218 protein-coding genes, 3 tRNA genes, 2 pseudogenes and 1 riboswitch (1 of these 224 only partly in view) are annotated in these 226,482 nt (G+C 70.3%); of the genes and pseudogenes, 90 read left to right on the forward strand and 133 right to left on the reverse strand.

All coding sequences use genetic code 11. The features are described 5' to 3' along the window. Positions 1-143 precede the first annotated feature (143 nt). The 7 genes and pseudogenes from QK288_RS18820 to QK288_RS00025 form a co-directional block, all read right to left on the reverse strand. A pseudogene (locus tag QK288_RS18820) lies at positions 144-500 on the reverse strand (transporter substrate-binding domain-containing protein); the annotation flags it as partial. Between the two features lie 267 nt (positions 501-767). Then, positions 768-863 carry a cupin domain-containing protein gene (locus tag QK288_RS18825; protein ID WP_348639027.1) on the reverse strand — a complete coding sequence of 32 codons (96 nt, stop codon included), beginning with the start codon at positions 861-863 and terminating at the stop codon, positions 768-770. A gap of 28 nt (positions 864-891) precedes the next feature. Continuing rightward, on the reverse strand, positions 892-1,197 hold the full coding sequence (locus tag QK288_RS18830; RefSeq protein WP_348639028.1) for a cupin domain-containing protein: 306 nt from the start codon (positions 1,195-1,197) through the stop codon (positions 892-894). A 54-nt stretch (positions 1,198-1,251) separates the two neighbouring features. Continuing rightward, positions 1,252-2,205 carry an amidohydrolase family protein gene (locus QK288_RS00015; protein WP_348639029.1) on the reverse strand — a complete coding sequence of 318 codons (954 nt, stop codon included), beginning with the start codon at positions 2,203-2,205 and terminating at the stop codon, positions 1,252-1,254. Then, positions 2,202-2,564: a hypothetical protein gene (locus QK288_RS18835; RefSeq protein ID WP_348639030.1), complete on the reverse strand. Its 363-nt coding sequence runs from the start codon at positions 2,562-2,564 to the stop codon at positions 2,202-2,204. The genes QK288_RS00015 and QK288_RS18835 overlap by 4 nt, the downstream gene beginning before the upstream one ends. Then, entirely contained in the window at positions 2,561-4,249 is a 1,689-nt protein-coding gene (locus tag QK288_RS00020) for an adenosylhomocysteinase (protein ID WP_281265791.1), read from the reverse strand. The genes QK288_RS18835 and QK288_RS00020 overlap by 4 nt, the downstream gene beginning before the upstream one ends. A 55-nt stretch (positions 4,250-4,304) precedes the next feature. Next, positions 4,305-5,246, reverse strand: a complete 942-nt coding sequence (locus QK288_RS00025; RefSeq protein WP_281265792.1) for a PrsW family glutamic-type intramembrane protease — start codon at positions 5,244-5,246, stop codon at positions 4,305-4,307. 90 nt (positions 5,247-5,336) lie between these two features. On the opposite strand from QK288_RS00025, the gene QK288_RS00030 reads away from it, so the two are divergent. The 6 genes from QK288_RS00030 to QK288_RS00055 all read left to right on the forward strand — a co-directional run bounded on the left by QK288_RS00030 (position 5,337) and on the right by QK288_RS00055 (position 9,472). Continuing rightward, entirely contained in the window at positions 5,337-5,600 is a 264-nt protein-coding gene (locus tag QK288_RS00030) for a glutaredoxin domain-containing protein (protein WP_281265793.1), read from the forward strand. Between the two features lie 124 nt (positions 5,601-5,724). Continuing rightward, entirely contained in the window at positions 5,725-6,600 is an 876-nt protein-coding gene (locus QK288_RS00035; RefSeq protein ID WP_281265794.1) for an amidohydrolase family protein, read from the forward strand. Positions 6,601-6,649: 49 nt separating this feature from the next. Then, complete coding sequence (locus QK288_RS00040; RefSeq protein ID WP_281265795.1) at positions 6,650-7,498, forward strand: fumarylacetoacetate hydrolase family protein; 849 nt, start codon at positions 6,650-6,652, stop codon at positions 7,496-7,498. After that, positions 7,498-8,250 (forward strand): SDR family oxidoreductase, encoded by a 753-nt coding sequence (locus QK288_RS00045; RefSeq protein WP_281267633.1) that lies wholly within the window; start codon positions 7,498-7,500, stop codon positions 8,248-8,250. The genes QK288_RS00040 and QK288_RS00045 overlap by 1 nt, the downstream gene beginning before the upstream one ends. Before the next feature lie 142 nt (positions 8,251-8,392). After that, on the forward strand, positions 8,393-9,070 hold the full coding sequence (locus QK288_RS00050) for a FadR/GntR family transcriptional regulator (protein WP_281265796.1): 678 nt from the start codon (positions 8,393-8,395) through the stop codon (positions 9,068-9,070). A 123-nt stretch (positions 9,071-9,193) separates the two neighbouring features. Further along, complete coding sequence (locus QK288_RS00055) at positions 9,194-9,472, forward strand: GlsB/YeaQ/YmgE family stress response membrane protein (protein ID WP_281265797.1); 279 nt, start codon at positions 9,194-9,196, stop codon at positions 9,470-9,472. A gap of 87 nt (positions 9,473-9,559) precedes the next feature. Here QK288_RS00055 and QK288_RS00060 read toward each other — a convergent pair whose 3' ends face one another. The 10 genes and pseudogenes from QK288_RS00060 to QK288_RS00100 form a co-directional block, all read right to left on the reverse strand. After that, positions 9,560-10,291, reverse strand: coding sequence for an aldo/keto reductase (locus QK288_RS00060; RefSeq protein WP_348639031.1), 732 nt, complete (start codon positions 10,289-10,291; stop codon positions 9,560-9,562). A 92-nt stretch (positions 10,292-10,383) separates the two neighbouring features. After that, positions 10,384-10,608 (reverse strand): annotated as a pseudogene (locus QK288_RS18840) (hypothetical protein); the annotation flags it as partial. Beyond that, positions 10,509-10,829: an L-rhamnose mutarotase gene (locus QK288_RS00065; protein WP_281265798.1), complete on the reverse strand. Its 321-nt coding sequence runs from the start codon at positions 10,827-10,829 to the stop codon at positions 10,509-10,511. The pseudogene QK288_RS18840 and the gene QK288_RS00065, both read right to left, overlap by 100 nt. After that, entirely contained in the window at positions 10,829-12,154 is a 1,326-nt protein-coding gene (locus QK288_RS00070; RefSeq protein ID WP_281265799.1) for an alpha-L-fucosidase, read from the reverse strand. Before QK288_RS00070 ends, QK288_RS00065 begins: the two co-directional genes overlap by 1 nt. 33 nt (positions 12,155-12,187) lie before the next feature. After that, on the reverse strand, positions 12,188-13,102 hold the full coding sequence (locus QK288_RS00075; RefSeq protein ID WP_281265800.1) for a carbohydrate ABC transporter permease: 915 nt from the start codon (positions 13,100-13,102) through the stop codon (positions 12,188-12,190). Then, positions 13,095-14,069: a sugar ABC transporter permease gene (locus tag QK288_RS00080; protein WP_281265801.1), complete on the reverse strand. Its 975-nt coding sequence runs from the start codon at positions 14,067-14,069 to the stop codon at positions 13,095-13,097. Before QK288_RS00080 ends, QK288_RS00075 begins: the two co-directional genes overlap by 8 nt. Positions 14,070-14,168: 99 nt before the next feature. Next, positions 14,169-15,407, reverse strand: a complete 1,239-nt coding sequence (locus QK288_RS00085) for a sugar ABC transporter substrate-binding protein (protein WP_281265802.1) — start codon at positions 15,405-15,407, stop codon at positions 14,169-14,171. Between the two features lie 43 nt (positions 15,408-15,450). Further along, a complete protein-coding gene (locus QK288_RS00090; RefSeq protein WP_281265803.1) occupies positions 15,451-16,779 on the reverse strand; it encodes an enolase C-terminal domain-like protein in 1,329 nt (442 codons plus the stop codon). A gap of 1,048 nt (positions 16,780-17,827) precedes the next feature. Then, positions 17,828-18,433 carry a TetR/AcrR family transcriptional regulator gene (locus QK288_RS00095; RefSeq protein ID WP_281265804.1) on the reverse strand — a complete coding sequence of 202 codons (606 nt, stop codon included), beginning with the start codon at positions 18,431-18,433 and terminating at the stop codon, positions 17,828-17,830. 59 nt (positions 18,434-18,492) lie between these two features. Next, positions 18,493-20,661 carry an MDR family MFS transporter gene (locus QK288_RS00100; RefSeq protein WP_281265805.1) on the reverse strand — a complete coding sequence of 723 codons (2,169 nt, stop codon included), beginning with the start codon at positions 20,659-20,661 and terminating at the stop codon, positions 18,493-18,495. 190 nt (positions 20,662-20,851) lie between these two features. Between QK288_RS00100 and QK288_RS00105 the strand changes: the two genes are divergently transcribed. The 6 genes from QK288_RS00105 to QK288_RS00130 all read left to right on the forward strand — a co-directional run bounded on the left by QK288_RS00105 (position 20,852) and on the right by QK288_RS00130 (position 28,612). Further along, the gene (locus tag QK288_RS00105) at positions 20,852-21,793 is read left to right on the forward strand and encodes a phosphotransferase (protein ID WP_281265806.1); all 942 of its coding nucleotides are present in this window, start codon (positions 20,852-20,854) and stop codon (positions 21,791-21,793) included. A 78-nt stretch (positions 21,794-21,871) separates the two neighbouring features. Next, on the forward strand, positions 21,872-24,946 hold the full coding sequence (locus tag QK288_RS00110) for an FtsX-like permease family protein (RefSeq protein ID WP_281265807.1): 3,075 nt from the start codon (positions 21,872-21,874) through the stop codon (positions 24,944-24,946). Beyond that, positions 24,943-25,881: an ATP-binding cassette domain-containing protein gene (locus tag QK288_RS00115; RefSeq protein WP_281265808.1), complete on the forward strand. Its 939-nt coding sequence runs from the start codon at positions 24,943-24,945 to the stop codon at positions 25,879-25,881. Before QK288_RS00110 ends, QK288_RS00115 begins: the two co-directional genes overlap by 4 nt. After that, a complete protein-coding gene (locus tag QK288_RS00120; RefSeq protein WP_281265809.1) occupies positions 25,878-26,621 on the forward strand; it encodes an ATP-binding cassette domain-containing protein in 744 nt (247 codons plus the stop codon). Before QK288_RS00115 ends, QK288_RS00120 begins: the two co-directional genes overlap by 4 nt. Further along, on the forward strand, positions 26,618-27,136 hold the full coding sequence (locus QK288_RS00125) for a hypothetical protein (protein ID WP_281265810.1): 519 nt from the start codon (positions 26,618-26,620) through the stop codon (positions 27,134-27,136). The genes QK288_RS00120 and QK288_RS00125 overlap by 4 nt, the downstream gene beginning before the upstream one ends. 111 nt (positions 27,137-27,247) lie before the next feature. Next, the gene (locus QK288_RS00130; RefSeq protein ID WP_281265811.1) at positions 27,248-28,612 is read left to right on the forward strand and encodes an NtaA/DmoA family FMN-dependent monooxygenase; all 1,365 of its coding nucleotides are present in this window, start codon (positions 27,248-27,250) and stop codon (positions 28,610-28,612) included. A gap of 34 nt (positions 28,613-28,646) precedes the next feature. Here QK288_RS00130 and QK288_RS00135 read toward each other — a convergent pair whose 3' ends face one another. Continuing rightward, on the reverse strand, positions 28,647-29,225 hold the full coding sequence (locus QK288_RS00135; RefSeq protein ID WP_281265812.1) for a TetR/AcrR family transcriptional regulator: 579 nt from the start codon (positions 29,223-29,225) through the stop codon (positions 28,647-28,649). Positions 29,226-29,318: 93 nt separating this feature from the next. On the opposite strand from QK288_RS00135, the gene QK288_RS00140 reads away from it, so the two are divergent. Further along, a complete protein-coding gene (locus tag QK288_RS00140) occupies positions 29,319-30,017 on the forward strand; it encodes an SDR family oxidoreductase (protein ID WP_281265813.1) in 699 nt (232 codons plus the stop codon). Between the two features lie 22 nt (positions 30,018-30,039). Here the strand turns inward: QK288_RS00140 and nadE are convergent, their stop codons facing one another. Both nadE and QK288_RS00150 read right to left on the reverse strand, forming a co-directional pair. Further along, entirely contained in the window at positions 30,040-30,861 is an 822-nt protein-coding gene (gene nadE / locus QK288_RS00145; protein ID WP_281265814.1) for an ammonia-dependent NAD(+) synthetase, read from the reverse strand. Between the two features lie 11 nt (positions 30,862-30,872). Then, positions 30,873-32,024 carry an AI-2E family transporter gene (locus QK288_RS00150; RefSeq protein ID WP_281265815.1) on the reverse strand — a complete coding sequence of 384 codons (1,152 nt, stop codon included), beginning with the start codon at positions 32,022-32,024 and terminating at the stop codon, positions 30,873-30,875. Positions 32,025-32,121: 97 nt separating this feature from the next. Between QK288_RS00150 and QK288_RS00155 the strand changes: the two genes are divergently transcribed. After that, positions 32,122-33,492 (forward strand): serine hydrolase, encoded by a 1,371-nt coding sequence (locus QK288_RS00155; RefSeq protein ID WP_281265816.1) that lies wholly within the window; start codon positions 32,122-32,124, stop codon positions 33,490-33,492. 4 nt (positions 33,493-33,496) lie between these two features. Here QK288_RS00155 and QK288_RS00160 read toward each other — a convergent pair whose 3' ends face one another. Beyond that, on the reverse strand, positions 33,497-34,219 hold the full coding sequence (locus tag QK288_RS00160; protein WP_281265817.1) for an SDR family oxidoreductase: 723 nt from the start codon (positions 34,217-34,219) through the stop codon (positions 33,497-33,499). 94 nt (positions 34,220-34,313) lie between these two features. On the opposite strand from QK288_RS00160, the gene QK288_RS00165 reads away from it, so the two are divergent. After that, positions 34,314-35,192 (forward strand): LysR family transcriptional regulator, encoded by an 879-nt coding sequence (locus QK288_RS00165; RefSeq protein ID WP_281265818.1) that lies wholly within the window; start codon positions 34,314-34,316, stop codon positions 35,190-35,192. 12 nt (positions 35,193-35,204) lie between these two features. Here the strand turns inward: QK288_RS00165 and QK288_RS00170 are convergent, their stop codons facing one another. Then, positions 35,205-37,187, reverse strand: coding sequence for a potassium transporter Kup (locus QK288_RS00170; protein WP_281265819.1), 1,983 nt, complete (start codon positions 37,185-37,187; stop codon positions 35,205-35,207). Positions 37,188-37,328: 141 nt separating this feature from the next. Here QK288_RS00170 and QK288_RS00175 point away from each other — a divergent pair, with 141 nt between their 5' ends. After that, a complete protein-coding gene (locus QK288_RS00175) occupies positions 37,329-38,360 on the forward strand; it encodes an NAD(P)-dependent alcohol dehydrogenase (RefSeq protein WP_281265820.1) in 1,032 nt (343 codons plus the stop codon). Between the two features lie 100 nt (positions 38,361-38,460). On the opposite strand, the gene QK288_RS00180 is transcribed toward QK288_RS00175, so the two are convergent. The 3 genes from QK288_RS00180 to QK288_RS00190 form a co-directional block, all read right to left on the reverse strand. Continuing rightward, entirely contained in the window at positions 38,461-39,834 is a 1,374-nt protein-coding gene (locus QK288_RS00180) for a DUF1254 domain-containing protein (RefSeq protein WP_281265821.1), read from the reverse strand. A 55-nt stretch (positions 39,835-39,889) separates the two neighbouring features. Further along, entirely contained in the window at positions 39,890-40,795 is a 906-nt protein-coding gene (gene ppk2, locus QK288_RS00185; RefSeq protein WP_281267634.1) for a polyphosphate kinase 2, read from the reverse strand. Positions 40,796-40,943: 148 nt separating this feature from the next. Further along, positions 40,944-41,147 (reverse strand): hypothetical protein, encoded by a 204-nt coding sequence (locus tag QK288_RS00190; RefSeq protein ID WP_281265822.1) that lies wholly within the window; start codon positions 41,145-41,147, stop codon positions 40,944-40,946. 367 nt (positions 41,148-41,514) lie between these two features. Between QK288_RS00190 and QK288_RS00195 the strand changes: the two genes are divergently transcribed. Next, positions 41,515-41,841 (forward strand): hypothetical protein, encoded by a 327-nt coding sequence (locus tag QK288_RS00195; RefSeq protein ID WP_281265823.1) that lies wholly within the window; start codon positions 41,515-41,517, stop codon positions 41,839-41,841. Between the two features lie 209 nt (positions 41,842-42,050). Beyond that, a complete protein-coding gene (locus QK288_RS00200) occupies positions 42,051-42,383 on the forward strand; it encodes a hypothetical protein (RefSeq protein ID WP_281265824.1) in 333 nt (110 codons plus the stop codon). Positions 42,384-42,435: 52 nt separating this feature from the next. On the opposite strand, the gene QK288_RS00205 is transcribed toward QK288_RS00200, so the two are convergent. Then, entirely contained in the window at positions 42,436-42,615 is a 180-nt protein-coding gene (locus QK288_RS00205) for a hypothetical protein (protein ID WP_281265825.1), read from the reverse strand. A 667-nt stretch (positions 42,616-43,282) separates the two neighbouring features. On the opposite strand from QK288_RS00205, the gene QK288_RS00210 reads away from it, so the two are divergent. The 4 genes from QK288_RS00210 (at position 43,283) to QK288_RS00225 (ending at position 47,362) form a co-directional block, all read left to right on the forward strand. Next, complete coding sequence (locus tag QK288_RS00210) at positions 43,283-43,696, forward strand: ester cyclase (RefSeq protein WP_281265826.1); 414 nt, start codon at positions 43,283-43,285, stop codon at positions 43,694-43,696. 147 nt (positions 43,697-43,843) lie between these two features. Further along, a complete protein-coding gene (locus tag QK288_RS00215) occupies positions 43,844-44,911 on the forward strand; it encodes a catalase family protein (RefSeq protein ID WP_281265827.1) in 1,068 nt (355 codons plus the stop codon). Then, positions 44,908-46,017: a catalase family protein gene (locus QK288_RS00220; RefSeq protein ID WP_281265828.1), complete on the forward strand. Its 1,110-nt coding sequence runs from the start codon at positions 44,908-44,910 to the stop codon at positions 46,015-46,017. Before QK288_RS00215 ends, QK288_RS00220 begins: the two co-directional genes overlap by 4 nt. 205 nt (positions 46,018-46,222) lie before the next feature. Further along, positions 46,223-47,362: a glutathione-independent formaldehyde dehydrogenase gene (locus QK288_RS00225; RefSeq protein WP_281265829.1), complete on the forward strand. Its 1,140-nt coding sequence runs from the start codon at positions 46,223-46,225 to the stop codon at positions 47,360-47,362. A gap of 461 nt (positions 47,363-47,823) precedes the next feature. On the opposite strand, the gene QK288_RS00230 is transcribed toward QK288_RS00225, so the two are convergent. Both QK288_RS00230 and QK288_RS00235 read right to left on the reverse strand, forming a co-directional pair. Continuing rightward, positions 47,824-48,024, reverse strand: coding sequence for a hypothetical protein (locus QK288_RS00230; RefSeq protein WP_281265830.1), 201 nt, complete (start codon positions 48,022-48,024; stop codon positions 47,824-47,826). Between the two features lie 139 nt (positions 48,025-48,163). Beyond that, the gene (locus QK288_RS00235; protein ID WP_281265831.1) at positions 48,164-49,000 is read right to left on the reverse strand and encodes an alpha/beta hydrolase; all 837 of its coding nucleotides are present in this window, start codon (positions 48,998-49,000) and stop codon (positions 48,164-48,166) included. A gap of 293 nt (positions 49,001-49,293) precedes the next feature. Here QK288_RS00235 and QK288_RS00240 point away from each other — a divergent pair, with 293 nt between their 5' ends. Next, entirely contained in the window at positions 49,294-50,232 is a 939-nt protein-coding gene (locus QK288_RS00240; protein WP_281265832.1) for a BLUF domain-containing protein, read from the forward strand. A gap of 519 nt (positions 50,233-50,751) precedes the next feature. Here QK288_RS00240 and QK288_RS00245 read toward each other — a convergent pair. Together QK288_RS00245 and QK288_RS00250 are read right to left on the reverse strand one after the other, a co-directional pair. Continuing rightward, on the reverse strand, positions 50,752-51,630 hold the full coding sequence (locus QK288_RS00245) for a hypothetical protein (protein WP_281265833.1): 879 nt from the start codon (positions 51,628-51,630) through the stop codon (positions 50,752-50,754). Between the two features lie 598 nt (positions 51,631-52,228). Then, complete coding sequence (locus QK288_RS00250; protein ID WP_281265834.1) at positions 52,229-53,092, reverse strand: alpha/beta hydrolase; 864 nt, start codon at positions 53,090-53,092, stop codon at positions 52,229-52,231. A gap of 54 nt (positions 53,093-53,146) precedes the next feature. On the opposite strand from QK288_RS00250, the gene QK288_RS00255 reads away from it, so the two are divergent. Further along, on the forward strand, positions 53,147-53,605 hold the full coding sequence (locus QK288_RS00255; protein WP_281265835.1) for a helix-turn-helix domain-containing protein: 459 nt from the start codon (positions 53,147-53,149) through the stop codon (positions 53,603-53,605). Between the two features lie 4 nt (positions 53,606-53,609). Here QK288_RS00255 and QK288_RS00260 read toward each other — a convergent pair. Both QK288_RS00260 and QK288_RS00265 read right to left on the reverse strand, forming a co-directional pair. Next, positions 53,610-53,684 (reverse strand) — tRNA-Arg (locus QK288_RS00260). Positions 53,685-53,717: 33 nt separating this feature from the next. Beyond that, positions 53,718-54,809 (reverse strand): epoxide hydrolase family protein, encoded by a 1,092-nt coding sequence (locus QK288_RS00265; RefSeq protein ID WP_281265836.1) that lies wholly within the window; start codon positions 54,807-54,809, stop codon positions 53,718-53,720. Positions 54,810-54,855: 46 nt separating this feature from the next. Here QK288_RS00265 and QK288_RS00270 point away from each other — a divergent pair, with 46 nt between their 5' ends. Together QK288_RS00270 and QK288_RS00275 are read left to right on the forward strand one after the other, a co-directional pair. After that, the gene (locus QK288_RS00270) at positions 54,856-55,302 is read left to right on the forward strand and encodes an arsenate reductase ArsC (RefSeq protein ID WP_281265837.1); all 447 of its coding nucleotides are present in this window, start codon (positions 54,856-54,858) and stop codon (positions 55,300-55,302) included. Continuing rightward, the gene (locus QK288_RS00275) at positions 55,299-57,383 is read left to right on the forward strand and encodes a DUF2156 domain-containing protein (protein ID WP_281265838.1); all 2,085 of its coding nucleotides are present in this window, start codon (positions 55,299-55,301) and stop codon (positions 57,381-57,383) included. Before QK288_RS00270 ends, QK288_RS00275 begins: the two co-directional genes overlap by 4 nt. An 18-nt stretch (positions 57,384-57,401) precedes the next feature. On the opposite strand, the gene QK288_RS00280 is transcribed toward QK288_RS00275, so the two are convergent. From QK288_RS00280 to QK288_RS00295, 4 genes are all read right to left on the reverse strand, one after another. After that, complete coding sequence (locus QK288_RS00280) at positions 57,402-58,835, reverse strand: alanine--tRNA ligase-related protein (RefSeq protein ID WP_281265839.1); 1,434 nt, start codon at positions 58,833-58,835, stop codon at positions 57,402-57,404. Between the two features lie 130 nt (positions 58,836-58,965). Next, positions 58,966-59,460 (reverse strand): HNH endonuclease, encoded by a 495-nt coding sequence (locus QK288_RS00285; protein ID WP_281265840.1) that lies wholly within the window; start codon positions 59,458-59,460, stop codon positions 58,966-58,968. A 350-nt stretch (positions 59,461-59,810) separates the two neighbouring features. After that, on the reverse strand, positions 59,811-60,761 hold the full coding sequence (locus QK288_RS00290; RefSeq protein WP_281265841.1) for a C40 family peptidase: 951 nt from the start codon (positions 60,759-60,761) through the stop codon (positions 59,811-59,813). Positions 60,762-61,083: 322 nt separating this feature from the next. Further along, positions 61,084-61,779 carry a metal-dependent transcriptional regulator gene (locus QK288_RS00295; RefSeq protein ID WP_281265842.1) on the reverse strand — a complete coding sequence of 232 codons (696 nt, stop codon included), beginning with the start codon at positions 61,777-61,779 and terminating at the stop codon, positions 61,084-61,086. 122 nt (positions 61,780-61,901) lie between these two features. On the opposite strand from QK288_RS00295, the gene serC reads away from it, so the two are divergent. Continuing rightward, positions 61,902-63,020: a phosphoserine transaminase gene (serC, locus tag QK288_RS00300; RefSeq protein WP_281265843.1), complete on the forward strand. Its 1,119-nt coding sequence runs from the start codon at positions 61,902-61,904 to the stop codon at positions 63,018-63,020. Between the two features lie 76 nt (positions 63,021-63,096). Here the strand turns inward: serC and QK288_RS00305 are convergent, their stop codons facing one another. Continuing rightward, positions 63,097-63,678 (reverse strand): DUF3027 domain-containing protein, encoded by a 582-nt coding sequence (locus QK288_RS00305; protein WP_281265844.1) that lies wholly within the window; start codon positions 63,676-63,678, stop codon positions 63,097-63,099. Next, the gene (locus QK288_RS00310; protein ID WP_281265845.1) at positions 63,675-64,052 is read right to left on the reverse strand and encodes a cold shock domain-containing protein; all 378 of its coding nucleotides are present in this window, start codon (positions 64,050-64,052) and stop codon (positions 63,675-63,677) included. Before QK288_RS00310 ends, QK288_RS00305 begins: the two co-directional genes overlap by 4 nt. A gap of 50 nt (positions 64,053-64,102) precedes the next feature. On the opposite strand from QK288_RS00310, the gene QK288_RS00315 reads away from it, so the two are divergent. From QK288_RS00315 to QK288_RS00335, 5 genes are all read left to right on the forward strand, one after another. Continuing rightward, complete coding sequence (locus QK288_RS00315) at positions 64,103-64,402, forward strand: multidrug ABC transporter ATPase (RefSeq protein WP_281265846.1); 300 nt, start codon at positions 64,103-64,105, stop codon at positions 64,400-64,402. Positions 64,403-64,430: 28 nt separating this feature from the next. After that, positions 64,431-66,200: a helicase-associated domain-containing protein gene (locus QK288_RS00320; RefSeq protein WP_281265847.1), complete on the forward strand. Its 1,770-nt coding sequence runs from the start codon at positions 64,431-64,433 to the stop codon at positions 66,198-66,200. A gap of 30 nt (positions 66,201-66,230) precedes the next feature. Further along, positions 66,231-67,940 (forward strand): DNA repair helicase XPB, encoded by a 1,710-nt coding sequence (locus QK288_RS00325; protein WP_281265848.1) that lies wholly within the window; start codon positions 66,231-66,233, stop codon positions 67,938-67,940. Positions 67,941-67,962: 22 nt separating this feature from the next. Further along, positions 67,963-68,658, forward strand: a complete 696-nt coding sequence (locus QK288_RS00330) for a response regulator transcription factor (protein ID WP_056120555.1) — start codon at positions 67,963-67,965, stop codon at positions 68,656-68,658. Between the two features lie 76 nt (positions 68,659-68,734). After that, positions 68,735-70,441 (forward strand): HAMP domain-containing sensor histidine kinase, encoded by a 1,707-nt coding sequence (locus QK288_RS00335; RefSeq protein WP_281265849.1) that lies wholly within the window; start codon positions 68,735-68,737, stop codon positions 70,439-70,441. 302 nt (positions 70,442-70,743) lie between these two features. On the opposite strand, the gene QK288_RS00340 is transcribed toward QK288_RS00335, so the two are convergent. From QK288_RS00340 to QK288_RS00370, 7 genes are all read right to left on the reverse strand, one after another. Beyond that, on the reverse strand, positions 70,744-71,652 hold the full coding sequence (locus tag QK288_RS00340) for a hypothetical protein (RefSeq protein ID WP_281265850.1): 909 nt from the start codon (positions 71,650-71,652) through the stop codon (positions 70,744-70,746). A 381-nt stretch (positions 71,653-72,033) separates the two neighbouring features. Then, a complete protein-coding gene (gene groL / locus QK288_RS00345) occupies positions 72,034-73,656 on the reverse strand; it encodes a chaperonin GroEL (RefSeq protein ID WP_281265851.1) in 1,623 nt (540 codons plus the stop codon). 167 nt (positions 73,657-73,823) lie between these two features. Further along, positions 73,824-74,027 carry a cold-shock protein gene (locus tag QK288_RS00350; RefSeq protein WP_022903461.1) on the reverse strand — a complete coding sequence of 68 codons (204 nt, stop codon included), beginning with the start codon at positions 74,025-74,027 and terminating at the stop codon, positions 73,824-73,826. A 238-nt stretch (positions 74,028-74,265) separates the two neighbouring features. Continuing rightward, positions 74,266-74,862 carry a LytR C-terminal domain-containing protein gene (locus QK288_RS00355; protein ID WP_281265852.1) on the reverse strand — a complete coding sequence of 199 codons (597 nt, stop codon included), beginning with the start codon at positions 74,860-74,862 and terminating at the stop codon, positions 74,266-74,268. Next, positions 74,859-75,155: a DUF3263 domain-containing protein gene (locus QK288_RS00360; RefSeq protein WP_281265853.1), complete on the reverse strand. Its 297-nt coding sequence runs from the start codon at positions 75,153-75,155 to the stop codon at positions 74,859-74,861. Before QK288_RS00360 ends, QK288_RS00355 begins: the two co-directional genes overlap by 4 nt. 106 nt (positions 75,156-75,261) lie before the next feature. Next, on the reverse strand, positions 75,262-76,323 hold the full coding sequence (locus tag QK288_RS00365) for a DUF2332 family protein (RefSeq protein WP_281265854.1): 1,062 nt from the start codon (positions 76,321-76,323) through the stop codon (positions 75,262-75,264). After that, on the reverse strand, positions 76,320-76,787 hold the full coding sequence (locus QK288_RS00370; RefSeq protein WP_281265855.1) for a GNAT family N-acetyltransferase: 468 nt from the start codon (positions 76,785-76,787) through the stop codon (positions 76,320-76,322). Before QK288_RS00370 ends, QK288_RS00365 begins: the two co-directional genes overlap by 4 nt. 57 nt (positions 76,788-76,844) lie before the next feature. On the opposite strand from QK288_RS00370, the gene msrB reads away from it, so the two are divergent. Both msrB and QK288_RS00380 read left to right on the forward strand, forming a co-directional pair. Further along, complete coding sequence (gene msrB / locus QK288_RS00375) at positions 76,845-77,249, forward strand: peptide-methionine (R)-S-oxide reductase MsrB (protein ID WP_281265856.1); 405 nt, start codon at positions 76,845-76,847, stop codon at positions 77,247-77,249. Between the two features lie 37 nt (positions 77,250-77,286). Beyond that, positions 77,287-77,359 (forward strand) — tRNA-Thr (locus QK288_RS00380). A gap of 95 nt (positions 77,360-77,454) precedes the next feature. On the opposite strand, the gene QK288_RS00385 is transcribed toward QK288_RS00380, so the two are convergent. The 3 genes from QK288_RS00385 to QK288_RS00395 form a co-directional block, all read right to left on the reverse strand. Next, positions 77,455-78,261, reverse strand: coding sequence for a DUF3800 domain-containing protein (locus QK288_RS00385; RefSeq protein WP_281265857.1), 807 nt, complete (start codon positions 78,259-78,261; stop codon positions 77,455-77,457). A 123-nt stretch (positions 78,262-78,384) separates the two neighbouring features. Further along, entirely contained in the window at positions 78,385-79,416 is a 1,032-nt protein-coding gene (locus QK288_RS00390) for an aldo/keto reductase (RefSeq protein ID WP_281265858.1), read from the reverse strand. A 140-nt stretch (positions 79,417-79,556) separates the two neighbouring features. Continuing rightward, entirely contained in the window at positions 79,557-80,345 is a 789-nt protein-coding gene (locus QK288_RS00395) for an alpha/beta hydrolase (RefSeq protein ID WP_281265859.1), read from the reverse strand. Positions 80,346-80,379: 34 nt separating this feature from the next. On the opposite strand from QK288_RS00395, the gene QK288_RS00400 reads away from it, so the two are divergent. Beyond that, positions 80,380-81,078, forward strand: a complete 699-nt coding sequence (locus QK288_RS00400; RefSeq protein ID WP_281265860.1) for an NAD(P)H-hydrate epimerase — start codon at positions 80,380-80,382, stop codon at positions 81,076-81,078. 20 nt (positions 81,079-81,098) lie between these two features. Here the strand turns inward: QK288_RS00400 and QK288_RS00405 are convergent, their stop codons facing one another. Continuing rightward, positions 81,099-82,244 (reverse strand): glycerol dehydrogenase, encoded by a 1,146-nt coding sequence (locus tag QK288_RS00405; protein ID WP_281265861.1) that lies wholly within the window; start codon positions 82,242-82,244, stop codon positions 81,099-81,101. Positions 82,245-82,387: 143 nt separating this feature from the next. Between QK288_RS00405 and QK288_RS00410 the strand changes: the two genes are divergently transcribed. Continuing rightward, the gene (locus QK288_RS00410) at positions 82,388-83,281 is read left to right on the forward strand and encodes a neutral zinc metallopeptidase (protein WP_281265862.1); all 894 of its coding nucleotides are present in this window, start codon (positions 82,388-82,390) and stop codon (positions 83,279-83,281) included. Here QK288_RS00410 and QK288_RS00415 read toward each other — a convergent pair. After that, positions 83,278-84,186 (reverse strand): thioredoxin domain-containing protein, encoded by a 909-nt coding sequence (locus tag QK288_RS00415; protein WP_281265863.1) that lies wholly within the window; start codon positions 84,184-84,186, stop codon positions 83,278-83,280. The two genes, QK288_RS00410 and QK288_RS00415, sit on opposite strands and share 4 nt — an antisense overlap. 243 nt (positions 84,187-84,429) lie before the next feature. On the opposite strand from QK288_RS00415, the gene ugpC reads away from it, so the two are divergent. Together ugpC and QK288_RS00425 are read left to right on the forward strand one after the other, a co-directional pair. Further along, positions 84,430-85,530 carry a sn-glycerol-3-phosphate ABC transporter ATP-binding protein UgpC gene (gene ugpC / locus QK288_RS00420; protein WP_281265864.1) on the forward strand — a complete coding sequence of 367 codons (1,101 nt, stop codon included), beginning with the start codon at positions 84,430-84,432 and terminating at the stop codon, positions 85,528-85,530. A gap of 99 nt (positions 85,531-85,629) precedes the next feature. Beyond that, on the forward strand, positions 85,630-86,940 hold the full coding sequence (locus QK288_RS00425) for a DUF4032 domain-containing protein (protein WP_281265865.1): 1,311 nt from the start codon (positions 85,630-85,632) through the stop codon (positions 86,938-86,940). A 289-nt stretch (positions 86,941-87,229) separates the two neighbouring features. On the opposite strand, the gene rlmB is transcribed toward QK288_RS00425, so the two are convergent. The 4 genes from rlmB to QK288_RS00445 are packed head-to-tail and all read right to left on the reverse strand — an operon-like array spanning position 87,230 to position 91,386. Further along, complete coding sequence (gene rlmB, locus QK288_RS00430; RefSeq protein ID WP_281265866.1) at positions 87,230-88,240, reverse strand: 23S rRNA (guanosine(2251)-2'-O)-methyltransferase RlmB; 1,011 nt, start codon at positions 88,238-88,240, stop codon at positions 87,230-87,232. Between the two features lie 28 nt (positions 88,241-88,268). Next, complete coding sequence (gene cysS, locus QK288_RS00435) at positions 88,269-89,678, reverse strand: cysteine--tRNA ligase (protein WP_281265867.1); 1,410 nt, start codon at positions 89,676-89,678, stop codon at positions 88,269-88,271. 9 nt (positions 89,679-89,687) lie between these two features. Beyond that, entirely contained in the window at positions 89,688-90,893 is a 1,206-nt protein-coding gene (gene ispD / locus QK288_RS00440; protein WP_281265868.1) for a 2-C-methyl-D-erythritol 4-phosphate cytidylyltransferase, read from the reverse strand. 10 nt (positions 90,894-90,903) lie between these two features. Then, complete coding sequence (locus tag QK288_RS00445; RefSeq protein WP_017888066.1) at positions 90,904-91,386, reverse strand: CarD family transcriptional regulator; 483 nt, start codon at positions 91,384-91,386, stop codon at positions 90,904-90,906. Between the two features lie 164 nt (positions 91,387-91,550). On the opposite strand from QK288_RS00445, the gene QK288_RS00450 reads away from it, so the two are divergent. Beyond that, positions 91,551-92,072 (forward strand): hypothetical protein, encoded by a 522-nt coding sequence (locus QK288_RS00450; RefSeq protein ID WP_281265869.1) that lies wholly within the window; start codon positions 91,551-91,553, stop codon positions 92,070-92,072. A gap of 99 nt (positions 92,073-92,171) precedes the next feature. On the opposite strand, the gene QK288_RS00455 is transcribed toward QK288_RS00450, so the two are convergent. Together QK288_RS00455 and QK288_RS00460 are read right to left on the reverse strand one after the other, a co-directional pair. Continuing rightward, on the reverse strand, positions 92,172-92,852 hold the full coding sequence (locus QK288_RS00455; protein ID WP_281265870.1) for a response regulator transcription factor: 681 nt from the start codon (positions 92,850-92,852) through the stop codon (positions 92,172-92,174). Next, complete coding sequence (locus QK288_RS00460; protein WP_281265871.1) at positions 92,849-94,015, reverse strand: ATP-binding protein; 1,167 nt, start codon at positions 94,013-94,015, stop codon at positions 92,849-92,851. The genes QK288_RS00455 and QK288_RS00460 overlap by 4 nt, the downstream gene beginning before the upstream one ends. 157 nt (positions 94,016-94,172) lie before the next feature. Between QK288_RS00460 and phoU the strand changes: the two genes are divergently transcribed. Together phoU and QK288_RS00470 are read left to right on the forward strand one after the other, a co-directional pair. Beyond that, entirely contained in the window at positions 94,173-94,832 is a 660-nt protein-coding gene (gene phoU, locus QK288_RS00465; protein WP_281265872.1) for a phosphate signaling complex protein PhoU, read from the forward strand. 27 nt (positions 94,833-94,859) lie between these two features. Then, the gene (locus QK288_RS00470; RefSeq protein ID WP_281265873.1) at positions 94,860-95,399 is read left to right on the forward strand and encodes an AAA family ATPase; all 540 of its coding nucleotides are present in this window, start codon (positions 94,860-94,862) and stop codon (positions 95,397-95,399) included. Positions 95,400-95,503: 104 nt separating this feature from the next. Here the strand turns inward: QK288_RS00470 and QK288_RS00475 are convergent, their stop codons facing one another. After that, positions 95,504-96,250 (reverse strand): phosphoglyceromutase, encoded by a 747-nt coding sequence (locus QK288_RS00475; RefSeq protein ID WP_281265874.1) that lies wholly within the window; start codon positions 96,248-96,250, stop codon positions 95,504-95,506. A 43-nt stretch (positions 96,251-96,293) separates the two neighbouring features. On the opposite strand from QK288_RS00475, the gene QK288_RS00480 reads away from it, so the two are divergent. Continuing rightward, a complete protein-coding gene (locus tag QK288_RS00480) occupies positions 96,294-97,067 on the forward strand; it encodes a class I SAM-dependent methyltransferase (RefSeq protein ID WP_281265875.1) in 774 nt (257 codons plus the stop codon). Positions 97,068-97,079: 12 nt separating this feature from the next. Beyond that, the gene (locus QK288_RS00485; protein ID WP_281265876.1) at positions 97,080-97,694 is read left to right on the forward strand and encodes a hypothetical protein; all 615 of its coding nucleotides are present in this window, start codon (positions 97,080-97,082) and stop codon (positions 97,692-97,694) included. 91 nt (positions 97,695-97,785) lie between these two features. On the opposite strand, the gene QK288_RS00490 is transcribed toward QK288_RS00485, so the two are convergent. The 3 genes from QK288_RS00490 to QK288_RS00500 all read right to left on the reverse strand — a co-directional run bounded on the left by QK288_RS00490 (position 97,786) and on the right by QK288_RS00500 (position 99,897). Further along, the gene (locus tag QK288_RS00490) at positions 97,786-98,850 is read right to left on the reverse strand and encodes a folate-binding protein (protein ID WP_281265877.1); all 1,065 of its coding nucleotides are present in this window, start codon (positions 98,848-98,850) and stop codon (positions 97,786-97,788) included. Then, positions 98,850-99,464, reverse strand: a complete 615-nt coding sequence (locus QK288_RS00495) for an FABP family protein (protein ID WP_281265878.1) — start codon at positions 99,462-99,464, stop codon at positions 98,850-98,852. Before QK288_RS00495 ends, QK288_RS00490 begins: the two co-directional genes overlap by 1 nt. A gap of 151 nt (positions 99,465-99,615) precedes the next feature. Then, on the reverse strand, positions 99,616-99,897 hold the full coding sequence (locus QK288_RS00500; RefSeq protein WP_281265879.1) for a hypothetical protein: 282 nt from the start codon (positions 99,895-99,897) through the stop codon (positions 99,616-99,618). Between the two features lie 86 nt (positions 99,898-99,983). Here QK288_RS00500 and QK288_RS00505 point away from each other — a divergent pair, with 86 nt between their 5' ends. From QK288_RS00505 to pstB, 8 genes are all read left to right on the forward strand, one after another. Continuing rightward, positions 99,984-100,667 (forward strand): response regulator transcription factor, encoded by a 684-nt coding sequence (locus QK288_RS00505; RefSeq protein ID WP_281265880.1) that lies wholly within the window; start codon positions 99,984-99,986, stop codon positions 100,665-100,667. Beyond that, positions 100,667-101,461 (forward strand): mycothiol synthase, encoded by a 795-nt coding sequence (gene mshD / locus QK288_RS00510; protein WP_281265881.1) that lies wholly within the window; start codon positions 100,667-100,669, stop codon positions 101,459-101,461. Before QK288_RS00505 ends, mshD begins: the two co-directional genes overlap by 1 nt. A gap of 25 nt (positions 101,462-101,486) precedes the next feature. Continuing rightward, the gene (locus QK288_RS00515; RefSeq protein WP_281265882.1) at positions 101,487-103,652 is read left to right on the forward strand and encodes an RNA degradosome polyphosphate kinase; all 2,166 of its coding nucleotides are present in this window, start codon (positions 101,487-101,489) and stop codon (positions 103,650-103,652) included. Beyond that, positions 103,649-104,596, forward strand: a complete 948-nt coding sequence (locus tag QK288_RS00520; RefSeq protein WP_281265883.1) for an NUDIX hydrolase — start codon at positions 103,649-103,651, stop codon at positions 104,594-104,596. Before QK288_RS00515 ends, QK288_RS00520 begins: the two co-directional genes overlap by 4 nt. A gap of 286 nt (positions 104,597-104,882) precedes the next feature. Beyond that, on the forward strand, positions 104,883-105,992 hold the full coding sequence (gene pstS / locus QK288_RS00525; RefSeq protein ID WP_281265884.1) for a phosphate ABC transporter substrate-binding protein PstS: 1,110 nt from the start codon (positions 104,883-104,885) through the stop codon (positions 105,990-105,992). Between the two features lie 80 nt (positions 105,993-106,072). Next, the gene (pstC, locus tag QK288_RS00530; RefSeq protein WP_281265885.1) at positions 106,073-107,020 is read left to right on the forward strand and encodes a phosphate ABC transporter permease subunit PstC; all 948 of its coding nucleotides are present in this window, start codon (positions 106,073-106,075) and stop codon (positions 107,018-107,020) included. Between the two features lie 14 nt (positions 107,021-107,034). After that, a complete protein-coding gene (gene pstA / locus QK288_RS00535; RefSeq protein WP_281265886.1) occupies positions 107,035-108,114 on the forward strand; it encodes a phosphate ABC transporter permease PstA in 1,080 nt (359 codons plus the stop codon). 19 nt (positions 108,115-108,133) lie between these two features. Further along, positions 108,134-108,913 (forward strand): phosphate ABC transporter ATP-binding protein PstB, encoded by a 780-nt coding sequence (pstB, locus tag QK288_RS00540; RefSeq protein ID WP_281265887.1) that lies wholly within the window; start codon positions 108,134-108,136, stop codon positions 108,911-108,913. Positions 108,914-109,124: 211 nt separating this feature from the next. Here the strand turns inward: pstB and QK288_RS00545 are convergent, their stop codons facing one another. From QK288_RS00545 to QK288_RS00570, 6 genes are all read right to left on the reverse strand, one after another. After that, positions 109,125-109,973, reverse strand: a complete 849-nt coding sequence (locus QK288_RS00545; RefSeq protein ID WP_281265888.1) for an anti-sigma factor — start codon at positions 109,971-109,973, stop codon at positions 109,125-109,127. Then, a complete protein-coding gene (sigK, locus tag QK288_RS00550; protein ID WP_281265889.1) occupies positions 109,970-110,569 on the reverse strand; it encodes an ECF RNA polymerase sigma factor SigK in 600 nt (199 codons plus the stop codon). The genes QK288_RS00545 and sigK overlap by 4 nt, the downstream gene beginning before the upstream one ends. A gap of 152 nt (positions 110,570-110,721) precedes the next feature. Then, the gene (gene wecB, locus QK288_RS00555) at positions 110,722-111,903 is read right to left on the reverse strand and encodes a UDP-N-acetylglucosamine 2-epimerase (non-hydrolyzing) (RefSeq protein WP_281265890.1); all 1,182 of its coding nucleotides are present in this window, start codon (positions 111,901-111,903) and stop codon (positions 110,722-110,724) included. Positions 111,904-111,932: 29 nt separating this feature from the next. After that, positions 111,933-113,267 carry a glycosyltransferase family 2 protein gene (locus QK288_RS00560; RefSeq protein ID WP_281265891.1) on the reverse strand — a complete coding sequence of 445 codons (1,335 nt, stop codon included), beginning with the start codon at positions 113,265-113,267 and terminating at the stop codon, positions 111,933-111,935. Continuing rightward, entirely contained in the window at positions 113,264-113,836 is a 573-nt protein-coding gene (locus tag QK288_RS00565; protein ID WP_281265892.1) for an exosortase/archaeosortase family protein, read from the reverse strand. The genes QK288_RS00560 and QK288_RS00565 overlap by 4 nt, the downstream gene beginning before the upstream one ends. Beyond that, positions 113,833-114,009 carry a hypothetical protein gene (locus QK288_RS00570; RefSeq protein WP_281265893.1) on the reverse strand — a complete coding sequence of 59 codons (177 nt, stop codon included), beginning with the start codon at positions 114,007-114,009 and terminating at the stop codon, positions 113,833-113,835. The genes QK288_RS00565 and QK288_RS00570 overlap by 4 nt, the downstream gene beginning before the upstream one ends. Before the next feature lie 107 nt (positions 114,010-114,116). Here QK288_RS00570 and QK288_RS00575 point away from each other — a divergent pair, with 107 nt between their 5' ends. Beyond that, positions 114,117-115,382 carry a hypothetical protein gene (locus QK288_RS00575; RefSeq protein WP_281265894.1) on the forward strand — a complete coding sequence of 422 codons (1,266 nt, stop codon included), beginning with the start codon at positions 114,117-114,119 and terminating at the stop codon, positions 115,380-115,382. A gap of 296 nt (positions 115,383-115,678) precedes the next feature. Here QK288_RS00575 and QK288_RS00580 read toward each other — a convergent pair whose 3' ends face one another. Continuing rightward, a complete protein-coding gene (locus QK288_RS00580; protein WP_281265895.1) occupies positions 115,679-116,308 on the reverse strand; it encodes a DNA-directed RNA polymerase subunit beta in 630 nt (209 codons plus the stop codon). A gap of 128 nt (positions 116,309-116,436) precedes the next feature. Between QK288_RS00580 and QK288_RS00585 the strand changes: the two genes are divergently transcribed. Together QK288_RS00585 and QK288_RS00590 are read left to right on the forward strand one after the other, a co-directional pair. Next, positions 116,437-116,598, forward strand: coding sequence for a hypothetical protein (locus QK288_RS00585; protein ID WP_165931368.1), 162 nt, complete (start codon positions 116,437-116,439; stop codon positions 116,596-116,598). A 136-nt stretch (positions 116,599-116,734) separates the two neighbouring features. Beyond that, a tRNA-Lys gene (locus QK288_RS00590) sits at positions 116,735-116,807 on the forward strand. Positions 116,808-116,844: 37 nt separating this feature from the next. On the opposite strand, the gene QK288_RS00595 is transcribed toward QK288_RS00590, so the two are convergent. Continuing rightward, positions 116,845-119,085 carry a right-handed parallel beta-helix repeat-containing protein gene (locus QK288_RS00595; protein ID WP_281265896.1) on the reverse strand — a complete coding sequence of 747 codons (2,241 nt, stop codon included), beginning with the start codon at positions 119,083-119,085 and terminating at the stop codon, positions 116,845-116,847. Positions 119,086-119,361: 276 nt separating this feature from the next. On the opposite strand from QK288_RS00595, the gene QK288_RS00600 reads away from it, so the two are divergent. Next, positions 119,362-119,682 (forward strand): hypothetical protein, encoded by a 321-nt coding sequence (locus QK288_RS00600; RefSeq protein WP_281265897.1) that lies wholly within the window; start codon positions 119,362-119,364, stop codon positions 119,680-119,682. A 14-nt stretch (positions 119,683-119,696) separates the two neighbouring features. On the opposite strand, the gene QK288_RS00605 is transcribed toward QK288_RS00600, so the two are convergent. After that, positions 119,697-120,629 (reverse strand): aldose 1-epimerase family protein, encoded by a 933-nt coding sequence (locus tag QK288_RS00605; protein WP_281265898.1) that lies wholly within the window; start codon positions 120,627-120,629, stop codon positions 119,697-119,699. Then, positions 120,626-121,480 carry a DeoR/GlpR family DNA-binding transcription regulator gene (locus tag QK288_RS00610; RefSeq protein ID WP_281265899.1) on the reverse strand — a complete coding sequence of 285 codons (855 nt, stop codon included), beginning with the start codon at positions 121,478-121,480 and terminating at the stop codon, positions 120,626-120,628. Before QK288_RS00610 ends, QK288_RS00605 begins: the two co-directional genes overlap by 4 nt. A gap of 64 nt (positions 121,481-121,544) precedes the next feature. Here QK288_RS00610 and galT point away from each other — a divergent pair, with 64 nt between their 5' ends. Next, a complete protein-coding gene (gene galT, locus QK288_RS00615) occupies positions 121,545-122,642 on the forward strand; it encodes a galactose-1-phosphate uridylyltransferase (RefSeq protein WP_281265900.1) in 1,098 nt (365 codons plus the stop codon). Next, positions 122,639-123,775: a galactokinase gene (gene galK, locus QK288_RS00620; protein WP_281265901.1), complete on the forward strand. Its 1,137-nt coding sequence runs from the start codon at positions 122,639-122,641 to the stop codon at positions 123,773-123,775. The genes galT and galK overlap by 4 nt, the downstream gene beginning before the upstream one ends. An 8-nt stretch (positions 123,776-123,783) precedes the next feature. On the opposite strand, the gene QK288_RS00625 is transcribed toward galK, so the two are convergent. The 3 genes from QK288_RS00625 to glyA form a co-directional block, all read right to left on the reverse strand. Further along, positions 123,784-124,287 carry a hypothetical protein gene (locus tag QK288_RS00625; protein WP_281265902.1) on the reverse strand — a complete coding sequence of 168 codons (504 nt, stop codon included), beginning with the start codon at positions 124,285-124,287 and terminating at the stop codon, positions 123,784-123,786. A gap of 239 nt (positions 124,288-124,526) precedes the next feature. After that, positions 124,527-125,459: a tetrahydrofolate dehydrogenase/cyclohydrolase catalytic domain-containing protein gene (locus tag QK288_RS00630; protein WP_281265903.1), complete on the reverse strand. Its 933-nt coding sequence runs from the start codon at positions 125,457-125,459 to the stop codon at positions 124,527-124,529. Further along, on the reverse strand, positions 125,456-126,760 hold the full coding sequence (gene glyA, locus QK288_RS00635) for a serine hydroxymethyltransferase (RefSeq protein ID WP_281265904.1): 1,305 nt from the start codon (positions 126,758-126,760) through the stop codon (positions 125,456-125,458). Before glyA ends, QK288_RS00630 begins: the two co-directional genes overlap by 4 nt. Before the next feature lie 51 nt (positions 126,761-126,811). Next, a riboswitch (ZMP/ZTP riboswitch) is annotated at positions 126,812-126,897 on the reverse strand. A 37-nt stretch (positions 126,898-126,934) separates the two neighbouring features. Here glyA and clpS point away from each other — a divergent pair. From clpS to nagA, 8 genes are all read left to right on the forward strand, one after another. Continuing rightward, positions 126,935-127,222 (forward strand): ATP-dependent Clp protease adapter ClpS, encoded by a 288-nt coding sequence (gene clpS / locus QK288_RS00640; RefSeq protein ID WP_281265905.1) that lies wholly within the window; start codon positions 126,935-126,937, stop codon positions 127,220-127,222. Between the two features lie 13 nt (positions 127,223-127,235). Then, complete coding sequence (locus QK288_RS00645; protein WP_281265906.1) at positions 127,236-127,712, forward strand: DUF2017 domain-containing protein; 477 nt, start codon at positions 127,236-127,238, stop codon at positions 127,710-127,712. Between the two features lie 10 nt (positions 127,713-127,722). Beyond that, a complete protein-coding gene (locus tag QK288_RS00650; protein ID WP_281265907.1) occupies positions 127,723-128,646 on the forward strand; it encodes a GNAT family N-acetyltransferase in 924 nt (307 codons plus the stop codon). Positions 128,647-128,702: 56 nt separating this feature from the next. Then, entirely contained in the window at positions 128,703-129,134 is a 432-nt protein-coding gene (locus tag QK288_RS00655; RefSeq protein ID WP_281265908.1) for a MarR family transcriptional regulator, read from the forward strand. Between the two features lie 185 nt (positions 129,135-129,319). After that, positions 129,320-130,633 (forward strand): MFS transporter, encoded by a 1,314-nt coding sequence (locus QK288_RS00660; protein ID WP_281267635.1) that lies wholly within the window; start codon positions 129,320-129,322, stop codon positions 130,631-130,633. Positions 130,634-130,889: 256 nt separating this feature from the next. Further along, entirely contained in the window at positions 130,890-131,762 is an 873-nt protein-coding gene (gene purU / locus QK288_RS00665) for a formyltetrahydrofolate deformylase (protein WP_281265909.1), read from the forward strand. Positions 131,763-131,767: 5 nt separating this feature from the next. Continuing rightward, on the forward strand, positions 131,768-132,175 hold the full coding sequence (locus QK288_RS00670) for a YrdB family protein (protein ID WP_281265910.1): 408 nt from the start codon (positions 131,768-131,770) through the stop codon (positions 132,173-132,175). Beyond that, positions 132,172-133,383 (forward strand): N-acetylglucosamine-6-phosphate deacetylase, encoded by a 1,212-nt coding sequence (gene nagA, locus QK288_RS00675; protein WP_281265911.1) that lies wholly within the window; start codon positions 132,172-132,174, stop codon positions 133,381-133,383. The genes QK288_RS00670 and nagA overlap by 4 nt, the downstream gene beginning before the upstream one ends. 26 nt (positions 133,384-133,409) lie before the next feature. On the opposite strand, the gene QK288_RS00680 is transcribed toward nagA, so the two are convergent. Next, positions 133,410-134,432, reverse strand: a complete 1,023-nt coding sequence (locus QK288_RS00680; protein ID WP_281265912.1) for a TerC family protein — start codon at positions 134,430-134,432, stop codon at positions 133,410-133,412. A 57-nt stretch (positions 134,433-134,489) separates the two neighbouring features. Here QK288_RS00680 and QK288_RS00685 point away from each other — a divergent pair, with 57 nt between their 5' ends. Then, a complete protein-coding gene (locus QK288_RS00685) occupies positions 134,490-135,674 on the forward strand; it encodes an aminotransferase class I/II-fold pyridoxal phosphate-dependent enzyme (RefSeq protein ID WP_281265913.1) in 1,185 nt (394 codons plus the stop codon). Positions 135,675-135,677: 3 nt separating this feature from the next. Here QK288_RS00685 and nagB read toward each other — a convergent pair whose 3' ends face one another. Together nagB and QK288_RS00695 are read right to left on the reverse strand one after the other, a co-directional pair. After that, positions 135,678-136,463: a glucosamine-6-phosphate deaminase gene (nagB, locus tag QK288_RS00690; protein ID WP_281265914.1), complete on the reverse strand. Its 786-nt coding sequence runs from the start codon at positions 136,461-136,463 to the stop codon at positions 135,678-135,680. A gap of 42 nt (positions 136,464-136,505) precedes the next feature. Further along, entirely contained in the window at positions 136,506-137,129 is a 624-nt protein-coding gene (locus tag QK288_RS00695; RefSeq protein ID WP_281265915.1) for a hypothetical protein, read from the reverse strand. Between the two features lie 36 nt (positions 137,130-137,165). Between QK288_RS00695 and QK288_RS00700 the strand changes: the two genes are divergently transcribed. After that, on the forward strand, positions 137,166-137,645 hold the full coding sequence (locus QK288_RS00700) for an NUDIX domain-containing protein (protein ID WP_281265916.1): 480 nt from the start codon (positions 137,166-137,168) through the stop codon (positions 137,643-137,645). Positions 137,646-137,769: 124 nt separating this feature from the next. On the opposite strand, the gene QK288_RS00705 is transcribed toward QK288_RS00700, so the two are convergent. From QK288_RS00705 to QK288_RS00720, 4 genes are read right to left on the reverse strand one after another with little or no spacing between them, the layout of a single operon-like run. Next, complete coding sequence (locus QK288_RS00705) at positions 137,770-138,840, reverse strand: ABC transporter ATP-binding protein (RefSeq protein ID WP_281265917.1); 1,071 nt, start codon at positions 138,838-138,840, stop codon at positions 137,770-137,772. Then, complete coding sequence (locus tag QK288_RS00710) at positions 138,837-139,706, reverse strand: ABC transporter permease subunit (RefSeq protein WP_281265918.1); 870 nt, start codon at positions 139,704-139,706, stop codon at positions 138,837-138,839. Before QK288_RS00710 ends, QK288_RS00705 begins: the two co-directional genes overlap by 4 nt. After that, positions 139,703-140,668, reverse strand: a complete 966-nt coding sequence (locus tag QK288_RS00715) for an ABC transporter permease subunit (protein ID WP_281265919.1) — start codon at positions 140,666-140,668, stop codon at positions 139,703-139,705. The genes QK288_RS00710 and QK288_RS00715 overlap by 4 nt, the downstream gene beginning before the upstream one ends. Positions 140,669-140,673: 5 nt before the next feature. Next, positions 140,674-141,819, reverse strand: coding sequence for an ABC transporter substrate-binding protein (locus tag QK288_RS00720; RefSeq protein WP_281265920.1), 1,146 nt, complete (start codon positions 141,817-141,819; stop codon positions 140,674-140,676). A gap of 185 nt (positions 141,820-142,004) precedes the next feature. On the opposite strand from QK288_RS00720, the gene QK288_RS00725 reads away from it, so the two are divergent. After that, on the forward strand, positions 142,005-142,442 hold the full coding sequence (locus QK288_RS00725; RefSeq protein WP_281265921.1) for a YdeI/OmpD-associated family protein: 438 nt from the start codon (positions 142,005-142,007) through the stop codon (positions 142,440-142,442). A 192-nt stretch (positions 142,443-142,634) separates the two neighbouring features. Continuing rightward, positions 142,635-143,252 carry a TIGR00645 family protein gene (locus QK288_RS00730; RefSeq protein WP_281265922.1) on the forward strand — a complete coding sequence of 206 codons (618 nt, stop codon included), beginning with the start codon at positions 142,635-142,637 and terminating at the stop codon, positions 143,250-143,252. Here QK288_RS00730 and QK288_RS00735 read toward each other — a convergent pair. The 8 genes from QK288_RS00735 to QK288_RS00770 form a co-directional block, all read right to left on the reverse strand. Then, positions 143,218-144,207, reverse strand: a complete 990-nt coding sequence (locus QK288_RS00735) for a hypothetical protein (protein ID WP_281265923.1) — start codon at positions 144,205-144,207, stop codon at positions 143,218-143,220. The two genes, QK288_RS00730 and QK288_RS00735, sit on opposite strands and share 35 nt — an antisense overlap. Positions 144,208-144,563: 356 nt before the next feature. After that, positions 144,564-147,572 (reverse strand): glycoside hydrolase family 38 C-terminal domain-containing protein, encoded by a 3,009-nt coding sequence (locus QK288_RS00740; protein WP_281265924.1) that lies wholly within the window; start codon positions 147,570-147,572, stop codon positions 144,564-144,566. Positions 147,573-147,601: 29 nt separating this feature from the next. Further along, positions 147,602-148,432: a carbohydrate ABC transporter permease gene (locus QK288_RS00745; RefSeq protein ID WP_281267636.1), complete on the reverse strand. Its 831-nt coding sequence runs from the start codon at positions 148,430-148,432 to the stop codon at positions 147,602-147,604. A 65-nt stretch (positions 148,433-148,497) separates the two neighbouring features. Continuing rightward, a complete protein-coding gene (locus QK288_RS00750) occupies positions 148,498-149,448 on the reverse strand; it encodes a sugar ABC transporter permease (protein WP_281265925.1) in 951 nt (316 codons plus the stop codon). A 106-nt stretch (positions 149,449-149,554) separates the two neighbouring features. Next, positions 149,555-150,913 (reverse strand): extracellular solute-binding protein, encoded by a 1,359-nt coding sequence (locus QK288_RS00755; RefSeq protein WP_281265926.1) that lies wholly within the window; start codon positions 150,911-150,913, stop codon positions 149,555-149,557. A gap of 282 nt (positions 150,914-151,195) precedes the next feature. Continuing rightward, positions 151,196-152,026, reverse strand: coding sequence for a PhzF family phenazine biosynthesis protein (locus QK288_RS00760; RefSeq protein ID WP_281265927.1), 831 nt, complete (start codon positions 152,024-152,026; stop codon positions 151,196-151,198). A 202-nt stretch (positions 152,027-152,228) separates the two neighbouring features. Next, entirely contained in the window at positions 152,229-154,598 is a 2,370-nt protein-coding gene (locus tag QK288_RS00765; protein ID WP_281265928.1) for a lamin tail domain-containing protein, read from the reverse strand. 159 nt (positions 154,599-154,757) lie between these two features. After that, complete coding sequence (locus tag QK288_RS00770) at positions 154,758-156,005, reverse strand: ROK family transcriptional regulator (RefSeq protein WP_281265929.1); 1,248 nt, start codon at positions 156,003-156,005, stop codon at positions 154,758-154,760. 119 nt (positions 156,006-156,124) lie between these two features. Here QK288_RS00770 and QK288_RS00775 point away from each other — a divergent pair, with 119 nt between their 5' ends. Together QK288_RS00775 and QK288_RS00780 are read left to right on the forward strand one after the other, a co-directional pair. Next, positions 156,125-156,577 carry a GNAT family N-acetyltransferase gene (locus tag QK288_RS00775; RefSeq protein WP_281265930.1) on the forward strand — a complete coding sequence of 151 codons (453 nt, stop codon included), beginning with the start codon at positions 156,125-156,127 and terminating at the stop codon, positions 156,575-156,577. Continuing rightward, positions 156,577-156,975 carry an MGMT family protein gene (locus QK288_RS00780; protein WP_281265931.1) on the forward strand — a complete coding sequence of 133 codons (399 nt, stop codon included), beginning with the start codon at positions 156,577-156,579 and terminating at the stop codon, positions 156,973-156,975. Before QK288_RS00775 ends, QK288_RS00780 begins: the two co-directional genes overlap by 1 nt. On the opposite strand, the gene QK288_RS00785 is transcribed toward QK288_RS00780, so the two are convergent. The 8 genes from QK288_RS00785 to sucC form a co-directional block, all read right to left on the reverse strand. After that, on the reverse strand, positions 156,972-157,397 hold the full coding sequence (locus QK288_RS00785; protein WP_281265932.1) for a DUF805 domain-containing protein: 426 nt from the start codon (positions 157,395-157,397) through the stop codon (positions 156,972-156,974). The two genes, QK288_RS00780 and QK288_RS00785, sit on opposite strands and share 4 nt — an antisense overlap. A 37-nt stretch (positions 157,398-157,434) precedes the next feature. Then, on the reverse strand, positions 157,435-159,354 hold the full coding sequence (locus QK288_RS00790; protein WP_281265933.1) for an ABC transporter ATP-binding protein: 1,920 nt from the start codon (positions 159,352-159,354) through the stop codon (positions 157,435-157,437). Further along, on the reverse strand, positions 159,351-161,159 hold the full coding sequence (locus QK288_RS00795; protein WP_281265934.1) for an ABC transporter ATP-binding protein: 1,809 nt from the start codon (positions 161,157-161,159) through the stop codon (positions 159,351-159,353). The genes QK288_RS00790 and QK288_RS00795 overlap by 4 nt, the downstream gene beginning before the upstream one ends. Before the next feature lie 709 nt (positions 161,160-161,868). Beyond that, positions 161,869-163,488, reverse strand: coding sequence for a bifunctional phosphoribosylaminoimidazolecarboxamide formyltransferase/IMP cyclohydrolase (gene purH, locus QK288_RS00800; RefSeq protein ID WP_281265935.1), 1,620 nt, complete (start codon positions 163,486-163,488; stop codon positions 161,869-161,871). Further along, the gene (purN, locus tag QK288_RS00805) at positions 163,485-164,078 is read right to left on the reverse strand and encodes a phosphoribosylglycinamide formyltransferase (RefSeq protein ID WP_281265936.1); all 594 of its coding nucleotides are present in this window, start codon (positions 164,076-164,078) and stop codon (positions 163,485-163,487) included. Before purN ends, purH begins: the two co-directional genes overlap by 4 nt. Before the next feature lie 30 nt (positions 164,079-164,108). Continuing rightward, the gene (locus QK288_RS00810; RefSeq protein WP_281265937.1) at positions 164,109-166,103 is read right to left on the reverse strand and encodes a DUF6350 family protein; all 1,995 of its coding nucleotides are present in this window, start codon (positions 166,101-166,103) and stop codon (positions 164,109-164,111) included. A gap of 163 nt (positions 166,104-166,266) precedes the next feature. Further along, positions 166,267-167,154, reverse strand: coding sequence for a succinate--CoA ligase subunit alpha (gene sucD / locus QK288_RS00815; protein ID WP_281265938.1), 888 nt, complete (start codon positions 167,152-167,154; stop codon positions 166,267-166,269). A gap of 11 nt (positions 167,155-167,165) precedes the next feature. Further along, entirely contained in the window at positions 167,166-168,335 is a 1,170-nt protein-coding gene (gene sucC, locus QK288_RS00820) for an ADP-forming succinate--CoA ligase subunit beta (RefSeq protein ID WP_281265939.1), read from the reverse strand. A 203-nt stretch (positions 168,336-168,538) separates the two neighbouring features. On the opposite strand from sucC, the gene QK288_RS00825 reads away from it, so the two are divergent. The 8 genes from QK288_RS00825 to QK288_RS00860 are packed head-to-tail and all read left to right on the forward strand — an operon-like array spanning position 168,539 to position 174,351. Further along, positions 168,539-168,973 carry an ester cyclase gene (locus QK288_RS00825; RefSeq protein WP_281265940.1) on the forward strand — a complete coding sequence of 145 codons (435 nt, stop codon included), beginning with the start codon at positions 168,539-168,541 and terminating at the stop codon, positions 168,971-168,973. A gap of 34 nt (positions 168,974-169,007) precedes the next feature. Continuing rightward, positions 169,008-169,301: a hypothetical protein gene (locus QK288_RS00830; RefSeq protein WP_281265941.1), complete on the forward strand. Its 294-nt coding sequence runs from the start codon at positions 169,008-169,010 to the stop codon at positions 169,299-169,301. Positions 169,302-169,356: 55 nt separating this feature from the next. Continuing rightward, positions 169,357-169,758, forward strand: coding sequence for a hypothetical protein (locus QK288_RS00835; protein WP_281265942.1), 402 nt, complete (start codon positions 169,357-169,359; stop codon positions 169,756-169,758). 23 nt (positions 169,759-169,781) lie between these two features. Beyond that, positions 169,782-170,585, forward strand: a complete 804-nt coding sequence (locus tag QK288_RS00840; protein WP_281265943.1) for an oxygenase MpaB family protein — start codon at positions 169,782-169,784, stop codon at positions 170,583-170,585. A 24-nt stretch (positions 170,586-170,609) separates the two neighbouring features. Further along, entirely contained in the window at positions 170,610-171,443 is an 834-nt protein-coding gene (locus tag QK288_RS00845; RefSeq protein ID WP_281265944.1) for a phosphoribosyltransferase family protein, read from the forward strand. After that, positions 171,440-173,026 carry a nicotinate phosphoribosyltransferase gene (locus QK288_RS00850; RefSeq protein ID WP_281265945.1) on the forward strand — a complete coding sequence of 529 codons (1,587 nt, stop codon included), beginning with the start codon at positions 171,440-171,442 and terminating at the stop codon, positions 173,024-173,026. The genes QK288_RS00845 and QK288_RS00850 overlap by 4 nt, the downstream gene beginning before the upstream one ends. Then, on the forward strand, positions 173,023-173,718 hold the full coding sequence (locus tag QK288_RS00855; RefSeq protein WP_281265946.1) for a hypothetical protein: 696 nt from the start codon (positions 173,023-173,025) through the stop codon (positions 173,716-173,718). Before QK288_RS00850 ends, QK288_RS00855 begins: the two co-directional genes overlap by 4 nt. Positions 173,719-173,736: 18 nt before the next feature. Then, the gene (locus QK288_RS00860) at positions 173,737-174,351 is read left to right on the forward strand and encodes a pyridoxal 5'-phosphate synthase (RefSeq protein WP_281265947.1); all 615 of its coding nucleotides are present in this window, start codon (positions 173,737-173,739) and stop codon (positions 174,349-174,351) included. Between the two features lie 126 nt (positions 174,352-174,477). Here QK288_RS00860 and QK288_RS00865 read toward each other — a convergent pair whose 3' ends face one another. The 3 genes from QK288_RS00865 to QK288_RS00875 are packed head-to-tail and all read right to left on the reverse strand — an operon-like array spanning position 174,478 to position 179,623. Further along, on the reverse strand, positions 174,478-176,817 hold the full coding sequence (locus QK288_RS00865) for a GNAT family N-acetyltransferase (RefSeq protein ID WP_281265948.1): 2,340 nt from the start codon (positions 176,815-176,817) through the stop codon (positions 174,478-174,480). After that, positions 176,814-178,184: a SidA/IucD/PvdA family monooxygenase gene (locus tag QK288_RS00870; protein WP_281265949.1), complete on the reverse strand. Its 1,371-nt coding sequence runs from the start codon at positions 178,182-178,184 to the stop codon at positions 176,814-176,816. Before QK288_RS00870 ends, QK288_RS00865 begins: the two co-directional genes overlap by 4 nt. Beyond that, a complete protein-coding gene (locus tag QK288_RS00875; RefSeq protein WP_281267637.1) occupies positions 178,181-179,623 on the reverse strand; it encodes a pyridoxal-dependent decarboxylase in 1,443 nt (480 codons plus the stop codon). Before QK288_RS00875 ends, QK288_RS00870 begins: the two co-directional genes overlap by 4 nt. Positions 179,624-179,744: 121 nt before the next feature. Here QK288_RS00875 and QK288_RS00880 point away from each other — a divergent pair, with 121 nt between their 5' ends. Continuing rightward, the gene (locus QK288_RS00880; RefSeq protein ID WP_281265950.1) at positions 179,745-180,230 is read left to right on the forward strand and encodes a GNAT family N-acetyltransferase; all 486 of its coding nucleotides are present in this window, start codon (positions 179,745-179,747) and stop codon (positions 180,228-180,230) included. Positions 180,231-180,291: 61 nt separating this feature from the next. On the opposite strand, the gene QK288_RS00885 is transcribed toward QK288_RS00880, so the two are convergent. Genes QK288_RS00885 through QK288_RS00905 form a run of 5 tightly spaced genes read right to left on the reverse strand, consistent with a single transcriptional unit; the run spans position 180,292 to position 186,595 of the window. Next, entirely contained in the window at positions 180,292-180,801 is a 510-nt protein-coding gene (locus QK288_RS00885) for a hypothetical protein (protein ID WP_281265951.1), read from the reverse strand. Beyond that, the gene (locus tag QK288_RS00890; RefSeq protein WP_281265952.1) at positions 180,801-183,248 is read right to left on the reverse strand and encodes a UvrD-helicase domain-containing protein; all 2,448 of its coding nucleotides are present in this window, start codon (positions 183,246-183,248) and stop codon (positions 180,801-180,803) included. Before QK288_RS00890 ends, QK288_RS00885 begins: the two co-directional genes overlap by 1 nt. Positions 183,249-183,260: 12 nt before the next feature. Then, positions 183,261-184,292: a glycerophosphodiester phosphodiesterase family protein gene (locus tag QK288_RS00895; RefSeq protein WP_281265953.1), complete on the reverse strand. Its 1,032-nt coding sequence runs from the start codon at positions 184,290-184,292 to the stop codon at positions 183,261-183,263. 10 nt (positions 184,293-184,302) lie between these two features. Next, on the reverse strand, positions 184,303-185,343 hold the full coding sequence (locus QK288_RS00900; RefSeq protein WP_281265954.1) for a LacI family DNA-binding transcriptional regulator: 1,041 nt from the start codon (positions 185,341-185,343) through the stop codon (positions 184,303-184,305). Positions 185,344-185,350: 7 nt separating this feature from the next. After that, entirely contained in the window at positions 185,351-186,595 is a 1,245-nt protein-coding gene (locus QK288_RS00905; protein ID WP_281265955.1) for a Gfo/Idh/MocA family oxidoreductase, read from the reverse strand. A gap of 160 nt (positions 186,596-186,755) precedes the next feature. On the opposite strand from QK288_RS00905, the gene QK288_RS00910 reads away from it, so the two are divergent. Together QK288_RS00910 and QK288_RS00915 are read left to right on the forward strand one after the other, a co-directional pair. Then, positions 186,756-187,751, forward strand: coding sequence for a DUF817 domain-containing protein (locus tag QK288_RS00910; protein ID WP_281265956.1), 996 nt, complete (start codon positions 186,756-186,758; stop codon positions 187,749-187,751). Between the two features lie 68 nt (positions 187,752-187,819). Then, positions 187,820-188,677, forward strand: coding sequence for a Bax inhibitor-1/YccA family protein (locus tag QK288_RS00915; protein WP_281265957.1), 858 nt, complete (start codon positions 187,820-187,822; stop codon positions 188,675-188,677). A 424-nt stretch (positions 188,678-189,101) separates the two neighbouring features. On the opposite strand, the gene guaA is transcribed toward QK288_RS00915, so the two are convergent. From guaA to QK288_RS00980, 13 genes are all read right to left on the reverse strand, one after another. Next, complete coding sequence (guaA, locus tag QK288_RS00920) at positions 189,102-190,682, reverse strand: glutamine-hydrolyzing GMP synthase (protein WP_281265958.1); 1,581 nt, start codon at positions 190,680-190,682, stop codon at positions 189,102-189,104. Next, positions 190,679-191,125: a DUF3817 domain-containing protein gene (locus tag QK288_RS00925; protein ID WP_281265959.1), complete on the reverse strand. Its 447-nt coding sequence runs from the start codon at positions 191,123-191,125 to the stop codon at positions 190,679-190,681. The genes guaA and QK288_RS00925 overlap by 4 nt, the downstream gene beginning before the upstream one ends. 10 nt (positions 191,126-191,135) lie before the next feature. Further along, on the reverse strand, positions 191,136-191,891 hold the full coding sequence (locus tag QK288_RS00930) for an SURF1 family cytochrome oxidase biogenesis protein (RefSeq protein WP_281265960.1): 756 nt from the start codon (positions 191,889-191,891) through the stop codon (positions 191,136-191,138). A 5-nt stretch (positions 191,892-191,896) separates the two neighbouring features. Continuing rightward, positions 191,897-193,312: a cation:proton antiporter gene (locus QK288_RS00935; RefSeq protein ID WP_281265961.1), complete on the reverse strand. Its 1,416-nt coding sequence runs from the start codon at positions 193,310-193,312 to the stop codon at positions 191,897-191,899. A 5-nt stretch (positions 193,313-193,317) separates the two neighbouring features. Beyond that, entirely contained in the window at positions 193,318-193,851 is a 534-nt protein-coding gene (locus QK288_RS00940; protein WP_144760467.1) for a TrkA C-terminal domain-containing protein, read from the reverse strand. Positions 193,852-194,082: 231 nt separating this feature from the next. After that, entirely contained in the window at positions 194,083-195,630 is a 1,548-nt protein-coding gene (gene hutH, locus QK288_RS00945) for a histidine ammonia-lyase (RefSeq protein WP_281265962.1), read from the reverse strand. 62 nt (positions 195,631-195,692) lie between these two features. Further along, a complete protein-coding gene (locus QK288_RS00950) occupies positions 195,693-197,564 on the reverse strand; it encodes a glycerol-3-phosphate dehydrogenase/oxidase (protein ID WP_281265963.1) in 1,872 nt (623 codons plus the stop codon). Between the two features lie 65 nt (positions 197,565-197,629). After that, positions 197,630-198,751, reverse strand: a complete 1,122-nt coding sequence (locus QK288_RS00955) for a GuaB3 family IMP dehydrogenase-related protein (RefSeq protein ID WP_281265964.1) — start codon at positions 198,749-198,751, stop codon at positions 197,630-197,632. A gap of 20 nt (positions 198,752-198,771) precedes the next feature. Continuing rightward, positions 198,772-198,948 carry a hypothetical protein gene (locus tag QK288_RS00960; RefSeq protein ID WP_281265965.1) on the reverse strand — a complete coding sequence of 59 codons (177 nt, stop codon included), beginning with the start codon at positions 198,946-198,948 and terminating at the stop codon, positions 198,772-198,774. Positions 198,949-199,094: 146 nt separating this feature from the next. Next, complete coding sequence (locus QK288_RS00965; protein WP_281267638.1) at positions 199,095-199,820, reverse strand: ABC transporter ATP-binding protein; 726 nt, start codon at positions 199,818-199,820, stop codon at positions 199,095-199,097. Positions 199,821-199,915: 95 nt separating this feature from the next. Then, a complete protein-coding gene (locus QK288_RS00970) occupies positions 199,916-200,926 on the reverse strand; it encodes an ABC transporter ATP-binding protein (protein WP_281265966.1) in 1,011 nt (336 codons plus the stop codon). Continuing rightward, complete coding sequence (locus QK288_RS00975) at positions 200,919-201,905, reverse strand: branched-chain amino acid ABC transporter permease (protein ID WP_281265967.1); 987 nt, start codon at positions 201,903-201,905, stop codon at positions 200,919-200,921. Before QK288_RS00975 ends, QK288_RS00970 begins: the two co-directional genes overlap by 8 nt. Before the next feature lie 12 nt (positions 201,906-201,917). After that, entirely contained in the window at positions 201,918-203,357 is a 1,440-nt protein-coding gene (locus tag QK288_RS00980) for a branched-chain amino acid ABC transporter permease (protein WP_348639032.1), read from the reverse strand. A 255-nt stretch (positions 203,358-203,612) separates the two neighbouring features. On the opposite strand from QK288_RS00980, the gene guaB reads away from it, so the two are divergent. The 4 genes from guaB to QK288_RS01000 all read left to right on the forward strand — a co-directional run bounded on the left by guaB (position 203,613) and on the right by QK288_RS01000 (position 208,237). Beyond that, a complete protein-coding gene (gene guaB / locus QK288_RS00985; protein WP_281265968.1) occupies positions 203,613-205,115 on the forward strand; it encodes an IMP dehydrogenase in 1,503 nt (500 codons plus the stop codon). Between the two features lie 203 nt (positions 205,116-205,318). Continuing rightward, positions 205,319-206,185, forward strand: a complete 867-nt coding sequence (locus QK288_RS00990; protein WP_281265969.1) for a hypothetical protein — start codon at positions 205,319-205,321, stop codon at positions 206,183-206,185. Positions 206,186-206,218: 33 nt separating this feature from the next. Continuing rightward, positions 206,219-206,599 (forward strand): VOC family protein, encoded by a 381-nt coding sequence (locus QK288_RS00995; RefSeq protein ID WP_281265970.1) that lies wholly within the window; start codon positions 206,219-206,221, stop codon positions 206,597-206,599. Between the two features lie 309 nt (positions 206,600-206,908). Continuing rightward, entirely contained in the window at positions 206,909-208,237 is a 1,329-nt protein-coding gene (locus QK288_RS01000; protein WP_281265971.1) for an ABC transporter substrate-binding protein, read from the forward strand. 158 nt (positions 208,238-208,395) lie between these two features. On the opposite strand, the gene rarD is transcribed toward QK288_RS01000, so the two are convergent. Both rarD and groES read right to left on the reverse strand, forming a co-directional pair. After that, on the reverse strand, positions 208,396-209,337 hold the full coding sequence (gene rarD, locus QK288_RS01005; protein ID WP_281265972.1) for an EamA family transporter RarD: 942 nt from the start codon (positions 209,335-209,337) through the stop codon (positions 208,396-208,398). Positions 209,338-209,452: 115 nt separating this feature from the next. Continuing rightward, positions 209,453-209,749: a co-chaperone GroES gene (groES, locus tag QK288_RS01010; RefSeq protein ID WP_056121496.1), complete on the reverse strand. Its 297-nt coding sequence runs from the start codon at positions 209,747-209,749 to the stop codon at positions 209,453-209,455. Positions 209,750-209,896: 147 nt separating this feature from the next. On the opposite strand from groES, the gene QK288_RS01015 reads away from it, so the two are divergent. Further along, the gene (locus tag QK288_RS01015; RefSeq protein ID WP_281265973.1) at positions 209,897-211,090 is read left to right on the forward strand and encodes an SAM-dependent methyltransferase; all 1,194 of its coding nucleotides are present in this window, start codon (positions 209,897-209,899) and stop codon (positions 211,088-211,090) included. 112 nt (positions 211,091-211,202) lie between these two features. Here the strand turns inward: QK288_RS01015 and QK288_RS01020 are convergent, their stop codons facing one another. The 5 genes from QK288_RS01020 to QK288_RS01040 form a co-directional block, all read right to left on the reverse strand. Continuing rightward, complete coding sequence (locus tag QK288_RS01020; RefSeq protein WP_281265974.1) at positions 211,203-211,985, reverse strand: DUF4190 domain-containing protein; 783 nt, start codon at positions 211,983-211,985, stop codon at positions 211,203-211,205. A gap of 67 nt (positions 211,986-212,052) precedes the next feature. After that, positions 212,053-213,102: a tRNA (adenosine(37)-N6)-threonylcarbamoyltransferase complex transferase subunit TsaD gene (gene tsaD / locus QK288_RS01025; RefSeq protein ID WP_281265975.1), complete on the reverse strand. Its 1,050-nt coding sequence runs from the start codon at positions 213,100-213,102 to the stop codon at positions 212,053-212,055. Continuing rightward, positions 213,095-213,634: a ribosomal protein S18-alanine N-acetyltransferase gene (rimI, locus tag QK288_RS01030; protein ID WP_281265976.1), complete on the reverse strand. Its 540-nt coding sequence runs from the start codon at positions 213,632-213,634 to the stop codon at positions 213,095-213,097. Before rimI ends, tsaD begins: the two co-directional genes overlap by 8 nt. Beyond that, positions 213,631-214,239, reverse strand: coding sequence for a tRNA (adenosine(37)-N6)-threonylcarbamoyltransferase complex dimerization subunit type 1 TsaB (gene tsaB, locus QK288_RS01035; RefSeq protein ID WP_281265977.1), 609 nt, complete (start codon positions 214,237-214,239; stop codon positions 213,631-213,633). Before tsaB ends, rimI begins: the two co-directional genes overlap by 4 nt. A gap of 94 nt (positions 214,240-214,333) precedes the next feature. Next, positions 214,334-215,731 (reverse strand): hypothetical protein, encoded by a 1,398-nt coding sequence (locus tag QK288_RS01040; RefSeq protein WP_281265978.1) that lies wholly within the window; start codon positions 215,729-215,731, stop codon positions 214,334-214,336. Between the two features lie 293 nt (positions 215,732-216,024). On the opposite strand from QK288_RS01040, the gene QK288_RS01045 reads away from it, so the two are divergent. Then, positions 216,025-216,777, forward strand: coding sequence for a glycoside hydrolase family 16 protein (locus tag QK288_RS01045; protein ID WP_281265979.1), 753 nt, complete (start codon positions 216,025-216,027; stop codon positions 216,775-216,777). A 4-nt stretch (positions 216,778-216,781) separates the two neighbouring features. Here QK288_RS01045 and QK288_RS01050 read toward each other — a convergent pair whose 3' ends face one another. The 6 genes from QK288_RS01050 to glmS form a co-directional block, all read right to left on the reverse strand. Continuing rightward, positions 216,782-217,468 carry an SGNH/GDSL hydrolase family protein gene (locus tag QK288_RS01050; protein ID WP_281265980.1) on the reverse strand — a complete coding sequence of 229 codons (687 nt, stop codon included), beginning with the start codon at positions 217,466-217,468 and terminating at the stop codon, positions 216,782-216,784. Between the two features lie 76 nt (positions 217,469-217,544). Further along, positions 217,545-217,997, reverse strand: a complete 453-nt coding sequence (gene tsaE / locus QK288_RS01055) for a tRNA (adenosine(37)-N6)-threonylcarbamoyltransferase complex ATPase subunit type 1 TsaE (protein WP_281267640.1) — start codon at positions 217,995-217,997, stop codon at positions 217,545-217,547. A gap of 38 nt (positions 217,998-218,035) precedes the next feature. Further along, the gene (gene alr / locus QK288_RS01060) at positions 218,036-219,199 is read right to left on the reverse strand and encodes an alanine racemase (RefSeq protein ID WP_281265981.1); all 1,164 of its coding nucleotides are present in this window, start codon (positions 219,197-219,199) and stop codon (positions 218,036-218,038) included. After that, the gene (gene alr, locus QK288_RS01065) at positions 219,196-220,299 is read right to left on the reverse strand and encodes an alanine racemase (protein ID WP_281265982.1); all 1,104 of its coding nucleotides are present in this window, start codon (positions 220,297-220,299) and stop codon (positions 219,196-219,198) included. The genes alr (QK288_RS01060) and alr (QK288_RS01065) overlap by 4 nt, the downstream gene beginning before the upstream one ends. Before the next feature lie 58 nt (positions 220,300-220,357). Beyond that, positions 220,358-220,732, reverse strand: a complete 375-nt coding sequence (locus tag QK288_RS01070) for a holo-ACP synthase (RefSeq protein ID WP_281265983.1) — start codon at positions 220,730-220,732, stop codon at positions 220,358-220,360. A gap of 7 nt (positions 220,733-220,739) precedes the next feature. Next, on the reverse strand, positions 220,740-222,587 hold the full coding sequence (glmS, locus tag QK288_RS01075; RefSeq protein WP_281265984.1) for a glutamine--fructose-6-phosphate transaminase (isomerizing): 1,848 nt from the start codon (positions 222,585-222,587) through the stop codon (positions 220,740-220,742). Positions 222,588-222,659: 72 nt separating this feature from the next. On the opposite strand from glmS, the gene QK288_RS01080 reads away from it, so the two are divergent. Beyond that, positions 222,660-223,145 carry a glutathione peroxidase gene (locus tag QK288_RS01080; RefSeq protein WP_281265985.1) on the forward strand — a complete coding sequence of 162 codons (486 nt, stop codon included), beginning with the start codon at positions 222,660-222,662 and terminating at the stop codon, positions 223,143-223,145. A gap of 79 nt (positions 223,146-223,224) precedes the next feature. Next, a complete protein-coding gene (gene coaA / locus QK288_RS01085; RefSeq protein ID WP_281265986.1) occupies positions 223,225-224,169 on the forward strand; it encodes a type I pantothenate kinase in 945 nt (314 codons plus the stop codon). A gap of 132 nt (positions 224,170-224,301) precedes the next feature. On the opposite strand, the gene glmM is transcribed toward coaA, so the two are convergent. The 3 genes in view from glmM to rplM are tightly spaced (at most 37 nt apart) and all read right to left on the reverse strand, a layout consistent with a single transcriptional unit that may run on beyond the window. Continuing rightward, positions 224,302-225,675: a phosphoglucosamine mutase gene (gene glmM / locus QK288_RS01090; protein ID WP_281265987.1), complete on the reverse strand. Its 1,374-nt coding sequence runs from the start codon at positions 225,673-225,675 to the stop codon at positions 224,302-224,304. A 22-nt stretch (positions 225,676-225,697) separates the two neighbouring features. Then, positions 225,698-226,183, reverse strand: coding sequence for a 30S ribosomal protein S9 (gene rpsI, locus QK288_RS01095; protein ID WP_281265988.1), 486 nt, complete (start codon positions 226,181-226,183; stop codon positions 225,698-225,700). A 37-nt stretch (positions 226,184-226,220) separates the two neighbouring features. Beyond that, positions 226,221-226,482: the 3' portion of a 50S ribosomal protein L13 gene (gene rplM / locus QK288_RS01100; RefSeq protein WP_022906970.1), read on the reverse strand. It continues 185 nt past the right edge of the window; only the last 262 of its 447 coding nucleotides appear in the window; the start codon falls outside the window, past its right edge — the gene reads right to left on this strand; its stop codon occupies positions 226,221-226,223.

Genomic DNA, 226,482 nt, shown 5'->3' on the forward strand with positions numbered 1-226,482 from the left:
GCCGGGAACTGCGCGGACACGGTGCCGTCGTCGAGCTGCGCTGCGGCCATGTAGAACGCGGTCGGCAGTCGGTGACGATCGCGTATCTGGCCCGACTTCAGTGCGAGCACGGCGTCGTCGTTCGAGTTGAAGACCTGCGGGTGACCCCGGGTGTCCTTCACGCTGGCGATGCTCGTCGAACCGGTCGCGACACCGATCGCGTCCTTCTTGAGGGAGTCGATCGTGGTGTCGTCGACGGCCTTCGACCCCGACGTCGTGACGACGGCCTGTGTGGTCGTGTAGTACGCCGAGGACATGTCGACGGCCTTCTTGCGCTTGGCGTCGATCGAGAACTGCTGGATGTTGAGGTCCCAGTCCTTCGGCCGGGAGCGATCGCGCTGTCGAAGGTGCTGCGCTTCCAGACGACGTCCGACTTCGCGTAGCCCATCTCCTTCGCGACGGCGTACGCCACGGCCGACTCGAAACCCTTGCCGGACTGCGGCTTGTTGTCCTCGACCCAGGGCGAGTAGGCGGGCTGCCCGGTGGCGATCGTGAGCTTGCCGTCGTGACCGTGCCGTCGGCGCTGTTCCCGCTCCCCGATGCGCAGGACGACAGGGCGAGGGCTGCGACCGCGGCGGTCGCGACGGCGATGGAGATGCGGAGGGGACGAGTCACGGTCGGGCCTTCGTGCAGGGGGTGGGGCAGGAGAATCGTACGGGGAACTGGTACACCACCGCGACCCGGCCCGTCACCGAGCGACCCCGCCGCCGGCACGCGACGCTGCCGGCTCAGTCGGCCAGGGTGAAGTCCTCGAACGAGAACCCCGGCGAGACCAGGCAGCTCAGCAGGACCTCGCCGGCACCGGGGAGCGTCCGCTGCCACACGCCCCGCGGACGAACGCCTGCGCGTCGTTCACCCGGTCGCGGCCGGCATCGGCACCGAGGGTGATCTGCGCGCCGGTTCCGGCTGGTCGCCGTCGCCACCGAGCTCGAGGACCACCGAGTCCGGCCCGTGCCACATCCAGATCTCGTCGCTCGTGACCCGGTGCCACGCGGACGCCTCACCCGGGGCAGGAGGAAGTGGATGAGCGTCGCGGCCGGCCGCTCGCCCGCCGGGGTCGACACCGTCGCGGGCGAGGTCCAGGTGCGGACGTACCAGCCGCCCTCCGGGTGCGGCTCCATCCCGAGTGCCGCGGCCCGCTTCGGGACGTCCAGCCACTCGATGATCTCGCCGTCGACCGTCCGCCGTGCCATCTGCCCGTTCATGCCACCATCATCCCGCGAGACGGCCGTCGTCTGCGAGACGGCCGTCCTCCGCTCGCACACGCCCACGGATCACCGTCGCCGCGGCCCGTCCGGCACCGTCCTCGACGAGCTCCGCGAGCGCGTCCGGCACCGTGCGGGCGTCCACGTCGAACACGGCGAGGTCCGCTCGGGCCCCCACGGCGAGGTGCCCGATCCGGTCCGGACCGACGGCGAGCCCCATCGCGTGCGCTCCACCGAGCGTGGCCGCCGCGAGCAGTCGCTCGTGCAGGTCGTGGTCGCCGTAGCCCTGCGCGCGGGCGATCCGGTGCAGCGCGGTGACGTCGGCCATCAGGTCGAGGGACGGCGACGAGGACAACGAGTCCGTCCCGATCGCGATCGGGCTCCCCTCGCGGAGGTAGTCGGCGACGGGCGGCGGGTCGAGGCCGATGACGGCGTTCGAGCGCGGGCAGAGCGCGACGGCGGTGCCGCGGGCGCGGAGCAGGGCTCGGTCGGCTGCGGTCATGTAGACGCCGTGGGCGATGTGGCAGTCCGGCCCGAGGACGCCGAGCCGGTCCACGAACGACGTCGCGCTCGCGCCGAACCCGAGCGCGCGCATCGCCCGGAACGACGGCACGTTCGCGAGGTGCCAGTCGGATCCGTGCTCTGGTGACGTGGCGAGGCGCTCCCCCTCGAACGCCGCCTCCCCCAGGTGCAGGTGCAACCGGAGCCCGCGCTGGCGGACGATGTCCGGGAGTTCGAGGAGCGGCGCGACGTCGAGCGAGTACGGCGCGTGCGGGGAGAGTCCTGCACCCGGCGTCGTCGGGATCCGGGCGAGTTCGTCGAGCACCTGGTCGCGCCCGTGCTCCTGCCACGCCGCGTTCTCCCAGTCCATCACCTCCCAGTAGGCGATCCCGCCGAGGCCGTACGTCTCGAGCGCGGTGGCGGCCTCGATGTCGGTGACGATGTCCGCGATGCTCGTCACCCCCGCCACGATCGACTGCGCAGCCCGTCGGCAGCTTCGGCCCGCCAGTCGTGCGGTTCCGCGTACTCCTCGTTGAACGCCGCGGCCCAGTCCTCGAATCCGCCGTACTGGCCCCGTCCGACACTGGCCATGCCGGTGTACTGCAGGTGGGAGTGGGCGTTCACGAGCCCGGGGAGCAGCGCCCCTTTCCACCGCCGCTCGATGAACGTCGTGCCGTCGAGCTGGTCCACGACCCAGGCACGCTCGCCGACGTGCAGGATGCGTCCGTCGCGGACCGCGACCGCGCCGTCGGCGATCGGCGGCGCGGTCATCGGCACGACGATGCGCGCCGAGTGGACGGTGGTCTGCTGGTCGCTCATGCAGGGTCTCCGAACCGGCGGGTCCGGACGTCCGGCTCGCGTTCGGCGGGCTGTGCGGCAAGGCTGCCGGGAGGCTCGGCGCGCGTCCCGAAGGCGGCCAGCGCCGCGCGGGCGGTCGCCTGATCCACCGCGGGGTCGATGGGCACGACGGCACGCGGCAGCTCGTCACCGCGCTCGAGCAGCATCCGCACGGCGCCGAGCTGCGCCGCGAACGAGAGGTCCATGATCTCGACGGGGTTGCCCTCGGCAGCGGTGATGTTGATGCACCCACCGTCGTCGAGCACCACGACGCCGTGGCCGTCCGGGAACGTGAACCGTTCCGCCTGCGGCCCGACCGTCGACCGGGAGGCACCGGCCGCGAGCGCGTCGTCGATCGCGATCTCCTGGTCGACGCCGCCCGCAACCGCGACGACCGCGTCGGGAGCGCAGGAGCGGAGGACGTCGACCGTGATCGTGTCGCGGACGCCCGTCGCGCTCATCACGAGGTCCGCGCCCTGCACGGCGTCGGCGAGCGGAGCGACGGCGTGCCCGGCGAACAGCGCCTGCAGGGCGCGGACCGGGTCCGTCTCGGCGACCGTCACGGTGAAGCCGAGCGCGCGGAGCACCAGGGCGACCCCCTCGCCGACGTGTCCGTACCCGGCGACCGTTGCCGAGCCTCCCGACCGGATCCGGTGCGCGACGGCGGACGGGAGCCCGTCGACCAGGTCGAGCGTCGCGAAGACCGTCGACTGCCCGGTGCCGTACCGGTTGTCGAAGAACGTCTTCGTGCGTGCGTCGTTCACCGCGACCACGGGGATGCCGAGCTGCCCGCGCTCGGCCATCACGCGCAGGGACCGGAGGCCGCTCGTCGTCTCCTCGGCGGCACCGAGCATCGTCGGCAGCAGGTCGGGACGCTCCTGGTGTGCGAGGCGGATCAGGTGCGAGCCGTCGTCGAGCAGGATGTGCGGGCGGGTGTCGAGCATCGCGAGTGCGAGCGCCTTCTGCTCCGCGAGCGTCGCGGTGCTGCTGGCGTGGACCGTCAGTCCTGCGTTCCGGAGGGCGTCCGCCACGGCGTCGTCGGTCTCGTCGGCATGGGCGTAGACGACGACCTCGGCACCGGCGTCGCGGAGCAGCAGGCTGAGTACGGCGGTCTTCGGCTCGAGGAACATCGCGACGCCGATGCGGGTGCCACGGAGGAGTCCGCCGTCGCCGAGCTCGGCGGCGACGGCGCGGGAGACCGGCATCGAGCGGCGGGCCCAGCGCAGGCGGGCCTCGGCGGCGGGGTCGGCCTCGGGGTCGCGGCCCGTCGAGACCAGGAACACGTCGTCGGAGGTCATCGGCACCCCGAGCACGCCAGGTCGGGCGGGGGCGACGGGGCCGAACGCGTCCTCGTCGACTGCCGGGGTGTGCCGGCCGGCGTCGATCACGATCAGGGTCGCGCCGCGGGGGCGGTCGGACTCCCGCTCGATGACGGGCGTGCTGTGCTCCGGCGTGCCGAGGCACCAGAGCTGGTCGATCGGCTCGTGCTCGTCCGCGCGAAGCGCGCCGAGACCGGTCAGCAGCGCGTCCAGCGCGGCGACGTCACCGCGCTCGCCCCCGACGATCCGGAAGCGGCGTGCGGCGACGAGCATGTTCGTCGTCCGCGCGAAGTGCCGGACGGCCGCGGATGCCCAGGCCGCCGTGTCGGGGTCGGAGCGCAGCGGCATGGTCCCAGGGTAGAGCCGTGCGATGGCCGGTCGGTCCGTCTCAGCGGTCGCGGTCTCAGCGGAGCACGTCGGGGCGCGGGGCGTCCGCCCAGCCGGGCGCGGCGGGGGCACCGAGCTGCCGCGTGCGCTTGCGGTAGTGCACCTGGATCCCGATCAGCACGGCGACGCCGATCGCGGAGACGATCGCGAGCCCGACGAGGTACAGCGTCGACGAGAGCCCCACGATCGACGCCGGTACCGCGCCGTTCTGCGCCACGGAGATCGGCGTGCCGGTGATGAGGAACGCGAGGAGGGTCGAGATCGTGGAGTTCGAGTCGTAGAGCCCGTGGAGCAGCGCGACGACGACGTAGGTGATGAGGATGCTCCAGGCCCAGCGGAACCGCGGCCGACCGTGCGCGGCACCGAACAGCACCGCCCCGAGGATCGCGGTCCAGAGCACGTGGCCGACCGGGGAGAGGATCGCGCGGAGGACCTCGGTCTGCAGCAGCGACACCAGGTCGATCCCCCGCGAGGTGATCGCGGCGTTGAAGGCGTACCCGGCGGACTCGAACGCGGCGAACCCGGCGCCGACGGTCGCGCCGAGCAGGGCTCCCTGCCGAGCCGTCTTCGGGCGGACGCGCCATCCGACGACCACGAGGAGCACGCCCTTGACGAACTCCTCCACGAAGCCGACCACGACGTAGACCAGCGCGTTCTGCTGCAGGTCCGACTCGAGCAGCGACGCTCCGAGGACCCCGAGGATGCCGCCGACGAAGAACGCCGTGACGAGCTGCATCGTGCTGACCGTGCCGGTGACCCGTTCGATGACGAAGAGGACCACGGTGAAGGGCACGAGGAAGCTGCCGAGCAGGATGATCGTCGGCACCAGGTTGGTGTTGCTCGTGTACACGGTGACGACGATCGTCACCGCCCAGAGCACGAAGCCGAGGAGCAGCGTCTTCCACCACCAACCACGGCGGTGGTGCGGGTGGGCAACGGGTTCGCTGGCCGTGGACATGGGACCATCGTGCATCGTCGGCCAGCGCCGTGCCCGGATCGGCGCCCGACCTGAGGAATGTCTCCGGCGCTCCGGACGTAGTGTCTGGGTATGAGCGATGAGACATTCGACCAGGTGACGATGTTCGGCGCGGACTGGTGCCGCGACTGCCGACGTTCGAAGGCGCTGCTCGACAAGCTCGGGGTGGAGTACACGTACGTGGACGTCGAGGCGGAGCCGTCGGGGGCGTCCCGCGCGGAGGCGATCAGCGGGCGCAAGAACATCCCCGTCGTGGTGCTGCCGAACGGCAAGCACTTCGTGGAGCCGTCCGACGCCGAGCTACAGGCCGAGCTCGAGGCGTCCGGCGCCGTCTGACCGGGGTCCTTCCCGCGAAAGCGACGGAATTCGCCCGGGATCCGCGGGCACAGTGTCGCTTTCGCGGTAGTGGCCTGCGCCCGTCCAACACGCGGACATCGGATGAATCGGGCATGATGAGCGCGTGATCATCGACGCTCACCAGCACCTCTGGGACCCCGCCGACCGTGCGTACCCCTGGATGGACGACTCCGTCGCGCCGATCCGACGCCGGTTCGACGCGTCGGACCTCCACGCGGTCGCGGCTCCGGCGGGCGTCACGGCGACGATCGTCGTGCAGGCCGTGCACGACCCGGGCGAGACCGCGTGGCTCCTCGCACAGCCGGAGCCCGTCGCCGGCGTCGTGGGATGGGTCGACCTGACCGCGCCGGACGTGGCAGATCGACTCGCGACGCTCCGCACGGCCACAGCGGGGGCGCAGCAGCGCGGGCCGCGCCCGCCGCTCGTCGGCATCCGACACCAGGCCCAGGACGAGCCGGACCCGTCCTGGCTCGCCCGCGAGGACGTCGCCCGCGGCGTCCGAGCCGTCGCCGCGGCCGGACTGGCCTTCGACATCCTGATCCGCGGCGCCCGGGAGCACACCGCAGCGCTCACCCTCGTCGATGCGGTCCCCGACGGCGTCTTCGTCCTCGACCACGCCGGCAAGCCCGACATCGCGCACGACGACTCCGACACGGCGACCGACTGGCGGGCACGCATGCGGGACTTCGCCGCCCGGCCGAACGTGGCGTGCAAGGTCTCCGGGCTCCTCACCGAAGCCGGCGACGACTGGCGGAACGGCCCCGTCGACCGGTACGTACGGGACACGGTGCACACCTTCGGCCCCGACCGCTCGATGTGGGGCTCGGACTGGCCGGTCTCGACCCTGGCCGCGGACTACGGCACCTCCCTGCGCACGACAGCCGACGCCCTCGCGGACCTGTCCGAGACCGAACGCAAGGCCGTCATCGGCGGCACGGCGGAGCGTGTGTACCTTGCCGGAGTACAGCCACAGACATAGGATGTCTGCACTGCCCGCTGCACCGGCGCAGCGCAGAGAGCGAGGAACGATGAAGTTCGCACGACTCGGCCCCCTGGGACGCGAGATCCCCGTGGCCATCGACTCCGACGGCGAGGCCCTCGACCTCCGGCCGATCACCACCGACATCAGCGGTGCCTTCCTGTCGTCCGACCCGGTCGGCCGCGTGCAGCACGCCCGCAGCGCCGGTGACCTGCAGCCGGTGCCCGACGCCGACGGCCTGCGCCGTGGAGCGCCAGTCGCCCGCCCGGGCAAGGTCGTCTGCATCGGCCTGAACTACCGCGACCACGCTGCCGAGACCGGCGCCGACATCCCCACCGAGCCGATCGTGTTCCTGAAGGACCCGATGACCGTGATCGGCCCGGACGACGAGGTCCTGGTCCCACGGAACAGCAAGAAGACGGACTGGGAGATCGAGCTGGCCGTCGTGATCGGCACGATGGCGCGGTATTGCGAGTCCGAGGACGAGGCGGCGACGCACATCGCGGGCTACGCCATCGCGAACGACGTCTCCGAGCGCGAGTTCCAGCTCGAACGCGGCGGGCAGTGGGACAAGGGGAAGTCCTGCGAGACGTTCAACCCGCTCGGCCCGTGGCTCGTCACGCCGGACGAGGTGTCCCCGGACGCCATCGCCCTGCGGCTCAGCGTGAACGGCGAGGTGCGCCAGGACGGCACGACCGCCGACATGGTGTTCCGCCCGGCGGAGATCGTCCGGTACCTCTCCCAGTTCATGGTCCTGTACCCGGGCGACGTCATCAGCACCGGAACGCCCGCCGGCGTCGCGCTGGCCGGGCACGCCCCGTACCTGCAACCGGGCGACGTCGTCGAGCTCACCGCGGACGGCCTCGGCGCCCAGCGGCAGACGATCGGGGCCGCATGATGCCCGGCTCGCACGAGCGGCTCCGCGCGATCGTGACGGGCGGTGCCTCGGGCATCGGCGCGGCGATCACGTCGGCACTGCAGCAACGCGGCGCGACGGTCGCCGTGCTCGACCTGCAGACATCCGGCGTCACCGACGGCACGATCGCCGTCCCGTGTGACGTCGGAGACGACGAGAGCGTCCGCGCGGCCGTCGCCACCGCGGTCGAGCAGCTCGGCGGACTCGACGTCCTCGTCAACAACGCCGGCATCGGCGCGCAGGGCACGGTCGAGGACAACCCCGACGACGAGTGGCGCCACGTGTACGAGGTCAACGTCCTCGGCGTCGTCAGACTCTCCCGTGCCGCGCTGCCGCACCTCCGCGCATCGGGGAACGCCAGCATCGTGAACACCTGCTCGATCGCCGCGACCGCCGGACTCCCCCAGCGCGCGCTGTACTCCGCGACGAAGGGCGCCATCGCCGCACTCACCCGCGCGATGGCCGCCGACCACATCCGCGAGGGCATCAGGGTCAACGCCGTGAACCCGGGCACCGCGGACACGCCGTGGGTCGCACGGCTGCTGTCGACCGCCGCCGACCCGGCAGCCGAACGCGCCGCACTCGAGGCACGCCAACCCCACGGGCGCCTGGTCGCACCGGAGGAGGTCGCCGAGGCCGTCGCCTACCTGACGAGTCCGCTCGCCCGGTCCACGACGGGCGTCGACCTGGCGGTCGACGGCGGGATGCAGGCACTCCGGCTCCGGCCCGCCTGATGGTCCGGATCACCGGCCTGGGCCCACGCCGCCGGTTCCGAGGCGACGCGCCAGCGGCGGCTCGGCCGTGCCGGTGGGGAGAGGCTCGGTGCCGGTATCGTCGAGCCATCCCGACCCAGCGTGGTCGGGTGGAGGGACCGCCATGGCTTCGCTGACCGACGACGCGATCGCGCGCATCCAGCAGATGATCGTGACCGGCGAGCTCAAACCCGGCCAGCGCCTCCCGCCCGAGAAGGAACTCAGCGAGTCCCTCGGGCTCTCCCGGAACAGTCTCCGCGAGGCGGTGAAGGCCCTCGAACTCATCCGCGTGCTCGACGTCCGACGCGGCGACGGCACCTACGTGACCTCGCTGGAGCCCTCCGTCCTGCTCGAGGCGGTGTCCTTCGTCGTCGACATGCACCACGACCGCTCGCTCGTCGACCTGCTGGAGGTCCGTCGCATCCTGGAGCCCGCGTCCGCCGTGCTCGCCACCGCCCGCGCCTCCGAGCAGCAGATCGACGAGCTCGCCACGCTGATGGGGTCGGTCGGCGGGGACACCGGCGTCGAGGACCTCGTCGCGCACGACCTGCTCTTCCACTCCACGATCGCGGGCATCGGCGGGAACCAGTACCTGTCCGGGCTCCTCGACGCCCTGTCGAGCAAGACCGAGCGCGTGCGGGTCTGGCGCGGTCTCACCCAGAACGGCTCCGTCCAGCGCACCCTCGACGAGCACGCCGCGATCGTCGACGCCATCCGCCGCCGCGACCCCCAGCTCGTGCAGGCGCTCGTCGTGTCGCACGTCGAGGGTGTCGAGCGCTGGCTCCGCCGTTCCCTCGACTGACCTTTCGTCGGATCAGCCGATAGGCGCACTCTCGGCCGCGTCGAGCGGTTGACGTGTTCGATCGGATGTCGGCCCTGACTCCGGCAACCATGCCGCGGCAACCGCACCCACGAGGAGGAAACCGTGCTCGGTCTCATCATCAGCTTGATCATCATCGGACTCATCGCCGGCGCCATCGCGCGACTGGTCATGCCCGGCAAGCAGCACATCTCGATCCCGATGACCATCCTGCTCGGCATCATCGGCTCGTTCGTCGGGGGCTTCCTCGGCTTCCTGATCTTCCAGCACGACCCGATGGACGGCTTCTTCCAGCCGGCCGGCATCATCGGCTCGATCATCGGCGCGATCATCGTGCTGTTCATCTACCTGCGCGTCACCGGCCGCAAGTCGGCACGCAGCTAGGGTCTACCTCGGCGCTGATCGCGCCCCCACACGAACATCGCGCCCCGTCTCGACGGGGCGCGATGTTCGTTGCGGGGCGCGACGGGGTCAAGCGGGCAGGAGGGCCGCCGCCGCCAGGTCTGCCCAGAGCGCGTCGGGGACGGGCACCGCGGCGCGAGCGGCGTTCTCACGCACCTGCGCTGCCGACTGGGCACCGACGGCGACCGTGCGGACCGCGGGATCCCGGCGCGGGAACGCGAGCGCGGCCTCCGGCAGCGTCACCCCGTGCCGCGAGCAGACCGCGGCGAGCGCCCGGGCCCGATCGACCAGCGACGACGGGGCCGGGGCGTAGTCGTACGTGGTACCCGGTGCGGGGAGCGGGTTGCTCAGGAGCCCGGAGTTGTAGACGCCGACCGCGACCACGTCGACCCCGAGCGAGGCGCACCGGGAGACCAGCGCCGCCGCCGGCTGTTCGAGCAGCGTGTACCGCCCGGCGAGCATGATGACGTCGCAGATGCCCGTGTCCACGGCGGCCGACAGCGCCGACACCGAGTTCGAGCCGACGCCGACGGCCTGCACGACGCCCTCCTCCCGCAGGCTCGCGAGCGCCGGCAGCGCCTGGGTCAGCCCATCGGACAGCGAGTACACGTCGGGGTCGTGCAGGTACGCGACGTCGATGTGGTCGAGCCCGAGCCGCACGAGGGACTCGTCGAGCGACCGACGGACCCCCGATGCCGAGGGGTCCCACTGCCGCACGGGGTCGTCCGGCACCGCGAACCCGTCCGCGTCGACCCCGTCGCCCGGACCCGGTACCAGGAGCCTCCCGACCTTCGTCGACACCCGGTACGAGTCCCGCGGCCGCCCGGCGAGCGCCGCCCGAGCCGCCGTTCGGACAGCCCGACCCCGTAGTGCGGCGCGGTGTCGAACCCGCGCACCCCGGCGTCCCACGCGGCGTCGACCGTGGCGCGGGCGTCCTCGTCGGACACCTCCCGCAGCAGGTTCCCGATCCCGGCGCACCCGAGCCAGAAGGGCCCGACGTCGAGGTCGAACGGCACGCTCACGGCTGACTCGCCAGGGTCCACACGAGCGGGACCCCGTCGTCGTTCCCGGAGTAGTCGTCGTCGGCCTCGAGCAGGGGGTTGATCACGGCCTGCCACTCGGCGTTCACGGGGTCGTCCGCCAACGAGCGACGCATCGCCCGGTAGTCGGCGACCTCGATCAGGTGGACGAGGTCCTGGCCGTCGCGCCAGATGCTCCAGTTCGACACCCCGGCGGCACGGAGCCGGTCGGCCAGCGCCGTCGGGACGGCGGCGTGCACGCGGTCGTACTCCGCCTCCGCCCCGCTCCGCAGTCGCGTCCGAGAGAGGATCCGCTGCATCAGTCGCGCAGGAACAGCTCGACGACGGGCACGGCGACGTCCGGTCGGACGATCGGCAGCGTCAGGGTCAGCGTCCCTGCCGGCTGCCCACCGAGCCCGGTGTTCTGCGCCCGGGTCCCCGGCGGGATCTCGCGGTAGTGGATCTCGGACGCGTCGTTCAACAGCTGCGCGTACTCGACGCGGCCGGCGAGGTCGGGCAGGTGCACGTGCTCGAACGGCCACGTGAACAGGTGCAGGTACAGCCGGTTGCCGTTCTGCGTGTAGACCGTGCCAGCGGGTGCCCGGAAGGACGAGGGTCCGGCGCCGTACACCGACCGCGCGTGCCGGTCCATCCACGACCCGATCTCGGCGAGCGCCGTCCGGGCGACCCCGTCGAACTCGCCGCGACCGGTGGGTCCGACGTTGAGGAGCATGTTCCCGTTGTTCGACACCCCGTCGACGAGCATCCGGACGAGCAGGTCGGTGCTCTTCACGTTGAGGTTGTCGCGGTCGTAGCCCCATGAGCCGTTGAGCGTCTGGCACGCCTCCCACGGCACCTGGACCCCGTCGACCTCCATCGGCTTGTCCGGCTGGTACTGCTCTGGGGTGACGATGTCGCCGGGCAGATCGAGCCGGTCGTTGACGATGATGCCGGGCTGGAGCCGACGGGTCAGCTCCAACAACTCCGAGGATCCCCAGTCGTCGCGGCCCTTGCCACCCCAGATGTCCTCGTGGTCGTTGTCCCGGTACGAGAAGTCGTAGAACAGGTAGTCGATCCGTCCGTAGTCCGACAACAGCTCCGTCACCTGGCCGTGCAGGTACTCCCGGTACCGCGCCATGTCCCGGCCCTCGTTGAGCGCCGCGATGGCGGACTCGCCGTCGTCCCGTCGCGGGTGCACCCCGTCGATGGTGAAGTCCGGGTGGTGCCAGTCGATGAGCGAGTGGTAGAACCCGACCCGGAGCCCCTCGGCGCGGACGGCGTCGACGAACTCGCGGACGATGTCCCGGCCGAACGGCGTGTTCGTCGCCTTGTAGTCCGTCAACGCCGAGTCCCAGAGCGCGAACCCCTCGTGGTGCTTCGTGGTGAGCACGACGTACTTCATGCCGGCCTCCCGCGCACGCCGAGCCCAGTCGGCGGCGTCGAACAGGTCGGGGTCGAAGTGGTCGAAGTACTTCTGGTAGTCCTCGTCGGTGATCCGCTCGCGGTTCTTCACCCACTCGTGCCGTGCGGGCAGGGCGTAGAGCCCCCAGTGGATGAACATGCCGAAGCGGTCGTGGGTGAACCAGGCGGGCAGGCCGTTGGCGGCGGGGTCGACCTGCGGCTCTGCAGGTGCGGTGATGGTCATGGTGGCCAGTGTTCCTTTCAGGAGTGCAGCACGTCACCGGCCGCCGAGGCCGGAGGTGACGATGCCCTTGACGAGGTGCTTCTGGAGCAGGACGAGCAGGATGACGGTCGGCAGCATCGAGATGACCGAGGCGGCCATGACGAGGTTCCACTCGGAGCCCTGCTGCCCGAAGAACTGCTGTAGGCCGAGCGGGATGGTGCCGTGGGCCTCCACGTCGTTCACGACGACGAGGGGCCACAGGAACGAGTTCCAGTACGAGATGAACGAGAACACCGCGAGCACCGCCATCGTCGGGCGGGCGAGCGGCATCATCACCGAGAAGAAGGTCCGGACGGGTCCGGCACCGTCCACCCGTGCGGCGTCGTCGAGCTCCTGCGGCACGGCGAGGAAGAACTGCCGGATCAGGAAGGCGCCGAGCGCGGTGAACGCCCACGGGATGATCAGCGCCTGGAACGTGTCGACCCACCCGAAGCCCTGCATCATCACGTACATCGGGATGACGAGGACGTCCTGCGGGATCATCAGCGTGACCAGGAACAGCATGAACACGGTGTTCCGCCCGCGCCAGCGCAGGCGTGAGAACGCGTACCCGGACAGCACCGCCACGGCGACGTTGATCGCGGTGCCGACCGCCGCGACGAACACCCCGTTGAGGATGAACCGCGCGAACGGGAGGTAGGTGAACGCCTGGACGTAGTTGCTCCACTCGAGCGACCGACCCCAGAGCGTCGGCGGGGTGGTGAACACCTGGTCGGCGGGCTTCAGGCTCGTCGCGACCATGTACACGAGCGGCGAGACGAACAGCAGCGCGACGAGGCACAGCAGGGCGTACCCGATGGCGTGTCGCACCCGGCCCGGCCGTGGTGCAGTCTTCGTCCTGGCGACGGCTCGGGGGTTGACCGACCGGTTCGACGTGGTGGCGAGGCCGCCGCGGACCGCTTCACTCATAGTGCACCCACCGCTTCTGCCCGAGGAACTGGACGGCCGTGATCCCGAGGATGATGACGAACAGCACCCATGCGCCGGCCGAGGCCAGGCCGAGCTGCTGGTTCTGGAAGCCCGTGTTGTAGATGTACTGCACGAGGGTCTCGGTCGCGGTGCCCGGCCCGCCCTTCGTGAGGACGAACGGCTGCACGAACACCTGGAACGAGGTGATCAGCGTCATCATCGTCGCGAAGAACACCGATGGTGAGATGAGCGGGAACTTGATCGCCCAGAAGGTCTGCCAGGCGTTCGCCCCGTCGAGCTGCGAGGCCTCGATCTGGTTCTCCGGCACCGCGTCGAGCGCCGCCGAAAAGATCAGCATGTTGTAGCCGAAGCCCTGCCACACGCTCATCGCGACGATCGCGAGCATCGCCCAGTGCTCGTCGGCGAGGAAGTTCGGCGCGTGCACACCGACGGTGGACTGCAGCGTCGCGTCGATCGCCCCACCCGGCTGGTACAGCATCCGCCACACCACGACGTTCGCGACGATCGGCGTGATGGTCGGGATGAAGAACAGCACCCGGAAGACGTGTCGGCCAGCGATCCTCGGCGTCAGCCAGGCGGCGAGCCCGAGCGACACGACGAGGTTGAGCGGCACGTACAGCACCACGAACAGCGCGGTGTTGAGGGTGACCGTGCGGAACACCGGGTCGGCGAAGAGCCGCGCGTAGTTCTCGATGCCGGCGAACGACCGTGCGCCGAGCGTCGGCCAGTTCATGAAGCTCACGACGAGCGACGCGATGATCGGGAACGCCGTGAACACGACGAGGCCGATGGAGTGTGGTGCGGCGAACCCGGCACCCCACCAGGTGCGGCGCCCGACGGGGCCTGGGTCGCCGCCCTGCCGGTTCGGCGTGGCCGTGCCGGCCGCCACGGCGGTCGCGACCGCCGGGACGGCCGCGGCGGCCGGTGGGTCCTGGATGGTGGTCATGCGACGACCTCCTCGTCGTTCGCGCGGTCCTGGGGGTGGGACGGGACGGACTGGAGGCTGTGCGCACGTCGTGCGCCGAGCCTCCAGTCCGTCAGCTCGTCACTGGGTGCCGAGCTGGCCGGCGATGGAGGACATGGTCTCCTTGCCGGAGGTCTGCCCGTTCACCGCCTGGAGCGCGTACTGCGTGAACAGCTGGGACAGCTGGTCGCTCTGCTTGTTGCCGAGCAGCGGCGACGACTTCGCGAGTGCCGCCTTGAGCGCGGGTTCCGCGCCCTCGATGCCGGCGCTGGAGTACCAGGCGGCCTGCGCCGCGGTCCGACCGGGGAACGCGCGTCCCTGCTCGGCGAGCGAGGTCAGGACCTTCTCGCTGGTCATCGTCTGCACGGCCTTGAACGCCTGCTCCGGGTACTTGCACTGCTTCGAGACGCCGAAGCCGGAGCCGGCTGCGAAGGTCGACGGGCCGGACGTCCCGGCGGGGAGCGTCGTCACGCCGAGGTCGAACGTGACCTTGGCCTTCTGGCTGATGAGCGACCACGGACCGTCGGTGTACATCGCGACCTTGCCGGCGGCGAAGTCGTTGCCCGGTGTCGACGAGTCGGAGGACGCCTGCGTCGCGTAGCCCTTCTTCACCAGGCTGGCCATCCAGTCCAGGCCGTCCGCGAACTTCGCGTTCGACGCGTCGAGCTTGCCGCCGGAGGTGATCACCCGGCCGCCGTTGTAGCCGTAGACCATCGACTCCAGGTTGAGGTCGGCCACCGTCGAGCCGTACTCGGTGATGCCCTTCGCCTTGAGCGCCGCTCCGGCCGCCTCGAAGTCGTCGACGGTCCAGCCGGGCTGCGGCTCGGCCACACCGGCCTGCTTGAAGAGGTCCCTGTTGTAGAACATCATGATGGGCCCGGTGTCGTACGGCAGCCCGTAGAGCTTCCCGTCCACCTTCATGCCGTCGAGCGCGGTGCTGTCGAACGCGGACAGGTCCGTGCCGTCCTTCTTGGCGAGGTCGTCGAGCGGCAACAGCGACTCCGTGTAGTTCGCCGCGCGGAGCGACTGCATGCTCACGACGCACTGGGCGCTTCCGGCGCTCAACTGCGTGCTGAGCTTCGTGAAGTAGTTCTCGAACGGAGCGCCCTGGATCGTCAGGGTGATGCCGTCCTCGCTCTTCACGGTGTCGGCGACCTTCTGCCAGGCGGCCTTGTCCTCCTTCCCGGCGATCCACATGGACCAGGTCAGGGCGTCCTTCGACTGGCTCCCGCCGGCGCTGCTGCCGGAGGAACAGCCGCTGAGCACGAGGGCCGCGGCTGCTGCCGCCGCGAGCCCGGCGATGATGCGTCGTCGTTGCATCGGAGTCTCCACTTCGTCGTGGTGATCGGGTGAGGGGGTGTGGTCAGGCGACGCGGACCGCGTCGCGTGGGGAGTCGACGGCCCAGACCGGGCCGTCGGGGAACTCGTACGTGTCGAGGGAGTCGGCGAGCATCTCGGTGCCGGCTCCGGGAGCGGTGGGGGGCCAGTAGCGGCCGTCGTGCACGTCGACCGGGGTCACGAAGTGCTCGTGGAGGTGGTCGACGTACTCGATGCAGCGGGTGTCGAGGTCGCCGGACAGCGCCACGGCGTCGAACATCGACAGGTGCTGCACGGCCTCGCAGAGCCCGACGCCGCCGGCGTGCGGGCAGACCCGGACGCCGTACTTGGCGGCGAGGAGCAGGATCGCGAGGTTCTCGTTGACACCGGCCACGCGGGTCGCGTCGATCTGCAACACGCGCATCGCCTCGGCCTGGATGAGCTGCTTCGCGATGACCCGGTTCGCCATGTGCTCCCCCGTCGCGACCGGGATCGGGGCGATGCGGCGGGCGATCTCGGCGTGGGCGAGCACGTCGTCGGGGCTCGTCGGCTCCTCGACCCAGGCGATGTCGAACGGTCGGAGTCGATCGATCCACGCCACCGCCTCGTCGACGTCCCACCGCTGGTTCGCGTCGACGGCGATCCGGATGTCCGGACCGACGACGGCGCGGGCGATCCCCATCCGGCGGACGTCCTCGTCGACGTCGCCGCCGACCTTGAGCTTGATCTGCGTGAAGCCCTCGTCGACGGCCTCTCGGCACAGGCGGGCGAGCTTGTCGTCGTCGTAGCCGAGCCAGCCGGGGGTGGTCGTGTACGCCGGGTAGCCCTGCGCTTCGAGCCGCGCTCGACGGGCCGCACGGAGCGGCTCGGCCTCGCGGAGCATCGCGAGCGCCTCGGCGGGGGTGATCGCGTCGGTGAGGTAGCGGAAGTCCACCAGGTCGACGAGCTCCTCGGGCGCGAGGCCGGCGAGGTGCGCCCAGAGCGGCTCCCCTGCGCGCTTCGCCCTGAGGTCCCAGAGGGCGTTCACGACGGCGCCGATCGCCATGTGCATGACGCCCTTCTCCGGGCCGAGCCAGCGGAGCTGCGAGTCGTGCACGAGTTCGCGCCAGGTGCCGCCCATGTCCGCCAGGAGTGCTTCGGCGTCGCGACCGACGACGTGTCCGCGGAGTGCGGCGATGGCGGCTTCCTGGACCTCGTTGCCGCGGCCGATGGTGAAGACGAAGGCGGATCCCGCGAGCCCGTCGAGTGCGTCGGTCGTGATCTCGACGGTCGCGGCGGAGTAGTCGGGCGCCGGGTTCATGGCGTCGGACCCGTCGTGTTCCCGAGAGGTCGGGAACCGGATGTCGCGCACGCGCAGACCGGTGATGCGGCTCATCGTGTCTCCTGCCCGTCCGGTCTCCGTCGACCGAACGAGGTAATCAAAACATCCGATGTCTACCGCGTCAAGCGTCTATTTCGTCACGTTCTGGCGTCATGTCCGCCGCAACCACCCGATGACTGGGTGCGGGCCGGGTCGCACGGCCGGGCCGCGCCGGGTGGTCACGACATGCCGTCGGCGTGCCGCCGAGGGGTCACCATCCGTCGCTCCGCGGGCCGGGTCGCACGGCCGGGCCGCGCCGAGTGGTCACGACATGCCGTCGGCGTGCCGCCGAGGGTGCACGAAGCGTCGCTCCGCGGGCCGGCAGGCGACGACTCGCGACCAGTCGGCGGACGTGAGCGGCACGTCGTGACGCCTCGGGGCAGCGAAAGACGGGCGGCGGACGGGAGGCCCGTGGCGGGCGGCCACGAGCCTCCCGTCCGGCGGGCAGTCGCGACGCGACCTGCCGCAGACGCGCGCCGCGTGGTCAGGACATGCCGTCGGTGTGCGGCCGAGGGTGCACGAAGTGTCGCTCCGCGGGCCGGCAGGCGACGACTCGCGACCAGTCGGCGGACGTGAGCGGCACGTCGTGACACCTCGGGGCAGCGAGAGACGGGCGGCGGACGGGAGGCCCGTGGCGGGCGGCCACGAGCCTCCCGTCCGGCGGGCAGTCGCGACGCGACCTGCCGCAGACGCGCGCCGAGTGGTCACGACATGCCGTCGGCGTGCCGCCGAGGGTGCACGAAGCGTCGCTCCGCGGGCCGGCAGGCGACGACTCGCGACCAGTCGGCGGACGTGAGCGGCACGTCGTGACGCCTCGGGGCAGCGAAAGACGGGCGGCGGACGGGAGGCCCGTGGCGGGCGGCCACGAGCCTCCCGTCCGGCGGGCAGTCGCGACGCGACCTGCCGCAGACGCGCGCCGCGTGGTCAGGACATGCCGTCGGTGTGCGGCCGAGGGTGCACGAAGTGTCGCTCCGCGGGCCGGCAGGCGACGACTCGCGACCAGTCGGCGGACGTGAGCGGCACGTCGTGACACCTCGGGCTACCAGGAGGCGCGCACACTGACTCAGGACGCGGCGAGCCGGCCCATCTCGGCGACCACGCCGCGGACGCGTGCAGCGAGCTCGTCGCGCGAGCCGACGGTGACGCGGTGCGCGGTCTCGATGACCGCGGCCATCACGAGGGTCGTGGCCGTCCGGGCGGTGTCCGCGTCGGTGCGTTCGCACGCGACCTCGTACACCGCGAGCCGCGCATCGGCCATCCACTGCAGCATCGTCGGGACCATCTCGGGGCGGGCCTGGACGAGCGCCTTCATCCGGGAGCGGTCCTCGGGGAGCTCCACCGTGGACGCGAAGAGGTCGCAGAGGTCGTGGACGAGCTGCCCGTCCGAGGCGAGGAACGCCTCGCGCGCGTGGTGCGGGATCGCCGTTCCAGGCAGCCCGAGGGCGGCGTGCCCCTTCGAGGAGAAGTAGTTGAAGAAGGTCCGGGTGGAGACGCCGGCCTCGGCGCAGATCTCCTCGACGGTCACGCCGGCGAGTCCGCGATCGGTGACGAGTGCGAGCGCGGCTTCGTGCATGGACTGCCGGGTGCGCTGCTTCTTGCGCTCCCGGAGGCCGCAGTGCTCGTCGTCGGTTGCGGTGGCGTCCGTGGCGGGCGCTTCGGTGGTGCTCACGGGGTGCTCCTGGTGCGGGTCGGGACCTCCCGCAGTGCTGCGGGAGGCCCCGATGGTGCCTAGTTCGCCGAACGCGGACCCTGGACGGGGATCGAACCGGTGGACGGTGCCGTCGGCGAGCCCATCGTGTTCGCGGCCTCGACGGCCTGGGCCTCGAGGTCGTCGGCGGTGCCGTCGGCGTCGGCCTGCTCCTGCAGGGCCGAGCTCTTGCGGAGCGGCGGCGCCCTGAAGAACCAGCTGAGGACGAACGCCAGCAGGATCACGGCGAAACCGACCCAGTAGACGGTCACGGCCGAGGTGTTGAACCCGGTCATGAACGGCCGCGTGAGCGCCGGTGCCGCGCCGTTGAGGTAGGACGTGTCGCTCGTCTCGGAGCTGCTGCTGCTGCTGCTCGAGGAGGACGATGCCTTGTCCATCTGCTTGACGACACCGGGGACGACCTGGTCGACCCAGTACGTGCGCTCGGCCTTGTCGGACCAGTCGACGACCAATGCGCCGTTCTCGACCGTGGCGTGCGCCTTGTCGGCGGCAGCGGCGAGCGCCTGGCTCTCCGCCTCGGGCAGTGCGGCGGCGACCTGCTGGTCGATGACGCCCTGCGCCGCGGCGGCCGGGACTGCGCCTGCTGCGACCTGCTGCTGGACGGCAGCGGTCACCTGCTGCGTGACGGCCTGGTCGGCGGCCTGCTTCGCGGCGCTCGTCGCGTCGGTCAACCCGGAGGAGACCTGCTGCTTGATCGGGGTGACGATCGGGTTCCAGATCTGGTCCATGACGCCCTGGTTGGCCTTCGCCGACGCGACGGTCGGGTTGAGCGCGGCGTCGAGCGCACCGGTCAGGTTCTGCTTGTCGGCCGTGGCGTGCACGATGTTCGCCGGCATGATCGAGAACAGGACGCTCAGGAGCACCGCGGTGCCGAGCGTTCCACCGATCTGGCGGAAGAACGTCGCCGAGCTCGTCGCCACACCCATGTCACGTGGCTGGACCGAGTTCTGCGAGGCGAGCGTGATGCTCTGCATGAGCTGACCGAGGCCGAGCCCGATGAGGAACATGCCGATCATCAGGAACCAGAGCGGCTTGTCGATCGTCATGAACGTCAGGACGACGTAGCCGATCGAGACCAGCGCGGTCCCGATGACCGGGAACTGGCGGTACTTGCCCGTGCGGGCGACGATCTGGCCGGAGGCGATCGACGCGATCATCAGGCCACCGATCATCGGCAGCGTGGCGAAGCCCGACTCGGTCGGGGTCAGCCCGGTCACGATCTGCAGGTACAGCGGGATGGTCAGCATGGCGCCGAACATCGCGAAGCCCACGAGGAAGCCGAGGATGGTCGCCATCGAGAACACGCCGGAGCGGAAGAGCTTCAGCGGGATGATCGCGTCGTCCTTCATGAGCGTCTCGATCACCAGGAACGCGACGAGGCCCACGGCACCGGTCACGTAGCAGGCGATCGCGCCGGCCGAGCCCCAGCCCCAGGTGCGGCCCTGTTCGGCCACGAGGAGCAGCGGGACCAGGGTCACGATGACCGAGGTGGCGCCCCACCAGTCGATGCGCGGCTTCGCCTTGGCGTCACCGAACTTCGGGAGGTGCAGGAACGCGATGACCATGAGCAGCGCGCCGACGCCGATCGGGACGTTGATGAGGAACACCCAGCGCCATCCGGTGACACCGAGGATGCTCGACGCACCGGCGAAGAGCCCACCGATGAGCGGGCCGATGACCGAGGAGATGCCGAAGACGGCGAGGAAGTAGCCCTGGTACTTGGCACGTTCACGCGGGGCGAGGATGTCGCCCATGATCGCCAGCGGCAGCGACATCAGCGCACCGGCACCGATGCCCTGGAAGGCACGGAAGGCGGCGAGCATGATCATCGACGTCGACATGGTCGAGAGCAGCGATCCGAGGATGAAGACCGCGATGCCGAAGATGTAGAGCGGGCGACGACCGAAGACGTCGGAGAGCTTGCCGTAGATCGGCGTGGTGATCGTGCTCGCGATGAGGTACGCGGTCGTCACCCAGGCCTGCTGGTCGAGTCCGTGCAGGTCGTCGCCGATGGTGCGGATCGCCGTGCCGACGATCGTCTGGTCGAGCGAGGACAGGAACATCCCGGCCATGAGGCCGTAGATGACGAGGAGGATCTGGCGGTGCGACATGATCGGCTTGCCCGGCGTGCTCGCCGGTGCTGATGATCGCCCGCGCTGCACCTCGACGGGTGCGGTGGCAGTTGACATGGGGGTCCTTCTGGAGTGCTGATGGCGGATCGGTGCGCGTCGGTGCGTGGTGGTCGCGAGGGACGCCGGGGCTTGCGCGGCGGGTCAACCTTGCAGACGCTGCAACTTTACACCACGGGCACGTTTGCTGCCAATGCAAACTTTCCCATTGCGCACGTTTGGTGAACACACCCTCAGGTAGCGTCGACGCATGTGGCGAACGACCTGGACCGATGTACCGGCGACGCTGCGGGGGCAGGTCGAGGGACTGCTCGGGAGTCGGGTGGTCACGGCCGGATCGCAGGCCGGTGGGTACTCCCCCGGCGGGGCCGACCGGGTGGTGACCGACTCCGGTCGACGGGCGTTCGTCAAGACGCTGTCGCGCCGGACGAACCCGGACGGGTACGGCTTCCACGAGCGTGAGGCAACGGTGATGGCGCACATCCCGCCGAGCGTGCAGGCGCCCCGCCTGCTCGGCACGCTGCGCGCCTCCGTGCACGACGACGACTGGATCGCCCTGGTGCTGGACGACGTCGACGGTGCGCACCCCGGCAGCGCGGACGTCACCGCCGTGCTCGACGCGCTCGACACCCTGCCCGTCGCGGCCGGCCCGCTCGCCGACCTGCCACGTGCAGCACCGGACCTCGCCGAGGAGTTCGCCGCGTGGGACCGGATGCTGGCGACCGGGCTCGACGCCACCACGGCGGCGGGCGATCCCGTGGTCCCACCCGACGTCGCCGCCCACGCCGCCCGCTTCGCCGAGGTCGCGCGCGCCGGTGCCGCGGCGGTCGACGGCGAGCACCTCGTCCACCTCGACTGCCGTGCGGACAACCTGCTCGTCGACGCGGACGGCGTCGTTTGGGTGGTCGACTGGCCGTGGGCGGGGATCGGTGCGCACTGGCTCGACCCGCTCACCTACCTGCTCGACGCCCTGGTGCGGGGCGACGACGTCGACGTCGAACACCACCTGGCGACGCACCGGGTGTTCGACGGCGCGACACCGGAGGCGATCGACGCGGTCCTCGCCGGACTCGCCGGGATGTTCTTCGAGAAGGCCGGCCGTCCCGCACCGCCGAACATGCCGACGATCCGCGCGTTCCAGCGGGCAGAGGGCATCGCTGCCGCACGGTGGCTCCTCCATCGGGGGCACTGACCGGAATCCGCAGCCCCCTGCCCGGTTGTGCCACAATCGCGGAGCCGGTGACGAGGCCGGCTGCTCGAGGGGGTACCGGTGTTCTGGTCGCGCAGCATCCGCCGACGTCCGGCCGCCGCGACCGTCCTCGCCTTGCTCGCCCTGGTCGCCACGGTGGTCTCCGTGCTCGCGCCGCTCCTCCTGCGTGCCGTCGAGCAGGCGAACCTCGATGCCACGATCCGCGACGCCGGCCTCGGCGGGACGTCCATCGCAGCATCGGCGGAGATCCCGGACCACCAGCTGAACGAGGCCGAGGGGGCCGTCATCGCCACCACCGCCTCGGCGTCCGATGCCCGCCGGTGGCTGCCGGGCGTCGTCGTGGCCGAGTCCTCGGCGTCGGCGTCCTACGTGGTCCCCGACCAGCGCCCCCAGCAGACCAGCAGCGTGCAGCTCGCCGGGCTCGCGACCGACTGCCGGAAGGCCGGGCTCAGCGACGGCCACTGCCCGTCCGGTGCCGACGAGGTGCTCGCGGCCGCCGGGTCCGACGTCGCCACCGGAACACGACTCCGCGTCACCGTGCAGTCCGTCCCCGAGCAGGTCCTGACGCTCCGGGTGGTGGGCACGTACGACCCGGACAGCCACGTGGGGCGCATCGCAGCGGGTGCCGGCAAGCTGTTCGGCAGCGGGGGCGACGGCGATCCGGACCTCGTGATGTCCCTCGGCGGCTTCGAGGAGCTCGCGCTCGAGGGCAACGTCTGGTCCGTGACGACGCTGGCCCCCGGACTCCGCCTCGACGAGGTGCCGGCCGTCGTCGAGGACGTCCGTGCGACGAACGACGCGACGCTCACCACCACCGGCGCAGACTCGGCCGTCTCGGTCCAGCAGCGGATCGACGTGCTCGTCGACCGGGTGGCCGACGGCAACGACGCCGCGACGGTGATCGTGGCGGTCGCTGCATTGCAGGCGATCGTCCTCGCGTGGTTCGCCCAAGGTGTGGCGGCAGGACGCATCGGTCAGGCACGCGCCGCGGAGTGGGGACTCACACGACTCCGAGGCCTCCCGGCCCGGCGACGACTGGTCACCGTGCTCGCGGAGCCGGTCATCGCGACCGTCGTCGGTGCCGCGGTCGGCTCGGTGGTCGGGTTCGCACTCGCGGCGGCCTGCGCGCCGCTCCTGCTCGGCGCCGACGCGCCCGCTGTCGAACCGTTCCGTGCACCGGTGCTCGCCGCCCTCGCAGCATCGCTCCTCGGCTCGTTGGTCGCACTCGTCGTCGCGAGTGCTCGTGCCGCACGTGTGCCGCTGGTCGACCTCCTGCGCCGGGTCACCGAGCCGCGCACCCTCTCGCGGACGGGAGCGGTCGTGCAGGCCGTCGCCGTGATCGCGTCCGTCGTGGGCATCGCGGCGGTCGTGACCCAGCCCCGCATCTCCGGGCCGGGCGTCGCGCTCCTCGCCCCGACGCTCGTGGCCGTGCTCCTCGCCGTGGTCGCCCTGCGGGTCGGTGTCGCCGTCGTGCGCCGACGTGCGGTCCGACCGGCAGGGTCGCTCACCGAGCTGCTCGTCGTCCGCCGCATCGCGAGGACCCCGTCCGTGCTGACGACCGCCGTCGTCGTCGTGATGGGCGTCGCACTCGCGGTGTCCTCGAGCCAGACCGCGGTCCTGGCCGTCCGGCTGGCCGACGACCGCGCCGCGGCCGTCCTCGGGGCCGCGGCCGTCCTCGACGTCGAGGTCGGAGCGGGACGGTCGTTCGTCGGGAGTGTCCGCGACGCGGATCCCGACGGTCGGTCGGCGATGGCCGTGGAGACCACGACGAGCGGCAGCGGCGTCGGGCGGCTCGTCGCGCTCGACTCGATGCGGCTGGCTGCGGTCAGTGCGTGGGACCCGGCGTGGGGCGGCCGCGACGTCGCCGCGCTGGAGCGGTCACTCCGACCCGCCGGTCACAGCCCGCTCCGGATCACCGGCGAGCGGCTCTCGATCACCCTCGCGGACGTCGGGGCTCCGGACGGGACCGCCGCACAGACGCTCCAGACCGCGGACCAGGACGACGTCGACCTCGTCGCGGTCGTCCAGGCGGCGGACGGGTGGCACCACGTCGACCTCGGCGGTGTGCGGGCCGGGACCCTGACCAGCGCTGCCGGGGCGGTGCCGTGCAGCGCCGGGTGCCGCCTGGTGTGGCTCGGGCTCGAGACCCACGACTCCGAGTCGACGCCGTACGGTCTCAGTGCCACCGTCACCGCCATCGACGTCGACGGCCGTGCGGTGTCGTCGTCCTGGCTCGACCCGGACCGCTGGCGGGACCGCATCGGTGAGAACAGCCTCCCGAGCGGCGGCCCGAGCGCGACGATCGGTGCGCACGCGGACGGCCTGCGTGTCTCGTGGCTCGACCCGACCGGGCAGGGGTCGCCGAGCATCGCACCGTGGGACTCCCCCGAACCGCTCCCGGCGGTCGTCGGGAAGGGGACGGCGCTCCAACCGTTCGCGGGCGTGCGGGACGGCGCGCTCGGGATCGGGTTGAACGGCGAGTCCCTCGTCCTCCGCGTGGTCGGCAGGGCACCGGCGCTCCCCCGCGTGCTCGGCGACGGCGCACTCGTCGACCTGTCCACGGCGGGACGGGTCACCGATCCGCGCGGCGCCGGTTCCACCCACGAGGTCTGGGTCGCCCCGGGAGCGACGGCACGCGTCACCGCTGCACTGCGGACACACGGCATCACCGTGACCGGACACCGGACCCTGGCCGACGCCGAGCGTCGCGCCGAGCGGGCAGCGCCGGTGCTCGGAGCGCTCGTGGGCCTCCCGGTGGCCGGCGCAGCACTCGCGCTGACGCTCGTCGTCGTCGCCGGGGTCGGCGTGATCGGCGCCAGGACGCGACGAGAGGACGCCCGCGTGCTGCGCACCGCCGGGTTCGGTCGACGCGCGCTCCGGCGCTCGCTGCTGCTCGAGAACTTCCTCCCCGCGGCGGCCGCGACCGTCGTCGGTGCGATCGCGGGGACCGCGGCAACGCTGCTCACCGCCGCACGCCTCCCGCTCCGGGCGCAGGCGCTCCCGCCGATGGGCGTCCCCGTGGGCCCGGTCACCGTGCTCGTCGTCACGGTGTCCGTCCTGGTCGTCGCGTTCGCCGTCTCGGTGCTCGTCGCCAGGAGCGGAGCCCGGCCGACGAGGGACGGGGGTGCGCGATGACCACGCCAGCGTTCCGCGCTGCCGGACTCGTGCACGTCTACCGCGAGGCCGAGGTCGACGTCGCCGCGCTCCGGGGCATCGACCTCACCGTCCCACCCGGCCAGCGGGTGGCGCTCCTCGGCCCCTCCGGCTCGGGCAAGTCGACGCTGCTCTCCATCGCGGCCGGGCTGATGCGCCCGAGTGCCGGGACCGTCACCGTCGGCGACCAGGACCTCGGGACCGCCGGCCGACGCGACCTCGAGCGTCTCCGACGCGACGTCCTCGGCCTGATGCTCCAGGGCACGGACGTCAACCTGATCGGCCACGAGTCGGCACACGCCAACGTGGCATGGTCGGTGCGCGGCATCGCCGGACGGGACACGAGCCTCGGCGACCGGGTGCTCGCCGCCGGCGGGGTGCCCGACGACGACCGCCCCGTCGCCGAGCTGTCGGTCTCGCACCGGCAGACCGCGGCGCTCGCCGTCGCACTCGCTCCCCGGCCCCGGCTGCTCCTCGCCGACGAACCGACCAGTCGGCTCGACGGTCGCGCACGAGACGTCCTGCTCGACCTGCTCGTCGAGGAGACCGCTCGCGAGGACATCGCCGTGCTGCTCGTCACACACGACGAGCGGGTCGCGCGCCGGATGGAGCGGATGGTGCACCTCCGCGACGGCCGGGTCGGCGAGGAGGACTCCGGGTCCGGCCGTCGGGCGGTGGTCGCGGCCGACGGGTCCGTCCCCATCCCCCAGCACCTGCGGGCGGACTGGCCGACCGGGTCCCTGGTCACCGTAGAGCCGGACGGTGCCGGCGGCCTGCGGGTGCGCCACGCGCACGACGGCGACCAGCCCGCCGTCGACGCGCCCGGCGACCGGCCCGCCGACCGGCCCGCCGACCGGCCCGGCGACCGGCCCGGCGACCGGCCCGGCGACGGGCCCGATGACGGGAGGGCTCCGTGACCGTGCTCCACTTCCACCGGTTCGTCGTCCGGCTCGACGACCACGAGGTCCTCGCCGTCGACGGCGAGTTCGCAGCAGGCTCGGTCCTGGTCCTGACCGGCGAGGACGGCGCCGAGGTGTCCGCAGCGCTCGCAGCGGTCCTGGACGCCGTCACCTCCGCGGCCGGGCAGGACCGGCTCCTCGACGTGCCGGCGCACGTCGCGGTCGACGGAACCGTCCGGGTGTCCGATGCGTCCGACCCGCTGGCCGCCGCGATGACCAGGGACCACGGCCTCCTCGGTGCGTTGACCGCGACCGAGAACGTCGCACTCGGGGTCCTCGCCCACGCACGGGAGCACTCCCGTTCCGCGCCGGCTGACGCCGTGACAGCCGCCCTCGACGCCGTCGGAGTCCCGGATGCGGTCAGGCACAACCTCGCCGAACAGCTCTCCGGTGGACAGCAGCAGCGCGTCGCACTGGCACGGGCGCTCGTGGCCGATGCGGCGGTCACGGCACTCGACGACCCTGCGAGCGAGCTCGACCCGGCGTCCGTGGTCGTCGTCGACCGGGCGATCGCCGACGCGGCGGCCCGCGGTGGGGTCGTGCTCGTCGGCCGCTCGGACGACCAGCCGATGCCGCCGACGGCCGTGCGCATCCAGGTCGGGGAACGGCGACGAGGCCGGCAGCACGGTCGGCACCGATCGGGGTACCTCGAGGGCCCAGGAGACACGTCGGGCACGCGCGTACCGTCGCACCGATGAACGACGAGAACGGAAGCAATCGTCCGGAGGACGACGCCGCACGCCTGGGACTCGTCGTCGTCGGCGAGGCAGCAGCCCTGCACTCCGGTGACGAAGCCGCCTTGGACGCGAGCGAGGACAACATCCGGGAGACCGTGGACGACCTGGTCGATGAGCCGCTGACCCAACGGCAAGAGGAGGTCGTCCAGCGCCTCGCATCCGCAGGCGGCACCATCGCCGCCGGCCTCAGCGGTGCACTCGCCGCACAGACCGACCGCTCGGTGGACGACGTCCTCGCGGGTGCCGCCCGCGCGGTCGTCTGGCAGCAGCGCATGACCGCGGACCAGGACCGCCGCGTGGAGCGCGACGGCACCGACGAAGCGGCCGCACGCGTCGAGCAGGACGACCAGACCGAACGCGACGCCCACGCCGAGTACGACCGGGACGAGCACGGGGACCGTGGCGGCCGAGTGGACGCCGACCGGAGCGACTCCGACGACCATCGGCAGGACGGCCGCCACCGCGACGACCGCTGACCCGCACCGCGGCGGCCCGCACCGTGGCGGCCCGCACCGCGCCGGAGCACGCCGCGCAACACGGGGTCACGAACGAGCAGTCGTCGCGAGCCCTTCCGTAGCGTTGCGCCCATGCCGAAGCGACTCCTGCTCAACGTGTTCGAGATGAACTGCGTCGGACACATCACGCACGGCCTCTGGCGCATCCCGGGCAACAACCGGCATCGCTACAACGACATCCGGTACTGGACCGAGCTCGCACGCACCGCAGAGGCCGGCCAGTTCGACGCGATCTTCATCGCGGACGTCCTCGGCGCCTACGACGTGTACGGCGGCTCCGCCGCGCCCGCGCTCCGCGAGGGCCTGCAGATCCCGAACAACGACCCGATGCTCGTCGTCCCCGCGATGGCCGCCGTCACGGACCACATCGGCTTCGGCATCACGTTCTCCACGAGCTACGAGCCGCCGTTCGCCTTCGCCCGGCGGATGTCGACCCTCGACCACCTGACGAACGGCCGCGTCGGCTGGAACGTCGTGACGAGCTACCTGCCGAACGCCGCCCGGAACTTCGGGCTCGCCACGGAGATCCCGCACGACACCCGGTACGAGATCGCCGACGAGTACCTCGAGGTCCTCTACCAGCTGTGGGAGGGCTCGTGGGAGGACGGCGCCGTCGTCCGTGACGCGGCGAACGGCGTCTACACGGACCCGGACAAGGTCCACCCGATCGATCACGTGGGCGAGCACTTCAGCGTCGCCGGACCGCACCTGTCCGAGCCGTCGCTGCAGCGCACCCCGACCCTGTTCCTGGCGACGGGCTCCCCGGCAGGCATCGCCCGCGCCGGCAAGCACGCCGAGGTCGTCTTCACCGGCGGCCACGGCGTGCAGCGGACCGCCGACGCCGTCCGCGACGCTGCACAGGGCGCCGGTCGCGACCGTGGGGACGTCAAGTTCGTCACGCAGGCAGCGGTCATCACGGCGCCGACCCAGCGCGAGGTCGAGGACAAGGTCGCCCAGTACAAGGCATTCGCCAGCGAGGAGGGGCCGCTCATCCACGGCAGCGTCCCCTTCGACGCCCTGTCGCACCCGCGGAGCCGCACGGTCCGCGACGCCCTCGAGGCCGAGGGCGTCGAGGGCGGCGAACGACTCGTCGGCCGGGTCGCGCTCGACGCCACGGTCGGCGAGCTCATCGACCGCGTGAACGAAGCGTGGAACGGTGCCTTCTGGGCGGCCGGCGTGCCGGAGGCGGTCACCGAGCAGATCGAGGGGTGGCTCGACGACGACGGCATCGACGGGATCAACCTGCGCCAGTACCACTCGTTCGACACGGTGCGGGACTTCGGCACGTACGTCACGCCGCTGCTGCGCGAGCGCGGTCGCCTCCCCGAGCGCTACAGGGACGGCGAGACGCTGCGCGAGCGCGTGACGGGAGGCCCGGCTCGGCTCCCCGCATCGCACCCGGCCGCCACGTACCGGCACACGAGCGTCCCCGCCTGAGCAGACCGGCGCGCGTCCGGCGAGGTCCGCTCGTTCAGCGGCCGAGCAGTCGGCGGACGCCGTCCGTCACCACGTGCCGGGTGAGCGCACCGTCACGTCGTGCCTTGGCGCGAAGCGCCGCACCCTCCCAGAGGTCGACGAGCTGCGCACCGACGAGCTCGGCATCGAGCGACCCCGGCACGTCACCCTGTTCCTGCGCCAGCCGTACGGCCGTCGCGAGCTGCGCGACCCACTCGTCGAAGACCCCGTCGACGTGTGCCGCGACGCCGGGCTCGTCCGTCGCGGTGTCGATCGCGAGGTTCCCGAGCAGGCACCCGTACCGGAACTCGATCCCCGCCAGCCGCTCGAGCATCGCGTCGAAGTAGCCGGTAATCCGGTCGAGCGCGCGCGGCACCGAGTCGTCGACGAGCATCCCGATCGGCGACGCCGCGGCGAATCGGTCGGCCGCCACGATCGCGAGGTCGGCCTTCGACCGGAAGTGGTTGTAGAACGAGCCCTTCGGCGCCCCCGCGGCACCCGTGATCGCGGCCACGCCGGTCCCCGCGTAGCCGTGCTGGTGGAACTCGACGACTGCGGCGTCGACGATCGCGTCGCGGAGACTGGCTCGGGGCATGGGTCGATCTTCTCATCCGGGGAATAAGACGACCGGTCATATTGATCACCTTCACAGCGGCGTCGACCGGCGCCCCGACGGAAGGAACCCACCATGACCGGACTCAACGGACAGATCGTCCTCGTCACGGGCGCGAACGGCGGACTCGGCACGGAGTTCGTGCGTCAGGCGCTCGAGCGCGGCGCGACGAAGGTCTACGCCGCAGCGCGACGCCCCCGCGACTGGGAAGACGCACGCATCGTCCCCCTGGTGCTCGACGTGGCGGACGAGGCCTCGGTCACCCGCGCCGCTGCCGAGGCGAGCGACGTCACGGTGGTCGTGAACAACGCCGGTCTGCTGCGTGCGGGCGGACTCGTCGACGGCCCGCTCGACGACATCCGCGCGCAGATCGAGACGAACCTGATCGGCCCGCTCCTGGTCACGCGTGCCTTCGCACCTCTGCTCCGTGCGGCGCACGGCACGGTCGTGAACGTCGCGTCGATCCTGAGCTGGCTCGCCGGCAGCGGCGCGTACGGCGTCTCGAAAGCCGGGCTCTGGTCCGCGACGGACTCCACGCGGCTCGAACTGGCGAGCGACGGCGTACAGGTCGTGGGCGCCTACCTCGGGTACACCGACACCCCGATGACGGACGGCGTCGACGCTCCGAAGAACACCCCGGAGGAGGTCGTCACGGCGGTGTTCGACGGCGTGGAGTCGGGCGAGCACGAGGTCCTGGCGGACGAGCTCACCCGCACCGTGCGTGCATCGCTCGGCGCGCCGGTCAGCGAGCGATACACCGCCCTCGCCGGCTGACGCTTCCCACCCACAACGCCCGCTACGAGCGCCACCAGGTGTCGAACGGGGTCGCGGGGACCCGGCGCTTGTGCTCGGTGGCGCGGTACCGGGCCTCGATCGCCTCGGCGACCTCGACCGGGACGTCGTGCCCCTGCAGGTACGCGTCGATCTCGGCGTAGCTCAGGCCCAGGTTCGCCTCGTCCGTCTGTCCGGGGAGGTCGTCGAGCAGGTCGGCGGTCGGCGCCTTCTCGTACAGCCGGGCCGGGGCGCCGAGGTGCTCGAGGAGCTGCCGCCCCTGGCTCTTCGTCAACCCGGTCAGCGGCGTGATGTCGACACCGCCGTCGCCGTACTTCGTGAAGAACCCGGTCACGGCCTCTGCCGCGTGGTCGGTCCCGACGACGATGAGCCCGCGCTGCCCGGCGACCGCGTACTGGGCCACCATGCGCATCCGCGCCTTGACGTTGCCCTTCACGAAGTCGCTGAGCTCGACGCCGGCGCCGGTCGTGTCCTGGACGACCCCGTCGACACCGTGCTCGATGTTCACGGTGATGCCCGGCTCCGCGGCGATGAACTGCAGCGCGAGCTGGGCGTCGTCCTCGTCCGCCTGCACCCGGTACGGCATGCGCACCGTGGTGAAGGAGACGTCGTGCCCGTCGGCGCGGAGCGACTCGACCGCGAGCTGGGACAGGCGTCCGGCGAGGGTCGAGTCCTGCCCGCCGCTGATCGCGAGGACGAGGCCCTTCGCGCCGGTCGTCGTCAGGTAGTCGCGCAGGAAGCCGACGCGACGCGACACCTCCTCGGCCGGGTCGATGGTCGGCTGGACGTCGAGGGCCGCGGCGATGGCGGCTTGCAGTTCACGCACGTGCCCAGTATTCACCGTTGGGCGCGCGCCTTCACGGCCACGTCCTCCGACCGCTTCTGCCGCCACATCCGAGCGGGCTGGTCCGGGCCGTCCCAGACCTGCACGGCGCCCCACGCCGCGGCGAGGAGCGGCACGGACATCACGGCACCCGTGATGCCGGCGAGCACGGTCCCGGCGGTCAGGCCGACCAGGATCACGAGGCCGTGCAGCTTGAGCGTCCGGCCCATCAGCACCGGCTGCAGGAAGTTGCCCTCGAGCTGGTTCACGAGGACCACGATGCCGACCACCACGAGGGCCTGCACCGGCCCGAGCGCGACCAGGGCGACGAGCGCGGCGAGGATCCCGGCAGCGGTGGCACCGACGATCGGGATGAAGGCGGTGATGAAGACGACGACGGCCAGGGGCAGCGCGAGCGGCACCCCGACGATCGCGATGCCGATCCCGATGCCGATGGCGTCGACGGCCGCCACGGCCGCCGTCCCGCGGACGTAGCCGCCGAGCGTCGACACGACACGGTCCCCGACGCGGCGGGCACGGGCGTAACCGGAGCCCGAGAACGGACGGAGCAGGAACTCCCAGATGCGCGGGCCGTCCTTCAGGAAGAAGAACAGCACGACGATCATCAGGACGAGCCCGGTGAGGAAGTTCGCGGTCGCCGACGCCCCGGCGAGCGCACCGGAGCCGAACTGGGCGCTGGTGATGAAGTCGGTGACGGTCTTCGTTGCGTCCTTGATCTGCGAGTCCGAGATCGAGATCGGCAGCGACGTCACCCACCCCTGTAGCTGCTTGAAGCCGTCGACGGCGGAGTCCTGCAGGTCGGACCACTGGTTCTCGACGGCGACGACGATGAGCCAGCCGAGGAGCCCGAGCACGACGAGCACCCCGAGGAGCACCGCCAGCGTCGCGAGGACCGACGGCACCCGGTGCTTCCGGAGCCAGGACACGACGGGGTGCATCGCGGACGCGATGATGAGCGCGATCAGCACGGGGATGGTGACGACGCTGAGCGTGCTCGCGGCGAAGACGATCCCGGCGACGATGACGAGCACGATGATCGCCTGCAGGCACCGCGTCGCGAGTCGGCCGAACGAGTCCGACCAGGCCTTCCTGGGGCCGGCGACCGCTTCGACGGGCTCGGGTGCTGACGATCGGAAGAGGGGCATGGTGGTCCTTGTCGGTGACGTCGCTGACGTGCGGCGCGATCGGCGGTCGAACGCTCCCCCTGATGATGTCAGGGTGTCGGTGGATACGCTCAGGGTCGTGACGACGACGTTCCCGCGCAGCACCCCGTCCACCGTCGGCATCGACGCCTCCGGCATCGACGCCCTCGTCCGTGCGCTGGAGGCAGCGCCCGACGTCGAACCGCACAGCCTCATGGTGCTCCGGCACGGACAGGTCGCCGCCGAGGGGTGGTGGACCCCGTACTCCGCCGACCGACCGCACCTGCTGTACTCGCTGAGCAAGAGCTTCACGGCGGCGGCCGTGGGCATCGCGAGCCGCGAGGGCATCGTCGACCTGGACAGCACCGTCGTCAGCCACTTCCCCGAGCTGGACGCCGAGGTCACCGACGCGCGCAGCCGATCCATGACGCTGCGGAACATCCTGGCGATGTCGAGCGGCCACCGCGAGGAGACCCTCGACCGGGCCCGCGCGATCGACCCGACGAACATCGTCCGCGGCTTCCTGCTGCTCCCGCCCGACGAGGACCCCGGCACCGTCTTCGCCTACAACCAGCCCTGCACGTACACGCTCGCAGAGATCGTCCGCCGGGCGAGCGGGACCTCCCTCGTGGAGTACCTGCGCCCGCGCCTGTTCGACCCGCTCGGCATCGAGCAGGTGTCCTGGAAGCAGGACGAGCACGGCAACGAGCTCGGCTTCAGCGGCTGCTACGCCACGACGGAGTCGATCGCGAAGCTCGGCCAGCTGTACCTGCAGCGCGGCGTGTGGGACGGCGAGCGGATCCTCGACGAGGACTGGGTCGAGGCGGCCACCCGCACGCAGGTCGCGAACCCGGGTGAGGAGAACCCGGACTGGAGCCAGGGCTACGGCTACCAGTTCTGGATGGCCCGGCACGGCTTCCGCGGCGACGGCGCGTACGGCCAGTTCTGCGTCGTGCTGCCGGAGCACGACGTCGTCATCGCCATGACCGGTCAGAGCGCCGACATGCAGGCGGTCCTCGACGCGGTGTGGGAGCACCTGCTGCCGGCGATCGACGGCGACGGCTCGGCGGGCACCGTGGACCTGTCCGCGCTCGCGTTGCCGCCGGTGCGCGGCGGACGGCTCGGCCTGGAGGCTCGTGGCACCTACGCACGCGCGTCCCGTTCCGGGGTCCCCGGCCTGGAGTCCGTGGCGCTCGAGCAGGACGGCGAGCGGTGGGTGGTCACGCTGCACCAGGACGGCTCCGCCGTGCGCGCCGTCGTCGGCGAGGGCGAGTGGGCCGTCGACGGCTCGACCGCGGCGGGCGCCGCGACCGACGACGACGGACGGGTGCTGGTCGCCGTCCGGTTCGTCGACACCCCGCACCTGCTGTGGGTCCGCCTCGACGCCGGGGACCGGACCTTCGCGGCACGGTGGGCGACCGAGCCGTTGCACGACACGGTCCCCACCCTGCACCGCCCGACGACGGACTAGCGCGTCACCACGGGACGACGCCGCCGTCGTCGAAGAACCCGCCACGGGGTCCGTCGTCCGGCAGTGTGGCGAGCCGGACGGCCGTCGCGGCGCCCTGCTCGGGCGTCCGGTCGCCGGAGAACCCGTTGAAGTCGGTCGCGACGAGCCCGGGGCACGCGGCGTTCACGATGACCGGGGTGTCCTGGAACGCCCGCGCGTACTGCACCGTGATGCCGTTGAGGAAGGTCTTCGACGACGAGTACACGCCCATCACCGGACCCGGCTGCCGCTCGAGCGAGCCCATGCTGCTCGACGTGTTCACGATCCTCGGGTGCTCGGACCGGCGGAGCATCGGCAGCATCGCGTTCGTCACCCGGATCACGCCGTACACGTTCGTGTCGACGACCCTCCGGAGGTCGTCGAGGTCCATCGTCGTCGGGTCCTGCCCCCACGTGACGGGGTCGAACGGTCCCGAGATCCCCGCGTTGTTGACCAGGACGTCGAGCGTGCCGAACCGCTCCTCGAGCTCGCGTGCCGCAGCCGCGACGCTCTCGTCGCTCGTGACGTCGATCCGTACGCTCGTCGCGTCGATCCCCTCGGCGGCCAACCGAGCCGCGGCGTCCGAACCGGCCGTCTCGTTCCGTGCGCCGACGACGACACGCAGGCCGAGCCTCCCGAGCGATTCCGCGATCGCGAAGCCGAGCCCCTTGTTCGCCCCGGTGACCAGGGCGGTCGTTGCTGTTGTCATGCTCCGATCCTCGGTCCGCGCCCACACCCCCGTCCAAGACCCGTTGGGTGTCCATCGATACCCGGCGGGTATCGGGCGACGTAGGCTCCGTGGTGTGGACGATCTCGAGACGCGCGAACTCCGGTACTTCGTGACCGTGGCCGAGGAGCTGCACTTCGGCCGTGCCGCCGCACGCCTCGGCATGTCCCAGCCGCCGCTGTCCCGCGCCATCCGGCAGCTCGAACAGCGGATCGGGACGGAGCTCTTCGAGCGGAACCCCCGCGGCGTCACGTTGACGGCCGCCGGCACGGTCCTGTTCGGCGATGCCGGGCCAGCACTGGCGGCCGTGGCAGCCGCCGGCCGGCGAGCCCAGCGGGCGGGACGCCGGACGCGCCACCTCGTGCTCGCTGTGAAGGCGGGAGCCGACCACGAGCTCCTGCAGGCGTTCCTCGACGTGCAGGACGCGGACCCCGACGCCCTGCCGATCGAGGTCGTGTTCGGCGAGGTCCACGAGCAGGCGGCGTTCCTCCGCGACGGTACGGCGGACATCGCGCTCATGCACCGCACGTACGACGACCTGACCGGTTTCGACGCCGAGGACCTGCGGACCGAGCAGCAGGTCGCGATCCTGCCCAGGACGCACCCGCTGGCGGCACGGCCGGCGCTCTCCACCGCCGACCTGCGCGACCTGCCGGACCTCCCAGCCGCCAGGTGGCCACGCGTCGACGGCACCTACCCGGACGGACCGGGTCCCGAGGTCCGCTCGCAGGCCCAGCTCGCGCAGCTCGTCGCCCTCGGGCGGACGGTCATCGTCATCCCGCGGTCGAGCCGCACCCTGCAGTGGCCGGAGCACGTCGCGGTCCCGGTGCTCGACGCCGCGCTCGCGACGACCGTGATCGCGTGGCCCGCCGCCTCCACGTCGCCGGACGTCGCCCGCGCGGTGCGGAACGCGGTCAGCGCCGCGGAGACGTTCGCGACGTCGCGGACGGCCTGACCGGCCGCGACGTCAGATCTCGACGTCGCTGCCCATCGTCACGGTGCGCTGCGGCGGCAGCCCGAAGCGTGCTGCCGGGTCCGCGGCGTTGTGGGCGAGCCCGACGAAGAGCTTCTTCCGCCAGGACACCATGCCCCGGTTGCCCCGCATCGGCCGGAGTGCACCGCGGGAGATGAAGTACGACGCCTCGGCCATGTCCTCCGGGTCGAGGTCGAGCACCTCGGACAGGCAGGCCGCGTGCAGGGCGTGCGGCAGGTCCTGGTCGTCGGAGAACCCGAACTTCACGGTGATGTGCTCGATGCCGTCGTCGGTGTACCCGAGGTCGTCGCGGACGAAGGCCTTGGCGTGCGGGACGTGCGGCACGTTCGCCGTGATGACGGAGACGATGATGACGTGCTTGTGCACCACGTGGTTGTGCTCGACGTTCGCACGGAGGGCCAGCGGCGTCGTGTCCTTGTTCGGGTGCGGGAAGACCGCGACACCCCGGACCCGTGGCACGTGCTTCGTGTTGATCTTCTCGATGAACTCGTCGAGGGACCCCTCGCGCTCCTGCCGCTCCTGCTGCACGAGCTGCCGTCCCCGGCGCCACGTCGTCATGACCGTGATCACCGCGAGGGCGATGAGGAGCGGCACCCACCCGCCGTGGATCACCTTCGACAGGTTGCCGGCGAGGAACGTCAGCTCGAGGCCGCCGAACACGACCGCGGCGACGACGAGCTTCCACGTCGCCCACTGCCAGAGCGGCTTCACCACGAGGAGCAGGAGCAGCGTGTCCGTGACGAGCGCCCCGGTCACCGACACCCCGTACGCCGTCGCCAGGCTCGCGGACGACCGGAACGCGAGCATGATCGCCATCACGCCGATGAACAGCAGCAGGTTCACGGCAGGCAGGTAGATCTGCCCGCCCTCCTGCTTGGAGGTCTGCCGGATCGTCAGCGGTGGCAGGAGCCCCAGCTGGACGGCCTGCCGCGTGAGCGAGAACGCCCCGGAGATGACCGCCTGGCTGGCGATGACCGTCGCGGCCGTCGCGAGCACCACGACCGGGAGCTGCGCCCAGTTCGGGAAGAGCAGGAAGAACGGGTCCTTCGTCGCCTCCGGGTGCTCGAGCACGAGCGCCGCCTGGCCGAGGTAGTTGAGGACCAGCGCGGGGAACACCACGAAGAACCACGCGCGGAGGATCGGCACCCGGCCGAAGTGCCCCATGTCCGCGTAGAGCGCCTCGGCACCGGTGATCACCAGGACGACGGCACCCATCGCGACGAACGAGATGAACGGGTGCGCGAAGACGAACGCGATCGCCCACGTCGGGGACAGCCCCTGCAGGACGCCGGGGTGCTGGACGATCATCGGGAGGCCGGCCACCGCGATCACGACGAACCAGAGCAGCATCACCGGGCCGAACAGCGTCCCGACCTTGCCGGTGCCGAACCGCTGCACGAAGAACAGGATCACGAGGATGACCGCGGCGATCGGCACGATGAGGTGCCCGACCGCCGGCGCCGCCGTGCCGAGGCCCTCGACCGCGGACAGCACGGAGACGGCCGGGGTGATCACGGAGTCGCCGTAGAAGAGCGAGACCCCGACGATCCCCACGATGAGGAAGATCGTCGAGCCGCCACGGCGCTTGGCGTACAGCCGACGAGCCAGCGCGGCGAGCGCCATCACGCCGCCCTCGCCGTTGTTGTCCGCGCGCATGAGCACGAGGACGTACTTGATCGACACGATGATCGTGATGCTCCAGAACATCATCGAGATCACGCCGTAGACGTCCTCAGGGATCGGCTTCACGATCCCGCCGTCGATGGTGAACACCGTCCGGAGCGAGTACAGCGGGCTGGTTCCGATGTCGCCGAAGACGACACCGAGGGCGGCGAGCGCCAGGGCCGTCACACCCTTGGCGCCGCCGTGTCCGGCAACGGCGTCGTCGCCGGCTGCGGTGTCCTGACCATGCGCGGCGTCCTCGCCGACAGGAGCCGCGGAGTGGGTGTCCGTCACGCTCGATCTCCTCGAATCCAGTCGCCAGGGAAGCGGCCAGCGATCATCCTGCCACCGTCCGACGTGCACGCTCGCAGCCACGGCTCGACCGTCCGGGAAGCGCAAACGACACCTGTCGTACAACGGGCGTATCCTGACGCCATGAAGGCACTGCAGTACCGCACCATCGGTTCCCGACCGGAGCTCGTCGAGATCCCGAAGCCCGTCCCCTCGGCGTCGGAGATCCTGCTCCGCGTCACCGCCGCCGGGGCCTGCCACTCGGACGAGTTCATCATGGGCACGTCCGCCGAGGACTACTGGTTCAAGCCCGTCCCGCTGACGCTCGGCCACGAGGTCGCCGGCGTCGTCGAGGCGATCGGCGAGGGTGTGCACGGTGTCGAGGTCGGCGAGTCCGTCCTGGTCTACGGACCGTGGGGCTGCGGCCGCTGCTACGCGTGCGCATCGGGCGAGGAGCAGAACTGCGAGCACGGGATGCGCGCACCCGGCATCTTCAGCGACGGCGGCATGGCCGAGTACATGATCGTCGACGACGCCCGCCACCTGGTGCCGATCGGCGACCTCGACCCCGTCGCGAACGTGTCGCTGACCGATGCCGCGCTGACCCCGTACCGCGCCGTGAAGTCCGCGCTCCCCCGCCTGACCCCCGGCACCACCGCCGTCGTCATCGGCTCCGGCGGCCTCGGTCACGTCGCGATCCAGCTCCTCAAGGCGCTGACGCAGTCGATCGTCGTCGTGCTCGACGTCGACGACGACAAGCTGTCGTTCGCCGAGTCGGTCGGCGCCGACCACACCTTCCTGTCGAACCCCGACGCGATCGAGAGCGTCAAGGGCATCACACGGGGCCTCGGCGCCGACGTCGTGTTCGACTTCGTGGGCATCCAGCCGACCGCCGACCTCGCAGCAGGCATGATCCGTGTCGCCGGTGACATCGTCGTCGTCGGCGTCGCGACGGGCGCCGTCCCGGTCGGGCAGACCACCGTGCCGCTCGACGTCAACGCACGGGCGATCAACTGGGGCTCCCGCACCGAGCTCATGGAGGTCGTGGAGCTCGCCAAGAAGGGCGCGATCTCGATCCACGTCGAGGAGTACTCGATGGACCAGGCGACGGAGGCCTACGACCGCCTGCACGCGGGCAAGGTGCGTGGACGCGCCGTGGTGGTGCCGACCCGCTGAGCCGCCAGCGGCTCCGGTCGCGACCGGACGACGGACGGGAGGCGCGGTGCCGGCTGGCACCGCGCCTCCCGTCCGTCACGGGGTCACCATCTCGATCCCGTCACGCGTCCGCCGGTTCGAAGTCGCCTGGTGCCCAGCTCCGGTCGAGGTAGGGACCGAGCGGGCCGTAGAGCCGGAAGTACGAGAACCAGTGCTTGCCGGGGATCGTCTGCACCCAGTTGCTCGTCCCACTCGCCGGTGGTTCCGGACCGAAGTGCAGCACGACCGAGCCGTCCGGCTCCACCGAGAGGTCCCGGTCGCGGCTGCCACGGTCGCCGCGCTGCTGCTCGTTGTCGATGAGACACCGCGTTCCGACGTCGTACACCGTGACCGACCAGAACAGCGCGGCCGGCACGTCGGGCGGCACCGTGAGCTCGTACGACCGGCCGCCGTCGAGCCACGCACCCGTGGCATCCGTGTACGCACCGAGGTACGCCTGCCCCTTGCCGGGGGTCTTGCTCTTCATCGCCGACGAGAAGCTCACTGCCTCGTAGAACCACGATGCACGCTCCAGCAGCTCGTCGTACCAGGGGCCCCGCTGTGCCGAGTCCGAGAGGACGACCGCGAAGTCCCACTGCCGGTCCGGGCGGTAGCGCGTGTCGGGGAAGCGCTTCGCGAACGTGTTCGCCTGTGCCATGCGCTCCCCGTCGGCAGCCGCCCGTTCCAGCACGGTGACGAGCCGCTCGTCCGGCGCGAACGGCCTCCCAGGCTCGATGCCGAGCTGTCGCAGCATCGCCAGGAAGAACCGGTCCCGCTCGTCGACGACCTCGCTCTGGTAGATGCGGTGCAGCACCTCCCAGTAGGCGATGCCCCGCGGCTGATCGCCCGACCACGGCCGCCCGTCCGGCGAGATCAGCCGGGTCGCCGGGGGATCGTCGTGCTCCGCCAGGGGATGCACGCGCACCGCCGCCGCCAGGGCCGCCCCACGCTCCGGATCCGGGTCGAGCGTGCGGAACCCGAACATCACGTTGACCCCGCTGGACCGGATCACCGACCAGCTCTGGTCGTGCTCGGGGACGTCCTGTCCCGGAGCGACGACGAGCGTCGTCCCGCCGTGCCCGGCGTCCGCCCCCATCTCGCCGAGGACGCCGCACTCGCGCTGCCAGAAGTCCGACACCCCGCCCGCCGTCGGTCCCGGTGGGAGCTCGATCACGAGCGGACCGGTCTCCGACAGGTCGAAGAAGTTCAGGATGTACGGGGTCGTCGCGTTGGCCGTGATCAGCCCGAGCTTGTCCCGGTAGGTGACGTAGTGCACGAGGTCGTGCTGCGTCGCGCCGAACACCTCGCGGTGCTGGGCGCTCCAGTGCGCGTAGGACACGATCGGCAGCGCCCACAGGTAGGTCAGGCAGGCGAGCTGGTGGTCGAGGTCGTCGAAGATCGCCGGCAGGCTGTCGCGCAGCGGGAGGTCGGTACCGTTCTCCGCATCGGTGGTCATGCCAGCGATCGTCGTCCCGAGCCGCCCCGGCGACATCACCCGAGCAGGGTGAGCGTCACTCCTCCATCTGGAGCGCCTTGCCGCGCATCACCAGCAGCGGATCAGGCGGCAGCGCGACCGACGGGTCCTTGTCCTCGTAGTCGAACTGCGCGAGGAAGTACCGCATCGCGTTCACGCGGGCGCGCTTCTTGTCGTTCGACCGGACGATCGTCCACGGCGCGTAGCGCTTGTCGGTGCGGCGGAACATCTCCTCCTTCGCGGCCGTGTAGTCGTCCCAGACCCGGAGCGACGCGACGTCGTTCGGCGAGAGCTTCCACCGCCGGACCGGGTCCAGCTGCCGGATGGCGAACCGGGTGCGCTGCTCCTTCCGGGTCACCGAGAACCAGAACTTCGTGACGTGGATGCCCGAGTCGACGAGCATCCGCTCGAACGACGGCGCCTGCGCCATGAACGTCTCGTACTCCGCGTCCGAGCAGTAGCCCATCACGCGCTCGACCCCGGCGCGGTTGTACCAGGAGCGGTCGAACATCACGATCTCCCCGGCGCTCGGCAGGTGCTCGACGTACCGCTGGAAGTACCACTGGCCCTGCTCGCGCTCGGTCGGCTTCGACAGCGCGACGACGCGGGACGTCCGGGGGTTGAGGTGCTCGGTGAACCGCTTGATCGTGCCACCCTTGCCTGCGGCGTCGCGGCCCTCGAAGAGGATGATCGCGCGGCGGCCGTTGTCCTCGAGCCAGTACTGGAACTTCAGCAGCTCGACCTGCAGCCGGTACTTCTCGAACTCGTACTCCTCGCGGCTCATCCGCTCGTCGTACGGGTAGTCCTCTTTCCAGGTGTAGATCGGGTTGCCCTGCGGGTCGATCAGCTCCGGGTCGGGCGTGTGGGCGTTGTCGACCGTGTACCCGCGGGTCCGCAGGTCCTCGATGTACTCGCGCAGGTCGCCGATGGGGCCTACATCCAGCACGGGGTCCTCCTCTGCCGGCGCGGGTCGGGTGCGCGGCTCCCACCGGTATAGCAACCCGGGGTGAACAACGGGCACCGTCGACCATCCGGTCAGTCCGGCGTACTCCGACCCCGTGGGTCGGCGTGGACGTTCGGTGACGCCGCGGCTACCGGCCGCGTTTCGCCTTGCGGAGGGCGAAGCGCCACAACCAGATGCCAGCACCGAGCCAGAAGATGCCGAGCGCCGTGTTCACGACAGCCAGGACCACGTCGAGATCAGGCCGGATGAAGCGGACGATCGACGTCGTCATGAAGACCGAGCCGAAGGCGAGGGCGATCGTGCCCAGGACCTTCGCGCTCAACACATCCACCGAGCCAACCTAGCGCGCGCTCGCGTCTCGATGACCGATCGGCCATCGAACTAGCCGATCCTCTGGCGCCCGGATCGGGCGGACCCGTGTAAGGCGAAGCCAATCGCTCCACCTACCGCCAGGACCAATCCCATCGCAGCGATCACCAGCCCGGCCGCTACGAGCCCGACGAAATCGGCACCGAGGACGAGGCCGAGAAGCGCTATGACGAGGCCCCCGACCAGTGCCCCCGCACCGATCGCCAAGCCGAGCACGCGAGGCGGGACCTTGGACAGCATTCTTGTATCCAACTCCCCACTATCGGCCTCCGGTAGCGGATCGGCTATCGAGACGCCGTTGCGCTCCTTGCCATCTCTAGGATCGCGACATGGAGTATCACCGAATCAGTCAAGACACCCTGGCGCAATTGTCGCTTCACGACGCGATGGTCCGGTCATCAGTGGCCCGTAGGCGGCACTGCACTCCGCTGGATGTACGAGCGGCGTTTCCTGAAGTGCCGGAGCACGAATTCGAGACGGCGCAACAGCGACTTGACGAGCTGGAGTCGGACGCGGCTCGGTGGGCTTGGTCGCTTCGCGAAGCGGGAGACTTGACCGAGACCGAGGTACGCGACGCGCATCGCGGACTCTATCCCGAATTCTCGGACGTCGCGGTCGGAGACCTGATCGGGCTCGCCATGGACAGACAACGCTGATCGCGACTCGCATCGGCGTCATCAAGCCGCGCCCGGTAGCGGATCGTCAAGCGGACGGGCCCGTCTGAGGGACGAGACCTCTCGGCGGTCGCGACGATCGTACGAGCATCTTGTTGCCGTCGCGCGGGTCGCGCGGATCACAGACGGGCATGAGCTATCCGTCCGGAGCACGCAGAGCCTCCGCTGGTTGCAGGCATTAGCTTCGAGCGGTGGACGAGATCCTCGAGGTGTCAGAAGTCATCGCCCTGCTGCGGCCGATGTTCCAGGTCATGCTCACGACCCCTGAACTCGCGACGCTCACGCTGGAGATCGTGCCGATCGACGACGTCACCGGCTCAGCGCTGGACGGGGACGATCTCGTCGAGCAGAACGGTGCCGTGGTCCGCTGGCGCATCATGCGCGAACGCGGTTGGTCCGGCGGTCTGTGGGTCGAGGACGGCCTCGACGCCCTCGTTCGCAACGTGCAGAGTGATCTCCAGGACTTCATCGCGGCGAGCCGATTCGGATGGGGTCAGCTCAGAGGGCCTCACGACCTACCGTGATGTTGACATGGTCGACGCAGTGACCCGGTCAGGACGTCCGGTGATCGATCGGTCAGCGGGGCTCGCCGTCGTCTTCGCGCTGCTCGGAGGCGGACAACGGTTGCACGTCGGGTTCCGGCCGGTTGGACTTCCGACGCCTGGCTCGACGATCCCGAAGGGAAGCGATCACCACGCAGATCGCGAGAACGATGAAGATCAAACCCGCCCAGTAGCCCGCTTCGGGTGTGAACATGACGCCAGCCTCCTCTGCACGGGGGCGACCGTCCCAGCGAAGGATGACAGCAACCACCGGAGGTCAGCGGATGCACCGTCCGATAGCCGATCGGCTATCGAGACGAGTTCTGGGTACGGTCTCGCCATGACGAAGAGTCCTTCGGCGGTCACGAGCCGCTTTGTCCCGTAGATCACGGATGTCGTGCTTCCAGGGGCAGTCACGTACCAGGACTTCGCGATGGGAAGCCCCAAAGCCCACAAGAGAGTGACACTCTCGGCCCGCCAGAAGTCGTCATCGCCGCATACGCGTCTATCCCGCGTGTACGTGAGGCTGCCCTGGTGCTCGGTGTGTCCGAGCAGGCGCTGCTCGAGGAACTCCAGCTCATCCGCGCAGCGTTTCGGGGTGCCGGTTATGCAGCAACCGCATCCCGTCCTGCACTGTTGAAAGCTGCTCGGGACACCCATCAGCTCCCGTCATCTGTGGAGCATACGGGCTAGCGGCGTAATAGCGGGTCCCGGACCCATAATGCTTGCGGCGGCCGCCGCACTAGCCTCTGGCCAGCATCGTGTCACGGGCGCAAGACGGCGGCTGCGTCGCTTCCGCCGAGCTGTTCCTTGAAAGACCCTCGTTGAGACTGAGCCGACGGGCCTAGGTACCCTCGGCAGAAGATGACGAGGAGATTCCAATGGCGGTTGAAGTGACAGTCGACGGCGAGCCGACGCTCACGGCGCGGGACCGGATGCGGCAGCAGGACCGCCCCCTCGAGGAGCGGTTCACGGTCGACTTCATCGACCACGACGCAGCCGACGGGCAGCCATCCGACGGATCCGGCATAGCCTGGTTCTGGGAGCAGTTCGGGGAGGCCTTCTCCGACGTTCAGCGAGAGGACGTCGAGACGATCGCGACACCGACGAAGGTGATCACAATCTCCACCCTTGCTGGCACGCACACGGGTGACTGGATGGGACACGCCCCGACCGGACGCCGTTTTACCGGGATCCGGAACGTGCAGGTCATCGGTTTCCGCGACGGCCGCGCATCCGAGCGGTGGGGCAGCACCGACCAGCTCGGCATGCTGCAGCAGCTGGGCCTTGCCTGACATCTTCAGCTCCGTTGCTCCCGCAGCCCTCGCCCCCGGTTAATCACCAGCGACACCGCACGGTGGACATCAGCGTTGCACCACCCGTGTAACGCCAAGGGGATAGCGCTGAGGTCGCTGTGGCCTGGTCGGCGTTGCATGAGCCGCATGAGATCGGACATGACGTACGAGCAACCCATCCGATACCGCGACGACCTCGAGCAGGAGCTTCCGGACGAGGAGGCGATCGTCTCGGAGACGATCGCGCTGATGCGGCAGACGATGAAGCAGACGTTCGAGGAGACCCGCCACGGAACTTCGGGAACGCACGCGAAGAGCCACGGCGTCGTCACGGGCCGGTTCGAGGTGTTGCCGGATCTGCCGCCCGAGCTCGCGCAGGGCATGTTCGCCGTCCCGGCGACCTACGAGACGGTGGTCCGGTTCGCCAGCGAACCGGGCGGCATCGACCCGGACACGGCGCAGCGGGCCCGCGGCGCAGCGGTGAAGGTCCTCGACGTGCCGGGGGAGAAACTCCGCGACGGGTGGACGAGTCAGGACTTCCTGCTGAACACGTGGCCGATCATCCCGCAGGGCGACGCGAAGGTGTACCTCGACGCGATCCGCGCCCGCGCCGAGCACCATGGCCACTACGTGCGGACGGTCGCGGCGACGATGGCGAAGCATCCCGCACCGAAGGGAACCCTCTTCGACCGCACCCCGAACATCCACCCACTGGCGTTCAGCTACTACTCTCAGGGCGCGTTCCGGTACGGCGACCACGTCGCGAAGTTCCATATCGCGCCGGCAACGGACCGGCAGCGTGAACTGGCGGAGCAGACCGTCCCGGCTGGTGCGTCGCCCGGGATCCTCAGCGAGTGGGTTCGCGACTTCTTCGCCGGTCAGGAGGCCCGGTTCGAGTTCCGTGTGCAGCTCAACGTCGACCCGCAGGCGATGCCGATCGAGGACGCCTCCGTCGAGTGGGACGAGACCCGCAGCCCCTACCGGACCGTCGCGATGCTGATCCTGCCCGCGCAGGAGTCGTTCAGCCCCGCGCGTCGGGTCTACGCCGAGGACGTGATGTCCTGGCGGCCCTGGCATGGACTGCGCGCGTTCCGACCGCTGGGCAGCATCAACCGAGTCCGGCGACGCGGCTACGAAGAACTCGGCAAGTGGCGCCACGACATCAACGCACGCACAGAACAGAACCCGACCAGCCTCCAGGAGGTCCCCGCATGACCGACCGAGACCAGCCCACTACGTACCTGCGGTACACGCCCGACGTCGAGGTGGAACAACCCCACGAGGCGGAGGACATTCAGGCACTCCGGGAGACGTTCGCGCAGATCCGGACCATGGCGTTCGACAAGCTCCGGCACGCCGTCCGCGACGCGCACGCGAAGAGCCACGGCGTGCTCGCCGGCACCCTGCGCATCCACGACGACCTCCCGACCGAGCTGCGGCAGGGCCTGTTCGCCCAGACCGGTGAGCACCCGGTGATCATCCGCTTCTCGACGGCGCCCGGGGACATCGTCTCCGACGGGATCGGTTCCGCGTTCGGGATGGCGATCAAGGTCCTTGACGTCGACGGCGAGAAGGTGCTGCCGGGGAAGCAACAGGCTCGGACGCAGGACTTCCTGCTGGTCAACCACCCCACCATCTCGTCCGGAGACGTGCACACCTACCGACGCGACCAGGCGGTGCTGCTGCAGACGTCGAAGGCGCCCGAGGGCATGCAACTGGCTGCGACCACGGCGCTGCGCGCCGGGGCGGACCTGCTCCGCAAGGTCGGCGTCGACAAGACCGGCGGCCCTGCAGGGCAGGCGAAGCCACACGTCAACCTACTCGGTGAGACGTACTGGTCCCAGGGCGCGATCCGGTACGGCGACCACGTCGCGAAGGTATCCGCTGCCCCCGTGGCCGAGAACCTCACAGCGCTGACCGGAGAGCACGTCTCGGTCCGGGAGCCGTCCGCGTACCGGGACCTGACCAGCGCGTTCTTCGCCGGCAACGCGGGCGTCTGGGAACTCCAGGTACAACTCGCCACCGAACTGGAGACCACGCCCGTCGAGGACGCCTCCGTCGCGTGGCCCGAGGACGTCGCCCCGTACCGGACGGTCGCAACGCTGACCGTCGACCCGCAGGACTCGTTCTCCCCAGCACGGCGCGTCTACGCCGACGACGAACTGTCGTTCAACCCGTGGCACTGCCTGGTCGAGCACCAACCCCTCGGATCCATCCAGCGCGTCCGCCGCCCCGTCTACGACGACTCGGTGGACTTCCGCGCAACCACCAACGCCGCGACTGTCGAGGAGCCCGGGAACATCGACGAGCTTCCGGCCTGACGGCTGGTCGACCGCGGACCACCGCGACGGGCAGGAGGGGCGGCTCCAGGTCGGAACTGTCCCGGTGACTCCAGCGGGTCCACGGTGGTTCGCGCTCGGGCCGATCGTCCCCTCCGCGTACTCCGCAGGAAGCGTTCGTACCGCGCGCGTACCGTCCGCTGGGTCCGGCGCCGACGACGGCGCCGACGACCTGAACGGAGCAACCATGCGAGCAGTCGTCTACAACGGCCCCCACGACGTCAGCGTCGACGATGTCCCGGATGCCGAGGTCGAACAGCCGACCGACATCCTGGTCAAGATCACCGCGACGAACATCTGCGGGTCGGACCTGCACATGTACGAGGGCCGGACCGACATCGAGACCGGCAGTGTGTTCGGGCACGAGAACCTCGGCACCGTGATCGAGGTCGGTGACGGCGTCCAGAAGGTGCGGGTCGGCGACCGTGTCGTCCTACCGTTCAACGTCGCTTGTGGGTTCTGCAAGAACTGCGAGCGCGGCTGGTCGAGCTTCTGCCTGACCATGCAGCCGAACGAGGCCGCTGCCGGAGCCGCGTACGGCTACGCGGACATGGGCCCCTACCGCGGCGGGCAGGCGGAGTTGCTGCGCGTCCCGTTCGGTGACTACAACGCGCTCCGTCTCGGTGAGGACTCGGTCGAGAAGGAGAACGACTACGCCATGCTGTCGGACATCTTCCCGACCGGCTGGCACGGGGCCGAGCTCGCCGGAGTGCAGCCGGGCGACACGGTGGTCGTCTACGGTGCCGGACCCGTCGGCCTCATGGCCGCCCTCTCCGCCTCCATCAAGGGCGCATCGCGGATCTTCGTCGTCGACCGGCAGGCGGACCGGCTCCGTCTCGCCGAGTCGATCGGTGCGATCGCGGTCGACGACTCGAAGGTCGACCCCGTGCAGACGGTCCTCGACGCGACCCTCGGCCTCGGAGCCGACCGCGGCATCGAGGCCGTCGGGTACCAGGCCCACGACGGGCAGGGTAACGAGCAGCCCAACCTCGTGCTGAACCGTCTCATCGCCTCCGTCCGGTTTACGGGCGGAATCGGCGTCGTCGGCGTGTACCTGCCTGAGGACCCCGGCGCTTCCGACGAACTGGCGAAGAAGGGGCAGATCGCGCTGGACTACGGCACGTTCTTCTTCAAGGGCCAGCACATGGGCACCGGTCAGGCACCCGTGAAGCGGTACAACCGCCAGCTCCGCGACCTGATCGCCGGGGACAAGGCATCGCCGTCCTTCATCGTCAGCCACAACCTCTCGCTCGACGAGGCCCCGGACGCCTACCGCCACTTCGACGCACGCGACGACGGCTGGACCAAGGTCGTGCTCCACCCGTGACCACCGGGACGGGAGGGTCGGACCGCTGCTGGCCCTCCCGTCCGTCGCGATGGTTCGCTGCCGACCAGCTGCCAGGAGGGAAGTTCGTCGACGTGCTCAGGTGGGTCGATGATCACGCGTTGGTCGTAGTGGAGAAGTCCCCCGAGCCGCCGTGGACGGGATGGTGAACCTCCTGGATGAACCCGAGCGGCTGGTGTTCGACGAAGCAGCGCCACGGGTCACAGGTCAGCTCGTCCTCGGCGGAGATCCGCCGTGACTGAAGAACGAGTCCTGCGGGCCGAGGGTGGGTGTCGCGGCCATGCCGTGCGGGGTCATGCGTCGGAGAATCCTCGACCGGCGTCATCTTCAGATCACTGGCGAGCTGCGGTCGGAACTCCCAGCGGCCCTCGCCCGGCGAAGGACGCGCTGATGAGGTCCGTGGTCTTCTGGCGTTCTGCTCTGACAGATTCCGTCTGAGGCTGTCACTCGGGATCCGACCAGCGCATCCATGAGTGGATCTGTGCTGATGCAGCCTCGAACGAAGTGTGCGACCCGCCAAGGGGCCAGCAGTTCGAGCCGACGTCGTACTGCGCCCGTCGGGTGATGTCTGCCACAGCGAGATCGCCGAGGAAGATGCTCCAGTGGCCGGCGTAGTCGTTGCCCCATCGCAAGCGATCCGGCATGGCGTGTCCTGACGTTCAAGATGCGGAGCAATCTGCTCTTGCACGAACAGTAGGCGTCGCAGCCTGCGCTAACGCGTTTCTGGCAGTGATTGGGCCCCGCCCTCGAAACCGAGTGCGGGGCCCTTCACGAGGGGCTCGTCTACTTCGCGAGGAACTCCAGCACGACCCGGTTCCACTCATCCGGGTGGCTGACGTTCACGCCGTGCGGACCACCCTTAACGACATGCAGTTCCGAACCGGTGATGGCTTCGTGGGTGCGGGCGCCGGAGCCCTCGTAGGGCACGGTCGCGTCACCGTCGCCGTGGATGATCAGCGTCGGCACGGTCACCTTGGGCAGGTCGTCGCGGAAGTCCGTATTCGCAAACGAGGCCATAGCCTCGAGCGCGGCAGTCTTCGATGCCTGCTTCGCCAACGCGAGCGCTTCCTGCCGGTCGTCTTCGGAGACCACCAGGACGCCGTCGACGGAGAAGAAGTCGGTGGTGAACTGGTCGTAGAACGAGTCCTCGTCCTTCATCAGCCCAGCCGTCATCTCGGCTGCCTGCGACTTCGGCAGCGGCCCGTCCGGGTTGCCGTCGGTCTGCAGCAGGTACGGCGGGACCGCGGAGGCGAACACGACACTGTGGAGCCGTTCGGTGCCGTACTTGGTGAAGTAGCGGGCCACCTCACCGCCACCCATCGAGAACCCGACAAGGGTGACATCCTGCAGGTCGAGCTCAGTGAGAACGGTGTGGAGGTCCTCGGTGAGGTGGTCGTAGTCGTAGCCGGTCTTGGGCTTATCGCTGCGGCCAAAGCCGCGACGGTCGTAGGTGATGACCCGATAGCCGCCATCGGCGAATACGGGCACCTGCTTGCTCCAGGACGCTCCGGAGAGCGGCCACCCGTGGATCAACACGACCGGGCGGCCGGAGCCGCCGGTGTCGTCGATATGCAGGTTCGTGTCCTTGAAGAGGCCGTGGTGGGCGGTGATCTCAGTCATACCTCTGCTCCGTTCCTGTCACCACATGGCGCGGCGACGCATAGATCGGGTTCGGAGCCTGCCAGCGAGAGGATGGCAACAGCTGCCAGCAGCGAACGACGACGCCGGTTTCTGGACAGCCGCCCCGGCTGCTCGCGGCGTCGCTCCGAAGTGCGCGGCCCGCGGCGACGCGTAGCGGGTACAGCTTGTGGCTCGGTGCTGTCCGCGGCTGGTGGGGGGGGGTGTGGAGCAGTAGACAGGGCGGTTCACTCGAAGGGGCAACGTATCCCGGCTCATCAGGGAAGTCAGCACCGATGCGTTCGATCGTGTACACCAGCACCCAGACCCGTCCGATCACGGACACCGAGCTCGCGCAGATCCTCGCGGTGGGGCGGGAGAAGAACACCGCCCTCGGGGTGACCGGGATCCTGGCGCACAAGGGTGACAACTGCCTCGGGATCCTCGAGGGCGATGACGCCACCGTCGCCGCACGGTTCGAGCAAGTGCGCCGTGACCCCCGACATACGAACGTGCGCGTCCTGGCAGATGAGTCGGTCGCGCAGCGGTCGTTCCCAGACTGGTCGATGGCGTTCCAGCCGCTGGATCCGCTGATGGAGCACGTTCCGGGCTTCAGTGACCTGTTCGCGCCCGGTCAGCAGCTCGACCCGGCGATCGGGCTGACTCGGGCGCGGGGGTTGTTGGAGTGGTTCCGGAAGCATCCCCTCGCACCGTTGACGAGTCAGACCGCCGAAGCGGACGAGGTACCCCGCACGCGTGCGATCAACGGGGCGATCTCGGCGTTGCACGGCGGCAGCATCACGCGGTTCACCCTCGACGACGCCGCCGAGCGCGCAGGGATGAGCGTGGCCGAGGTGCGGGAGGTGTTCCCGACCGAGCGGGCGTTGCTGGCGGCGACGGTGGAGCGGTGGACGCAGGCGATCTCTGCACCGTTGGCGCCACTGATGGGCGAGCAGGGTACGGTCGCGTTCCTGCACGCGCTCCTGGCTACGCACGCGGAAGGGCGGCGCTCACGCGGAGAGACCGAGGACGATCGCGGCGGACGCGGCGACGAGGGCCGAGACGATGCCGGTCGCGGTCATCATGAGGGTCCGTTGACGGGGCTGCTCGCGGACCTCGGAGAAGGGGCTGCGCATCGACGCGCGGCGGACACGACGCACCAGAGCGGTGTGGGCCGTCGAGGGAAGCACGGTGTCGGGAGCGATGAACGTGGTCACGGTGCCCTTCAACTCTGAGCCATCAGCGGCTCGGTCAGACCCGGATCGTCCGGCCGGGATGACCATAGGAAGGAAACCGTTCACGCCGCGGACAATCCGACCACGACAGCGAAACCTGAACAGCCACCAGCGGAAGCGGTGTCCAAAAACGGACGCAGGGAGATGCGAGGGCATCCATCACTGGTTCGGGTCCGGGACGGACACCCTCGCGCTACGACGCCGTCGGGTTCGACGCTGAATCAAGACGAGGTCAGCCCCGGGAACAGGGATCGGGGCACCCACGGACAGGGTTCGCGGAGTAGCAGCCCTGACGGTACAAGCGACGGGCTTGTACTCCCCCAAGCCAGCCTCAGCCAGTCGCGTCCGTCGAAGCGGAACTGACCGGTAGCCGATCCACTTCCGAACGACTCTCGAGTGGAGTGCATGTAGTCAGCACAGTCGGGGGCGGTCTCGCGGAGCGCGGTGAGTGCCCGACGCTGGCGCTGGCGCTGGCGCCGGTCAGGCAAGCGCTGAGCACACCGACTAGTGCTCTCCCCCTCAACGGTGAGCGGGAGGTGAACCGATCGCTACGTGCAGCACCTCGCGGAAGGAGGAGTCGCCCCGCCCTCCGCTGGTGTACGGGTGGAAACCTTTCACCGCACCAAGCCGTCCCCTGAACCCGAGCAGGAGCGCGATTCTCACCTGCCAGCTTGCCCGTATCCCGCTACTTGCGTGCACGAGCGCGAGCACTCGCCCGTATGCAGTGAGATAGCCCGTCGCATACACGAACGGCAGCGTACCCAGCGGAAGCCAAATGGTAAGGGTGAAGCTTCGCATCTCCGCCCCGAATTCGAGGCCTGACGCCCCTCGAAGGAGGCTAGATACTGACCAAACGATGGCGGCGATCCCGAGCACGATTAGAACGAACGAGGAGACCATCGACGCCGCTCGCCCATCCTCTCTCCTACTCGCGAAGGCGTTGAGCGCTGTCGCGAAGACAGCCACAGGTAGGAGAAGAAGCTCGATCCACAGCGCGTATGAAGCGAGGCCGGCGACATACACCACTACCGCGGTCGCTCCGACGGTCTCCTGGATGAAGTGCTTGAAGAGCTTTCCGCCGTCCTCAATGCTGACGATGCCCTTCGAGAGGAGTGGCAGGCTCGCACCTACCACGATGAGCACCGTGTCTTTCGTGAGCGACGGGTTCCAAGCGGAGATCCAGCTTCCCAGCCAGACGAGTCCGGCGATGTAAACAAGAAAGAGACCGAAGACCGCGACGATCCGCCATACAAGCATGGCGCGCAAGACATCCAAAGCGGCGGGGACGGCTGCTCCGCGCCAGCTCGGTTTGGAGAGAACGAACAGGATCAAAATCGCCGACCACACAAGCACCGCCTCTTCGCGAGCACTGAGCGTGCCGAGGCTGTTCCAAGTCACTTCTAACTTCCCCCAGGGGTGCGGTTGCGGTGAAGGCATCTCTGAAGCTTCCGACCCGAGCGTAACGACGACTGGTGACACTTCCTGTTGGCACGTCTTCGGCGCGAAGAAGTGAAGTGAGGAGCCCTTCAGCCGTTTGATTACCCTCCTGTCTGCGGAAGCCTTCCGCCTAGGTGTCCGCAAGACGGTCCTCCAGTGGACATTTGACTGACCATGGGCAACGCCGACTCACACCGCCCTGGTGCGAGTCGTACCCCGTCTCACATAGGTGGTCCGCGGAGCTTCGCAGTTCACGCATGCCATACGGACGCCTTCTGACGAAACGATGCCGAGCCGATCCGCCGTCGACCTGACCCGTCTGGGACGCCGACCACTGAGTCCATCTCCGTGTCTCAGGAACGCTGCGTGCCGGTCGGACATGTCGTTCGGCAGACGACACCACACCCCCGAGACTCTCCGACGACACGTCGCCGCTCTGCCGATGCCGTCAACTCCAAGGGCATGGGTTCTCGGAGAATTGCCAACTCGCTCGTCGCGACGAGACGAGGTGCGAGCCATGCAGATCGATCTCAGGGCTCGCGAGCTGGCGGTCGCATCGTCAGCTCGCAGGGAGCGTGTCGCTGAGGAACGGTGAGAGTTGGTCGAGCAGCTCACGGGGCCTGTCCAGGGGAACGATGTGACCGCTGGTCGCGATCGAGGCGCTCTCGAGCTGATCCGTGATCGGCTCGAGCTGACGAGCGGTGACGTCGCCGACGACCTGCGCACCGACCGCGAGCGTCGGAACGCGCAAGCGCAACCGAGTGGTCGCCTCGGCGATCTGTTCGGCGTTCCGAGGCATCGCGCGGTAGTACTCGAAACCGCAGCGGAGCGCCTCCCGCCCGCTGTACGCGCTGACGAATGCGTCGCGGATGGTCGTCGCCACGCCCGACCGATCCGCGGTGCCGGACCGGAGGAAGAAGTCGAGGTACTCGGCTTCGCGGCCCTCGATGACGGTCTCGGCCAGGCCAGGTACGGCATGGAACCCGAACCACCACGGCGCACCGTTCTGGAAGAACCCCTCGGCGCCGGGCAGCAGCCCGATGGTCGACTCCATCAGGACGAGCCGTGACACCCGGTCCGGGTGTTCGAGCGCGAGCATGAACGCCGGTGGTACGCCAGCGTCGATCGCGACGACAGCGGCAGTGGACGCGTCCACGGCATCGAGGAGCCCAGCCATGTCGGCCGCGAGGTTCCGAGCGTCGTAACCCGCGCGTTCACGGTCGCTTCCACCCAGGCCGCGGAGGTCGGGGGCGATGACCCGGTGCGATCGGGACAGCACCGGGATCACGTCGCTCCAGACCCGCCAGGTGTGGGGGAAGCCGTGCATCAGGAGCACAGGGGACCCCGTGCCGGCGATCGCGACGTTGAGTCGGGTGCCGTTCGTCGCGATCCGGGTCTCGACGATCGATGGGTTGCTGGTCATGGCGCTCCAGGTTGTGGTTACGATTGGTGACCAGCTGATGGTAGGAGACCACCCATGCGCGGGAAAGACGGCACTTTCACGGAACCTGGTCACCGGCTGGTGACCGATCACTCGCACCAGTCCCGGGGTGATCTCTTCGATCCGGCCTGCCCGACACGGCAGCTCCTGGACCGGCTCGGCGGCAAGTGGACGTCCATGGCGGTGAAGGTGCTCGGGGACGAGCATCCGGGCGAGGTCCGCTTCGCCGAACTGAAGCGCCGGATGCCGGGGATCTCGCAGAAGATGCTCGCGCAGACGCTCAGGAGCCTCGAACGCGACTCGCTGGTCGACCGGCGCGTCGAGCCGACGTCGCCGCCGAAGGTGCACTACCGGCTCACGGAACTCGGCGAGTCGCTGACCGAGCCGATCGCCGCCCTGCGGGACTGGGCAGAACGCCACATGGCGCGGATCGACGCCGCGGGCCAGGCTTGGGACGCCGTCCGGCAGGGATCGGAGCCACGCGCCGACGCGTGACGTCTGGTGCCCCTGGAGGGACTCGAACCCCCAACCCTTTCCTTAGGACGGAACTGCTCTTCCATTGAGCTACAGAGGCCGGCCCGTCCACTCTAGCGGGACCGAAGCGCGCTCAGTCCCGGAACGGCTCGAGGAACGCGACGAGCTCGGCCGCGTACGACTCCGGCTGCTCGAACGGGGCGAAGTGCCCGCCGCGCTCGGGTTCCGACAGGTACACGAGGTTCGTCGTCCGCTCGAGCCACTCCCGCGGCGCACGGACGAGGTCGCCCGGGTACAGGGTGAACCCGGACGGTGCCTCCACCCGGCGGGCGGACTGCTCTGGCGGGATCGCCGCGTTCTCGTGGTACATCCGCATGGCGGAGCCGATCGTGCCCGTCGCCCAGTACTCGGTGACGAGCTGGAGCACCTCGTCCCGCGTGTACACCGACCAGAGGTCACCGTCGCAGTCGCTCCACGACCGGAGCTTCTCGACGATCCACGCGGCGAGCCCGGCCGGGGAGTCGTTCAACCCGACCGCCGCGGTCTGCGGCTTCGTCCGGTGCATCGAGGCGTAGGCCCCCTCGGTGTCCCGCCACCGGAACGTCGACTCGACGAATTCGCGTTCCGGCGCGGACAACGACGAGACGTCGATGCCGGGCCACGGCAGCCCGCCGTCGATGCGGTGCACGGCGACCACGCGGTTGGGGTGATCGAGCGCCAGGTACCGGACGACGTGCGTGCCGATGTCCCCACCGGCGACCGCGAACCGGTCGTACCCGAGCTCCGTCATGAGCGTCGCCCAGAGCCCCGCGACCGCCCGCGCGTCGATCGGCGTCGGCGGCGCGTCCGAGAACCCGTACCCGGGCATGTCCGGCACGACGACGTCGAACCCCGCGTCGACCAGCAGCGGCAGGACCTTCCGGTACCGCCAGGTCGAGTCCGGCCAGCCGTGCGCGAGCAACAGCGGCGTGCCGCCCTCTCCGGCGTGCAAGACGTTGATGCCGATCCCGTCGATCTCGACCGTGCTGCTCGGAAGCGCCGCGAGGGCGGCACGGTGGGCGTCGAAGTCGAACCCGTCCGCCCAGTACTCGACGAGCTCCCGCAGTTCGGCGACGTCGACGCCGAGCGACCACCCCGGGACACCGGGTGCGTCGGGCCAGCGCGTCGCACGCAGCCGCGCACGGAGATCGGTGATGGTGTCGGCGTCGATCCGCATCTCGGTCATGGCCCGACGCTACGCATCCCCTCCGACAACCGTGCAGGATGGGCGGATGACCACGCCGAGGCCCGCAGTGCTCTTCGTCTGTGTCCACAACGCGGGCCGCTCCCAGATGGCCGCCGGGTACCTCCGGCACCTCGCCGGCGACCGCGTCGACGTCTTCTCCGCCGGTTCCGAGCCCGCCGACCGCATCAACCAGGTCGCCGTCGACGCGATGGCGGAGGACGGCGTCGACATCCTCGGCGAAGTACCGAGGATCCTCACCACGGACGCCGTCCGACAGGCGGACGTCGTGATCACGATGGGCTGCGGCGACGCGTGCCCGGTGTTCCCGGGCAAGCGGTACGAGGACTGGGAGCTCTCGGACCCGGCCGGGCTTCCGCTCGACGCCGTCCGCCCGATCCGCGACGAGATCCGCGACCGCGTCCGGACGCTGATCGCGGAGCTGACACCAGAGGCACTGACACCAGGGGCGCTGACCCCAGGGGCGCGGCCGTGACGACGGTCGAGCACGCGAGCCGACAGCGGCCCCGAGCTGCCGCGGTCCTGACGAGGATCCCGGGCACGCTCGCCGTGGTCGGCGTGCTCCTCGTCGTCGGGATCGTCGGACAGGGACTCTGGTCCGCGACCCCGGCTCAGACCTGGTGGCAGGACGTCGCGTACGGGCTCCCCGCACTCCAGGACGGACGGTGGTGGACGCCGGTCGCCGGGACGTTCTTCGTCGTCAGTCCCGTCGCGTACATCCCGACCCTCCTGGCCTTCGCCGGGATGGGACTGCTGGAGTGGCGCCGTGGGACGCGTGTCGCACTGCTGTCGTTCGGCGTCGGGCAGCTCGTTGCCGTACTCGTCACCTGCGCGTTCCTGGCGGTCGCGTCGCTGTCGGCATGGCCGTGGGCCGATCGGCTCGCCGGCGTACTCGACGTCGGGCCGTCCGGCGGCGCCGTCGCGTGCATCGCGGCGTGCTGCGCCCTGCTCCCATCGCCGTGGAGGCAGCGACTCTGGGTGGTGGTGTTCGGGTACGCGGCGATCAGCGTCCTGTTCCTCGGGTCCCTCGCGGACGTCGAGCACGCGGTGGCGGTGCTGTTCGCCCTCGCCGTGACGCGGTCGTTCCGGATCGAACGGGCGACCCTCCGCGACCGGCGGCTCCTGGCGTTCGCGATCAGCCTCGCACTCGGGGCCGTGCAGGTCATCTCGCTGCTCGTCCCGACGGACGGTCCGTTCGGCCGCACACAGGCGCTCGACGGACCGTGGATCGACGTGCTCGTCGACGTGGTCGTGATCGGGTTCGTCACGAACGGCCTGCGTCTGGGACGCCGGTGGGCCTGGGTCCTGACCGTCCTCGTCGCGCTGCTCAACATCGTCACGTCGGCCCTGCTCGTGCTGGTGCTCGCGGTCGACCCCGGCGTGCAGCTCGACGGCGACGACGCGCACCACGTCGTGGCGACGTCGGTGCTCTGGCTCGCGTTCCTGGTGTACCTCGTGGCGACGCGCAGCGCCTTCCGGTCCCGACGGCGACGGGCGCTCGGTGCCGTGAAGGGACGTCGTGCGGCGGATCCCCCGACGCTCGACGAGGTCCGCGAGACCATCAGGGCCGACGGCGGCGGCACCCTGTCCTGGATGGCGACGTGGGACGGCATGGAGTACCTCCGCACGACGACCGGCGTGGTCCCGTTCCAGAAGCACCTCGGGGTCGCGATCGTCCTGGCTGATCCGCTCGGCCCGGAGGGCGGCATCCCGGGGAGCGTCGCGGAGTTCGTCGCGGCGGCCGAACGGGACGCCCTCGTGCCGTGCTTCTTCAGCGCCGGCACCCGCACGCGCGACGCCGTCCCGCCCTCGTGGCGCAGCCTCGTCATCGCGGACGACACGATCGTGGACCTGCCCGGGCTCGCGTTCACCGGCAAGCCGTGGTCACACGTCCGTACCGCGCTGAACCGGGCGGACCGTGAGCAGGTGACGTTCCGGATGACGTCGCTTGCGGAGGAGACGTGGGGCGTCCGCCAGCAGCTCCGGGCGATCTCGGAGTCGTGGGTCGGCGACAAGGACCTCCCGGAGATGCGGTTCACGCTCGGGACCCTGCGCGAGACCGAGGACCCCGAGGTACGCCTGGCCCTGGCCGTGTCCGCTGTGGGCGACGTCGAGGGCTTCCTCAGCTGGCTGCCCGTGTACGGACCCGGCGGCGAACACCGCGGGTGGACGCTCGACCTGATGCGTCGGCGCGACGGCGGGTTCGGCCCCGTGATGGAGTTCCTCATCGGTTCCTCCGCCCGGACCTTCGCGGAGGAGGGCGCGCAGATCATGTCGCTCTCCGGCGCACCGCTCGCGCACGAGGTCGGCGACGACGAAGGGCAGATCGCCCGGCTGCTCGGCCAGCTCGCCGGCGTGCTGGAGCCGGTCTACGGGTTCACGTCGCTGCACCGCTTCAAGCAGAAGTTCAACCCGCGCTACGAGCCGATCCACCTGCTCTACCGCGACGAGGGCGACCTCGCCCGCATCGGGCCGGCGCTCGTCCGCGCGTTCCTGCCGGACGCCACGCTCCGGCAGTACGCGGCAGCGGGCATCGACATGATCCGCCGAGACTGAACGCCACGAGCCTGACGCCTACGAGCCTGGTGCGCTCCCCCCGGGCAGCCCGGCCGCCCCGAGTCGCGTCGCCGCACGCGATCGAGCCCGCTGTGCCTCGAGCGCCGCCTCGAAGTCCGCTTCCCACCCGGGGTCGACGTCGACCCCGACCCGTGCGGCCTCCTCGACGCTGAGCTCCTTCGGGAAGCCGTTCGTGTCCGACAGCAGGAACACGTCCCGGCCGGTCATGGTCCGCCCCTGGAACGCCCCGACGGCGGCGATGCCCGCGGCGAGGGTCCGGCGGAACGCGCGTTCCTCCTTCTGCAGGACGTCGATCACCTCGGAGCGCCGCTCCTGGACCGACGGGTAATCGTCGGCGTACAGGTCCGCGATCACCGGCACGACCTCGCCGAGGAAGTCCTCGTGCAGCCCGAGCGCGAGCGCGAACCGGATCGCCCGACGGACCAGCCGCCGCATGACGTACCCCTGCTCCTTGTTCGACGGGCGCACGCCGTCCACGGCCAGGAACGTCGCCCCGCGGAGGTGGTCGACCACGATCCGCATCGCCGTCGTCTCGTCCTCGTACCGCTTGCCGGTCAGCTCCTGGAGCTTCTCGACGATCGGCCAGAGCAGGCTGATCCGGAAGACGTCGGACGAGTGGATCGCCGCGGCCGCGATCCGTTCCAACCCTCCCCCGAAGTCGACGTTCCGACGGGCGAGCGGTTCGAACGAGCCGTCCGCGAGGCGCCGGTACTGCATGAAGACCTGGTTGCCGATCTCCATGAACTGCCCGCTGTCGCTCGCCGGGTGCGCCCTGCCGAACGACGGGTCGTGGTACTCGGGACCGAAGTCGTAGAACACCTCGCTGTCCGGCCCGCACGGGTCACCGATGGGCGTGGCTTCGAGCGACCCACCGCGCGACCACCAGTTCTCCCCGCCGTCGTAGAAGAAGACGTGCTCCCCCGGCCGCACCCCACGTGCATCACCGTCCGCTTGGCCGCCGATCGCCACGACCTCGGCGTCGATGCCGCGCTCGGCGAACACCGCCTGCCAGATGCTCGCGGCCTCGTCGTCACGGGGGATCCCGCGGGACGCGTCGCCGATGAAGCAGCTGACCGACAGGCGTGCCGGGTCGAGTCCGACGACGTCCACCAGGAACGTGAAGAACTGACGGATCTGGTGTTCCTTGAAGTAGTCGCCGAGGCTCCAGTTCCCGAGCATCTCGAAGAACGTCGTGTGCCGGTTGTCGCCGACGTCCTCGATGTCCTGCGCGCGGACGCACGGCTGGCTGTCGGTCAGTCGCACGCCGTCCGGGTGCGGTTCGCCGAGCAGGTACGGCAGCAGCGCCTGCATCCCGCTGCCGGTGAACAGCGTGCTGGTGTCGGCGGGGACCAGCGGCGCTGGACGGATCGCGACGTGCCCGCTCGCCTCCAGGTGCCGGAGGAACGCGGTTCGGATCTCGTGCGCATCCATGTGCCCGACGCTAGCGCTCGGCGGGGCCGGCGGGCCGGCGCCGTCCGGTCGCGCGGTCTACCGTGACCACACGACGGACTGGAGGCTCGTGGCGGCGCCGCCACGAGCCTCCAGTCCGGTGGTCCCGCCGCTACGCGGCGATCAGGAACTCGTCCCACTCTGCCTGCGGGCGCTCGACGCCGCGCACGACCCAGCTCGAACCGTGCGGCGCCTTCGGTCGGAACCGCAGGTGCCAGCCCATCTCCCGCGGGGTGCGGTCGCCCTTCGCGTTGTTGCAGGCCAGGCAGCACGCGACGAGGTTCTCCCACGAGTCCTCGCCCCCGCGCGACTTCGGCTGCACGTGGTCGATCGTGGTCGCGTGCCGGTCGCAGTACGCGCACCGGTTGGCGTCCCGGCGGAGCACACCGCGCCGGGACACGGGCACGAGTCTCGAGTGCGGGATGCGCACGTACCTGGTGAGGATGATGACGGACGGACGGTCGAAGCTCGACGTCGACCCGGTGACGGGGTGTTCGACGTCGGCGGCGACGATGGCGGCCTTCTGGTTCATGACCAGCACGAGGGCCCGGCGGAACGAGATGACCGCGAGGGGCTCGTAACCGGCGTTGAGGACGAGAGTGCGCATGGGTTCCCTTCCGACGTGCCTGGACGGCTTCCAGGCGGTGCGGGGCACCGGACCGGACGACGACGAACGGGTGACCGCGAACCCGGTCCCGGAACGAAGAAGAGCACCACCCCGCAGGGCAGTGCTCTCCATCACGCTGGGGCGTGCAGTTGCACGCAGGTCGTGGTCGACCGTATGTCGACGTGCGCGCGCCGACCCATGGTGCGGGTCGTGCGTGACGATGACATGGGGTCTCCTGTTCGGGCCGTGTCGGGCCGATGTCGCCAGGTTAACCCAGAAACCGGCCCAGCACGAGGAGTGCTGGGCCGGTTCTCCGGTTGTTCAGGTTCGCGTCAGGCCACGCGGGCGGGTCAGACACCCATCCGGACGATGTGGTAGTCGCTCGTCCAGATCGGACGGATCGACACCGAGCCACCGGGCTTCGGGGCGTCCATGATCATGCCGTTCCCCATGTAGAAGCCGTCGTGCGCCTCGTTGTTGAAGATGACGACGTCGCCGGGCTGCGCCTCGGACTCGGGGATCGTGGTGCCGGCCTGGTCCTGCAGCGGCACGGAGTGCGCGAGGTTGATGCCGTACTGGGCGTACACGAACATGACGTAGCCCGAGCAGTCGAAGCCGGACGGGTCCGCGCCGCCGAAGACGTACGGGGTGCCGATGTACTGCTTCGCGGTGGCGACGACGGCCGGCAGCGAGAACGGGGTGTTCGCGGCCGGTGCGGTCGTCGTCGTCGTGGCGGCGGTGCTGGACTTCGCGAGGTAGTCCTGCGCGGTCGGGCCGGTGTACGACGCGTACTGCTTCGCGGTCGCGGCGCGGGCGGCGGCGACCTCGGCCGCGTGCTTCTGGGACGCGAGGGTCGCGGACGACGTCGCCGAGTAGCCGTCGCGGGTGGTGTCGGCGAGCGCGGCGGCGTCGGAGACGGACAGCTGCTGGCTCTGGGTCGTGCGGATCGCCTGCTGGGCGGTCGCGGTGTCGGAGGCACCGGACTGCTGCGTCGTGGCGAAGGCGGCGGGGACGGCCATCGTGCCGAACATGCCGGCGGCGACCGTCAGCACGATCGGGGCCATGAACTTGCGCTTGCGCGAGCTCGAGGACGGCTTGTCGCTCGGGGCGGCCGTGCGGGTCGCGACGGGCTTCGGCGCGTGGGTGCCGGTCGCGCGCATCGCACGCGTCGGGCTGGAGCGTCGGGAGGTCTTGGCCTCGGCTTCGCGAGCGGCCCGCCGGGTGAGCGGGGCAACTGCGTCGTCAGTCGAGTTCGTCGGGTTCGCGGGCGTCACGTCCGCGGCGGAACCGGTCTGCGTCAAGGTGGGGGGTCTCCGGCGTCTCGTCATCACCCGCCCGACCGGCCGTGGTCCGTGCTGGCCGTCGTGCGTGCGCAACCCCATCCGTTCGTCATCGTTTCCGATCGAGGCAGGAGACGGGTTCGAGACGTCCTGCCACGGGTTCCCGGGTCGCTGTCAGCCCGGGGACTCGTCGAGTGTACGGGTGCACCGTTACCTTGTCGAGACGAAAACGCCGCTTTGTAACAGAACGGTAAAGAAGCCCTGATCAGTGCCGTGTTTTTCGTGCGCCCCAATTCGCGGGGCAGCCGTTCGTCGGCGTCCCCCGGCCGTGTACCCCGAGGTGCTACGCGGCGTCGATGTAGACGTGCTGCGCGACCTCTGCCGGGAGCTCGATCCCGGCGTCTTCGCCGTCGACCCGCACCGCGACGTAGGCCCCTGCTCGCTGCACACTCGCGAGTCGGCCCGGCATCACGCCGGCCGAGCGCAGCTGGTGCAGGAGTTCCGGCTCGAACTGGACGGGCTCGCCCAGACGGCGGATCACACCGGTCGCGACGGCATCGGTGCCCTCGGTCGCGGCGACGATGTTGCGGACGCCGTCGAGGAAGCCGCCGGCATCAGGGCCGCCGATCTCGGCGAGGCCGGGGATCGGGTTGCCGTAGGGCGACTCGGTCGGGTTGCCGAGCATCTCGAGCAGGCGGACCTCCACCTGCTCGCTCATGACGTGCTCCCAGCGGCAGGCCTCGTCGTGGACGAACGCCCAGTCGAGTCCGATGACGTCGGAGAGCAGACGCTCCGCCAGGCGGTGCTTGCGCATGACGTGGGTCGCACGGGAGCGCCCCTCGTCGGTGAGTTCGAGGTGCCGGTCACCGGAGACCACGACGAGGCCGTCACGTTCCATCCGCGCGATCGTCTGCGAGACGGTCGGCCCGGAGTGCCCGAGGCGTTCGGAGATGCGCGCACGCAGCGGGACGATCCCCTCTTCTTCGAGGTCGAGGATCGTCCGGAGGTACATCTCCGTGGTGTCGACGAGATCGGTCACGGTCCGCCTCTCCTGTACTGGGCCCAGCGCAGCCCACCCTACTTGCTCGGGCCGACATGGAATGACCAACACTTGCACGAGTAAAGAATTCCGATGGGATACCAGCTCGGTAGGATCGGTCCATGGCAGACATCGTCATCCCCGCCGAATTCCTCCCCACCGACGGCCGCTTCGGATGCGGCCCGTCCAAGATCCGCGGAGCGCAGCTCGAGTCCCTCGTGACCCGTGGGGCGACGATCCTCGGCACGTCCCACCGCCAGAAGCCCGTCAAGGACCTCGTCGGCTCCGTCCGCCAGGGCCTGGCCGACCTGTTCGACCTGCCCGAGGGCTACGAGGTCGTCCTCGGCAACGGCGGATCGACCGCGTTCTGGGACGCCGCCGCGTTCGGACTGATCGAGCAGCGCGCCGAGAACCTGTCGTTCGGTGAGTTCGGCTCGAAGTTCGCCAAGGCCGCCGGTGCACCGTGGCTCGATGCGCCGCACGTCGTCGAGGCTCCTGGTGGCTCGCTCGCCACGCTCGAGATCGTCGAGGGCGTCGACGTCTACGCGTACCCGCACAACGAGACCTCGACGGGTGTCATGGCGCCCGTGGTCCGCGCCGCCGGCGACCCCGGTGCCCTGACCGTCGTCGACGCCACGAGCGCCGCCGGCGGTGCGGCGTTCGACGTCAGCGCCACGGACGTCTACTACTTCGCGCCGCAGAAGAACTTCGCGTCGGACGGCGGGCTGTGGCTCGCGCTGTTCTCCCCCGCCGCGATCGAGCGCGTCGAGCGGATCGCCGCGTCCGGCCGGTACATCCCGGAGTTCCTGTCCCTGAAGAACGCCGTGGACAACTCCCGCCTGAACCAGACGCTGAACACCCCGGCGATCTCGACCCTGCTGCTCCTCGACGACCAGATCAGGTGGATCAACGAGTCCGGCGGGCTCGGGTGGGCGGACACCCGCACGAAGACGTCGTCGTCGATCCTCTACGACTGGGCGGAGTCGGTCGACTTCGCGACGCCGTTCGTGACGAACCCTGACCACCGGTCGCAGGTCGTCGCCACGATCGACCTCGACGACTCCATCGACGCGAAGGCGGTCGCCGCGACCCTGCGAGCGAACGGCATCGTCGACACCGAGCCGTACCGGAAGCTCGGGCGGAACCAGCTCCGCGTCGCGACCTTCACGGCGATCGACCCCGACGACGTGCAGAAGCTCGTCGGTGCGATCACCCACGTGGTCGGCGCACTGAAGGGCTGACGCCTCGACGCCGAGACACCCCCGAACACACGAAACGCCGCCGGATCCGGCGGCGTTTCGTCGTTGTGGGGGCGTCTCAGCGGGACGGAGGTGTGTCGTCGAGTTCGTCGACGTCCACGCCGTCGATCTCGTCGTCGTCCGACTCGGCGAGGTCGTCCTCGTCGTCGTCGAAGTCGTCGTCGTCGTCGTCCGACTCGTCGTCGTCCGACTCGTCGTCGTCGTCCGACTCGTCGTAGTCGTCGGACTCTTCATCCGAGTCGTCCTCGTCGTCGGACTCGTCGGACTCCTCGTCGTGGCCGTCCTGCGCCGCGCGGTACTCGGCGAGCCGCTCGGACCACGGCACCCAGTCCGGCGCGACGAGCGACCCGTCGCCGGGCATCAGCTCGACCTCGAGCACGGTCGGTTCGTCGCCCTCGACCTGGGCGATGCTGACGGTCCAGCGCCAACCCGGGTACCCGGGCATCCGGTTGGCGAACAGGTACGAGACGACGCCGTCACCCTCGTCCGTGGTCCCGGCAGCGCCGCCGATAGTCGACTCGGCGGTCACCTCGAGGAGGGCCGTGCGGGCGAGCGCGCGGAGCTCGGGGACCTCCTGGGGCGCTGGCAGCTCGGGTGGAGCTGGCAGCTCGTGGGGCTCGGTCTGGTCGGTCATGGTCATGCGTCCAATTGGTCTGCGACGTGCCGCAGGATCGCGGCGAGGCGTGTGCCGTTCTTCGGGTAGCGACCGTGGCGGAGGTCTCCGCTGATCCGGTCGAGTTCCTTCACGAGGTCCTCCACGATGACGGCCATGTCGTCCGCCGAGCGGCGCGACATCTTCGCCAGCGACGGCTGCGGGTCCAGCAGGTGCACGGAGAGCGCCTGCGAGCCGCGCTTGCCCTGCACGACGCCGTACTCGAGCCGTGTGCCGTTCTTCACGGTGGTCACGCCGTCCGGGAGCGAGGAGGCGTGCAGGAAGACCTGGTCGCCATCGTCGCCGGTGATGAACCCGAACCCCTTCTGGTCGTCGTAGAACTTGACCTTGCCGGTGGGCATGCGTGGACTCCTCGATAGGTCTGCGGCCGTGGTGCGGATATCCTGGGTCGATGGCCAAGCCGACCCGATCCCCCGGGGACACGCGGAACTCCGCTGAACCCCCGGCGACGTTCAATCGTACCGAACGCGCCCTCGCGTTCATGGTGGGCGGCATCATCGTCTTCACGATCCTGTGCTTCGCCGCCATGATCATCGGCTGGCTGACACTCGGCACCATCCCCGGCACGGGCGTCTGGCCCGTCGTGCTCGGCATCCTCTACGTCGGACCGCCGATCGCGCTCGTGCTGATCTTCGTCCTGCTGGGCGTCACGTGGACCCGCAAGGCCCGAGCGAACCGGGAATCCCGCTGACGTCCGCTCCGGACGCCGGCAGAGGACGATGACGACCACCGCCGACCTGGCCGCCCGGTTGCGGGCGATGCCGGACGACGACCTCGAGCGGCTCATCGTCGCGCGCGAGCTCCCGACCGCGGTCCTCGGCGAGACCGGCCCGCAGAGCGTCGCGGACTTCTTCGACCTCGCCGAGGCGTTCCGCGCGGACGCCGCGGTCGACGCCGCGATCGAACGGCTCCCCCGACGCACCCTCGTCGCACTCCGCGACGGCGCCGCAGGGCCCGACCTGGCCCCGGCGATCGCACTCGCCCTGGCAGCCGAGGACGGCAGGGTCGACGACGCGGTCGCGGCACGCGTGGCCGCCCACCCCGACCTCGTGGGTCTGACGGGAGGCCCGGTGCCGGCCCGCCCCGCAGCCTCCGCCGCGGAGACGGCCGGGTCCACCACCGCGCGCACCACCGGCGCGGAGCACGCGTTCGCGACGATGACGATGCTCGCGGAACTCCTCCGCGCGGTCGACGACGGCGGTGTCCGTGAACTCGTCAAGGGCGGCATCGGCTCACCACTCGCGCGTGCCCTCGCCGAGCGTTCCGGCGCCGACCCGGACGTCGTCCCCGGACGGCTCGACCTGCTCGAACGCATCCGCTTCACCAGCACCGCCGACGGCGCCTGGTCCCTGACCGACGACGGCCTCGAGTGGTTGACGACCCCGTGGGCGGGCCGTTGGGCCGGGCTCGTCGCGCGCTGGCACGAGTGGCTCGACCCCGCCGTGGGCGAGGTCATCGCGGTGGCGGACGGCGACTGGCGCGACCTCGTCTCCCTCGGCCGCTGGGCATACCCGGCCGGCGCGCGGTGGCTGGACGCCGTCCTGCTCGACGTCGGCGGCACGGCCGCGGCGCTGGGCGTGACGGTCGACGGCGTCGTGACGGACACCGGGCGCGTCCTGCTCGGCGACGACCGGGCAGCGGCCGAGCGTGCAGCAGAGGCCGACCTGCCCGCCACGGTCGAGGGGGTCTACCTCCAGCACGACCTGACGGTCATCGCGCCGGGGCCGCTCGCGCCGGCGGACGACGCCGAACTCCGCACCGTCGCCGACCTCGAGGCGCCGGGACTCGCGGCGCGGTACCGCGTCTCCGAGGACTCGCTCCGCCGAGCACTCCGGTCGGGTAGCTCCCGGCAACAGGTCGTCGACCTCTTCGGACGCATCGGTCTGACCGGGGTCCCGCAGCCGCTGTCGTACCTCGTCGACCAGGTCGCCGCCCGGGACGGCAGCATCGTCGTCGACCGGCAGAGCGGCGGCGTCGGCACCGTCGTCCGCGGGACCGCCGACCAGCTCGACCTCATCGGTGTGGACGCCGAGCTGCGCCAGCTGGCGTGGGAGCGCCCGGACCTGACCACGCTCGTCTCCCGCTACCCGGCCCACGTGGTGCACGCAGCGCTGGAGGACCAGCGCTACCCGGCCGTGCTGCAACCCGGCGCCCGCCCCGAGACGCGCCACGAGCCTCCAGGCCGGCGCCGGGCCGTCGGCCGGTCCCCGGAAGCCGCGGCCAGAGGGGTCGTCGAGCGGCTCCGGCTGACGACCCAGCGGGGCGACGCCGAACCGGAGCAGGAGTGGCTGGGGCGGCAGATCGACCTCGCCGTCCGCGGTCGCACGCCGATCCGCGTGGTCGTCCGAATGCCGGACGGGAGCGAGCGCCCGTTCTCGATCGTGCCGACCTCCGTGGCCGCCGGACGCATCCGCGGCAAGGACATCGCGGCGGACGTCGAACGCACCCTGCCGCTGTCGCTCGTCGTGTCCGTCGACAGCGAAGCCTGACCCAGGCGTGCTCGGCTAGGCTAGAAGGTCATGAACGGACCGCTGATCGTCCAGAGCGACCGCACGGTACTGCTCGAGGTCGCGCACCCCGACGCCGAGGACGCGCGCCACGAGCTCGCCGTCTTCGCCGAGCTCGAGCGCGCGCCGGAACACGTGCACACCTACCGCATCACGCGCCTCGGCCTGTGGAACGCGCGCGCCGCCGGGCACGACGCCGAGTCCATGATCGACACGCTCGAGCGCTTCGCGAAGTTCCCGGTGCCGCAGAGCGTCACCGTGGACATCCGCGACACCGTCTCCCGGTACGGACGCCTCGTGATCCGGCGTGAGGACCCCGCGGACGCGCCGGTCATCGCGAACTCCCCCGGCGAAGAACTCGAGCGGCAGCCGACCCTCCTGCTCACGGCGACCGATCCGTCGGTCCTCGCCGAGGTGGTCCGCTCGAAGCGCATCAAGCCGCTGCTCGGCGACAAGCGCTCGGACACCGCCATCGAGCTGCAGCAATGGGCCCGCGGGCAGGTCAAGCAGGAGCTCGTGAAGATCGGCTGGCCGGCGGAGGACCTCGCCGGGTACACGCCGGGGCAGCCCCACGCCATCGACCTCGACACCTCCTCGTGGAGTCTCCGCCCGTACCAGGAAGACGCCGTGGGCAGCTTCTTCGCGCAGGGGTCCGGTGTCGTCGTGCTGCCATGTGGTGCCGGCAAGACGCTCGTCGGCGCCGGGGCGATGGCGACCGTCAAGGCCACGACGCTCATCCTCGTGACGAACACCGTGTCCGCCCGACAGTGGCGCTCCGAGCTGCTGCGCCGGACGAGCCTGACCGAGGACGAGATCGGCGAGTACTCCGGCAGCGTCAAGGAGATCCGGCCGGTCACGATCGCGACGTACCAGATCCTCACCGCCCGCCGGAAGGGCGAGTACACGCACCTGTCACTCCTCGACGCGCTCGACTGGGGCCTCGTGGTCTACGACGAGGTGCACCTGCTGCCGGCGCCGGTCTTCAAGCTGACCGCCGACCTGCAGGCCCGACGACGCCTGGGCCTCACCGCCACCCTGGTGCGCGAGGACGGCCGCGAAGGCGACGTGTTCTCCCTCATCGGCCCGAAGCGGTACGACGCACCGTGGAAGGAGATCGAGGCCCAGGGCTACATCTCGCCCGCTTCGTGTTTCGAAGTACGGATCGACCTGCCGCACGAGGACCGGCTGGAGTACGCGGCGTCCGGCGACGACGAGCGATACCGGCTCGCGGCGACGACCCCGGCGAAGACCCCGGTGGTGCGCTCGCTCATCGAGCGGCACCGCGGCGAGCAGATCCTGGTGATCGGGCAGTACATCGACCAGCTGGACTCCTTGGCCGCGTCACTCGATGCCGCCGAGATCACCGGCGCGACGCCCATCGACGAGCGGGAGCGCCTGTTCCAGGCGTTCCGCGAGGGCTCGATCGACGTGCTCGTCGTGTCGAAGGTGGCGAACTTCTCGGTGGACCTGCCGGACGCCACGGTGGCCATCCAGATCTCCGGATCGTTCGGGTCGCGGCAGGAAGAGGCGCAGCGGCTCGGGCGACTCCTGCGGCCGAACAAGGACGGCCTGCCGGCATCGTTCTACACGCTCGTGACACGGGACACGGTGGACCAGGACTTCGCGCAGAACCGGCAGCGGTTCCTCGCGGAGCAGGGGTACTCGTACACGATCCTCGACGCCGACCAGGTGACGTCTGCTTCGCTCTCAGGAAACGTTTAGCCAACGGTCAGAGGATGGGGTCATGACCGATGGCCCCAAGATCCTGATCGTCGACGACGAGCCGAACATCCGCGATCTCCTCACGACCTCGCTCCGCTTCGCCGGGTTCGCCGTGCGTGCGGTCGGGAATGGCGCGCAGGCGATCTCCGCCGTGCTCGAGGAAGAGCCGGACCTGATCATCCTCGACGTCATGCTCCCCGACATGAACGGGTTCGGCGTCACCAAGCGCCTCCGTTCCTCCGGGTACACCTCGCCGATCCTGTTCCTCACGGCGAAGGACGACACCGAGGACAAGATCACCGGCCTCACCGTCGGCGGCGACGACTACGTCACGAAGCCGTTCTCGCTCGACGAGATCGTCGCCCGCATCAAGGCGATCCTCCGTCGCACGATGAACGACGAGGAAGACGCGATCATCCGCGCCGGCGAGCTCACGATGGACCAGGACACGCACGAGGTCACCATCGGCGACGCGCAGATCGAGCTCTCCCCCACCGAGTTCAAGCTGCTCCGCTACCTCATGCTGAACCCCAACCGCGTGCTGTCGAAGGCGCAGATCCTCGACCACGTGTGGGAGTACGACTTCAACGGGGACGCCGGCATCGTCGAGTCCTACATCTCGTACCTGCGCCGGAAGCTCGACCAGTACTCGACCGAGCCGATCATCCAGACGAAGCGTGGGTTCGGTTACATGCTGAAGGCGTCCAAGGCATCCTGAGGCGTTCGCGTTCGTCGCGTTCTTCACGGCGCTCGTCCGGTTTCGCCGGACGGGCGCCGTCTACCGTTGAGGCAGCATGCACTCCAGAATGAACCGCTGGTGGGACGGCATCTCCCTGCGCACCAAGATCACCGGGATCACGGTGCTCCTGGTCGCGCTCGGGCTGCTCGTCGCCGGTCTCGGCACCATGACCGTGCTGTCGACCTACCTGGTGTCTCGTCTGGACAACCAGGTGACGACGACGACGTCGCAACTCGAGGGGCAGAACATCAGCGACGGTGAGCAGTACTGCAAGCTCACCATGGTGCTCGAGAAGAGCTCGTACGTCGCCGCCTACGACGGGGACGGCAAGCAGATCTGCGACACGCAGTCCACGTCGCAGCCGGACATCTCGTCGGTGAACTTCTCTGCGGCCACGAAGGCGAACGCCCCGTTCAGCCTCTACGACAAGCAGCACAACCACGAGTGGCGCGCGCAGGTCATCCCGGCGAACCTGCAGAACCTGTCGACCGGCGCCACCGAGACCGGTTACGTCCTCGTCGCCGTCTCCAGCGCGGACACCGACCAGACCATCGCCCGGTTCACGGTCATCTTCCTGGGCTTCGGCATCTCGGTGATCCTGCTCGGCGCGATGCTCACCCGGCTCCTCGTGACCGCCACCTTCGACCCGCTGCGCGACGTCGAGGACACCGCCGCCCGGTTCGCCGCCGGTGACTTCAACCAGCGCCTCGAGGACGACACCCCGAACACCGAGGTCGGCCGACTCAACCGCTCGTTGAACGCGATGCTCGAGCGGATCGACAGCGCGTTCGAGGACCGTCAGCGCACCATCGACCAGATGCGCCGGTTCGTCGGCGATGCGTCGCACGAACTCCGCACGCCCCTGGTGTCGCTCCGCGGGTACGCCGAGCTGTACCGGATGGGGGCGCTCCGCAAGGAAGAGGACGTCGCCCAGGCGATGGGCCGCATCGAGAAGGAAGCCCAGCGCATGGGGCTCCTCGTGCAGGACCTCCTCCAGCTCGCACGCATCGACGAGTCGAAGCCGCTCGAGCTCGGCCCCGTGGACCTCGTGGCGATCGCCCGCGACTCGGCGCTCGACACCATGGCGTCGAACCCCGACCGCGAGATCCAGGTACTCGTCGAGGACGTGCCGCAGGCCGTGCGTGCACCGTCGGCGTTCGGACCGGCCGCGGTCTCCCCGACGTCGGACTCCGCTCCGGCGTCGCCGTCCGCCAACACCACCGGTCCGATCGCGTTCTCCCGTCAGACCCTCGCCCGGCTGCGTGCCCGCCGGAACCGCGCGATGAACCTGGACGCACCGCCCACGGACGAGACGACGCCGCTGCCCACCGTCGTGATGCCGAAGCGCCCGCCGATCGTCCTGGCGGAGGAGAACAAGATCCGGCAGGTCGTGACGAACCTGATGGGCAACGCCATGCGGTTCACCGAGCACGACGACCCGATCGAGATCGGCATCGGCGTGGACGACGACCGCGGCATGGCGCACATCGACGTCATCGACCACGGCGAGGGCATCCCGCCGCAGCTCCGCGACAAGATCTTCCAGCGCTTCTGGCGTGCGGACACCTCCCGCGCGCGGGACACCGGCGGCTCGGGGCTCGGCCTCGCGATCGTGTCCGGGATCGTGGCCGCACACCAGGGTTCGGTGGAGGTCATCGACACCGAGGGCGGCGGTGCCACCTTCCGCATCTGGCTCCCGCTGCTCCCCCGCGACTACACCCCGCCCGCCCCGGAGTCCCCCGCCGCCCCCACCCTGTCCTGAGCCGGCGCCCGCCGCCCGCAGGGCTCCGCACACCCGCCCGCTGTCCCGCGCGCGGGGACCCGCCGCCCGCTGTCCCGCGCCCGCTGTCCCGCGCCCGCGGGCCCGCCGCCCGCCGTCCCGCGCCCGCGGGGCCCCGCCGCCCGGCGCCCCCCGACCGGTCACAACACCCCGCTCAGCTCCGCCGAGTGGCCGCAAGTCGTCGTTCGGCGGGTTCTCGCCCGACGTTCTGCGACCGGTCGGAGGTGAGCCAACGGGGAGTCGTGACCACTCGAGGCGCCGCGAATGGTGCGGCGTGCTCGGTCTCATGCGGCGGACCGACGATCTCTGCCCAGTCGCTGCTCGAACGCCTGGCGGAGACGCTCGAACACGACGGCGGGACGATGCGCGTCGGCTGATGTGGCGTGCACGGCGATCCAGCCGTTGACGACGAACCCGTTGTCGCGCCGCTGGTCGTGCTGAAAGACGTCGCGCGCGCGATGATGATCGCCGTCGTACTCGAACGCGATGCGCAACTCGGGCCAGGCCATGTCCACGCGGCCGAGCAACTGCCGGTTCGCGTCTCGCACCTCGACGTTCAGCTCCGGCTCCGGGAACCCGGCGTCGACGATCGCCAGCCGGAACCAAGTCTCCATCGCCGATTCCGCGCCGACCCGCACGAGGCCGACCGCGGTCCGCGCTGCGATCGAGGACCGCGAACCCGGGATGATCGCGTCGGCCAGGTCCGCCATCGTCGTCTCGAAGTGGCTCCGCCCCACGAAGTGGTCCCCGACGGCGACGAGTGCACGGGTGCCGAGGAGCGAGGCGCACTGTGCCCAGGAATCAGCCGGCGTGGCGAGCCGTCGTCCGCCCGACTCCGTCACACCGGAGGCAGAGAGACGGTGGCCCCGGACATTCGGGCGGCGCATTCGTGGAGCGTCCGAGACCGTCGACACATGGACGGCCGGATCATCCTGCACCGCCTTCGGCAGGGGAGCACCCCAGAGTCGCGCGGCCGTCGTGTGGCTGAAGAACTGATCGGGCCGCATCACGAGGGACAGGGCAGTGACGAACGACTCGAACCCGTGACTGTCCACGGCGGCCCTGACCCCGTGGACGGGCTTCGACAGGTCCGAGCGACGGAGCCGTTCGGCGTTCACGCCGTGGGCGGCAGCGTCGGAGACGCGGAAGGCGCGGTGCAGGAGGAAATCGGGCAGCGGTCGTGGGTGCGGCATCCCTGATCGTGCGTCGACATGCCCGGAAGCCGCTCAGCGCCGGACGAAACGGTGGAGAGCAACGGGATTGGAGCCTCCTGTGTGGGGCTCAGCTCGCGGGCGGGCGCTCACCACTGGTCACGACACCCCGTCAAAGTGCTGCCCACTGGTCACAGTCCGTCGCCTGAAGCCTCGCCACCCGACAACTTGTGACCACTCGGCGGAAGTGAGCGGGGTGTTGCGACCGGTCGACGAGCGCCCGGCCGCGTGCACCCGACCCCGCGCCCACGCCCGCGCACGCGGAAGCGCCCGCGCACGCGGAAGCGCCCCCGCACGCGGAAGCGCCCCCGCACGCGGAAGGCCCCCGCACGCGCAGCGTGCGGGGGCCTTCGGAACGACGGACTAGAAGTCCATGCCACCCGTCGGGTCGCCGGCGGGAGCAGCAGGGGTGCGCTCCGGCTTGTCGGCGACGACGGCCTCGGTCGTGAGGAACAGCCCGGCGATCGACGCGGCGTTCTGCAGCGCCGAGCGGGTCACCTTGGCCGGGTCGATGATGCCGGCGGCGATCAGGTCGACGTACTCACCGGTCGCGGCGTTGAGGCCCCAGCCCGACTCGAGCTCGCGGACGCGAGCAGCGACGACGCCCGGCTCCATGCCGGCGTTGAGCGCGATCTGCTTGAGCGGCGCGTCGATCGCCACGCGGACGATGTTCGCACCGGTCGCCTCGTCACCCTCGAGCGCGAGGGACTCGAGCGCCACGGCACCGGCCTGGATGAGGGCGACGCCACCACCGGCGACGATGCCCTCTTCGACGGCTGCCTTCGCGTTGCGGACGGCGTCCTCGATGCGGTGCTTGCGCTCCTTGAGCTCGACCTCGGTCGCGGCACCCGCCTTGATGACGGCCACGCCACCAGCGAGCTTCGCGAGGCGCTCCTGGAGCTTCTCGCGGTCGTAGTCGGAGTCGGTCGCCTCGATCTCGGAGCGGATCTGACGAACGCGGCCGGCGATCTGCTCCTCGTCGCCAGCACCCTCGACGATGGTGGTCTCGTCCTTGGTGATGATGACCTTGCGGGCCTTGCCGAGCAGGTCGAGCGTGGCGTTCTCGAGCTTGAGGCCGACCTCTTCCGAGATGACCTGGCCGCCGGTGAGGATCGCGATGTCCTGCAGCATGGCCTTGCGACGGTCGCCGAAGCCCGGGGCCTTGACGGCGACGGACTTGAAGATGCCGCGGATCTTGTTCACGACGAGGGTCGCGAGCGCTTCGCCGTCGACGTCCTCGGCGATGATCAGGAGCTGCTTGCCCGCCTGGATCACCTTGTCGACGACCGGCAGGAGGTCCTTGATGTTCGAGATCTTCGAGTTGACGATCAGGATGTAGGCGTCCTCGAAGACGGCTTCCTGACGCTCGGGGTCGGTGACGAAGTACTGCGACAGGTAGCCCTTGTCGAAGCGCATGCCCTCGGTGAGCTCGAGCTCGGTGCCGAAGGTGTTCGACTCCTCGACGGTGACGACGCCTTCCTTGCCGACCTTGTCGATGGCCTCGGCGATGAGCGCGCCGATCGTCGGGTCCGCGGCGGAGATCGACGCGGTGGCGGCGATCTGGTCCTTGGTCTCGATGTCCTTGGCGTTCGCGAGCAGCTGGTCCGAGACGGCCGCGACGGCCTTCTCGATGCCGCGCTTCAGCGAGACGGGGTCCGCACCGGCGGCGACGTTGCGAAGGCCTTCGCGGACGAGGGCCTGGGCGAGCACGGTCGCGGTGGTCGTACCGTCACCGGCGACGTCGTCGGTCTTCTTGGCGACCTCCTTGACGAGCTCCGCACCGATCTTCTCGTACGGGTCGTCGAGCTCGATCTCCTTGGCGATGGAGACACCGTCGTTCGTGATCGTGGGGGCGCCCCACTTCTTCTCGAGGACGACGTTGCGGCCGCGCGGGCCGAGCGTCACCTTCACGGCGTCGGCCAGCTGGTTCAGGCCGCGCTCGAGGCCACGGCGGGCCTCCTCGTCGAAAGCAATGATCTTAGCCATGTGAGTTTCTCGTCCCTCCCGGACGTCGTGGGGGTCTTCTGGCACTCAGTACGACCGAGTGCCAAGCCCGATTCTGGCACTCACCCCCTGAGAGTGCAACACACGCCGCCCCACACGAACGAACGCGCCGCCCCGACGGGACGACGCGTTCGCGAGTGGTTCGGCGACTAGGCCGGACGCACCGACTCGGCCTGCGGGCCCTTGGACCCCGTGCCGACGTCGAACGTCACTGCCTGACCCTCTTCGAGGACCTTGTAGCCGCTCATGTCGATGGCCGAGTAGTGGACGAACACGTCCTGGCCCCCTCCATCGACGGTGATGAAGCCGAAGCCCTTTTCAGCGTTGAACCACTTGACGGTTCCGTTGGCCATGATCTGTTGCTCCCTGCGGTACTGCTGTTGCGATCGACGGCACCGTCGGGAGGCGCCGCGGGTCCGAGTCCCGGGCTTTCCTGGCGTGCGTACCGAGGTGCGACGACATTCCGATCACGGGGTGACCACTTGTGACTCTAATCAGGAAGCGCGATTCGGCAAGGGGTGTGACGGGTATTTCACGACGATTCCGCCGGAACTCAACGTGCCGGAAACACAGTTGTTACAAAAGGAAGACTCAACCGCTGAAGTCGGCCCCGAGCACGACACTGATGTCGGCATTCGGGAACGCCGCCGACTGTTCCACGGCGGTGACGCCGAGGGACTGCGCGATCCCCTTCGCGAGCGCGGCCTGCGACTCCTGCTGGTAGTACACGATCGTCGACGCGGTGCCCGTGGTCCCGGCGTTGCCGCTCGAGGTCACCTTCCACCCAGCGGCGGTCAGCTTCGACGTGCCCGAGGCAGCGAGCCCGGGCGTCGACGTGCCGTTCAGGACGACGAGCGTCGTGCTGCCCTGGTCCGCTGGCGTCGCGGCAGCGGACTCCGACGACGAGGACGAAGACGACGAGGAACCGTCCGACGGCGACGAGGACGAAGACGACGAAGCGGACGACGACGCCGACGCCGACGGCGCCGACGACGAGTCGCCGGTGAACGAGTAGCTGCCGTTCAGGAGCGCGAGGACCAGCACTCCGATGCCGACCAGCACGCCCGTCGCGAGCGCTGCCCACGCGAACGCGATCCAGCCGCGTCCCCGCCGGTGCATGCCGCGGTGCGCACCGACTCGTGGCCCGTCGGTCACGTCGTCGAAGCGGTCATGGGGGAATCTCGTCATCGTTCCTCTTCGGTTCCGGTGGCGGTCGCCGGCTGGACGAAGCTGCGGTTCGCCCGCGCGGTCGTCCGCGCACGGCGCAGTCGCTGCAGTCGCCCGACGAGCTGGGGGTCGTACGCCAGCGCCGCCGGGGAGTCGATCACCCGGTTGAGCACCTGGTAGTAGCGCGCCGGCGACATGTCGAACTCGACCCGGATCTCGGCTTCCTTCGTCCGGTCGTGCCGCGCACGCTCGTGCTCGAAGGCGAGCACGTGCTTGGCGAGCTCGCTGAGCTCGTCCGCGGGGATGGTGGTCACGACGGTCCGATCACATTCGGGTAACGGGTCTCGCACATCGTAGGGGTGCCGTCGATGTCGACCCTGGCATGGCGCTGGACTGTCGCGGAATCGGCCGCTGGCCCTCTCAGAACCAGCGGATCGTGGTGCCGAAGGCGTCGGACACCGCGACCGCGACGCCGTCGACCGACAGGGTCGCGAACGCGCCGGGAGCCGCGGCGTCGACGTCGTCCGGCAGCGTGGCCGCGACACCCGTCAGGATGCCGGTCGGCTCGAGGGCGATCCAGCGCACGCCGCGTTCGGCGACGCGGTCGACGAACCGTTGGCGGTCCGGCCCGGGGACGTAGACGAGGGTCCCGGTGGTCAGCACGACCGGCTCGCAGTCGTCCGGCAGCAGGTCGAGTGCACGGTCCAGGTCGTCCGGCACGCGGCCGGCGACCCGGACGGGAGGCACGGTGAGCGTCGCGCGCGCCGCCGCACGCATCAGGGCGGTGCGGTCCAGTGCCTCCGGCGGCACCGCCTCCACCACCCGGTCGAACGCGTGGGGCGCGGCGAGGTCGATCGGGTTCGGGTCGAGGGCGACGCGCGTCGCGATCCGGATCGGCGCCGTGGCCGGCGCCGGGACCGCTCCCGATGCGTCCGCGACGAGGTGGATCGACGGGTCCGCCGCGGCGGTGGCCATCCGCACGGTGCGGGATCGCGCCCCCTGATGGTCGTCGCGCCCGGTCGTGACGGGGTGCGATGTCCAGGACGGGGCGCGATCCGACGCGGGATCGGCCGCGACACGGTAGTCGAGCGTCACGCGGTCGGGGATCGAGCACAGCCCGGCGGACGCACCGACGTCGACGAGCCCGATCGGCCGCGAGACCGTCGCGGCGAGCGCCGCGAACAGCGGGACGACCGGACCGAGCCGCCGCGGGTCGTTCGCCTGCACCGTGGCGGAGGCGAGGGCCGCGACGAGCGTGGGGCGAGCCTCCCGTCCGAGGGCGCGGAGCGCTCCCGGATCCGACGGATCCGCGCCCAGCCGACGCGCGACCGCGAACAGCAGCTCCGGTTGCCGTTGGGCCGCCGGGACCTCGTCGAGGAGCCCGACCAGGTGGTCGTCGAGCGAGCGTGCCCATGCGGCGTAGGTCGGCGAGACGGACGCGATCCGGTCCGCGTACGCGGCGTAGCGGGCGCGGGTGCTCACCCGCGGTACATCCCGAGGTGGCGGATGCCCGCCTCCACGTACGGTTCGCCGAACCGCACGAACCCGTGCCGTTCGTAGAGCGCCGCGACGTACTCCTGCGCGTGCAGGACGAACGGTTCGTGCCCGTGGGCCTCGAGCACCGCCGCGACCAGCCGTCCCGCGATCCCGGTGCCGCGATGGTCGGGGTGCGTCGCGACACGACCGATCACCCACGCCGGGGCTGCCGTGCCCGCCGGGTGCACCTCGCCGGGTGCCGGACGGATCAGCCGGAGGTACCCGACCGCTTCGGCGTCGGTTCCGAACCACCAGTGCTCGGTGTCGGGTTCGCGGTCGCGGCCGTCGAAGTCCTCGTCCGAGACACGTTGCTCGAGTGCGAACACGCGATTGCGCAACCGGACGATGCCGTACAGTTCGTCCGTCGTCAGACGGTCCCACGAGGCGCGTTGCACGGAATGCTCGGACACCCGGGCGAGTTTACTGACAGTGGCTGCATCCCAGAGCCAGAAGCAGGAGGCACATCAATGGCTTACAACGTCGAGAAGTCCGACGCCGAGTGGCGCGAGGAACTCTCCCCCGAGCAGTACGCCGTCCTCCGGCAGGCCGGCACCGAGCGTCCCTGGACGGGTGAACTCCTGGACGAGGAACGTGCCGGGATCTACACCTGCGCGGCGTGTGGCGCCGAGCTGTTCAAGAGCGGCACGAAGTTCGACTCCGGCTGCGGCTGGCCGTCGTTCTACGAGTCGGTGAACCCGGAGGCCGTGACCCTGATCGAGGACAACTCCCTCGGCATGGCACGCACCGAGGTCCGCTGCGCGAACTGCGGCTCGCACCTCGGGCACGTGTTCCCCGACGGCTTCGGCACGCCGACCGGCGATCGGTACTGCATGAACTCGCTCTCGCTGAACTTCTCCGAGCAGAGCGAATGAGTCACCGACGCGCTCACCGGTAAGATGATGCGCGTCAGCCGGCATGGCGCAATTGGTAGCGCACCGTACTTGTAATACGGGGGTTGCGGGTTCAAGTCCCGCTGCCGGCCCGATACACTGGGTCCGCAGGCCGCGTTCGTTCGCCGCCCGCACCGCCTTCAGCCCCGCCCCGCGCGGGGCTGTCGTGCGTCCAGGCCTCTGCATCTCAGGGCCACACCCCACGGCTGAACGAGCACCGCTCGATGTCCTTCACCAACGATCGCATCACTCGCGCCTGCCGCTCGTCGTGCTCGATCACGGTCTGCGACCTGACCCAGATGAAGGCGAGGACATCGGCGACCTGCAGCATCCGCGAATGGTGGCTCGGAGCGAAGTGGACGGTGTCGAGGAGACGCTCCAACTTCGTGTGCATGTACGTACCGGGCGTGCCGTACGCCTGGTACGCGGCGAATCGCTCTCGGTGACGATCCCGGTCCGAGCGCTCATCGGCGATCACCAGTGCATGGGTCGCCTGGTCCACCGCGAGCCGGTCCACGCGCTGCAGGAGGTGCTGGAACGCGACCTGTTCCGGAGGATGGCGCTCCCGGAAACCACGCGTGTCCTGGTACCGGCGCAGCCTCGTCGGCGGCACTCCGCGGAGCAGCACCGTCGCACCCGATTCTCGGACGGCGTCGACCACCTCGATGAACACCTTGATGCGGACGCGCGGTGGCACCCCGCTCCAGATGCCCTTGCCGTGGAAGATCGGATGGGCGTGGACCTCTGCTGCTCCGTCGATGCCGAACTCAGCGAGCGCCGACACGACCCCCTGGACGCATGCCGCGATCTCGCGGGTCTGCAGCGCATCCGCGACGACGGCACCGAATCCGTACAGGTCGTCCTTGAACGACTCGTCGACGAAACACAGCAGCACACTGGAATACTGCCGTACACCGACGATCGGCGTCGAGTCCGACGGAGCGAGAGCCCCGGGCGACCATGTCGCTCGGGGCTCTCGGCGCAGGTGGAACACGGATCAGGGGGCGTTCCGGGGCGCTCGACGCGGTAACCAGCCGGCCGTACCGGGATGATGACACCTCACCCAACCGCCCGTCCAGACTCGCTGAGCGACCTCGCGGTATCCCGCAACGAACGCTCAGCGACCGCCGCGGATCTTGCGCTCCCGCTGTGCGACGCCGGCTGTGCCGTAGGGGTAGTCGTCGATCCGCGGGGCGCTCGCGTCCGTCAGCGCCTGCAGTTCGGCGTCGGTGAGCACGAGGTCGGCCGCACCGAGGTTGTCCTCGAGCTGCGACACCGTCCGCGCGCCGAGGATGACGCTCGTGACCGCCGGGCGGGCGAGGAGCCACGCGAGCGCGACCTGCGAGCGCGATGCACCGTGCGCATCGGCCACACCGGAGAGCACGTCGAGTACCTCCCACGTCCGCTCGTCGCCGTTCCGGGCCTCCCACGCCTCCATGCCGCGCTCGGGGTTCTCGCCGAGGCGGGTGGAGCCGGTCGGCGCCTCGTCGCGCTGGTACTTGCCGGAGAGCCACCCACCGGCGAGCGGCGACCACGGCAGCAGTCCGATGCCGGCGTCGAGGCACGCGGGGACCACTTCGTGCTCGATGTCGCGGACGAGCAGGTTGTACTGGGGCTGCAGGGTGACGGGCGGTGCGAAGTGGTGGGCACGGGCCTCGTACACGGCCTTCGTGACCTGGTACCCGAGGTAGTTCGAGAAGCCGTACGAGCCGATCTTGCCCGCGGACACGGCGTCGTCGAGGAACCGCAGGGTCTCCTCGATCGGGGTCAGGGCGTCCCACGCGTGCATCTGGTACAGGTCGATGTGGTCGACGCCGAGCCGCTCCAGGGAGGCGTCGAGTGCGACACGGAGGTGTCGGCGCGACAGCCCGAGGTCGTTCGGCCCGTCGCCCTGCGGGAAGCGGCCCTTCGTCGCGATGACGACCTGCTCGGCCTCGGTGGGGTGTGCCGCGAGCCATCGGCCGATGATGCGCTCGGACTCGTTGCCGGAGTACACGTCCGCCGTGTCGACGAGCGTGCCGCCCGCTGCGACGAAGGCGTCGATCATCGCGTGCGAGGTGGGTTCGTCGGCTTCGCTGCCGAACGTCATGGTGCCGAGGGTCAGGGTGGACACCGCTGTCCCGCTGTTCCCGAGGAGTCTGTATTCCATGCGGCGGACGCTACGCCGCGTCGCCGCCGGACCGAGAGGCCCCGGCAGTACCCGTCAGCGCGTGGCGGACAGGGCGGTGCGGTCCAGGAACGCGATCGCCGCTTGCCGGAACGCCCTCGACGTCGGGGCGCCGAACGATGTCACTGCGTGGTTGCGCCCAGGAACGCGATCGCCGCCTGCCGGAACGCCCTGCTCGTCGGGGCATTGAAGTGGTTGCGCCCCGGGATCTCGAAGAACGACGCGTCCGGCGCCGCCTCGGCCAGCCGCACGGCGCTGTCCCTGATGCCGTCCTCGCTGCCGGCCGCCATCAGGATCGGCTGACCAGGTGCGTTCGCCGGCGTCGGCTCGATGCTGTTCCGCATCCCCTCGACCATCGCCACGAGCGCGCCGAGGTCGTTCCCCTCGACGTTCCCCGCCATCGTCAGGTAGCCGTTCGTCACGCGGTCCTCGATCGGCGTGCCGTCGGCGATGAACGCCCTGGCCTGGTCGACCTGCACACGCCGCATCGGGTCGGCGTCGGGGATCCCGCCGAACACCGCGCGGGAGATCCGGTCCGGGATGCGCTCGGCGGTGTGCCAGCCGACGCGGGCACCGAGGGAGTACCCGAGGAACGCGACGTCGTCGAGCAGGTACGTGTCGATGACGGTCGTGACGTCGGCCACGAGGAGGTCCATCGAGTACGCGCTCGGCTCGTGCGGCTTCGACGAGGCACCGTGCCCGCGCTGGTCGAGCGCGACGACGCGGTACCCGGCGCGCACGAGGTCGCGGGTCCAGCCGGAGGCGTGCCAGTTGAGCAGCGCGCCGGACGCGAACCCGTGCACCGCGACGACGGTCGGGGCGTCGGGGTCGCCGAAGTCGTACGTGGCGATGCGCTGCCCGTCCGGGGACATCACGGCGCGGGGTCGGGGTGCTTCGGGGACGAGTGACATGTCCTCTCCAGGGTATCCGGGCACTGTGGTCGCCATGGACGGCTACGGCGGCGATCAGATCCGGGCGGCGGAGCGGCCGCACCTCGACGCGGGTGAGCCGCTGATGCAGCGGGCGGCGGCTGGGCTGGCCGAGCACGTGGGTCTGCTGCTCGACGACCCGGCCGAGCGGCCGGGTGACGGCCGCGGGTCGGTCCTGCTGCTGGTGGGCAGCGGCGACAACGGCGGCGACGCCCTGTTCGCGGGTGCGGGGCTGGCATCGGACGGGAGGCACGTGGAGATCCTGCGCGTCGGCTCGCGCATCCACGAGGCGGGCCTCAGGGCCGCGCTGGATGCCGGTGCGGTCCTCCTGTCCGACGGAGGCGACCAGGCCGCGACCGCGTCCGACGCGGCGCTGCGCGCCGACCTGGTCCTGGACGCGATCCTCGGCATCGGCGTGCACGGCGCGTCCGCGCTCCGCTCCCCGGCGCGCGAGGTCGTGCAGGCGATCCGCGAGCTCGCGCGCGACCAGCGCGCCCCGTTCGTCGTCGCGGTCGACGTGCCGAGCGGCATCGACGTCGACACCGGCGCGATCGCCGACGACCACGTGCTGCAGGCCGACGTCACCGTGACGTTCGGCGGCGTGAAGGCCGGCCTGCTGACGGGCCCTGGCGCGACCCTCGCCGGACGCATCGAACTGGTCGACGTCGGGATCGGCGCGGACCTCGCGCGGTCGGAGCCGCTGATCCGCACCTGATCCCGGCGTCGTGGCGGTACCTAGTGCTTCGCGACGTACTCGACCGGCTCCGGCAGCCCGTGTGCGGCGCGGATGCTGCGGGACAGGCCCTCGATCGCGATGAGCGCGTCGACGACGAGCTCCGGGGTCACCGGGAACGGCATGTTGTGGATGGTCTCGCCCTCGACGGTCGCCGCCTCGGCGACGGCCAGGAGCTCCTTCGTGTCGTCGACCGTCAGGCCGATCTCGGTCAGGGTGTTCGGCAGGCCGACCCTGGTCGTGAAGACGACGAAGTCCTCGATCTCCTGGGCAGGGGCACCCTCCATGACGAGCTGCGCGATCGTGCCGATGTTGACCTTCTGCCCGTGGGCGAGCCCGTGCGCCTGCGGTGCCGCCGTCAGACCGTTGTGGATCGCGTGGGCCGCTGCGAGACCACCGGACTCGAACCCGAGCCCGGAGAGCAGGGTGTTCGCCTCGACGACCTTCTCGAGCGCGGGGGTGACGACCCCGGCCTTGACGGACTCGATCGCCTGCAGCGCGTTCTCGTGCAGGAGCTTCCAGGACAGCTCCGCGAGCGCGACACCGGTCTCGGTCTGCAGCCCGCCGGCCATCGTGTCCGCGTGCGCCCGCTTGGCGGCACGGGCCTCGACCCAGGTGGCGAGCGCGTCGCCGATCCCGGCGATCAGGAACTGGACAGGGGCGTTCGCGACGAGCTGGGTGTCGATGAGCACCAGGTCGGGGTTGTGCGGGAAGAAGCGGTACTCGATGAACTCACCCTCGGCCGAGTAGATCACGGCGAGCGCCGAGGTCGGGGCGTCGGTGCTGGCGGCGGTCGGGACACTCGCCCAGCGGATCCCCGCCAGGTGCCCTGACGCCTTTGCGGCGTCGATCGCCGATCCCCCGCCGAGGCCGACGATGACGTCCGCGCCGGTGTCCCGGATCTTGGCGACGAGCTCGTCCACGGCCTCCGGGGTGGCGAAGCGGCCGAACCCGACGCGTTCGACGGGCAGTCCAGCGGCCTGGAAGCTCTCGGTGACCGACTGCTCGACGATCCCCCACACGACGTCGTCGGCGACGATCAGCGGCTGCCCGCCGATCGGGGCGATGAACTCGCCGACACGGGTGATCGCGCCGCGGCCCTGCACGTACCGGGCCGGACTCATGACGGTGTTGATGGGGGTTGGCATCGGTGTTCCTTCCGTGTTGCGCGACAGGTGTCGGTGTGTGCCGACAGCCACGACGCTACGCGCGACGCCGTGGTGCTTCATCAGTGCGCCCCGGTCGGTGGGAAAGCGTGCACGTCGGCTGCCCCGTCCGTAGGTTCGGTGGCATGACGTTCAACGACGACTCCCAGCTGCAGGGCGGCAAGGTCAAGCGGCGGGGGCGGACCACGGCCATCGCCGGGGGCGGTGTGGGCGCAGCGGCCATCGTCGTGTTCCTCATCGCGCAGTTCACCGGCTTCGACCTCAGCGGGCTCGTCGGGACCGGCGGCGGTCTGACGCAGATCCAGGAGGCCGGGTCCGAGGCGTCACCGGTGGCCGAGTGCCGCACGGGACGGGACGCGAACCTCAGCATCGACTGCCGCATGGAGGGTGCAGCAGAGTCGCTCGACGCCTACTGGACGACCGAGAGCCGGCAGCTGGGGATCTCGTACTCGTCGCCCGACTTCTACCTGTTCGACGGGTCGACGAACACCGGGTGCGGGACGGCCTCCGCCGCGACCGGCCCGTTCTACTGCCCGCCGGACCGCGCGATCTACCTCGACACCGCGTTCTACGACGACCTGCAGTCGAAGTACGGCGCGTCGGGCGGCCCGCTCGCGCAGATGTACGTCGTCGCGCACGAGTGGGGCCACCACGTGCAGCAGCTGCAGGGCACGTTCGCCGACACCGACCGGAGCGGCAGCGGCGCCTCGTCGGGCAGTGTCCGCGTGGAGCTGCAGGCGGACTGCTACGCCGGCGCCTGGGTGGGCGACGCGGCGAACACGAAGGCGGCGAACGGGCAGACCTTCTTCAAGCCGATCACCCGTGCGCAGATCGCCGATGCGCTCTCAGCGGCGAGCGCCGTCGGCGACGACAGCATCCAGCGGAGGAGCAGCGGTCAGGTGGACCCCGACTCGTTCACGCACGGGTCGAGCGCCCAGCGGCAGCGGTGGTTCGAGCGGGGCTACGAGCAGGGCGCGACGTCCTGCGACACGTTCAGCGTCCCCGGCTCGTCGCTCTAGGACGCGCTGGCGCTCGGGCTGGCGCTCGGCGTGGGCGTCGGGGTCGCGTCGCCGGACCCGGCGGCCGTGATCACGAACGTGCGGAACTCGTCGTTGGTGAACGGCTGCGAGTACTCGTAGCGCTGTCCGTTCACGAGCACGAGCGGCGTCCCCGGGAACTCGGTGAGGTCCGAACCCGGGATGTCGCCCCCGGTCACCGCAGTGGTCCGTTCGTCGACCCACTTGCCGAAGCGCTGGTCGTCGATGCACTTCGTGATCGCCGACTTGCCCTGCACACCGGCGACCCCCGTGACGATCTTCGTGAGCTGGGCGTCGGTGAGCCCGGCGGTACCTTCTTCCGGCTGCTTCGCGAAGAGGGCCCGGTTCACGGCGAAGAACTGGTCGGGCGACGAGTCCGCGACGCAGGCGGCGGCGTTCGCCGCGCGGAGCGAGTACTTCGTGCCCTGCGAGCGGTTCGACAGGATCGCGATCGGGTGGATGTCGACCGTCGCGGCCCCGGAGTCCACGAGCCCCTCGATGTAGCTGCTGTTCGTCTTCTCGAACGCGCCACAGATCGGGCAGAGGTAGTCGACGTACATGGTGATGCGGACGGGTGCCGCACCGTCGGAGGCGGACGGCTGCGGGGAGGTCGAACCGGACACGGCCTTGAGGTCCTGCCCGATGGTGATGCCGCCCTGCGACATCGACGACGGGCCGGGGCCTGCGGGCTTCGTCGAGTCGACGAGCACGAGGGTGACCACGGTCGCCGCGGCCAGCAGCACGACGCCGAGGCCGACCTGCAGCCCGAGGCGGAGTCCGCGCTGGCGGCGCTTCTGCTGGAGGCGGGCGCGCTGGGCACGCTCACGTGCCGCTGCTCGGCGTTGGTTCCGCTCGGCGCGGGCATCACCCTCGGGGCGGTTCGTCATGCTCGATGGTCCTCCTGATCGGGGTCCGCTCGCGCTCACCCCCGCACGGCGGACGGACCCGACCGATGGTAGTGGGACGCTCTGGGAAGCGCCCAATCCCGCAACTGGCACTGGCGCACCACAGGGAAGTCGTGTTGTATGAACCTCGATGGTCGACGGCGACCATCCGGGGCCCCCACGGGCACACCGCTTCACTCGGATCGTCCGGCACGTACCTGCCGGTGGAGAAAGGACCGAACGCTCATGGCGTCCGTCACCTATGACAAGGCAACCCGTCTCTACCCCGGAGGCAACCGCCCCGCGGTGGACTCCCTCGACCTGGATGTCGCCGACGGCGAGTTCCTCGTCCTCGTCGGCCCGTCGGGCTGTGGGAAGTCGACCTCGCTGCGCATGCTCGCGGGCCTCGAAGAAGTGAACTCCGGCGCGATCCGCATCGGCGACCGCGACGTCACCGACGTCCCGCCGAAGGACCGCGACATCGCGATGGTCTTCCAGAACTACGCGCTGTACCCGCACATGACGGTCGCCGAGAACATGGGCTTCGCGCTCAAGATCGCCGGCGTCGGCAAGGAAGAGCGCGCCACCCGCGTGCAGGAAGCCGCCAAGCTCCTCGACCTCGAGCAGTACCTCGGCCGCAAGCCGAAGGCGCTCTCCGGTGGTCAGCGTCAGCGTGTCGCGATGGGCCGTGCGATCGTCCGCCAGCCGCAGGTGTTCCTCATGGACGAGCCGCTGTCGAACCTCGACGCCAAGCTCCGCGTCCAGACCCGCACGCAGATCGCCTCGCTGCAGCGCCGCCTCGGTGTCACCACGGTCTACGTCACGCACGACCAGACCGAGGCCCTCACCATGGGTGACCGCATCGCGGTGCTCAAGGACGGCATCCTCCAGCAGGTCGGCACCCCGCGTGACCTGTACGAGAAGCCGAACAACGTGTTCGTCGCCGGCTTCATCGGCTCGCCGGCCATGAACCTGCTCCCCGCCGGTGTGGTCGAGGGCGGCATCTCCTTCGGTTCGCTCAACCACCCGATCGACCGCGACACGCTCTCCAACGCGCGTGCCGGTCAGGTCACCGTCGGCGTCCGCCCCGAGGACATCATCGTGTCCCAGTCGGGCGAGGGCCTCCCCGTCACGGTCGACGTCGTCGAGGAGCTCGGCGCCGACGGCTACCTCTACGGTCACGCCGACGTCAACGGCACGCGCACCGACATCGTCGCGCGTGTGGACGGCCGCGCGCACCCGTCGATCGGCGACACGATCGTCGTGAGCCCCAAGCAGGGCCACGTGCACGTGTTCGACGCCGAGTCCGGCGAGCGCCTCGACGACAAGGCCGTCGTCAGCGCGTAAGCAGCGCACCCCTCGGGAGCCCGCGCCCGCCTCACAAGGGCGGGTGGCGGGCTCCCGTCGTTCCACCCACCGGACGCACACCGCACCACAGGAGCAACCGTGCCCGACTCGATGTCCATCACCGCAGCCACCGTCGACCCCGGCCTGCTCGACCTGCCGTGGGATCTGCCGCTCGACGAATGGCCGGACGAGACGATCGTCGCGCTCCCGAAGGGCATCTCGCGGCACCTCGTCCGGTTCGTGCACCTCAGCGGGTACGTCGTCGCGGTGAAGGAGACCGGCGAGGAGATCGCCCGCTCCGAGTACGAGATGCTCAGGACCCTGCAGCGCATGGACGTCCCGTGCGTGGACCCGGTCGCCGTGATCACGAACCGGATGAGCGCGGACGGAGAACCCCTGCACCCGGTGCTCGTCACCCGGCACCTGCGCTTCTCGCTCCCCTACCGCGCGCTGTACTCCCAGACGCTCCGACCCGACACCGCGACCCGGCTCGTGGACGCGCTCGCCCTGCTGCTCGTGCGCCTGCACATCCTCGGCTTCTACTGGGGCGACGTGTCGCTGTCGAACACCCTGTTCCGCCGGGACGCCGGGTCCTTCGCCGCCTACCTGGTGGACGCCGAGACCGGCAAGCTCTACCCGGGCGGGCTGTCGAACGGGCAGCGTGAGAACGACCTCGAGGTCGCACGCGTGAACATCGCCGGTGAGCTCCTCGACCTCGAGGCAGGCGGACGCCTCGACGAGAACGCCGACGCGGTGGACGTCTCGAACCGCATCGTCGCCCAGTACCGGACGCTCTGGAAGGAGCTCACCGGCACCGAGCAGTTCGACGCCAAGGAACGCTGGCGCATCAACGACCGGGTCGAGCGCCTCAACGCACTCGGCTTCGACATCGAGGAGCTCTCGATCAACGCGGCGCCCGGCGGCGGCGAGGTCCGCATCCAGCCGAAGGTCGTGGACGCCGGACACCACCAGCGACGTCTGCTCCGGCTCACCGGGCTGGACGCCGGAGAGAACCAGGCACGCCGCCTGCTCAACGACCTCGACGCCTACCGTGCGCGGAACGGTCGCGACGAGCTCGACGAGGAGATGGTCGCGCACGAGTGGGTGTCTCGCGTGTTCGAGCCCGTCGTGCGAGCGATCCCACGCGATCTCCGCGGACGGCTCGAGCCCGCCGAGGTGTTCCACGAGCTGCTCGAGCACCGCTGGTTCATGTCCCAGGAAGAAGAGCGCTCGGTGTCCCTGCCCGAGGCGACGACGGCGTACATCAACGACGTGCTGCGCCACCGTCGCGACGAGCGCCTGCTGATCAACCCGCCGACGTCCTCGATGACACTGCCGATCCCGCTGGTCGAGAACGACGCCGACGTCGACGAGTCCGAGGACGTCGAGGACTGGCGCGCGAACGTCTGACCCCCGCCTCGCGGCGCCCCGCCGCGCCCCGCGTCGCCCGCCGCGCCCCGTCGCGCCCACCGAGCCCGCCGCGCCCCCGCGGCGCCCACCGGTCACGACACCCCGCCCGGTTCCGCCGAGTGGCCAGGAGCCGTCGGCCGGAGCGTCGAGAAGCGGCGTTCCGCGACCACTCGGCGGCACGCCCACGGGGTGTCGCGACCACTCGGACGGGGCGGTGAGCAACGCACTGGAGGCCCGGTGCCGGTCCGTCGGACCGGCACCGGGCCTCCAGTGCGTTCGGTGCTGCGCCCTACTCCGCGCGACGGCGGCGGGCGACCTCCCACAGGGTGACGCTCGCGGCGATGCCCGCATTGAGGGACTCCGTCGCCGACGAGATCGGGATGGACACGATCGCGTCGCAGGTCTCGGTGACGAGCCGCGACAGGCCCTTGCCCTCGGAACCGACGACGATGACGATCGGCCGGTCGGCGAGCTCGAGCGCGTCGAGCTGCACGTCGCCGTCGCCCGCCAGGCCGAGCACGAACAGCCCCATCGACTTGAGCGACTTGAGCGTCTGCGTGAGGTTCGGCGCCATCGCGACGGGGGTGCGGGCGGCGGCACCGGCGGAGGTCTTCCACGCCGAGGCCGTCACGCCGACCGACCGCCGCTGCGGCACGATCACGCCGTGGCCGCCGAACGCCGCGGTGGACCGGATGATCGCACCGAGGTTGCGCGGATCGGTGATGCCGTCGAGCGCCACCATCAGCGGCACCTCGTCGCGGGAGAACGCGCGCTCGACGACGTCCTCGGCCACGGCGTACTCGTACGCGGGGACCTTGAGCGCGACGCCCTGGTGCACGCTGTCGTGCCCGGTGATGCGGTCGAGCTCCGGGCGCATGATCTCCATGATCGGCACGCCGCGGTGGTTGGCGAGCGCCAGGATCTCCTTGACGCGGTCGTCCACCTCGATGCGGGCGGCGATGTAGAGCGTCGTCGACGGGGTCTTGGTGCGCAGGGCCTCGAGCACGGAGTTGCGCCCGGTCACCAGCTCCGAGTCGTCGCTCTTGCGCTGCGGCGGACGCCCGGTGCGGTTCGACGGCGCGCTCGACGCACCGTGCCGACCACGAGCGGCGTCGTACCGTTCCTTGGCAGCCTTGCGCTTGCCGGCGGGGTGGTACGGGCGGTCCTCCGCCTTCGGGGTGGGCTTGCGCCCCTCGAGCGCCTGCGCTCCCTGGCCGCCGGAGCCGACCTGCTTGTTGCCCTTGCGCCCGGAGCGCACGGCACCGGGACGGCCCTTCTTGTTGCCCGAGACGTTCTTCATGGTTCTCTCCTGTTCGGCACTGCCGTGGTCAGGCGATGCTCCAGCGTGTTCCGGCCGAGGTGTCCTCGATCGTGATGCCCGCGGCCGCGAGGTCGTCGCGCACACGGTCGGCCGTGGCGAAGTCCCGGGACGCCCTGGCGTCGGAACGCTCCTGCACGAGGCGTTCGACGAGGGCGGCGAGCGGTGCGGCGGAGGGGTCCTGACCGGCACCGGACCAGTGAGTCGCTCGCGGGTCGATGCCGAGCACCTCCACCATCGCAGCCACCTGATGGTACGCGGTCCCGAGCGCATCCGCATCGTCGGCGTCCAACGCGGCGTTCCCGGCGCGGACGGTCTCGTGCAGGACGGCGAGCGCCTGCGGCACCGAGAGGTCGTCGTCCATCGCTGCGGCGAACGCGTCCGGGACGTCCGGGGCGTCGGCGAGCGTGACGCCTTCGAGTCGCGACGCCGCTCGCGAGAGGAAGCCGTCGATCCGGTCGAGTGCTGCCTCTGCTTCGCCCAGGGACCCCTCGTGGTGGTCGATCGTCGACCGGTAGTGGGCGGCGCCGAGGAAGTAGCGGACGACGATCGGCCGCGCGGACCCGAGGAAGTCCGCCGCGAAGATCGAGTTGCCGAGCGACTTCGACATCTTCTGCCCGCCGACGGTCACGAGGCCGTTGTGCAGCCAGTACGTCGCGAACGGGTCGCCGGCGGCCGTGGACTGGGCGAGCTCGTTCTCGTGGTGCGGGAACCGGAGATCGAGCCCGCCGCCGTGGATGTCGAACGCCGGCCCGAGGTACCGCCGGGACATCGCGGAGCACTCGATGTGCCAACCCGGACGGCCGGCTCCCCACGGGGAGTCCCAGCTCGCCGTCGTGGGTTCGCCGTCCTTCGCGCCCTTCCAGAGCGCGAAGTCACGGGCGTCCCGCTTGCCGCGGGGGTCGGCGTCCGCGGCTTCGACCATGTCCTCGCGACGCTGGCGGGTCAGGGCGCCGTACGACGCCCAGCTCCCGGTGTCGAAGTAGACGTCCCCGGAGCCGTCGGCGGCCGGGTAGGCGTGCCCACGCTCGATGAGGCGGGCGATGATGTCCTGCATCTGCGGGATGCTGGCGGTGGCGCGGGGCTCGTACGTGGGCGGCAGGATGCCGAGCGCGGTGTACCCGGCGGTGAACTCGAGCTCGACGCGGTACGCCCGCGCCCACCAGGGCTCGTCGGTCCCGGCGGCCAGGTCGAGCACCTTGTCGTCGATGTCCGTGACGTTCCGGACCAGCGTCACGCGGTACCCGCGGTGGGTGAGCCAGCGGCGCCAGATGTCGTACACCAGGGCCGAGCGGAGGTGCCCGATGTGCGGCGACGACTGCACCGTCGGTCCGCACACGTACATGCTCACCTGTCCGTCGACCAGCGGGACGAGGTCGACGACGTCTGCGGCACGGGAGTCGTAGAGGCGAACGGTCACGCCTCAACCCTAGACGGAGCGGTCGGCCCGGACGAGTGCCGTCGCGATCGCCGCGAGCCCCTCACCACGACCGGTGAACCCGAGCCCGTCCGTCGTCGTGCCGGACACCGCGACGGGCGCTCCGACGACCGCGGACAGCGCGGTTTCCATCTCGGTCCGCCGAGCACCGATCCGCGGGCGGTTGCCGATCACCTGCACGGTGACCGAGGTCGGGACGAGGCCGGCCGATGCGAGCGCGGACACCGCACCGCGGACGAAGACGTCGCCGGTCGCTCCGGCGTACGCGGGGTCCGACGTGCCGAACCGTCCGCCGATGTCCCCGAGTCCCCCGGCGGAGAGCAGCGCGTCGCACACCGCGTGCGCCACGGCGTCCCCGTCGCTGTGCCCGGCGAGCCCCTGCTCGCCGGGGAACTCGAGCAGTCCGACCCGGCAGACCGCATCGGCGTCGAACGCGTGCACGTCGACGCCGAGCCCGACCCGGACGTCTCGAGCGGCTCCGGTGCGCTCCGACACCACGGCAGCGGCCCGGCGCAGGTCCCACGGCGTCGTGATCTTGAACGCGTCGGCGTCGCCGGGGACGAACCGCACGGTGCCACCAGCTGCCTGGAAGACCCCGGCGTCGTCGGTCTCGGACTGCGTCGACACCGCGTACGCCTCCCGGAGCGCGGCGAGCGGGAAGCCCTGGGGGGTCTGCACCCCGACGAGCGCCGACCGGTCCACGGTGGACACCACGACGTCGCCGGACACCTGCTTGACCGTGTCGGTGACGGGCAGCGCGGGGATGATCCCGTCCCCGGTCGCGGCCACCGCGGCGAACACGTCCTCGAACTGTGCAGCCGGCGTCAGACAGCGGGCAGCGTCGTGCACGAGCACCGTCTCGACCGACGCCGGCAGCGCCTGGAGACCCGCCTGCACCGACGCGTGCCGATCGGCCCCGCCCGCGACGACGGCCGTGTACCCGACAGCGGGGCCGGCCACCGCGGCGACCACGTCCGAGCACTCGGAGAGCAGCGCGGCCGGGGCGACCACGACCACGAACGTCGGCGTCGCCAGCGTGAACAACGGCGACAGTGCACGCTCCAGCATCAGCGACCCGGCGACGGGCACGAAGGCCTTCGGCGTCTCGAGCCCGAGCCGGGTGCCAGACCCTGCCGCAACGACGACGACCCCACAGACCGTGTCGGTCAGTGGGGTCGTCGAGGGGCTGCTGCTCAATCCGGGGCGATCAGGAAGCGAGGACCTCGTCGAGGACGGTGGATGCCTTGTCCTCGTCGGTCTTCTCCGCGAGCGCGAGCTCGGAGATCAGGATCTGACGGGCCTTGGCGAGCATGCGCTTCTCACCAGCCGAGAGACCGCGGTCCTGGTCGCGGCGCCACAGGTCACGAACGACCTCCGACACCTTGATGACGTCACCGGACGCGAGCTTCTCGAGGTTCGCCTTGTAGCGGCGAGACCAGTTCGTGGGCTCTTCCGTGAACGGTGCGCGCAGCACTTCGAAGACCTTGTCGAGGCCTTCCTTGCCGATCACATCCCGGACGCCGACCAGGTCGACGTTGTCCGCCGGTACCTCGATCGTCAGGTCACCCTGCGTGACACGCAGCTTCAGGTAGACCTTTTCCTCGCCCTTGATGACTCGCGTCTTGACTTCAGAGATGGTTGCCGCCCCGTGATGGGGGTAGACGACGGTCTCGCCGACCTCGAATTGCATGTATCAAGCTCCGTTCCGCAACACCCAGTTTACCACAAGGAAAATTCGGGTAAGGGGCGCCTAACCGCGAGCACTCCCAGGTGATCGGTAGGATGGAGGCCGCGCGAGCCGCTCGGCTGGCGCATCGTGATCTTCGGAGGAATCTCTTGCGAGCTCGGGTACTCGTGTCCGTCGCCGTTGCGGCAACCATCGCGATCGGCGCATCCGGCTGCGCGTTCTGGACGCCGCAGGACACCAAGACGATCAAGCAGATCACCGACGGCGTCAACGTGACGACGGGCAAGATCGACGTCCGCAACGCGCTGCTCATCTCCGACTCGGGCGACGACGCACGCTTCATCGGCACGCTCATCAACAACAGCGACACCGACGACATCACCGTCTCGGTCGAGATCGGCGGCGACACCGAGACCGTCGACGTGCCGGCCAGTTCGCACGTCGACCTCGCGAACGACAAGAAGCACGACACCCTCGACTTCGCCGACGCCAAGGTCACCCCCGGGTCGCTCGTGAAGGTCTACTTCTCGTACCCGGGCGCCGAGGGCGTCTCCGGCAGCGTCCCCGTCCTGACGAGCTCGCAGGAGGAGTACCAGACCCTCGCCCCGACCTCGACGCCGACGTCGGAGATCACCCTCCCCGTCGAGACGCCGTCGGCGACCCCGACGGACACCCCGATCAACCCGTAACGCGACGACGCGTCACGCACCGACGCGCCCACGCACGCACTGGAGGCCCGGTGCCGGTCCGACGGACCGGCACCGGGCCTCCAATGCGTTGCCAGGCCGTCAGGCCTCGATCCGGTACCCCAGACCACGCACCGTGACCAGCACCTCGGGCGCGGACGGCACCCGCTCGATCTTCGATCGGATCCGCTTGATGTGCACGTCGAGGGTCTTCGTGTCGCCGAAGTAGTCGGAGCCCCACACGCGGTCGATGAGCTGCCCGCGGGTCAGCACCCGGCCGGCGTTCCGGAGCAGCAGCTCGAGGAGTTCGAACTCCTTGAGCGGCATCGGCGTCTCGGACCCGTCGACCGACACCGTGTGGCGCTCGACGTCCATCTTGATGCCGCCGACCTGCAGGATGCCGCTGTCGGCGGGGTCGTCCTCGGTGCGACGGCGGAGCACCGCGCGGATGCGTGCCAGGAGCTCGCGGGTCGAGTACGGCTTCGTCACGTAGTCGTCGGCACCGAGCTCGAGCCCGACGACGATGTCCACCTCCGAGTCCTTCGCCGTCAGCATGATGATCGGGGCGTTCGACCGCGTGCGGATCTGCCGACAGACCTCGGTGCCGGAGAGCCCCGGGAGCATGAGGTCCAGCAGGACGAGGTCGGGGTTCTCCGCGTCGAACTTCGACAGCGCGGTCACGCCGTCCGCTGCAACGGAGGTCTCGTACCCCTCGCGCTGCAGGAGGAACTCCAGGGGTTCGCTCAGGGCCGGCTCGTCGTCGACGATGAGGATCTTGGTCACGATGGCTGCTCTTCCAGTTGCTCTTCGAGTGCTGTTGTCAGTTCGGTGTCCGCCTCCGGCAGGCGGATCGTGAAGGTCGAGCCCTTGCCGGGCTGGGACCACACGCGCACGTCGCCGCCGTGGTTGCCGACGACGTGCTTCACGATGGCGAGTCCGAGGCCGGTGCCCCCTGTTGCCCGCGACCGTGCTGGGTCGACGCGGTAGAACCGCTCGAACACCCGGTCGAGATCGGCCTCCGGGATGCCGACGCCCTGGTCGGTCACCGCGATCTCGACGAATCCCTTGCTGCTCCGGACACCGACGCCGACGCGGGTGTTGTCCGGGGAGTACTTGATCGCGTTCGCGATGAGGTTCGACACCGCGACCTGCAGGAGACCGGGGTCGCCCATCACGCGGAGCTTCGACTTCTTCGCCCGGACCAGCTCGATGTCGCGGGCGCGGGCGACGACCTCGTTTGCGTCGATCGAGGCCTGCACGACCTTGTCGATCGACGTCTCCTCGCTCGTGTCCAGCGTGTCGACGGACTGCAGTCTGGACAGCTCGATGATGTCCTTCGTGAGGGCACCGAGCCGCTCGGACTCGGTCACGAGCTGCGCGGCGAACTTCTTCACGTGCACCGGGTCGTCGGCCGCGGCGATGAGGGTCTCCGACAGCAGGCCGATCGCGCCGATCGGGGTCTTCAGCTCGTGCGAGATGTTGGCGACGAAGTCCCGGCGGACCTCGTCGATGCGTCGGGACTCGGTGAGGTCGTCCGCGGTCACGAGCACGTAGCGGTTCCCGAGCTGGGCGGCCCGGAAGCTGAGGTACCCGACGAGCTCCCCGCGACGGCCACGCGGGAGCTCCATGTCCTCCGAGCCCATCTCGCCGCTCGAGCGCACGCGGTCGACGAGCGCACGCAGCTCGTCGTGCACGAGCCGGCGCCGCACGACCAGTCCGATCGTCAGTGCCTGGGGCGACGCGGCCACGACGGTGTTCGACGGGTCGACGACCACGGCCGGGTTGTGCATCGTCGCGATGACCGCTGCGACGCCGTCCGGCAGGGTCCGCTCGGCGACGTCGGCTGCCCGTGCCGTGCGCTCGGCGGTGATGATGAGTCCGACGACTCCCGCGCCGAAGACCCCGCCGAGGAGCATCGACAGTGGCACGAGCCACGCGTTGTCCATGCCGTCAGTGTAGGAGTGGTCACGAGGGGTTCCGGTGCCGTTCACCCGCGTTCGCGGGCCGTCGCCCGGAGGATCGCGAAGCGTTCAGTCGCAGGTCACCGTTCGTTCACCTGGGCACTCGACACTCTCCCGGTACGCATCAGAGAGGCAATCCCCCATGCGCGAAGTGTTCCAGCAGGAGCTCCAGGACGTCCAGGAGCGTCTGACCGAGATCGCCGGGCTCGTCGAGTCCGCGATCACCCGGGCCACCGAGGCCTTCACCGAGTCGGACGTCGCCCTCGCGGAAGAGGTCATCGCCGACGACGCGAAGATCGACGAGGCGGCGAACAACCTCGACGAGGTCGCGATCGACATCCTCGCCCGCCAGGCTCCCGTCGCCCGTGACCTCCGCGTCGTCGTGACCGCCCTCCGTGTCAGCTCCTCGCTCGAGCGCATGGGCGACATGGCCGAGCACATCGCGCAGCTCGCCCGCCAGCGCTTCCCGGAGAAGGTCGTCCCGAAGGGCCTGCGCGGCACCTTCAAGAAGATGGGCCAGCACGACGTCGCGATGGCACAGAAGCTCACGCGCCTGCTCGCCACCGAGGACATCCAGCTCGCCGAGGAGATCCGCGACGAGGACGACGCCGTCGACGAGCTGCACGCCAGCGTGTTCGACTTCGTGCTCGGCGAGACCTGGAAGGGGGCGCCGGTCGACACCGTGGACGCGACCCTCGCGTCCCGGTACCACGAGCGCTTCGCGGACCACGCGGTGTCGATCGCGAAGAAGGTGCAGTACCTGGCGACGGGCGACTGGGCCGGCGCGAACGCCAACGTCTGACCGAAGGTTCTCTGCCAGGATCGTGGCATGGCCCAGGTCGCGATCATCGTCAACGGCATGCCCGGTTCCGGCAAGAGCACGGTCGGCGCCGCCCTCGCCGAGGTGCTCGGCTGCCCCTTCCTCTCGAAGGACCGGATCAAGGAACCGCTGGCGGACATCGCCGGCCCGATGATCGCCTCGCGTCCGCTCGGCGCCATCGCGATGACCACGATGTGGGCGATGGCCGGAGCGGTGGAGAACGGGGTCGTCCTCGACGCCGTCTGGCTGCCGTCCCGTGACCGCGCCTTCCTGGAGGCCGGGCTCGCCTCCGCAGGGTCGCCGCGCGCCGTCGAGGTGTGGTGCGACGTCGACCACGCGACCGCCGTGGAACGGCTGACGGACCGGTACGACCCGGGTTCACCCGTGCGTCACGAGGTGCACGGCGACCTGGCGGACATCCTGGCGTTCTGGGACGAGCACGGCCCCACCGCCGGACCGATCGGCCTCGGACCGGTCGTCCGCGTCGACACCACGGCGCAGTACGACGTCGGCGAGCTCGTGCAGGAGATCGCGTCGCACTTCGTCTGAGGCGCGCAGTCGCCCGTCATCCGCGCTCTTCCGCGAAAGCGACAGTTCGCCGCGGATCTTCCGCGGCGAACTGTCGCTTTCGCGATGGGTGCTGGACTCGCGTCCTACTTCTTGGCGCCCTGCGCGGCGACGGCGGCAGCGCCGGCGGCAGCGGCCTCGGGGTCGAGGTAGCGCGACGGGCCGGTCGGGCGGAAGTCGTCGTCGAGCTCGTACACGAGCGGGATGCCCGTCGGGATGTTGAGCCCCGCGATGTCGTCGTCCGAGATGCCGTCGAGGTGCTTGACGAGCGCGCGCAGCGAGTTGCCGTGCGCCGTGACCAACACGGTCTTGCCCGCGCCGAGGTCCTTCGTGATGTCGGACTCCCAGTAGGGCAGCAGCCGGTCGATCACGAGCTTGAGCGACTCCGTGCGGGGCAGCGCGTCACCGAGCTCGGCGTAGCGACGGTCGCCGAACTGCGACCACTCGGCGTCGTCGGCGATGGGGGGCGGCGGGACATCGAACGAGCGGCGCCACTCCATGAACTGCTGCTCGCCGTACTGCTCGAGCGTCTGGGCCTTGTCCTTGCCCTGCAGGTCGCCGTAGTGGCGCTCGTTGAGACGCCAGTCGCGCTTGACCGGCAGCCATGCCAGGTCCGCTTCGAGCAGGGCGATGTCGGCGGTCTGGATCGCACGGGTCAGGAGCGAGGTGTACAGGACGTCGGGGACGATGCCGGACTCGGCGATGAGCTCGCCGGCGCGCTTCGCCTCCCTCTCACCGAGCTCGGAGAGCCGGACGTCGACCCAACCGGTGAACAGGTTCTTCTGGTTCCAGTCACTGTTGCCGTGACGGAGCAGGACGAGCGTGGAGGTCATGCTCCGATCCTACCGAGCGCCGTGGCCCCCGTACCCTTGACGCATGCCGATCGGGAACGTCACGCGCGGGACGACCGGGTACAACCGGCTCCGCCGCGTCGACCGGTGGATCGCGTCGTTGCCGGCCCTCCGCAAGGCGCCGGACCCGCTCGTCGCCGACGTCGGGTACGGCGCCAGCCCGACGACGACGCTCGAGCTCCGGGACCGTCTGGCACGCGTCCGCCCGGACGTCGAGGTCACCGGGATCGAGATCGAGCCCTCCCGCGTCGCACTGGCGAACGCCGGCACTCGCGACGAGGTGACGTTCCGGCTCGGCGGCTTCGAGACCCCGACACCCGGCGGACGTCGGCCTGCGGTGATCCGGGCGTTCAACGTGCTCCGGCAGTACGACGAGTCCCAGGTCGTGGAGTCGTGGCGGATCATGCAGGACCGGCTGCAACCGGGCGGCGCGCTCGTCGAGGGGACCTGCAACGAGGTCGGCCGGGTCGCGTCGTGGGTGACGCTCGACCCACTCGCACCACGGACGTTCACCGTCTCGCTCCGGCTCGCGGGGCTCGACGTCCCGAGCATCGTGGCGGAGCGGCTGCCGAAGGCCCTCATCCACCGGAACGTCCCCGGGGAGCGCGTGCACGACTTCCTGCGGGACCTCGATCTGTCGTGGGCCGTCGCCGCTCCCCTCGGCACGTACGGACCTCGGCAGCGGTGGCTCGCGGCCGTCGTCGGCATGCGCGACCGCGGTTGGCCGGTGCTGCACGGCACGTCGAGGTGGCGCCTCGGCGAGCTCAGCGTCCCGTGGTCGGCCGTCGCCCCGCGCTGACAGGATGGACGCATGAACATGCGCACCACTCAGCTCTTCGCCGTCGCCGGGCTCGTGATCGGAGCCGTCGCCCTGACGGGGTGCTCCGCCGCTGGGCAGCCGGACGTCCAGCGCCGCTCGGCGTCGGCGAGCCCGACCCCGACCGTCTCGGCGCCGCCGAGCACCCCCGTCACCGCGGACACACTCCGCGACGACGTGAGCGGGACTGTGGTGCGACCGCTGGCCATCGTGACGGACTTCCCCGTCCCCGCCGATGCCCCGGCCGGGGGTGTGAAGCCGGTGCTCGTCGAGATCCGCGTCACCGCCGGTACGAAGTTCTCGAACGACGTCATGGAGTCCGCGGTGTCGATCACGCGGCGCGACGCGAACCTGGACCTCGTCAGCCTGGGACTCTCGAACCCTGATGACCTGAGCCCCGCGATGTCGAAGGCCGGGTACACGCCGATCGGCACCGTCCCGAACGGCACCACCGCCACCGGCTGGATCGGCGCCTGGATGAACCCGGACACGACCGACTACGACCTGGTCTACGACCGCCCGGCGGGCACGCTGCTCCACGTCGGCGGCTCGGACAACGGCAAGGAGATCGCCGGCAGCCGCTCCATCACGACGCTCACCGTGGGCTGACGACGCCTCGTCGCACCCGTACACGAACATCGCGCCCGTTCGTGACCGGGCGCGATGTTCGTACGGGGGCGCAACCCGGCCCGACCGGGGCCTACGAGCGGCGGACGGCGCCGAGGCGGGGCAGGCGCGGGACGTTCGCGGTGGCGCCAGCACCCGGCGGGACGATGGTCTCCTGCGCCGCCGTCACGACCACGTCCTCCGCGCTGATCGTCAGCGTCGCGGCGGGGTCCAGGGAGCGCTTGACCACGGCAAGGCCGATCGGCCCGAGCTCGTGGTGCACCGCCGATGCCGCCAACCTGCCGACGACGACGCCGTCGAGCGTCACCGGGGTGCCCGACGCCGGCAGTACGGCGTCCGACCCGTCGAGGTGCAGCATCACGACACGGCGCGGCGGGTGTCCGAGGTTGTGGACCTTCGCGACCGTCTCCTGCCCGCGGTAGCAGCCCTTGGTCAGGTGCACGGCGGACCGGAGCCAGTCGAGCTCGTGCGGGATCGTCCGCTCGTCGACATCAGCAAGCGTGGGACGCCACGCGGCGATCCGCAGGGCCTCGAGCGCGAGGAGCCCCGCGACGGGCAGGTCCGACGCGGCCAGGGCGTCGGCGGCCGTGGTGTCGAGCACGGCGATCCGCAGCGTCCAGTCGGCGCCGGGGTGCCCCTGCTGCTCGGCGTAGCTCCACCCGCCTGGCGTGACCGTGTTCCACGGATCGACCCACTCGACCGCGGCGTCGGGGACGAGCCCCGGAGCGAACGACCCGACGGTGACGAGGTCCGACGAGACGTCGGCGACCTCCACCCGGAGCATGAAGCGCATCGACGACAGCCACGCGGCGAGCGGTGCGGCATCGGCCGGCTCGGTGAGGAGCCACGTCGTCGTGCCGTCGTCCACCACGCGGGCGGCGTGCTCGACGCGACCGGACTGGTCGAGCACGAGCGTCTCGGTGCTGGTCCCCGGCGCGAGGCCGAGCAGCAGCTGGGACGTGATCGAGTTCAGCCACGACAGACGGTCCGGACCGGTGACGGTCACGACGCCGAGCCCGAGCTCGACGACGGCGGAACCACGGGCGAGGAGCCGCTGCTCACCGAGCGGGTTGCCGAAGTGCGCGGCCGGACCGAGGTCGGACGCGACGAACCCCGCGCGGTCGGCGAAGGCGGGCATCAGTCGACCTTCGCGAGCTGCCCCGAGGCGTGGGAGGTGAGCCCCTGGCCGAGCGCGGCGATGTCCCACGCCCAGAAGAGCTTGCCCTCGACGAGCCCGTACATGCGGGTGGCCGCGGAGTAGTCCTTCGCGTTGGCCGAGCGCATCACGGCGTCGGTGGCGAGGTCGATGCGGCCCTTGCGGACCTGCCCGACGTAGAGCTCGTTGACGCCGGTCGGGTGGATGATCGCCGCTTCGATGTCGAAGCCGTCGTTGGCGTTGCGGAGCGCCTCGACGCTCTGGGTCGTGGTGAACGGCACGTTGCCCTCGCCCATGAGCATCGCGGGGCCGCGGTCGCCCGGCTCGGACGGACGGTCGAGCCGCCAGTAGCCCATCTCGGCCGCGAGCGGCGTGTGCTCGTCGTCGAGCAGCCACGTCGTGGACGAGTAGTTGAGGTACGGCAGGCCGTCGTGGCTGAAGCTCACGCGCTGGCCGAACTCGTACGTCCGGACGTCGGGTTCGTCGGCGTCGGCGGGACCGACGGGGTACTCGACGACACCCGTGCCCTCCCAGACGCCGACGAGCCAGGACAGGGGGACGAGTTCGGGCGCCAGGCCCTCTGGCAGTTCGATCAACGCTGACCCTTGAACAGCTTCACGACGACGGTCACCGAGACGAACGCGATCGCGAGCGATGCCAGGCCCAACAGGCCGACGTAGAACAGCTCGAGCGCAAGCAGCGAATCCATGCCAGGAGTCTACGCGGCCACCATCGGAGCGCACCGGGTCAACGCGCCAGGAGCACCACCGCGGTGACGAGCACGACGACGAAGGAGCCGGACGACGCGATGCTGATCCGTTCGACCAGGCCGTCCTTCGTCGCGGTGATGAGCTGCAGCACGAAGCTCACGAGCACGGACGCCACGAAGACGAGCAGCAGCCAGGCGAAGGAGTCCTTCTCGGTGAGGGTCAGGACGAGCACGGCGCCGACGATCGACAGCAGCCAGACGGGCAGCACGGACGTGAGCTTCAGGCGGCGCTGGTCTGCTGGCTGGACGGGCTCGGTCACCACCCCATCATTGCAGGCTGCGTCGAGGACGCTTGTCGAGCATCACTAGGATGTCCGCACGACGTCTCATCCGTTCTGGAGGTCCTGTGGCACAGCTCCTGGTACTCACTTCGGCTGCGCCCGGGGACGTGCTCCCGAGCCTCGGCCTCCTGAGCCACCGGATCCGCCACGTGCCGGCGGAAGCCGCGCAGCTGGTGAACGCCCCGCAGAGCGACCTGATGTTCGTCGATGCCAGGACCGACCTCGTCAGCGCCAAGGCGCTGTGCAAGATCCTCTCCACCTCCGGCTCGACGACCCCGATCGTGCTCGTCGTCACCGAGGGCGGCCTCACCGCGGTCAACAGCGAGTGGAACATCGACGACGTCGTGCTCGAGAGCGCCGGCCCGGCAGAGGTCGACGCCCGCATCCGGCTGAGCGCCGGCCGTGCCGCGAAGAACCAGACCGGCTCGAAGATCCAGGCCTCCGGCGTCGTCATCGACGAGGCGAGCTACTCGGCCAAGGTGCGCGGCAAGCCGCTCGACCTGACGTTCAAGGAGTTCGAGCTCCTGCGCTTCTTCGCCACGCACCCGTCGCGCGTGTTCACCCGCGAACAGCTCCTCTCCGAGGTCTGGGGCTACGACTACTTCGGCGGCACCCGCACGGTCGACGTGCACGTTCGACGTCTCCGCGCCAAGCTCGGCGACCTCGAGTCACTCATCGGCACCGTCCGGAACGTCGGCTACCGCTTCAACGTCTACGACGACGAGGCCGATCGGCTGATGGGCCAGTAGTGGTGGACCCCGCCCGGTTCACCGTTCCCGGCGAACCACCGCCGTTCTCCGACCAGACCCTCGTCGACGTGCGCGCGGGGCGCGCGGTCGTGCTGCAGGAACCCGACGGGGTCGCGGTGGTCAGGAACGGCGAGCTGGAGCTGGTCGTCGGACTGGAGGCCCGTGGCCACGGCGTCGGGACCCGGCTCGTCGAGCAGGCGCTCGCCCTGGGCGGCGGGGCCGCTCCCCGGCTCGCCTGGGCACACGGCGACAGCCCGGCGGCACGCGCGATCGCGACCCGGTACGGCTGGGCCGCCACCAGGACGCTGCTGCAGCTGCGCGCACCGGTGCCGACGTCGGCACCCGACCAGAGCCTCCCGGCCGGGTACTCGCTGGCCGCCTTCCGGACCGGCACCGACGAGGCGGACTGGCTCGCCCTCAACGCCGCGGCCTTCGCGTCGCACCCGGAGCAGGGCTCGATGACGCTCGAGGACCTGCGGGCGCGGGAAGCCGAGCCGTGGTTCTCGCCGGACGACCTGATCCTGCTGCGCGACGCCGACGGGGAACTCGCGGGGTCCTGCTGGCTCAAGGTCGAGGACGGGATCGGCGAGTTCTACGCCGTCGCCGTCCGCCCCGACCTGCAGGGGCAGGGGCTCGGCGGTGTGCTCATGCGCGCCGGGTCCGCCCGCCTGGCAGGTCGTGACCTGACCGCAGCCGCGCTCTACGTCGAGGGCGACAACGAACCCGCACTCGCGCTGTACCGGCGGTCCGGGTTCACGCAGCACGCGATCGACGTGCAGTACGCCGCTCCCTGAAACGTCCGGGTGGCAGGATGTGGGCATGGACACCGAACCGCAGCTCGACGGCGACTCCGTCGCGCCCGACCTCGACGACTTCGACGAGGTCGTGGAGATCGAGCACGAGTCCCTCCCCTCGGATCGATACTTCGACCGTGAACTGAGCTGGCTCCGGTTCAACCAGCGCGTGCTCGAGCTCGGCGAGGACCGCACGGTGCCCCTGCTCGAACGCGCCAACTTCCTGGCGATCTTCGCGTCCAACCTCGACGAGTTCTTCATGGTCAGGGTCGCGGGCCTGAAGCGCCGCATCGACACCGGCATCGCGGTGCCCACGAACGTCGGCCGCGCCCCGAGCGACGTCCTCCGCGACATCGCGACGAAGGCGCACGAGCTGCAGGACCGGCACGCGCAGGCGTTCATGGGGTCACTGAAGCCCGACCTCGACGCCGCCGGCATCCACATCGAGCACTGGTCCGACCTGGCAGAGGCCGACCGGCTCCGGATGCGCGAGTACTTCGCCGAGCAGATCTTCCCGGTGCTCATGCCGCTCGCGGTCGACCCGGCGCACCCGTTCCCCTACATCTCCGGGCTGTCGCTCAACCTGGCCGTGCGGGTGCGGAACCCGAAGTCGCAGCGGCAGGAGTTCGCGCGCCTCAAGGTGCCGCAGAACTTCTCCCGACTGATCAAGCTGCCGGACGACAACTCCGGCCGCATGCGGTTCATCCCGCTCGAGGACCTCATCGCGAACCACCTCGACGACCTGTTCCCCGGCATGGAGGTGCTCGAGCACCACGTGTTCCGGGTCACCCGCAACGAGGACGTGGAGATCGAGGAGGACGAGGCCGAGAACCTCATCCAGGCCCTCGAGCGCGAGCTCCTCCGTCGTCGGTTCGGCCCGCCCATCCGCCTCGAGATCACCGAGGACATGGACCCGGTGACGCTCGACCTGCTCGTCCGCGAGCTCGACATCACCGAACAAGAGGTCTACCGGCTGCCGTCGCCGCTCGACCTCGGCTGCCTGTTCGAGATCTCGAAGATCAGCCGCCCCGACCTGCACTACCCGAAGCACGTCCCAACGACGCCCGTGCAGTTCCAGCCGGGCGAGCCGAACACGAAGCCGGACCTGTTCCGCGCGATCGCGTCGCGGGACGTCCTCGTGCACCACCCGTACGAGTCCTTCGCGACGAGTGTCCAGGCGTTCCTCGAGCAGGCCGCCGCCGATCCGAACGTGCTCGCCATCAAGCAGACGCTCTACCGGACGTCCGGCGACTCCCCCATCGTCGAGGCCCTCATCGATGCCGCGGCCGCCGGCAAGCAGGTCCTGGCGCTGGTGGAGATCAAGGCGCGCTTCGACGAGCAGAACAACATCACGTGGGCGCGGAAGCTCGAGAAGGCCGGCGTGCACGTCGTGTACGGCCTGGTCGGGCTGAAGACGCACTCCAAGCTGGTGCTCGTCATCCGGCAGGAGGGCGGGACGCTCAAGCACTACAGCCACATCGGGACGGGCAACTACAACCCGAAGACCTCGCGCATCTACGAGGACATGGGGCTGTTCACCGCGGACGACACCGTGGGCAAGGACCTCACGCGCCTGTTCAACGAGCTCTCCGGGTACGCGATCGAGAAGAAGTTCAAGCGGCTGCTCGTCGCGCCGCTCCACCTGCGGAAGGGCCTGCTCAAGCGCATCCAGGTCGAGACCGACAACGCCGCGGCGGGCAAGCCCTCCGGCATCCGCATCAAGGTCAACTCGATGGTGGACGAACAGATCATCGATGCGCTCTACCTGGCGAGCCAGGCCGGTGTGCCCGTGGACATCCTGGTGCGCGGCATCTGCTCCCTGAAGCCGGGCATCGAGGGGGTCAGCGAGACGATCCGTGTCCGCAGCGTCGTCGGCCGGTACCTCGAGCACTCCCGCGCGTTCGCGTTCCACAACGAGGGCGACCCCTACGTGTTCATCGGCAGCGCCGACATGATGCACCGCAACCTGGACCGCCGCGTCGAGGCACTCGTGCGGATGTCGGACCCGGCGCACGTCAACGAGATCCAGGAGATCTTCGACCTGGCGATGGCCGAGACGACGAGCTCCTGGCACCTCGAGTCGGACGGCGAGTGGACGCGCCACTCCACCGACGACGACGGACGACCCCTCGACGACGTGCAGAATGTCCTCATGCGGAAGATCTCTGCGCGGAAGCGTTCCACTCGGTGAGCGGCGGTCCCACGGGTCCCGTCGTCGCGGCGGGAGCGGTGGTCTGGCGTGAGCAGGACGGCGTCCCGCTCGTGCTGCTCATCCACCGTGAGCACCACAAGGACGTCTCCCTCCCCAAGGGCAAGGTCGACCCGGGCGAAGCGGTCCCGACGACGGCTGTGCGCGAGATCCACGAGGAAACCGGCTACCGCGTGCACCTCGGCGCACCGCTCGGCGTCGCGGAGTACGTGCTCCCGAACGGCCGCGACAAGGTCGTGCACTACTGGTCGGCGCGGGTCTCGAACAAGGAGTACGAGCGCGCTGGGGAGTTCCGGCCCAACGACGAGGTCGCCGCGCTCGAGTGGGTCACGATCGACCAGGCCCGCACCCGCCTGACGTACGCGCGTGACGTCGAGATCCTCGACCGCTTCGCCGCCCGCGCCGAGGTCGGGCACCACCGGACGTTCGCGCTCATCACGCTCCGGCACGCCAAGACCATCCCGGGCTCGGACTGGCAGGGACCCGACGCCACCCGTCCGCTGCTGCCCGTCGGCCGTTCGCAGGCCAAGGCCGTGGCGTCGCCGGTCGCCGCCTTCGGGCCGCGCAAGATCCTGAGCAGCACGGCCGCCAGGTGCCTGGCGACCGTCGAGCCACTCTCGGACACGACGAAGCTCGGTGTCTCCAGCACGCCGGACATCAGCCAGGACGCCCACGACCAGGGTGCGGCCGACGTCAAGGGCGTCGTGCGCAAGCGGCTCGAGAAGGGGAAGACCGCCGTGCTGTGCTCGCACGGGCCGGTCGTCCCGGACATCATCGCGCGCATCGCCACCGCGACCGCCGACGACAGCGGCCGGTTCGACCTCCGTCGTGCCGCGATGCTGTCGGTCGGCGACTTCTCGGTGATGCACATCGCCGACGGGCAGCTGGTCGCCGTGGAGACGCACCGCAACCCGGTTTCCGCCTGAGGAGCACAGCGCGAGCAGGACCTGCGATCCCGCCACCCGCCGGGGTCCCGCGGCGCGCCCGGGCGAGCCGGGCCTCCCGTCCGCTCCTGGGCACGCTGTTCCCGAGCATGCCCCCGGATCCGCACCCGTGTGCGCGTTCCGCGCCGGGACAACCCGTCGTTCACCTTCCGTTCACCAGTGGGCGTGATCCCGGTCACTTCGCGTCCCTACAGTCGCTCCCGGGTCGGCACCGGCCCGGGGACCAGCAGCGGTCCCACCTGCACTCCACATTCCCGAAGGGACCCCTGTGAACATCAAGCGAATCGGTACGGTCGCGGCAATCGCGATCGCCGGCGCGGTCGTGCTCTCCTCGTGCGCGGCGAACGAAGGCGGCGCGGGCAGCACCTCGTCGGCTTCGGCCTCGGGTGTCGACTACTCGAAGCTCTCCGGCACCCTCACCGGATCGGGCTCCTCCGCCCAGCAGACCGCCGAGGCCACCTGGGCCGCCGGCTTCCAGGACCAGGCCTCCGGCGTCACGGTGAACTACTCGCCCGACGGCTCCGGTGCCGGTCGCAAGAACTTCATCTCGGGTGCCGCGGACTTCGCCGGCTCCGACGCCGCACTCTCGGACGAGGAGCTCTCCGGCTCCTTCGGCCTCTGCGCCGCGGACTCGAAGGCCATCGACGTCCCGGTCTACATCTCCCCGATCGCCATCGCCTACAAGGTCGACGGCGTCAAGGACCTGACGCTCGACGCGAAGACGATCGCCGGCATCTTCTCCGGCAAGATCACCAAGTGGAACGACTCGCAGATCGCGGCGCTCAACGACGGCGCGAAGCTGCCGGACGCGAACATCACGGTCGTGCACCGCTCCGACGACTCGGGCACCACGCAGAACTTCTCCGAGTACGTCTCGGCGAACGCCGGCGACGTGTGGACCGAGGCGCCGAGCCAGACCTTCCCGTACCAGGTCGGCGACAGCGCGAAGGGCACCTCGGGTGTGGCCTCGGCCATGCAGGGCGCCTCGAACGCCATCACCTACATCGACGACTCCGGCGCCGGTGACCTCGACAAGGCCAAGCTCATGGTCGGCGACACCGCCACCAAGATCTCGGCCGAGGGTGCCGCCCAGGTCGTCGCGGACTCCGACGTCGCGTCGGGTCGCGAGACCAACGACCTGGCGATCGACATCGACCGCAAGGACACCGCCAAGGGCGCATGGCCGCTCGTCCTGGTCTCCTACGCCATCGCGTGCCAGGAGTACAAGGACTCGGCCAAGGCCGACCTCGTGAAGTCCTACCTGACGTACGTGGTCTCGGACGACGCGCAGAAGGCCGCCGCGACGGAGGCCAAGTCGGCCGCCCTCTCGAGCGACCTCGCGAAGAAGGCCGCTGACGCGGTCGCGTCCATCAAGTAGCACCTCCTGAACGCCCGGGTGCCGGTCCACCGACCGGCACCCGGGCACTTCCCCGTCACCCGACAGGAGCCCCACGTCCCATGACGACAGCACCGGCCCACCCAGGGTCAACGACCACCCCGAAGCCGAAGGCCGTCGTCCGCGTCGGCGACCGGGTCTTCTCCGCCGCCTCGGTGATCTCCGGCGGACTCATCCTCGTCGTGCTCGCGCTGGTCGCGGCCTTCCTCGTGTGGCAGAGCATCCCCGCATTCTCCGCGAAGGTCGGCGAGCTGCCGAACCAGGCGGCGAACTTCTGGGACTACGTCGGGCCCCTCGTCTTCGGTACCGTCTGGTCCGCGCTCCTCGCACTCGTGATGGCCGTGCCGCTCTCCATCGGGATCGCGCTCTTCATCTCGCACTTCGCACCGCGCCGCATCGCGCCGGTGCTCGGCTACGTCATCGACCTGCTGGCCGCGGTCCCCTCGGTCGTCTACGGACTCTGGGGCATCGTGGTGCTCGCCCGGTTCGTGCAGCCGTTCTACTCGTTCCTCAACGAGTACCTCGGGTGGTTCCCGCTGTTCTCCGGACAGATCTCCGGCACCGGACGCACCATCCTCACCGCGTCGATCGTGCTCGCGGTCATGGCGATCCCGATCATGACCGCCGTCATGCGCGAGATCTTCCTGCAGGCGCCGACCCTCAACGAAGAGGCGGCACTCGCGCTCGGCGCCACGCGCTGGGAGATGATCCGCCTGTCGGTCCTGCCGTTCGCCAAGTCCGGCATCGTGTCCGCGATCATGCTCGGCCTCGGTCGGGCGCTCGGCGAGACGATGGCGATCGCGCTGGTGCTGTCGGTGTCGACGAACGTCACCTTCCAGCTGCTCACGTCGCTGAACCCCTCCACGATCGCGGCGAACATCGCCCTGCAGTTCGCCGAGGCATCCGGAACCGCCCTGAACGCGCTGATCGCATCGGGTCTGATCCTCTTCGTCATCACCCTGGTCATCAACACGCTCGCGCGGTACATCGTGCGCAAGCGCGTCAGCTGAGAGGTCGCACCCCGATGTCCCTCGCACTCCGTCAGTCCCCCGGCAACGTCTTCGCCAACGGGAAGCTCCACAAGTCCGTCCCGTGGCTGCTCCTCGGCGGGAGCTGGGTCGCGCTCGCCCTCGTCTTCGCCCTGCTCAACGCCGGCGGCGCGGTCAAGGACTTCAACATCGTCGCCGCCCTGTTCCTCGGCACGGTCCTGTTCGACGTCCTCATCGTGGTCGTCTCCCGGATCGTCGAGGGCGGGCGCAAGGCGGTCGACCGGCTGATCACGTCGCTCGTCGTCACGGCCTTCGTCATCGCCGTCCTGCCGCTGGTCTCGCTGCTGTACACGGTCCTCGCGGACGGTCTTGCCCGCTTCGACGCGGCGTTCTTCTCGTACTCGATGCGCGGCGTGATCTCGGTCGGCGGCGGCGCACTGCACGCCCTGATCGGCACGCTCGAGATCACGTTGTTCGCGGCGCTCATGGCCGTGCCGATCGGCCTGCTGACCTCGATCTACCTGGTCGAGTACGGCCGCGGACCCCTGGCACGCGGCATCACGTTCTTCGTCGACGTCATGACCGGCATCCCGTCGATCGTCGCCGGTCTGTTCGCCTACTCGCTCTTCGCGCTGTTCCTCGGTCCCGGCGCCCGGTTCGGCCTGGTCGGCTCGGTCGCCCTCGCGGTCCTGATGATCCCGATCGTCGTCCGCTCCACCGAGGAGGTGCTGAAGATCGTCCCGATGGAGCTCCGCGAGGCGTCCTACGCCCTCGGCGTGCCGAAGTGGCTCACGATCATCAAGGTCGTCCTCCCCACCTCCCTCGCCGGCATCACGACGGGGGTCATGCTCGCCATCGCCCGCGTCATCGGTGAGACGGCTCCCCTGCTGGTCACCGCCGGGTTCACAACGAGCATGAACTACGACCTGTTCAAGAACCCGATGATGACGCTGCCGGTGTTCGCGTTCACGCAGTACTCGCAGCAGGGCGCCAACCCGGTACCGTTCGTCGACCGGGCCTGGACCGCGGCACTCGTGCTCATCCTCATCGTGATGGTGCTCAACCTGCTCGCCCGCTTCATCACCCGCCTCTTCGCCCCCAAGCTCTCCCGCTAGCACCTCCGGAAGGTCCACTGTGTCCAAGCGCATCGAGGTCGACGGCCTCAACGTCTACTACTCGAAGTTCAAGGCGGTCGAGGGCGTCGACATGACGATCGAGCCCCGCACCGTCACCGCGTTCATCGGCCCGTCCGGTTGCGGCAAGTCCACGTTCCTCCGCACGCTCAACCGCATGCACGAGGTCATCCCCGGCGCGTACGTCGAGGGCTCCGTGAAGGTGGACGGCGACGACCTCTACGCACCCGGCGTCGACCCGGTCATCGTCCGGCGTCAGGTCGGCATGGTGTTCCAGCGCCCGAACCCGTTCCCCACGATGTCCATCAAGGACAACGTGCTCGCGGGCGTGAAGCTCAACAACAAGCGCATCTCGAAGTCCGAGGCCGACGACATCGTCGAGCGTTCCCTGCAGGGCGCGAACCTCTGGAACGAGGTCAAGGACCGCCTCGACAAGCCCGGCATGGGCCTGTCCGGCGGTCAGCAGCAGCGTCTCTGCATCGCGCGGGCGATCGCCGTGCAGCCCGACGTGCTCCTGATGGACGAGCCGTGCTCGGCGCTCGACCCGATCTCCACGCTCGCGATCGAGGACCTCATCGAGGAGCTGAAGAAGGAGTTCACGATCGTGATCGTGACCCACAACATGCAGCAGGCCTCGCGCGTGAGCGACAAGACGGCGTTCTTCAACATCGCCGGCACGGGAGCTCCCGGGAAGCTCATCGAGTTCGACGACACGGCGACGATGTTCTCGAACCCGTCCGTGCAGGCCACCGAGGACTACGTCTCCGGCCGCTTCGGGTGAGCGTGCGGGTTCTGGGGTCGGTCTCGCGCTGACTCGGAACGACAACGCCGATGTCGTACGACATCGGCGTTGTCGTCTTCCGGGGCGCCCGGGGTCGGCGGACGCAACGAACGACGAAGTCGCTGTCGTACGACAGCGACTTCGTCGTTCCGAGTCGGATGGCGACGCCAGCACGCGTCGGGCGCCCGGCGAAGGGCGCGGGCGGAGGAACCTACGCCGTGGGCACCGCGACGATCGGCGTCGTCGTCGGCTGCTTCGACCCACCGGCGGGCTCGACCGTGATGCCGACCGCCGCCCCGGCGGACTTCGCACCGCTCAGCACGGCCGAGCGGACACCGCCGTCGACGTCGTTCATCAGGCCGGCGGACTCGATCGTGCCGCCAGACGCCTCGGAGCCGATGTACCAGAGCTGGTAGGTCTTGTCCTTCGGCGCAGCGGCCACCCCGTCGAGGATGACGGCGGACTTGCCGAGCTGGTCCGACCACACGACCGTGGCCGAGCCGCCGCCGGTCACCGGGGAGGTGGACCGCTTGAAGTCGGCAGCGGCGTAGATCTGGTCGAGGCCGGACGCCGCCTGGGACGCGCTGGTCCCCGGGCCGGAGTCCTGGCCGAAGATCGCCCCACCCGCGCCGAGTCCGACGCCGAGGAACACGACACCGACCGCAGCAGCAGCACCGAGCATCGCTGCCGGACGCTGGAACCACCGACGGCGAGCCGCGGCACTGGCCGAGCCACCCCCGGAGGTGACGTCCGTGACGGAGGCGATCGGAGCCTCCTGGACGGTGGCGGGGACCGACTGCGCGGCCCGACCGGTGTCGGGAGCGACCTGCGGCGTGGTCTGGATCGCGGCCATCAGCGAGGCCTTGAGGGATGCCGGCGGCTCGATCGGCTCGACCGCGTAGGCCAGAGCCCTGGCGGTCTCGGAGAGCGAGTCGGCCTCCGCACGGAGTTCGGGGAACTCGGCGAGTGCCGCTTCGACCTCGCGTCGCTCGGCGTCGCTCAGCGCGTCGAGCGCGTACGCACCCGTGAGGAGTGCGGGATCGTCGTGTCGTTCGGTCATGACGCCACTCCCATCTCGTCGCGCAGTCTGATCATCCCGTCGCGGAGACGGGTCTTCACGGTGCCGATCGGCACCCCGAGGAGCTCGGCCATCTCGCTGTGCGAGTAGCCGCCGTAGTAGGACATCTGCACGGCCTGCCGCTGGAACTCGGTCAGGCGGGCGAGTGCCCTGCTGACCCGTTCGTGCTCGATCCGGATCTCGACGGACTCGGACACCTGGTCGAAGCCGGACTCGAAGTCGCGGATCCCGATCTTGGTGTCGCGGTCACGGGAGGCCTGCGCGGCGCGCACCCGGTCCACCGCTCGGCGGTGGGCCATCGTCAGCACCCAGCTCGAGGCGCTGCCCCGGGTGGTGTCGAACTTGGCGGCCTGCTGCCAGACCTCGAGGAAGACCTCTTGTGCGACCTCTTCGGACTGGGCACGGTCCTTGAGGAGGCGCGTGATGAGTCCGAGGACGCGGCCGGCGAGTTCGTCGTAGAGCTCCGAGAAGGCCTGCTGGTCGCCCTGTGCGACGCGGAGGAGGAGGGAATCCGGCGACGACGGAACAGGCTCGGTCGAGCTCCAGCGTTCGGTGTCGCGTTCCACGATGGCAAGCATTGCAGGTTTTCCTCCTTCCGGTGTCCGGGTTGCTCCATGCTGCGTTGATTGGCAGCGAGGGTCCCGTGCGATCCGCAGGGAATTACTCCGGCCGGGTGAGCCGGGTCGGGTCGCACGGGGAGCCCCCGCTGTGTGGCGGCCCATGGGATCCGTCACGCTGATGATTCGGCGCCCTCGCCCCGTTGGATTGGCTCGGTTCCGGACGCGACCCGGACGGCCAGGTCTGCGATCCGTCGACTCGCCCCTCCGTCCCCGTACGGCGAGGGAACCGATGCCAGCGGTCGTTGTCGAACTTCGGCGAGCAGGGCGAGGGCCGCAGTGGCGAGGCCGTCGCCCGGACGCACGAGCACGGCGAAGCCGGCATCCACGGCCTCGGGCCGCTCGGTGGACCGGCGGACCACCACCAGTGGGCGCTTCAGGACCGTGCACTCTTCCTGCACACCCCCGGAGTCGGCGACGATGAGCGTCGCCCGGAGCGCCAGCCAGATGAAGGACGCGTGGCCGACGGGCTCGAGAACGGTCATCCCGTCGAGGAGCGATCGCAGACCGTGCCGCTCGACAGCGGCCGCGGTGCGCGGGTGCAGGGGCAGGACGACGGGGAGACCGAGCGCAGCGAGCCCTTCGAGGACCCTCCGCAGCGCGGGTTCGGTGTCGGTGTTCTCCGGGCGGTGGATCGTCGCCAGCACGAACTCGCCCACCGGCACACCCTCGACCGCGACTGCGGGATCGGCAGCGGCCGCGATCGAGGCGAGGGTCGCCTCGACGACGGTGTTGCCGGTGACCTCGACCCGGGTCGCCGGGACCCCCTCCCGCAGGAGGTTGGCGCGGCTGGTCTCCGTGGGCGCACAGTGCACGTCGGCGAGCGCACCGACGACGAGCCGGTTGAGCTCCTCCGGCATCCCGCGGTCCCCGGAACGGAGACCAGCCTCCACGTGCACCACTGGGATGCCGAGGTAGTTCGCTGCCTGTGCTCCCGCGGACACCGCGTTCGTGTCACCCTGCACGATCACGGCGGACGGTCGCGACCGCTGGAACTCCTCGGTCAGCGCACCGATGGCCGTCGCGATCTGCGTGCCACGATCAGCTCCGCCGATGCCGGCGAGAACACGATCGGGTGCTGGGAGCCCGAGCTGGCGGAAGAACTGTCCGGACATCGAGTCGTCGTAGTGCTGCCCGGTGTGGATCACCCGAGCACGGTCGCCGAGTTCGCGGATGACACCGGCGAGCTTGATGATCTCCGGCCGGGTGCCGAGCACGACGGCGATGCGTCCGACATCGTCGGGGGCATCGTCGATGCGGCCGCCGCGGATCCGGGTGGTGGCAGATGTGTTCACTGGGTCGTTCTCCGATCGGGACGGCGTGGTCAGGCTGGTGCGGGAGCCGTGCGGGGCTCGTCGGCTGTGCGTGTGGTCTTGTCCCATCCGGTCCGGCCTCGAGCCATCCGGAAGAGGGCACCCCAGGCGCAGACGAAGGAGAGGTAGTTCATGACGACGAAGGCGTGACCCATCAGGACGGCAGTGGGCCATCCGACCCGGCGGTCCCTGCGGTGGTAGACGACGGTCGTGAAGATCGCGGGCGCGAAGGTGACGAGGTACCAGAGCAGGCCACCGACGATCGCACTGGGGATCGATGTCGCCCACGCGAACTGCGCATCGGCACGCATGATCAGTGACGCGAGGGTCCAGTGCCAGAGGATCGACCACGGCAGGTCGAACAGCCACGGGACGGCGAGGTAGGCGGAGACCTCGAGCGCGCGGGCGTTCGAGATCGTCGGGTTCGACCAGACCTCGCCGATCCGCTTGCCTGCCGTCATGTGCCCCTGGTACCAGCGACGACGCTGGATCACGAGCCGACGCAGACTCTCGACGCCCTGCTGGTCGAGCGAGGCGTCTGGGGTGGTCTCGAGCCGCCAGCCGTTGGCGATCAACGAGATCGCGAGGTCGAGGTCCTCGGTCAGGGAAGCCGACCACGGCTCGGAGCCGAGCTCGCGCAACGCGGTGAGCCGTGTGAACTGACCGTTGCCACCGAGGCTGACCGTCCCGGTCTTCCGCCGTCCGAACTGCGTGACCGCGGACATGGACCAGAACTGGAAGTCCTGGAAGCGTGTCAGGAAGTTCTCGTTCCGGTTGCGGATCCGGACCGCGAGCTGGGACCCGCCCACGCTCGGGTCCTCGAAGAGCGGGAGGATGTGCGACAGCGCGGCATCGGACAGTCGGCCGTCGGCGTCCATCACGCAGACGAGGACGCGCTCGGGGTCCTGGTCACGCTCGGCGACGTGGTCGAGGACGAGTCGGAACGCTGCGTTGAGCGCAGCGCCCTTGCCCTTCCGTGCGTCCGGCAGCGTGCGCTCGAGCACCATGACGTCCGGGCCGCCCTCGCGACGCGCGATCGCGGCGGTACCGTCCTCGGACCCGTCATCGATGACGATCGTGGTCGAGCGTCGTCCTCCGGCCAGTGCACGGACGGTCTGTCCGATCACGGCTTCCTCGTTCAGACAGGGAATGAGGAAGTACACGTCGAAGGTGCCGGGCTCATCCGCGAAGGGGTCGCGGTACACGGCGTCTCCCTGGGTCCTCAGCGCAGAGCCGACTCGGCGGAGCTCGTGGATCCCGGCGATCATCGCGCTGAGGAAGTAGACGAGGGACAGCGCGATCACCATGACGGACACGGTGTTCACGATCGCGACGAGGGTGGTCATGCGGGGAACTCCTCACGAGTCGGGATGTTGCGGGTGGACGCGCGGGAGCCGGGGCGGACGACCAGCACGAACACGACGAGCAGGGTCAGGGTCAGGCCCGCGAGCGAGACGACGCTCCCTGCGAAGGAGTGCGCCCACTCGAACGCGTTGATTCCGCCGTGAGCCAGCACGAGGGAGAGCATCACGATCCGCAGCTGGTTCACCGCCACGAGCAGGGACGCACCGACCCCGATCGCGAGCAGCACACGAACGAGGCTGAAGCGCGCAACCGACACCAGGGCGGCACCCATGACGAGGAGACCGGCGAGGAGGAAGGCGATCGCGCACTCGAGGGTGATCTCCAGCACGTTCCACTGCAGGTCGCCCGAGCGGAAGACGACCGCCGGCACGGTCGACGCATCGGCGGGGAGCACGTCCATCCCCGTGACGGTGCCGACCAACCAGGCGGCGGTGGACGCCTCGATTGCGCGGCCGACCCGCTCGCCGATGATCAGAGTGACCGCGAGCACGACGAGCAGCGCGGCGACGAGCACGCGGGCCGATCTCGCGCCGACCGATCTGCCGGTCACCACCTGTCGCTGCCCCGTCGTGCGCGACGAACCGCCGCGGCGCGAATGGCGATCGCGGTACCCGCTGCGACCACGAGCAAGCCCAGCCCGATGCCGATCGACAGCGGGTCCGCGACGATGAGCGTCGCGAGTGCTCCTGCGCCGAGCATGAGTGCCAGTCCGTTCCCGTACATGTGTCCTCCCGGTTCTCCGTAAGCATGTCATTTGAAATACATAACGTCAATACTTGCTGATCATAATTTGAATATGTAAGATACTGAGTATCCATAGAGGAGGACCCATGACCAGCAAGATCGCGAGAGCGACTCTGGTCGGGAGCGGTGCGGCACTCGCCCTGCTCTTGGCCGGGGCGCCGACCGCAGCGACAGCGGCCCCGAACCCGCCGGCTTCCACCAACGCCGTGCAGGGCGCACAGACGAAGATCCAGTTCCAACCGGGCATCCCCGGTCGTTCCGCATCCCTGATCGTCGATGCCCCCACCAACACGAGGCTGATCGGCGTCGACGACTCCACTTGCCGGACGAACGCCGAAGGCACACAGGTCACGTGCAACCGCGGTCAGTGGGTGAACCGACGGACGATCACCCTGGTCGTCGCGGAGAACGCCCCCCTCGGTGCAGACCTCACCGGCGGCCGCGTGCGTTTCGAGGACGGCGGGTCGGTCATCGCCGAGGCGCCCTTCGGTATCCACGTCGTCGCCAAGCAACTCCTCGCGAACGTCACCACCGACCCCGCAGCGCGGACCGCCACGGTGAGCGGAACCGGCCAGCCCGGCGCCGTGATCACCGTCGTCGGCGGCCCGACTCCGGTGAACGTGGAGGTCCCCGCCAGCGGTGTCTGGTCGCTCACGGTCGGTGACCTCCCGCCCGGGAGCACCGCCCTCACGGTGACCCAGAGCGCCGCCGGGGTACCGGACCAGGTGCTCGAACGCAGCGCGACGATCCCTGTCGTCGCCCCGACGGTGAATGCTTCCGGAGACCCGATCGCACGAACGGTCGCGGTGAGCGGCTCCGGCGAGCCCGGCGCGACCATCGAGGTGTCGGGCCCCACGGGGACGGAGACGACCGAAGTCCAGAGCGGCGGCGACTGGAGTCTCGAACTGACGGGGGTCCCGTGGGGCGAACACGAGATCACTGCCGAGCAGACGATCGGATCTGACAAGCAGTCCGCATCGACCACGGTCACGCTGAAGCCGCTCGAACTCCACGCCGAGGTGACCTCCACCGATCCGCAGACCGGATCAGCGGAACTCACGGGCCAGGGCCACCCCGGAGCCGCGATCGAGCTCGTCGGCCCGGGTGGCACGGTCACGACAGAGGTGCAGGGGAACGGTTCATGGACCGCGACGGTCCAGGGACTGAGCGCTGGCGAGAACGCGATCTCGATCACGCAGCGGGTGACCGGTGCGGAACCGTCCACGGTCGATCTCGACATCGTGATCGCTGACACGCCGATGCTGCACCCCGCAGCAGCCAGCGGGGCGGGCATCGCAGCGCTCGCGCTGATCGGAGCTGCACTGATGCGTCGCCGACACAGCGCGTCCTGATCGCGCCGGGAACGCGCCCGAACGTCGCCATGTCCACCGAGAGTGAACAAGGCGGCGTTCTCGGCGTCCGTCTCGTAGACTCGAAGTCGCCGGGCCGCAGCAAGCCCCGGGCTCCAAAATTCGCCGCTTCGAGCGGCCTCGCGCCGAGAGGCGCTTCTGCGGCCCGGTTTTCCTCTGCCCGGAAGGCGGCTCGCCCGCGCTGACCGCTTTCGGGCACTGCCGGCTGTCCGGTGGGCCGGTCATCGGCCTGGAGGCCCGGCGCGGCTCCGACGGAAGGGCGTCGCCGGGCGGTCGGTTCAGTCCAGGGCGTCGCGACGCCACAGCGCCGCCGCTGCGGTCAGGTCCTCGGCGAGTTCGGACAGCCGGAAGGCACGCACCGTCAGCACGCTTGCCCGCTCCTCGGCCGTGAGGTCGGAGTCGTCGGCGACGCTCGTGGCTCCTGCTGCGGCGAGGCGGCAGAACGCGGCGCCGCGATCGAGCGCCACTGCGAAGTCGCCCGTGTAGAGGCCGTGCAGGATGCTGTCCGCCAGGGTCAGGATCTCCGACGGCCCCGTCGGCTGTTCGGCCCCCGCGACCGCCTGGTCGATCGTGCCGATGCGCTCCGTCCCGCGCGTGAAGAGGAACGCGATCTCGTCCGGGTTCTGCCGGATCACCGTCCGCATGAGGTAGATCCGCCAGAGCGCGCCTGGCAGGGTGTGCGCCCCCACACGGGCCCAGAGCTCAGCCACGGCCTCGATGCCGTGCACGTCCGTGTAGGTCACGAGTCGCTCGACCACCTCGGGATCCGGGTCCTGCCGGACGCGGTGGAGCAGCGCGTTCGCGGTCTCGTGCGCGACACGGTTCACCAGCGCAGGGTCCTCGCCACCCTTGATGGCGGCGAACTCGGCGTCGGTGAAGTGGACGGGACGGTGGTGATCGCGAGGCACCGCAGCAGTGTAGGCGCCGCCGGTGACACGCCCGCCCTCCGTTCGCCCCGAACGGACAGCGGCGGTGACGGGTACCGTGCTCGTGCGTAAGGGAGGCACTCCTCCTGGACGTGGAAGAGAGGAACCCCGTGAACGCCCTGCTCATCATCCTGGCCGTGATCGCCGTCATCCTGCTGTTCGTCGGCGGATTCGCCGCGAGCCTGAAGTTCCTGCTGTGGGTCGGCGTCGTGCTGCTCGTCATCGCGATCATCGCCTGGCTGCTCCGGACCTTGACCGGCCGTCGGAGCTGACCTCGCCGGCGCCCGACGTGGTGCCGGCCCGAGAACGAACGAGTGCGCAGTAGCCGGGGGCTCCCATCGCGTGGAGGCCTCAGTACTGCGCACTCGTTCGTTGTCGGCGTGCTCGTCCCGGTAGCCTGGACGCCGAGGGCCTCTAGCTCAGTTGGTAGAGCACCGGACTTTTAATCCGAGGGTCGTGGGTTCGAGCCCCACGGGGCCCACCCCATTTCGCCCGGACGACAGGTGCGCTGCCGTCCGTCACCGAGAGCCTCCAGAACTCGCGGCGTCCGCAGCCGACGGTGCCAGCGGCTGCGTCGGCGCAGCAGTCGGAGTCCGCGTCGGCGTCGGCGTCGGCGTTGACGTTGAGGCGACGGGCGGAGTCGAGGTCGGGGCAGGAGCCTCCGCGGGTGACGGGCCTGAGGGGGCGACCGGCCCCGGGGAAGCGGTTGGCGGGGCCGCGGTCGGCGGGGAGGTGCTCGCTGCACTCGGGGTCGGTTTTGTCGAAGTCCACGTGCCAGATGCACTGTCCCAGTACTGGGTGCCGGCGGAGACAGCCCGGACGTCGATCACCTGATCACCCTCGAGCGGCGTGAGCAGCGACGTGTCGACCGGGATCGACGAGGAGACCGACACCTGCTGCGCCCCGGTTCGGGACACGAGCGGTGCGGATCGGGTCGACCTGGCCGTCACGATCCTGACGGGAGACGCGGCAGGCGAGTTGAGCCGAACCGCGGCTCCGGTGCCGGCAGGCTGCTTGAGGTCCCACACACGCAGGCTCGCGGGCGAGCGGAGCAGCGCCACCGCCTTCCCGCCGGAGTACCCACGGACCGCGATGTCGGTGGAGGTCCCGTCCCCGTCGGCGTCCGCGGACCAGAGCGATCCGGTCGACCGTGAGATCGACGAGAAGGTGGCGGCGCCGATCGAGTACCCCTTCGAGGACACCGGGAGCACCAGCACGTTGCCCGTCCGTGCCGCCGACGAGTCGGACGCGACGCTCATCGAGTCGATCCGCATCCCCGCCGAGGCGAGCTGGACGGAGTCGAAGTGCGGCGCGGGTACCGGACACCCGACCCCGGTCACGGTCAGGGTGCCGAGCGTGCGCGTGCCGAGCGCGAGGCCGGCCCCCGTCGTGTCCGTGATCTTCCCCGCGGTGTCCTTGCGGACGACGTTGCGGACGGTGATCGAGCCCGCGGTGACCGTCGGGGTCGTGGAGGACTGGACCACCCGAACGATCCCGTTCGTGGGGACCTTCGCAGTGGTCCACGTGACGTCACCGACCACGAGGTCCCCGACGATCGATGCGCCGACGTTCACCATCGCGGATGCTCCGGACGGTGTCGCGGTGACCCCGGTGATCGATCCGGAGAAGGACGTCGACCCGGCGTAGTCCACGACGTTGACGGGAGCACCACCGGAGCTGACCGTTCCGGAGATGCCGGTCGCCGTGAACCCGCTGACGTGTCGCTGGACCTCGCCCGCGCCGACCCCCGACGTGATCTTGAGGTGCGTGTGGCACCCGGACCCGCGCACGTTGCGGAGGACGACGTCCGTGATGTCGCCCTCGACGTCCCCGAGTCGGGAGCCGTCCCTGCTCTTGCCGTCGACCCCGGTGAACGCCACGAGGTCGTCACCGGAGTTCGAGCCCGTGATGTCCGAGATCCGAAGCGTCGACGCCGGGCCCTGGAAGTGGAGCCCGTCGGACGACGTGTCGGTGAAGGTGATCTTCGAGACGGTCACGTCGGACACGTCACCGAGGCTGATCGCGTACTGGCCGCCCATCTGCTTCGCGCCCTGGCCCTTCACCGTCAGGTCCGCGATGGTCACGCCGGAGGCACGGCGGATGAGGAACCCGTGCGAGGAGATCTTCTGCGACAGGGAGTTCTTGTTGCGGTTGATCCAGGTGCCGCCCTGGATCGTGATGGTGGTGTCGGCGACGGGGTAGACGTACGCCTGCGCGGTGAGGGTCGAGGTCGCCGGGACGTCGAGCGTCGCCTGCCCCGGCGACGTGACGGTGACCACGCGGCCGTAGAGCGAGGTCGGTGCGCCGGGCCGCCACGCACGAGAGCCGGCGTCGAGGACCTGGATGCGTCGCCCGACCATGTCGGCGGTGAACGCCCCGGCCGCGCTCGTGACGACCGGGGAGCCCGCGGTCACGGCCACGCTCGTCACGACCGTCGCGATCGACGCGGCGTTCCGGAGCACGTTGTCGGTCGGTGGCCCGGTGATCGTCGCACCGTGGGCGTCGAGCAGCGTGTTCGCCGGGACGACGAGCGGCTTCGTCAGGACGACCACGCCCGTGAGCCGACGGATGCGCGTCGAGTCCCGTGCGGCGAGCCACCGGTTGAGCTCGTCGGTGGTGGTCTTGGCCGTCGCGGTGAACCGTGCTCCCACTGCCGATGCGGCGGACGCGGCGGTCGCCTCGCCGAGGACGGCGCCGGCGAGGCCGATGCCAGCGAGACCGATCATCGTCCGACGGGTGTGGATGGCACGGGTCGTCATCAGGTCCTGGGCTCCTGCCGATCGTCGAGCAGGGAGCTCTTCAGGGTGACGAGATCGTACCCGGCGGAGGAGACGCCGGCACATCCCCCGTTCGAGCGACATGTGTTGCGAAGCTGCGATTGGGGTACACGCCGTCCCCAGCGAGCTCATGGCGTTCGCACTGCACAGTTCAGGTCTCGTTCAGCGGTCTGTTGGGATGACGCCGATAGTGTCGTTCCCGCATCCACTCCTCGTGGATCGCCAGCACCACCTGAAGCAGAACGAACGGGGTACACCGTGATCGAGCACATCGACGCCACGCAGTCCAGCACCAGCGGGGACGCGCGCCGCATCGTCGAGCTCGCAGCAGCGACCAACACCACGATGAGCGACCAGCTGCTGCTGGACACGCTCCGCCGGAACGCCCAGGTCACCACCCGGCACATCCGTAAGGACTTCGTCGAGGTGGCGACCGCCTCCAGCGTGCTCGGCTACGTGTGCCGGCAGCGCAAGCAGTTCATCGCCCTCCGCGGCGACGACCCCGCGTGGGCGCACGAGATCGGGCGCTACGGCACCGAATCGCTCGCGGTGGAAGCCCTGCGGATGCGCCGCGGCTGATCAGCCCGCGAGGGTCAGGACCAGACGCGGCGGATGCCCCAGGAACCGGTCCAGGTCTCGTCGGGTTCGAGCCATCGGAGCCCCTCGCCGGAGTTCAGGGCATCGGCGGGCGCGGTCATCGGCTCGACCGCGACGGCCAGGCCCTTGCCGTCACCACGCGGGAACTCCCGCGACGTGAACACCTGCACGTAGGGGAACGACTCGTCCTGCCAGAGCTGGACGCCGTCACCCTCTGGCCCGTGCATGGTCGTGCGCCGGACCCCGTCGGCGTCTGGCGTCACGTCGGTGTACGCGGTGTCGAGGTCCGAGTCACCCGCACGACGACCGACGCGGAGATCGACACCGGTGCCCGCCACGGGCTCGGTGCCGTTCGGGATGCGCTTGTCGTCGACGGTGAACGCCGTCGCGGCGTCGAGCGTGATGACGAGGTCCTCTGCCGGGGTGTCGCCGGCGCGCAGGTACGGGTGCGCCCCGACCGCGAACGGGGCACGCACGCCGGAGCGGTTCGTGATCTCGTGCGTGATGCGGATCCCGTCGTCCACCAGCTCGTGGTGCACCCGCGTCTCGAGGGTGAACGGCCAGCCGTGCTGCGGGTGGATCGTCGCCTCCTGCAGGACGCTGGTCTCCGTCTGCGACACCACGCGGTACGGCGAGAACCGGAGCAGCCCGTGCGAGGCGTTGCCGTACTTCGGCTCGGAGACGTCGAGCTGCTGGGCCGTGCCGTCCAGCTCCCACTTCCCGCCGGCGACGCGGTTCGGCCACGGGACGAGCACGATGCCGTTCGCACCGGCCGGCGCCTCCGACGCCGGGAAGGGCTCGGTCAGGTCGAACCCGGCGACCCGGAGTTCGCGGATACCGGCTGCGACCTCGGTGACGACCGCCTCGACGACCCCGTCCGGGCCGGCGTGACGGAGGTGGTACTGGCCCCCGGTGGGTGCTGCGGTCATGCGCTGTGGTTCCTTCCCGATGCGGTGGTGTCCGACTGTCCGCCGTCGGCCACGACGACCTCGACCCCGGCGGCACGCACCTGCTCGACGAGCTCCGGTGGCGCTTCCGCGGTCACGACGACGTCGATGTCCCCGAGGCCGCTGACGACCCCGACGTGGGCGCGCCCGAACTTCGAGCCGTCCGCCACCACGACCGTACGCCCGGCGTGGGCGGCGAGCATGCGCTTCGCCTCGGTCTCGGGCAGGTTCACGTTCGTCAGCCCGTGCTCGACGTCCACGCCCGTCCCGCCGAGGAACACCACGTCGGCGGCGATCATCGGCAACAGGGTGTTGTTGAAGGGTGCGACGAGTGAGTGCTGGAGCGGGCGGAGCGTCCCGCCGGTGACGATGACCGTGAACCGGGGGACGGCGCGTTCGAGTGCGAGGGCGGTCGTCAGCGAGTTCGTGACGACGGTGACGTCCACGAGGTCCTCGCGCGCGACCAGTGCCTCGGCCACGGCGGCCGGGGTGGTGCCGACGTCGAGCACGACGCACTGGCCGGACCGCACGAGCGCGGCCGCGGCGCGGCCGATGGCGGCCTTCGCGACCTGGTGCTCGACGGCGGTCTCCTCGAACGGCCGCTCGCCGGAACCGACCCCGAGGCGGAGCGCGCCGCCGTGCACCCGCTTGACCCGAGCCTCCCGGTCGAGGACCGCGAGGTCCTGGCGGACGGTTACCTCACTCGTGCCGAGCGCCGCGGCGAGCGCCGTCGTGCGCACCATGCCGGGTGCGCCGTCGACGATGGCGACGATGCGCTCCTGGCGCAGTGGGGCCGGCATCGTGCCGGCGAGGAAGAGGTCGTCGTCGCTCACAAGGGTAGTTTCGTCTGCTTCCGATCACTTTCGCAATCCTTCGTTCATGGAGTAGGCTCGTCCGGTGATCACCAAGCGCGCGACGAAGCTCGCGGACGGCCGCGACCTCATCTACTTCGACGATGCGGACACGACGCTGCCCGCCGAACGTCGCATCGACGAGCGGACCCTCGACCCACGTCCGGCGACCGCGCAGATGCGCCAGGACGTCCTCACGGGCGAGTGGGTCTCCATCGCCAGCAGCCGGCAGAACCGCGTGTTCCTGCCACCGGCCGACCAGGACCCCCTCGCGCCCCAGTCCGCGGCGAACCCGTCCGAGATCCCGAGCGTGTACGACGTCGCGGTGTTCGAGAACCGGTCGCCCTCGTTCGGTCCGGCACTGCAGGCCGACGACGCTCCGGGCTCGCTGGACTCGCTGACCGAGGTCGGCCTGAACCGGACGTTCCGGTCGGTCGGTCGGTGCGAGGTCGTGTGCTTCTCCCCCGAGACCGCCGGGTCGTTCGCGTCCATCTCGGAGTCACGGGCCCGCACCGTGGTCGAAGCGTGGGCCGACCGCACTGCTGCGCTCTCCGCGATGCCCGGCATCCAGCAGGTGTTCCCGTTCGAGAACCGGGGCGAAGCGATCGGGGTCACGCTGCACCACCCCCACGGGCAGATCTACGCGTACCCGTACGTGACGCCGCGCACGCAGCGGCTCCTCGACTCGATCGAGCGCTTCGGGCCGGACCTGTTCGAGCAGCACCTCGCGAACGAGCGCGACTCCGACCGGGTCGTCCTCGCCGGCGAGCACTTCACCGCCTTCGTGCCGTTCGCCGCTCGCTGGCCGCTCGAGATCCACATGCTCCCGCATCGCCACGTGCCGGACTTCGCCGGCCTGACCGATGCCGAGAAGGACGAGCTCGCGCACATGCACCTGCGGCTGACCCGCGGGATGGACGAGCTGTACGGCGACCCCACGCCGTACATCGCCGCGTGGCACCAGGCCCCGGTGCACACCGCGCGTGACACCGTGCGGCTGATGCTGCAGATCACGTCGCCGCGTCGGGCGGAGACGAAGTTGAAGTTCCTGGCCGGCAGCGAAGCCGCCATGGGGGCCTGGATCGGGGACGTCGTCCCCGAGCAGCAGGCCGAGTTCATCCGAGGAGGGATCGAACGAGCATGACGTTCCAGCAGGTGTTCGGGTACGAGCCGACGGTGCGGTACTCCGCCCCGGGGCGGGTCAACCTGATCGGTGAGCACACCGACTACAACGAGGGCTACGTCCTGCCGTTCGCGATCGACCGTCGCACGACGGCGTCCATCGCTCCGCGGGCCGACCGGGTGCTGCGTGTCGCCTCGGCCTTCGACCCGGAGTCCGTCGTCTCGCTCGCACTCGACGACCTCGAACCGGACGCGATGAGTGGCTGGTCGGCGTACGTGCTCGGCATCGCGTGGGCGCTCCGGGAGCAGGGCGCGGATCTGTCGGACAAGACCGGCTTCGACGTCTTCATCGAGTCCGACGTCCCCGTGGGTGCTGGCCTGTCGTCGAGCGCCGCGATCGAGTGCGGCGTCGCGCTGGCGTTCAACGACCTGTGGGAGCTCGGCCTCGACCGCAAGCAGCTCGCACGCGTCGGGCAGTACTCCGAGAACCACGCGGTCGGTGCACCGACCGGGATCATGGACCAGTCCGCGTCGCTCCTGGGCGAGCGCGACGCCGTCGTGTTCCTCGACTGCCGCACGCTCGACACCGCCGTGGTGGACATGGCCCTGTCGGCGAACGGACTTGAGGTGCTGGTGATCGACACTCGCGTCGAGCACGCCCACGCGACCGGCGGGTACAAGGCCCGTCGGGAGTCCTCCGAGCGAGGCGCCCAGGGGCTCGGCGTCGAGGCACTCCGTGACGTGACGGTGGACGACCTCCCCCGTGCCGCTGCGCTGCTGGACGACGAGACCTTCCGCCGTGTGCGCCACGTCGTCACCGAGGACCAGCGCGTCCTCGACACCGTCCGCACGCTCCGCGAGCACGGCCCGCGGGCGATCGGTGAGCTGCTCGTCGCATCGCACGCGTCGATGCGCGACGACTTCGAGATCTCGGTGCCCGAGCTCGACCTCGCCGTGGCCACCGCGATGGCGAACGGAGCCGTCGGGGCACGCATGACCGGCGGTGGGTTCGGGGGCGCGGCGATCGCGCTCGTCGATGCCGCACAGCGCGAGGCGATCGGTGCCGCGGTGACGGCCGCCTTCGCCGAGGCCGGGTACCGGGAGCCCTCGGTGTTCACCGTGCACGCGGACCAGGGCGCGCGCCGAGACGGCTGAGCGGCGCGTCAGCGGGTCATGTGCCCCACGGTGACGGTCGCGCCGCCCCACGGGAAGGACGTGACCGGCAGCGTCTGGCGCTGGACCTGGTCCAGCACGAACTCGGACTGCCAGAACGAGTACACCCCGACGCCGACGACGACGAGCACCGGGATCGCGACGAGGGCCACGACCCGGACGATCCGGCCGGCGCGGTCCCAGCCGTACCGGGCGAGCGTCGCCGGGAGCGTCACACCGACGACACCGGCGAGCACGATCAGCACGAGGACGAGCGGCGACGCGTGTCCGACCACCGACACCGATGGTGGGGCGGTCGGCACGACGGCACCCTGCGCATCGATCCAGTGCCCGTCTGCGTCGACGCCGCCGTAGTCCGCGCTGACGCTCCAGACCGAGACGGCGCGGAACACGAACACCGCGACGACGGCGACCGCCGCGACCATCCATCCGCGGATCCGGAACCGACGTCCCTCGACGGACATGACCGGCGCGGCCACCACTTGCTCCCCCATGGCGCGACGCTAACACGCTCGTGACCACGCGAGAGCGACAGTTCCCGGCCGGAATGCGGCGGGGAACTGTCGCTTTCGCGGGACGGACCCGGCGCGGAACCGAACACTGTCGCTTTCGCGGGACGGACCCGGCGCGGAAACGAACACTGTCGCTTTCGCGGGACGGACGCGGCGCGGAACCGAACACTGTCGCTTTCGCGGAACCAGACCCGTCGCGCCTCCGGACGGACCCGGCGCGCCTACTTCAGGTGGCGCTCCGCGGCCTCGACCACGTTCTTCATGAGCATCGCGCGGGTCATCGGCCCGACGCCACCCGGCGTCGGGGACAGGAACCCGGCGACTTCTGCGACCGCAGGGTCGACGTCGCCGCGCAGCTTCGCCTTGCCGGTCGACTGGTCGACCACGCGACTGATACCGACGTCGATCACAGCCGCGCCCGGCTTGACCCAGTCCGGCTGCACGAGGCCGGCGACACCGGCGGCCGCGACGATGATGTCGGCGCGACGGCACTCTGCGGCGACGTCCTCGGTCAGGGAGTGCGTCAGGGTGGCGGTGGCCTCGAGCCGGGTGAGCAGCAAGCCCAGCGGCCGGCCGACCGTCAGCCCCTGCCCGATGATCGTGACGTGCTGCCCGCGGATCGGGACGCCGTAGGCCTCGAGCATGGCGACGATGCCGCGCGGGGTGCACGGCAGCGGCGCATCGATCGTGCCGGCACCACCGGGGACGGCGAGCACGAGCTCGCCGAGGTTGGTCGGGTGCAGGCCGTCGGCGTCCTTCGCCGGGTTCATCAGCTCGAGCATCGGGATCGGGTCGATGCCCTGCGGCAGCGGGAGCTGCACGATGAACGCGGTGACCCGGGGGTCGTCGTTCATCTGCAGGATCGCCGCCCGGATGTCCGCCGGGCCCGCCGACGACGGGAGGTCGATGCGGACCGAGTCGAGCCCGATCTGTGCCGAGTCCTTGTGCTTCCCGGCCACGTAGGACACCGAGCCCGGGTTCTCGCCGACCATGATCGTGCCGAGCCCTGGTCGGAACCCGTGGTCGTGCAGCCGGTCGATCCGGACCTTCAGGTCGTCGAGCGTCCGGGCGGCGAGTGCGGTTCCGTCGATGCGGACGGCACTGCCCTCACCCGCCCAGAGCACCCGCGGCAGGTCGGTCACGGCGCCGCTCACGCGTAGAGCGGGAACGCGTCGGTCAGGGCCTTCACCCGCGCGGACAGCGCCTCGACGTCCGGGTTCGGCATGAGCGTCAGCGCGATGATGTCGGCGACCTCGGTGAACTCGGCGTCCCCGAAGCCGCGCGTCGCGAGCGCCGGGGTACCGATGCGGACTCCCGAGGTGACCATCGGCGGGCGCGGGTCGAACGGCACCGAGTTGCGGTTCACGGTGATGCCGACCTCGTGCAGCAGGTCTTCGGCTTGCTTGCCGTCGACCTCGGATTCGCGCAGGTCGACGAGCACCAGGTGCACGTCGGTGCCGCCGGTGAGCACGTCGATACCGGCCGCGCGCGCATCGGGCTGCGTGAGGCGCTCCGCAAGGATGCGGGCGCCCCGGAGCGTGCGCTCCTGGCGGTCCTTGAACTCCGGCTGACCGGCGAGCAGGAACGCGGTCGCCTTGGCGGCGATCACGTGCATGAGCGGGCCGCCCTGCTGGCCCGGGAACACCGCGGAGTTCAGCTTCTTGAAGAGCGACTCCTCGTTGGACAGGATGATGCCGGAGCGCGGACCGGCGAGCGTCTTGTGCACCGTCGACGACACGACGTGGGCGTGCGGCAGCGGCGAGGGGTGGAGGCCCGCGGCGACGAGCCCGGCGAAGTGCGCCATGTCCACCCAGAGGGTCGCGCCGACCTCGTCCGCGATCTCGCGGAACTTCGCGAAGTCGAGCTGGCGCGGGTACGCCGACCAGCCGGCGATGAGGACCTTCGGCTGGTGCTCGATCGCCTTCGCGCGGATGTCGTCGTAGTCGACCTCGAACGTCTCCGGGTCGACGCCGTAGGAAACGGCGTTGTAGATGCGGCCGGAGAAGTTGAGCTTCATGCCGTGGGTCAGGTGGCCGCCGTGGGCGAGCTCGAGGCCGAGGATCGTGTCGCCGGCGGAGGCGATGGCGTGCAGGACCGCGGCGTTCGCACTGGCGCCGGAGTGCGGCTGCACGTTCGCGTAGGCGGCACCGAACAGGGCCTTCGCCCGGTCGATGGCGAGCTGCTCGGCGACGTCGACGAACTCGCAGCCGCCGTAGTAGCGCTTGCCCGGGTAGCCCTCGGCGTACTTGTTCGTCAGGACGGAGCCCTGCGACTCGAGGACGGCGCGCGGGACGAAGTTCTCGGACGCGATCATCTCGAGGGTGTCGCGCTGGCGGCCGAGCTCGTTCTGCAGGACCGCGGCGATCTCGGGGTCGACCTCGGCGAGGGGGGCGTTGAAGGTGGACTGCGCGGTGTTCGACGGTGCGGACGGCGCGGGCAGATCGGTGATGGACACGGGACTCCTACGGTGTGCGGACGACCATGCGGTCGTGCTCGGACGGTCGGTGCGCGCTGCCCAGGCGTACGGCAGCGCACCGTGTCAGGTGTCGCTTCCCGATGGTGACCCATCCAACGCCAGTCGCGACGTGACGATCGTACCGAGCCGCCCAGCCTGTGTCACCCTGGAGACATGACCATGCTGTCGCCGGACGTGGACGAAGCCACGAGCACGCGCGCCGACGTGCCGTGGGTCACCGTGGTCTGGGACGACCCAGTGAACCTGATGTCCTACGTCACCTACGTCTTCCAGAGCTACTTCGGGTTCCCGGTGGCCAAGGCGGAGCGGCTGATGCACCAGGTCGACTCCGAGGGACGGGCGATCGTGGCGACCGGCCACCGCGAGGAGATGGAGCGGCACGTCGAGGCGATGCACGGCTACGGCCTCCAGGCCACCGTCGACCGGGCGCCCGAAGCGTGAACGGGTACCGCGCGTGATCCCGTTCGTGCGCCGAGGGGACGGCATCCACCTCGGCCTGGCCTCCGGCGAGCGCGACGTGCTGATGAGCCTCACCGAGCAGCTCCGGCAGATCCTCGACGGCGACATGGACTCCGACCCGGTGACGCTCCGGATGTTCCCGGACGCCTACCCGGGCGATCGGGCGGCGAGCGCCGAGTTCCGGCGGTACACGCAGAGCGACCTCCGGACGGCGAAGTCCGCGAACGCGCAGGTCGTCCACGACTGGCTCACGGGCGCGAAGGACGGCGCGCTCACCGCGGCCGACGAGCAGTCCTGGCTCCGGTGCCTGACCGATCTGCGGCTGACGATCGCGGACCGGCTGGGGATCGTCGACCAGGCGACGGAGGACGCGACGCGCACGTCGGCCGCCGCCGTCGGCCTCCGCGACGTCTACGACTGGCTCGGGTACGTCCAGGAACACCTGGTCACGACGATGACCGACAAGAGATGACAGGCCAGCGGTGACGCTCACCTTCCGCGCATCCACGGGATCCGACCTGGAGGCTCTGCTCGCCTTCTCGACGTCGGAACCGGTCGCGTGGACCGTGACGGACCGGTACCGGCAGGAGTCGGCTGCGCGGAACCACCGCCCGGAGTGGTCGTTCCTCGCAGAGCGCGACGGTCGCCCGGTCGGGCGGGCGATCTGGTGGGGCGGCGCCGACGCGGGAGCGCCGAGCACGCTCGACGACGTGATCGTGTCCGCGTCGGAGCACGGCGACCGCGTGGCGATCGCCGCCGGCCTGATCCGCACGGGCGCGCAGGCGTTCGGGGTGCTCCCGGAATGGATCGTCGACGTCGCGGTGGACTGGCACGACGACCCGTCCGCCGTCTCCGCGGTCTCGTGGCGGGCGGACGCAGCGCAGGCGGCAGGACTGGTCAGGACGACCGAGCGCGTGAGCGTCGCCTGGACGCCGTCGGCCGGGGTGCCGCCCACCGGCCCGTTCCGCTTCCGCGAGGGCGACGACGCCGAGTTCACGGACCTGTTCGCCCGGGTCACGGTCGGGTCGCTCGACGCGCACACCGTCGCCACCGTCGGACGGCTCGGCGCCAGGGGCACCGCCGCCGACGACCTCGACTTCTACCGGTCGCTGCCCGGCCGGCGCGAGGACTGGCGGATCGCGGTCGACACGGACGGCCTCACGGTCGGGTTCGTCCTGGCCACGCGGACGGCCTACGACGCCGCGATCAGCTCCATCGGCGTCCTGCCACAGCACCGGGGGCGCGGGGTGGTCGACGCGCTGCTCGGCGAGGGGCTCCGGGTCCACGCGGACGCTGGGGAGACCCGGGTGGTCGGCACCACGGACGCGGCGAACACCCCGATGCGCCGGGCGTTCGAGCGCGCCGGGTTCGTCGTCACGAAGCGCCGGATCGTCTTCGACACCTGAGTCGAAACAGGAAGGCAAACTTGCAAGTTCGCCTTCTGAAGCGTACCGTCGGCGACGTGAACAGCCGTGTGGAGACCGAGACCGACCTGGCTGACGAGATCCTCGCCATGCACGGTCGGATCCGCCGGACCCTCCTCGCCGGGAAGGCCGACGACGTCACCGCGTCACAGTCGGCAGCCCTCGGACGGCTCGTCCGCGACGGCGCCTCCACGACCGCGGCACTCGCCCGCGCCGAAGGGGTCCGCCCGCAGTCCATGGGCGCGACGGTCCAGGCGCTGGAGGACCTCGGGCTCGTCGAGCGCGTGCAGGACCCGACCGACGGCCGTCGCACGATCGTCAGCGCGACCGACGCCGGGCATGCTGCCCGCAGGGACTCCCAGCGTTCCCGCACCCGTCTGCTCGCCGAGCGCCTCGCCGCGCTCGACCCCGACGACCGCGCGACCGTCGCGCGGTCCCTCACCATCCTCGGAACCCTCGTCGAGCGGTGACCGCCCGCCAGGCGTGACGGGCGTCCCCGACGCACGCCGAGCCTCCAGGCCGCACCTCCCCGACCACGTCGAAAAGGCACCCCACCACGTCCACCGCAACCGCTCCCACCCCCGTCACCTCGGGGCACGAACCGAGGGGCTCCGGCTTCGGGCCGAAGCTCCTCGTCCCGATCCTCGTCGGGCCACTGCTCAACCCGATCAACACGACGATGGTCTCCGTCGCCCTCGCGCCGATCTCCCGCGACCTCGGGATCGGCGCGTCGCAGGCGATCTGGCTCGTCGCGGCGCTGTACCTGGCGAGCGCGATCGCCCAGCCGACGATGGGGAAGCTCGCAGACCGGTTCGGGCCGAAGAAGGTCTTCATGGCAGGACTCGTCGTCGTCGGGATCGCCGGCGTCGTGCCCGAGGTCCTGACGGGCTTCGGCGGCGCGGTGTTCGCGCGCGTGCTCATCGGCATCGGGACCTCGTCGGCGTACCCGGCGGCGCTCACCACGCTCCGGCAGCACTCCGCCCGGATCGGCAAGCCCACCCCACCACTCGTCCTCGGCGCGCTCTCGATCACCTCGCTGGTCTCCGCCGCGGCGGGGCCGCCCCTCGGTGGCGCGCTCATCGCGGCGTTCGGGTGGCACGCGATCTTCCTCGTGAACGTCCCGCTGGCGGCGTTCGGCCTCGTCGTCGCCGGGCTCTGGCTGCCGTCCGACCGGCTCCGACCCCGCTACGACGCCGACGTCCCGGTGCTGACGGCGCTCGACCCGTTCGGCATGGTCCTCATGACGGGCACGGTGTCGGCGCTCCTGGTGTTCCTGCTCGACATCTCGGCCGGGCTCTGGTGGCTGCTCGGTGTGGCGATCGTGCTGTTGGCGGCGCTGATCGTCTGGGAGCTCCGGGCAGCGAAGCCCTTCATCGACGTGCGGATGCTCGCGCGGAACGGCGCACTGTCCCGCACCTACGTCCGACTGTTCCTCGTCTACATGCTCGCGTACACGATGACGTACGGGTTCTCGCAGTGGGTGCAGGACGTCGCGGGGTACTCGAGCGACCAGGCCGGGTACATCCAGCTCCCCGCGGCGATCGTCGCCGGGATCGTGTCGTTCCTCGTCGCACGGAAGACGGCGGTCCGCGGTCCGCTCGTCGTCGCCGCGGTCGTGCCGATCGTCGGCGGGCTGCTCCTCCTCGGGCTGCACACCGGATCGCCCGTCGTGCTGCTCGCCCTGGCACCGGCGCTGTTCGGCATCCCCCAGGCACTCGCGTCGGTGTCGAACCAGGCGGCGCTGTACAAGATCGTCCCGCCCGAGTCGATCGGCACCGCTGCCGGGCTCTCGCGCACGAGCGTCTACATCGGGGCGATCGCTGCGTCGTCGCTCATCGGCGGGGTGTTCGGCCAGGGTCCGACCACGGCGGACCTGCACGTCCTCGGGTGGGTCATCGTGGGGATCGCGGTCCTGCTCACCGCGCTGACGGTCTCCGACCGCGCGCTGGGGTCCCGCGCCGCGCGCTGAGCGCGGGCGCCGCCGCGCGTGCGGCGCCGCGCGCGCCGCGGGCGCGCCGCCGCGCATCGAGGGAACAGAAATGGTCGAGTCGGCCCTCGGCACCCGACCATTTCTGTTCCCTCGATGGCGGGGGGGCGGGGCGCGCGCTGGGGGCGCGGGGGGGGGGGGCGCGGGCCTGGGGCGCCGGGCCGCAGCCCGCGCGCCGGACGTGCACCGAGCCTCCCGTCCGCACCGCGCAGCAGCCCCGCCCCGGTACCCTGAACCGGTGACCGACCCGACGCCCTCGAGCACCCCCACGCACTGGACCCTCACGCTGGTCTGCGACGACCAGCCCGGGATCGTGCACGCCGTCTCCGGGTCCGTCGTGCAGGCGCAGGGCAACATCACCGAGTCGCAGCAGTTCTCCAGCCACGACACGAACACGTTCTTCATGCGCCTGCAGGTGATGGCGCCCGTCGACCGCGCGACCTTCGAGCAGGCCCTCGCCCCGGTGGTCGAGCGCTACGGCATGCGCGTCCAGCTCGACGTCGTCGGCCGGCCGATGCGCACACTCGTCCTGGTGTCGAAGGCCGGACACTGCATGAACGACCTGCTCTACCGCCAGCGCGGCGGTCAGCTCCCGATCGACGTGCCGCTGGTGCTGTCGAACCACGCGGACCTGTCCGAGCTCGCGTCGTTCTACTCCGTCCCGTTCGAGCACCGTCCGGTCACCGACGCGGCCAGCAAGGAAGCGATGGAGCGCCGCGTCCTCGAGGCGGTGGAGGAACACGACATCGAGCTCGTCGTCCTCGCGCGCTACATGCAGATCCTGTCGCCGGAGCTCTGCGCCGCACTCCAGGGCCGCGCGGTCAACATCCACCACTCGTTCCTGCCCGGCTTCAAGGGTGCGAACCCGTACCGGCAGGCGCACGCCCGCGGCGTGAAGCTGATCGGTGCGACGGCGCACTTCGTCACGAGCGATCTCGACGAGGGGCCGATCATCGAGCAGAACGTCGTGCGCGTCGACCACACGAAGGACCCGTCCGAGCTGGTGTCGATCGGCCAGGACGAGGAGTCCAGGACCCTCACCCAGGCGGTGCGCTGGATCGCGGAGGACCGAGTCCTGCTCGACGGCGCCCGCACGATCATCTTCAAGTAGGCACCATGAGCAACGCACCGCGCTCCCCCATGGACTGGGGAGACACGCCTGACCCGTCCGCGATCGGCAAGCCCCGACGCGAGTTCGACGCCTGGAAGGTGCTGCGGGTGGTCGTCTGCACCTTCGGTCTGCTCTCCCTGGCGTACTGGGGCTACATCGCGTGGCCGTTCCCGATGCCCGGGATCCTGTTCATGATCGGCGCGCCCGTCTTCGCGATCGTCGTCTGGTACCTGTTCCGGTCGCCGCGGTCCCCGATCGAGACGGACGCGGTCGGCAAGACCATCGTCGAGGTGGCCCTGATCGTCGCGGCCGGGGGCTGCTGGATCTCGATCGGGCACCCGGTGGTGGGTCTGGTCTTCATCGTCGTGGCCGCGGTCTCCGGGATCGTCACGTTCCGGCGGGAGACGCGATGAGCGGCGGGTCCGGCGCGTCCGGTACGTCCGGTACGTCCGGTACGTCCGGTACGTCCGGCGCATCCGGCCTGGAGGCTCGGCGCACGCTGGTCCGCGCCCGTCACGTCGTCGACGTGTCCGGGTCCACCGCCGACGGCTGGGTCCTGATCACCGGTGACACCGTCAACGCGGTCGGCTCCGGTCCCGAAGCACCTGCCGCGGACGAGGTCGTCGAGCTCGGCGACGCGATCCTGACCCCCGGGTTCATCGACCTGCACGGGCACGGTGGGGCGACGGAGTCCTACGAGGACGACTCGTTCGCCGAGTCGCTCGCGATGCACCGGTCCCACGGCACGACCCGATCGGTGCTGTCACTCGTCGCGAACCCCGTCCCCGCCGTCGCCGATTCGCTCGCGCGGATCCGCACCGCGATGGACACCGACCCGCTCGTGCTCGGTGTGCACCTGGAGGGGCCGTTCCTCTCCCCGCACAACAAGGGCGCCCACAACGAGTCGTTCCTGATCGACCCGACGCCCGCTGCCGTCGACGAGCTGCTGTCGGCCGGCGACGGTGTCATCCGCCAGGTCACCATCGCACCCGAGCTGCCGCACGCACTCGACGCCGTCCGCGCCTTCGTGTCCGCTGGCGTGGTCGTCGCCGTGGGTCACACCGTCGGCACCCTCGACCAGGCTCGCGCCGCGTTCGACGCCGGCGCGACGGTGCTCACCCACGCGTGCAACGCGATGCCGGGCCTGCACCACCGCGCTCCGGGTCCGATCGGAGCCGCCTTGGCGGACGACCGTGTGACCCTCGAGCTCATCCTCGACGGCGTCCACGTGCACCCCGTCGTCGCGGAGACCCTGTTCCGCGCGGCCCCGGGGCGGGTCGCACTGATCACGGACGCGATGGGGGCCGCCGGCGCCGCGGACGGTTCCTACACGCTGGGCTCCCTCGACGTGACCGTGACGGACGGCGTCGCCCACGTCGCCGGGACGGAGACCATCGCGGGGTCGACGCTCACGCAGGACGTCGCGCTGCGGAACGCGGTCACCCTCGCCGGGCAGCCGCTCCCCGCTGCCGTCGCGGCGCTGACGAGCGTGCCCGCCCAGGCGCTCGGGCTCGGCGACCGCCTGGGCCGTCTCGCGCCGGGGTTCGCCGCGGACCTCGTGGCGCTGTCGCCGTCGTTCGAGGTGCAGCGGGTGTGGGCCGACGGGCGTCCCCTCGGCTGAACATCCCCGCCAGGAGGCAGCGGGTGTCAGTCCGACGTGCGGACGGGCTGCTCCGAACCGCTGTCCTGGTCGCTCGTGGCGCCGCCGTCGTGGCGCAGACGGACGACGCTCGCCAGCGTCGACGCGGCCATCGCCACCAGGATGACCACGAGCGACACCCACGTCGGGATCTCCGGCGCCCAGGCGAAGCCGTCCCCGCCGTTGAGGAAGGGCAGCTCGTTGCCGTGCAATGCGTGCAGCACGAGCTTCACGCCGATGAAGGCGAGGATGAACGCGATCCCGTACTTCAGGTAGACGAGCCGCTCGAGGAGTCCTCCGAGCAGGAAGTACAGCTGCCGCAGGCCCATCAGGGCGAACACGTTCGCGGTGAACACGATGAACGCGCTCTCGGTGATGCCGAAGATCGCGGGGATCGAGTCGAGCGCGAAGAGCAGATCGGTCGTGCCGATGGCGATCAGGACGACGAGCAGCGGCGTGAAGTGCCGGACGCCGTCCTTCGTGGTGCGGAACTTCATCCCGTCGAAGGTGTCGGTGAGGCGCACGCGTCGGCGCAGCAGCCGGATGATGAGGCCGTCCTTCTGATCATCGCCGTCCTCGTCCCGGAGCTGCTGGATCGCCGTCCAGATCAGCCAGGCGCCGAAGAGGTAGAAGATCCAGGAGAAGTCCTCGATCAGCTGGGCACCGACGAGGATGAAGACGCCCCGGAGCACCAGCGCGATGATGATCCCCAGCATGAGGACCTCCTGCTGGATCTGCTTCGGGACCGAGAACCGCGCCATGATGATGACGAAGACGAAGAGGTTGTCGATGCTGAGGCTGTACTCGGTCAGCCACCCGGCGACGAACTGCCCGGCGGGCTCCCCGCCCGCGAAGACGAACATCGCCACGGCGAACACCAGCGCGAGCCCGACGTAGAGCCCGACCCAGATCGCCGACTCCTTGAGCGTCGGCACGTGCGGACGACGGGCGACGATGAGCAGGTCAGCGAGCAGGATCGCGACGAGGGCGATCATCGAGCCGACTTCGAACACGACAGGAAGTTCCGGCATGCCTCCAGTCTGAGGCACCGCTCAGCACATCGCGACCACGGTGCGAGGATGAGTCCCATGAGCGTCATGGTCTCCGTGTTCGATGCCAGCCGGTCCCGCACGAGCGAGAAGTACACCGCCTACCCGCCGGACGTCCTGCCGATGTTCGTCGCGGAGATGGACAGCATGCTCGCCGAACCCGTGCGGGACGCCCTCGTGGCCGCCGTCACCGCCGGGGACACCGGGTACGTCGGGCACGGCAGGGCCCTGCCCGAGGCGTTCACGGACTTCGCGGGCGACCGGTGGGGGTGGAAGGTGGACCCCGACCTGGTCCGGACCACCACGGACGTGTCCGTCGCCGCGGTGGAGGTGCTCCGCCGGGTGATCGAGCCGGGCGACCAGGTCGTCATCATGCCGCCCGTGTACCCGCCGTTCTGGGAGTACGTCAGCGAAGCCGGCGGCTCCGTGACCGAGGTGCCGCTCATCGCGCCGGACGGCCCCGCGGACCCGTTCGACACCACGGCCGGGTGGCGGATGGACCTCGACGGCGTCCGTCGTGCGTTCGCCGACGGCGCCCGGACGGTCCTGCTCTGCAACCCGCACAACCCGCTCGGACTCGTCCACGACCGCGCGTCGCTCGTGGCACTCGCGCAGCTCGCCGCGGAGTGGGACGCCGTGGTCGTCTCCGACGAGATCCACGCCCCGCTCGTGCACGCCGACGCGACGTTCACCCCGTTCCTCGACTCCTGCCCGGAGGCAGCCGCGCTCGGCGTCGCGTTGACGAGCGCGAGCAAGGCGTGGAACCTCGCCGGCACCAAGTGCGCGCTGATGGTCGGCGCGTCGGACCGGGCACGCGGGTGGTTCGACGGGCTCCCGGGCGAGGTCGTCGAGCGCACGGGCATCCTCGGGTACACCGCGAGCGTCGCCGCCTTCCGCGAGGGCGGTCCGTGGCTCGCGTCGCTGCTCGCCGAACTCGCCGCGAACCGGCGGATCCTCGCCGAGGAGCTCGGGACCGCACTGCCGGGAGCCGTGCACCGGCAGCCGCAGGCGTCCTACCTGTCCTGGATCGACCTCGGGGCGCTGCCGTGGGGCGACGACCCCGCGGCGGTGCTCGTCGACGATGCGAAGGTGGCACTCGCCAGCGGACCGGCGTTCGGGCGGCAGGGGCGCGGCTTCGCCCGGCTCAACTTCGGGTGCTCGGCGGAGACGTTGCACGAGGGGCTCAGCCGACTGCACTCGGCCTACGCCGCCCGATCGGTGTGACGCCTACTCGAACAGCTGCCAGGACGGCTTGTTCGCGTACGTGTACTTGTAGTAGTCCGCGAGCTGCAGTCCGGCTGCTGCTTCCTCGTCGACCACGACGGTCGCGTGCTCGTGGAGCTGCAGCGCGCTACCCGGGACGAAGGAGCTGAGCGGCCCTTCCACCGCGGCGGCGATCGCGTCGGCCTTCGCCGACCCCTGCGCCACGAGCACCAGCTGCTGCGCTTCGAGGATCGTGCCGAGCCCCTGCGTCATGCAGTGCGTCGGCACCTGGTCCAAGGAGTCGAAGAAGCGGGCGTTCGCTTCGCGCGTGGACGGCGCCAACGTCTTGATGCGGGTCCGCGAGGCGAACGAGGACGTCGGCTCGTTGAAGCCGATGTGCCCGTTCGCGCCGATCCCGAGGATCTGCACGTCGATCCCGCCGGCGGCACGGATCGCGGCGTCGTACTCCTTGGCCGCGAACTCGATGTCGGCGGCACGCCCGTCGGGCACGCGGACACGCGACGGGTCGAAGCCCAGCGGCGCCACCACGTCGCGGGCGATCACGGACGCGTAGGACTCGGGGTGCTCCAGCGGGATCCCGACGTACTCGTCCAGGGCGAACCCGCGTGCTTCGGCGAAGGAGATCTCCCCCGCGTCGACGCGGCGCTGCAGGTCGGTGTAGATGCCCTGGGGGCTGGAACCGGTCGCGAGACCGATGACGGCTGACGGCTTCTTCGCCACGACCGAGGCGATCTTCGCCGCAGCGACGCGACCGACCTCAGCAGGCGTGGGCAGGATGATGATCTCCACGGGCACATCCTACTGGTCATGACCAGTCCGCGACAGGGCCGATCAGTCCTCCAGCGCCACGAGCTCCGGCGTCGACCCGAGCGCGCGGAGCGCACCGCGGAGCGACCACGCCGACACCGCCACGATCAGCACGGCGAGCACGAGCACGACGATCCCGGCCGACCCGGCGAACGCCTCGAGGGCAGCGAGCAGCACACCGACGCTGACCCCGAGCACGTGGACCAGGACGGTCGCGGGGAGCGCGGTCTGCTGCACCCGGGCGAACCGCACGAGTGCGCGGCGATCGGCGGGCTCGACCGACGACGCGTGCCCGTCGGCGATCGCCTGCTGCACCCGTCCGAGCCGTTCCGGGTCGACGTCGGTCGGAGCGACCCGACGACGATCCGCCATCGTCCAGACCACGAGCTCGACCGCGACGACGAGGTACGCCAGGAGCGCCGCGGTCCCGATCAGGACAGCGACCGAAGCCGGCGACGAGGACCCGCGGACGAGTCCGACGACGACCGCGACGACGAGCCCGACCACCACGACACCGAGCGAGACGAACAGCGCGAGTCGCCGACCCGGGGTCACGGCGCGCACCACCCCGGCGAGCGCGAGTCGCCATCCGGCGGCCAAGACCCCGTGGTCCGCCCGCACCTCGAGCGCCCTGCTTGCGCGTGCCATGGTCCGAGCGTATCGACGCATCGGTAGCGTGGCCGCATGCCGACGCCCGACTTCGTCCTGTCCCTGCGCGAGAAGATCGGGAACGCCCCGCTCTGGCTGACCGGCGTGACGGCCGTCGTCACCCGCGGCGAGGGGGACGACCGCGAACTGCTCGTGGTCCGGCGGGCGGACAACGGCGCCCTGACCCCGGTGACCGGCATCGTCGACCCCGGTGAGGAGCCCGCGGTCGCGGCCGAGCGCGAGGTCCTCGAGGAAGCGGGTGTCGTCGCGGTCGCCGAACGCCTGGTGTGGGTGCAGACCCTGCCGGAGACGACCTACGCGAACGGGGACCGTGCGCAGTACATGGACCTCGTCTTCGCGTGCCGGTGGTCGTCCGGTGAGCCGTACCCGGCCGACGGCGAGAACACCGAGGCGTTCTGGGCCCCGGTCTCCGCGCTGCCGGCGATGTCCGAGAACATGCGGGAGCGTGTGCAGGTCGCCCTGGCGGGCGAACCGGAGGCGCGCTTCCAGCGCTGACCGGCCCCGCCACCAAAGCCGCGAAAGCGACAGATCGTGCCCAGAATCCTCCGGCATTCTGTCGCTTTCGCGACCCTGGACCTGGCCCGGACCGCGGACAGAGCCGCGGAAGCGGGCTCTGCCGTCAGGCGATCGGTGCGATCGCGACGGGTGCGCCGAGGAGGCGCACGGCGACGGCGTCGCCGGTCGCGTGGCGGTCGCCGACCTCGTGCTGGACCGTGACGACCGTGTCGTCGTCGAGGCGGACGGTCGTCCGTCGGATCGATCCGAGGAAGCTCGACGAGACGACGGTGCCGGTGACGCCGTCCGACGCGAACGCGATGTCCTCCGGCCGGACGTAGGCGAGCACCGGGCCGTCGGCGGCCGACTGGTCGAGCGCCGGCACGCGGAACCCGTACACGAAGACGTCCCCGCCGCGGAGGTCCCCGCGGAGCCGGTTCGACTGCCCGACGAAGTCCGCGGTGAACGCCGACGACGGCGAGCGGTAGAGCGCTTCGGGCGTGCCGATCTGCTCGATGCCGCCCGCGTTCATCACGGCGATCCGGTCGGAGACGGCGAGCGCTTCCTCTTGGTCGTGGGTGACGAACACCGTCGTGATGCCGAGGTCGGTCTGGATGCGTCGGATCTCGTCGCGCAACGACACCCGGACCTTCGCGTCGAGGGCGGACAGCGGCTCGTCGAGGAGCAGCACCCGCGGCCGGGTGACGAGCGCACGCGCGAGAGCCACACGCTGCTGCTGCCCGCCGGAGAGCTGGTGCGGGAAGCGGTCCGCGAAGTCCGCGAGGTGCACCATGTCGAGCGCGTCGACCACACGGGTCTTCCGTTCGCCCGTCGGCACGCGGCGCATCTCGAGGCCGAAGGCGACGTTCTGGCGCACCGTCATGTGCGGGAACAGCGAGTACTGCTGGAAGACCATCCCCATGTCGCGCTTGTTCGCCGGGGTGCTCGCGACGTCGGCGCCGTCGATGCGGATCGCGCCGGCGTCGATGCCCTCGAGTCCGGCGAGCGCCCGGAGTGCCGTCGTCTTGCCGCAGCCCGACGGGCCGAGGAGCGACAGGAACTCCCCCGGCTCGATGCGGAGCGACAGCCCCGCGAGGGCGAGGTGGGTGCCGTAGCGCTTCTCGACCGCCTTGAGCTCGACGACGGCGCCGGTCGCTCGGAGGGACGCGGGTGCAGCGGGGGCGATGGAGGTCATGCGGACTCCTTGGAGGTGCGGCGCGTGCCGATCCGGCCGATGGCGACGAGCAGCACGAACCCGAACACCAGGGCGCCGAGCGAGAAGACCGCCGCGACGTACGGGTCGGTCTGCTGCACGAGCACGAGCCCCGTCTGGAACGTCGTGCGGGAGAGGAACGATGCGAGCGTGTACTCGCCGAGGACGACGGTGATCGTCAGGAAGCACGCCGCGAGGATGCCGCGTCGGAGGTTCGGCAGGAGGACCCGCCAGGTCACCGTCCACCACGAGGCGCCGAGCGAGCGTGCGGCCTCGGACAGGGTGGTCATGTCGGTCGCGGTGATGGCGGCGGCGATCGGGCGGAACGCGAACGGCAGCGCGATGATCCCCACCGCGAACGCCAGGGTCCACGCGCCGGAACCGAAGACCTGGGAGACGACCTGGTAGACGGGCACGAAGCCGACGACGAGGACCACCGCGGGGACCGTGATCGGCACGATGCAGACGAACTCCAGGATCCGGCGGAGCCTCGGGTACCGCAGCGCGGTGATGATCTGCGCGGGCAGGAGCACGAGCAGCACGATCGCCACGGTGATGAGCGCGATCACGAGCGAGGCGCCGAGGCCGTCGAACACCGGCTGGTAGGTCGCCCGGTTGACCGGGTCGGCGATGGCGGCGTAGTGCGCGCCGGTCAGGGCACCTGAGGTCCCCTGGCGGAAGGTGAACTGCACGAGCGCGGCGATCGGGACGGCGAAGACCACTCCGATCACGGCCAGGACGATCGCGGCGGTGACCCGGGACGGGGCGGCGCCGAAGCGTGCCGTGGTGCGCCGCGACCGGCGCTGGCCGGTCTGCGTGACGCGGGGCGAGCCTCCCGTCCTGGTCATCGCTGCCACCTCGATGCGCGACGCTGCAGGAGCGAGTACGCGCCCATCACGACCGCCATCACGACGACCATGCCGAACGCCAGCACGCCGGCGACGTTCTGCAGGCCGATGATCGTCTCGCTCGTGAGCTGGGCGCGGATCGTCAGCGGGACGATGCCGCCCTGCGAGATGAGCGCAGCGGCCGTGGCGAACGACGAGAAGCCGTTGGCGAAGAGCAGGAGCAGCGATCCCCAGAACGCCGGTGCGAGGACGGGGAGGGCGATCCGGCGCCAGTAGGTCCAGCGGCTCGCCCCGAGGGTCGCGGCGGCTTCGCCCCACTGGGTCTTCACGCCCTCGAACGCCGGCATGAAGGTGAGCACCATCAGCGGCACCTGGAAGTACACGTAGGGGAGCACGAGACCGGGGACCGTGTAGAGGAACGCACCGCCGGAGTTGATGTCCCAATGGAACGTCGACGCCAGCCACGCCGTCACGAGACCCTGGGCGCCGATCGTGGCGATGAACGCGAAGGCGAGCATCACGCCGCCGAACTGCGCGAGGACACTCGCGGCGGAGTCGATCATCGAGCGCACGATGCCGTCGGCGGCGAGCGACGACAGCGCCCAGCAGACGATCGCGCCGACGACCGCACCGACGATCGCGGACACCGCGGAGAGCCCGAACGATGCGCCGAACGCCCGGAGCACGCTCGGGTCCGCGAACGCGGCGAGGTTCGCCAGCGTCGGGCGTCCGGTCGCGTCGAAGAACCCACTGCCGACCGCGATCACCGCGGGGACGGCGAGGAAGAGCAACACGTAGGCGGCGAACGGGGTGAGTCCGAGCCACGCGACGCCGCTGCGGCGCCGGACACGGGGTCCGGCACCGCGGCGGGTGGTGGCATCGGCGTGCTCGCTCGTGACGAGTGTCGCTGCGGGCGTGATGCTCGCTGCGGCTGGCGCGCCTGGTGCCGATGCGGTGGTCATGCTGGTCAGGAGCCCATCGTGGCGGACCACTTGGCGGCGAGGACCTTCGATGCCGCTGCGACCTGGTCGTCGGTCAGCTCGACGTAGTCCTTCGGCGCGCCACCGGCGGCGTCGAGGGCGTCCTGGTCGACCTTTCCGGACTTCTCGAGTGCGGCGAGCGTCGACGGGAAGGCACCGGCCTGCAGGTAGAGGTTCTGTACGTCGGCGCTGGCGATCCACTCCTGCCACAGGCGGGCCGCCGCGGGGTGGGGGGCGTCCTTGTTGATGGCCTGCGAGTAGTACGAGCCGAGCGCCTGACCCTTCGGGACGACGGTCTTCCAGTTCTTGTTCCCACTCGTCCCCGCAGCAGGGCCCCACGCCAGGTTGTTGTACGACCACTGGACCACGACGGGGGTCTCCCCAGAGGCGACCGTGGCCTGCGTCGGCAGCACGTTCTGGAAGTTGCCGGCCTGCTTGAGCTTGCCGAAGTACTCGACGCCCTTGGTGATGTCGTCGGCCGAGCCGCCGTTCTCGAGCGCCGCCAGGTACACGGCGGACGCTGCCTGGTTCGCCTGCGTCGGGTCGCCCGAGATCGAGACCTTGCCCTTGTACTCGGAGCCGAGCAGGTCGTCCAGGTCCTTCGGGGCCGACTTGATCTTCGAGGAGTCGTAGCCGATCGACATGAGGCCCGTGTAGTCACGCGTCCACTTGCCGTCCGCGTCCTTCAGGTTCGTCGGGATGTCGCTCCAGTTCGCGACCTTGTAGTCCGTGAGCAGGTCGAGGTTCTGCTGCATGACGGCGTTGCCGAGGTCGAGCACGTCCGGTGCCGTCGACTGGCCCTTCTGCGACTTCACGGCGGCGACCTCGTCGGCGCTCGACCCGTTCGGGTTCGCGGAGTTGACCGTGATGCCGTACTTCTTGGTGAAGCCGTCGATGATCTTGCCGTAGTTCGCCCACGACGGCGGCAGCGCGATGACGTTGAGCTGCCCCTCCGCCTTCGCTGCCTTGACGAGGGCGTCCATGCCGCCGGCGCTCTCGGCGCTCGTGGCGGTCTTCCAGTCGGCGTCGCCGCCGCTGCCGGTGGACGCGGAGCTCGTCGCGGAGCAGCCGGCGAGGGTGACGACTGCGGCTGCGGCCAGGGCGAGGCCGGCCAGGGTGCGCTTGTACTGCACGGGGAGGTGCCTTTCGGGTGGCGTTCGGTGTGACGTCCTGTGGTGCGCCGCCGTCGCGTTCGGTGCTGCGGCCGGCGCCTTGTCCGGTGTTGCGTTCGGGATGATCGTGGACGCGGCCGGTTTCGCGTTCGTGCTGCGACGGTGAACGGTGGCGGAACGTCGGGGAGCGGTTGTACGTTCGGCCTGTGGAGTTCACGACGACGGTGCTGCAGGCACGAAAGACGGCGACGGGCCTGCCCGTGCCGGCCGAGGTCATCGACGCGCTCGGGTCGGGGAAGCGCCCGCCGGTGGTGGTCACCCTGAACGGCGGGTACACCTACCGGTCGACGGTGGGCGTGATGAACGAGCAGTTCCTCGTCCCGCTCTCGGCCGAACACCGTGCGGCGTCAGGCCTCGCCGCGGGCGACACCGTCACCGTCTCGCTCGTGGTCGATGCACAACCCCGGACCGTGGACCTGCCGGAGGACCTGGCGGCAGCGCTGACCGAGGCGGGCGTCCGTGCGGCGTTCGACACGCTGTCGAACTCCCGGCAGCGGGCGCTCGTCGACCCGGTGGTACAGGCCAAGGCACCGGAGACCCGACTCCGTCGTATCGAGAAGGCCGTGGAGTCACTGCGCACCTGAGTGGGGCGTGCCGCGGGGGTGGATCAAATCGCGCGTAGGGGGCCGAATCGCGCGTAGGAGGCCCGATGTTTCGGCTCTCTACGCGCTATTCGGCTTTCTCCTACACGCGCGATGGGTTCGGTCGCGCGCCCGGGAACCTGTCGGATCGTTCGGGGAGAGTCCTGCTCCCGCCGATCACTCGCGAAGGACCCCGTGACCGACACGCTCGAGCAAACCCCCGCCCGCCCGACCCCCAGCACAGTCGAACGCCCCACGCGCCCCGCCGCACGCGCGATCGGTTCGTTGATCTTCCTGTCCCGATGGCTGCAGGCGCCGCTCTACCTCGGGCTCATCGTGGCGCAGATCGTCTACGTCGTCGTCTTCATGGTCGAGCTCTGGCACCTCGCCGAGACGGTCATCGCCGACCCGTCGCACATCGACGAGGCGACCATCATGCTCTCGGTGCTCGGGCTGATCGATGTCGTGATGATCGCGAACCTGCTCATCATGGTGATCATCGGCGGCTACGAGACGTTCGTGTCCCGCGTCAACGTCGACGGGCACCCGGACCAGCCCGAGTGGCTCTCGCATGTGAACGCGAACGTCCTCAAGGTGAAGCTCGCGATGGCGATCATCGGCATCTCGTCGATCCACCTGCTCAAGACGTTCATCGCGGTCGGCGACCTCGGCCGCGCGGGCGGCGGAGCGCTCGCCGGCGAGAGCTACACGTCAGAGGGCGTGCTGTGGCAGGTCGTCATCCACATGGTGTTCATCGTCTCCGCGGTCGCCCTGGCGTTCATCGACCGGATCTCCCGCCGGAAGGCCCACTGACCCGGCCCGACGACGCACCAATCCGACCCGACGGCGCCGGAGTCGGAGTCGGCGTGCGTCCGGCGACATCGCGAGCACTGTGAACGGGTCGCGCCGGGCAGGGCAGGCCGGCCGCACGAAGCCGACCGGTCAGCGCGTCGAGATCGAACAGATCGCGCCATTCGAGCCGGACCACCGTGCGCACCCCTGGCACCGTCAAGAGGTCTTCGTGACGCCGCTTCTCGTCGATGAAGACCTGATCCGGTGTCCGGCCGTTGCGGAAGGCGGCATCCGTGTACTTGGCGCGACCGTCGATCTCGATGACGACGCCCTGTTCGGGGAACCAGAAGTCGACGGCGTAGCGATGCCCGCGCACCACGAACTCCTGTTGGAGGACCGGGGAGGGCAGGTTGAGCTCACGGAACACGACCCGTGCCAGCGATTCAGCCGGCGATCCCGATCGCCCGTCGGCGAGTTCGATCGACAGGCTTGCGGCGAGACGCCCACGGTGGTGTGGCAGGCCGTTCAAGGACCGCGTCAGTTGTCGTTTCGTGACGCCTCGCCGAAGGGCTGCGTCCGCCACCATCACGGTCTGGCGGATGTCTCCGGTGAGGGCGATGTCCGCGACGGTCCGCGACAGACTCGTCACCGAGAGCCCCTCGTGCCGAACGACATCGTCGGATGTGATCGGCCGTGTGTGGAGCGCGAGTGACACGGTTCTGGCCCGGTACTGGCTCTTCGGCACCGTCAGGTGCACGTCCTCTGGCCACGGACCGAGCCAAGGGAGCCCGTGGATGGCGGCCGCGGACGCGTGCGACGCCACCGCCGCTGCACTTCGCCGCCCGAGTCTGGCGTAGACCCGCGTGACGTACCGCCGACGTGCTCCGGCCGCATCCCACTCGGCACCGCGCACGAACGCGTTCGGACCGACGCGAACGAGGCGGTCGGGCCCGTCGCCCGCGGCTCGTCGGCGCATGGCGGAACCCGATCGTCCGGGTTCGCGCATCTCGTTCGCACGGAAGATTGCGAGTGGTCGTTCCATGCCCCCACGATCGCGGCCGGACACGAGGCGGACCGCACAGAACGCGGCAACTGTGGACGAGCCTCCAGGCTGCCGCCTCTGTGCAGGGATGACGTTCCTGCCCATCGCCCGGGCGATGGAAAGCACTTTCGCGCGTAGGAGGTCGGAACAACCGACCTCCTACGCGCGTTTCGGCCTCCCACGCGCGAAACAGCTGCCTACGCGCGAAACGCCCCCACGCACGCGGAGCTGCCACCCCGCGCGACACGACGCCGGACGAGCGCACCCGTGCCCGTCCGGCGTCGCGGTCCCTACGCCCGCTGCACCCGCAGCGTGACGATCTCGAACGGCCGCAGCGTCAGCGACACGGGCGAGCCCGCGTCCCACGACGCGCCGAGCGGCCGCTCGAGCAGGTCCACCTGCGCCACCGAGGCGACGTCGAACCCGAAGTCCACGCCGACGTCCGTGGCACGACCGCCGAGTCCCTCGTAGAGCCGCACGATGACGTCCCCCGACCGGTCCTCGGCGAGCTTCACGGCCTCGACGAACACCTGCGGCGACGACACGACGACGAGCGGTGCCACCGAAGCCGAACCGGCGACGGTGCGCACCGGCAGGTTGAGCCGGTACCCGGAGTCGGCGGCGTCCAGCACCGACTCACCGACGCGCAGCACCGTGCGGAACACGTGGTGCCCCTGGTCGGCGTGGGGGTCGGGGAACGTCGGGCCGCGGAGGAGCGACTCGCGGACGAGCGTCGTCGTCCCGCCGTCGGCACGCGTCGACCGGGTGATGTCGTGCCCGTAGGTCGAGTCGTTCGCGACGGCGACACCGAACCCGGGCTCGGCGACGTGCACCCACCGGTGCGCCGAGGTCTCGAACCGGGCGAAGTCCCACGAGGTGTTCTGGTGGGTCGGCCGGTCGATGTGCCCGAACTGGATCTCGCTCGAGGCGACGCTGGCCCGCACGTCGAGCGGGAACGCCAGCTTCAGGAGCTTCTGCTGCTCGTGCCAGTCGACCTCGGTCTCGATGGTGAGCTCCGGTTGTCCGGCGACGGCCGAGTAGCGCGTGGTCACGGTCGACGAGCCGACCGGACGGACCACGACGAGCGAGTCCCCCTCGACCGACACCGACGTGGCCGACAGGGCGTTCCCGTTGCGCTGGTACGCGCGGTCGATGTCCCACGCCTCCCACTGGTTCGGGGTGTCGCGGAACACGGTGTACTCCGCGGCGACCGTCCCGGGCGCGATGGCGTCGCGTCCGGTCGCGTGCTCGACGAACGACACGACGTGGCCGGCCGCGTCGACGGTCGCGACGACCGCACCGGTGTCGAACACGAAGTGGTCGCCGGAGCGGACGGGAGGCACGTCTTCCGGCTCCGAGCCGAGGGAACCACCCAGGGCGGTTGCGTCCCCCGCACTGACGGGCGACGCATTGAACCGCACGACGGTCCCGTCGGTCGAGCCGCCCGCGAGCGCGGTCGTCGCGGTGCCGATCAGCCCCTCGAGCGTCTCGGCGACGAGCCGGTAGTTCTCCTCGGCGTTCTCGTAGACCCACGCGATCGAGGAGCCGGGCAGGATGTCGTGGAACTGCTGCAGCAGGACGGTGTGCCATGCCTCTTCGAGCTGCTCGTAGGGGTAGTCGAGCCCGAGGCGCACGGCAGCGGTCGCCGCCCAGAGTTCGGCCTCGCGGAGCAGGTGCTCGGAGCGTCGGTTGCCCTGCTTCGTGCGGATCTGCGACGTGTAGGTCCCGCGGTGGAACTCGAGGTACATCTCGCCGGACCAGACGCCGGGGACCGGGAGCTCCTGCTCGAGCTGCTCGAACACCTGCGCCGGCGTCCCGAGGTCGACGCGGGGCGAGCCGTCCAGGTCGTGCTGACGGTGGGCTGCTGCGACCATCTCGCGCGTGGGACCACCGCCGCCGTCGCCGAAGCCGTAGAGCAGCATCGACGTGTTCGCCGTGCCGCGCTCCTTGTTCTGCCGCTCCCCGCGGTGCAGGTCGGCGGGCGAGACGTCGGAGTTGTACGTGTCCGCCGGGGGCAGGTGTGTCAGGATGCGGGAGCCGTCGATCCCCTCCCAGTGGAACGAGGTGTGCGGGATGACGTTCGTCTCGTTCCACGAGGGCTTCTGCGTGACGAACCACTTCGACCCGGCTGCCCGGACGATCTGCGGCAGCGCCCCGGTGTACCCGAACGAGTCCGGGAGCCATGCCTCCGGGGTGTCGATGCCGAACTCCTCGAGGAAGAACCGCTTGCCCGCGACGAACTGCCGGGCGAGCGCCTCACCGCCGGGCAGGTTCGTGTCCGACTCGACCCACATGCCGCCGACCGGGATCCACCGTCCTTCGGCGACCCGCTGCTTGATGCGCGCGAAGATCGACGGGTACTCGTCCCGGATCCACGCGTACTGCTGGGCTGAAGAACACGCGAAGGTGAAGTCGGGATCGCGGTCCATCAGGTCGAGCACGTTCGAGAACGTCCTGGCGCACTTGCGCTTCGTCTCGCGCACCGGCCAGAGCCAGGCGGAGTCGATGTGGGCGTGCCCGACGGCGATCGCCCGGTGCGCCGCTCCACTCGCGGGGACCGACAGCACCGGTGCCAGGACGGCTCGGGTGGCTGCGGCCGTCCCGGCGACGTCGTCCGGGTCGAGCGCATCGGCGGCACGCTCGAGCGCCCGGAGGATGTCCGCGCCACGGGTGCCGTCGGTCGGCAGCTCCGCCATGAGCCCGCGGAGCACCCAGAAGTCCTGCTGGAGCTCCCACACCGTGTCGTCGCGCTCGACGACCTCGAGCGCGCGGAGCCGGTAGATCGGCTTGTCGCCGGCGGTCGTCCGGGAGCCGAGCGGCGTCGCACCCTGGAAGGAGTCGCCGCCGATGTCCGGGTTCGCCCCGGCCTCGACGTAGAGCTCGAACGACTCACCTGGTCCGACGGCGAGCGGCACGGCGTTGTTCCGCGGCTCGATGGCCTTGATCGTGGTGCCGTCCGGCCGGTACGCGAGTCCCTCGGCCTGGAACCCGGGGTGGCGCTTCGTGAACCCGAGGTCGACGAGCAGCTCGGCGGTGGTGCCGTCAGCGGTGCCGAAGCCCTCGGGCACCGTACCCGTCACCTTGAACCACGTCGTGCCCCACGGCCGTCCGCCCCACGCCGAGCCCACCGTGAACGGCGTGAACTCCTGCGTGACGGCGTCGGCGAACGGCACGGGTTCGTCGGGCACCTCCCACGCCGTCACCGTCACGGGTGCCGACCGGCGGTGGACCGCCGGGTCGATCCGGTCGCGGACGAGGCGGGCGATGCGGGCCTCGACGAGCGGTTCGTCCTTGTGCATGGAGTTGCTTCCTTTCGCAGGGAGTTCGATCAGCCCTTGATGCCGCCGGCGAGGGCGTTGCCGCCGCCGAGGCCTCGAGAGACGACCACGTAGAGCGCGATCACGGGCACGGAGTAGAGGATCGAGAACGCCGCGAGCTGCCCGTACGCCACGGCGCCGTACTGCCCGAAGAAGTTGAAGATGCTCACCGCGGCGGGCACCTTGTCGGGCGACAGGAGCAGGACGAAGGGGACGAAGAAGTTCCCCCACGCCTGGATGAACACGAAGATGAACACCACGGCGATCCCGGGGCGCATGAGCGGCACGACGATGCGCGTCAGCGTCGTCATCATCGAGGCGCCGTCGGTCCACGCCGCCTCCTCGAGCGAGATCGGCACGGAGTCCATGAAGTTCTTCGCCATCCAGATCGCCATCGGCAGGCTGGACGCGGCGAGGAAGAAGATGCAGCCCCACACGTTGTCGATCAGGTTGAGCGACACGAACAGGCTGTAGACGGGCACCATCATCGCCGTGATCGGCAGGCAGGTGCCGAACAGGATCCCGTAGAGGAACGGCTTGTTCACCCGCATCTTGTACCGGGACAGCGGGTACGCCGCCAGCAGCGCGACGACCACCGTGATGAGCGCGCACCCGCCGGAGAGCAGCAGGCTGTTCGCGAGCGGGATGAACGACAGCTCCGGTGTGAGCACCTTCGTGAAGTTGTCGAGCGTGAGCTGCGACGGCACCTTCACCGACAGTGAGGCGTTCGCGTCGACCGATGCGAGCACGAGCCACAGCAGCGGCACCGCGAAGCAGATCGCCACGATGAGCAGCACGATGTTCGACACCCAGCGCATGGTCCGCCCGCGGGGCGAGGTCATGTGCAGCGCACCGGGAGCGGTCACGGATCGGGTGGTCGTGTCGGGACGAGCAGCGGTGATCGCCATCAGTCCACCTCCGGCTTCAGCGCCCGGATGTAGACGATCGAGAAGAGCGCCCCCACCACGAGCAGGATGGTCGCGATCGCGGTCCCGAAGCCGAGCTGCGAGAACTTGAACGCCTCCTGGTACGCCAGGATCGGCAGGGTCGACGAGTCCGTTCCCGGACCGCCGGCGGTCATCACGTAGATGAGGGTGAACACCGACAGCGTCTGCAGCGTCGTCAGCATGAGGTTGGTGGAGATGGACCGCCGGATGACCGGGAGCGTGATGTAGACGAGGCGCTGCCAGCCGGTGGCGCCGTCGACCTCGGCCGACTCGGTGATCTCCTCGGGGACCTCCTGGACGGCGGCGGAGTACACGAGCATCGAGAACGCGGTGCCGCGCCAGATGTTCGCCAGGATGATGCTGAGCATCGGGAGCGCGTACAGCCAGTTCGGCCCGGTGATCCCGATCAGCCCGAGGAACGAGTTGAGCGTGCCCTTGTCGTTGAAGAACGCGTACGCGGCGAACGCGGCGACGATCTCCGGCAGGACCCAGGCGGCGACGACGAAGGTGCCGACGAGCCCGCGGATGACCTTGTTGGCGTTCCGCATGAGGAGCGCGAGCCCGAGGCCGACGACGTTCTGGCCGACGACGGCCGAGGCGATGAGGAAGACCAGCGTCAGGACGACCGACTTCGGGAAGTCCTTGTCCTGGAACAGGTCGATGTAGTTCTTGAAGCCGATGAACTGCTGGTTCGCGGCGCCGGCGCCGGTCAGTGCGGAGTTCGTGAACGACCCGTAGAACGACGAGATCACGGGGCCGAGCAGGAAGATGACGAGGAGGACCACCGCGGGGAGGAGCGGGACCGCTCGTCCCACGTTCCGCAGTGGGCGCCGCTTGCGCGGCACGGGTGGGTCGGTGCGCTTCGGCGAACCGGGCGCCGACAGCGTCGGCGCGATCGGGGTGCTGGTCATGCGGGTGCCGCCTTCATGGGGTGCTGACGGAGCTCAAAAGGGGAGAGACGGACTGGAGGCTCGGGGCACGTGGCGAGCCGTGCCTCCAGTCCGTCATGTGGTCACGTCAGCCGACGTCGACCGTCTTGTCCTTGCCGACCACGCCGATCAGGGACTGGTCGTACGTCGCAGCCGCCTGTTTCGGCGTCTGCTGGCCGGTCATCACCGATTCCATGGCGACCTGGATGGCGTTCGAGATCTGCGAGTAGTCACTCGTCGCCGGGCGGAAGTTCGTGTGTTCCACGAGCCCGGAGAAGAACTTGAACGTCGGGTTGGATGCGTCGTACTTCGGGTCCTCGGAGACGTCCTTGCGAACAGCGATCTGCGAGTTCTCGATGTCGTACTTCATCGAGCCGTCCTTGTTGAGGAACGTCGAGATGAAGTCGAACGCGGCCTGCGGGTTCTTCGAGTTCTTGCCCACCGCGAGCGTCCAGCCACCGGACATGCTGTTGTAGCCGGGAGCCTGCCCGTTCTGCGTCGGCATCGGCGCCTGGCCCATCACCGTCGACCAGTCGGCCCACGGAGCGGTGCCGGACTTCAGCCACGTGCCGGACTGCCACGACCCGTCGAGGTCGATCGCGAGCTGGCCCTTGGGGAGCCAGGTCTGCGCGATCGTGGTGCCGACGTTGGTGTCGAGCGCCTGCTGCGGTGTCGGGCCGAGGCCGCCCTGGTAGACGTCCTTGATGAACTGCAGGGAGTCCTCGAACTGCTTCGAGCCGGTGACCCACTTGCCGTTCTTGTAGAGCGTGTTGCCCTTGCCGTCGGCACCGTACAGGAGCATCTCGAAGCCCTGCATCGTCGACGCCTCACCCTGCGGCTTGCCGGAGTAGACGTTGAACGGGATGACGTCGGGCTTCTTCTCCTTGATGGTCTTCGCCGCCGCGAGCACGTCGTCCCAGGTCTTGGGCTGCCACGGGACGGGGAGGCCGACCTCCTTGAAGATGTCCTTGTTGTACCAGAGCGCACGGGTGTCGGTACCCATCGGGACGCCGTAGATCTTGCCGTCGTCGCCCTGACCCGCCTGCTTGGCGTTGTCGTAGAACTGGTCCCACTCCTTCCACTTCGCCGTGTACTTGTCGAGTGGCAGGAGGTAGCCGGCCTCGGCGTCGGCCTTCACGAGGAAGGTGTCTTCGTACATGACGTCGGGAGCGGTGGCCGGGGCCTTGTTCATCAGCGCGAGCTTCGTGTAGTAGTCGTTCTCCTGCGCCTGGATCGGCACGAGGGTGACCTTGACGCCAGGGTGCTCCTTCTCGTAGGTCTTCTTGACGACCTTCATCTGGGCGTCGAGCTGTTGGAAGGAACCGAACTTCTGGTACGCGATCTTGATCGTGTCACTCGAGGCGGACCCCGAGCTCGAGCAGCCCGCCAGGCCGAGCGCGGCGACTGCCACGGCTGCGAGTCCGGCGATGATTCGGGTGCGTTTCATCGGTGCTCCTTTGCACAGGTGATGTGTGCGCGGGCCCCATCGCTCGCGTACAGGGGTTACTCCAGCGTATGGACTTATTGCTTGTCAAGGGGTCCCCGGAGATTGACGCACGGTTCGTGACCGAGGGTGCGCTGTCTCGCGCGGGGCCGGAGGGCCGAATCGCGGGGGGCCGGAGGGTCGAATCGCGCGTAGGAGGTCGAAACGCGCGTAGGAGGTCGGTTTTTCGGACCTCCTATGCGCGACCTGGCTTCGTATCGCAGGCGTTGTGGGCGAGTTCGTGCGTCAGATCGGGGTCGCGCCGCCCCGGACGGTGATGCCGCCGGACGCGGGGACGTCCACGTGCAGGATGCTCGGGCGACCGACGTGGCGGCCCTGCCGGATCACGACGTGGTCCCCAGCGCCGGCCTTGCCGATCGCGCGGAGGTAGGCGCCCGTCGACGCCGCGGCGGATCCTGTTGCGGGGTCCTCGGTGATGCGGCCGACCGGGAAGAGGTTCCGCGCCTCGTACTCCCCCGGGCCAGTCGGGTGCAGCACGGTGACCGTGCCCGCCCAGCCGCGCTCGCGCTTGAGGTCGGCGAGCGCCGCCGGGTCGAAGCGGAACTGGTGGAAGCGCTCCGCGTCGTCGAGCACCACGACGGGGTGCCAGTTGCCGGCGTAGGACTCGAGCAGCGGGTACCCGTCGGCGATGTCGTCCGCGGTCAGGCCGAGCAGCTCGAGGAGCGCAGCGGGATCGAAGTCCCGGGTGGCCGGTTCGACGCTCGTCATCGCGACCTGGACCGCTCCGTGCTCGTCCCGCGTCGCGTCGAGTGCGATGTCGCCGGCGATGGTGGTGAACGTCCGCGGGCCGGTACCGTGCCGTTCCGCGAGGGCGACCGCGAGCGCGACGGTCGCGTGGCCGCAGAACGGGACCTCGGCGCCAGGCGAGAAGTACCGCACGCGGAGGCTGTGTGCGGTCTCGCCCGTGACGAACGCGGTCTCGGGGTACCCGACCTCGGCAGCGATCGCGAGCATCTCCTCGGCGGACAACGCGCTGGCGTCGAGGACCAGTCCGGCGGGGTTGCCGCCCCCTGGTTCGGAAGCGAACGCGGTGTAGCGGAGGACGTCTGGCTGCATGCTCCCAGCGTGCCACGGACCGGACGCTCGGGCTGGCTGGCCGAATTGCGCGTGCGAGGCGGAAACGCGCGTAGGTGGCTCGAACTTCCGACCTCCTACGCGCGTTTCGACTTGCCAGCGCGAGTGCCATGGGTCGAAACGCGCGTCCGCAGGACTGGAGGCACGGTGCCAGCTGGCACCGTGCCTCCAGTCCGCTGTCTGGCTACGCGACGCTGGCGCGGCGACGGCGCACGACCAGCACGCCGGCACCAGCGGCGAGCAGCAGCAGCGCTGCGGCGATCCCACCCGTGAGGTCGGCACCCGTGAACGCCAGCGCACCCGTGACCGGATCGATTGTGATCGTCGTCCACCCGATCAGCGTCCCGTCAGCAGCCGTCACCACGATCCGGTGCGGCCCCGCCGGAGCATCCGCCGGGATCGTCACCCGCACGCTCCCGTCAGCCGCGACCGTCACCGTGCCGAGCAACGTCGGCGTGGAGAACATCCACACGTGCACCCGCTGCCCCGCGTACTGCGCCCCCACACCGATCGTGATCGTCTCACCCGGACGCGCCGACGACGGCGCCGTGACCGTGCCACGGTTCGCATCCGTCAGGGACGACTCCGACGGAGCAACCGGCGCCGAACCAGCACCAGGAGTCGGAGCGGGGGTCGAGCCACCACCGGTGCCACCACCACCAGGCGTCGTGCCCGGGCCGGTCGGGTCCGTGCCGGGGTCGGTCGGCGGCGTGCCACCGTCGTCGGTGCCCGGGTAGGTGCCCGTCCGCAGCGAGAAGCCGTCGGTGTCGTTGTCGTCCGCGTAGAACGTCCGACGGACCCCGTCAGTGCTGCCGTCCGTGATCGCGAAGCCCTCGTTGGCGAGCGCGCGGTCGGCGTTCGCCGGCGCCTCGTACACGGTGTCGAGCGTGAAGACGCCGTCCTGGAGGGTGTAGAGCGCGGTCCGGCCGGCGCAGGCGTCGTCACAGACCACCCAGAGCGCGTCGAGCGTCGGGTCGAACTGCACGTCGGCGACGACCGCGAACGGCGAGGCGATCGTGGCGACCCGCTGGAACGAGCCGTCGTCCATCAGGGCGTAGGCGTAGGTGCTCGCGGTCCCCTCGACGCCGACGAAGAAGAGCCCGGCACCGTGCCCGGCGTAGGTCGACGGCGAGTACGCCGCTCCGGTGTGCTCGTCCCTGAAGCCGTGCGCGGTGAGCCAGGCGTCGGGGATCCAGGTGACGCCCTCGAGGCCGGAGTTCGCACCGAGGCCGGGGAAGTCGGCCGCGAGGTTCCACTCGTCCGTGGCGTTGAGCGCCCGCTCGGAGCCGTCGGACGTGGCGAAGCGCAGGACCGCCGGACGACTCGTCGAGGACACGTCGTTGTTGCGCTCCGTCGAGACGTAGACGGCGCCGGGGTCGTCAGACGTCACCGTGACCCCCTCGGCGTCTGGCGTCCCGGAGCCGTCGGCGTAGTGCAGCGTGGTGCCCGCCGCGTTCGACGGTGCCCAGCCCCCCGCGCCGTCGGAGACCATGCGGTAGAGCAGGCCGTCGCCGTTCTGGACACCCCAGAGCACCCCGCCGTCCTTCGCGGTCGCAGAGGGCTGCCAGTCGAGGCCGCTCAGGTCGCCGGAGAAGGTGTCCTCGTCGTCGAGTACCGTCTCGTCCGGGCTCCCGGGCCAGGCCTTCGCCGTGATGACGCCGGCGAACTCGTTCGCGGCGCCCTTCGTCGGCGAAGCGGTCACGGCGAAGTCGCCCGTGCCGTCCGGGTTCCGGCCGAAGGTCGTGGCGGCGTGCGCGGTCCACGAGTACGAGTCGACGAGCTCACCGGTCGGGCTGAACAGCCGCGCGGAGTCGGCCTTGCCGAGCCCGAAGCCGAAGTCGGCCTCGTCGAGGACGGTGAACCCGCCGGCGGCGATGGTCATGCCGACCGGGATCGGGTAGCCGTGGGTGTCGTCGTCGTCCTTGAAGACGTACCCGCTGAGGTCAACCGAGGTCGTGCCCGTGTTCGTCAGCTCCACCCAGTCACCCGGGACACCGTCCTGCGACTCGACCTCGTTGATGCGCACGGGCGACGAGCAGTCGTTCGCCGCACCCTTGGTCGACTTCGTGGTGTCGACGAGGGCGCCGGTGCCGTCCGGGCAGCGGCCGTACGTGACCTTCGCGTGCTGCTGGTACGCGAAGTCGAGGACGAGCGCGCCCGTGGTGTCGAAGATCCGGACCTCGTCCGGGTTCCCGAGCCCGAAGTCGAAGCCGTCCGCGGTGGTCGACTTCCCGTTCAGCACGAAGTACCCGCCGGGTGCGACGACCGATCCCGCGGGGAGCACGTAGGGGGTGTGCGCGTCGCTGTCGTCGAGCATCGAGTACCCACTGATGTCGATCGCTGCGGACGAGGTGTTCTTCAGCTCCACCCAGTCGACGTCGTCGCCGTTGGACTCGACCTCGTTGATGACGAGGCCGTCGGGTGCGGCGGCGGTCGGCGTCGCGGCGGTGGCAGTCGGCGTCGCGGCGACCGCCGGTGCGCTGGCGAGGACGCCGGCGACGAGCACGGCACAGGTCGCGGCTGCTGCGCCGAGGCGGAGGACAGGGGTGGGCATGCAGGATCCTTCGAGCGGGACGGCGGGGACCTGCACGACTGTTCAGCACCCGGGCGTCCGGCCGGTGTCGCGGCGGTGAACGACAGGTGTCGCCACGAACGCCTCGGCAACAGACGTACCGGGCGCCCGCCCGACAGCGCCGGAAGGACCAGGCCCCCGTCAGCGCCGGATGAGCAACGCGCTCGCCCGCGGCGACAACGCGGCGTCGAGTACCAGGCAAGCGGCACCCACCGCGGCGACGTCCGCCCCACGGTCGCTCTCCACGACGGTGACCGGGTGCTTCGGGACGAGGAGCGGCGACCCCGTGATCGCCGCACGGGCAGCGGGCAGCGCAGCAGCCGAGATGCGGGACCAGAACGGGCCGCCGAACACGACGCGGTCGATGTCGAGCAGGTTCACGATGAGCACGGCAGCGCGCCCCATGACGGTGCCGGCGTCGGCAGCGAGCTCGAGCGCCGTCTCGTCCCCGTCGTCGATGGCCGCCGCCAGCGCGTCCCACGCTCGGTCGACCGCCTCGACGTCCGACGGTGCGACGACCCCGAGGTCGAGCCCCCGCGATGCGGCGATGCCGACGAGACGCTCTGGCGCGACGGCGGATCCCACCTCACCCCGGTCGGCAGCGCTGTCCGGCGTCCCGCTGAGGACACCGAGCTCGACCATCAGGTGTCCGGCGTCTCCCGCGTTCGCGCCGGTCCCGCGCACGGGTTCGTGGTCGATGACGAGCCCGACGCCGAACCCGGTCCCGAAGTACACGAACGCGAAGTTCCTGGCCGACGACTCCCCTGCCAGGAACATCTCGCCGACCGCGGCCGCGGTGACGTCCTTCTCGAGGAGCACGGGGTGTCCGGTGGCCTCGGCGAGGGCGTCCCGCAGGGGCACGTCCCGCCACCGGGGCAGGAACGGCGGGTCGACGACGATGCCGGCGTCGATGTCGATCGGACCAGGACTGGCGATGCCGACACCGAGCACGGAGTCGCGATCCACCTCGGCGTCCGCGATGAGGCGGTCGACCGCCGAGGCCATCGTCCGCACCACCTGCTCGGGGTCGTCGGCGGTCGGGGTGGAGGTGGTGGTCGACCCGACGACGGTGCCGGCGAGGTCGAGCAGCACGTAGGTGACGACGGCCGGGTCGACGTGCACACCGACCGCGAACCGGCTGCCCGCTTCGAGCCGGAGGATGGTCCGGGGCTTGCCGCGCCCGGACACGATCGTGCCCGACTCGACGATCATCCCCGCGTCGATGAGGAACCGGGTGACGTTCGACACCGTCTGCGCGCTGAGCCCGGTGCGACCGGCGAGCTCCACGCGGCTCAGCCCGTCGGGCGACCGTCGGACCGCGTCGAGCACGACGGTGCGGTTGAACCCGCCGATCGACGGCAGGTTCGCGCCGCGCCGGTGTTCCGCCATGTCTGGACCATATCGTGCCGACTCCGCCGTGCGACCCACCGTGTCGCCGACCCTCTCCGCCTCACCCGGGACGGGCGACCCACTGGCCCCCGCACGGGTACCACCGTTAGCCTGACCGCATGACGGACCTCCGCCTCGAAGAACTCTCCGCAGCGACCGCCGCCGCGGCCAACTCCCTGACGCTCAAGCCGGGGCAGGAGCAGTTCGTGCAGCCCACGACCTACGGCGTCGCCGAGTCCGACGTCAAGCCGAGCGCGTCGTGGCCCCGTGTCGTGCTCGACGGCGACGAGGTCGTCGGACTGATCATCGGCAGCTTCGACGCCGAGAACCCGCAGGAGGAACTGCAGGCGTGCATCTGGCGTGTCAACGTGTCCGCCACCGCACAGGGCAGGGGCATCGGGCGTTTCGCGGTGCACGGTCTCGCGGACGAGGCCCGCAGCCGCGGCTTCGAACGCCTCACCGTCGTGTACGAGCCCGGCGAGGGCAGCCCCGAGGACTTCTTCCGCGCGGTCGGCTTCGACGTCGTCCGCGAGACCCAGTACGGCGACCACTTCGCGGTGCTCTCGCTGTAGTGGAACCGGCAGCACCGCTGGAACCGGCAGCACCGATCGACGACTTCGGCATCGCCGTGGCCGAGGTGGTGCGCACGATCCCACCGGGTCGCGTGATGACCTACGGCGACGTCGCCGCAGCCCTCGGTTCGAAGGCGTCCCGCGCCGTCGGCAAGGTGATGGCGCACGAGGGCGCAGACCTGCCGTGGTGGCGCGTGGTGCGGTCCGGCGGGCTCCCGCCCGTCCACCACGAGGCGCGCGCGCTCGAGCAGTACCGGGTCGAGGGCACGCCGCTCACGTGGCGCGACACGACCTGGAGGCTCGACATGCGTCGGGCGCGCTGGTCACCCGACGCGGGTGGTCCGGACCACACCGGTCACGACGAGCGCGACCCGAACTTCCCCCGCGACCCGTTCTAGAGGTCGAAGCGGGTGCCCTTCGGGTTCGACGGCAGCAGGAACATCACGAAGAGGACGAGCGACCCGATGCCGGGGAGCACGTGCAGGAACTGCCAGAAGCCGGAACGGTTCGCGTCGTGGAGCCGGCGGGCGCCCAGCGCGAGCGAACCGACGAGCGTCGCGAGCGCCCAGAGCACGAACAGGTACGAACCGACCGGGTTCTCGAGCATCGCGGTGTCCGGCGTGAAGATCTGCGGCACGAGCTGCAGCACGAGGCCGATGGCCAACGAGGTGATCCACCACCACCAGAACTCCGCGCGTGACGCCCGCCCGGTGAACACGGTGTACTTCCGCCAGAAGCGCCGGACGGCCTCGGCGAAGGGCGCTCCGTAGAAGGGGTCGCGCAGGGCCACGCCGCCGGGCTGCGGACTGTCGTTGGTCATCCCCCAAGCCAACCACGTCCTCCAGCCCGGCAGCGCGCTACACCAGCGAGTCGCGCCAGGCCGCGTGCAGCTGGGCGAAGCGCCCGGTGCCCGCGATCAGGTCGTCCGGCGTGCCGTCCTCGACGATCTTGCCGTACTCCATCACGAGCACCCGGTGGGCGATCGCCACGGTCGACAACCGGTGCGCGATGATCACCGCGGTCCGGTCGGCGAGCAGCGTCTCGAGGCCCTCCTGCACGAGTCGCTCGGACGGGATGTCGAGCGACGCCGTGGCCTCGTCGAGGATGAGCACCTTCGGGTCCGCGATGAACGCCCGGGCGAACGAGAGCAGCTGCCGCTGGCCCGCCGAGACACGACCGCCGCGCTTGTTCACGTCGGTGTCGTACCCGTCTGGGAGCGCCATGATGAACTCGTGCGCGCCGACGGCCTTCGCCGCGGCCTCGATCTCGTGGCGCTCCGCCCCCGGCTTGCCGAGCGCGATGTTGTCCGCCACGGTCCCGGAGAACAGGTACGCCTCTTGCGTCACCATGACGATCGCACGGCGCATGTCCCGCGAGTCGAGGTCGCGGAGGTCGACGCCGTCGAGCTTCACGGACCCCTGCGACGGGTCGTAGAAGCGCGCCATCAGCTTCGCGAGCGTCGACTTCCCCGCACCGGTGGACCCGACGAGCGCGATGGTCTGCCCTGCCGGGATGTGCAGGTCGAACTCCGGGAGCACGACCTTGCCCTTGTTGTAGGCGAACACGACGTCGTCGAAGTCCATCTTGCCGTGGGCGTCGGCGAGCTTCGTCGGCTTCACGGGCTCCGGCACGCTCGGCCGTTCCTCGAGGACGCCGGAGATCTTCTCCATCGCCGCCGATGCCGACTGGTACCCGTTGTAGAACATCGCGAGTTCCTGCGCCGGGTCGAAGAAGCGCTTGGCGTACAGCGCCACCGCGAGCAGCGCACCGACCTCGAGCGTCCCGCCGACGACCCGGAAGCCACCGACGATGACCACGGCGGCGAGCGTCGCGTTGCCGATGAGCACGAGCACCGGGTCGAACGTCCCGAACAGGTTGAACACCTTCGTGTTCGCCACCCGGTAGTCCTCGACGTAGCCGCCGTACTCGTCCCGGTTGCGCGACTCCTTGCGGAACGCCTGCACCGCCCTGATGCCGGTCATCGTCTCGACGAAGTGCACGATCACCCGTGCCGACGTGACACGGGTCGCCCGGAACAGCGTCTGCGAGTTCGTCTGGAACCAGCGGATCAGGAACCAGAGCGGGACGAGCGACACCGCGAGCACCAGCCCGGACGTCGGGTCGAGCGAGACGAGGGCCACCGCGGTGAACCCCATGTACAGCACGCCCTGGATGAGCTGGTTCAGCCCGGAGTCGAGCAGCTCGCGGATGGAGTCCAGGTCGCTCGTCTGGCGGGAGATGATCCGGCCGGACGTGTACGTCTCGTGGAACTCGAGCGACAGCCGCTGCGTGTGCAGGAACACCCGCTTGCGGAGGTCGAACAGGATCGCCTGGCTGATGCGCGCCGCGAGCACGGTGTACCACGCGGTGAGCACCGCACCGGCGACCGCCACAACGATGTAGGTCGCGACGACGCCGAACGCCGGCACCCAGTCGTTCTGGTCGAGCACCGCCGGCAGAGCGTTGTCGATGCCCCACGCGATGAGTGCCGGGCCGGCGACCTGCCCGCCCGTCGACACCACCACGACGATGCCGAGCAGGACGAGCCGGAGCTTCAGCGGAGCCGCGAGCGACCCGAGCAGGGCGAGGGAGCGGCGCCGCAGGCGCTTGCTCTCCGCCTTGGTGAAGTCCTCGCGCTCCTCGCCGCGCACGCCCAGGGTGGTGATGGATGCGGTGATCGGCGCGGCAGTCTGCGTGTCCGCAGCGTCGTCGGTGACCGGTGCCGAGCCTCCAAGCCGGTCGGTCGTGCCGACGGGACGGTTGTCGTGCTGGCTCATGCCATCGCCTCCTCTCGGGTGTTCGCGTCGTCGTCGTCGAGCGACGAGATGACGTAGCGGTAGTGCTCGTTGGTGGCCATCAGCTCCGAGTGGGTGCCGACGGCGGTGATGACGCCGTTCTCCATGAGCGCCACGCGGTCGGCGAGCGTCACGGTGGACGGACGGTGCGCGACGATGAGCGACGTGGTCTCGGCGAGGACCCGGCGGAGTCCTGCCTCGACCCTGGCCTCGGTGTCGACGTCGAGCGCCGACAAAGGGTCGTCGAGGACCAGCACCGACGGTCGCGCGGCGATCGCGCGGGCCAGTGCCAGACGCTGCCGCTGCCCTCCGGACAGCGAGAGCCCCTCTTCCCCGACGCGGGTGTCGACGCCGTCGGGCAGGTCGTCCACGAAGGACGCCTGCGCGATGTCGAGCGCCTCGCGCATCAGGGCCTCTGCTTCCTCACCCTCGACGTCGGGGCGACCGAGCAGCACGTTCTGCCGCACCGTCGTCGAGAACAGGGTGGCGTCCTCGAACGCGACACCGACGTGGCGACGGAGTTCCTCGCGGGTCAGGTCGCGGATGTCGACGCCGTCGATCGTCACCGACCCACCCGTCACGTCGTAGAGCCGCGGCACGAGCGACAGGAGCGTCGTCTTGCCGCACCCGGTCAACCCGACGAGCGCCATCGTCTCGCCGGGCTGCAGCTGCAGCTCGACGCCGTTGATCAGGTCCGCGTACTGCGGCGGCGAGTCCTGGTACCGGAAGTGCACCGCGTTGAACGACAGCGCCCCGTGCGGCTCGGCGATCGTCTTCGGTTCCTGCGGGTCCGTGATCGTGTTCTCGGAGTCCATGACCTCGAAGAAGCGGTCGACCGCCGTGCGGGTGTCGAACGTCATCGAGAGCAGGAAGCCGATCGACTCGATCGGGAACCGCAGCACCGTCGCCGTCGCGAAGAACGCGAACAGCTGCCCGACGCTGAGCTGCCCCTGGCTCGCCAGGTAGATGCCGGCGAGGAGGCACAGCGCGAACGCGACGTCCGGCACGAGCAGCAGCCACAGCCAGATGCTCGCGATGGCCTTCGCCTTCTTGATCTCCGTGCCGCGGAGCGCCTCGGCCTGCTCGCTGAACTCCTCGAGCTTGTAGCCGCCGCGACCGAACGCCTTGAGCACGCGGATGCCGTGCACCGACTGCTCGACACTGGTCGCGAGGTCGCCGACCTGGTCCTGGCTGCGGCGCGCGACGACGGAGTACCGGCGCTCGAACAACAGCCCGTTGATCCAGAGCGGGATCGAGGCGATGAGGAAGATCAGCCCGAGCAGCCACCCGAAGGTGAACAGCACGACGAAGCCGACGACGATCGTGACGATGTTCACCACGAGCAGCACGACGCCGAACGCCAGCCACCGTCGGATCAGTGACAGGTCGGACACGGACCGGGACAGCAGCTGCCCGGACTCCCAGCGGTCGTGGAACGCCACGGGCAGGTCCTGCAGCTTGGCGTACAGCGCGTTCCGCATGCTGGTCTCGATGCGGGTCGACGGGCGCATCACCATCCGGCGGCGCGAGGCGATGAAGAACGCCTCGAGCACGCCGAGGGCGAGCACACCGAGGCCGGCCGGCCAGATCTGGGCGGAGTCCTTGGAGGACAGCGGCCCGTCGACGAGCCACTGCAGGACGTAGGGGATTGCGAGCGCCACCAGGGAGGCACCCATCGCCGCGGCCATGCCGGCGATGAGGCGGCCCTGGTAGGGCTTCACGTAGGGGTAGATCCGCGCGATGGCACGGAAGGTGGACGGGCGCGCCGTGGTGGGCGACTTGGACATGCGTTGCGTCCTCATGCGTCTGCCGAGACAGGCAGGTCGGTCCGTCGGTTGCTCGGATCCGGCCTGGAGGCTCGGTGTGCGTTGCGTGGTCATCATCAGCCGGGCGCGTGGTCGCGCGCCACCGCCGTCGCTTCCGTGACGTCGGTCGGGCCGGTAGGCGCCGAGGGACACTCGTCCCCCGGGTTCTCAGCGGGGTGGTTCGCGGTCGCCGAGCTGCTGTCGTGTGCAGGTGCGGCGCCGCGAGGCCGTGGGAACGGCCTGGCTAGGCGGCGGCCGCGGCCCGTCGGGGTCGCGGAGCGGGAGTGGTCCCCACGAGGGACACGAGACCTGCCCGGGCAGCCGTCGCCACTGTTCCGGTCGTCGTGTTCATCGTCACTCCAGTCGTCGTCTTCGTCACCGTTGTGTCCGCGGTGCCGCCGGCTCCTGGGAGTCGTCGGCGTGCCTGTCGCGGAGCCTTACAGACTATTCGCAGCGACTCTCAGCGCGCAATAGGCTTCGTGCGCTTTTGCCAAATCCGTGGACGAAACCCCGCCCTGCCCGCCCTGCCGGTACGGCCCCGCCGAGGTTCCGCGCTGCCCCGAAGGCCTGACCGGTCACAACACCCCGCTCAGCTCTGCGGAGTGGTCAAGATCCGTCGCTAACACGCCGCGCGCGCGACGATCCACGACCACTCGACGACACACACGCGGGGTGTCGTGACCAGTCGGCCTCAGTGGAAGAAGTGACGCTCGCCCGTGAAGTACATCGTCACGCCGGCTGCCTTCGCCGCGGCGATGACCGCCTCGTCGCGGACGCTACCCCCGGGCTGCGCCACCGCACGGACACCGGCGTCGAGCAGCACCTGGAGCCCGTCGGCGAACGGGAAGAAGGCGTCGGACGCGGCGACCGACCCGGCAGCGCGGTCCCCGGCACGGTTCACGGCGAGGTGGCACGAGTCGACCCGGTTGACCTGCCCCATGCCGACACCGACGGACGCGCCGGCGTTCGCGAGCAGGATCGCGTTCGACTTCACCGCGCGCGAGGCCTTCCACGCGAACGCCAGGTCCGCCAGGGTGGCGTCGTCCGCGGGCTCGCCCGAGACGAGGTTCCAGGTGGACTGGTCGAACGTCGTGAAGCGGTCGGCATCCTGCACGAGGAACCCACCGGAGATCTGCTTGACCTCCCGCGGGGCGAGCGCGAAGTCCGCGGGCAGCGTGAGCAGGCGGATGTTCTTCTTCCGCGACAGGATCTCGAGCGCCTCGGGGTCGAACCCGGGTGCGACGACGACCTCGGTGAAGATGTCCTTGACGGTCTCGGCCATCGCGACGGTGACAGGACGGTTCGCCGCGATCACCCCACCGAACGCCGACAGCGGGTCGCAGGCGTGCGCGGCGGCGTGGGCGGCGGCGATGGGGTCCGCCGCGTCGACGGGTGCGATCGCGATGCCGCAGGGGTTGGCGTGTTTGATGATCGCCACGGCTGGTGTGTCGAAGTCGAACGCCGCACGGACGGCCGCGTCGGCGTCGACGTAGTTGTTGTAGGACATCTCCTTGCCGTGCAGCTGCGTCGCCTGCGCGATGCCCGTGCCGCCGTCGGAGGTGTACAGCGCCGCCGCCTGGTGCGCGTTCTCGCCGTAGCGGAGGGTGGCGTGCAGCGAACCGCCGAGCGACAGCGTCTCGTCGAACGCTCCGGGGGTCTCGATGTCGTGACCGGCGGCTGCGACCACGTCGGACGCGAAGTAGGACGCCACCGCGGTGTCGTACGCCGCCGTGTGCGCGAACGCCTGCGCGGCGAGGCGCTTCCGGAGCTCGAGCGAGGTCCCGCCGGCACGGACGGCCTCGACGACCTCGGCGTAGGAGGACGGCGACACGACGATCGCCACGTTCGGGTGGTTCTTCGCCGAGGCGCGGACCATCGCGGGGCCGCCGATGTCGACGTTCTCGACGACGGTCGCGGTGTCGGCACCGGACGCGACGGTCTCGACGAACGGGTACAGGTTCACGACGACGAGCTGGAACGGCTCGATGCCGAGCTCACCGAGCTGCTGCTCGTGCGACTCGAGGCGCAGGTCGGCGAGGAGCCCCGCGTGCACCGACGGGTGCAGGGTCTTCACCCGACCGTCGAGCGACTCGGGGAAGCCCGTCACGCTCGCGACGTCGGTCACGGCGTAGCCCGCGTCACGGATCGTCTGCGCGGTGGACCCCGTCGACACGATCTCGACACCGGAGTCGGCGAGGGCTCCGGCGAGCTCGAGCAGGCCGGACTTGTCGCTCACCGAGATGAGCGCGCGACGCACGGGCACGACGTCCCGGTCGCGGTACAGGCTGGGGTCGGCTGCGTGCACGCTCATGCGCTCGTTGTGCCCTTCAGGTCGGTGGTGCCGTTGGCGATGTCGAGGATGGTCTGGATGAGCAGGCGCCGCTCGACCGGTTTGATGCGATCGTGCAGCGTCGACTCGGAGTCGCCGGGGAGCACGGGGACGCGCTCCTGGGCGAGGATCGGGCCGCTGTCGACGCCGTCGTCGACCTTGATGACGCTCGCGCCGGTCTGCCCGACCCCGGCCGCCAACGCGTCACGCACGCCGTGGGCACCGGGGAACTCCGGCAGGTACGCGGGGTGCGTGTTGATGATCGCGGGACCGAACTCGGACACGACGGCCGGCGGCAGCAGGCGCATCAGCCCGGAGAGGACGAGGAGGTCTGGCGACCAGGGCCGGATCTGCTCGGCGAGCGCCTGGCCCCACTCGGCACGGGTCTCGTACCGGGAGAACGGCACCGTGAAGGTCGGGATCGAGTACTCCTCGCCGAGACCGAGTCCCTCGGCGTCACGGTCGGCCCCGATGGCGACGACCCGCGCGGGGTACTCCGCATCGCGGGTCGCTTCGAGCAGGGCCCGGAGGTTCGATCCGGCACCGGAGATCAGGACCACCAGTTCGAGCACGGGGACAAGCCTACCGGCGGTGGTGCGCTGCTACGCCCGGTCGTCCTTGGGTCGGCGCCACCACGGCAGCTCGTCGTCGGCGATCTGGTCGGTGGCGTCCCACCGCGGCTGCTGGGTGGGCGCCGGTGCTGCCGACTGCTCGTCGACGTCGTCGCGCCCTGCCACGAACTCCTCGGTGCTCCAGGGGAACGCCGGCTGTTCGTCGCGAGCGCCCGCGACCTCCGGCCGCTCGGGACGGTGCCGGTCCGGACGGTCGTCCGGTGCGCTGTCCGGCCGCTCGGCATCCGCACCGGTCACCCGGTCGCGCAGGTCTCCGGCTCGGTCGCGGATCCCGCTGGCCCGCTCACGCAGGTCGTCGGCACGGCCACGGACGCCGTCGGCAGCGCCGCGCAGACGGTCGCGGATGCTGCCGCCTCGGCGGAGCGGCTCGGACGACGCCGGTGCGGTCGTCGGCGACACGACGGCACCGGTGCGCGCCCACTCGGGGATCTCCACATCGGCGTCCGCGTCACGGTCCGGGGCCGACGCCGGACGGGAGGCCCGTGGTGCGTCCGCCTGGCCCCGCACGTCGTCCTCGATGGTCTCGGTCACGGCATCGCCCGGCTCCGGCGCTCCGGCTCGCGACGGCACGTCCGCGCGGCGCGCACCGTCGTGCGCTTCCTCGACCGCGAACCGGTGCACGTCGGTCGTCCGCCCGGCACCCGCACGATCGAGCGCGTCGAGCAGCGAGCCCTCGGCCTGCACCGACGCAGCGTCCTGGTCGTCCTCGGTCTCGTGCCAGCGCTCCCGGGTCCAGGTGCGCTCGGGCATCCGCACGAGGTCCTGCCCGACGGCGAGGGCCACGATCGCCGGCACGCCGACCTCGAGCGCGGCGAGCGAGCCGACGACCAGCGCGTGCGGTCCGACGTCGGCCAGACGCCCCGGCCCGAACGACCCGGACGACAACCAGGCGACGAGACCGGTGAGCACACCGGCGACGATCCCGGTCGCGAGGCCGCCGGCAGCGCGGTGCAACGCGCTGTCCTCGGACCCGAGTGCGCGGACCAGGCGCGGTCGCAGCAACCCACCGACCGCGAACCCGGCGAGGACGGGGACGAGCACCCACAGCAGACCGAACGTGTGTCCGGACGACGGCAGCGCACCGAAGACCGGGATGCTCGGGATCGGCCCGAGGGTGGTGCCGATCGGCGAGACGCTCGAGCCGGTGCCGATCGCGAACCCGGGGCCGACGAGCCACGAGGTCGCCCAGCCGACGAAGTCCGGCAGGAACGCCAGCTGCCCGATCGTCAGCGAGATCCCGCCGACGACCCCGGCGTGCGAGCGCTCGTACAGGGTGATGACCTCGGCGAAGGAGCCGAAGAGCAGGAAGCCGACGACGACCGCCGCTGCGGCGACGACCATCGCGCTCGCAGCGGTACCGGCTCGCAGTCCGAAGCCCGCGACCGAACGCCACACCGCCGGCACGCGGTCGAGCTGCCCGATGACCCACGCGGTGACCGGATCGGCCGGCATGGAGCGACGACGACGGCAGACCTCTGCCGCGACGAGCGCCGGGATCCCGAACCACAGCGCCGGGAACACCACGGCCTGCCACACGGTCGGCTGCGTCGCCGCGGACGTGGAGGACAGCGCGAGGCCGAGCCCGAGGGCGGCGACCACCCCGGTGCCGACGAGCACGCCCGTGACGCGGTGCTCCGTCTCGGCGAACCGTCGTCCGGCTCGCCCGCCGAGCCATGCCGTGACGAGTGCGAACCCGAGCGCGGCGAGCGTCACCGAGATCGGGTCGGCGGCACCGCTGACCCCGGAGGCCTTCGCGGTGGCGGCCCCGAGCACGAACGTCACGTCGACGCCGTGCCCGACCAGCCAGACGCTGCCCGCTGCCTTCCAGAACACGTCCCAGTCGATCTGCAGGCCGTACTCGAAGCCCCAGAGGAGCGTCAGCGGCACGAGCGCGATCCCGATGCCCACGCCGACCGTCACGATCGCCTCGACGGCGGCAAGCAGTGCGGTTCCCAGGCGGTTCATCGCAGCGAGGATACGGGGCGATCCGTGCCCGGCGGGTGAGCCGCGCGGCTCCTGTGGAGAGTCGGCAGCGTGCGGGCCCCTGTGGATCGTCAGCGGGAACGACGGGAGGCCCGGTGCGAACCCGCACCGAGCCTCCCGGCAGTCCTGACGTGGACGCGACCCGCTAGCGGGCGGCGACCACCTCGCGCAGCAGCGCAGCGGTCTCGGACGGCGTCTTGCCGACCTTGACACCGGCTGCCTCGAGCGCCTGCTTCTTCGCCTCGGCCGTGCCGGCCGAGCCGGACACGATCGCGCCGGCGTGACCCATCGTCTTGCCCTCTGGCGCGGTGAAGCCCGCGACGTAGCCGACGACCGGCTTCGTGACGTGTGCCTTGATGTAGTCGGCCGCACGCTCCTCGGCGTCGCCACCGATCTCGCCGATCATGACGATCGCCTCGGTCTCGGGGTCGGCCTCGAACGCGGCGAGCGCGTCGATGTGCGTGGTGCCGATGACCGGGTCGCCGCCGATGCCGATGGCGGTCGAGAAGCCGAGGTCACGGAGCTCGTACATCATCTGGTAGGTCAGGGTGCCCGACTTCGAGACGAGGCCGATCGGGCCCTTGCCGGTGATCGTCGCCGGGGTGATGCCGACGAGCGACTCCCCCGGGGTGATGATGCCGGGGCAGTTCGGGCCGATGATGCGGGTCGTCCCGCCCTTCGCCTTGGCGTGCGCCCAGAACTCCGCCGAGTCCTGCACGGGGATGCCCTCGGTGATCACGACGACGAGCGGGATCTCCGCGTCGATCGCTTCGAGCACGGCGTCCTTCGCGAACGCCGGCGGGACGAAGACGATCGAGACGTCGGCACCCGTGGTGTCGATGGCCTCGCGCACCGAGCCGAACACCGGCAGGGTGACGTCGCCGTGGGTGACGGTCGTGCCGGCCTTGCGCGCGTTCACACCACCGACGACCTGGGTGCCGGCCTTGAGCATGAGGGCGGTGTGCTTCGTGCCCTCGCCGCCGGTGATGCCCTGGACGATGACCTTGGAGTCCTTGTTGAGGAAGATCGACATGGTCAGTCCCTTCAGGCCGCTGCTGCAGCGAGTTCGGCGGCCTGCTCGGCCGCATCGTCCATGGTCGCGGCGACGGTGACGAGCGGGTGCGCCGCCTCCGCCAGGATCCGGCGACCCTCTTCCACGTTGTTGCCGTCGAGGCGCACGACGAGCGGCTTGGTGGCCGCGTCGCCGAGGATGCCGAGCGCGGCGACGATGCCGTTCGCGACGGCGTCGCAGGCGGTGATGCCGCCGAAGACGTTCACGAAGACGCTCTTCACCTGCGGGTCGCCGAGGATCACGTCGAGGCCGTTCGCCATGACCTCCGCCGAGGCACCGCCGCCGATGTCGAGGAAGTTGGCGGGCTTCACACCGCCGTGACGTTCCCCGGCGTAGGCGACGACGTCGAGCGTCGACATGACGAGCCCCGCGCCGTTGCCGATGACGCCGACCTGGCCGTCGAGCTTCACGTAGTTGAGGCCGTGGGCCTTCGCCTTGGCCTCGAGCGGGTCCTCGCTCGCGGTGTCCTCGAGCGCCTTGTGGGCGTCGTGGCGGAAGTCCGCGTTCTCGTCGAGGGAGACCTTGCCGTCGAGCGCCAGGATCTGGCCGTCGCCGGTGCGGACGAGGGGGTTCACCTCGACCAGGGTGGCGTCCTCGCCCTTGTAGACGTCGTAGAGCTTCACGAACACGTCGGCGACCTGGTCGCGGAGCGCCTCGGGGAAGTTCGCCTGCGTCGCGATGTCGAGCGCAGCCGCCTTGTCGATCCCGGTCAGCGGGTCGACCTCGACGCGTGCGAGCGCCTCGGGCTTCTCGACCGCGAGCTGCTCGATCTCCATGCCGCCCTCGACGCTGACGAGCGACAGGTAGGAGCGGTTGGCGCGGTCGAGGAGCACCGAGAAGTAGAACTCCTCGGCGATGTCCGCACCCTGCGCGATCATGACGCGCTTGACGGTGTGGCCCTTGATGTCGAGGCCGAGGATGGCCTGGGCGTGCTCGAACGCCTCGTCCGGGGTCTTCGCGACCTTCACGCCGCCCGCCTTGCCGCGGCCGCCGACCTTCACCTGGGCCTTCACGACGACGACGCCGCCGATCTTCTCGGCCGCTGCCCTCGCCTCCTCTGGGGTGTCGGCGATGATCCCCTGCAGAACGGGGACGCCGTAGGACTCGAAGAGGTCCCTGGCCTGATACTCGAAAAGATCCACGCTGTTCTTCTTCCCGCACTCGTCGTGCGATCGGCATCGGTTTCGCAGGTCGCAGCGCTCAGCATCGAGGGTCGCTCGATGTCGAGACAACGGCCGTGACAGAGCCTAGCGCCGCCACATGGACACCCGGTCCGCGTGCCCCGGATCCTGGGCGACCCGCCAGGGGCCCGGCGTACACCAGGAGGCCCGACGGAAGGAGCGCCATGACGGCGGAACAGAACCAGCAGGCACAGGAACGACTCGGCGAGATCCTCGAGGCGCGCGCCTTCGACCGGTTCAGCGAGGTCTGGGCCGAGGACGTCGTCGACCACGACCCGGCGCCGGACCAGGCACCTGGGCTCGCGGGCATCGTGGACTTCTGGACCGAGTTCACGACGGCGTTCCCCGACCTCTCGCTCGAACCAGACCCGCTCGTCGTGACCGACGACTACATCACCGCCGTCTTCACGATCCGCGGGACCCACACCGGCCCGTTCCAGGGCCACGAGCCCACCGGCCGCGACTTCACCGTGCGCGGCATCCAGGTGTCGAAGTTCCGCGACGGCAAGATCGTCGAGCGCTGGGGCTCCACCGACGAGAAGGGCCTCGCGGAGCAGCTGCGCCTCGGCGAGCACGACACCAAGTTCGTCAGCGCCTGACCCCGGCACGACCCGACCACGAAGGAGCAGCACCATGACCGATCCCGGCATCAGCCCGATCGACGACTTCGACGCAGAGGAGCGCCGCGACGACGACGTCGACCGCGAGCACGTCGGCCCGTACGAGGTCGACGAGACCGACGAGTCCCTCGAGACGGTGACGAACGACGCCGTGGCCGGCGAGACCGTCGAACCGCAGCCGGGTGACGGCACCGACGACGGCCCCACCGGCGGAGCGCCCCGCGAGGGCTCGCCGGACCTGTGGGAGCACGACGGCGACTCCGAGCTGCCCGACCTGGGCAACGACCTCGGCACGAAGCCGCTGTAGCCAGCACCGCCCAGCACCACATCGACCACGGAGCACGGCTCGGTACCATCGAGCCGTGCTCCGTCGTGTCCAGGCCAGTGTCCACGGCATGCCAGCGGTCGCACGGCTGCTGGCGATCGCGTCACTGCTGCTCGTGGCCGCCTCGGCGCACACGGGTGTCCGCTCGGGTGTGACCGCGTGCGGCCCGTCGACCTACGGCCCCTCCTGCGGCACGAACCTCCTCTGGTTGCCCCTGCTGATCGGCGGCGTGCTCGTCGCCGTGGTCGCCGCGACGCCGTCGCACTGCTGGCCGCTCCCTGCGATCTGGCTCGTCGCGACGCTCGTCGCGATGAGCACCGGCCCGGTCGGCAGCGTCGCCTTCGTCGTCACCGCGCTCGTCGGCGGCGCAGCCGCCCTGGCCGGCGCCGTCGCGATCGACGTGGTGCCGCGCCGACGCGAGCGGGGCACGAGACGGTGACCAGCGGACGGACGGGAGGCTCGGTGCCGGACGTGCGCCGTGCCTCCAGTCCGCCCCGTGGTCGGGACCGGGTGCTCGACCGGTTCCTGGCGGACAGCACCCCCGTCGTCGCCGGCGGGCGTGCGATCCTGCTGCAGATCGCCGATCCGGTGGTCGCGGCCGGCGTCCACCGGCACTCGGACTTCGCGCGACGGCCGCAGCAGCGGCTCGCCCACACGCTCATGTACGTCTACGCCGTGATGCTCGGCTCGCCCTCGGACGCGGCGATCGCGACGTCGTTCGTGCACCGCGCGCACGCACCGGTCACGGGCGCGGACGACGCCGACCGGCAGCTCTGGGTGGCGGCGACGCTGTACGACTCGGCGCTCCGGGCGCACGAGGCGTTCGGTGACCCGGTGCCGCCGGAACTCGCCCAGCGCGTGCTGGCGGCCTACGAACCGCTCGGGGTGGCGCTCCGAGTGCCGGCGGGACGGTGGCCCGACTCCGTCGCCGCCTTCGAGGAGTACTGGGCCGGCAGGCTCGCCGGGCTGCACGTCACCGACGACGCGAGGGCCGTGGTTCGCGACCTGCTGCACCCGCGGTTCGCGCCGTTCTGGGTCCGTGCTGCGATGCCGCTCGTGCGGATCGTGACCGTCGGCATGCTCCCCGATGCGGTCCGCGAGCAGTACGGCTTCGCGTGGGGCCCGCGCGAGCGACGGCGGTACGCACGGGTGACCGCGGGGCTCCGGCGCGTCCGGGCCCTCGTGCCGGGACCACTGCTCCGCCTCCCCGGCCCGCTGCTGCTCCGGCAGATGCGACGGATCGCGAAGCAGTACTTGTCACACTGACAATTACCGTGCTACGGTCGGGTCATGGCAGTCGAACTCACCACCCGGAACGCTTCCGGAACCAGCGTGACCCCGACGTTCTCCACCATGCGGTTCCCCGCTGGCGAAGCACACGTCAAGGTCGCGAACGACGACGCCGACACGGGGGAGACCACCGAGATCGCGACCCTGCGGGGCGCGAGCGGCGACGACCTCCTCATGCTCGGCATGTGGGCGGACGCCGTGCGACAGCGCGGCTCGAAGTCGGTCGCACTCATCCCGTACCTCCCAGGCGCTCGGCAGGACCGCGGACTCCCCTTCGGGGCGAAGGTCTACGCGGACGTCATCAACGGCTTCGGCATCGACCAGGTCATCGCCTTCGACCCGCACTCGCCGGTCATCGTCGGGCTGGTCGACAACCTGACGGTCGTCACGAGCGAACGGGTCGTCCGTGACGCCGTGGTCGCCGGTTCCGACTACGTCGGCATCATCGCCCCGGACAAGGGCGCCGTCGCACGGGCCACCGCGGTCGCCGACGCCTGCGGCCTGCCGGTCTACCGGGCCGAGAAGCACCGCAACCCCGACACCGGCAAGCTCGACGGGTTCACGTGCGAGCCCCTCCCCGAGTCCGGACGGCTGCTCGTGGTCGACGACATCTGCGACGGCGGCGGAACGTTCATGGGCCTCGCCGGTGCGACCGGCCTGCCGAAGGAACGCCTCGGCCTCTGGGTCTCGCACGGCGTCTTCTCCGGCCGGGCACCGGCGCTCGCCGAGCACTTCGGCGAGATCGTCACCACCGACTCCTACCCGGCGCAGACCGACGTGCCCGGGCTCACGACCGTTCCCCTGACCCCCTTCCTGACGGAGCAGATCCGATGACCACCACCGACACCACCGCGACCGGCACCACGACCACCGCCGGCATCGAGCCCCGCATCACCGGCCCGAGCCCCATCGCGCCGCTCCTCGCCGTCGACGGGTACAAGCACTCGCACCGGCAGGTGTACCCGCAGGGGACCACGCGGATCCTCATCAACTGGACGAACCGCTCGAACGCACACATGCCAGAGTCCACGCACGCCGTGGTGTTCGGCCTGCAGGCGTTCATCCAGCGCTCCCTGGTCGAGGCATGGGCGCCGTTCTTCGCGGCGGACGAGGACCTCGTCGCCGACCTGTTCCAGCAGGCGCTCGAGGGCTACTTCGGCCCGAACCACATCGGCGTCGACCACGTCCGCGCCCTGCACCGCCTCGGGTACCTCCCGCTGACGATCAAGGCCCTGCCCGAGGGGACCCTCGCGCCGATCGGTGTCGCCACGCTCACGGTCGAGAACACCGTCGACGAGTTCTTCTGGCTGCCGAACTACATCGAGACCGCCCTGTCCGCGTCGATCTGGCACCCCTCGACCGTCGCCACGAAGGCTCTGGAGTACCGGGACCTGATGGAGGACTGGGCAGCGCGCACCGGTGCCGTCCCGGAGAGCATCGACTTCGCCGCGCACGACTTCTCGTTCCGCGGGCAGTCCAGCATCGAGTCCGCAGCGGCCGGTGGCGCCGGACACCTGCTCTCGTTCCTCGGCACCGACTCGATGCCGTCGCTCGACTTCATCGACCGGTACTACCCGGGCGACAACGGACTCGTGGCGGCGAGCGTCCCGGCGACCGAGCACAGCGTGATGTGCGTCCGCGGGGCCGACGGGGAGCTCGAGACGTTCGAGCAGATCCTCGACGTCTACCCGACGGGCATCGTGTCGGCGGTCAGCGACGGCTTCGACCTGTTCAAGGTCATCACCGAGACGCTCCCGCAGCTCAAGGACCGGATCACCGGGCGCGACGGCAAGCTCGTGATCCGCCCGGACTCGGGTGACCCGGTCGACATCGTCACCGGCACCGTGCACGGGGTGGGTGCCGACGCACTCGCCGACCCGGCCCGCAGCCACGAGGAGAAGGGCGTCGTCGAGCTCCTCGACGAGATCTTCGGCCACACCGTCAACGACGCCGGGTACAAGGTCCTCGACCAGCACATCGGCGTGATCTACGGCGACAGCATCACCCTCGACCGCGCTCGTCGCATCTACGAGCGCCTCGAGGCCAAGGGCTACTCGAGCGACAACATCGTGCTCGGCATCGGCTCGTACACCTACCAGTACATGACCCGCGACAACCTCGGCAGCGCCGTGAAGGCGACGTGGGCGCTGGTGGACGGCGAGCCCGTCGACATCCAGAAGGACCCGAAGACGGGCAGCGGCAAGAAGAGCGCGAAGGGCCGCATCGCCCTGCACCGTGACGAGACCGGCGAGATCCGGCAGAGCGACCAGGCGAGCGCGGCGGACGAGGCGACGAGCCTGCTCCAGCCGGTCTGGACCGACGGCCGGTTCCTCGTGCACCAGTCCTTCGCCGACGTGCGTGCGACGCTCCGCCGCGAACGCGCCGACCGTGCCGCACGCCGGGCGGCATCGGCGTGACCGACGGCGCCGTGGCGGCCCGCGACCAGCCGCTCATCGCGATCGACGTCGTCCCGATGTCGTTCACGGCGGGCGACGGGCTGCTGGTCGCCACCGCGCGCCGGCCGTACGACCCGTACGCCGGACAGGAGGCGCTCCCCGGCGTGCTCCTGGACGGGACGGAACTGCTCACCGACGGGGCGCGGCGCGCGCTCCGCACCAAGACCGGGATCGACGACGCGTCGATCCGGCACCTCGCGCAGATCGGCGCGTTCGACGGACCGGAGCGGGACCCGCGGTCGACGGCGATCAGCATCGCGTTCGTCGCGGTGGTGGCGGGGTCCGATCGCGGCGCCGAGTCGTCGGCCGGGGCCGGCGGGGGCCCTGGAGTCGCGCCGTCGGCGGTCTGGCGCGAGCCCGCCCAGGCCGAGCCGGGCCTCCCGTTCGACCACGACCGCATCATCCAGGCCGCACTCGACCACGTCCGCACCCGGCTGTGGCGGGACCTGCCGCTCACCCGCGCCCTCCTCGGAACGCGGTTCACGACGGCGGACGCGAGCCGGCTGCAGACCGCGGTGACCGGCGTCGCCCCCGATCCCGGCAACCTGAACCGGGCGCTGCGGACCAACCCGGCGCTCGTCCGGGCGGCGGCGACCACGACGTCGGGCCAGCGCGGCGGACGTCCCCCGGTCTCCTGGACGTGGGCGGACTGACCGGGGTTGGCTGAGGGGATGCCAACCGCACCCCTCTCCGGCGACCCGTCGTTCGCGTTCCCCGAGTTCACCGATCCGCCCGCCACGCCGATGGCCGCCGCGCGGGCCTGGCTGGCCACGGCCGACGACGTCTCCGAACCGCTGTCGATGACGCTCGCGACCGCGGCGGACGGGGTCGTCAGCGCCAGGACCGTCGACGTCAAGCGGCTCGACGACGAGGGGCTCGTGTTCGGGTCGTCCGCCGAGAGCCCGAAGGGACGGCAGCTCGCAGCCAACCCGGCGGCCGCGCTGCAGGTGTACTGGCGCGAGACCATGCAGCAGATGCGGTTCGAGGGGGTCGTCGTGGTGCTCTCCGACGACGAGTCCGACGCCCTCTTCGCCGACCGGTCGCCGAAGTCCCGGGCAGCGACGGCCGCCGCACACCAGTCCGAGCCGCTCGACGGCACGTTCGACGACCTGCTGTCCGCTGCCGGGGCCCTCGGTGACGATGCCTCCCGTCCGGCGTCGTGGGTCGCCTACCGGCTCGAACCGGTCGTCGTGGAGTTCTGGCACGGCAGCCGCGACCGCATACACCGACGCCTGCAGTACCGCCGGTCGGATGACGGGTGGACGACACGCGTGTTGCAACCGTGAGTCATCTTCGGACAAGGCGCGCGGTGCTCCCGCACAACCGGGAGCAACTCGCGCCACCGGATTCGGTGGCGCGAGTTGCTCCCGGTTGGTCGAACGCGGACCCGGCCGGCGAGCCCGCCGCCCGCCCTACGCCCGCGCGACCGGGTTCGGCATCGACCCGGCGCGGATGAGCGACGACGACTGGTCCGCCAGGTCGACCATCGACAGGGTGTTCCGCAGCTGCAGCCGGTTCAGGCAGGAGTGCTCGAACGTCGGCGCACGCAGGTCGAGCGGGCGGCGCCGGTCCGGATGGGCCGCAGCGTGCCGGTCGATGCACGCGCCGACGAGCTCCCAGAAGCGGGACTCCGGCAGGACTCCGTCGTCGTCGAGGATCGCCGCGACGAACCGCAGCACCCCGTCGAACACGTCCGTGAACACGGCGAGGGCCGCCTCGTCGTCGTCGACCGGGTGCACGATGCGCTCGATCCCGGCCGGCACGGCGACCGGAGCGAGCACCGCGACCTCTTCCCCGATGTCCTTCATGACCGCGCGGACCACGACACCGTCGCGGAGCACCAGCACGAGGTTCTCCCCGTGCGGCATGAACGCCAGGTCGTGCACGGTCAGGCAGTGCACCACAGGGAGCAGGTACGCGTCGAGGTACCGCCGCACCCACTCGTCCGCCGGCAGCCCCGACCGGGCGACCAGCGCCGAGGCCACCGCCGCACCGGAGGCATCGCGGTGCAGCAGCGCCGCCATCGTCATGAGCTGCTCGCCGTCCGACAGCCGCGGCACCGGGCTCTCCCGCCAGAGCGCCGCGAGCATCTTCCGCTGCGGCGACGACACGTCCACCCGGTGGTACGCGTCGCCCGTGTACCCGATCGCCGCATGCTCCCGCAGCACCTCGAAGCCGGCTGACCGCAGCGTCGGGTCGGCCGAGACGATCCCGGCGACCCAGTCGTTCACCGCAGGGGTGTTCCGCATGTACGCCGGCGACATCCCACGGAGGAACCCCATGTTCTGCACCGCCAACGCCGTCTTGACGTACGACCGCGTCGGGTCCGTCCGGTCGAACGCCGTCCGGATCGACTGCTGCGGCTGGTACTCGTCCGGCCCCTCCCCGAGGTCGACGAGGTCCTGGCGTCCGAGGTCCGGCGCGAACGTCACGGCGATCCGGTGTTGCCACTGCCACGGGTGCACCGGCAGCCACACGTAGTCGTCCGGGTCGAGCCCGCGGCGCTCCAGCGTCTGCCGGAACCCGTGCACGGTCGCCGCGGGCAGCTCGGCCGCCCAGTGGGCGTCCTCGGTCCGGTCCGCGGCGAGCGCCAGGTGCGTGTGCTCCCGGCGTGCCGCGAGCCACCGGTACCGGAACGTCCGCCCGGACTCCGGCGCGTAGGCCCGGTACTCGTCGAGTCCGAACCCGATGCGGCCGTTCGACGCCACGAACGCCGGGTGCCCCTCGGTCATCGCCGCCTCGGTCGCCTGGAACGCCGCGACCGCATCCGCTCGTCCCCGCGCGAGCTGGGCAGCCGATGGCCCGCCCCGTCGGTGCTTGGCGGCGGCACTGGCGAGGGTCGAGGCGATCTCCTCGAGGTACGTGCCGAGCAGCTCGTCGGGGATGCCGAGGAGGTCGCGGAGCTCGAGCACGAGGTCCTGCGCACCGAGCGGCACGGCGTCGCCGTCACGGGTCCGGGTCAGCGAGGCCTCGTCGATCGACCAGTGCTCGAGCGCGTGCAGCCGTGCCCGGAACCGGTAGGTCGACGGCCCTGCGGCAAGGCGCCAGCCGTCGCCGTCGGCCACCGGTGCGATGAGCCGCTCGTGGGTGAACTCGGCGATCGCCTTCGCCACGACGTGCCGCTCCGCGACGTCGAGGTGCTCCGGCCGCAGGTGCGCAGCAGGGCCGTCGTCGTCCGGCACCCCGATCCGGTCGGTGTCGAGCACCGAGAGCAGCGCGCGCTTGCCGTCGACGTCGACCTCGCGGAGCACCCGGAACCCGACTTCCGCGTTCTTCGCGTGCACCGCGGTGTTCCGGACGTCGGGCTCGACCACGACACGACGTGCGCCGAGAGCGTCCCGACAGTGCTCCACCACGGTCCGCATCACCGCGCTCGTGAGTCCGTGCACCCGCCCGTCGGCAGGCGGCGGTGCGACGAGCAGGTGCATGCCGACGTCGCCCGGTTCGGCGGGCCAGACGTCGGTCAGCAACACGGCACCCGGGTCGTAGGTCTCGGCGAGGAAGCACGGCTCGCCGTCGTGGCGCCCCAACCACGCGGCCTGCGCCGGGTCCGCCTGCACGCCGGCCAGGTACGCGCGCACGGCGTCGACGTCGAGGTGGCCCATCTCCCACCAGCTCGACGCCGGGTGGGCGAGCCACGCCTGCACGACGGCGGCGTCGCGATCCGGGTCCACGGGTTCGACGGACAGGAGGCTCGGGGTCGCGCCCGCCTCGCGGGGCACGTCGATCAGGACGGTTCCGTTCTCGGTCATGCGCGCACCTCCGCGCGCTCGGCGCCGCGCCGCTCCGGCGCGGCGCCCGGGGCCCCGGCCTGCCGTGCGGCGGGCAGGCCGAACTCCTGGAAGGCGATCCGGTCCTCCAGTCCGTGGACGGGGCGACCCGTGACGGACCGGATGATCGACGCATTCCGCCACGCACCCATGCCGAGGTCGGGGGCGGTCAGCCCGTGCGTGTGCTCCTCGGCGTTCTGCACCCAGATCCGACCACCGATGGTGTCCACGTGGTGGTCGCGCGCAACGGCGAACCGACCACGGGAGTCCCGCGCGACGAGGTGCTCGACCGGGTCGAGGAACCGCGTCGGGCGCGGGGCGTACCCGGTCGCGAGGACGAGCCGCTCCACCTCGTGCTCGTACGTCTCGCCGAGCTGCTCGTGCCGGAGGGTCAGTCGGTACGTGCGCCGGTCGGCGAGCCAGGACGCGTCCACGACGCTCGTCTCGGTCCGCAGCGACGTCGGGATCGGGCCGCTCGCGCTGATCCGGTACAGCGCGTCGTAGAGGTCGTCGACCAGGTCGGCGCTGATGCCCTTGTACAGCCCGCGCTGTTCGCGTCCCAGGCGGTCGCGGAGGTCCTCGGGCAGCCCGTGGAAGTGGTCCGTGTACTCGGGGCTCGTCATCTCGAGCGTGAGCTTGGTGTCCTCCATCGGGAAGAACCGCGGCGACCGGGTGATCCAGTCGAGCGCGTAGTCGTGCGCGCGGATGTCCTCGAGCAGGTCGCGGTAGACCTCGGCGGCGGACTGCCCGCTGCCGATCACCGCGATGCTGCCGGCGCTCCGGAGGGCGTCGCGGTTCGGCACGTACTCGGCGGAGTGGATCACCGGGCCCGGCAGGTCGCGGAGCGCCGACGGGACGGACGGCGCCGAGCCGACGCCGATGACGACGTGGCGGGCTCGGTACGTCTCCGGGCCGTGGTCGGTGTCGGCGTGCACGGTGAACAGGTCCGTCGCCTCGTCGTGCTCGACCGCCGTGACCGTCCGGCCCCAGCGCAGGGTGTCGAGGCGCTCGGCGGCCCAGCGGCAGTACGCGTCGTACTCGCTGCGGAGGGGGTGGAAGTCCTCGCGGATGTAGAAGGGGTAGAGCCGGTTCGTCTCCTTGAGCCACGCCAGGAACGAGAACGGGGACGTCGGGTCGGCCATCGTGACGAGGTCCGCCATGAAGGGCACCTGGATCGTGGCGTCGTCGAGCATCATGCCGTGGTGCCAGGCGAAGCCGTCTGCGGCGTCGAGGAACACCGCGTCGAGGTCGTCGAGCGGGTCGGTCAGGCAGGCGAGGCCGAGGTTGAACGGGCCGATGCCGATGGCGACGAGGTCGAGGGGGTCGTTCGTGGTCGTGGTCGTGGTCATCGTGCTGCTCCTGCTGTTGCGGCTGTCTTGGCTGCGGCGGCCGCTGCGGCCGTTCTGGCCACGTGGTCGAGGGATGCCCGCATCTGGTCCGGGGTGGTCTCCGGGTTCAGGAGCGTGAGCTTGTTGCACGGCCGCCCGTCGATCACCGTCTTGGCGACGAGGACCCGCCCCTCGGCGAGGAGCGCCGCCCGGAGCGGTGCCACCAGGGCATCGGCCTCGGCGTCGGACATCCCCGCCGGCTGCCAGCGGAACAGCACCGTGCTGAGCTGCGTCGGCGCGACGAGGTGCAGGTCCGGGTGCTCGGCGACGATGGCGTGGGTGGCCTCGGCGAGGTCGATGACCGCGTCGAACGCTCGACCGATCGCGTCCGCGCCGGTCGCTCGGAGCGTCGCCCAGAGCTTCAACGCGTCGAAGCGCCTCGTCGTCTGCAGGGACTTGTCCACCTGGTTCGGTTCCGCCGCGTCCTCGGGGTTCAGGTAGTCGGCGTGCCAGGCGATCCTGCGGAGGTCGGCGGGGTCACGGACCAGCAGGGCACTCGAGGAGACCGGCTGGAAGAACGACTTGTGCAGGTCGGTGGTCACGCTGTCGGCCCGCTCGATGCCGTCCAGCAGGTGTCGTCGGGTGGGCGAGACGAGCAGGCCGCAGCCGTACGCGGCGTCGACGTGCAGCCAGACGTCCTCGAGGTCGCAGACGTCGGCGACGGGTTCGAGCGGGTCGATCACACCGCGGTCGGTCGTGCCGGCCGTGGCGACGACGGCCATCGGGGTGCGGCCTGCGGCGCGGGTCTCCGCGATGGCCTCGGCCAGGACTGCGGGGACCATGCGGCCGGCGGCATCGGTGGGGACGATGCGCACCTGGCCGATCCCCAGCAGGCGTGCGGACTTCGCGATGCTGAAGTGGGTCTCGGCGGTGGTGAAGACGGTGTGCGGCCCGCGCGGTGCTCGCTGCTCGACTCGCTCCCGCTGCTCGACTCGCTCCCGCGCGATGAGGAGCGCCTGCAGGTTCGACTGCGAGCCGCCCGACGTGAAGATGCCGTCGCCCGCCGCGAAGCCGATCCGGCGTGCCAGCCAGTCGACGACGTGTCGCTCGATCTCGGTGCCGATCCGCGACTGGTCCCAGGTGTCGACGGACGGGTTCACCGCCGCGAGCACGGCCTCGGCAGCGACAGCGGGCAGGGCCACCGGACAGTTCAGGTGTGCGAGGGAACCGGGATGGTGGAACCACACGGCCTCCCGGACGAACAGCTCGTCGAGCTCCGCGAGCGCCCGATCCGTCCCGAGCGGTACGCCGTCGAGATCGATCCCGGCCACCCGGTCCCGGAGTTCGGCGGCGGAGGTGCTCGTCGTCGGCGTCGTCACCCCGGCGACGCGGTCGGCGAGCCGGTCCACGGTCGACCCGACGAGGTCGCGGTAGCGGGTGGCGGTGGCGTTGGTCAGCATTTCGATCACAGGTGTCACGTTAGGTAAGGCTAACCTCACCTCCTCGTCTGTGTCACCCGGACAGGGGGCCGGGCGTGGCGTCGCCTTCCGTGCCACTCGACCGGTGCGCCATCATCGTTGGATGAACGACCCCGTGGTTCGCCCGGCGAACGTCTCGGATGCCGACCGCATCGCCCGCGTGCACGTGCAGGCCTGGCAGGAGACCTACGCGCACCTGCTGCCCGCGTCGTTCCTGGCGGCACTCGACGTCGATGCGCGCGCCGAACGGTGGCGGACGATCATCACCGACCCGCAGACCGACGTGCTCCTCGCCACGATCGACGACGTCGTCGTGGGGTGGGCGTCAGCGGGACCGGGACGCGAGCCCGGGGCTCCACGCGACCGGGAGCTCGAGGGCATCTACGTCTTGGCGTCGACGTACGGCTCCGGTGCCGGGCAGGCGTTGCTCGACGGGGCCGTCGGCGACGCGCCCGCGTACCTGTGGATGGCGGACGACAACCCGCGCGCCGAGGCGTTCTACCGGCGCAACGGGTTCCACCGGGACGGCGCGGCGAAGCGCGAGCACCTCGGTCCACACCCGCTCGATGCCGTGCGGTTGGTGCGCTGAGCGGGCGCGTCCTCCCGTTGTGAACACCCGTCCGTCACGGCCGGGCGCGAAAGTCAACTGGTCAGCTCCGGCGCCCCAGCTCCCGTTGAATCCCGGGGTCCCGTGAAGTCACGATTGTGTTCGCGATGTCGGACACGGTCGAAGCAACGGCGACGAGATTCCTGACGAGGAACGATGCGTCGTCGCGCTGACCATCTGTGAGCGCGAGGTATCGGACGACAAGCCCGTTGAGCAGAAGCGTGTAGTCGAGCAGATTGAGCAAGTCTGGGGTGACATACCGTGGCGCCTCCCTCGAGCTGACAAGGTAGCGAAGGGTCTCGCTTCCTGGTCGGCGGATCGATGCGGCTTGGAGCGGCAGCCCGCGGGCCTCGATCGTCCGGAGTTCCGTTGCCCAGTCACGAATGTCGTAGATGACACTTTTCCAGCTGCCGCTCGTGGAGACATCACTCAGGTATCGAGAACGTTGCCGACGCTCAACACGTTGGTCCGAACGCGCTTGCCAGAGAGCTCCTGCCGCCACCCCGGCGATGGTGATGAGGAACGTCACCAACGTCTGCCAGAGCCAGTCCACTACAGCTTCTCGATGGGGGCGATCTTGATCAGGAGCTTCTTGCGCCCGGCCGAGTCGAACGCGATCTCGGCGATGCGCTTGGCTCCCTGACCGGTCACCGCGGACACCGTACCCTCGCCGAAGTCGACGTGCTTGATGCGGTCGCCGGACGCGAGCTCCATGTCGCCGTTGTCACGGACCTGCCCGGAGACGCGGTTTGCCCACTCCGTCTTCGGCCGGGTCTTCGCCGCCGCCGCAGCTCGGTCGTAGGAGCCGCCGCCCCAACCGCCACCGCCGCGGTAGCCACCACCGCCGCCGCCTCCGCCGAAGCCGCCGTCACGCTTGGCGTTGAGCGCACGCGGCTGCGTCCCACCACGGCTGTTCGCCATGCCGGGTGACTGCTTCCACTCGATGAGCCCCTCGGGGATCTCCTGCAGGAAGCGGGACGGCATCGCCACGTTGACGTCGCCGAACTGCGCACGGGTCATCGCCAGCGACAGGAACAACGACTTCTTGGCACGGGTGATGCCGACGTAGAACAACCGGCGTTCCTCCGACGGTCCGCCTGGTTCGTTCGCCGACATCCGGTGCGGCAGCAGGTCTTCCTCGACGCCGGTCAAGAACACCGCGTCGTACTCGAGGCCCTTCGCCGTGTGCAGCGTCATGAGCGACACCGTTCCGGAGGAGTCGTCGAGCTCGTCCGCCGCGGCGACCAGGGAGACCTCGGTCAGGAAGTCACTCAGTGTGCCGTCTGGATTGTTCTTCTGGAACTCCCGCGTCACCGCGACGAGCTCGTCGATGTTGTCGGCGCGCGCCGAGTCCTGCGCGTCCGGGGACTTCCGGAGCTGCTCGAGCAGTCCGGAGCCGTCCAGGAGCTGCGTGAGCGTGTCGACGACGGGCTGGTCCTGCGCCTTGGCGGACACCTCGTCGAGCAGCGCCGCGAAGGCCGTGATCGCGTTCCGGACCTTCGGCCCGAACCCGAGCTCGTCCGCGTGCCGCAGCGACTCGCGCATGGTGACGTCGTGCTCGTCGGCGTAGCGCTGCAACGTCGTCTCGGTCACCGCGCCGATGCCCCGCTTCGGGACGTTGAGCACACGGCGGAGCGCCATCGGGTCCGCAGGGTTCGCGACGGTGATCAGGTACGCCATCGCGTCCTTGATCTCGGCACGTTCGTAGAACTTCGTGCCGCCGAGCACCCGGTACGGGATCGCCGCGCGGATGAAGATCTCCTCGAGTGCACGCGTCTGCGAGTTCGTCCGGTAGAACACCGCCATGTCGCGGTAGTCCGTGCCGTCCTCGTGCAGGCGCTGGATCTCGTCCGCGACGAACTGGGCTTCGTCGTGTCCGGTGTAGCCCGTGAAGCCGACGATCTTGTCGCCGGCGCCGACCTCGGTGAACAGGTTCTTCACCTGGCGGTCGAAGTTGTTCGCGATGACGGCGTTCGCCGCGTCGAGGATGTTCTGCGTCGAGCGGTAGTTCTGTTCGAGCAGGATCACCTTGGAGTTCGGGAAGTCCCGTTCGAACTCGACGATGTTGCGGATGTCGGCGCCGCGGAAGGCGTAGATCGACTGGTCGGAGTCGCCGACGACGGTCAGCGACGCACCGGCGATCGAGCCGTCCGCCTCGCGCATCCTGGCGACGTGCTGGCCTTCGTCCTCGAGCCGGTCGACCTGCTCCACCGGGACCGGACGCGTCAGCTCGCGGATGAGCGAGTACTGCGCGTGGTTCGTGTCCTGGTACTCGTCGACGAGGATGAACCGGAAGCGCCGCTGGTAGAGCGCAGCGACCTCGGGGAACGCGCGGAACAGGAACACCGTCTGGCCGATGAGGTCGTCGAAGTCGAACGCGTTGGCGCGACGGAGGTCGTTCGTGTACCGCCGGAACACCTCGGTGAACATGACTTCCTGCGGGTCGTTCGCGTTGATGTTCCGCGCGTACGAGTCGATGTCCTGCAGTTCGTTCTTGAGCTTCGAGATCTTCGACGCCGCCGCACCGACCGTCAGACCGAGCGAGTCCGCTTCGAGGTCCTTGATGATCCGCTTGAGCAGCGCCCGCGAGTCGGCGGAGTCGTAGATGGTGAACGACTGCGGGAACCCGAAGCGCTCGGCTTCACGACGCAGGATCCGCACGCATGCCGAGTGGAACGTCGAGATCCACATGCCCTCTGACGCCTGGCCGACGAGGGCACGGACGCGCTCGCGCATCTCGGCGGCCGCCTTGTTCGTGAACGTGATCGCGAGGATCTGCGACGGCCATGCTTCACGGTTCGCGAGCAGCAGGGCGATGCGACGCGTGAGGACGCTGGTCTTGCCGGAACCGGCGCCGGCCACGATGAGCAGGGACTCGCCGCGGTACTCGACGGCTTCCTTCTGCTGGGGGTTCAGACCGGCGGTGAACGGGTCGTCGTACGGGCGGGCCCCGGCACCCGGCTCGGGCGTCGAGTCGAATGGGTCGAGCACGATCGTCATGTCCGGGACAGTCTAGGCCGGACCCCCGACACCGGCACCCCGCTCCTCGACCAGCGAACGCGCCCGGACCGCGAGGTCGGTGTGGTCCGCGAAGACCCCGTCGACCCCCGTCCGCACCACCGAGGTGAACCACCGCTCCCAGTCGCCGTGCGCCGCGACGTCCCCGCCACGCCGGAGCGGCGCGGGCAGGAACCGGTTCTCCGGCCGGAGGGTCCACGTGAAGACCGCGAGCCCGACCGCCTGCGCACGCTCGACGACGTCGGACCGCACCGGTCGGGGGTCGTCGAGCGCCACCGGATCAGTGCCGGCCATCAGCGTCTTCAGGTCGACGCTGATCCCGTCGAACTCCTCGGCCAGCCGCGCGAGCGCGCCGTCCGTGCGCTCGTCCGCATAGGTCGGAGCCGCACGTCCGTGGGACGCGACCTCGTCCGCGGCGCTGCCCCGGGCCTCCTGGAGGTACACCAGCCGACCACCGGTGCCACGCGAGCCGATGTCGCGGAGGACGCCCTTCTCGAAGCACTCGACCGTCAGTCGTTCGTCACCACGCCACCCGGCTCCCCCGATGACGCCGTCGACCAGCTCCCCCATCGGCAGCCCGATCGAGTCGAAGTACGTCGCGTGCTTGACCTCGGCGACGAGCGCGACTGGGCGGGGTGCCGCGTCGAGGATGGCGAGCAGGTCCTCGAGCCGCAGGACCGGGTCCTCGCCGTCGTGCTCCGCGGACCGCGGACGCAGTGCTGGAAGCCGCTCGCGCGTGCGGAGCGCGGTGAGTTCGTCCCACGTGAAGTCCTCGGTGAACCAGCCGCTGAGCCGCTTCCCGTCGACGACCTTCGTGGTGCGCCTCGCCGCGAACTCGGGGCGGTCGGCGACGTCCGTCGTGCCCGAGATCTCGTTCTCGTGCCGGAGGACGAGCACGCCGTCCTTCGTGGGGACGAGGTCCGGTTCGATCGCGTCGGCACCGAGGTCGATCGCGAGCTCGTAGGCGCTGCGGGAGTGCTCCGGGCGGTACCCGGAGGCACCGCGGTGGGCGATCACGAGGGTCATGCGGCCGACCCTACTGGGCGGGAGTTGCCGGTCCGTGGGCATCGTGCGCACCGCAGGACGCCCGCACCACGAGCTCGGCCGGGAACTCCCGGTGTTCGGTCTCCGGCTCACCGAGCAGTCGCCCGACGGCAGCAGCAGCCATCGGCACGACCGGCTGCCGGACGGTGGTGAGCGGGGGCCACGTGTACTCGGCTTCCCACGATCCGTCGAACGCGACGACCGCGACGTCGTCGGGGACCCGGACGCCGCACTCGTGGAACGCACGGAGGACTCCGACCGCGGTGCGGTCCGAGGCGGCGAACACCGCATCGGGACGATCGTCCTCGTCCGCGATCTGCAATCCGGACACGTAACCACCTTCGCGCGTGTACCCGCCGTCGTAGACCCGGCCTGGAGGCACGCCCCACCGCTCGCAGGCAGCCCGCCATCCACGATGGCGGGGTTCTCGGGCATTCGGCTCGCCGACGAACGCCACCTGCTGGGCACCGTGGCCGAGCAGGTGCGCCGTCGCCTGCTCGGCACCGGCCTGCAGGTCGGTGCCGACGCTCGCGACACCCGCTCGCGCCGATGAGACGTTCAGTTCGACCCACGGCAGGCCGACCGGGTCAATGGCACCCGGGTCGGCCGCCCCACTGGAGAGCACGAGCACGCCGTCGACCATGCGCGCCGCGAACTCCTCGAAACGTGCGCGGAGTCGGTCTGGCTCGAAGCTCGTCGCCGTCGTGTAGAGCGCGTACCCGCGCTCCCACGCGGCGGATTCGATCGCCGCCGCGTACTCGGCGAAGAACGGGTTCGCGAACACGGGGTCCTCGCGATCCGGCACGGCGAGCACGAGCGTGCGGGCAGATCCGGATCGGAGGGCCCGCGCTGCCTGGTTCGGCCGGTACCCGAGCTCGGCGACGGCCGCGAGGATCCGCCGCCGGGTCCCGGGGGCGACCGGCGCTCCGCCGTTCAGCGCGTAGCTCACGAGCGCATCCGAGACCCCGGCGAGCCGGGCGACGTCCCGCCGCGTTGGCTTCCGGGGTCGCTCGTCGCTCGTTCCGTTGGTCACCGGTCGATCATGACACCCGATCGGCAACGGGCAGCGCCTCACCGACGGCGACGGGAGCGTCACCCTGGTCCGGGACCGGCAGCCGTTCCCCGTCCCGCCGGGCGGACTCGAGTGCGATGAGCCCGGGCAACGTGTACCGCGCTGCCTGCCACGCGTTCACCGGAGGAAGCACCCCCTTGTCGACCGCACGGACGAAGTCGTCGACCAGCAGGTGGTGCGACCCTTCGTGCCCGTTCGGTGCGAACGCGAACTCCTCGGGCAACCGGTCCGTCAGCGCGTCGTGCACGGGCGCGTGTCCGGAGATGAACGAACTGCGGAGCGCCGGGGAGACGTCCGCCAGGCGCGGGTCGTCCTCGGACATGGTCGGACGCGTCGCGATCTGGTCGGAGACATCGGTGACCCCGTCACGGTCCTGCCAGACGGAGTTCGTCACGAGCTGCTCGAAGCTGCCGTCGGTGCCGAACCACCGGAATCGGCTCTCGCGGATGTACGACGGGAAGCCGACGCGACGGAACTCGTTGATGCGCATCGAGCCGCCGCCGTCGAGTTCGAACAGTGCCGTCATGTTGGAGTAGTCGTTGTCGAACATGCTGACCTCGGTGTCGAAGACCCCGTCGCCGCGGTCGTCGTGCACCCCGATGCAGCTGACACTGACCGCGTGCCGCGGCATCGCACCGAGGACACCGCCGATCGCGTGGGTCGGGTACCACATGGGCGGGTAGCTCGCCGTGGCCTTCCACCCGTCGCCGCCGCTGTACTTGTACGCGTCGTAGAAGCCGAGGTCCATGTCGTGGACGTAGTCGCCCTCGGCGTAGAACACCCGGCCGAACGCGCCTTGCTCTGCCTTCTGCCGCGCGAACACCGTCGCCGGGTTGTACTGACTGGTCTCGCCCATCATGTAGGTCAGCCCGGTCTCCTGCACCGCGGCGATGATCGACTCGATCTCGGTCACCGCGGTCGCCATCGGGACGGCCGAGTACACGTGCTTGCCCGCGCGCAGTGCCTGCAGCACGAGCGGTCCGTGCGTCCAGCGCTGGGTGAAGATCGCGACGGCGTCAACGTCCGGGCTCGCGAGCATCGCCTCGAAGCTCGGGAAGGTCCCGGCGAGGGCGAGCTCGTCGACGAGGTGCTCGGCGCGCTCCGGGATGACGTCCGTGGCGTAGACGTCGGAGATGCCGGGGTGCTTGTCGAACAGGGTCGCGAAGTGGCTGGCGAACTGGCCGGCTCCGACCATGCCGAGGGTGAACGTCATGCTGGCTCCTTGGGTGGGTGTGCGTCGTTGCTCGACCATTGTGGCCATGCGGGTTTACTCGTGTCAACGGCTTCCCCTCGATGTGCAGGGCCGTGTACCCACGGGCACATGTGGAGGAGCGGACACCCCGGGTCCCAGCCAGCGGCGCGACCATCCCGCCATGGCCGATCGATCCCTGTCCACCGCCGTCGAGTCCCGCATCGACCGCGCCGCCCGCCGTGTGCTCGACGCCGGACGGCAGCCCCGGACGCCGATCCGCGAGTTCGTCACCGAGTTCCTGGTCTTCGGCGCGAAGCAGGCGTGGGCGTGCACGTTCGGGGCGCTGCTGCTCGGCGTGATCGCGCTCGCACGCATCGCCTGGCCCGATGACGCCCCGGTCGCCAGGAACGACGCCCTGACCATCGCCGCGATCACCATCCAGGTCGCGATGCTCGTGTTCGGACTCGAGGCCGTGCGCGAGCTCCGTGTCGTGCTGCTCTTCCACGTCGTCGGCACGGTCATGGAGGTCTTCAAGACCGACTTCGGCTCGTGGGCTTACGACAGCGGTGGCCTACTGCACGTCGCCGGCGTCCCGCTGTTCTCCGGCTTCATGTACGGCGCGGTCGGTTCGTACATGGTCCGCGTGTACCGCCTCTTCGACCTCCGGTTCTCGCGCTACCCGAAGCAGTGGCACACCGCAGTGGTCGCCGCAGGCATCTACGCGAACTTCTTCGCACACCACTTCGTCTGGGACGCGAGGTACGTGCTGCTCGCGCTCGTGGTGGTGTTGTTCGCCAGGACGACTATGCACGTGCGCGTCTACCGTGCGACGATCCGGATGCCGATCCTCGTGGCGATGGGGCTGGTCGCGGTGTTCATCTGGATCGCCGAGAACGTCGCGACCTGGGCTGGGGCGTGGTCCTACCCGGCACAGGTGGCCGCCTGGCACCCCGTCGCACCGACGAAGATCGTGGCGTGGCTGCTGCTCATGACGATCTCGGTCGCACTCGTCACGTGGCTCTCCCCACCGCGCCCGTTCTCGGCCCGCTCGGTGAACTCCCGACCCGCACCGACCCATCCCGCAGCCCGCGCCCGTAGAGTGCATGCACGGATGCCAGCACCGGCGTCCGCTCGCCGCGAATCCTCAGCCTTTCGGCGCGACGCACACCTAGGCTGAGAGGACGCGAAGGAACGGTCCATCGTTCCCGCTCGACGACCCGAATCCAGAGGAATCACGAGGACACCATGGCTTTCAAGCCCGGTTTCGACCAGTCCCCCGCCTTCAACGACGCGGGCCGGAACGCGTGGGGCGCCGGCGCCAACTCGCAGCAGGCCGGATGGGGCCAGACCCCGCAGCAGTCGGCGGGCATGACGCCCGAGCAGCTGCAGCACATGTACGACCGTCCGTCGGCGAGCACGGTCGACACCGACCGCATGTCGTACGAAGACACCATCGTCAAGACGCTCATGGCGTTCGGTGTGCTCATCGTCGGCGCGGTCGCCGGGTGGAACCTCCCCCCGATCGTCTGGATCGCGGGCGCGATCATCGGGTTCGTCTTGGCGCTCGTCAACACCTTCAAGAAGAAGCCGTCCGGTGGCCTCGTGCTCGCGTACGCCTTCTTCGAGGGGCTCTTCGTCGGTGGCATCTCCGGCGCCTACAACTCCATGTGGGACGGCATCGTCACGCAGGCGGTCTTCGGCACCCTCGGCGTGTTCTTCGTCACGCTGCTGCTGTTCCGTTCGGGCAAGGTCCGTGCGACCCCGAAGATGACGCGGTTCTTCCTCGTCGCGATGGTCGGGTACATGGCGTTCTCGCTCGTCAACCTGGTCCTGATGTGGACCGGCGTCACCGACACGGCGTTCGGGCTTCTCGGCACGAAGGTGTTCGGTATCCCCCTCGGCGTCCTGATCGGCATCTTCGTTGTCCTGATGGCCGCGTACTCGCTCGTCCTCGACTTCGACCAGATCAAGACCGGTGTCGAGCGCGGTGCCCCGCGCATCTACGGCTGGACCGCGGCGTTCGGCCTCATCGTGACGCTCGTCTGGCTGTACCTCGAGATCCTGCGCATCCTCGCCATCGTCGCGAGCAGCTCCCGCAACTAGCGGCAGCGCACACACGAAGGGCCCCGGCACTCGCCGGGGCCCTTCGTCGTGGTGGTCCTCCGCCCGTCGCCCGCCGCCCGCGCCCGCCGCGCGACGCCCGACGCGCGACGCCCGACGCGCGACGCCCGACGCGCGCTGCCCGACCGGTCACAACTCCCCGCTCAGGTTCGCCGAGCGGTCACGAAACGTCGTTCGTAGCGCCGACGACCGACGGTCTGTGACCACTCCACGAACGTGAGCGGGGTGTTGCGACCACCCGGCACGGGGCACCCGGCACGGGGCACGGGGCACCCGGCACGGGGCACGGGGCACGGCACAGGCACGGCGGCATCGGGGTACAGGGGCACCCACACCCGCGGCGCGCCCCACGCACGACGAAGGCCCGCCGAGCACTGCTCGACGGGCCTCCGGCGTCAGGGGAGCATCACTCCCACTCGATCGTCCCCGGCGGCTTCGACGTGACATCGAGCACGACCCGGTTGACGTCGCGCACCTCGTTCGTGATGCGGTTCGAGATCTTCGCGAGCACGTCGTACGGCAGACGCGTCCAGTCGGCGGTCATCGCGTCCTCGGACGAAACCGGGCGGAGCACGATCGGGTGCCCGTACGTGCGCCCGTCGCCCTGGACGCCCACGGAGCGGACGTCGGCGAGGAGCACGACCGGGCATTGCCAGATCTCGTCGTCCAACCCCGCCGCGGTCAGTTCTTCACGCGCGATCTTGTCGGCCGCGCGCAGGATCTCCAACCGCTCCTTGTCGACGGACCCGACGATGCGGATGCCGAGACCGGGGCCGGGGAAGGGCTGGCGGCCGACGATGACCTCGGGGAGCCCGAGCTCGCGGCCGACGGCACGGACCTCGTCCTTGAACAGCGCACGGAGGGGCTCGACGAGCTCGAACGTCATGTCCTCGGGCAGACCACCGACGTTGTGGTGCGACTTGATGTTCGCGGTACCGGAGCCACCACCGGACTCGACGACGTCCGGGTACAACGTGCCCTGCACGAGGAACTTGACCTCGGCGTCGCCGTCGGACGCGCGGGCCTCGAGCACGAGTGCCTCGGCGGCTGCCTCGAAGGTGCGGATGAACTCGCGCCCGATGATCTTGCGCTTCTGCTCCGGGTCGCTCACGCCGGCGAGGGCGTCGAGGAACTGCTGCTCGGCGTCGACCGTGATCAGGCGGACGCCGGTCGAGGCGACGTAGTCCTCTTCCACCTGCTTGCGCTCGTCGGCACGGAGGAGCCCGTGGTCGACGAAGACGCAGGTCAGCTGGTCCCCGACGGCCTTGTGGACGATCGCTGCGGCGACGGCGGAGTCGACCCCACCGGACAGCCCGGCGATGACGCGGGAGGACCCGACCTGCGCGCGGATGCGGGCGACCTGCTCCTCGATCACGTTGGACGAGTTCCAGTCGCCGGGGAGCCCGGCGGCCTTGTGCAGGAAGTTCTCGATGATCTCCTGGCCGTGCTCCGAGTGCTTCACCTCGGGGTGCCACTGCACGCCGTAGAGCTTGCGCTCGTCGGACGCGAAGGCCGCGACGGGAGTGGACGCACTCGACGCGAGCACGTCGAAGCCCGCAGGCGCCGCCGACACGGAATCGCCGTGCGACATCCAGGTCGTCTGGGCCGCCGGCTGTCCACCGAGCAGGACGGAATCGGTCCCGCTCACCTCGACGGAAGTGGCGCCGTACTCACGGAGACCGGTGTTCGCCACCGTCCCACCGAGCGCCGATGCCATGGCCTGGAATCCGTAGCAGATGCCGAGGACCGGGACGCCGAGCTCGAGGATGTCACCGTCGAGCGACGGTGCGCCTTCCTCGTACACGGACGACGGTCCGCCGGACAGCACGATCGCTGCCGGGGCCTTCGCACGGACCTCGTCCGCGGTGATGGAGTGCGGGACGATCTCGCTGTAGACGTTCGCTTCCCGCACGCGGCGAGCGATGAGCTGCGCGTACTGGGCTCCGAAGTCGACGACGAGGACGGGACGCTGTTCGGTCTCGCTCACCGAGCGGCCTCCTTCTCACGCGCCTGTTGCGCGGTCAGCTCGTGGTAGGTGTCCATGGCGATCTTCTGCATGCGGTGCTCGACCACGAACGACATGAACGGGATGATGCCCCCGAGGGCGATGAGCAGGAACCGGATCGGCTTCCAGCGCATGATGCTCCACAGACGGAAGTCCGTGAACAGGTACAGCACGTACAGCCAACCGTGGGCGATGAGGATGCCGATCGACAGGTTGAAGGTGCCGGGATCCTTGCCCGCAGTGCCCTCCGGCACGAAGAACGCCCCGCCGCCGAGCTGCATCTCGAGGTGCAGCGGCGTGTACTTGATGACCATCTCGACCACCAGGGCGAGCAGCAGCACACCGGTGATGTACGCCGAGACGCGGTACCACTTCACCGCTCCCGGGATCTTCGGGATGTCGCGGGTTCGGACGGTCAGAGCCATATCGGCCATCCTACCGTCGTGCGAGCATGACCTCTTCGTCCTCGTTCTCGCGCTCCCAGGCGTCCTTCACGAAGCGCCACCAGAGGAACACGGCGAACCCGGCGAAGACGACCCACTCGACCGCGTAGAACAGGTTCAGCCAGTCGAACTGGACGTCGCGGGTCGGTGCGCGGTCGGCCACGGTGGACAGGTCCGCTGCCTTCGCCGTGGTGCCGTCCGCAACGACGTAGCCGCCGTACATGCGGTCGTCGAACGCCTTCCACGTGTTCACGAACCGCGCGGGTGCGACGGCCGAGTACTCGTTCTGCTGGAAGGAGTCCTGGTCTGGGGACTCGGACGGGTAGTACCGCCCCTGCACCGTGACGGTCGCGCCGTCCGCCAGGCGGTCACCGCCGGCGACGGCGGCTGCCTTCTGGTCGGACCAGCCGATGACGACCGGGAGGCTCGCCCCAGTGGTCGTGTCGACCATGTGTCCGACGGTCTGGTACTTCCCACCCCCGCTGCGCCCGGTCAGGACCGTCGTGTCGCCTTCCACGAAGCGGCCGGTGACGGTCACCTTCTGACCGGCGAGGCTGTCGCCCACCCCGCGCTCGGGCTTCGACACGTCCGACAACACGTGGCGCGTCTCGGTGGTGGCCGGGAGCGGCTTGCCGTTCTCGATGCTGCGCTCGAGTTGCCACTTGCCGAGGAATGCGAACACCGCTGCGAGGACCAGCGCGAGCAGCAGCAGCGCGATCCATCTCGGTCGTCGGGCTACGGCCCACATGCGTATCAGTACTCCGGATCGCGCTGGCGTGCCGGGCGTTCGGGGCGCTCGGCGGGGATCTCGACCGACGACGTCCCCGTGCTCACCGTCTCCGGTTCACGCTCGGATGTCGTCTCCGGTCGACCATTCTCGCGCTCTTCGCTGCCAGCAGCCTCCACGAGGGCGATCTCCTCGGCGAACCGGGCATCGCGTTCGGCCTTGCGCGCAGACGCCGCCTCGGCGGCGGCGCGCTCGCGCCCGCGCAGCTTGCGCACCCGGGCAGGACGGACCACGAGGCGGCCGATCCGGTCCGAGTTCGAGGCGAGCAACGGCCCGAGGATCGCCATGATGAGGACGTACAGGCCCGCGAACGCGGTGATCCGTGCCTCCAGTCCGGCGGCAGCCGAGAGCGTCGCGAGGATCAGCGCGAACTCGCCACGGTTCACCAGGATCACCGCGGTGTTGATGCCCTGCTGGACAGAGAAGCCGTTCATCCGGGCAACGAGCTGCCCTGCGACGGCGTTCAGCACGACCGTCATGCCGACCGCCGCGAGGACCGGCCAGAACACCTCGCCGAACGTGGCGATGTCGAGACCGAGGCCGAAGTTGACGAAGAAGAACGCCGCGAAGACGTCACGCATCGGGAGCGCCAGCTGCTCGATGCGGTCGCGGTAGCGCGTCGCGCCGCAGAGCAGGCCGATCACGAACGCGCCGATCGCGTCGGTCACGCCGAGGAGCTCCCCGATGCCACCGAACATCACGGCGAGGCCGAAGAACAGGATCGTGAAGAGCTCGTCGTCGCGCGTCGCGAAGATCCGCGAGACCTGTTTGCCGCCCCACCGCGCCAGGCTGAACATCACGATGAGGAACCCGAACGCCAGCCCGAGCTTGCCGATCACGCCCCACACGTTCGTGTCGCCGGACAGCACGACGGAGACGATCGCGAGGTAGATCGCGATGAAGACGTCCTCGATCACGGTGACGCCGAGGATCATCGGGGTCTCGTCGTTGGCCAGACGGCGGAGTTCGATCAGCAGCTTCGTGACGATCGCACTGGATGACGTCGCCGTCATCCCGGCGATGATCAGGGCTTCCCGGGTGCCCCAGCCCAGGGAGAACCCGAAGGCGAACCCGACGCCCATGTTGATCGCGACGTACGTGCCGCCGGACACCAAGAGTTTGCCGGCGTTGCCGTAGAACTCTTCCTGGTCGAACTCGAGCCCCAGGTTGAACAGCAGCAGGATCAGGCCGAAGGTGGCGATGAGCTCGATCGTGTGCGATTCGACGCTCAGCCCGATCCACGGCGTGTGCGGGCTCGCGATGAGCCCGACGATCATGTAGATCGGGATGGCGGGCAGGCCGATCAGCTTGCCGAGGCGTCCGAGGACGTAGGCGATGAGGAACAGGCCGCCGATGGTGAGCAGCTCACCACCCAGGTGCATCCGCGCTACCTTCCGGGCGGGGCCTCGGCAGCTGCTGCCGCCGCGAGCTCACCGCTGCGGTAGAACGAGAAGGCCTTCGCGACCTTCTCGGGAGCGCCGGCGACGACGATCGTGTCACCCGGGAAGACGACGAAGTCGGGTGACGGCGCCGGGTTGGCGCTGTCGCCACGGACGACGGCCACGACGGTCAGGCCGATGAAGCCCGAGTCGTGCAGGTCGCCGAGCGGCTTGCCGGCGATCGCGTCGTCGTAGTCGACCGAGAACCAGTCGATCGACAGCCCGGGGATCTCGTCGAGCTTGTCGAGCCCCTCGGTGATGCGGGTGCCGCCGAGCAGCTCGGCGAGGGTGTGCGCTTCGTCCTCACTGAGGCGCAGCGACACCTTCTCCGACTTGTCGGCGCCGTCGGAGACGTCCGCGAAGGAGATGAGGTCGGAGTGTCCCGACCGGTGCGTGATGACACCACACTTGCCACCGTCGTCGGTGTAGAAGCTGTGCAGCACGCCGACTCCGGGGAGTTTGACGCGGTGAACGTCGACCATGATGGCTCCCTTTTCGAGTACGCCCATGCTAACCACCGCGAGTGTCCGCGCATTCCACCTGTGGAAAGTCCGTCAGCGCAGGATGCCGAGGCTGCGGGCTGTGGAGACCAGGGCGCATGCGTTCCATCAGGCGCCCGGCGATCGCCGGCGCGAGTGCGCTCTCCCCTGCTGCGGATGACCGCGGGTGACCGCGGATGACCGCGGACAACCCAGACGACCGCGGGCGAGCGGTCAGGCGATCCCGGCTCCGGCACCGCGAGCCGCCGTCAGGAGCGTTCCGTCGACGACGAGCTCGACCGCCGCGGCGATCTCCGGCGCCAACCACCGATCGTCGCCAGGACCGGCCACGCGCTGCCGGAGCGCGGCCCGGACCGCGCCGGTCACGGGTGCCGACGATTCCCCGCGGAAGTCCGCCGCCCGAGCCGCGGTCATGATCTCGATCGCGAGCACACGCCCGAGTCCGTCGACCGCGCGACGGAGCTTCCGCGCGGCGCTCCAGCCCATCGACACGTGGTCCTCCTGCATCGCGGACGTCGGGATCGAGTCCACCGACGCGGGCACCGCGAGCCGCTTCAGCTCGGAGACGATCCCGGCCTGGGTGTACTGCGCGATCATGTGCCCGGAGTCCACGCCGGGGTCGTTCGCCAGGAACGGCGGCAGCCCTCCCGACCGGCTCGCGTCCAGGAACCGGTCCGTCCGTCGCTCCGACATGCTCGCGACGTCAGCCACCGCAATCGCGACGAAGTCCAGCACGTAGCCGATCGGCGCCCCGTGGAAGTTGCCGTTCGACTCCACACGCCCGTCGATCGTCACGACGGGGTTGTCGACCGCCGACGCGAGCTCACGCGAGGCGACGAGCGCCGCGTGGTCGAGGGTGTCGCGCGCCGCACCGTGCACCTGGGGTGCGCACCGCAGCGAGTAGGCGTCCTGCACCCGGGTGAAGCCGGACGAGCGATGTGCGGCGATGACGGGTGACCCGTCGAGGGCGGCCCGCATGTTCGCTGCCGACCGCGCCTGCCCCGGGTGCGGCCGGAGCGCCTGCAGATCGGCGGCGAACACCGTGTCCGTCCCGGCGAGCCCCTCGACGCTCATGGCAGCGGCGAGGTCGGCGGTGGCGACGAGGTCCCGCAGGTCTGCCAGCGCGAGGAGGAGCATCCCGAGCATGCCGTCGGTGCCGTTGATGAGCGCGAGCCCCTCCTTCTCTCGGAGGACGAGTGGCTCGATGCCTGCAGCGGCGAGCGCGTCGGCGGCCGGCATCGGGACGCCGTCGACCCGCACCTCGCCCTCGCCCATCGCGGCGAGCGCACAGTGCGCCAGCGGTGCGAGGTCGCCGGAGCAGCCCAGGCTGCCGTACTCGCCGATCACGGGCGTGATCCTGGCGTTCAGCAGCGACGCGTACGTCAGCGCGACGTCCGGCCGGACCCCGGTGCGACCGGTCGCCAGGGTGGAGAGCCGCAGGAGCATGAGCGCACGGACGACCTCGTCCTCGATCGCCGGACCGCTCGACGCAGCGTGGCTCCGGACGAGGGACGCTTGCAGCTGCTTCCGTCGGTCGAACGGGATCTGCTTCGTCGCGAGTGCGCCGAACCCCGTCGAGACCCCGTAGTGCGGCGCGGTGTCGTCGGCCAGCGCCTCGATCACCGCGCGGCTGTCGGCCATCGCGACGAGGGACTCCGGGCTGAGCTCGACGAGGGCACCGTGCCGTGCCACGGCGACGACGTCAGCCGGGTCGAGGGCGCCGGTGTCGACGGAGACGGGACGAGACGCGATGACGGTCATGATGCTCCTTTGCTGTACCGGCTACCCGGTACAGCAATTGAAGCACCCGATCGTCTCCGCGACTACTTCGGCTCGGTGGTCTTCTCGCCGACGACCTGCTCGTCGCTTGCCGTCGCACCGTCGGCGCCCTCGCTCCGACCTCCGCCGACGACGACGTCGTCCTCCTCGAACCCGAACGCGATGTCCGGCGCCTCGAGACGCACACGGTCAGCAGACGCGTCGTCCGGTTCCAGCTGCGAGGCCCGTTCGGCGGCGACGCGCTTCAGGTAGTTCGACACCTCGGCCTCGGTCTGCTCCTGGTCCCAGCCGAGCACACCGGCCATGAGCTTCGCCGCCACGGGAGCCGCCGACTCGCCACGGTCCCACGCCTCGATGGAGATGCGGGTCCGACGGGCGAGGACGTCCTCCAGGTGGAGTGCTCCCTCGTGCGAGGCCGCGTACACGACCTCCGCACCGATGTAGTCGTCCGCCCCCGGGAGCGCCTCGGCGAGCGCGGGGTCCTCCTTCACGAGCTGGAGCACCTCGCTGGTGAGCGTGCCGTACCGGTTGAGCAGGTGCTCGACGCGGACCTTGTGCAGCCCGAACGTGCGGGCGGTGCGTCCGCGCTTGTTCCACGCCGCCGGGTACCCCTCGGCACCGAGCAGCGGGATGTCCTCGGTGGTCGACGCCGGGATCTTGCCGTCCATCGCAGCCACCGCCTCGTCGATGGCGTCCTTGCCCATCACCCGGTAGGTGGTCCACTTGCCACCCGCGACGACCACGAGTCCCGGCACCGTGTGCGCGACGACGTGTTCGCGGCTGAGCTTCGACGTCTGGTCCGACTCCCCCGCGAGCAGCGGCCGGAGTCCGGCGTAGACGCCCTCGACGTCCTCGCGGGTGAGCGGGACGCGGAGCACCTTGTTGACGTGTTCGAGGATGTAGTCGATGTCCGCCGCGGTGGCTGCCGGGTGCGCCTTGTCGAGGTACCAGTCGGTGTCGGTGGTCCCGACGAGCCAGTGCCGTCCCCACGGGATGACGAACAGCACGCTCTTCTCGGTGCGGAGGATCATGCCCATGTTCGACTGGAAGCGGTCGCGTGGGATGACGAGGTGCACGCCCTTCGACGCCCGCACCTTGAACTGCCCCCGCGTGCCCACCATCGCCTGGGTGTCGTCCGTCCAGACACCCGTCGCGTTGACGACCTGCTTGGCCTTGATGTCGAACTTCTCGCCGGTCTGGATGTCGTGCGCGTGTGCGCCGACGACTCGTTCGCCGACCTTGATGAACCCCTCGATGCGGATGCGGGACGCGGCGTGGGCGCCGTAGGACGCAGCCGTCCGGACGAGTGAGGACACGTAGCGGGCGTCGTCCACCTGGGCGTCGTAGTAGGTCATCCCCCCGACGAAGGCGTCCTTCTTCAGGGACGGCATCGAGCGGAGCACCTGCGTGCGGCTGAGGTGTCGGTGGTGTGGGACACCGGGCGGGCGCCCACCCGACCAGCTGAACGCGTCGTACATCGCCATGCCGATGCCGATGTAGAAGCGCTCCCAGACGCGGTGGTTCAGCGGGTACAGGAACCGGACCGGCTTCACGAGGTGCGGCGCGATGCGCTGGAGCAGCAGGCCGCGCTCGATGAGGGCTTCTCGGACGAGCCCGAAGTTCAGCTGCTCGAGGTAGCGGATGCCGCCGTGGACGAGCTTCGACGAGCGACTCGACGTACCGGATCCCCAGTCACGGGCCTCGACGATGCCGACGCTCAGTCCCCGGGTCACCGCATCGAGCGCGCTCCCACCGCCGACGATCCCGCCGCCGACGACCAGGACGTCCAGCTCCTTGGCCTTCAGCACCTCGATCGCCGCCGCGCGTTCGTCCGGTCCGAGCTTCGCCCGGGGGTCGAACCCCGCCGTGCCGAATGCTCCGGTCGGTGCCTTCTTGCCCGAGACCGTCGTTGCCATCATCGCCTCCGCGCTGCCGTTGCGAGCGGCGCCGGAGCGTCACCCGCGCTGCACGGGTGCCACCGTCACTGCTGGTGGTACGGCGCCACGACCACTTCTACTCGCTGGAACTCCTTGGCGTCGGAGTAACCGGTCGTCGCCATCGAGCGACGCAGCGCGCCGACGATGTTCGCGCGGCCGTCCCACGTCGGGGTCGGGCCGTTCAGGATGTTCTCGAGCGGGGCGATCGTCCCGACCTCGACACGGCGGCCGCGCGGCAGCTCCGGGTGGTGCGCCTCGGCCCCCCAGTGGAACCCACCGCCGGGGGCTTCGGTCGCACGGGCGAGTGCCGTGCCGAGCATCACGGCGTCGGCACCCATCGCGATCGCCTTGACGACGTCGCCGGCGGTGTCGAGACCGCCGTCCGCGATGACGTGCACGTAGCGGCCACCCGACTCGTCCATGTAGTCACGGCGGGCGCCGGCGATGTCGGCGACCGCGGTGGCCATCGGCGCGTGGATGCCCAGCGCGGCACGGGTGGTGGAGGCAGCGCCGCCGCCGAACCCGACGAGCACACCGGCGGCACCGGTCCGCATGAGGTGCAGGGCGGCCGTGTAGGTCGAGGCACCGCCGACGATCACGGGGACGTCGAGCTCGTAGATGAACTTCTTGAGGTTGAGGGGCTCGGTGCTCTGCGACACGTGCTCCGCGGAGACGGTGGTGCCGCGGATGACGAACAGGTCGACACCGGCGTCGACGACGGTCTGCGAGAACTCCTGCGTGCGCTGCGGGCTGAGCGACCCGGCGACCGGGACCCCGGCGGCGCGGATCTCCGCGAGCCGCGCGGTGATGAGCTCGGCCTTGACCGGCTCCGCGTAGATCTCCTGCATGCGCTTCGTGACGTTGCCGTCGGTGAGCGCCCGGATCTCGGCGTAGTAGGGCTCCGGGTCTTCGTACCGGGTCCAGAGCCCCTCGAGGTCCAGGACACCGAGGATCCCGGCCTTGCCCATCTGGATGACCGTCGCCGGCGAGGCGACGGAGTCCATCGGCGCGGCGAGGATCGGCGCTTCGAAGGTGAAGGCGTCGATCGACCACTGCACGTTCACGTCACGCGGGTCACGCGTGCGCCGCGAGGGGACCACCGCGATGTCGTCGAACGCGTACGCCCGACGTCCGCGCTTGCCTGCACCGATCTCGACTTCACTCACCCGGCAAGCCTACCGGTGGCCTACCGCGCGCGTCGTCGGCGGAGCATGCGGAGCGTCAGGCCGAGTGCGAGCGCCAGCACGATGAGCACGACGAGCAGCGCCGCCGCGACCTTCACGAGCAGTGCGGCACCGACGAAGAGCACGGCGAAGACGACCCAGACCAGGATGTCCATCGCGATGCTCGAGACGCGTTCCACCTGCGGAACGCTACCCGCATGGCGGAGTCGAGCCGAGCCTCCAGGCTGGGAGAGGGGCCGTGCGGCGCGAAAGCGACTTCGCACGACCCCTCTCGGTTGCCGGTACCGCCCCCACAGCGGCACCGGCATGCCGACCCCGGCTCGCGCTAGCGAGCGGCGTCGACGTCCTTCGCGAGCGTCCCCAGGTAGAGCTCGATGACCTTCGGGTCGTCGGCGAGCTCACGCCCGGTGCCCGAGTACGCGTTCTTCCCCTGGTCGAGCACGTACCCACGATCGCAGATCTGCAGACAGCGTCGCGCGTTCTGCTCCACCATGATGATCGACACACCGGCCTTGTTGATCCGGCGTGTGCGGATGAACGTCTCGTCCTGGCGCACCGGGGACAGCCCGGCGGACGGCTCGTCGAGCAGCAGCACCTTCGGGTCCATCATCAGCGCCCTGGCCATCGCGACCGACTGCCGCTCGCCGCCGGAGAGCGATCCTGCACGCTGGCCGCGGCGCTGGCCGAGCACCGGGAACAGGTCGTAGATGACCTCGAGCCGCTCGGCGAACTTCCGTGGCCGCAGGTACAGCCCCATCTGCAGGTTCTCCTCGATGGAGAGCGACGGGAACACGTTGTTCGTCTGCGGCACGAACCCGACGCCCGCCTGCACGAGCTTGTTCGCCTTCATGTTGGTGATGTCCTCGCCCTGCAGCGTCACCGAGCCGTCCCGCACGGAGACCAGCCCGAACAGCGCCTTGAGGAGCGTCGACTTGCCTGCTCCGTTCGGGCCGATGATGCCGATGAGCTCACCCGGGTAGCAGTCCAGGTCGCAACCGTTCAGGATGTTCACCCCCGGCAGGTACCCGGCGACCAGGCCGCTGGCACGCATCACCGGTTCCAGCGTGGCCGTCCCGGTTCCGCCGGTCTGTGCTCCGCCGGTCGGACTGGAGGCACGGGTCGGTTCCGCCCCGTTCGTCGCGTCGGTCATCGGGTCGCCTTCCCGTCGTCGGCGGGGTCCGCCGTGCTGTCTGCTGTCGTGTCCGTCGCAGGTGCCGCAGTCGCGTCCGTCACGGGTGCCGTGTCGGCAGCGCCCTCGGCGTCTTCCTCGGCGACCTCTTCGGCGAGTTCCTCGTAGGTCTCCTCGGTGAGGAGCGAGTCGTCACCGAGGTCGGTGTCGTGGTGCGCCCCGAGGTACGCGTCGATGACCGCCTGGTCGTCCATCACCGTGCCGGCCGGCCCCTCGGCGACGACGCGCCCCTCGGCCATGACGACCACCCAGTCTGAGATGTGCCGGACCATGTGCATGTCGTGCTCGACGAAGAGCACGGTCATGCCGTCGTCACGGAGGGACTGGATGTGCCCGAGCAGCGACTGGGTGAGCGCCGGGTTCACGCCGGCCATCGGCTCGTCGAGCATGATCATCGTCGGGTCGGACATCAGTGCCCTGGCCATCTCGAGGAGCTTCCGCTGGCCGCCCGAGAGCGAGCCCGCGTAGTCGTCCTTCTTCTCGAGCAGCTTGAACCGGGCGAGGAGTTCCTCGGCCTTGGCGGTGATCTCCCGCTCACGGCGGCGCCAGACCGGCGCGATCAGCGCGGCGAAGAAGTTCTCGCCGGGTTGGTCCTTCGCGCCGAGCAGCATGTTCTGCATCACCGTGAGCCGCGACAGCGCCTTGGTGAGCTGGAAGGTGCGGACCATGCCGGCGCGGGCCACCTTGGCGGCGCCGGTGTTGCCGAGGGTCTTGCCGTTGAAGACCCAGCTCGCGTCCTTGCCGCTCGACGGCTTGTCGAACCCGGTGAGGAGGTTGAAGAACGTCGTCTTGCCGGCACCGTTCGGCCCGATCAACGCGGTGATCGAGCCGCGCTGGACCTCGAGGTGGTCGACGTCGACGGCGGTCATGCCGCCGAACTTCCTGGTGATGTTGTCGACGGTGAGGATGGCGTCGGGCTTCGCAGCGCCCGGCGTGTGCGCGACGGTGCTCGTGGAGGTCTCAGACACTGAACGTCAGCTCCTTCTTGTTCCCGAGGAGTCCCTGTGGACGGAAGACGATGAGCAGCATGAGCGCGACGCCGACGAGCACGTAGGAGAACTGCTCCGCCTGCTGCGCGTTCATGATCGAGTTGGGGATGAAGTCGCTCGCGAGCGTCCTGATCGCGAGCCGGACGACGAAGAACAGCACCGAGCCGAGCACCGGCCCGAAGACCGTCGCCGCGCCGCCGAGGATGAGCGCGGTCCAGATGAAGAACGTCATCGAGCGACCCATCGCGTCCGGTTGCACCGAACTCGGCAGGACGTAGATGACCCCGGCGAGCGCTCCGAGCGCACCACCGAAGACGAGCGCCTGCATCTTGTACGAGTACACGCTCTTGCCGAGGGAGCGCACCGCGTCCTCGTCCTCGCGGATGGCCTTCACCACGCGCCCCCACGGACTGCGCATGAGCAGGAAGAGCACGAGCGTGAAGAGGGCGACGAGTCCCCACCCGACGATGCGGATCCACCAGCCGTTCACGCCGTTGTTCGAGTACGTGAACCACAGGATCGTGGTCGTGCCGTCCGGCAGGAAGCTCAGCGCGTTGAACGGGTCGCGGTAGGCCGATCCGGCGATGCCGTTCGAGCCGCCCGTCGTCGTCGTGAGGAGACTCGACCTGCCGACCATGCGGATGATCTCCGCGCCGGAGATCGTCACGATCGCCAGGTAGTCGCCCCGCAACCGGAGCGTCGGGATGCCGAGGATGATCGCGAAGACGATCGCGACGAGCAGTGCGACGAGGACCGCCATCCCGAACGGCAGCCCGTTCGTGATCGAGATCGCGAAGCCGTAGGCGCCGAGCAGCAGGAACGCCGCCTGCCCCATGTTGACGAGCCCGGTGAGCCCGAAGTGCACGTTCAGCCCGATCGCGGCGAGCGCGAACGCTGCCGTGGTGGGCGCGAGTGCCTCCTGCGTCAGTGCGCTGAGGAGGTTGACGATGTAGTCCATGACGGCGCTCCCTTAACCGATCCGCTCGGCGCGACCGAAGATGCCCTGCGGCCGGAACAGCAGGATGAGGATGAGGATGACGAGTGCCGTGGCGTACTTGAAGTCACCGGGCAGCACCAGGTTCGTGAGCTCGACGACGACGCCGATGATCATCGACCCGACGAGCGCGCCGTAGGCCGTCCCGAGACCACCGAGGGTCACCGCGGCGAACATGAGCAGGAGCAGCTGCAGGCCGGTCTGCCAGTTCACGCCGTTGAGCACGAGGCCGAGCATCACGCCGGACAGTCCGGCGAGCCCGGCGGCGAGCGTCCACACGAACCGGATGACCCGGTCGACGTCGATGCCGGACGCCGACGCGAGCGCCGGGTTGTCGGACACCGCTCGGGTGGCACGGCCGAACCGCGTCTTCGCGAGGAACAACCCGGTCGCGACGAGCACGACGAGCGCGATGCCCATCGCCACGTAGGACTGCACCGTCAGCGTCACGCCGGCGAACGTCACCGTCGCGGGGTTGCTCTGCTGGATGCGGACCGTCGAGGCCCCGAAGAAGTACTGGAACGCGTACTGCGCCGCGATCGACAGACCGATCGTGACGATCATCAGCTGCGTCAGGCTGATCCGTCGGCGGCGCAACGGTTTCCAGATGATCATGTCCTGGAAGTACCCCGTCGCCGCGCAGAGGGCCACGACGATGACGCCTGCGACCCAGACGTTCATGCCGAGCTGGTTCGCGAACACGTAGGCGAGGAGCCCACCGAGGGTCACCTGCTCACCGTGCGAGAAGCTCGAGAGGCCCGTCGTGCCGTAGATCAGCGAGAGACCGATCGACGCGAGCGCGAGGAGCAGCCCGAGCCGGATGCCGGAGACGAACTGCTGCCAGGCCCGCGCCGGTGTGACGCTCGTCGAGGCATCGCTCGTCGTCGCACCCTGCTGGTCGGACAGCTGGAAGATCTGCCCGGCGTTGGCGTTGAGGTTCGCCTGCACGGTGCGCTTCGCGTCGGCCGCGTTCGTCAGGAACTGTCCCTTCGGCAGCGTGTCCTGGTCGACGGTCACCGAGTACTGCCCGGCGGCCGGGACGCTGACGGACCAGCGGCCGGCGTCGGTCGTCGTCGACGTCGCGGTGAAGCCGCTCGGGCCGGCCACGTCGACGTCAACGCCCTCGGCCGGCTTCCGCTCGGAGTCGAGGATGGTGCCCTGGATGCAGCCGTTGGTCGGGCTGACGGTGCAGGGCTGGGTGCTCGAGGGCGCGGTGCTGGCGGATGCGCTGGGAGTCGCGCTCGCCGTGGCCGCGGTCGTGGCTCCCTGAGCAGGGAGGGTCACGGCCCAGTCGACGAAGAAGGTCGCCAGGAAGGCCGCGACGAGCACGACGACGAGCACCAGTCGGCGACGACCTGGCGCACCGGGGCGGAATCGGCGCAGCAGCGCAGATCCCGCAGGAGTGATGGATCCCACGGAAGAGCCTCTCGTTCGGATGCCGAGGAACCTATGGGGATTTTGTGTCACCCGTGTTTCCATCTCGTTCCCTGTGGAATTCGTGCCAGAACTGTGATGCTGTGCAGGGAGCTCCGAGGCGGGCCCGCACCGAGCCTCCAGGCCCGTGCCCATCCGGAATGCGCGGTCCGTCGCGCGCGTTAGCATGGTCTATCCGGAACCCACAGCTGCGTTCCCGGTGTCTGAAACCACTTCACTCGCCCACGAAGGGGACCCATGGACCAGCCGGATCCGTTCGGATTCATCGGACTCACGTACGACGACGTCATGCTCCTGCCGGGGTACACCGACGTCATCCCGAGCGAGGCGTCGACCGCGTCCCGGCTCACCAAGCGGATCACGGTCAACGTCCCGCTGCTCTCCGCGGCGATGGACACCGTCACCGAGGCACGCATGGCGATCGCCATGGCGCGCCAGGGCGGCATCGGCATCCTGCACCGCAACATGTCGATCGCCGACCAGGCCGCTGCGGTCGACAAGGTCAAGCGCTCCGAGTCGGGCATGATCACCAACCCGGTGACCACCAACCCGGACGCCACCGTCGCCGAGGTCGATGCGCTCTGTGGACAGTTCCGCGTCTCCGGCCTCCCCGTGGTGGAGGGCGACGGCACCCTCGTCGGGATCATCACCAACCGTGACATGCGGTTCGTGGCACCGTTCGAGCAGCAGACCACACTCGTGCGCGACGTCATGACCAAGGCACCGCTCATCACCGCGCAGGTCGGCATCGACCCGGACGACGCCGTCGCGATCTTCGCCCAGCACAAGATCGAGAAGCTCCCGCTCGTCGACGCCGACGGCAAGCTCCGCGGGCTCATCACCGTCAAGGACTTCGACAAGAGCGAGAAGTACCCGGACGCCACGAAGGACGACGCCGGACGGCTGCGCGTCGGTGCGGCGATCGGCTTCTTCGGTGACGCCTGGGAGCGCGCGACCGCCCTGCTCGAAGCGGGCGTGGACGTGCTCGTCGTCGACACCGCCAACGGCCACAGCGCCGGCGTGCTCGACATGGTCCGTCGTCTGAAGGCCGACCCCGCGTTCGACGGTGTGGACGTCATCGGCGGCCAGGCAGCCACGCGTGAAGGAGCGCAGGCGCTCATCGACGCCGGTGTGGATGCCGTCAAGGTCGGTGTCGGCCCCGGCTCGATCTGCACCACCCGCGTCGTCGCCGGCGTCGGTGTGCCGCAGGTCACCGCGGTGTACGAGGCGTCCCTCGCCGCACGCGAAGCCGGCGTGCCGGTCATCGCCGACGGCGGGCTGCAGTACTCGGGCGACATCGCGAAGGCCCTCGTGGCGGGCGCCGACACCGTGATGCTCGGCTCGCTCCTCGCCGGCACCGACGAGTCCCCCGGCGACCTGGTGTTCGTCGGCGGCAAGCAGTTCAAGGCGTACCGCGGGATGGGCTCCCTCGGCGCGCTGCAGACCCGCGGCAAGAAGACTTCGTACTCGAAGGACCGGTACTTCCAGGCCGACGTCCCCTCCGACGACAAGCTCGTGCCGGAAGGGATCGAGGGCCAGGTGCCGTACCGCGGCTCGGTCGCGAACGTCGTGTACCAGCTCGTCGGCGGGCTCCGGCAGTCGATGTTCTACGTCGGCGGCCGCACGGTCCCCGAGCTCAAGGCTCGCGGCAAGTTCGTCCGCATCACGCCGGCCGGGCTCAAGGAGTCGCACCCGCACGACGTCCAGATGGTCGTCGAGGCGCCGAACTACCGCAGCTGACGCGCTCCGGCGCTCGAGACGCCCCCGTTCCCTCGACACGCCGCCGAATCCGGCGGCGTCTCAGGCGGACGGGGGCGTCTCGCGTTTCCGAGGGTGCGCCGGCAGGCGTGCCGGAGTCCTCCACACGGGTCCCCAGGGGCGCACGGTCCACTGACGGCGTCGGCGGCTGGATGCGCGGGGCGCGGATCCCGGACGCTGAGGGGATGGACGTGCCGATCATCCGACTCCCGTCGTCGCTCAGCGACCCCGTCCGGCTGTTCCACGGCGCCGCGATCGAGCGTCGGGAGTGGGACGGACTCGACCACCTGGAGCGACGACGGCTCCTCGTGCGCGCTCGGTACGCCGCACTCACCGCGCCGGGGATCGTGTCCCACCGCTCCGCCGCCGCGCTGTGGGGAATGCCCGACGTCGACCCGCCCGACGTCCGGCTGCACGTGATCGCCCCGGGCGCGAAGCGGACGCACAGTGGTCGCGGTGTCGTCCGACACATCGACGCACGCGGCGACCTCACCGCGACGAGCATCGACGGGGTGCCCGTGACGACCGTCGTCCAGACCGCCGTCGACCTCGCTCGGACCGGCACCTCGACGCAGGCCGTCGTGGTGTTCGACCACGTCCTCCGCCGGGGAGACTGTTCCCGCGACGACCTCGGACGCGCGCTCGACCCGCTCGACGGACTGCGCGGGATCCGGCAGGCCCGGGATGCCCTCGCGTTCGCCGATCCCGGGAGCGACTCACCCGGCGAATCGATCAGCCGTGTGACGCTGCGGAGCCTCCGGGTACCCACACCGGTGCTCCAGCAGGAGTTCACCACCGATGCCGGACGGTTCCGCGTGGACTTCTGGTGGCCCGAGCACGGGGTGGTCGGCGAGTTCGACGGTCGCGTGAAGTACGACGACCACGAGGTGGTCTGGCGCGAGAAGCTCCGAGAAGACGCGCTCCGTCGCCTGCCCCAGGTGCACGGGTTCGCACGGTGGACGATGCGCGAAGCACGCTCCCAGGCGGCTCTGGCCCGTGTCGTGCTCGCCGCCGGATTGCCGGTACCGCGAGCGGGCGTCATGCGTCACTGAGGCGTCGACGACGCGAGCCGGTACGCTCCGGTCATGGTCAGCGCCGTCTCGCACACCTCCATCGACTGCCGTGACGCGTACACGCTCTCCGAGTGGTGGCGGCAGGTGCTCGGCTACATCGACGTCGCCGACGACCCGAACGAGCCGGGCCACGAGGAGTGCATGGTCCTCTCCCCCGACGGCTCCCACCACGTGCTGTTCATCCAGGTCCCCGAGGCGAAGTCCGTGAAGAACCGGATCCACTTCGACCTCCGCCCGACCGACCGCACCCGGGACGCGGAGGTCGAACGGCTGATCGGCATCGGCGCCGTCCAGCTCGCCGACCGCCGCACGCCGAGCGGCGGGTGGGTGACGCTCGCCGACCCCGAGGGGAACGAGTTCTGTGTCCTCCGCTCCCAGTCCGAGCTCGACTGACACCTCCGCCCGCCCGAAACACCTCCATCTGCCCGAAGCGCCGCCGAATTGCGCGGCGTCTCGGAACAATGGCGGCGTCTCGGAACATTGGCGGCGTCTCGCAGCAGCAGCAACAACAACAGGAGCAGCAGCCGCCGCGAACCCGTGGAGACGCTCAGCTTCTGTCACGGCTCGGTAACGAAACAGTTTGCGTACCGCCCCGTCACACGGGCGAAACACCCGGACCCTACTTTTGCTCGCATCCCCACACGGAGGCGTCGCACTCGACCCGATGCGGCTCAGCCTCCGTGCCGAGAAAGGGTTCCACGGATGATCAGAACCACCCGCGTCACCACGGCGCTGGCACTGGCGGGAGCGGCAGCGGTGCTGCTCGCGGCGTGCTCCACGGCCGGCAGCGCCGACCCGTCGTCGTCTGCTTCGGCTGCGAAGAAGGACCCGGCGTCGAGCTGCAAGGCACCGTCGTCACCAGGCACCGACGCGCTGAAGATCGGCACGATCCTGCCGCTCACCGGCTCGCTGGCGTACCTCAACCCGCCCGCCGAGTCCGGTGTCGGCCTCGCGGTCGAGGACATCAACTCCGCCGGCGGCGTGCTCGACAAGGACGTCACGATCGAGCCGCAGACGGACTCGGGTGACAGCACCGACATGACCGTCTCGAGCTCCGCTGCGACGAAGCTCGTCAACGCGAAGGTCCCGGTCGCGATCGGCGCCGAGTCGTCCTCGGTGACGCTCAACGTGATCGACCAGCTCACGAGCAACTGCATCGTGGAGATCTCGCCGGCCAACACGGCGACCGACCTCTCGGGCTACTCGTCGTACTACTACCGGACAGCTCCGCCGGACTCGGTGCAGGGTTCGGCGCTCGGCCAGCTCATCACGGGCGACGGCAACGCCAAGGTCGCGTTCCTGGTCTTCAACGACACGTACGGCACGGGCCTCCGCAACTCGGTCCAGAAGGCCGTCGAGGCCTCTGGTGGCCAGGTCGTCTACGGCGGCAAGGGCAAGGGCCAGGAGTTCCCGCCCGGACAGACCACGTTCTCGTCCGAGGTGACGGCCGCACTCGCGACCAAGCCCGACGCGATCGTCGTCCTCGCGTTCGACGAGACGAAGTCGATCATCCCCGAGCTGAAGTCGCAGAACGCCGACATGGCGAAGATCTACATGTCGGACGGCAACACGGCGGACTACTCGAAGGACTTCGACCCGGGCACGCTCGAGGGAGCGCAGGGCACGATCCCCGGTGCTTCGCCGAAGGACGAGCTGAAGCAGCGCCTCGTCGACTACTACAAGACGTCGTCGGGCAAGGACCTCACCGACTACTCGTACGCAGCCGAGTCCTACGACGCCACCACCCTCGCCGCCCTCGCAGCGGTGAAGGGCAAGGGCACCGACTCCGGCACGATCCAGGCCAACATGGCTGCGGTCTCCGGCGCGGACGGCGGCACCGAGTGCTCGACGTTCAAGGACTGCAAGGCACTCCTCGACGACGGCAAGGACATCCACTACACGGGCCCGTCCGGCATCGGCCCGTTCGACAAGAACAACGACCCGTCGACCGCCTACATCGGCATCTACAAGTTCGACGGTGACAACAAGCCGCAGTACCAGAGCGCGATCCAGGGCTCGGTCGCGAAGTAACCGCACCGCACCCGCGAAAGCGACAGTCCCCGGCAGGGTTCCTGCCGGGGACTGTCGCTTTCACGGAACGACGGCACGCGGCACGCGGCACGCGGCACGCGGCACGCGGCACGACAGGACAGGGTCGGCAGCCGGACGGGAGGCTCGGGGCGCGTCCGTCAGGCGGGTGCGGCCGGCAGGACGGTACGTCGGGCGCGGCGCGCGGCGGTGAACGAGTCCACGGACAGGATCACGAGGGCGCACCACACGATCCCGAAGCCGATCCACCGCGAGGTGCTCATCGCCTCGTGCTGGATCGTCACGCCCACGACGAGCTGCATCACGGGCGTCAGGTACTGCGTCAGCCCGAGCGTCGAGAGCGACAGCCGCCTGGCCGACGACGCGAAGAGCAGCAGCGGCACCGCCGTCGCCGGGCCCGCCCCGATCATGATCAGCGCGTGCACCCAGCCCTCGCTGCCGAACGTGATGCCGCCGCCGATCCCGGTGACGCCGAGCACGACCAACGCGCCGACCGCGAGCGGTGTGAGCCACATCGTCTCGATCGTCAGGCCGGAGAGCGCGTCCACGGTGCCGCCGACGCGCTTCTTCACCAGGCCGTACAGCCCGAAGGAGAACGCCAGCGCGAGCGAGATCCACGGCATCTGGCCGTACCCGACGGCGATGACGACGACGGCCACGACGCTGATGCCGACCGCGGTCCACTGCGCCGGACGGAGGCGTTCCCGGAGCAGCACGACGCCGAGCGCGATCGTCACGAGCGGGTTGATGAAGTAGCCGAGCGCGGCCTCGACCGTGTGGCCCGTCGTCGTCGCGATGACGTACACGGTCCAGTTCACGACGATGAGCACCGCGGCGATCGCCATGACGCCCATCACCCGACGCTGGACGAGCAGGGACCGCGTCCGGAGCCACGACCGGGTGACGGCGATCGCGATCACGCAGAACCCCAGGCCGAAGACGACCCGCCAGGCCACGATCTCGAAGGCGCCGGCTGGGGCCATCGCCGCGAAGAGCAGCGGCATGAGTCCCCAGAGCCCGTAGGCGACGATCGCCTGCACGACCCCGACGGATGCTTCGCTCCTGGCCACGCGCTCGGTCACGGACCAATGGTACGGACGTGCGCCGACACGACGGACGTGCCCCGGGCCTCCAGGCCGGAACGGCGAACGCCCCGTCAGCCGGGAGCTGACGGGGCGTTCGTTCGTGGAGCGGGGTTCAGTGCTCGATGACCGCGAGGACGTCGCGAGCCGAGAGGACCAGGAGGTCCTCGCCCGAGTACTTGACCTCGGTGCCGCCGTACTTCGAGTAGATGACCTTGTCGCCGACGGCGACGTCGAGCGGGACGCGGTTGCCGTTGTCGTCGATGCGACCCGGACCCACGGCCACGACCTCGCCCTCCTGCGGCTTCTCCTTCGCGGTGTCCGGGATGACGAGACCGGAAGCAGTGGTCTGCTCCGCCTCGACCTGACGGATGACGATGCGATCTTCGAGCGGCTTGATGGTGACGGCCACGGTGACCTCTTCTTTCTCGGTACTGACTCGGTACAGATGAAAACCGGTTGGCACTACGCACACGAGAGTGCCAGGTCCAACTGTAGGGGGCCGCTGGCACTCGGTCAATCCGAGTGCCAGCGCATCCGTTGATGACAGGATCGTCTCATGGACGCCGCCGATCTCGCCCAGCTGTTGACCCCGGACGGGATGGCGCTGCTCGACCGTACGCCGAGCGTCTCCGACGACGGTGAGATCGTCCGCGTCGTCTCCCGGCTGCGGGCGGAGGGGCACGATCCCGGGCTCGTCGCCGCCGTGCTGACCCAGGCGAAGCTCCGGCAGAAGGCCAGGGGGAAGTTCGGCGACTTCGCGTCGCGGATGCTCTTCACCGAAGCCGGGCTCGAGCAGGCCACCCGGCTGTCCGTCGCTGCCCAGCACGCCGGACGCTTCGCCGCGGCGGGGCTCCGTCGGGTGGCGGACCTCGGCTGCGGCATCGGCGGGGACGCGATGGCGATGGCGGCGCTCGACCTCGACGTGACGGCGGTCGACCGCGACGAGGTCACGGCGGCGGTCGCCACGTACAACCTCTCGCCGTGGTCCGACGCCCGCGTGGAGCTCGGGGACGCGGCCTCGTTCGACCTGTCGCGCGTCGACGGCGTCTGGATGGACCCCGCACGACGGACGGCCGGCCACGCGAACACGCGACGCCTCGCCGACCCCGACGACTGGTCGCCGTCGCTGGACACCGTGTTCGCGGCGGCGACGACCACGCCGACCGGGGTGAAGCTCGGCCCCGGGATCGACCGCGACCTCGTCCCGGACACCGCGGAAGCGCAGTGGACGTCCGTCGACCGCGAGGTCGTCGAGCTCGCACTCTGGTTCGGGCCGCTCGCACGCCCTGGCATCCGGCGCGCGGCCACCGTCATCGGGCCGCACGGCATCGCGGAGCTGACCGGAGCGGACGACTCCGAGGACGAGCCGGTCGGGCCGATCGGCGAGTACCTCTACGAGCCGGACGGGGCCGTCATCCGGGCGCGGCTGATCGGTGACCTGGCGCGGTCGATCGACGGGCACATGCTGTCCGACGGGATCGCGTACGTGACGTCCTCACGTGCGGTGACCACGCCGTTCGCGCAGGGCTTCCGGGTGCTGGACACGATGCCCCTCGACGTCAAGCAGCTCGCGGCACGGCTCGCCGCGGACGGGATCGGCACGGTGGAGATCAAGAAGCGCGGCGTGGACGTCGACCCCGCCCAGTTCCGGAAGCGACTGCGACTGCGCGGCGGGTCCGGCCGGGTGACCCTGGTGCTCACCCGGCTCGAGGGCCGCCACACGGCGATCCTCTGCGAGCGCCTCACGTAGGGCGGGCGCACCCGACCTGTGCCACTCTGTCCCTCGAAAGCGACAGTTTCCGCCCGGGTCCCTGGCGGAAACTGTCGCTTTGGCGGATGGTGGAGTGGGATGCGTCCCCGCCTCAGCTGATGAACGCGCCGGTCGAGCCGTAGTCGTAGTTGTCGTCGTAGTACCCGCCGCCGGAGTGCCCGATCGCGAAGACGACGACCACGATCCAGAGGATCCACACGCCGGTCATCACCCACCCGGCGATGATGCCGGTCAGTGCGAGGCCGCGGCCCTGCTCGCCGTTCTGCTTGATCTTGCCGAGCGCCACGTGTCCGAGGATCGCACCGGCGGGGCCGAGGAGGATCGCGATGAAGAAGAACGGGATCGCGCCGAGACCGAACACGATCGACAGGATCGCGAGGATGCTCGTCTTCGGGCGCTGCGCGTAGGGCTGGTACCCGGCGTTGGAGTACGCGCCGGCGGGGGCGTAGGGGTTCGCGTAGGGCGCGGAACCGGGAGCACCCTGCCCGGCGTACGGCGCCGAACCAGGAGCCGACGCGGCGTAGGGGTTCTGCGGGGCGCCGTACTGCGGCTGCTGCGGGGCAGCGTACGGGTTCTGCTGCTGCGGAGCGCCGTACTGCGGCTGCTGGGGAGCGGCGTACGGGTTCTGCTGCGGAGCACCGTACTGCGGCTGCTCCGGCGCACCGTACTGCGGCTGCTGCGGTGCGTACGGGTTCGGCTGCTGTGCCGGGTCCTGCGGTGCGTACGGGTTCGGCTGCTGCGTGTCCTGGCCGCACCCGTTCGGCTCCGCCGCCGACCCGGGGGCCGGTGCCGATGCGGTCGGGTCCTGCGACGCCGGCTGCTGCCCGTCCGGCTGCTGTTCGCCCGGCTTCGGCCACTGGTTCTGATCGGACACGTTGCACCCCTCCCGACGACCCGTGCGGCCGTCGCTCCCGATCCTCCCACAAGCGCGGGGGTCGGGCTCAGACCTGGACGGTCGTCACCGGCAGCGTCGAGTCCGCGGCGATGCCGAGGTCGCTCGGCGCGTGCCCCTCCGCGACGAGTCGCGCACCGATGGCCGCGATCATCGCCCCGTTGTCGGTGCAGAGGTCGAGCGGGGGGATGCGGAGCTCGACCCCGGCTGCGGCGCAGCGGTCGATCGCGACCGCGCGGAGGCGCGCGTTCGCCACGACGCCGCCGCCGAGCAACAGCCGGTCCACCCCGGTGTCACGGCAGGCGTTGAGGGCCTTGGAGACGAGCACGTCGACGACGGCCTCGCGGAACGAGGCGGCGACGTCGGCCACGGGGACCTCGCGCCCCTCGTCACGGCAGCGCTCGACCCACCGCGCGACGGCGGTCTTCAGCCCCGAGAACGAGAAGTCGTACCGGTGCGCTGCCATGTCCTTCGGCAGGGTCAGCCCCCGCGGGAACCGGATCGCCTTCGGGTCGCCGTCCGCCGCCGCCCGGTCGATCTGCGGCCCGCCCGGGTACGGCAGGCCGAGGAGCCTCGCGACCTTGTCGAACGCCTCTCCCGCGGCGTCGTCGATGGTCTCACCGAGGAGCTCGACGTCACCGACGAGGTCGCGCACGAGCAGCAGCGACGTGTGCCCACCGGACACCAGGAGCGCCACGGTCGGCAGCTCGATCGCGCTGCCGTCGGCGCGCAGGACGTCCGCCCCGACGTGCCCGACCAGGTGGTTCACGCCGTAGAGCGGCTTGCCGGTGGCCACGGCGAGCGCCTTCGCCGCACCGACCCCGACCATGAGCGCGCCGGCGAGCCCCGGCCCCGCGGTGACCGCGACGGCGTCGAGCTCGTCGAGCGTGACACCAGCCTGCGACAGCGCCTGCTCCAGCGTCGGGGTCATCGCCTCGAGGTGCGCGCGAGCGGCGACCTCGGGCACGACGCCGCCGTAGCGCGCGTGCTCCTCCATGCTCGACGCGATGACGTTGGCGAGCAGGGTGCTGCCCCGGACGATTCCCACGCCCGTCTCGTCACAGCTCGTCTCGATGCCGAGCACCAGCGGTTCACGCATCGAGCGTCTCCTGTCCGATCGGGCCGGGCCCCTGCCTCGTGGGCGCGAGCGTCGCCCGCATCACCCACGCGTCGACGCCGTCCGGCTGGTAGTACCGCGGGCGGGTGGCGATGTGCTCGAACCCGAACGCGGTGTACATCGCCTGCGCGACGGGGTTGTCGGCGCGGACCTCGAGGAAGACCTCCTCCACCGCGCGACGACGAGCCTCGTCGAGGAGTTCGGTGAAGAGTGCCCGGCCGATGCCCCTGCCGCGGTGCTCGGCCGACACGGCGATGGTCTGCACGTCGGCGACCGGGTTGCCCGCGAGCGACGACAGTCCCGCGTACCCGACGACCGTCGGAGCGCCGTCGTCGGTGGTCTCGACGACGACGTAGTACCCGTGCGGCGAGTACAGCTCGCCGGACATCTGCGACGCCGACCACGCGTCCGTCGGGAACGAGGCGTGCTCGAGCCACATCACGTCGTCGAGGTCCTGCGGGTGGGCGCGCCGCAGGCGCAGCCCGTCGGGCAGGCGCCCGCCGGACTCACTCACTGCTTCACCCGCTTGGGCGCACCCGGCATGGTGACGTCGGGGTCACGGAGGTAGAGGGGCGCGTCCTCGGCGAAGGAACCGCCGGAGGCGAGCCGGTCCGCGGCGAGCGAGCCGAGCCTCCCGGCCGGGATCGTGACGGCGGTGACCCGCCGGAACCGACTGGAGGCTCCCAGCACGTCGTCCAGGTCCGCCGGCTTGGCGAGTCCGGGACCTGCAGTGCGCGCGCCGGTCTGGTCGTGGACGCTCCAGTAGACCTCGCGTCGGCGGGCGTCCGTCAGGACGACCAGCGGGCCGTCGTGCTCGGCGGCGACGGCGTCGTGGCTGACGAGCGGCAGGAACGGGACGCCGCGTGCCGCGGCGAACGTCCGTGCGGCCGCGATGCCGACACGCAGACCGGTGAACGGACCTGGCCCCATCCCCGCGACGACGCCCGTGACGTCGGCGGCGGTGATCCCCGCGTCGTCGAGCACCCCCTGCAGGAAGGGGCCGATGACCTCGGCGTGCCGACGGGTGTCCTCCGTCGAACGCTCGGCGAGCACCTGTCGTGTCTCCGGATCGACGACGGCGACGCTCGTTCCGGCGGACGTGTCGATGGCGAGCAGCACCCGTCCATCGTAGGCGTCCGGCCCGGGGAACGAGAGCGGGGCTGCTCGACACGACGGGCGTCGCGTCGGGCAGCCCCGCTCGGGACCGTCCGGGTCAGCGCGGCAGGATCGCCGGGCTCGTCCCCGCTGCGAGGCCGACGCCGAACGCCGTTGCAGCGTTCGTGTTCGTCACCGTCCAGAGGTCACTCGAGTTCGTCTGGACCGCGATGACGTACCCGCTTCCCACCGCCGCGATGGACGGGCTCGAGTCCGTCGCCATGCCGATGGAGAAGTGCGTCGCGGCGTTCGTGTTCGTGACGCTCCACAGGTCGCCGTTGTTCGCCTCCGCCGCGACGACGTACCCGCCCGAGGTCGCGAGGATCGCCGGGCTCGTGCCGCCTTCCATCCCGATGTGGAACGCCGTGGCGGCCTTCGTGTTCGTGATCGTCCACAGCACGTGCGTGTTCGTCTGCACGGCCACGGTGTAGCCACCGGACGTCGCTGCGATGGACGGGCTCGTCCCAGCGGCCATCCCGACGTCGAACGCCGTGGCGGCCTTCGTGTTCGTGACGGTCCAGAGCTTGCCCGTGTTGGTCTGCACCGCGACCGTGTACCCGCCGGACGTGGCCACGATGGACGGGCTCGTCCCAGCGGCCATCCCGACGTCGAAGGCGGTCGCCGCCTTCGTGTTCGTGATCGTCCACAGGTCGCCGGAGTTCGTCTGCACGGCGATGACGTACCCGCCGCCGGAGGTCGCGATGATCGACGGGCTGGTCCCGGCCTTCATGCCGACCGGGAAGTGCGTCGCCGCACCGCCCGACGTGATCGACCAGAGGTCACCGCCGGTCGCCTGGAACGCGATGACGTACCCGCTCCCCTGGGCCGCGATCGCCGGGCTGGTACCGGAGGCCACTCCGACCGGGAACGACGTCGCGGCCTTGCTCGCGGTGACGCTCCACAGCCCCGTCGACTTCACGTGCGCCGCGGTGACGTAGGACGCGGACGGCGTCGGCGCGTTCGGGATGCCGGGCCCTGACGTCACGCCGGGCTGCGACGAGTTGTGCGTCCCTGCCGGAGCGGCACCCCGAGGCGTCCACTGGCCGGGATCGGCGATGAACGCCGGCGCCACGGACTGCACGTACGCCGTGTACGACTCGTTCGTGTAGGTGGTCCAGGGCGAGAAGCTCTCCCCCGCGGCGACGTACTTCGCGAACGCGGCCTCGGCGTTGTTCCACGGGTCGAGCATCTGGAAGTCCTGGCCGTACTGCGGCACGGAGTCCCCGCAGGTGATCTGCCAGAGCCCCCATCCGGCACGGTCGCTGCCGGCACCGCAGTAGCCGACCCCCTGCTGGATCGCCCCCGGGTTGCCGCCGCTCTCGGCGATCGCGATGGCCGCTGCGGTCTTCGCCGATGCCGCCGTGCCGCCGGCGTCGATCCAGAACCCCTCGATCGCCGCGTACGACAGCGCGCCGCTGCCACCCGACGCCGCCGAGGCCGATGTGGTGGTGGTCACGGCAACCCCTGCCATGACCAGTGCTCCGACGGCGACGCCGCCCATGAGCCTGAAGAACGAGAACCGCTTGCGTCGTGGAACCGACGCCTCCCCTGGTGTCATGGGTTCAGGCTGGCCCCGGGATGCGTCATGAGCAGGGCGCGAAGCTGGGAAGACGGTGTCGAGACTGAGAGTCCCGCAAGGACGACCCCTCGCTCTGGGGACAACGCGACGCTGTCGGATCGACTCCGGCGGCCGACAGGGGTCGATGCGGGCCGTCCGGGTCGGCCCGCATCCACAGGGAGCGCCAGCGCATGCAGCAACGCACCATCAGAGCCGTGCTCGCGGCCGTCGTCCTCACCGCTGGACTCGTCGCGGTGCCGATCGGCAGCGACTCGATCGCACACGCCGAGGTACCCATCGGGAACATCGGCAAGTTCAAGCAGACCTTCCGCGAGAGCTTCAGCACGAAGGCCTCCGCCAGGGGACAGTTCGCGAAGACCTACGCGAAGTCGTGGCAGCCGTACCCGGACGGGATGGGCGACGGCAAGTACTGGTCCGGCACGCAGATCAGCGCGCACGGCGGGATCATGGACGTCACCCTCGACGGGAAGCACGGGGCCGCGGGGACGTTCGGGACACCGACCGGGGCGTGGTCGCACATCGGCGGGAAGTTCACCGTCCGCGCCAAGGCGAGCGGCGCGACCGGCAACGGCGCGGCGTTCATGCTCTGGCCGACGTCGAACGTCTGGTCGGAGGGCGAGATCGACTACCCGGAAGGCAACTTCGAGGCCGCACCGGTCTCCTACCAGCACTCGATGACGGCCGGGGCGGAGTTCAACGCCACCAGTGCATCCGCCCGGGTGTCCTGGCGCGACTGGCACACCTACTCGATCGAGTGGATCCCGAACAAGTCCGTCACCTACTTCGTCGACAACCGTGTCGTCCAGACCGTCACCAAGGACGTCCCGAAGACCGCGCACCGGTACATGTTCCAGACCGGCAACTGGGGCGCGACCGGGCACCTCAACATCGACTGGGTCACGACGTACGACTACAAGCCCTGACGGGTCAGAGTTCGACGCCGGCCTTCCGCAGGTCCTTCCCGATCGCCGCGGCCAGGACCCGCTGCCCGGCGACCGTCGGGTGTTCGCTGTCCGACTGCAGCAGACCGTGCCCGCCCGCGATCGGCTGCCCGATGTCGACGTACTGGCCGTGCACGGCGGTCACCGCGGCCTCGAGCGCGTCGGAGCTCACCGAGACCTCGTCCGGGATGCTCCCCGGCTGGTCCCACAGGGTGCTCAGTCCGACGATCTCGGCGTGCGGGAGCGCCGAGTGGATGTCCTCGATCGTCTCGGAGGTCGCCCGCTGGATGTCCGCGGCGTTCTCGCCCATGTCGTTGTCCGACGACTGCACGATGACGAGCGTCGGCTTCGCGGCGACCGCCTGGGACACGAGTCCGTCGTAGTGGGTGTTGCAGGCGTCGCCGTCGTTGATGAAGCCGGCTCCGCTGCACGCGACGTTCGTGAGGGCGAAGTGCTCCTTCGCGGCGAGCACCGCGGGCCACGCCAGGTCCTCGCTGTCCAGGCCGTACCCGGCCATGATCGAGTCGCCGATGGTGGCGACGCGCTGCGCTGATGCGGTCGGCGATGCGGTGCCGGAACCGGAGGCCTCTGAACGGATCGAGTGCGCCGCCCCGAGCGCGACCACGACGACCGCGACCCCGGCGGCGACGACGAGGACCCGGCGCATCTGCATGCGTCCACGGTAGCCACCGTCATCGGATCGCGATCGCCCGGCACCGGAACACGCAGGACCTTCATCAGGTCGCTGATCAGAGCGTGACGCCCGCCCAGCGTGGACCGGTGGCCGTGACGACGACACGGCGGGGCTCGTCGGGGACGTCGTCGGGGTCGAGGTCAGGATCGAGCGTCGCAGCACCGGTCGCGCGGACGATCTCGACGTCGAGCACGCTGTCGCTGATGCCGTCGACGAACCCACGTCCCCACTCGACGACGACGATCGCACCGTCCCAGTCGAGGTCGAGGTCGTCGAGCTCGAGGGGGTCCGAGAGCCGGTAGGCATCGACGTGCACCAGGTCGGGGCCGGCCGTCGTGGGGTGCGTCCGTGCGAGGACGAAGGTCGGACTCGACACCTGGCCCCGCGCGCCGAGCGCCGCACCGAGTCCGCGGGTGAGCGTCGTCTTGCCGGCGCCGAGCGGCCCGGTCAGCACGACGAGGTCGCCGGCGCGCAGGACCGCGGCGATCCGGGCGCCGAGTGCGCCCATGTCGTCGGTCCCCGCGACGATGGTGTCGAGCAGGACGGTCACGCCGGCTCGCCCCGCAGGTACTCGCCCACGCGCCCCTCGACGGAGTGCCCGGAGTAGACGCGCGGCACGCGGGAGCCGATGCGGCAGACGATCTCCTCGCCGATGGTGCCGAGCGCCGCACCCCACTCGAGCACGGTCGACTCGTCGCGCTCGCCCGTGCCGAAGAGCACCACGGTGTCCCCGGTCCGGACGTCGTCGTCCCCGACGTCGACGAGGAACTGGTCCATCGCGACCCGACCGGCGATCGGGTACCGCTTGCCGGCGATCGTCACCTCGAGGCGCCCCTGCGCCAGCCGCGGCACACCGTCCGCGTAGCCGACCGGCACCAGCGCGAGGGTCGTCTCCGTCGTCGTGCGGTACGTGTAGTCGTAGGACACACCGGTGTCGACCGGCACGCGCTTGGTCTTCGCGACCGACGCGGTGAGCGTCATCACGGGCTCGAGCCCGAGGTCCGCCGCCGAGACGCCGTCGGCCCCGGGGATGCCGAACAGGTTCGCCCCCATCCGGACCATGTCCTTGCGGAACTCCTTGCGCTCGAGTCCGGCGAGCGATGCGGCGACGTGCTCGATCGGGATGTCGAGCCCGAGGTCCTCGGCGCGTTCGACCGCGTCCTCGAAGAGCCCGACGGCGGCGCTGTCGTCGTCCTCGGATGACTCGGCCAGGTGCGTGTACGCGGCGACGACCTCGATGCGCCCGGCGCGCTGGGCGTCCCGTGCGGCCTCGACCAGGGCGGGCCAGTCGTCGACGGACGAACCGTCGCGGTGGAGCCCCGTGTCGAGTCCGAGGTGCACGCGGGCCGGACGCTGGTCGACGGCGTCCACGACGCGCTGCAGCTCGGGGACGTTCGAGACGCCGAGGTCCACGGCGGAGTCGATCGCGTCGCGGAAGTCGAGCGCCGGGTCGTGCTGCCAGGTGAAGAGGTGGACGTCCTCGCCGACGCCGATCGACCGGAGCCGGAGCGCGGCCGGGACGGTGAGGACACCGATCCAGCGGATGCCGGCGTCGACGGCGGCGAGCGCGATCGGTTCGAGGCCGTGCCCGTACGCGTCGGCCTTCATGATCGCCATGACCTCGACGGGGTCCATCCACTCGCGGACCAGGTCGAGGTTGGCGCGGTAGGCGTCGAGGTCGATCTCCGCCTGGCGCAGGGGTGCGCTCACGTCGTCCTCCGTTCGATGCTCCGGCCGAGCCGGGCGACCACCTCGTAGTTGATGGTGCCGACGGCCGCCGCCCAGTCCTCCACAGCGGGATCGCCGTTCGCCGGGTCGCCCCAGAGCACGACCTCGTCCCCCACGGCGACGTCGGCGTCCCCGATGTCGATGTGCATGGCGTTCATCGCGACGCGGCCGACCACGGGGAACGTCCTGTTGCCGATGCGGACCACGACGTGGTTGCCGAAGGCGCGGTCGAAGCCGTCGGCGTAGCCGAGGCCGATCACCGCGAGGCGGGTGTCCGACTCGGCGCGCCAGGTGTAGCCGTAGCTGACACCGTCGCCGGCCGGCACGACGACCGTGCGCAGCACCGACGCGGTCAGGCGCATCGCGGGTCGGAGCCCGAGGTCGGCCGAGGTGCGGTCGGCGAACGGGCTCAGGCCGTAGAGCGCGATCCCGACACGGGCGAGGTCACGACGGGTCTCGGGCACGGCCAGGCTCGCGGCGCTCGCGGCGAGGTGCACCATCGGCGGCACGATGCCGACCGCGCCGAGGCCGTCGAGCGCGCGCTGCAGGGCGGCGTCCTGGTCGAGGTCGTCGGTACGGGAGGCGTTCGACAGGTGGGACATCAGCCCCTCGACCCGGGTCCTCGCGCCGTTCCGTGCGAGTCGCCCCGCGGTCTCGAAGAGCTCGGGCCACTCGGACTCGACGGCGCCGTTCCGGCTGAGCCCGGTGTCGACGCAGATGTGCACCGCGGGCACCTCGGAGTCGGCCGCCGCAGCGAGCTGGGACACGCTCGACACCGCGGGGGTGATGCCGTACTGGGCGGCGCGGCGGAAGTCCTCGTCCGGCGCGTGCAACCAGGCGAGGATCCGGACGCCCTCGTCGATGCCGGCCTGCCGGAGCGCGATGCCCTCGTCGATGTCGGCGACGCCGAGCCACTCCGCGCCGGCGTCCACGAACGCCCGGGCGGCGTCAGCCGCGCCGTGCCCGTAGGCGTTCGCCTTGACGACCGCGATGACGCCGGACGGGGCCACCTGTTCGGCGACCGTCGCGTAGTTGGCGATCAGTGCCTCCCGGTCGACCGTGATCCCGGTGAACGCACTCATCGCAGCCACCCCGCGATCAGCGGCTGCGCCATCAACGGGCGGTCGACGGTGAACGCACTCACTGAACAGTCCCCTCCAACACCACGAACGCCGTGGCGATCCCTCCATCATGGGACAGCGACAGGTGCACGCTCGTGACCCCACGCGCATCGGCCACCTGCCGCGCCTGCTGGTGCAGCGTCAGCGACGGGTTCCGCTGGTCGTCGGAGACGACCTCGAGGTCCTGCCAACTCAGTCCTGCGCTCGAGCCGAACGCCTTGATCAGGGCCTCCTTCGCGGCGAACCGCGCCGCGAGCGAGGCGATCGGGCGTGGTTCGCCGTCCCGGAGCAGCTCCCGCGACGTGAACAGGCGCGTGCGCATCGCGGGCGTGCGTTCCAGCACCTGCCCGAACCGCGAGAGGTCGACGACGTCGACCCCGATCCCGATGATCACCGTCCGACTACTCGACGGTGACCGACTTCGCGAGGTTGCGCGGCTGGTCGACGTCGAGGCCCTTGGCCGCGGCGAGTTCCATGCCGAACATGTGCAGCGGCGCGACCGCGAGCAGCGGCTCGAACAGCGGGGTCGCGAGCGGGATGCGGAGGACCTCGTCGGCGAACGGCAGCACCGCGGCGTCGCCCTCTTCGGCGATCGCGATCACCCGGGCGCCGCGCGCGCGGATCTCCTGGATGTTCGACACCACCTTCGGGTGCAGCGAGCGGGCGTCACGGGGCGACGGCACGATGACGAAGACGATCTGGCCGGGTTCGATGAGGGCGATCGGACCGTGCTTCAGCTCACCGGCGGCGAAGCCCTCGGCGTGGATGTAGGCGAGTTCCTTGAGCTTGAGCGCGCCTTCGAGGGCGATCGGGTACCCGACGTGGCGACCCAGGAACAGCACGCTGCGGGTGTCGGCCATCCACTTCGCGAGCTCGGCGACCCCGGAGGCGTCCTCGATGGTCTGCTGCAGCTTCGGCGCGAGGGACTCGAGTTCCGCGACCTGCTCGGCGATCTGCTCGGTCGTCAGCGTGCCGCGGAGCGTCGCGAGGTGCAGCCCGAGCAGGTACAGCGCGACGCCCTGCGCGAGGAACGCCTTCGTCGACGCGACGGCGACCTCCGGACCGGCGTGCGTGTAGATCACGGCGTCGGACTCGCGCGGGATCGTGGCGCCCTGGGTGTTGCAGATCGAGAGGACCTGCGCGCCCTGCTCTCGCGCGTACTTCACGGCCATGAGCGTGTCCATCGTCTCGCCGGACTGGCTGATCGAGACGACGAGCGTGCGGTCGTTCAGCACCGGGTCGCGGTAGCGGAACTCGTGCGCGAGCTCGACCTCCACCGGGATGCGGGCCCACTGCTCGATGGCGTACTTGCCGAGGATCCCGGCGTACGCGGCGGTGCCGCAGGCGATGACGATGACGCGGTCGACCTGCTGCAGGCGTTCCGCGATCGGGTCGAGGTCGGTGAGCGTGACGGCGCCGTCGTGCACACGGCCGAGGATGGTCTTGGCGACCGCCTCCGGCTCCTCGCTGATCTCCTTCGCCATGAAGGACGACCAGCCGCCCTTGTCCGCGGCCGACGCGTCCCAGTTCACCTCGAACTCGTTGCGGTCGGCAGGAGTGCCGTCGAAGTGGACGACGTCGACGCCGTCGGGGCGGATCGTGGCGATCTCGTCCTGCCCGATCGACAGCGCGCGCTGCGTGTACGCGACGAACGCGGCGACGTCGGAGCCCATGAAGTTCTCGCCGTCGCCGAGCCCGACCACCAGGGGCGAGTTCCGGCGGGCGCCGACGACGACACCGGGCTGGTCGGCGTGCACGACGAGGAGCGTGAAGGCGCCCTCGAGCCGCTGCACGGTCTGCTGCATGGCGCTCGTCAGGTCGCCGGTCTCGCGGAAGGCCTTCGCGACGAGGTGCGCCGCGACCTCGGAGTCGGTCTCGCTGAGGAACTCGACGCCCTCGGCCGCGAGTTCGTCGCGGAGCGCGGAGAAGTTCTCGATGATGCCGTTGTGGATGAGCGCGAGCTTGCCGCCGTCGGCGAGGTGCGGGTGCGCGTTCTCGTCCGTGGGGCCGCCGTGGGTCGCCCAGCGGGTGTGCCCGATGCCCGTCCCGCCGTCGGCGATGGGGTGCTCGTCGAGCTCGTCGACGAGGGCCTGCAGCTTGCCGGCCTTCTTCGCCGAGGACAGGTCGCCTGCCGGGTCGATGACCGCGATGCCGGCCGAGTCGTACCCGCGGTACTCGAGCCGACGGAGTCCACCGAGGAGCACGTCCGTGCTGCTGTTGGTGCCGACGTAGCCCACGATTCCACACATGGGACCGATCCTACGATGCGGCTCAGCCCGCTCCCTGCGAGGCCGCGGATCGTGCGGGATACCGTGATCATCATGGGACGTTTCGACGCAATCGACATCACGACGCTGCACGGTGAGCACACCACCTTCGGCGCCTACGCGGACAAGGCGGTGCTGGTGGTGAACGTGGCGTCGCGCTGCGGCCTCGCACCGCAGTACGAGCAGCTCGAGGAGTTGCAGAAGACCTACGGCCCGCGGGGCTTCACGGTGCTCGGGTTCCCGAGCAACCAGTTCCTGCAGGAGCTCGGCTCGTCCGAGGCGATCGACGAGTACTGCTCCACCACGTGGGGCGTGACGTTCCCGATGTCCGAGAAGGTCAAGGTGAACGGCGGTGGCGCGCATCCGCTCTACAAGGAGCTCAAGCAGACACCGGACGCCGCAGGCAAGGCCGGCCGCGTGATCTGGAACTTCGAGAAGTTCCTGGTGGCTCCGGACGGCACCGTCACCCGGTTCCGCCCGACGACGAAACCGGACGCGCCAGAGGTGATCGCGGCCATCGAGGCGGCCCTACCCGCCTGAGCGGGCTCCGGACTGGAGGCTCGGTGAAGGTCCGCCGCGTCGCCCACCCGCACCGCGCCTCCCGTCTACGCTCGTTCCCATGCCGATCCCGGAGACCACCGTCGCGCACCCCACCCCGTTCGTGGAGATCCCCCGCGGGGAGTGGTCGCAGCTCGCCCCCAAGGAGCACCTCTCCCTGACCGAGACGGAGATCGTGCAGCTGCGCGGCCTCGGTGACCGCCTCGACATGCAGGAGGTGCAGGAGGTCTACCTCCCCCTCTCCCGCCTGCTCACGCTCTACGCCGCCGGCGCGCGGAACCTGCACGCGGAGACGAGCCGCTTCCTCGGGGAGCGGGCCGGGCGGACGCCCTTCGTCATCGGCGTCGCGGGCTCGGTCGCCGTCGGCAAGTCGACCGTCGCACGGCTGCTGCGCGAACTCACGAAGCGCTGGCCGGACACCCCGCGCGTGGAGCTCGTCACGACCGACGGGTTCCTCTACCCGAACGCCGAGCTCGAGCGCCGCGGGATCATGGACCGGAAGGGCTTCCCGGAGTCCTACGACCGCCGTTCCCTGCTGCGCTTCGTCAGCCAGGTGAAGAGCGGGGCGACCGAGGTCCGGGCGCCGTACTACTCGCACCTCGTCTACGACATCGTGCCGAACGCCGAGATCGTCGTGCGGCAGCCGGACATCCTCATCGTGGAGGGGCTCAACGTGCTCGCGCCGCCGGTGCACGGGCGGCTGGCACTGTCCGACCTGTTCGACTTCACGATCTACGTCGACGCGAAGACCAAGGACATCGAGTCCTGGTACGTCGACCGGTTCCTGGCCCTGCAAGAGGAAGCGTTCTCGAGCCCCGACTCGTTCTTCCACCGGTTCGCGTCCCTGTCCCGGTCGGACGCTGTGGAGACCGCGACCCAGGTCTGGCGCGCGATCAACGAGCCGAACCTCGTCGAGAACGTGCTTCCCACGCGCTCGCGGGCGACGCTCGTGCTGAAGAAGGCCGCCGACCACAAGGTCTCGTCGGTCCTGCTCCGCAAGATCTGACGCGGCGGGGCGGCGCCGGGGCCGCGGGGCCGCGCCGGGCTGAGTTGCGCCCAGCCACGAACATCGCGCCCCGTCCTGACGGGGCGCGATGTTCGTGATGGGGTGCGAAATGGACCGGGCCGTGCCCAATCCCTACGCGGCGTCGAGCGCCAGGCGGTCGGACACGACCGCGGCGAGCTCCTCGGCGATGCGCTGGGCGTCGTCCTGGGAAGCGGCCTCGACCATGACGCGGACGACGGGCTCGGTGCCGGACGGACGGAGCAGCACGCGGCCGGTGTCGCCGAGCGAATCGGTGGCCGATGCCACGGCGTCCTGCACGCCCTGGTCCGCCAGGCCGTGCCGGTCGACGCCCTTCACGTTGAGCAACACCTGCGGGAACACCGTCATGCACGAGGCGAGTTCGCCGAGCGTCTTGCCGGTCCGCGCGATCTCGGCGACGAGGTGCAGCCCCGTGAGGATGCCGTCACCCGTCGTGGCGTACTCCTGGAAGATGATGTGCCCGGACTGCTCGCCACCGAGCGAGAAACCGCCGGCGTTCATCTTCTCGAGCACGTAGCGGTCGCCCACACCGGCTTCGATCACGGTGATGCCCGCGTCCGCCATGGCGCGCTTGAGTCCGAGGTTCGACATCACCGTCGCGACGAGCGTGTCGTCCTTCAGGTGTCCGCGCTCCTGCAACGACAGCGCGAGGATCGCCATGATCTGGTCGCCGTCGATCGCGTTGCCGTCGGCGTCCACAGCGAGGCAGCGGTCCGCATCGCCGTCGTGGGCGATCCCGACGTCGGCGCCGTGCTCGAGCACCGCACGCGCGAGGTTGTCGATGTGCGTGGACCCGACGCCGTCGTTGATGTTGATGCCGTCGGGGTCGGCGCCGATCAGCGTGACCTCGGCACCCGCGTTGACGAAGACCTCTGGCGAGACGCCGGCAGCGGCACCGTTCGCACAGTCGAGCACGACGTGCAGCCCGTCGAGACGGTGCGGCAGCGTGCCGAGCAGGTGCACGACGTAGCGGTCCTCGGCATCGGCGAACCGGGTGATGCGGCCGACGTCGGCGCCGGTGGGGGTCGGCGCCGAGTGGTCGTGCATCGCCGCTTCGATGCGGTCCTCGACCTCGTCGGGGAGCTTCCGGCCGCCTGCGGCGAAGAACTTGATCCCGTTGTCCGGCGCCGGGTTGTGCGACGCGGAGATCATCACGCCGAAGTCGGCGTCGATGTCCGCGACGAGGAACGCGGCAGCAGGGGTGGGGATGACCCCGGCGTCGAGCACGTCGACGCCGGCGGAGGCGAGCCCGGCCGCGACAGCGGCACCGAGGAACTCGCCGGAGACGCGCGGGTCGCGCGCCAGGACCGCGCGGGGGCGCGGTCGACCGGACGCCCGGCGGGCGTCGGCATGGTGTCCGTGTGTGAGAACGGCCGCGCTCGCCTGGGCAAGACCCAGTGCGAGCGCGGCCGTCAGCTCGCCGTTGGCGAGACCACGAACCCCGTCGGTACCGAACAGACGCGGCATTGCGATCTTCAGCCGGTGACGACTAGCGCTTCGAGAACTGCGAAGCCTTGCGGGCCTTCTTGAGACCGGCCTTCTTGCGCTCGATGACGCGGGCGTCACGGGTGAGGAAGCCGGCCTTCTTGAGGGTGGCGCGGTTGTTCTCGCGGTCGATCTCGTTCAGCGTGCGTGCGATCGCGAGGCGGAGGGCACCGGCCTGACCCGAGGGGCCACCACCCGTGATGCGGGCGGTCACGTCGTAGGCGCCGAGGAGCTCGAGCACCTTGAACGGGTCGTTGATGAGCTGCTGGTGCAGCTTGTTCGGGAAGTAGTCCTCCAGCGAACGGCCGTTCACCGTGAACGAGCCGGAGCCCGGAACGAGGCGAACGCGCGCGATGGCCTCCTTGCGGCGCCCGACAGCACCGCCGGAGACGTTGAGGATCTGACGGGGAGCGGCCTCGGCAGCGGCGGGTGCGCTCTCCGTGGTGAAGCTCTCCGGGGTCTGGTCGAGGGAATCAGCGATCTGAGCCATGAGTTTCTCTATGTCCTTGAAGTCGTCGTGGCCGGAACTACTGTGCGACCTGGTCGAAGGTGTACGCCTTGGGCTGCTGCGCGGAGTGCGGGTGCTCCGCGCCGGCGTAGACCTTCAGCTTCTTGAGCTGCTCGCGACCGAGGGTGTTCTTCGGCAGCATGCCGCGGATCGCCTTCTCGACGGCGCGGGTGGGGTGCTTCTCGAGCATCTCCGGGTAGGAGGTCGCCGTGAGGCCGCCCGGGTAGCCCGAGTGGCGGTAGTAGACCTTCTTCGCGAGCTTGGAGCCGGTGAGGGCGACC

Source organism: Curtobacterium sp. 9128 (genome assembly GCF_900086645.1).
Classification (GTDB): Bacteria; Actinomycetota; Actinomycetes; order Actinomycetales; family Microbacteriaceae; genus Curtobacterium.

What these genes read in the sequence shown, in the direction of transcription:
- QK288_RS01000 (WP_281265971.1), top strand. Translation starts at nt 206,909, where the DNA reads ATGATCAGAACCACCCGCGTCACCACGGCGCTGGCACTGGCGGGAGCG.
- QK288_RS00395 (WP_281265859.1), bottom strand. Translation starts at nt 80,345, where the DNA reads ATGTCACTCGTCCCCGAAGCACCCCGACCCCGCGCCGTGATGTCCCCG.
- QK288_RS00865 (WP_281265948.1), bottom strand. Translation starts at nt 176,817, where the DNA reads ATGACCGAGAACGGAACCGTCCTGATCGACGTGCCCCGCGAGGCGGGC.
- QK288_RS00335 (WP_281265849.1), top strand. Translation starts at nt 68,735, where the DNA reads ATGCACTCCAGAATGAACCGCTGGTGGGACGGCATCTCCCTGCGCACC.
- QK288_RS00850 (WP_281265945.1), top strand. Translation starts at nt 171,440, where the DNA reads ATGACCACCACCGACACCACCGCGACCGGCACCACGACCACCGCCGGC.
- QK288_RS00265 (WP_281265836.1), bottom strand. Translation starts at nt 54,809, where the DNA reads ATGACCGAGATGCGGATCGACGCCGACACCATCACCGATCTCCGTGCG.
- guaB (WP_281265968.1), top strand. Translation starts at nt 203,613, where the DNA reads ATGGACCAGCCGGATCCGTTCGGATTCATCGGACTCACGTACGACGAC.
- QK288_RS00770 (WP_281265929.1), bottom strand. Translation starts at nt 156,005, where the DNA reads ATGGCGGAACACCGGCGCGGCGCGAACCTGCCGTCGATCGGCGGGTTC.
- QK288_RS00810 (WP_281265937.1), bottom strand. Translation starts at nt 166,103, where the DNA reads ATGAACCGCCTGGGAACCGCACTGCTTGCCGCCGTCGAGGCGATCGTG.
- QK288_RS00390 (WP_281265858.1), bottom strand. Translation starts at nt 79,416, where the DNA reads ATGGAATACAGACTCCTCGGGAACAGCGGGACAGCGGTGTCCACCCTG.
- QK288_RS00115 (WP_281265808.1), top strand. Translation starts at nt 24,943, where the DNA reads ATGACCACGCCAGCGTTCCGCGCTGCCGGACTCGTGCACGTCTACCGC.
- QK288_RS00045 (WP_281267633.1), top strand. Translation starts at nt 7,498, where the DNA reads ATGCCCGGCTCGCACGAGCGGCTCCGCGCGATCGTGACGGGCGGTGCC.
- QK288_RS00950 (WP_281265963.1), bottom strand. Translation starts at nt 197,564, where the DNA reads ATGGCAACGACGGTCTCGGGCAAGAAGGCACCGACCGGAGCATTCGGC.
- QK288_RS00460 (WP_281265871.1), bottom strand. Translation starts at nt 94,015, where the DNA reads ATGGACAACGCGTGGCTCGTGCCACTGTCGATGCTCCTCGGCGGGGTC.
- QK288_RS00860 (WP_281265947.1), top strand. Translation starts at nt 173,737, where the DNA reads ATGCCAACCGCACCCCTCTCCGGCGACCCGTCGTTCGCGTTCCCCGAG.
- QK288_RS00750 (WP_281265925.1), bottom strand. Translation starts at nt 149,448, where the DNA reads ATGACCAGCACCCCGATCGCGCCGACGCTGTCGGCGCCCGGTTCGCCG.
- QK288_RS00755 (WP_281265926.1), bottom strand. Translation starts at nt 150,913, where the DNA reads ATGAAACGCACCCGAATCATCGCCGGACTCGCAGCCGTGGCAGTCGCC.
- QK288_RS18835 (WP_348639030.1), bottom strand. Translation starts at nt 2,564, where the DNA reads ATGAGCGACCAGCAGACCACCGTCCACTCGGCGCGCATCGTCGTGCCG.
- QK288_RS00765 (WP_281265928.1), bottom strand. Translation starts at nt 154,598, where the DNA reads ATGCCCACCCCTGTCCTCCGCCTCGGCGCAGCAGCCGCGACCTGTGCC.
- QK288_RS00745 (WP_281267636.1), bottom strand. Translation starts at nt 148,432, where the DNA reads ATGACCTCGCCCCGCGGGCGGACCATGCGCTGGGTGTCGAACATCGTG.
- nagA (WP_281265911.1), top strand. Translation starts at nt 132,172, where the DNA reads ATGAGCGGCGGGTCCGGCGCGTCCGGTACGTCCGGTACGTCCGGTACG.
- QK288_RS00090 (WP_281265803.1), bottom strand. Translation starts at nt 16,779, where the DNA reads ATGAGCCGCATCACCGGTCTGCGCGTGCGCGACATCCGGTTCCCGACC.
- pstC (WP_281265885.1), top strand. Translation starts at nt 106,073, where the DNA reads ATGACGACAGCACCGGCCCACCCAGGGTCAACGACCACCCCGAAGCCG.
- QK288_RS00670 (WP_281265910.1), top strand. Translation starts at nt 131,768, where the DNA reads ATGAGCAACGCACCGCGCTCCCCCATGGACTGGGGAGACACGCCTGAC.
- QK288_RS00205 (WP_281265825.1), bottom strand. Translation starts at nt 42,615, where the DNA reads ATGTTCACACCCGAAGCGGGCTACTGGGCGGGTTTGATCTTCATCGTT.
- QK288_RS00305 (WP_281265844.1), bottom strand. Translation starts at nt 63,678, where the DNA reads ATGACCATGACCGACCAGACCGAGCCCCACGAGCTGCCAGCTCCACCC.
- QK288_RS00350 (WP_022903461.1), bottom strand. Translation starts at nt 74,027, where the DNA reads ATGGCCAACGGAACCGTCAAGTGGTTCAACGCTGAAAAGGGCTTCGGC.
- glmS (WP_281265984.1), bottom strand. Translation starts at nt 222,587, where the DNA reads ATGTGTGGAATCGTGGGCTACGTCGGCACCAACAGCAGCACGGACGTG.
- QK288_RS00270 (WP_281265837.1), top strand. Translation starts at nt 54,856, where the DNA reads ATGACCACGCCGAGGCCCGCAGTGCTCTTCGTCTGTGTCCACAACGCG.
- QK288_RS00330 (WP_056120555.1), top strand. Translation starts at nt 67,963, where the DNA reads ATGACCGATGGCCCCAAGATCCTGATCGTCGACGACGAGCCGAACATC.
- QK288_RS00940 (WP_144760467.1), bottom strand. Translation starts at nt 193,851, where the DNA reads ATGGTCGACGTTCACCGCGTCAAACTCCCCGGAGTCGGCGTGCTGCAC.
- msrB (WP_281265856.1), top strand. Translation starts at nt 76,845, where the DNA reads ATGGCTTACAACGTCGAGAAGTCCGACGCCGAGTGGCGCGAGGAACTC.
- QK288_RS00240 (WP_281265832.1), top strand. Translation starts at nt 49,294, where the DNA reads ATGCGTTCGATCGTGTACACCAGCACCCAGACCCGTCCGATCACGGAC.
- QK288_RS01045 (WP_281265979.1), top strand. Translation starts at nt 216,025, where the DNA reads ATGCAGCAACGCACCATCAGAGCCGTGCTCGCGGCCGTCGTCCTCACC.
- QK288_RS01015 (WP_281265973.1), top strand. Translation starts at nt 209,897, where the DNA reads ATGGACGCCGCCGATCTCGCCCAGCTGTTGACCCCGGACGGGATGGCG.
- QK288_RS00325 (WP_281265848.1), top strand. Translation starts at nt 66,231, where the DNA reads ATGAACGGACCGCTGATCGTCCAGAGCGACCGCACGGTACTGCTCGAG.
- QK288_RS00285 (WP_281265840.1), bottom strand. Translation starts at nt 59,460, where the DNA reads ATGCGCACTCTCGTCCTCAACGCCGGTTACGAGCCCCTCGCGGTCATC.
- QK288_RS00310 (WP_281265845.1), bottom strand. Translation starts at nt 64,052, where the DNA reads ATGCCCACCGGCAAGGTCAAGTTCTACGACGACCAGAAGGGGTTCGGG.
- QK288_RS00570 (WP_281265893.1), bottom strand. Translation starts at nt 114,009, where the DNA reads ATGTACGGGAACGGACTGGCACTCATGCTCGGCGCAGGAGCACTCGCG.
- QK288_RS00595 (WP_281265896.1), bottom strand. Translation starts at nt 119,085, where the DNA reads ATGACGACCCGTGCCATCCACACCCGTCGGACGATGATCGGTCTCGCT.
- QK288_RS00125 (WP_281265810.1), top strand. Translation starts at nt 26,618, where the DNA reads ATGAACGACGAGAACGGAAGCAATCGTCCGGAGGACGACGCCGCACGC.
- sucD (WP_281265938.1), bottom strand. Translation starts at nt 167,154, where the DNA reads ATGTCGATCTTCCTCAACAAGGACTCCAAGGTCATCGTCCAGGGCATC.
- QK288_RS00250 (WP_281265834.1), bottom strand. Translation starts at nt 53,092, where the DNA reads ATGACCAGCAACCCATCGATCGTCGAGACCCGGATCGCGACGAACGGC.
- QK288_RS00445 (WP_017888066.1), bottom strand. Translation starts at nt 91,386, where the DNA reads ATGCAATTCGAGGTCGGCGAGACCGTCGTCTACCCCCATCACGGGGCG.
- QK288_RS00695 (WP_281265915.1), bottom strand. Translation starts at nt 137,129, where the DNA reads ATGGCACGCGCAAGCAGGGCGCTCGAGGTGCGGGCGGACCACGGGGTC.
- QK288_RS01080 (WP_281265985.1), top strand. Translation starts at nt 222,660, where the DNA reads ATGGGACGTTTCGACGCAATCGACATCACGACGCTGCACGGTGAGCAC.
- QK288_RS00685 (WP_281265913.1), top strand. Translation starts at nt 134,490, where the DNA reads ATGAGCGTCATGGTCTCCGTGTTCGATGCCAGCCGGTCCCGCACGAGC.
- QK288_RS00415 (WP_281265863.1), bottom strand. Translation starts at nt 84,186, where the DNA reads ATGACGAACCGCCCCGAGGGTGATGCCCGCGCCGAGCGGAACCAACGC.
- QK288_RS00990 (WP_281265969.1), top strand. Translation starts at nt 205,319, where the DNA reads ATGGACGTGCCGATCATCCGACTCCCGTCGTCGCTCAGCGACCCCGTC.
- QK288_RS00795 (WP_281265934.1), bottom strand. Translation starts at nt 161,159, where the DNA reads ATGTCCAAGTCGCCCACCACGGCGCGCCCGTCCACCTTCCGTGCCATC.
- QK288_RS00470 (WP_281265873.1), top strand. Translation starts at nt 94,860, where the DNA reads ATGGCCCAGGTCGCGATCATCGTCAACGGCATGCCCGGTTCCGGCAAG.
- QK288_RS00930 (WP_281265960.1), bottom strand. Translation starts at nt 191,891, where the DNA reads ATGTGGGCCGTAGCCCGACGACCGAGATGGATCGCGCTGCTGCTGCTC.
- clpS (WP_281265905.1), top strand. Translation starts at nt 126,935, where the DNA reads ATGACCATGCTGTCGCCGGACGTGGACGAAGCCACGAGCACGCGCGCC.
- QK288_RS00925 (WP_281265959.1), bottom strand. Translation starts at nt 191,125, where the DNA reads ATGGCTCTGACCGTCCGAACCCGCGACATCCCGAAGATCCCGGGAGCG.
- QK288_RS00075 (WP_281265800.1), bottom strand. Translation starts at nt 13,102, where the DNA reads ATGAGTGAAGCGGTCCGCGGCGGCCTCGCCACCACGTCGAACCGGTCG.
- QK288_RS00785 (WP_281265932.1), bottom strand. Translation starts at nt 157,397, where the DNA reads ATGACCAACGACAGTCCGCAGCCCGGCGGCGTGGCCCTGCGCGACCCC.
- QK288_RS00065 (WP_281265798.1), bottom strand. Translation starts at nt 10,829, where the DNA reads ATGCAGCGGATCCTCTCTCGGACGCGACTGCGGAGCGGGGCGGAGGCG.
- QK288_RS00085 (WP_281265802.1), bottom strand. Translation starts at nt 15,407, where the DNA reads ATGCAACGACGACGCATCATCGCCGGGCTCGCGGCGGCAGCAGCCGCG.
- QK288_RS00215 (WP_281265827.1), top strand. Translation starts at nt 43,844, where the DNA reads ATGAGATCGGACATGACGTACGAGCAACCCATCCGATACCGCGACGAC.
- QK288_RS00030 (WP_281265793.1), top strand. Translation starts at nt 5,337, where the DNA reads ATGAGCGATGAGACATTCGACCAGGTGACGATGTTCGGCGCGGACTGG.
- QK288_RS00235 (WP_281265831.1), bottom strand. Translation starts at nt 49,000, where the DNA reads ATGACTGAGATCACCGCCCACCACGGCCTCTTCAAGGACACGAACCTG.
- QK288_RS00790 (WP_281265933.1), bottom strand. Translation starts at nt 159,354, where the DNA reads ATGAGCCAGCACGACAACCGTCCCGTCGGCACGACCGACCGGCTTGGA.
- QK288_RS00280 (WP_281265839.1), bottom strand. Translation starts at nt 58,835, where the DNA reads ATGGATGCGCACGAGATCCGAACCGCGTTCCTCCGGCACCTGGAGGCG.
- tsaE (WP_281267640.1), bottom strand. Translation starts at nt 217,997, where the DNA reads ATGGGCGCACTCGGCGCCCGGATCGCCGCGGTCCTGCGCGCCGGCGAC.
- coaA (WP_281265986.1), top strand. Translation starts at nt 223,225, where the DNA reads ATGCCGATCCCGGAGACCACCGTCGCGCACCCCACCCCGTTCGTGGAG.
- QK288_RS00845 (WP_281265944.1), top strand. Translation starts at nt 170,610, where the DNA reads ATGGCAGTCGAACTCACCACCCGGAACGCTTCCGGAACCAGCGTGACC.
- QK288_RS00705 (WP_281265917.1), bottom strand. Translation starts at nt 138,840, where the DNA reads ATGACCTCCATCGCCCCCGCTGCACCCGCGTCCCTCCGAGCGACCGGC.
- QK288_RS00915 (WP_281265957.1), top strand. Translation starts at nt 187,820, where the DNA reads ATGGCTTTCAAGCCCGGTTTCGACCAGTCCCCCGCCTTCAACGACGCG.
- QK288_RS00710 (WP_281265918.1), bottom strand. Translation starts at nt 139,706, where the DNA reads ATGACCAGGACGGGAGGCTCGCCCCGCGTCACGCAGACCGGCCAGCGC.
- pstA (WP_281265886.1), top strand. Translation starts at nt 107,035, where the DNA reads ATGTCCCTCGCACTCCGTCAGTCCCCCGGCAACGTCTTCGCCAACGGG.
- rpsI (WP_281265988.1), bottom strand. Translation starts at nt 226,183, where the DNA reads ATGGCTCAGATCGCTGATTCCCTCGACCAGACCCCGGAGAGCTTCACC.
- QK288_RS00040 (WP_281265795.1), top strand. Translation starts at nt 6,650, where the DNA reads ATGAAGTTCGCACGACTCGGCCCCCTGGGACGCGAGATCCCCGTGGCC.
- hutH (WP_281265962.1), bottom strand. Translation starts at nt 195,630, where the DNA reads ATGACCGTCATCGCGTCTCGTCCCGTCTCCGTCGACACCGGCGCCCTC.
- QK288_RS00135 (WP_281265812.1), bottom strand. Translation starts at nt 29,225, where the DNA reads ATGCCCCGAGCCAGTCTCCGCGACGCGATCGTCGACGCCGCAGTCGTC.
- glmM (WP_281265987.1), bottom strand. Translation starts at nt 225,675, where the DNA reads ATGCCGCGTCTGTTCGGTACCGACGGGGTTCGTGGTCTCGCCAACGGC.
- QK288_RS00140 (WP_281265813.1), top strand. Translation starts at nt 29,319, where the DNA reads ATGACCGGACTCAACGGACAGATCGTCCTCGTCACGGGCGCGAACGGC.
- QK288_RS00150 (WP_281265815.1), bottom strand. Translation starts at nt 32,024, where the DNA reads ATGCCCCTCTTCCGATCGTCAGCACCCGAGCCCGTCGAAGCGGTCGCC.
- tsaD (WP_281265975.1), bottom strand. Translation starts at nt 213,102, where the DNA reads ATGCGTGAACCGCTGGTGCTCGGCATCGAGACGAGCTGTGACGAGACG.
- galK (WP_281265901.1), top strand. Translation starts at nt 122,639, where the DNA reads ATGACGTTCCAGCAGGTGTTCGGGTACGAGCCGACGGTGCGGTACTCC.
- QK288_RS00740 (WP_281265924.1), bottom strand. Translation starts at nt 147,572, where the DNA reads ATGCACAAGGACGAACCGCTCGTCGAGGCCCGCATCGCCCGCCTCGTC.
- QK288_RS00700 (WP_281265916.1), top strand. Translation starts at nt 137,166, where the DNA reads ATGCCGACGCCCGACTTCGTCCTGTCCCTGCGCGAGAAGATCGGGAAC.
- QK288_RS00020 (WP_281265791.1), bottom strand. Translation starts at nt 4,249, where the DNA reads ATGCCGCTGCGCTCCGACCCCGACACGGCGGCCTGGGCATCCGCGGCC.
- QK288_RS00105 (WP_281265806.1), top strand. Translation starts at nt 20,852, where the DNA reads ATGTGGCGAACGACCTGGACCGATGTACCGGCGACGCTGCGGGGGCAG.
- QK288_RS00490 (WP_281265877.1), bottom strand. Translation starts at nt 98,850, where the DNA reads ATGCCCGCCTTCGCCGACCGCGCGGGGTTCGTCGCGTCCGACCTCGGT.
- QK288_RS00080 (WP_281265801.1), bottom strand. Translation starts at nt 14,069, where the DNA reads ATGACCACCATCCAGGACCCACCGGCCGCCGCGGCCGTCCCGGCGGTC.
- QK288_RS00575 (WP_281265894.1), top strand. Translation starts at nt 114,117, where the DNA reads ATGACCAGCAAGATCGCGAGAGCGACTCTGGTCGGGAGCGGTGCGGCA.
- QK288_RS00735 (WP_281265923.1), bottom strand. Translation starts at nt 144,207, where the DNA reads ATGCGCCGACGAGCCGCGGGCGACGGGCCCGACCGCCTCGTTCGCGTC.
- QK288_RS00340 (WP_281265850.1), bottom strand. Translation starts at nt 71,652, where the DNA reads ATGCCGCACCCACGACCGCTGCCCGATTTCCTCCTGCACCGCGCCTTC.
- QK288_RS00715 (WP_281265919.1), bottom strand. Translation starts at nt 140,668, where the DNA reads ATGACCACCGCATCGGCACCAGGCGCGCCAGCCGCAGCGAGCATCACG.
- QK288_RS00895 (WP_281265953.1), bottom strand. Translation starts at nt 184,292, where the DNA reads ATGACCCTCGTGATCGCCCACCGCGGTGCCTCCGGGTACCGCCCGGAG.
- QK288_RS00210 (WP_281265826.1), top strand. Translation starts at nt 43,283, where the DNA reads ATGGCGGTTGAAGTGACAGTCGACGGCGAGCCGACGCTCACGGCGCGG.
- QK288_RS00320 (WP_281265847.1), top strand. Translation starts at nt 64,431, where the DNA reads ATGACGACCACCGCCGACCTGGCCGCCCGGTTGCGGGCGATGCCGGAC.
- QK288_RS00400 (WP_281265860.1), top strand. Translation starts at nt 80,380, where the DNA reads ATGGACGGCTACGGCGGCGATCAGATCCGGGCGGCGGAGCGGCCGCAC.
- QK288_RS00905 (WP_281265955.1), bottom strand. Translation starts at nt 186,595, where the DNA reads ATGACGTTCACCCTCGGCATGGTCGGAGCCGGCCAGTTCGCCAGCCAC.
- QK288_RS00875 (WP_281267637.1), bottom strand. Translation starts at nt 179,623, where the DNA reads ATGCTGACCAACGCCACCGCCACCCGCTACCGCGACCTCGTCGGGTCG.
- groL (WP_281265851.1), bottom strand. Translation starts at nt 73,656, where the DNA reads ATGGCTAAGATCATTGCTTTCGACGAGGAGGCCCGCCGTGGCCTCGAG.
- QK288_RS00220 (WP_281265828.1), top strand. Translation starts at nt 44,908, where the DNA reads ATGACCGACCGAGACCAGCCCACTACGTACCTGCGGTACACGCCCGAC.
- QK288_RS00680 (WP_281265912.1), bottom strand. Translation starts at nt 134,432, where the DNA reads ATGCCGGAACTTCCTGTCGTGTTCGAAGTCGGCTCGATGATCGCCCTC.
- QK288_RS00890 (WP_281265952.1), bottom strand. Translation starts at nt 183,248, where the DNA reads ATGACGATCGTGCTCGACCCATTCGACTCGACGCCCGAGCCGGGTGCC.
- QK288_RS00760 (WP_281265927.1), bottom strand. Translation starts at nt 152,026, where the DNA reads ATGCAGCCAGACGTCCTCCGCTACACCGCGTTCGCTTCCGAACCAGGG.
- QK288_RS00175 (WP_281265820.1), top strand. Translation starts at nt 37,329, where the DNA reads ATGAAGGCACTGCAGTACCGCACCATCGGTTCCCGACCGGAGCTCGTC.
- QK288_RS00405 (WP_281265861.1), bottom strand. Translation starts at nt 82,244, where the DNA reads ATGCCAACCCCCATCAACACCGTCATGAGTCCGGCCCGGTACGTGCAG.
- QK288_RS00180 (WP_281265821.1), bottom strand. Translation starts at nt 39,834, where the DNA reads ATGACCACCGATGCGGAGAACGGTACCGACCTCCCGCTGCGCGACAGC.
- QK288_RS00545 (WP_281265888.1), bottom strand. Translation starts at nt 109,973, where the DNA reads ATGACCGAACGACACGACGATCCCGCACTCCTCACGGGTGCGTACGCG.
- QK288_RS00485 (WP_281265876.1), top strand. Translation starts at nt 97,080, where the DNA reads ATGAACATGCGCACCACTCAGCTCTTCGCCGTCGCCGGGCTCGTGATC.
- QK288_RS01050 (WP_281265980.1), bottom strand. Translation starts at nt 217,468, where the DNA reads ATGCAGATGCGCCGGGTCCTCGTCGTCGCCGCCGGGGTCGCGGTCGTC.
- QK288_RS00195 (WP_281265823.1), top strand. Translation starts at nt 41,515, where the DNA reads ATGGAGTATCACCGAATCAGTCAAGACACCCTGGCGCAATTGTCGCTT.
- ugpC (WP_281265864.1), top strand. Translation starts at nt 84,430, where the DNA reads ATGGCGTCCGTCACCTATGACAAGGCAACCCGTCTCTACCCCGGAGGC.
- QK288_RS00255 (WP_281265835.1), top strand. Translation starts at nt 53,147, where the DNA reads ATGCGCGGGAAAGACGGCACTTTCACGGAACCTGGTCACCGGCTGGTG.
- QK288_RS00355 (WP_281265852.1), bottom strand. Translation starts at nt 74,862, where the DNA reads ATGACGAGATTCCCCCATGACCGCTTCGACGACGTGACCGACGGGCCA.
- QK288_RS00605 (WP_281265898.1), bottom strand. Translation starts at nt 120,629, where the DNA reads ATGACCGCAGCACCCACCGGGGGCCAGTACCACCTCCGTCACGCCGGC.
- QK288_RS00225 (WP_281265829.1), top strand. Translation starts at nt 46,223, where the DNA reads ATGCGAGCAGTCGTCTACAACGGCCCCCACGACGTCAGCGTCGACGAT.
- QK288_RS00995 (WP_281265970.1), top strand. Translation starts at nt 206,219, where the DNA reads ATGGTCAGCGCCGTCTCGCACACCTCCATCGACTGCCGTGACGCGTAC.
- sigK (WP_281265889.1), bottom strand. Translation starts at nt 110,569, where the DNA reads ATGCTTGCCATCGTGGAACGCGACACCGAACGCTGGAGCTCGACCGAG.
- QK288_RS00935 (WP_281265961.1), bottom strand. Translation starts at nt 193,312, where the DNA reads ATGCACCTGGGTGGTGAGCTGCTCACCATCGGCGGCCTGTTCCTCATC.
- QK288_RS00480 (WP_281265875.1), top strand. Translation starts at nt 96,294, where the DNA reads ATGCCGATCGGGAACGTCACGCGCGGGACGACCGGGTACAACCGGCTC.
- alr (WP_281265982.1), bottom strand. Translation starts at nt 220,299, where the DNA reads ATGAGTGCGTTCACCGGGATCACGGTCGACCGGGAGGCACTGATCGCC.
- QK288_RS00160 (WP_281265817.1), bottom strand. Translation starts at nt 34,219, where the DNA reads ATGACAACAGCAACGACCGCCCTGGTCACCGGGGCGAACAAGGGGCTC.
- QK288_RS00870 (WP_281265949.1), bottom strand. Translation starts at nt 178,184, where the DNA reads ATGACCACGACCACGACCACGAACGACCCCCTCGACCTCGTCGCCATC.
- phoU (WP_281265872.1), top strand. Translation starts at nt 94,173, where the DNA reads ATGCGCGAAGTGTTCCAGCAGGAGCTCCAGGACGTCCAGGAGCGTCTG.
- QK288_RS00965 (WP_281267638.1), bottom strand. Translation starts at nt 199,820, where the DNA reads ATGCGTGCCAGCGGCCTGGTCGCCGGGTACCTGCCGGGGGTGAACATC.
- QK288_RS00025 (WP_281265792.1), bottom strand. Translation starts at nt 5,246, where the DNA reads ATGTCCACGGCCAGCGAACCCGTTGCCCACCCGCACCACCGCCGTGGT.
- rlmB (WP_281265866.1), bottom strand. Translation starts at nt 88,240, where the DNA reads ATGAAGAACGTCTCGGGCAACAAGAAGGGCCGTCCCGGTGCCGTGCGC.
- QK288_RS00825 (WP_281265940.1), top strand. Translation starts at nt 168,539, where the DNA reads ATGACGGCGGAACAGAACCAGCAGGCACAGGAACGACTCGGCGAGATC.
- QK288_RS00775 (WP_281265930.1), top strand. Translation starts at nt 156,125, where the DNA reads ATGACGGACCTCCGCCTCGAAGAACTCTCCGCAGCGACCGCCGCCGCG.
- QK288_RS00475 (WP_281265874.1), bottom strand. Translation starts at nt 96,250, where the DNA reads ATGACCTCCACGCTCGTCCTGCTCCGTCACGGCAACAGTGACTGGAAC.
- QK288_RS00830 (WP_281265941.1), top strand. Translation starts at nt 169,008, where the DNA reads ATGACCGATCCCGGCATCAGCCCGATCGACGACTTCGACGCAGAGGAG.
- QK288_RS00070 (WP_281265799.1), bottom strand. Translation starts at nt 12,154, where the DNA reads ATGACCATCACCGCACCTGCAGAGCCGCAGGTCGACCCCGCCGCCAAC.
- QK288_RS00880 (WP_281265950.1), top strand. Translation starts at nt 179,745, where the DNA reads ATGAACGACCCCGTGGTTCGCCCGGCGAACGTCTCGGATGCCGACCGC.
- QK288_RS00625 (WP_281265902.1), bottom strand. Translation starts at nt 124,287, where the DNA reads ATGGGGGAGCAAGTGGTGGCCGCGCCGGTCATGTCCGTCGAGGGACGT.
- QK288_RS00515 (WP_281265882.1), top strand. Translation starts at nt 101,487, where the DNA reads ATGGACACCGAACCGCAGCTCGACGGCGACTCCGTCGCGCCCGACCTC.
- QK288_RS00560 (WP_281265891.1), bottom strand. Translation starts at nt 113,267, where the DNA reads ATGACCACCCTCGTCGCGATCGTGAACACCGTGTCCGTCATGGTGATC.
- QK288_RS00050 (WP_281265796.1), top strand. Translation starts at nt 8,393, where the DNA reads ATGGCTTCGCTGACCGACGACGCGATCGCGCGCATCCAGCAGATGATC.
- QK288_RS00100 (WP_281265805.1), bottom strand. Translation starts at nt 20,661, where the DNA reads ATGTCAACTGCCACCGCACCCGTCGAGGTGCAGCGCGGGCGATCATCA.
- QK288_RS00410 (WP_281265862.1), top strand. Translation starts at nt 82,388, where the DNA reads ATGACGTTCAACGACGACTCCCAGCTGCAGGGCGGCAAGGTCAAGCGG.
- QK288_RS00315 (WP_281265846.1), top strand. Translation starts at nt 64,103, where the DNA reads ATGGCCAAGCCGACCCGATCCCCCGGGGACACGCGGAACTCCGCTGAA.
- purH (WP_281265935.1), bottom strand. Translation starts at nt 163,488, where the DNA reads ATGAGCGTGCACGCAGCCGACCCCAGCCTGTACCGCGACCGGGACGTC.
- QK288_RS00130 (WP_281265811.1), top strand. Translation starts at nt 27,248, where the DNA reads ATGCCGAAGCGACTCCTGCTCAACGTGTTCGAGATGAACTGCGTCGGA.
- serC (WP_281265843.1), top strand. Translation starts at nt 61,902, where the DNA reads ATGGCAGACATCGTCATCCCCGCCGAATTCCTCCCCACCGACGGCCGC.
- QK288_RS00975 (WP_281265967.1), bottom strand. Translation starts at nt 201,905, where the DNA reads ATGGACTACATCGTCAACCTCCTCAGCGCACTGACGCAGGAGGCACTC.
- QK288_RS00910 (WP_281265956.1), top strand. Translation starts at nt 186,756, where the DNA reads ATGGCCGATCGATCCCTGTCCACCGCCGTCGAGTCCCGCATCGACCGC.
- QK288_RS00230 (WP_281265830.1), bottom strand. Translation starts at nt 48,024, where the DNA reads ATGCCGGATCGCTTGCGATGGGGCAACGACTACGCCGGCCACTGGAGC.